Source organism: Pseudoalteromonas sp. ABV4_021, assembly GCF_056159365.1.
Window position 1 is genome coordinate 403,701 of sequence record NZ_JBSWVB010000002.1, and the last position, 230,686, is coordinate 634,386.

The 230,686-nt window shown below is 40.7% G+C and carries 206 protein-coding genes (2 of these 206 only partly in view); 90 read left to right on the forward strand and 116 right to left on the reverse strand.

From position 1 onward, the window contains the following. The 3 genes in view from ACXAFE_RS16155 to ACXAFE_RS16165 are tightly spaced (at most 11 nt apart) and all read right to left on the reverse strand, a layout consistent with a single transcriptional unit that may run on beyond the window. Positions 1-68: the 5' portion of a DUF4198 domain-containing protein gene (locus ACXAFE_RS16155; RefSeq protein WP_475154733.1), read on the reverse strand. It extends 754 nt beyond the left edge of the window; 68 of the gene's 822 nt are visible here — the first part of the coding sequence; it begins with the start codon at positions 66-68; its stop codon lies off the left edge, out of view. Positions 69-70: 2 nt separating this feature from the next. Then, positions 71-544: a DUF2271 domain-containing protein gene (locus ACXAFE_RS16160; protein ID WP_475154738.1), complete on the reverse strand. Its 474-nt coding sequence runs from the start codon at positions 542-544 to the stop codon at positions 71-73. 11 nt (positions 545-555) lie between these two features. Continuing rightward, positions 556-1,185, reverse strand: coding sequence for a PepSY-associated TM helix domain-containing protein (locus ACXAFE_RS16165; RefSeq protein ID WP_475154741.1), 630 nt, complete (start codon positions 1,183-1,185; stop codon positions 556-558). Positions 1,186-1,416: 231 nt separating this feature from the next. Here ACXAFE_RS16165 and ACXAFE_RS16170 point away from each other — a divergent pair, with 231 nt between their 5' ends. Then, the gene (locus tag ACXAFE_RS16170) at positions 1,417-3,228 is read left to right on the forward strand and encodes a flavodoxin domain-containing protein (protein ID WP_475154744.1); all 1,812 of its coding nucleotides are present in this window, start codon (positions 1,417-1,419) and stop codon (positions 3,226-3,228) included. 341 nt (positions 3,229-3,569) lie between these two features. On the opposite strand, the gene ACXAFE_RS16175 is transcribed toward ACXAFE_RS16170, so the two are convergent. Then, complete coding sequence (locus ACXAFE_RS16175) at positions 3,570-4,199, reverse strand: class I SAM-dependent methyltransferase (RefSeq protein ID WP_475154745.1); 630 nt, start codon at positions 4,197-4,199, stop codon at positions 3,570-3,572. A 230-nt stretch (positions 4,200-4,429) separates the two neighbouring features. On the opposite strand from ACXAFE_RS16175, the gene ACXAFE_RS16180 reads away from it, so the two are divergent. From ACXAFE_RS16180 to ACXAFE_RS16205, 6 genes are read left to right on the forward strand one after another with little or no spacing between them, the layout of a single operon-like run. Further along, the gene (locus ACXAFE_RS16180; RefSeq protein ID WP_475154749.1) at positions 4,430-5,188 is read left to right on the forward strand and encodes a DUF3450 family protein; all 759 of its coding nucleotides are present in this window, start codon (positions 4,430-4,432) and stop codon (positions 5,186-5,188) included. Continuing rightward, complete coding sequence (locus ACXAFE_RS16185) at positions 5,185-6,465, forward strand: MotA/TolQ/ExbB proton channel family protein (protein WP_475154753.1); 1,281 nt, start codon at positions 5,185-5,187, stop codon at positions 6,463-6,465. The genes ACXAFE_RS16180 and ACXAFE_RS16185 overlap by 4 nt, the downstream gene beginning before the upstream one ends. Further along, positions 6,462-6,842: a MotA/TolQ/ExbB proton channel family protein gene (locus tag ACXAFE_RS16190; RefSeq protein ID WP_475154755.1), complete on the forward strand. Its 381-nt coding sequence runs from the start codon at positions 6,462-6,464 to the stop codon at positions 6,840-6,842. The genes ACXAFE_RS16185 and ACXAFE_RS16190 overlap by 4 nt, the downstream gene beginning before the upstream one ends. Next, positions 6,832-7,233 (forward strand): ExbD/TolR family protein, encoded by a 402-nt coding sequence (locus ACXAFE_RS16195; protein ID WP_475154757.1) that lies wholly within the window; start codon positions 6,832-6,834, stop codon positions 7,231-7,233. The genes ACXAFE_RS16190 and ACXAFE_RS16195 overlap by 11 nt, the downstream gene beginning before the upstream one ends. Next, positions 7,230-7,868 carry an energy transducer TonB gene (locus ACXAFE_RS16200; protein ID WP_475154762.1) on the forward strand — a complete coding sequence of 213 codons (639 nt, stop codon included), beginning with the start codon at positions 7,230-7,232 and terminating at the stop codon, positions 7,866-7,868. The genes ACXAFE_RS16195 and ACXAFE_RS16200 overlap by 4 nt, the downstream gene beginning before the upstream one ends. After that, complete coding sequence (locus tag ACXAFE_RS16205) at positions 7,865-9,208, forward strand: tetratricopeptide repeat protein (RefSeq protein WP_475154766.1); 1,344 nt, start codon at positions 7,865-7,867, stop codon at positions 9,206-9,208. The genes ACXAFE_RS16200 and ACXAFE_RS16205 overlap by 4 nt, the downstream gene beginning before the upstream one ends. 244 nt (positions 9,209-9,452) lie before the next feature. On the opposite strand, the gene ACXAFE_RS16210 is transcribed toward ACXAFE_RS16205, so the two are convergent. Together ACXAFE_RS16210 and ACXAFE_RS16215 are read right to left on the reverse strand one after the other, a co-directional pair. Further along, on the reverse strand, positions 9,453-9,986 hold the full coding sequence (locus tag ACXAFE_RS16210; protein WP_475154768.1) for a GNAT family N-acetyltransferase: 534 nt from the start codon (positions 9,984-9,986) through the stop codon (positions 9,453-9,455). Between the two features lie 108 nt (positions 9,987-10,094). After that, positions 10,095-10,982 carry a cation diffusion facilitator family transporter gene (locus tag ACXAFE_RS16215; RefSeq protein ID WP_475154773.1) on the reverse strand — a complete coding sequence of 296 codons (888 nt, stop codon included), beginning with the start codon at positions 10,980-10,982 and terminating at the stop codon, positions 10,095-10,097. A gap of 141 nt (positions 10,983-11,123) precedes the next feature. Here ACXAFE_RS16215 and ACXAFE_RS16220 point away from each other — a divergent pair, with 141 nt between their 5' ends. Beyond that, positions 11,124-12,335, forward strand: a complete 1,212-nt coding sequence (locus ACXAFE_RS16220) for a M24 family metallopeptidase (RefSeq protein WP_475154776.1) — start codon at positions 11,124-11,126, stop codon at positions 12,333-12,335. Positions 12,336-12,369: 34 nt separating this feature from the next. Here ACXAFE_RS16220 and ACXAFE_RS16225 read toward each other — a convergent pair whose 3' ends face one another. Next, positions 12,370-12,969 (reverse strand): hypothetical protein, encoded by a 600-nt coding sequence (locus ACXAFE_RS16225; protein ID WP_237129800.1) that lies wholly within the window; start codon positions 12,967-12,969, stop codon positions 12,370-12,372. Between the two features lie 335 nt (positions 12,970-13,304). Between ACXAFE_RS16225 and ACXAFE_RS16230 the strand changes: the two genes are divergently transcribed. Beyond that, the gene (locus ACXAFE_RS16230) at positions 13,305-14,798 is read left to right on the forward strand and encodes a leucyl aminopeptidase (protein WP_475154780.1); all 1,494 of its coding nucleotides are present in this window, start codon (positions 13,305-13,307) and stop codon (positions 14,796-14,798) included. Positions 14,799-14,890: 92 nt separating this feature from the next. Here ACXAFE_RS16230 and ACXAFE_RS16235 read toward each other — a convergent pair whose 3' ends face one another. Further along, on the reverse strand, positions 14,891-17,101 hold the full coding sequence (locus ACXAFE_RS16235) for a carbohydrate binding family 9 domain-containing protein (protein ID WP_475154783.1): 2,211 nt from the start codon (positions 17,099-17,101) through the stop codon (positions 14,891-14,893). A 145-nt stretch (positions 17,102-17,246) separates the two neighbouring features. Between ACXAFE_RS16235 and ACXAFE_RS16240 the strand changes: the two genes are divergently transcribed. Further along, positions 17,247-20,141: an ATP-binding protein gene (locus tag ACXAFE_RS16240; RefSeq protein ID WP_475154787.1), complete on the forward strand. Its 2,895-nt coding sequence runs from the start codon at positions 17,247-17,249 to the stop codon at positions 20,139-20,141. A 200-nt stretch (positions 20,142-20,341) separates the two neighbouring features. On the opposite strand, the gene ACXAFE_RS16245 is transcribed toward ACXAFE_RS16240, so the two are convergent. From ACXAFE_RS16245 to ACXAFE_RS16270, 6 genes are all read right to left on the reverse strand, one after another. Beyond that, the gene (locus ACXAFE_RS16245; protein WP_475154791.1) at positions 20,342-20,737 is read right to left on the reverse strand and encodes a hypothetical protein; all 396 of its coding nucleotides are present in this window, start codon (positions 20,735-20,737) and stop codon (positions 20,342-20,344) included. 484 nt (positions 20,738-21,221) lie between these two features. Beyond that, the gene (locus ACXAFE_RS16250) at positions 21,222-22,376 is read right to left on the reverse strand and encodes an IS30 family transposase (RefSeq protein WP_475154793.1); all 1,155 of its coding nucleotides are present in this window, start codon (positions 22,374-22,376) and stop codon (positions 21,222-21,224) included. 221 nt (positions 22,377-22,597) lie between these two features. Further along, positions 22,598-22,954, reverse strand: a complete 357-nt coding sequence (locus tag ACXAFE_RS16255) for a ribosome recycling factor family protein (protein WP_475154795.1) — start codon at positions 22,952-22,954, stop codon at positions 22,598-22,600. Positions 22,955-23,115: 161 nt separating this feature from the next. Further along, complete coding sequence (locus tag ACXAFE_RS16260) at positions 23,116-25,062, reverse strand: methyl-accepting chemotaxis protein (RefSeq protein WP_475154797.1); 1,947 nt, start codon at positions 25,060-25,062, stop codon at positions 23,116-23,118. Positions 25,063-25,386: 324 nt separating this feature from the next. After that, the gene (locus tag ACXAFE_RS16265; protein ID WP_475154799.1) at positions 25,387-27,327 is read right to left on the reverse strand and encodes a methyl-accepting chemotaxis protein; all 1,941 of its coding nucleotides are present in this window, start codon (positions 27,325-27,327) and stop codon (positions 25,387-25,389) included. 146 nt (positions 27,328-27,473) lie between these two features. After that, positions 27,474-29,879 (reverse strand): alpha/beta hydrolase family protein, encoded by a 2,406-nt coding sequence (locus tag ACXAFE_RS16270; RefSeq protein WP_475154800.1) that lies wholly within the window; start codon positions 29,877-29,879, stop codon positions 27,474-27,476. Between the two features lie 392 nt (positions 29,880-30,271). Between ACXAFE_RS16270 and ACXAFE_RS16275 the strand changes: the two genes are divergently transcribed. Together ACXAFE_RS16275 and ACXAFE_RS16280 are read left to right on the forward strand one after the other, a co-directional pair. Then, the gene (locus ACXAFE_RS16275) at positions 30,272-31,504 is read left to right on the forward strand and encodes a glycosyltransferase (protein ID WP_475154802.1); all 1,233 of its coding nucleotides are present in this window, start codon (positions 30,272-30,274) and stop codon (positions 31,502-31,504) included. 139 nt (positions 31,505-31,643) lie between these two features. Further along, positions 31,644-33,608 carry a methyl-accepting chemotaxis protein gene (locus ACXAFE_RS16280; RefSeq protein ID WP_475154810.1) on the forward strand — a complete coding sequence of 655 codons (1,965 nt, stop codon included), beginning with the start codon at positions 31,644-31,646 and terminating at the stop codon, positions 33,606-33,608. 138 nt (positions 33,609-33,746) lie between these two features. On the opposite strand, the gene ACXAFE_RS16285 is transcribed toward ACXAFE_RS16280, so the two are convergent. Beyond that, positions 33,747-34,043, reverse strand: a complete 297-nt coding sequence (locus tag ACXAFE_RS16285; RefSeq protein WP_475154816.1) for an antibiotic biosynthesis monooxygenase family protein — start codon at positions 34,041-34,043, stop codon at positions 33,747-33,749. A 146-nt stretch (positions 34,044-34,189) separates the two neighbouring features. Then, positions 34,190-34,993, reverse strand: coding sequence for a substrate-binding periplasmic protein (locus tag ACXAFE_RS16290; protein ID WP_475157754.1), 804 nt, complete (start codon positions 34,991-34,993; stop codon positions 34,190-34,192). Positions 34,994-35,350: 357 nt separating this feature from the next. Between ACXAFE_RS16290 and ACXAFE_RS16295 the strand changes: the two genes are divergently transcribed. From ACXAFE_RS16295 to ACXAFE_RS16305, 3 genes are all read left to right on the forward strand, one after another. Then, on the forward strand, positions 35,351-36,577 hold the full coding sequence (locus ACXAFE_RS16295) for a threonine/serine exporter family protein (protein ID WP_082428523.1): 1,227 nt from the start codon (positions 35,351-35,353) through the stop codon (positions 36,575-36,577). 989 nt (positions 36,578-37,566) lie between these two features. Next, positions 37,567-40,119 carry a TonB-dependent receptor gene (locus tag ACXAFE_RS16300; protein ID WP_475154821.1) on the forward strand — a complete coding sequence of 851 codons (2,553 nt, stop codon included), beginning with the start codon at positions 37,567-37,569 and terminating at the stop codon, positions 40,117-40,119. Between the two features lie 274 nt (positions 40,120-40,393). Continuing rightward, a complete protein-coding gene (locus ACXAFE_RS16305; RefSeq protein WP_475154825.1) occupies positions 40,394-41,779 on the forward strand; it encodes a TonB family protein in 1,386 nt (461 codons plus the stop codon). Between the two features lie 30 nt (positions 41,780-41,809). Here ACXAFE_RS16305 and ACXAFE_RS16310 read toward each other — a convergent pair whose 3' ends face one another. Beyond that, positions 41,810-43,861: a winged helix-turn-helix domain-containing protein gene (locus tag ACXAFE_RS16310; RefSeq protein ID WP_475154829.1), complete on the reverse strand. Its 2,052-nt coding sequence runs from the start codon at positions 43,859-43,861 to the stop codon at positions 41,810-41,812. Positions 43,862-43,984: 123 nt separating this feature from the next. On the opposite strand from ACXAFE_RS16310, the gene ACXAFE_RS16315 reads away from it, so the two are divergent. Further along, positions 43,985-46,612, forward strand: a complete 2,628-nt coding sequence (locus tag ACXAFE_RS16315) for a TonB-dependent receptor (protein WP_475154833.1) — start codon at positions 43,985-43,987, stop codon at positions 46,610-46,612. Between the two features lie 129 nt (positions 46,613-46,741). Next, positions 46,742-48,097, forward strand: coding sequence for a hypothetical protein (locus ACXAFE_RS16320; protein ID WP_475154836.1), 1,356 nt, complete (start codon positions 46,742-46,744; stop codon positions 48,095-48,097). Between the two features lie 215 nt (positions 48,098-48,312). Here ACXAFE_RS16320 and ACXAFE_RS16325 read toward each other — a convergent pair whose 3' ends face one another. The 3 genes from ACXAFE_RS16325 to ACXAFE_RS16335 all read right to left on the reverse strand — a co-directional run bounded on the left by ACXAFE_RS16325 (position 48,313) and on the right by ACXAFE_RS16335 (position 50,836). After that, a complete protein-coding gene (locus ACXAFE_RS16325; protein WP_475154841.1) occupies positions 48,313-48,756 on the reverse strand; it encodes a hypothetical protein in 444 nt (147 codons plus the stop codon). A 125-nt stretch (positions 48,757-48,881) separates the two neighbouring features. After that, complete coding sequence (locus tag ACXAFE_RS16330) at positions 48,882-49,304, reverse strand: hypothetical protein (protein ID WP_475154846.1); 423 nt, start codon at positions 49,302-49,304, stop codon at positions 48,882-48,884. Between the two features lie 311 nt (positions 49,305-49,615). Continuing rightward, complete coding sequence (locus ACXAFE_RS16335) at positions 49,616-50,836, reverse strand: iron-containing alcohol dehydrogenase (RefSeq protein WP_475154850.1); 1,221 nt, start codon at positions 50,834-50,836, stop codon at positions 49,616-49,618. A 108-nt stretch (positions 50,837-50,944) separates the two neighbouring features. On the opposite strand from ACXAFE_RS16335, the gene ACXAFE_RS16340 reads away from it, so the two are divergent. The 3 genes from ACXAFE_RS16340 to ACXAFE_RS16350 are packed head-to-tail and all read left to right on the forward strand — an operon-like array spanning position 50,945 to position 54,430. Next, a complete protein-coding gene (locus ACXAFE_RS16340) occupies positions 50,945-52,168 on the forward strand; it encodes a PqiA/YebS family transporter subunit (RefSeq protein ID WP_475154854.1) in 1,224 nt (407 codons plus the stop codon). Further along, on the forward strand, positions 52,165-53,820 hold the full coding sequence (pqiB, locus tag ACXAFE_RS16345; RefSeq protein ID WP_475154858.1) for an intermembrane transport protein PqiB: 1,656 nt from the start codon (positions 52,165-52,167) through the stop codon (positions 53,818-53,820). Before ACXAFE_RS16340 ends, pqiB begins: the two co-directional genes overlap by 4 nt. Before the next feature lie 4 nt (positions 53,821-53,824). Next, on the forward strand, positions 53,825-54,430 hold the full coding sequence (locus ACXAFE_RS16350; protein ID WP_475154862.1) for a PqiC family protein: 606 nt from the start codon (positions 53,825-53,827) through the stop codon (positions 54,428-54,430). Here ACXAFE_RS16350 and ACXAFE_RS16355 read toward each other — a convergent pair. From ACXAFE_RS16355 to ACXAFE_RS16380, 6 genes are all read right to left on the reverse strand, one after another. Further along, positions 54,405-54,899, reverse strand: coding sequence for a GNAT family N-acetyltransferase (locus tag ACXAFE_RS16355; RefSeq protein WP_475154866.1), 495 nt, complete (start codon positions 54,897-54,899; stop codon positions 54,405-54,407). The genes ACXAFE_RS16350 and ACXAFE_RS16355 overlap by 26 nt on opposite strands. A gap of 59 nt (positions 54,900-54,958) precedes the next feature. After that, positions 54,959-55,798: a glutathione-dependent disulfide-bond oxidoreductase gene (gene yghU, locus ACXAFE_RS16360; protein WP_475154870.1), complete on the reverse strand. Its 840-nt coding sequence runs from the start codon at positions 55,796-55,798 to the stop codon at positions 54,959-54,961. A gap of 31 nt (positions 55,799-55,829) precedes the next feature. Next, positions 55,830-56,216 (reverse strand): MAPEG family protein, encoded by a 387-nt coding sequence (locus ACXAFE_RS16365; protein WP_475154874.1) that lies wholly within the window; start codon positions 56,214-56,216, stop codon positions 55,830-55,832. 52 nt (positions 56,217-56,268) lie between these two features. Continuing rightward, positions 56,269-57,969: a bifunctional ornithine lipid synthase OlsF gene (gene olsF, locus ACXAFE_RS16370; protein WP_475154877.1), complete on the reverse strand. Its 1,701-nt coding sequence runs from the start codon at positions 57,967-57,969 to the stop codon at positions 56,269-56,271. 130 nt (positions 57,970-58,099) lie between these two features. Further along, positions 58,100-60,985 (reverse strand): insulinase family protein, encoded by a 2,886-nt coding sequence (locus ACXAFE_RS16375; RefSeq protein ID WP_475154881.1) that lies wholly within the window; start codon positions 60,983-60,985, stop codon positions 58,100-58,102. A gap of 258 nt (positions 60,986-61,243) precedes the next feature. Then, entirely contained in the window at positions 61,244-62,014 is a 771-nt protein-coding gene (locus ACXAFE_RS16380) for a peptidylprolyl isomerase (protein WP_475154885.1), read from the reverse strand. A gap of 261 nt (positions 62,015-62,275) precedes the next feature. On the opposite strand from ACXAFE_RS16380, the gene ushA reads away from it, so the two are divergent. Beyond that, entirely contained in the window at positions 62,276-63,844 is a 1,569-nt protein-coding gene (gene ushA / locus ACXAFE_RS16385) for a bifunctional UDP-sugar hydrolase/5'-nucleotidase UshA (protein ID WP_475157756.1), read from the forward strand. 441 nt (positions 63,845-64,285) lie between these two features. Here the strand turns inward: ushA and ACXAFE_RS16390 are convergent, their stop codons facing one another. Together ACXAFE_RS16390 and ACXAFE_RS16395 are read right to left on the reverse strand one after the other, a co-directional pair. Continuing rightward, entirely contained in the window at positions 64,286-65,221 is a 936-nt protein-coding gene (locus ACXAFE_RS16390) for a hypothetical protein (protein ID WP_475154890.1), read from the reverse strand. Continuing rightward, complete coding sequence (locus ACXAFE_RS16395; protein WP_475154894.1) at positions 65,208-65,936, reverse strand: hypothetical protein; 729 nt, start codon at positions 65,934-65,936, stop codon at positions 65,208-65,210. The genes ACXAFE_RS16390 and ACXAFE_RS16395 overlap by 14 nt, the downstream gene beginning before the upstream one ends. 333 nt (positions 65,937-66,269) lie before the next feature. Between ACXAFE_RS16395 and ACXAFE_RS16400 the strand changes: the two genes are divergently transcribed. Further along, entirely contained in the window at positions 66,270-67,115 is an 846-nt protein-coding gene (locus ACXAFE_RS16400; RefSeq protein WP_475154898.1) for a S1/P1 nuclease, read from the forward strand. Positions 67,116-67,162: 47 nt separating this feature from the next. Further along, positions 67,163-70,324 carry a TonB-dependent receptor gene (locus ACXAFE_RS16405; RefSeq protein WP_475154901.1) on the forward strand — a complete coding sequence of 1,054 codons (3,162 nt, stop codon included), beginning with the start codon at positions 67,163-67,165 and terminating at the stop codon, positions 70,322-70,324. A gap of 75 nt (positions 70,325-70,399) precedes the next feature. Here ACXAFE_RS16405 and ACXAFE_RS16410 read toward each other — a convergent pair whose 3' ends face one another. Further along, complete coding sequence (locus ACXAFE_RS16410) at positions 70,400-70,786, reverse strand: MarR family winged helix-turn-helix transcriptional regulator (protein WP_475154905.1); 387 nt, start codon at positions 70,784-70,786, stop codon at positions 70,400-70,402. Between the two features lie 210 nt (positions 70,787-70,996). Here ACXAFE_RS16410 and hmgA point away from each other — a divergent pair, with 210 nt between their 5' ends. Further along, entirely contained in the window at positions 70,997-72,292 is a 1,296-nt protein-coding gene (hmgA, locus tag ACXAFE_RS16415; RefSeq protein ID WP_475154909.1) for a homogentisate 1,2-dioxygenase, read from the forward strand. 99 nt (positions 72,293-72,391) lie between these two features. Continuing rightward, positions 72,392-73,018 (forward strand): maleylacetoacetate isomerase, encoded by a 627-nt coding sequence (gene maiA / locus ACXAFE_RS16420; protein ID WP_475154912.1) that lies wholly within the window; start codon positions 72,392-72,394, stop codon positions 73,016-73,018. Positions 73,019-73,024: 6 nt separating this feature from the next. On the opposite strand, the gene ACXAFE_RS16425 is transcribed toward maiA, so the two are convergent. After that, positions 73,025-73,831 (reverse strand): hypothetical protein, encoded by an 807-nt coding sequence (locus ACXAFE_RS16425; protein ID WP_475154914.1) that lies wholly within the window; start codon positions 73,829-73,831, stop codon positions 73,025-73,027. A 140-nt stretch (positions 73,832-73,971) separates the two neighbouring features. Here ACXAFE_RS16425 and ACXAFE_RS16430 point away from each other — a divergent pair, with 140 nt between their 5' ends. Further along, a complete protein-coding gene (locus tag ACXAFE_RS16430; RefSeq protein WP_475154917.1) occupies positions 73,972-74,256 on the forward strand; it encodes a DUF1496 domain-containing protein in 285 nt (94 codons plus the stop codon). Between the two features lie 34 nt (positions 74,257-74,290). Here the strand turns inward: ACXAFE_RS16430 and ACXAFE_RS16435 are convergent, their stop codons facing one another. Further along, positions 74,291-74,875 (reverse strand): hypothetical protein, encoded by a 585-nt coding sequence (locus tag ACXAFE_RS16435; protein ID WP_475154919.1) that lies wholly within the window; start codon positions 74,873-74,875, stop codon positions 74,291-74,293. Between the two features lie 68 nt (positions 74,876-74,943). Between ACXAFE_RS16435 and ACXAFE_RS16440 the strand changes: the two genes are divergently transcribed. Together ACXAFE_RS16440 and ACXAFE_RS16445 are read left to right on the forward strand one after the other, a co-directional pair. Continuing rightward, positions 74,944-75,828 carry a LysR substrate-binding domain-containing protein gene (locus ACXAFE_RS16440; RefSeq protein ID WP_475154922.1) on the forward strand — a complete coding sequence of 295 codons (885 nt, stop codon included), beginning with the start codon at positions 74,944-74,946 and terminating at the stop codon, positions 75,826-75,828. Positions 75,829-75,988: 160 nt separating this feature from the next. Continuing rightward, positions 75,989-77,374, forward strand: a complete 1,386-nt coding sequence (locus tag ACXAFE_RS16445; RefSeq protein ID WP_475154924.1) for an aspartate ammonia-lyase — start codon at positions 75,989-75,991, stop codon at positions 77,372-77,374. Positions 77,375-77,564: 190 nt separating this feature from the next. On the opposite strand, the gene soxR is transcribed toward ACXAFE_RS16445, so the two are convergent. Then, positions 77,565-78,005: a redox-sensitive transcriptional activator SoxR gene (gene soxR, locus ACXAFE_RS16450; protein ID WP_010559365.1), complete on the reverse strand. Its 441-nt coding sequence runs from the start codon at positions 78,003-78,005 to the stop codon at positions 77,565-77,567. Positions 78,006-78,882: 877 nt separating this feature from the next. Here soxR and ACXAFE_RS16455 point away from each other — a divergent pair. Beyond that, complete coding sequence (locus ACXAFE_RS16455; protein ID WP_475154928.1) at positions 78,883-80,256, forward strand: hypothetical protein; 1,374 nt, start codon at positions 78,883-78,885, stop codon at positions 80,254-80,256. Between the two features lie 107 nt (positions 80,257-80,363). Beyond that, positions 80,364-81,596 (forward strand): EAL and HDOD domain-containing protein, encoded by a 1,233-nt coding sequence (locus tag ACXAFE_RS16460; RefSeq protein WP_475154932.1) that lies wholly within the window; start codon positions 80,364-80,366, stop codon positions 81,594-81,596. A gap of 46 nt (positions 81,597-81,642) precedes the next feature. Here the strand turns inward: ACXAFE_RS16460 and ACXAFE_RS16465 are convergent, their stop codons facing one another. The 6 genes from ACXAFE_RS16465 to ACXAFE_RS16490 all read right to left on the reverse strand — a co-directional run bounded on the left by ACXAFE_RS16465 (position 81,643) and on the right by ACXAFE_RS16490 (position 88,919). Further along, a complete protein-coding gene (locus ACXAFE_RS16465) occupies positions 81,643-82,482 on the reverse strand; it encodes an IS3 family transposase (RefSeq protein ID WP_475150642.1) in 840 nt (279 codons plus the stop codon). Beyond that, the gene (locus ACXAFE_RS16470) at positions 82,482-82,967 is read right to left on the reverse strand and encodes a transposase (protein WP_475150640.1); all 486 of its coding nucleotides are present in this window, start codon (positions 82,965-82,967) and stop codon (positions 82,482-82,484) included. Before ACXAFE_RS16470 ends, ACXAFE_RS16465 begins: the two co-directional genes overlap by 1 nt. 81 nt (positions 82,968-83,048) lie before the next feature. Next, a complete protein-coding gene (locus ACXAFE_RS16475; RefSeq protein WP_475154935.1) occupies positions 83,049-85,622 on the reverse strand; it encodes a TonB-dependent receptor plug domain-containing protein in 2,574 nt (857 codons plus the stop codon). 140 nt (positions 85,623-85,762) lie between these two features. After that, on the reverse strand, positions 85,763-86,173 hold the full coding sequence (arfB, locus tag ACXAFE_RS16480) for an alternative ribosome rescue aminoacyl-tRNA hydrolase ArfB (RefSeq protein ID WP_054979142.1): 411 nt from the start codon (positions 86,171-86,173) through the stop codon (positions 85,763-85,765). Positions 86,174-86,310: 137 nt separating this feature from the next. After that, complete coding sequence (locus tag ACXAFE_RS16485) at positions 86,311-86,616, reverse strand: DUF1294 domain-containing protein (protein WP_475154938.1); 306 nt, start codon at positions 86,614-86,616, stop codon at positions 86,311-86,313. A 332-nt stretch (positions 86,617-86,948) separates the two neighbouring features. Then, positions 86,949-88,919 (reverse strand): BCCT family transporter, encoded by a 1,971-nt coding sequence (locus ACXAFE_RS16490; protein ID WP_475154941.1) that lies wholly within the window; start codon positions 88,917-88,919, stop codon positions 86,949-86,951. Positions 88,920-89,231: 312 nt separating this feature from the next. On the opposite strand from ACXAFE_RS16490, the gene ACXAFE_RS16495 reads away from it, so the two are divergent. Beyond that, on the forward strand, positions 89,232-90,161 hold the full coding sequence (locus tag ACXAFE_RS16495) for a hypothetical protein (protein ID WP_475154945.1): 930 nt from the start codon (positions 89,232-89,234) through the stop codon (positions 90,159-90,161). 104 nt (positions 90,162-90,265) lie between these two features. Here ACXAFE_RS16495 and ACXAFE_RS16500 read toward each other — a convergent pair whose 3' ends face one another. After that, positions 90,266-90,916 (reverse strand): hypothetical protein, encoded by a 651-nt coding sequence (locus tag ACXAFE_RS16500; RefSeq protein ID WP_475154947.1) that lies wholly within the window; start codon positions 90,914-90,916, stop codon positions 90,266-90,268. Between the two features lie 403 nt (positions 90,917-91,319). On the opposite strand from ACXAFE_RS16500, the gene ACXAFE_RS16505 reads away from it, so the two are divergent. After that, on the forward strand, positions 91,320-92,012 hold the full coding sequence (locus tag ACXAFE_RS16505; protein WP_475154950.1) for a glutathione S-transferase family protein: 693 nt from the start codon (positions 91,320-91,322) through the stop codon (positions 92,010-92,012). 155 nt (positions 92,013-92,167) lie between these two features. After that, entirely contained in the window at positions 92,168-92,899 is a 732-nt protein-coding gene (locus tag ACXAFE_RS16510; RefSeq protein WP_010559376.1) for a glutathione peroxidase, read from the forward strand. Positions 92,900-92,931: 32 nt separating this feature from the next. Here the strand turns inward: ACXAFE_RS16510 and ACXAFE_RS16515 are convergent, their stop codons facing one another. The 5 genes from ACXAFE_RS16515 to ACXAFE_RS16535 form a co-directional block, all read right to left on the reverse strand. Further along, on the reverse strand, positions 92,932-93,702 hold the full coding sequence (locus ACXAFE_RS16515; RefSeq protein ID WP_475154952.1) for a hypothetical protein: 771 nt from the start codon (positions 93,700-93,702) through the stop codon (positions 92,932-92,934). A gap of 213 nt (positions 93,703-93,915) precedes the next feature. Beyond that, positions 93,916-96,063, reverse strand: a complete 2,148-nt coding sequence (locus ACXAFE_RS16520; protein ID WP_475154956.1) for an alkaline phosphatase family protein — start codon at positions 96,061-96,063, stop codon at positions 93,916-93,918. A gap of 238 nt (positions 96,064-96,301) precedes the next feature. Further along, positions 96,302-96,694 carry a hypothetical protein gene (locus tag ACXAFE_RS16525; RefSeq protein WP_475154959.1) on the reverse strand — a complete coding sequence of 131 codons (393 nt, stop codon included), beginning with the start codon at positions 96,692-96,694 and terminating at the stop codon, positions 96,302-96,304. 492 nt (positions 96,695-97,186) lie between these two features. Then, positions 97,187-97,564: a hypothetical protein gene (locus tag ACXAFE_RS16530; protein ID WP_475154963.1), complete on the reverse strand. Its 378-nt coding sequence runs from the start codon at positions 97,562-97,564 to the stop codon at positions 97,187-97,189. Positions 97,565-97,757: 193 nt separating this feature from the next. Next, complete coding sequence (locus tag ACXAFE_RS16535) at positions 97,758-97,985, reverse strand: hypothetical protein (RefSeq protein WP_475154967.1); 228 nt, start codon at positions 97,983-97,985, stop codon at positions 97,758-97,760. A 484-nt stretch (positions 97,986-98,469) separates the two neighbouring features. Here ACXAFE_RS16535 and ACXAFE_RS16540 point away from each other — a divergent pair, with 484 nt between their 5' ends. Further along, positions 98,470-99,099: a LysE family translocator gene (locus tag ACXAFE_RS16540; RefSeq protein WP_475154970.1), complete on the forward strand. Its 630-nt coding sequence runs from the start codon at positions 98,470-98,472 to the stop codon at positions 99,097-99,099. On the opposite strand, the gene ACXAFE_RS16545 is transcribed toward ACXAFE_RS16540, so the two are convergent. Next, on the reverse strand, positions 99,096-100,250 hold the full coding sequence (locus ACXAFE_RS16545) for a murein transglycosylase domain-containing protein (RefSeq protein ID WP_475154974.1): 1,155 nt from the start codon (positions 100,248-100,250) through the stop codon (positions 99,096-99,098). The two genes, ACXAFE_RS16540 and ACXAFE_RS16545, sit on opposite strands and share 4 nt — an antisense overlap. Before the next feature lie 166 nt (positions 100,251-100,416). On the opposite strand from ACXAFE_RS16545, the gene ACXAFE_RS16550 reads away from it, so the two are divergent. The 6 genes from ACXAFE_RS16550 to ACXAFE_RS16575 all read left to right on the forward strand — a co-directional run bounded on the left by ACXAFE_RS16550 (position 100,417) and on the right by ACXAFE_RS16575 (position 112,991). Continuing rightward, a complete protein-coding gene (locus ACXAFE_RS16550) occupies positions 100,417-101,364 on the forward strand; it encodes an alpha/beta fold hydrolase (protein ID WP_475154977.1) in 948 nt (315 codons plus the stop codon). 79 nt (positions 101,365-101,443) lie between these two features. After that, positions 101,444-101,998 (forward strand): rhomboid family intramembrane serine protease, encoded by a 555-nt coding sequence (locus ACXAFE_RS16555; protein WP_475154979.1) that lies wholly within the window; start codon positions 101,444-101,446, stop codon positions 101,996-101,998. Positions 101,999-102,269: 271 nt separating this feature from the next. Beyond that, a complete protein-coding gene (paeA, locus tag ACXAFE_RS16560) occupies positions 102,270-103,598 on the forward strand; it encodes a polyamine export protein PaeA (protein ID WP_475154982.1) in 1,329 nt (442 codons plus the stop codon). Positions 103,599-103,614: 16 nt separating this feature from the next. Further along, positions 103,615-104,097 (forward strand): MgtC/SapB family protein, encoded by a 483-nt coding sequence (locus ACXAFE_RS16565; RefSeq protein WP_475154984.1) that lies wholly within the window; start codon positions 103,615-103,617, stop codon positions 104,095-104,097. Positions 104,098-104,812: 715 nt separating this feature from the next. Beyond that, complete coding sequence (locus tag ACXAFE_RS16570) at positions 104,813-111,838, forward strand: Ig-like domain-containing protein (protein ID WP_475154986.1); 7,026 nt, start codon at positions 104,813-104,815, stop codon at positions 111,836-111,838. Between the two features lie 124 nt (positions 111,839-111,962). Next, positions 111,963-112,991, forward strand: coding sequence for an NAD(P)H-dependent flavin oxidoreductase (locus ACXAFE_RS16575; protein ID WP_475154989.1), 1,029 nt, complete (start codon positions 111,963-111,965; stop codon positions 112,989-112,991). Positions 112,992-113,068: 77 nt separating this feature from the next. Here ACXAFE_RS16575 and ACXAFE_RS16580 read toward each other — a convergent pair whose 3' ends face one another. After that, a complete protein-coding gene (locus ACXAFE_RS16580; protein WP_475154991.1) occupies positions 113,069-115,108 on the reverse strand; it encodes a S9 family peptidase in 2,040 nt (679 codons plus the stop codon). A 175-nt stretch (positions 115,109-115,283) separates the two neighbouring features. Between ACXAFE_RS16580 and ACXAFE_RS16585 the strand changes: the two genes are divergently transcribed. Continuing rightward, complete coding sequence (locus ACXAFE_RS16585) at positions 115,284-116,654, forward strand: hypothetical protein (RefSeq protein WP_475154995.1); 1,371 nt, start codon at positions 115,284-115,286, stop codon at positions 116,652-116,654. Positions 116,655-116,714: 60 nt separating this feature from the next. On the opposite strand, the gene ACXAFE_RS16590 is transcribed toward ACXAFE_RS16585, so the two are convergent. Continuing rightward, positions 116,715-118,712: a TonB-dependent receptor plug domain-containing protein gene (locus tag ACXAFE_RS16590; RefSeq protein ID WP_475154997.1), complete on the reverse strand. Its 1,998-nt coding sequence runs from the start codon at positions 118,710-118,712 to the stop codon at positions 116,715-116,717. An 82-nt stretch (positions 118,713-118,794) separates the two neighbouring features. On the opposite strand from ACXAFE_RS16590, the gene ACXAFE_RS16595 reads away from it, so the two are divergent. The 6 genes from ACXAFE_RS16595 (at position 118,795) to ACXAFE_RS16620 (ending at position 125,550) form a co-directional block, all read left to right on the forward strand. Continuing rightward, a complete protein-coding gene (locus ACXAFE_RS16595) occupies positions 118,795-119,187 on the forward strand; it encodes a hypothetical protein (protein ID WP_475155001.1) in 393 nt (130 codons plus the stop codon). A gap of 590 nt (positions 119,188-119,777) precedes the next feature. After that, entirely contained in the window at positions 119,778-120,368 is a 591-nt protein-coding gene (betI, locus tag ACXAFE_RS16600) for a transcriptional regulator BetI (RefSeq protein ID WP_475155005.1), read from the forward strand. 2 nt (positions 120,369-120,370) lie between these two features. Continuing rightward, on the forward strand, positions 120,371-121,834 hold the full coding sequence (gene betB, locus ACXAFE_RS16605) for a betaine-aldehyde dehydrogenase (RefSeq protein ID WP_475155011.1): 1,464 nt from the start codon (positions 120,371-120,373) through the stop codon (positions 121,832-121,834). A gap of 11 nt (positions 121,835-121,845) precedes the next feature. Next, the gene (betA, locus tag ACXAFE_RS16610; protein ID WP_475155014.1) at positions 121,846-123,495 is read left to right on the forward strand and encodes a choline dehydrogenase; all 1,650 of its coding nucleotides are present in this window, start codon (positions 121,846-121,848) and stop codon (positions 123,493-123,495) included. A gap of 134 nt (positions 123,496-123,629) precedes the next feature. After that, on the forward strand, positions 123,630-124,847 hold the full coding sequence (locus ACXAFE_RS16615) for a choline transporter (RefSeq protein WP_010559399.1): 1,218 nt from the start codon (positions 123,630-123,632) through the stop codon (positions 124,845-124,847). Positions 124,848-124,851: 4 nt separating this feature from the next. Next, entirely contained in the window at positions 124,852-125,550 is a 699-nt protein-coding gene (locus ACXAFE_RS16620) for a TorF family putative porin (protein ID WP_105171932.1), read from the forward strand. A gap of 85 nt (positions 125,551-125,635) precedes the next feature. Here ACXAFE_RS16620 and ACXAFE_RS16625 read toward each other — a convergent pair whose 3' ends face one another. The 25 genes from ACXAFE_RS16625 to ACXAFE_RS16745 form a co-directional block, all read right to left on the reverse strand. Continuing rightward, on the reverse strand, positions 125,636-126,163 hold the full coding sequence (locus tag ACXAFE_RS16625; RefSeq protein WP_475155016.1) for a hypothetical protein: 528 nt from the start codon (positions 126,161-126,163) through the stop codon (positions 125,636-125,638). A 75-nt stretch (positions 126,164-126,238) separates the two neighbouring features. Beyond that, positions 126,239-126,499, reverse strand: a complete 261-nt coding sequence (locus ACXAFE_RS16630) for a DUF3081 family protein (protein WP_054980757.1) — start codon at positions 126,497-126,499, stop codon at positions 126,239-126,241. A 67-nt stretch (positions 126,500-126,566) separates the two neighbouring features. Continuing rightward, entirely contained in the window at positions 126,567-126,782 is a 216-nt protein-coding gene (locus ACXAFE_RS16635) for a VF530 family protein (protein ID WP_010559403.1), read from the reverse strand. Between the two features lie 62 nt (positions 126,783-126,844). After that, positions 126,845-127,273, reverse strand: a complete 429-nt coding sequence (locus tag ACXAFE_RS16640) for a hypothetical protein (RefSeq protein WP_010559404.1) — start codon at positions 127,271-127,273, stop codon at positions 126,845-126,847. Between the two features lie 9 nt (positions 127,274-127,282). Further along, a complete protein-coding gene (locus tag ACXAFE_RS16645; protein ID WP_475155023.1) occupies positions 127,283-128,086 on the reverse strand; it encodes a MipA/OmpV family protein in 804 nt (267 codons plus the stop codon). Positions 128,087-128,089: 3 nt separating this feature from the next. Continuing rightward, positions 128,090-129,313 (reverse strand): beta-ketoacyl-ACP synthase, encoded by a 1,224-nt coding sequence (locus ACXAFE_RS16650; protein ID WP_475155025.1) that lies wholly within the window; start codon positions 129,311-129,313, stop codon positions 128,090-128,092. Then, the gene (gene fabG / locus ACXAFE_RS16655) at positions 129,313-130,038 is read right to left on the reverse strand and encodes a 3-oxoacyl-ACP reductase FabG (RefSeq protein ID WP_475155029.1); all 726 of its coding nucleotides are present in this window, start codon (positions 130,036-130,038) and stop codon (positions 129,313-129,315) included. Before fabG ends, ACXAFE_RS16650 begins: the two co-directional genes overlap by 1 nt. Further along, positions 130,035-130,490: a hotdog family protein gene (locus ACXAFE_RS16660; RefSeq protein WP_010559408.1), complete on the reverse strand. Its 456-nt coding sequence runs from the start codon at positions 130,488-130,490 to the stop codon at positions 130,035-130,037. The genes fabG and ACXAFE_RS16660 overlap by 4 nt, the downstream gene beginning before the upstream one ends. 150 nt (positions 130,491-130,640) lie before the next feature. Then, a complete protein-coding gene (locus ACXAFE_RS16665) occupies positions 130,641-131,816 on the reverse strand; it encodes a beta-ketoacyl-ACP synthase (protein ID WP_475155032.1) in 1,176 nt (391 codons plus the stop codon). A gap of 1 nt (position 131,817) precedes the next feature. Further along, entirely contained in the window at positions 131,818-132,360 is a 543-nt protein-coding gene (locus tag ACXAFE_RS16670) for a DUF3261 domain-containing protein (RefSeq protein ID WP_475155036.1), read from the reverse strand. Next, positions 132,342-133,589, reverse strand: a complete 1,248-nt coding sequence (locus ACXAFE_RS16675; protein ID WP_475155039.1) for an NAD(P)/FAD-dependent oxidoreductase — start codon at positions 133,587-133,589, stop codon at positions 132,342-132,344. Before ACXAFE_RS16675 ends, ACXAFE_RS16670 begins: the two co-directional genes overlap by 19 nt. After that, a complete protein-coding gene (locus ACXAFE_RS16680; RefSeq protein WP_475155043.1) occupies positions 133,586-135,829 on the reverse strand; it encodes an MMPL family transporter in 2,244 nt (747 codons plus the stop codon). Before ACXAFE_RS16680 ends, ACXAFE_RS16675 begins: the two co-directional genes overlap by 4 nt. A gap of 1 nt (position 135,830) precedes the next feature. After that, on the reverse strand, positions 135,831-136,370 hold the full coding sequence (locus tag ACXAFE_RS16685; protein ID WP_475155045.1) for an outer membrane lipoprotein carrier protein LolA: 540 nt from the start codon (positions 136,368-136,370) through the stop codon (positions 135,831-135,833). Continuing rightward, positions 136,363-136,794 carry an acyl-CoA thioesterase gene (locus tag ACXAFE_RS16690; RefSeq protein ID WP_010559414.1) on the reverse strand — a complete coding sequence of 144 codons (432 nt, stop codon included), beginning with the start codon at positions 136,792-136,794 and terminating at the stop codon, positions 136,363-136,365. The genes ACXAFE_RS16685 and ACXAFE_RS16690 overlap by 8 nt, the downstream gene beginning before the upstream one ends. Further along, positions 136,787-138,340: an HAL/PAL/TAL family ammonia-lyase gene (locus tag ACXAFE_RS16695; RefSeq protein WP_475155049.1), complete on the reverse strand. Its 1,554-nt coding sequence runs from the start codon at positions 138,338-138,340 to the stop codon at positions 136,787-136,789. The genes ACXAFE_RS16690 and ACXAFE_RS16695 overlap by 8 nt, the downstream gene beginning before the upstream one ends. A 13-nt stretch (positions 138,341-138,353) precedes the next feature. After that, positions 138,354-139,268 (reverse strand): LpxL/LpxP family acyltransferase, encoded by a 915-nt coding sequence (locus ACXAFE_RS16700; protein WP_475157759.1) that lies wholly within the window; start codon positions 139,266-139,268, stop codon positions 138,354-138,356. A 13-nt stretch (positions 139,269-139,281) separates the two neighbouring features. Then, the gene (locus ACXAFE_RS16705; protein WP_475155054.1) at positions 139,282-140,016 is read right to left on the reverse strand and encodes a glycosyltransferase family 2 protein; all 735 of its coding nucleotides are present in this window, start codon (positions 140,014-140,016) and stop codon (positions 139,282-139,284) included. Positions 140,017-140,020: 4 nt separating this feature from the next. Beyond that, positions 140,021-140,377: an ApeI family dehydratase gene (locus ACXAFE_RS16710; RefSeq protein ID WP_475155058.1), complete on the reverse strand. Its 357-nt coding sequence runs from the start codon at positions 140,375-140,377 to the stop codon at positions 140,021-140,023. Next, positions 140,370-141,683, reverse strand: coding sequence for an AMP-binding protein (locus ACXAFE_RS16715; RefSeq protein WP_475155065.1), 1,314 nt, complete (start codon positions 141,681-141,683; stop codon positions 140,370-140,372). The genes ACXAFE_RS16710 and ACXAFE_RS16715 overlap by 8 nt, the downstream gene beginning before the upstream one ends. Before the next feature lie 5 nt (positions 141,684-141,688). Further along, on the reverse strand, positions 141,689-142,288 hold the full coding sequence (locus tag ACXAFE_RS16720; RefSeq protein WP_475155067.1) for a COG4648 family protein: 600 nt from the start codon (positions 142,286-142,288) through the stop codon (positions 141,689-141,691). A gap of 5 nt (positions 142,289-142,293) precedes the next feature. Continuing rightward, on the reverse strand, positions 142,294-142,542 hold the full coding sequence (locus tag ACXAFE_RS16725; protein ID WP_010559421.1) for an acyl carrier protein: 249 nt from the start codon (positions 142,540-142,542) through the stop codon (positions 142,294-142,296). A gap of 13 nt (positions 142,543-142,555) precedes the next feature. Next, the gene (locus tag ACXAFE_RS16730; protein WP_010559422.1) at positions 142,556-142,810 is read right to left on the reverse strand and encodes a phosphopantetheine-binding protein; all 255 of its coding nucleotides are present in this window, start codon (positions 142,808-142,810) and stop codon (positions 142,556-142,558) included. Further along, positions 142,803-143,576, reverse strand: coding sequence for a lysophospholipid acyltransferase family protein (locus ACXAFE_RS16735; RefSeq protein ID WP_010559423.1), 774 nt, complete (start codon positions 143,574-143,576; stop codon positions 142,803-142,805). Before ACXAFE_RS16735 ends, ACXAFE_RS16730 begins: the two co-directional genes overlap by 8 nt. After that, complete coding sequence (locus ACXAFE_RS16740) at positions 143,570-144,301, reverse strand: beta-ketoacyl synthase chain length factor (RefSeq protein ID WP_475155084.1); 732 nt, start codon at positions 144,299-144,301, stop codon at positions 143,570-143,572. The genes ACXAFE_RS16735 and ACXAFE_RS16740 overlap by 7 nt, the downstream gene beginning before the upstream one ends. Positions 144,302-144,455: 154 nt before the next feature. Then, positions 144,456-145,682: an esterase/lipase family protein gene (locus ACXAFE_RS16745; RefSeq protein WP_475155091.1), complete on the reverse strand. Its 1,227-nt coding sequence runs from the start codon at positions 145,680-145,682 to the stop codon at positions 144,456-144,458. A 236-nt stretch (positions 145,683-145,918) separates the two neighbouring features. On the opposite strand from ACXAFE_RS16745, the gene ACXAFE_RS16750 reads away from it, so the two are divergent. Further along, positions 145,919-148,510, forward strand: a complete 2,592-nt coding sequence (locus ACXAFE_RS16750; protein ID WP_475155099.1) for an EAL domain-containing protein — start codon at positions 145,919-145,921, stop codon at positions 148,508-148,510. A 26-nt stretch (positions 148,511-148,536) separates the two neighbouring features. Here the strand turns inward: ACXAFE_RS16750 and ACXAFE_RS16755 are convergent, their stop codons facing one another. The 3 genes from ACXAFE_RS16755 to ACXAFE_RS16765 all read right to left on the reverse strand — a co-directional run bounded on the left by ACXAFE_RS16755 (position 148,537) and on the right by ACXAFE_RS16765 (position 150,802). Then, on the reverse strand, positions 148,537-149,916 hold the full coding sequence (locus ACXAFE_RS16755; protein ID WP_475155102.1) for an MATE family efflux transporter: 1,380 nt from the start codon (positions 149,914-149,916) through the stop codon (positions 148,537-148,539). A 31-nt stretch (positions 149,917-149,947) separates the two neighbouring features. Next, entirely contained in the window at positions 149,948-150,394 is a 447-nt protein-coding gene (locus ACXAFE_RS16760; RefSeq protein WP_475155106.1) for a YaiI/YqxD family protein, read from the reverse strand. Positions 150,395-150,475: 81 nt separating this feature from the next. Then, on the reverse strand, positions 150,476-150,802 hold the full coding sequence (locus tag ACXAFE_RS16765; RefSeq protein ID WP_100914956.1) for a hypothetical protein: 327 nt from the start codon (positions 150,800-150,802) through the stop codon (positions 150,476-150,478). 179 nt (positions 150,803-150,981) lie between these two features. Between ACXAFE_RS16765 and ACXAFE_RS16770 the strand changes: the two genes are divergently transcribed. Genes ACXAFE_RS16770 through ACXAFE_RS16780 form a run of 3 tightly spaced genes read left to right on the forward strand, consistent with a single transcriptional unit; the run spans position 150,982 to position 152,736 of the window. Further along, the gene (locus tag ACXAFE_RS16770; RefSeq protein ID WP_475155110.1) at positions 150,982-151,812 is read left to right on the forward strand and encodes a mechanosensitive ion channel family protein; all 831 of its coding nucleotides are present in this window, start codon (positions 150,982-150,984) and stop codon (positions 151,810-151,812) included. Positions 151,813-151,869: 57 nt separating this feature from the next. After that, positions 151,870-152,241 (forward strand): VOC family protein, encoded by a 372-nt coding sequence (locus ACXAFE_RS16775; protein WP_475155114.1) that lies wholly within the window; start codon positions 151,870-151,872, stop codon positions 152,239-152,241. A gap of 33 nt (positions 152,242-152,274) precedes the next feature. Continuing rightward, positions 152,275-152,736, forward strand: coding sequence for a DUF3291 domain-containing protein (locus tag ACXAFE_RS16780; protein WP_475155118.1), 462 nt, complete (start codon positions 152,275-152,277; stop codon positions 152,734-152,736). 19 nt (positions 152,737-152,755) lie between these two features. On the opposite strand, the gene ACXAFE_RS16785 is transcribed toward ACXAFE_RS16780, so the two are convergent. Continuing rightward, complete coding sequence (locus ACXAFE_RS16785) at positions 152,756-153,445, reverse strand: alpha/beta hydrolase (RefSeq protein ID WP_475155123.1); 690 nt, start codon at positions 153,443-153,445, stop codon at positions 152,756-152,758. Between the two features lie 176 nt (positions 153,446-153,621). Further along, complete coding sequence (locus tag ACXAFE_RS16790) at positions 153,622-154,917, reverse strand: Glu/Leu/Phe/Val family dehydrogenase (protein WP_475155125.1); 1,296 nt, start codon at positions 154,915-154,917, stop codon at positions 153,622-153,624. A gap of 329 nt (positions 154,918-155,246) precedes the next feature. Between ACXAFE_RS16790 and ACXAFE_RS16795 the strand changes: the two genes are divergently transcribed. Continuing rightward, positions 155,247-155,684 (forward strand): MgtC/SapB family protein, encoded by a 438-nt coding sequence (locus ACXAFE_RS16795; RefSeq protein ID WP_475155130.1) that lies wholly within the window; start codon positions 155,247-155,249, stop codon positions 155,682-155,684. 10 nt (positions 155,685-155,694) lie between these two features. On the opposite strand, the gene ACXAFE_RS16800 is transcribed toward ACXAFE_RS16795, so the two are convergent. From ACXAFE_RS16800 to ACXAFE_RS16810, 3 genes are read right to left on the reverse strand one after another with little or no spacing between them, the layout of a single operon-like run. Continuing rightward, positions 155,695-155,949: a hypothetical protein gene (locus ACXAFE_RS16800; protein ID WP_475155133.1), complete on the reverse strand. Its 255-nt coding sequence runs from the start codon at positions 155,947-155,949 to the stop codon at positions 155,695-155,697. A gap of 1 nt (position 155,950) precedes the next feature. Continuing rightward, positions 155,951-156,376, reverse strand: a complete 426-nt coding sequence (locus ACXAFE_RS16805) for a hypothetical protein (RefSeq protein ID WP_475155136.1) — start codon at positions 156,374-156,376, stop codon at positions 155,951-155,953. Positions 156,377-156,391: 15 nt separating this feature from the next. Continuing rightward, the gene (locus tag ACXAFE_RS16810) at positions 156,392-156,709 is read right to left on the reverse strand and encodes a DUF883 domain-containing protein (protein WP_475155139.1); all 318 of its coding nucleotides are present in this window, start codon (positions 156,707-156,709) and stop codon (positions 156,392-156,394) included. A gap of 457 nt (positions 156,710-157,166) precedes the next feature. Between ACXAFE_RS16810 and ACXAFE_RS16815 the strand changes: the two genes are divergently transcribed. Together ACXAFE_RS16815 and ACXAFE_RS16820 are read left to right on the forward strand one after the other, a co-directional pair. Beyond that, on the forward strand, positions 157,167-158,246 hold the full coding sequence (locus ACXAFE_RS16815) for an endonuclease/exonuclease/phosphatase family protein (RefSeq protein WP_475155142.1): 1,080 nt from the start codon (positions 157,167-157,169) through the stop codon (positions 158,244-158,246). 188 nt (positions 158,247-158,434) lie between these two features. Further along, positions 158,435-159,010 carry an outer membrane beta-barrel protein gene (locus tag ACXAFE_RS16820; RefSeq protein ID WP_475155144.1) on the forward strand — a complete coding sequence of 192 codons (576 nt, stop codon included), beginning with the start codon at positions 158,435-158,437 and terminating at the stop codon, positions 159,008-159,010. An 85-nt stretch (positions 159,011-159,095) separates the two neighbouring features. Here ACXAFE_RS16820 and ACXAFE_RS16825 read toward each other — a convergent pair whose 3' ends face one another. Both ACXAFE_RS16825 and ACXAFE_RS16830 read right to left on the reverse strand, forming a co-directional pair. Further along, positions 159,096-159,374, reverse strand: a complete 279-nt coding sequence (locus tag ACXAFE_RS16825; RefSeq protein WP_100914947.1) for a superinfection immunity protein — start codon at positions 159,372-159,374, stop codon at positions 159,096-159,098. A gap of 133 nt (positions 159,375-159,507) precedes the next feature. Beyond that, positions 159,508-159,780: a ribbon-helix-helix domain-containing protein gene (locus ACXAFE_RS16830; RefSeq protein WP_475155149.1), complete on the reverse strand. Its 273-nt coding sequence runs from the start codon at positions 159,778-159,780 to the stop codon at positions 159,508-159,510. A 15-nt stretch (positions 159,781-159,795) separates the two neighbouring features. Between ACXAFE_RS16830 and ACXAFE_RS16835 the strand changes: the two genes are divergently transcribed. The 6 genes from ACXAFE_RS16835 (at position 159,796) to ACXAFE_RS16860 (ending at position 166,017) form a co-directional block, all read left to right on the forward strand. Then, on the forward strand, positions 159,796-160,191 hold the full coding sequence (locus tag ACXAFE_RS16835; RefSeq protein WP_475155154.1) for a VOC family protein: 396 nt from the start codon (positions 159,796-159,798) through the stop codon (positions 160,189-160,191). A gap of 462 nt (positions 160,192-160,653) precedes the next feature. After that, on the forward strand, positions 160,654-161,787 hold the full coding sequence (locus ACXAFE_RS16840) for a PepSY-associated TM helix domain-containing protein (RefSeq protein ID WP_475155158.1): 1,134 nt from the start codon (positions 160,654-160,656) through the stop codon (positions 161,785-161,787). A 428-nt stretch (positions 161,788-162,215) separates the two neighbouring features. Then, a complete protein-coding gene (locus tag ACXAFE_RS16845; RefSeq protein WP_475155160.1) occupies positions 162,216-163,328 on the forward strand; it encodes a carboxypeptidase-like regulatory domain-containing protein in 1,113 nt (370 codons plus the stop codon). Positions 163,329-163,557: 229 nt separating this feature from the next. After that, on the forward strand, positions 163,558-164,751 hold the full coding sequence (locus ACXAFE_RS16850; protein ID WP_475155163.1) for a hypothetical protein: 1,194 nt from the start codon (positions 163,558-163,560) through the stop codon (positions 164,749-164,751). Between the two features lie 273 nt (positions 164,752-165,024). Next, positions 165,025-165,360, forward strand: a complete 336-nt coding sequence (locus ACXAFE_RS16855) for a 5-carboxymethyl-2-hydroxymuconate Delta-isomerase (RefSeq protein ID WP_138628433.1) — start codon at positions 165,025-165,027, stop codon at positions 165,358-165,360. Between the two features lie 261 nt (positions 165,361-165,621). Continuing rightward, positions 165,622-166,017, forward strand: coding sequence for an ExbD/TolR family protein (locus tag ACXAFE_RS16860; RefSeq protein WP_475155166.1), 396 nt, complete (start codon positions 165,622-165,624; stop codon positions 166,015-166,017). Positions 166,018-166,081: 64 nt separating this feature from the next. Here the strand turns inward: ACXAFE_RS16860 and ACXAFE_RS16865 are convergent, their stop codons facing one another. Beyond that, a complete protein-coding gene (locus ACXAFE_RS16865; protein ID WP_475155168.1) occupies positions 166,082-166,852 on the reverse strand; it encodes an isocitrate lyase/PEP mutase family protein in 771 nt (256 codons plus the stop codon). A 125-nt stretch (positions 166,853-166,977) separates the two neighbouring features. Between ACXAFE_RS16865 and ACXAFE_RS16870 the strand changes: the two genes are divergently transcribed. After that, entirely contained in the window at positions 166,978-167,907 is a 930-nt protein-coding gene (locus tag ACXAFE_RS16870) for a LysR substrate-binding domain-containing protein (protein WP_475155171.1), read from the forward strand. 18 nt (positions 167,908-167,925) lie between these two features. On the opposite strand, the gene ACXAFE_RS16875 is transcribed toward ACXAFE_RS16870, so the two are convergent. From ACXAFE_RS16875 to ACXAFE_RS16890, 4 genes are all read right to left on the reverse strand, one after another. Next, entirely contained in the window at positions 167,926-168,669 is a 744-nt protein-coding gene (locus tag ACXAFE_RS16875) for a LytR/AlgR family response regulator transcription factor (RefSeq protein ID WP_475155174.1), read from the reverse strand. Positions 168,670-168,674: 5 nt separating this feature from the next. Beyond that, the gene (locus ACXAFE_RS16880) at positions 168,675-169,673 is read right to left on the reverse strand and encodes a sensor histidine kinase (RefSeq protein WP_475155178.1); all 999 of its coding nucleotides are present in this window, start codon (positions 169,671-169,673) and stop codon (positions 168,675-168,677) included. Positions 169,674-169,689: 16 nt separating this feature from the next. Continuing rightward, a complete protein-coding gene (locus tag ACXAFE_RS16885; protein ID WP_475155184.1) occupies positions 169,690-170,427 on the reverse strand; it encodes a hypothetical protein in 738 nt (245 codons plus the stop codon). 193 nt (positions 170,428-170,620) lie between these two features. Next, on the reverse strand, positions 170,621-171,310 hold the full coding sequence (locus tag ACXAFE_RS16890; RefSeq protein WP_475155187.1) for a hypothetical protein: 690 nt from the start codon (positions 171,308-171,310) through the stop codon (positions 170,621-170,623). 178 nt (positions 171,311-171,488) lie between these two features. Here ACXAFE_RS16890 and ACXAFE_RS16895 point away from each other — a divergent pair, with 178 nt between their 5' ends. Then, complete coding sequence (locus ACXAFE_RS16895) at positions 171,489-172,232, forward strand: substrate-binding periplasmic protein (RefSeq protein WP_475155192.1); 744 nt, start codon at positions 171,489-171,491, stop codon at positions 172,230-172,232. A gap of 21 nt (positions 172,233-172,253) precedes the next feature. On the opposite strand, the gene ACXAFE_RS16900 is transcribed toward ACXAFE_RS16895, so the two are convergent. Further along, the gene (locus ACXAFE_RS16900; protein WP_475155195.1) at positions 172,254-173,051 is read right to left on the reverse strand and encodes an AraC family transcriptional regulator; all 798 of its coding nucleotides are present in this window, start codon (positions 173,049-173,051) and stop codon (positions 172,254-172,256) included. A 120-nt stretch (positions 173,052-173,171) separates the two neighbouring features. Between ACXAFE_RS16900 and ACXAFE_RS16905 the strand changes: the two genes are divergently transcribed. After that, entirely contained in the window at positions 173,172-174,344 is a 1,173-nt protein-coding gene (locus tag ACXAFE_RS16905) for an MFS transporter (protein WP_475155199.1), read from the forward strand. A 79-nt stretch (positions 174,345-174,423) separates the two neighbouring features. Here ACXAFE_RS16905 and ACXAFE_RS16910 read toward each other — a convergent pair whose 3' ends face one another. After that, positions 174,424-174,819: a MerC domain-containing protein gene (locus ACXAFE_RS16910; RefSeq protein ID WP_475155203.1), complete on the reverse strand. Its 396-nt coding sequence runs from the start codon at positions 174,817-174,819 to the stop codon at positions 174,424-174,426. A 203-nt stretch (positions 174,820-175,022) separates the two neighbouring features. Between ACXAFE_RS16910 and ACXAFE_RS16915 the strand changes: the two genes are divergently transcribed. Beyond that, positions 175,023-176,537, forward strand: a complete 1,515-nt coding sequence (locus ACXAFE_RS16915; RefSeq protein WP_475155210.1) for a serine hydrolase domain-containing protein — start codon at positions 175,023-175,025, stop codon at positions 176,535-176,537. A gap of 54 nt (positions 176,538-176,591) precedes the next feature. On the opposite strand, the gene ACXAFE_RS16920 is transcribed toward ACXAFE_RS16915, so the two are convergent. Further along, positions 176,592-177,614, reverse strand: coding sequence for a LacI family DNA-binding transcriptional regulator (locus ACXAFE_RS16920; RefSeq protein ID WP_475155213.1), 1,023 nt, complete (start codon positions 177,612-177,614; stop codon positions 176,592-176,594). 185 nt (positions 177,615-177,799) lie between these two features. Here ACXAFE_RS16920 and ACXAFE_RS16925 point away from each other — a divergent pair, with 185 nt between their 5' ends. From ACXAFE_RS16925 to ACXAFE_RS16945, 5 genes are read left to right on the forward strand one after another with little or no spacing between them, the layout of a single operon-like run. Further along, on the forward strand, positions 177,800-180,133 hold the full coding sequence (locus tag ACXAFE_RS16925; RefSeq protein ID WP_475157762.1) for a GH92 family glycosyl hydrolase: 2,334 nt from the start codon (positions 177,800-177,802) through the stop codon (positions 180,131-180,133). A 20-nt stretch (positions 180,134-180,153) separates the two neighbouring features. Then, entirely contained in the window at positions 180,154-182,679 is a 2,526-nt protein-coding gene (locus tag ACXAFE_RS16930) for a GH92 family glycosyl hydrolase (RefSeq protein WP_475155219.1), read from the forward strand. Continuing rightward, on the forward strand, positions 182,679-183,887 hold the full coding sequence (locus ACXAFE_RS16935) for a sugar MFS transporter (RefSeq protein ID WP_475155222.1): 1,209 nt from the start codon (positions 182,679-182,681) through the stop codon (positions 183,885-183,887). The genes ACXAFE_RS16930 and ACXAFE_RS16935 overlap by 1 nt, the downstream gene beginning before the upstream one ends. Continuing rightward, on the forward strand, positions 183,884-184,876 hold the full coding sequence (locus ACXAFE_RS16940) for a carbohydrate kinase family protein (protein ID WP_475155225.1): 993 nt from the start codon (positions 183,884-183,886) through the stop codon (positions 184,874-184,876). The genes ACXAFE_RS16935 and ACXAFE_RS16940 overlap by 4 nt, the downstream gene beginning before the upstream one ends. Before the next feature lie 9 nt (positions 184,877-184,885). Then, positions 184,886-186,079, forward strand: coding sequence for an AGE family epimerase/isomerase (locus tag ACXAFE_RS16945; RefSeq protein ID WP_475155228.1), 1,194 nt, complete (start codon positions 184,886-184,888; stop codon positions 186,077-186,079). Positions 186,080-186,168: 89 nt separating this feature from the next. Here the strand turns inward: ACXAFE_RS16945 and ACXAFE_RS16950 are convergent, their stop codons facing one another. Then, entirely contained in the window at positions 186,169-188,283 is a 2,115-nt protein-coding gene (locus ACXAFE_RS16950; RefSeq protein ID WP_475155230.1) for a TonB-dependent receptor, read from the reverse strand. A gap of 21 nt (positions 188,284-188,304) precedes the next feature. After that, positions 188,305-189,738: a PepSY domain-containing protein gene (locus tag ACXAFE_RS16955; RefSeq protein ID WP_475155237.1), complete on the reverse strand. Its 1,434-nt coding sequence runs from the start codon at positions 189,736-189,738 to the stop codon at positions 188,305-188,307. 187 nt (positions 189,739-189,925) lie between these two features. Between ACXAFE_RS16955 and bcsD the strand changes: the two genes are divergently transcribed. The 3 genes from bcsD to ACXAFE_RS16970 all read left to right on the forward strand — a co-directional run bounded on the left by bcsD (position 189,926) and on the right by ACXAFE_RS16970 (position 191,105). Continuing rightward, positions 189,926-190,378, forward strand: a complete 453-nt coding sequence (gene bcsD / locus ACXAFE_RS16960) for a cellulose biosynthesis protein BcsD (protein ID WP_010559468.1) — start codon at positions 189,926-189,928, stop codon at positions 190,376-190,378. Between the two features lie 8 nt (positions 190,379-190,386). After that, positions 190,387-190,548: a hypothetical protein gene (locus tag ACXAFE_RS16965; protein ID WP_475155240.1), complete on the forward strand. Its 162-nt coding sequence runs from the start codon at positions 190,387-190,389 to the stop codon at positions 190,546-190,548. An 89-nt stretch (positions 190,549-190,637) separates the two neighbouring features. Further along, positions 190,638-191,105, forward strand: coding sequence for a hypothetical protein (locus ACXAFE_RS16970; RefSeq protein ID WP_475155241.1), 468 nt, complete (start codon positions 190,638-190,640; stop codon positions 191,103-191,105). Here the strand turns inward: ACXAFE_RS16970 and ACXAFE_RS16975 are convergent. Beyond that, complete coding sequence (locus ACXAFE_RS16975; protein WP_475155243.1) at positions 191,092-193,722, reverse strand: protein kinase domain-containing protein; 2,631 nt, start codon at positions 193,720-193,722, stop codon at positions 191,092-191,094. The genes ACXAFE_RS16970 and ACXAFE_RS16975 overlap by 14 nt on opposite strands. A 98-nt stretch (positions 193,723-193,820) precedes the next feature. Here ACXAFE_RS16975 and ACXAFE_RS16980 point away from each other — a divergent pair, with 98 nt between their 5' ends. Continuing rightward, on the forward strand, positions 193,821-194,744 hold the full coding sequence (locus ACXAFE_RS16980) for an FHA domain-containing protein (protein WP_105171980.1): 924 nt from the start codon (positions 193,821-193,823) through the stop codon (positions 194,742-194,744). Positions 194,745-194,893: 149 nt separating this feature from the next. On the opposite strand, the gene ACXAFE_RS16985 is transcribed toward ACXAFE_RS16980, so the two are convergent. Further along, positions 194,894-195,739 carry a DUF2306 domain-containing protein gene (locus ACXAFE_RS16985; protein ID WP_475155249.1) on the reverse strand — a complete coding sequence of 282 codons (846 nt, stop codon included), beginning with the start codon at positions 195,737-195,739 and terminating at the stop codon, positions 194,894-194,896. 187 nt (positions 195,740-195,926) lie between these two features. Here ACXAFE_RS16985 and ACXAFE_RS16990 point away from each other — a divergent pair, with 187 nt between their 5' ends. Then, positions 195,927-197,021, forward strand: a complete 1,095-nt coding sequence (locus ACXAFE_RS16990; protein ID WP_475155253.1) for a helix-turn-helix domain-containing protein — start codon at positions 195,927-195,929, stop codon at positions 197,019-197,021. A gap of 63 nt (positions 197,022-197,084) precedes the next feature. Here ACXAFE_RS16990 and ACXAFE_RS16995 read toward each other — a convergent pair whose 3' ends face one another. The 3 genes from ACXAFE_RS16995 to ACXAFE_RS17005 form a co-directional block, all read right to left on the reverse strand. After that, entirely contained in the window at positions 197,085-197,762 is a 678-nt protein-coding gene (locus tag ACXAFE_RS16995; RefSeq protein WP_475155256.1) for a manganese efflux pump, read from the reverse strand. Next, positions 197,746-199,359 (reverse strand): hypothetical protein, encoded by a 1,614-nt coding sequence (locus ACXAFE_RS17000; RefSeq protein ID WP_475155259.1) that lies wholly within the window; start codon positions 199,357-199,359, stop codon positions 197,746-197,748. The genes ACXAFE_RS16995 and ACXAFE_RS17000 overlap by 17 nt, the downstream gene beginning before the upstream one ends. 218 nt (positions 199,360-199,577) lie before the next feature. Beyond that, positions 199,578-201,404 (reverse strand): alkaline phosphatase PhoX, encoded by a 1,827-nt coding sequence (locus ACXAFE_RS17005; RefSeq protein WP_475155263.1) that lies wholly within the window; start codon positions 201,402-201,404, stop codon positions 199,578-199,580. Between the two features lie 490 nt (positions 201,405-201,894). On the opposite strand from ACXAFE_RS17005, the gene ACXAFE_RS17010 reads away from it, so the two are divergent. The 3 genes from ACXAFE_RS17010 to ACXAFE_RS17020 all read left to right on the forward strand — a co-directional run bounded on the left by ACXAFE_RS17010 (position 201,895) and on the right by ACXAFE_RS17020 (position 203,959). Further along, on the forward strand, positions 201,895-202,182 hold the full coding sequence (locus tag ACXAFE_RS17010; RefSeq protein WP_475155267.1) for a hypothetical protein: 288 nt from the start codon (positions 201,895-201,897) through the stop codon (positions 202,180-202,182). 146 nt (positions 202,183-202,328) lie between these two features. Next, positions 202,329-202,643, forward strand: coding sequence for a hypothetical protein (locus tag ACXAFE_RS17015; RefSeq protein ID WP_475155271.1), 315 nt, complete (start codon positions 202,329-202,331; stop codon positions 202,641-202,643). 494 nt (positions 202,644-203,137) lie between these two features. Continuing rightward, on the forward strand, positions 203,138-203,959 hold the full coding sequence (locus tag ACXAFE_RS17020; RefSeq protein ID WP_475155275.1) for a hypothetical protein: 822 nt from the start codon (positions 203,138-203,140) through the stop codon (positions 203,957-203,959). Positions 203,960-204,114: 155 nt separating this feature from the next. On the opposite strand, the gene ACXAFE_RS17025 is transcribed toward ACXAFE_RS17020, so the two are convergent. Beyond that, complete coding sequence (locus ACXAFE_RS17025) at positions 204,115-205,884, reverse strand: endonuclease (RefSeq protein WP_475155278.1); 1,770 nt, start codon at positions 205,882-205,884, stop codon at positions 204,115-204,117. 289 nt (positions 205,885-206,173) lie between these two features. Here ACXAFE_RS17025 and ACXAFE_RS17030 point away from each other — a divergent pair, with 289 nt between their 5' ends. From ACXAFE_RS17030 to ACXAFE_RS17040, 3 genes are all read left to right on the forward strand, one after another. Then, entirely contained in the window at positions 206,174-206,374 is a 201-nt protein-coding gene (locus ACXAFE_RS17030; RefSeq protein WP_475155280.1) for a hypothetical protein, read from the forward strand. Between the two features lie 58 nt (positions 206,375-206,432). Continuing rightward, positions 206,433-207,557, forward strand: coding sequence for a TRAP transporter substrate-binding protein (locus tag ACXAFE_RS17035; protein ID WP_475155282.1), 1,125 nt, complete (start codon positions 206,433-206,435; stop codon positions 207,555-207,557). Between the two features lie 239 nt (positions 207,558-207,796). After that, the gene (locus tag ACXAFE_RS17040; protein ID WP_475155289.1) at positions 207,797-209,920 is read left to right on the forward strand and encodes a TonB-dependent receptor; all 2,124 of its coding nucleotides are present in this window, start codon (positions 207,797-207,799) and stop codon (positions 209,918-209,920) included. A gap of 58 nt (positions 209,921-209,978) precedes the next feature. Here the strand turns inward: ACXAFE_RS17040 and ACXAFE_RS17045 are convergent, their stop codons facing one another. From ACXAFE_RS17045 to ACXAFE_RS17075, 7 genes are all read right to left on the reverse strand, one after another. Continuing rightward, positions 209,979-210,839, reverse strand: coding sequence for an EamA family transporter (locus ACXAFE_RS17045; RefSeq protein WP_475155294.1), 861 nt, complete (start codon positions 210,837-210,839; stop codon positions 209,979-209,981). Positions 210,840-211,058: 219 nt separating this feature from the next. Continuing rightward, the gene (gene ahr, locus ACXAFE_RS17050) at positions 211,059-212,060 is read right to left on the reverse strand and encodes an NADPH-dependent aldehyde reductase Ahr (RefSeq protein ID WP_475155301.1); all 1,002 of its coding nucleotides are present in this window, start codon (positions 212,058-212,060) and stop codon (positions 211,059-211,061) included. A gap of 65 nt (positions 212,061-212,125) precedes the next feature. Next, entirely contained in the window at positions 212,126-212,392 is a 267-nt protein-coding gene (locus ACXAFE_RS17055) for a hypothetical protein (protein ID WP_475155306.1), read from the reverse strand. A 131-nt stretch (positions 212,393-212,523) separates the two neighbouring features. Next, positions 212,524-213,366, reverse strand: coding sequence for an alpha/beta hydrolase (locus tag ACXAFE_RS17060; RefSeq protein WP_475155309.1), 843 nt, complete (start codon positions 213,364-213,366; stop codon positions 212,524-212,526). A 126-nt stretch (positions 213,367-213,492) separates the two neighbouring features. Further along, on the reverse strand, positions 213,493-214,935 hold the full coding sequence (locus ACXAFE_RS17065; protein WP_475155312.1) for a DKNYY domain-containing protein: 1,443 nt from the start codon (positions 214,933-214,935) through the stop codon (positions 213,493-213,495). A gap of 107 nt (positions 214,936-215,042) precedes the next feature. Beyond that, a complete protein-coding gene (locus tag ACXAFE_RS17070) occupies positions 215,043-215,252 on the reverse strand; it encodes a helix-turn-helix transcriptional regulator (RefSeq protein WP_475155318.1) in 210 nt (69 codons plus the stop codon). Further along, entirely contained in the window at positions 215,245-215,496 is a 252-nt protein-coding gene (locus ACXAFE_RS17075; protein WP_475155321.1) for a hypothetical protein, read from the reverse strand. Before ACXAFE_RS17075 ends, ACXAFE_RS17070 begins: the two co-directional genes overlap by 8 nt. 99 nt (positions 215,497-215,595) lie before the next feature. Here ACXAFE_RS17075 and ACXAFE_RS17080 point away from each other — a divergent pair, with 99 nt between their 5' ends. Genes ACXAFE_RS17080 through ACXAFE_RS17090 form a run of 3 tightly spaced genes read left to right on the forward strand, consistent with a single transcriptional unit; the run spans position 215,596 to position 217,860 of the window. Next, positions 215,596-215,892, forward strand: a complete 297-nt coding sequence (locus ACXAFE_RS17080; protein WP_475155324.1) for a hypothetical protein — start codon at positions 215,596-215,598, stop codon at positions 215,890-215,892. Position 215,893: 1 nt separating this feature from the next. Next, a complete protein-coding gene (locus ACXAFE_RS17085) occupies positions 215,894-217,498 on the forward strand; it encodes a PepSY-associated TM helix domain-containing protein (protein ID WP_475155327.1) in 1,605 nt (534 codons plus the stop codon). After that, a complete protein-coding gene (locus ACXAFE_RS17090; protein ID WP_475155330.1) occupies positions 217,495-217,860 on the forward strand; it encodes a DUF3325 family protein in 366 nt (121 codons plus the stop codon). Before ACXAFE_RS17085 ends, ACXAFE_RS17090 begins: the two co-directional genes overlap by 4 nt. A gap of 80 nt (positions 217,861-217,940) precedes the next feature. Here the strand turns inward: ACXAFE_RS17090 and ACXAFE_RS17095 are convergent, their stop codons facing one another. From ACXAFE_RS17095 to ACXAFE_RS17105, 3 genes are all read right to left on the reverse strand, one after another. Then, complete coding sequence (locus ACXAFE_RS17095) at positions 217,941-218,798, reverse strand: alpha/beta hydrolase (protein WP_475155333.1); 858 nt, start codon at positions 218,796-218,798, stop codon at positions 217,941-217,943. Between the two features lie 70 nt (positions 218,799-218,868). After that, entirely contained in the window at positions 218,869-219,252 is a 384-nt protein-coding gene (locus ACXAFE_RS17100; RefSeq protein ID WP_475155336.1) for a hypothetical protein, read from the reverse strand. After that, positions 219,249-219,614 carry a hypothetical protein gene (locus ACXAFE_RS17105; RefSeq protein WP_475155341.1) on the reverse strand — a complete coding sequence of 122 codons (366 nt, stop codon included), beginning with the start codon at positions 219,612-219,614 and terminating at the stop codon, positions 219,249-219,251. Before ACXAFE_RS17105 ends, ACXAFE_RS17100 begins: the two co-directional genes overlap by 4 nt. A gap of 162 nt (positions 219,615-219,776) precedes the next feature. On the opposite strand from ACXAFE_RS17105, the gene ACXAFE_RS17110 reads away from it, so the two are divergent. Then, on the forward strand, positions 219,777-220,877 hold the full coding sequence (locus tag ACXAFE_RS17110; RefSeq protein WP_475155345.1) for a c-type cytochrome: 1,101 nt from the start codon (positions 219,777-219,779) through the stop codon (positions 220,875-220,877). Between the two features lie 91 nt (positions 220,878-220,968). Here the strand turns inward: ACXAFE_RS17110 and ACXAFE_RS17115 are convergent, their stop codons facing one another. Beyond that, entirely contained in the window at positions 220,969-221,340 is a 372-nt protein-coding gene (locus ACXAFE_RS17115) for a DUF2750 domain-containing protein (RefSeq protein ID WP_010559495.1), read from the reverse strand. Between the two features lie 195 nt (positions 221,341-221,535). On the opposite strand from ACXAFE_RS17115, the gene ACXAFE_RS17120 reads away from it, so the two are divergent. Continuing rightward, positions 221,536-222,222, forward strand: a complete 687-nt coding sequence (locus ACXAFE_RS17120; RefSeq protein ID WP_475155354.1) for a tellurite resistance TerB family protein — start codon at positions 221,536-221,538, stop codon at positions 222,220-222,222. Between the two features lie 47 nt (positions 222,223-222,269). Here the strand turns inward: ACXAFE_RS17120 and ACXAFE_RS17125 are convergent, their stop codons facing one another. The 3 genes from ACXAFE_RS17125 to ACXAFE_RS17135 all read right to left on the reverse strand — a co-directional run bounded on the left by ACXAFE_RS17125 (position 222,270) and on the right by ACXAFE_RS17135 (position 224,447). Further along, positions 222,270-222,842 carry a YSC84-related protein gene (locus tag ACXAFE_RS17125; RefSeq protein ID WP_475155360.1) on the reverse strand — a complete coding sequence of 191 codons (573 nt, stop codon included), beginning with the start codon at positions 222,840-222,842 and terminating at the stop codon, positions 222,270-222,272. 171 nt (positions 222,843-223,013) lie between these two features. After that, on the reverse strand, positions 223,014-223,247 hold the full coding sequence (locus tag ACXAFE_RS17130; RefSeq protein WP_475155368.1) for a hypothetical protein: 234 nt from the start codon (positions 223,245-223,247) through the stop codon (positions 223,014-223,016). Between the two features lie 282 nt (positions 223,248-223,529). Then, positions 223,530-224,447, reverse strand: a complete 918-nt coding sequence (locus ACXAFE_RS17135) for a LysR family transcriptional regulator (protein ID WP_475155374.1) — start codon at positions 224,445-224,447, stop codon at positions 223,530-223,532. A gap of 109 nt (positions 224,448-224,556) precedes the next feature. On the opposite strand from ACXAFE_RS17135, the gene chrA reads away from it, so the two are divergent. Next, positions 224,557-225,702: a chromate efflux transporter gene (chrA, locus tag ACXAFE_RS17140; RefSeq protein WP_475155378.1), complete on the forward strand. Its 1,146-nt coding sequence runs from the start codon at positions 224,557-224,559 to the stop codon at positions 225,700-225,702. A gap of 83 nt (positions 225,703-225,785) precedes the next feature. Beyond that, the gene (locus tag ACXAFE_RS17145) at positions 225,786-226,121 is read left to right on the forward strand and encodes a DUF5522 domain-containing protein (protein ID WP_475155380.1); all 336 of its coding nucleotides are present in this window, start codon (positions 225,786-225,788) and stop codon (positions 226,119-226,121) included. Between the two features lie 100 nt (positions 226,122-226,221). On the opposite strand, the gene ACXAFE_RS17150 is transcribed toward ACXAFE_RS17145, so the two are convergent. Beyond that, positions 226,222-226,470 carry a DUF3297 family protein gene (locus ACXAFE_RS17150; RefSeq protein WP_010559502.1) on the reverse strand — a complete coding sequence of 83 codons (249 nt, stop codon included), beginning with the start codon at positions 226,468-226,470 and terminating at the stop codon, positions 226,222-226,224. Positions 226,471-226,984: 514 nt separating this feature from the next. Between ACXAFE_RS17150 and ACXAFE_RS17155 the strand changes: the two genes are divergently transcribed. Then, positions 226,985-227,377 carry a hypothetical protein gene (locus ACXAFE_RS17155; protein WP_100914889.1) on the forward strand — a complete coding sequence of 131 codons (393 nt, stop codon included), beginning with the start codon at positions 226,985-226,987 and terminating at the stop codon, positions 227,375-227,377. 55 nt (positions 227,378-227,432) lie between these two features. On the opposite strand, the gene ACXAFE_RS17160 is transcribed toward ACXAFE_RS17155, so the two are convergent. After that, the gene (locus tag ACXAFE_RS17160) at positions 227,433-228,275 is read right to left on the reverse strand and encodes a Tim44 domain-containing protein (protein WP_475155385.1); all 843 of its coding nucleotides are present in this window, start codon (positions 228,273-228,275) and stop codon (positions 227,433-227,435) included. A 186-nt stretch (positions 228,276-228,461) separates the two neighbouring features. Then, positions 228,462-229,172, reverse strand: coding sequence for an arsenical resistance protein ArsH (gene arsH, locus ACXAFE_RS17165; RefSeq protein ID WP_475155388.1), 711 nt, complete (start codon positions 229,170-229,172; stop codon positions 228,462-228,464). Between the two features lie 125 nt (positions 229,173-229,297). Between arsH and sigZ the strand changes: the two genes are divergently transcribed. Together sigZ and ACXAFE_RS17175 are read left to right on the forward strand one after the other, a co-directional pair. Continuing rightward, positions 229,298-229,864, forward strand: coding sequence for an RNA polymerase sigma factor SigZ (gene sigZ, locus ACXAFE_RS17170; RefSeq protein ID WP_475155390.1), 567 nt, complete (start codon positions 229,298-229,300; stop codon positions 229,862-229,864). 32 nt (positions 229,865-229,896) lie between these two features. Continuing rightward, positions 229,897-230,397, forward strand: coding sequence for an NlpC/P60 family protein (locus tag ACXAFE_RS17175; protein WP_475155396.1), 501 nt, complete (start codon positions 229,897-229,899; stop codon positions 230,395-230,397). Between the two features lie 99 nt (positions 230,398-230,496). Here ACXAFE_RS17175 and ACXAFE_RS17180 read toward each other — a convergent pair whose 3' ends face one another. Continuing rightward, positions 230,497-230,686: the end of a S8 family serine peptidase gene (locus ACXAFE_RS17180; RefSeq protein WP_475155400.1), read on the reverse strand. The gene runs 2,315 nt beyond the window's last position; only the last 190 of its 2,505 coding nucleotides appear in the window; its start codon lies beyond the right edge, outside the window — the gene reads right to left on this strand; its stop codon occupies positions 230,497-230,499.

Consider the following 230,686-nt stretch of genomic DNA (forward strand, 5'->3'; position numbering starts at 1 on the left):
GCACTTGCTAAACCTGATGCCAAAGCAAGTGTCAACCCTGCGGTTACGTTAACAAATTTGGATTTCATTATTATTTTCCTTTGATAATTGTTACAGCGCCAATTTCTTTATCAGCGTTTAAGTGATAGCGTTCATGGTTATCTGAGAAGTCGATTGGCGTTTTTAACAATGAACGACCGCCGTCTTCACGTACCACTTCGATAAACAGTTTGAACTGGCTTAAATCGCCAACATCGAGTGTTTCGCTATATTTGCCTGGGCCTTTTGTCGCGCCAGTCACGCCATCAGGTGTATCGCCATAACGCCCTTGTTTGCGCCACCAACGGCGAATATCCACCAGCCATTTATCCTCTTTTCGTTTAGTTAAGTGCCAAAGCAGCAATGTTTGATTTTGCGCTTTACTTTCAGCCCAAATTGCAACGTAAGGTTTGTGATAGTCGCCGGTGGTAAAACTCGGTAATTCAAATTCAACGGTTAAGGTATTTGCATGCGCAGCGACAGATGCAAACAAAAGGGAAGTCACTGCAATTAACTGCTTAAGCATCGATACGTCTCCTAATGCATTAAAGTTATGATAAAGACAAACAAGCTACTGCCGAGTAGCAGCGCAATATTGGCGTTTTTGCGCTCCATGCGGTTAACCAAAACCAACCAAAAGCCACTAATCGAAAACAGCACCATACAAATCGCGCTAATATCTGAAAGCACACGCCATAAACCTGATACGTGCTTTGCCCGATGTACATTATTCAGCATATCGATTAGGGATAAGCGTCGTGTATCAACATGTGCTTGCCCTTCTTCAATAAATGCCTCGATTAGCGTGCTGCCATTTGGCCCAGATAAATTCAAAATGACCAGACTATCTAATTCATCCCAATCGATTTCGAAGTCAACGCCCGATACGCCATGCTCAACATCAAGCCAATGCAACAAGGTTAAACTGTGGCTCGCATAGTGAGTTGGCCAGTCGGGTAAATCGGTAAGACTTTTTGGCAGCGCAATGGTTTGCTGTTGTTTTTCAACGTCACCACCTTTCCAATCGGGGTGGTTTAGGTAAATGCCCGTAATTGCAAAAAACACCATCAACACCAATACCGGCATTGCACTGAAAATATGGACCTTTCGCATAATGCGAGATACATAACTAACATCGAATTGCATTTGGCTGTTTGACCTTGCCATACCACTAAAAAATCTTCGGTCTACTTATTTGTCGGGCAAATTCTACTAGCGTTCGCTGATACTTTGCAATAGCATATGATAATTATTTTCATTTAGATTTTTAAATTAAACATGTTTCAGCTAGTCAAATACGGTAAAAACCTTATTAACTCTCAGCACGCTAACTTATCGTATTTATTGAATTTATTTATAAAATTGCTTTTTCTATTGGGCTTTGTTTTATGGGCGTGGATGTTTTCTTTAAATTCAAGCCATACTCAAACACGCTTTTCAATTGAGGGGGTTACGCAACACAGTAATGGTGAGAAAGTATTCGATAGTTTTACCATTAAACAACTTGAATTTTTCGATGAAACTCGCTTAATTGTGCTTAACCAAGAGTTTGAAATAATCAATTATCTATCTAGCAAACAACTCGCCATCGCCCATCAATTAGAACAAATCGGCCTATTATTTTGTGCTGTAATTGTGCTTATTTCATTGCTCCTTTGGAAGCAAAAAGAGCAGCATAGGCTATCTCTATTTGCCTTTTGTTTTGTCGTATGTGCCATATTTAGTGGCTGCTTCACCTTATTTAACCTAGATGTAAACAACGGCTTATCGCTGTATGTATCAATAGCTATATTGAGTGCGTGTTTCGTATTTTATGCTTGTTGTTACAGCTTACTAAATGCACGCAGTCAAACAGCGAGTACCTTGCTTGCATTCGCCAGTCAATCAGGTACTGCGATGTCGATTGCAGAGCGCTTTCATAAACAGCTGCCGAATACCTTTGATCTGCGTTGTTTATCTTCTCTCACACCCGATTGTTTAGGTCAGTATCGCCAAGTGCTTTTAATTGCTAGCACCTATGGCGAAGGTGCACCGCCAGAAACGGCAGTGAGATTTCTAAATAAAATGAAACAAACGCAAACGCTAACTAGCAAGGTGAATTTTTCGATCTTGGCGCTCGGCGATCGTACTTATCAGCATTTTTGTGCGTTTGGCCACCAGCTTGCAGATTTATTATCATCAAAAGGCGCAAAGCAAATTACCGATGTTATTGAAGTGGACCGCGGCGATAGTGATGCCATTGGTCATTGGTGGCAACAAATTAGCCACTTTATTGGCAAGGAGCAATCGACCATTTTATTGGCTGAGAACTATCACCTTCTTAATACTCACAGTAACACGCGAGTGAACTCGCAAAAGCCTAAGCGCGCTGCACATAGAATAACCTTTAAAAACGAGGGACTCACTTATCAGCCTGGCGATCTTTTAGAAGTAATACCCAAATACGACGCGGTTAAGTGTCAACGAATGCTGCGTGAAAAAGGCTTTGATTGTCAGCAACAGATCATTTTTCAGAATACTGAAATGCCGCTATTTGAAGCGGTAAGGCAATCTAACTGGCTTGGTGAAAGCGCAACATCAGCTCAACAACTTGTCGATGTGTTGACGCCGCTAGCGCCACGGGTTTATTCAATTGCAAGCGCACCACACGAATCTCAATTAGAGATTTTTGTGCGTAGGCATTTCGATGACTTTGGTAAACCGGGGCTTGCCTCAAATTACCTGTGTGATCTGAGTGAAAATGAGCTGATAAGTGCCCGTATTAGGCAACATGCAAACTTCCATTTGCCTAACCGCCTCTGTCCTACCATTTTAATCGGCGCTGGCACGGGTATTGCGCCTCTTATTAGCTTGCTAAAATGTATGTCAGTCAATGCGCAACGTGTACCCGCTTGGCTATTCTTCGGTGAGCAATCACGTAGCACAGATTTTTATTTTAAAGATGAAATTAATGCCATGCTTAGCGATAAATCACTTACTCAGTTTACCCCAGCCTGGTCTCGCGACGGTGGCGGTTATATTACTGAGCAACTAAAACAACATGCTAACAGTATTGAAAAGTGGATGCTTGACGATAACGCAATGATTTATTTATGTGGAAAACAAAAAGGGTTTGGCGAATCAGTTATCAGCTGTCTTAAATCAATTTTGCAAGAGAACGTCTACCAATCACTTATCGAGGCTAAACGCATTCGAGTCGATCTGTATTAGCTAGGGTCTGTTGATCTTTGCTGTTCTATTTTTGTTCTCTTTGAGCGTGCTTTTATCGCGGAGCTCGATGTGTGGCCTAGTAATCTAAGCGAATATCGAGCAACAATGAGAAAAGTGCGCTCAAAAGAACCGTTCGGCAGCGCTTGATTGGGTTTTCTACTGTGTTATCGGCTGACTCACATAGAATAACTATGCCACGCAGCCTCTGCCTTGTATAAAACCCAATCAAACTGCTGCAAAAACGAACTTGAAAGGTCAACAGACCCTAGTTATTAAACACAATTTATTAACGTTAACACTACTGGAACTAAGGGCGGTTTTCTATAAAACCGCCCTTTGAATTAGCGTTTAATGCCCTGGCACAGCAAAGCATGGGTATTAGTACCTAACAACTCTTGGCATTTAAGTTCAAAACCAGAAGCGTTAAACAAGCTTTGACATAAATCGGGGGTGAGCACTGTGCTGTGCGCAGGTTTTTTACCATAGGTTTTATGGTAACGATACAACAGCTTTGCACGATTAATCAGTGACATTTTGTACATGGTAACGCTCATCACAATCACTTGACCAAACGGTTTTAATACGCGATGACATTCTTTAAGCAGTTTATTTTGCTCAGGTACAACGTGTAGTAAATTAGCCATAAACAAGGTATCAAAGCTGTTATCGCGATAAGGTAAATTAAAACCATCTGCCAACTGGGTTTTTACGTTATCGCAATCACATAAGCGCTTTTGGCATACATTTAACATTTCCCTACTTACATCGGTTGCGGTAACCGACTCTGCATTATCAGCTATCACTCTAGTATAAGTGCCATTACCACAACCGAGCTCTAGCACATGACCCGTACCGTAAAACTTTGAAAGACGCGTTTTAATGCGATCTATCTCCGATTTACCCACAACATAGTTGTTACGATTTTCAAAATCAGTTGCAAACTGTTGCCATTGATTATTTAACGCTATCATCTGTTGAAACTCCTTTTTCTTAACAAGTAAGGGGAACTCTTGTTACGTGTGTGGTTTTCGCACCATTGCTCATTTATATGTAACGGCAATGCACGATTCAAGAATTTAAGTTTAATAGTGAGTTTATTTTAGTTGTAGATACTAATGATAACGGTTATCATTTGCAATATGTTTAATTTATAGCTAACGCTGGTGTGACGCTATGTCATTACTGGCAAATTTTTGTCACTATGAAGACTCCGAAAAAAGTAACCTTGGTGCTATTAATTGCTACCGCCTGTCTGTTTGATAGCCACGCAAGTACCGTCAAAGACTATCAATTACTGGTCGATAAATGGCTTAACTTACATAAACAACGTAATCAACTAATAGCCGATTGGCAAAGCCAAAAACCTTTACTCGAACAACGATTAAGTCTATTAAATATTGAAAAACAGCGATTAGAAGAAAAACTCTCACAAAGCAAGCAGCACAATGACGCCGTTAGTGAACGCCGTAATCAGATTTTACGCGCGCAATCTAAACTTGAATCCGAGCAACACGAGCTCGCATTGTGGCTTGATCAATCAATTAGTTACGCACACAGCCAGATAACAAGTCTACCTCCTCCTTTGGCAAATACATGGCGGCAATCACTTTTACAAATTACCGATGCATCGACTGACAGTGAAACCCTTGAAGTGTTGTTACTACTACAAAGCAAACGCCGTGAGTTTAATCAGCGCATAAATTTTGAAAAGTCCAAAATCACGCTTGCAACAGGCGAAAACGTGTTACTTGAACAAATCTACATCGGTGAAAAGCTTGCCTATGCGAGTACACCAGATGGTACACAGACTGGTATTGGGTTTGTTGCAAACAATCAGTGGCAGTGGCAGCTCAATAATGAAATGCGTTTTGCCGACTTTGTAAAAGCAAAAGCCATGTTACAGCACCGACAAGAAGCCGACTTTATTTCTCTGCCGGTAACCTTGGAGCAAACACAATGAAACTGCATTTATGGTTAGTCACTGCGGTGCTTTGTGTTGTAACCCCGCTCAAAGCAAACGACGTGCTCCAGTCGTTACAACACGATATTCAAAGCGCGCAAGCTGCGCTCAACAAAACCGAACAACAATTGGCACGTGAGAATAATAAACTCAGCCGCGAATTACGTAACGCTGAAAACGCTGTTCTGTTATTGCGTAAAGAAACTGAAGGCGTAATACGCGCACAAGACGAAGCGGCACTGTCGATAGAAGACGTTGAAAGTCGCTTAAAACAATGGCAGCAGCAGTCGCAATATCAAACACACCTGTTAACTCGTTATTTAAGTGAAAGCGAAATCGCGACAACAAGTGACGACTTAACAGAGTTATTAGCACTTGCGAAAAAAAGCTTTAGCGAAATACAACAAAGGCAGGGGCTCTTTTATCAAAGTGAAGTTGTATTTAGCGATGGGAATACACATCTAGCTGAGCTAATTGATATTGGCCCTTTCACTTATTTTAAAAGCGATAATGCTGCGGGTTTAATTGATAAATCTAGCCAGCACAATGAAGTCGCTGTATTACTAGAAAATGCGCATGATGCATTAACGCAGTTAAAAGACTCCGGCAATACGTTATTGCCAATCGACCCAAGTAACGGCCGCGCTACCATGAGCTTAAAACAGCAAGAAAGCATTGTTTCGCACATCAGCAAAGGCGGTGTTTGGGTCGCACCGATATTACTGTTTGCACTTTTCGCGTTACTTATTTCAATTTACAAACTGGTGCAGCTTGCAAGGCTCGACAAAATCGTGCCCGCAGTAACAGAGCGCTTAACTAACCTCAATGGTGATCACAGCTCATTGAAACTGGGCAGCTGGCAAACCGAATTGGTGGAAATTTGTAAACGCACACCAATTGGTCAATTGAGAGATGACTCACTGTTCAATGCCTTAAACGAGCAAAAGAAGCAACTCGATAACCTACTTGGTGCAATTGCTGTAACAGCTGCTGTTGCGCCACTGCTTGGCCTTTTAGGAACAGTAAGCGGCATGATTGAAACCTTTAAACTAATGACCTTGTTTGGCGCTGGCGACCCAGCTGCTGTCTCAGGTGGCATTTCAGAGGCACTCGTAACAACCGAGCTCGGCCTTGTTGTGGCTATTCCGGCGTTACTTTGTCATGCATTTTTGTCACGAAAAGTTAAAAGTCACTATCATCAACTTGAACAGTGTGCCATTTCACTTAGCCAATTTAACTTCAACCAAAACATAGAATTACATAAAGGTGCGGCATGATCACTTTAAACGAATTATCTCATCCAATTGTAATCGCCATTTTAGTGCTCGCGCTGTTTGTTTATTACCGTTTGGTGTATGCCTTCATTGCCCGCAAACAGGTGTGTTGCTGTGGCCTTGGCTTTTGGCAACAATCGCTCAATTTATGTATTTGCGCGCTACCGCTATTAGGTTTGCTTGGCACAATTATGGGATTATTAGATGCCTTTGTTGCCATGTCCTATGGCGAAACAATGGCCTTGGGCAATAGTTTAACCGCCGGCATTTCAGATGCCCTATTTACAACACAACTTGGTTTGTTATTGGCCGTACCCGCTTGGATCCTCTACAGCCTAGTTAATCGCAGCTTAAATGAAGTAGAGCGCCATGCAAGCTAACCTAAAACAACGATTGCAAAACGAAGAGCAGCAACACATCGATTTATCGCCATTAATCGACGTGGTGTTTATATTGCTTATTTTCTTTATTGTTACCACCGTTTTTGTAAAAGAAACAGGCGTAGACGTTGATAAGCCTCAGGCATTATCGCAACAAAAACTAGAGCGCAATCTAATTATGATTGCCATTACTAACGCTAAAGAAGTAGTTTACGATGGCAGTAATATTGGCGTTGCCGGCGTCCGCTCAATTGTTAGCCAGCTGACAAAAGACAAGCAACGCGCGGTGGTTATTCAGGCTGATAAACTGGTACCAACCGAGCTTTTGGTACAGGTAATTGACGAAAGTAAACTCGCTGGCGCGAGCAACGTGAGCATTGCCACACAATGAAGAAAGTAACCTCGCATTCAATTGCCTTACTGGTTGCCTTTGCGATTCTCACGTCGGCACTTTCCCTTGTAATGCTATCGCGTTTTTTGACTAAAGGGATACAAAAACCGCTGACAGTGCGCAATATTGAGACTGTGAGTTTACCGCCGCCCCCTCCTCCCCCGCCACCAATGACGCAGCCACAAATAGACACACCCCAAATTGCTATTAGCGCAAGTGGTGATGGCCCACAAATCACCATGAGTTTAGTAAAACCAGAGGTGACCTATACACAACAGCCAATTGATATCACTTTTCAGGTAGATGACATCAACTGGAGCGACTCATTGGATGTTGATTGGCAGGCATTTGGTTTGAGTGACTTAGATTCCTTGCCACGATCACTTGCGAATCTCAAATTCAACGTACCCAAAAAGATACGACGCAGCGGCGTAAAGCGTTTTGACATTGTGCTTGATATATTAATCAACGAACAAGGCAAAGTGACGCTAATTGATATTAAAGAAAATCCATTTCCCAGCTTTAAAAAAGAAATTAAACGTATTGTTAAAATTGCCCGCTTTACCCCGCCTAAAAAAAATGGCGAGAACGTAAAAGCGCGCTTTAACTGGCCTATTGAAGTAGAAACCATATGAAAATTACTCTGTTCTTAACACTGCTATTTGTTTGTACTAGTGCAACTTCTAGCAACGCACATGTCGATATCGCGATAACTAAACCGAGTTGGGATTTTGAAATTAAATACGGTTTATTATCACAAGATGCCGCTAAGCTCACAGCTAACGAACAAACCATTGCAACAACAATAAAACCACTGCTAACCAAATCCGACTACAATAGTGCGTGGCAAGCCGTAAAGCAGTTAGAAATAAACACGTTAAGCCCAGCACTTGCACAAGCAGTTGGTCAAATAGCACTACAAGTAAAACAGCTAGCGCACGCTGAGCGTGCTTTTCGCCATGCACTATCAAAAAGACCCGATTTACTACCGAGCCACCGCGGACTTGCCGCAATTTATTTAAAGTTGGAAGATAATCAAAAAGCTGCAAAATATCTCGCTAGTGCATTAACATTAGGCGACCAAGATGCAAGTTTGTTTGCACAATTAGCTTATTTGCATATGCAGCAAGCTCAACCTTACGCCGCCATTGCTGGGTTTAGACAAGCGCTTTTTTTACAACCTGATAGTCTTGATTACAAAAAAGGATTGTTATGGGCGTTAACCCAAGCCGGCGATGTAAACGAAGCAACGGTTTTACTAAACCAACTAATTGAAAACACACCTAACGAGGCTGATCTTTGGTTGCATCTTAGCCAAATTCAATTGCAGCAAGGTAAAGAAAAGAACGCCCTCGCAAGTATTGAAGTGGCAAGACGTCTTGGCAATAATAACCCAACCAATCTATTACTTAACGCCCAACTCCATTTAAACCACGGTAGCAGTGACGCCGCTGTCAAATTATTAACAGAAATAATCAACAAAGGTGACCCCGCTCATTTAACACAAATCGTTAACGCATTAACGGTTTTGATAAACCAAAATAACGTATCGCAAGCACAAGTACTTGCCTCAGTGCTTGAAAAACACAGCACTAAGCTTAACTTTAAACATCAAAGCATGCTGTTAACTTATCTAGGGCTGTTAGCTGAGCGAAATGGTAAGACCAAAACAGCAAAGCAATACTTAACCCGCGCAATTGAAACCGATGCCAGTAACGGCAAAGCCTTACTTCAACTTGGCCAACTTTATCAACATCAAAAACAAATCTCGCAGGCAAATAATTATTTTGTGCGGGCAAGTAGCCTTGATAATTATAAAGAGCAAGCGTGGTTGTTCAGCGCCCAAATCGCGATTGACCAAGGACAATATGAACGCGCGATTACACTACTGAATAATGCGTATCGTGAAAACCCAACACGACGTGACTTACTTGCTAATATAAAACAACTAGAGCGGTTAAAACGTGTTAAATAACATCACAGGTATTACTTTAGACACTCTATCGCCAGCAGTATACTTAGTTGATAATTTTTGAAAAGAATAGTGATTATCGATTTTGTTTCAAATGGAAAAAGAACGGGCAAATACTATTTTCCAAACTCATATCATGGTGTCGTCACTTGAGCAAATTAAGGTATTAAGCTAACCACACAATTCGGGATTGTGCGCTAAAATGGCGCAATCCCAACCTTTAACAAACACTGACCGAACGCTTAGATTAACTACCGCGTTTTAAACCATAAATAGCATGGTCGACTATTTTGCCATTAAGATTCTCGGCACGAGTAATAACCCCTTCTAACGAAAACCCAAGACGCTCACAGACATTTCGGCTTGCAGTATTGTTAACGGCAACTGCAATCTCAACTTTTTCCATTTCGTATTGTGTAAATGCCAATTCAATCAATCTAGTAACGGCGCGCGTAACAATGCCCTTGCCCTGAAAATCACAACTAAGCCAGTAACCAATTTCAACTTTTTTAAGCGTATGATCAATGGAATTAAAACTCACATTTCCCACTAATTCGCCTTGATATATCATGGCACACACCAGCGACTTGCCATTAGCATAATCAATCAGTGAGCGCGTAATAAAATTAGAGAAAAACTCAATGCTGTCGGCATGATTTGGCCAAATCAACCAACGACTTAAATAATCACGTTGCTTTGTTACGATATCAAAATACGCAGTTGCAAACTTGGCATCAACTAACGCTAGTTTTAACGTGTTATCAACCGCTAGAGTAAACATAATCCACCTCGTTAAGCGCTCTAAACCATTGCTATAGTTTTTTTAACAAACAAAAAAGGGCCTTTAAGGCCCTTTTACACATCAGATTACGATTAACGTATTAATAAATCAACAATGCTTACATTGATGCGCTTCAATTTGCAGCACGCTGTGCTTAACCAAAAATTCTTGCAACAAGCACTTTTCGACGGCTAATTGACATAAATCGTGATGAAGTTCTTTGGTACAACTCGGCTTTAAAACAATGTGTGCGCCGACGATCGTTTTACTGCCTTGCTTATCAACCGTTACATTGTGAACGCTACTGATGTGTTCCAGATTAGTTAATCGCGATTCGATATCGGTCGCTGCTGGCATCGCGCTATCAGTTTCAACTAAGCCATCAATACACTTTTTGATCACTCTAAAACCCGTTATCAGTACAAAAGTAGCAATAATTAAACTTGAGAAAATGTCGATATCGACCCAGCCAGTAAAGTAAATCACTATGCCAGCGCTGAATGTTAATACCGTCGATAACAAGTCTAAAAAGCTGTGTAAAAATACTGCATAAACGTTAACGCTTTCTTTGCGTCCTTGATACAACACATAAGCCGATGCAGCATGAAATAGAAAACCTAGGCCAGAGACTGCCGTCATTAAAAAGGTATTTACCTCATGAGAGTGTTCTGCGTGATTTACAAGCTTATTGGTACTGGCAAAAATAATTGTCGCTGCGATGGCTAAATACAAAATACCGTTAATTAAGCCGCCAATGAGCTCTGCTTTTTTATAACCCGCGTTATAGTTTTTTGCTAAGTGAATCGCAATGCTTGAGGCGATTAACGCTACCACTAACGAACTGTTATGAACAAATAAATGACCGGCATCAGCCAGTACTGCCATTGAGTTGGCAAAAAACGAAACAATAAATTGAATCACCATAAAAGTGCTTGTAATTGAAAGGGCGATAAGTAAACGGCGCCGTGCAGTTTTATGGGTGGTGATATCTGTCATGAATGGGGATAAGTTAGAAACTAAAATGTTATAGTGTTTCAATTATAACGGTTAGTTTTCATAAAATCACTCCTAGTGCTTCTAAAACCTAAAATAAAATGATAGATTTTGCATATTGCATACAATAAAGAGTATTTTCATATGACGATAGGTGTAGGTGGCAGCACAATAGAACAAGCTTTAGCCAAATTAGATAATATGACGCAACAAGTTGCGCCAATTTCAAACGACGAACTCAACGCCCGTTTACAAAAAGCGCAATCACTAATGCAACAGCAAGGTATTGCAGCTATGTATATTGATGCGGGTACTAACCTAACCTATTTCACCGGTTTAAAATGGTACAAAAGCGAGCGTTTAGTTGGTGCTATTTTGCCTGCAAAAGGCGAGCTATGTTACGTCGCCCCGCATTTCGAACAAGGTTCACTGAACGATTACATGAAGCTGAATGGCGAGTTTTTTGGCTGGCATGAACATCAAAGCCCTTACGCGTTGATTGCAGAAATACTGCAAAAACAGGGGATAAACGAAGGCAAACTAGCTGTCGATCCAAGCGCTGGTTATTTTCTTGTCGACGGCATTATAAAAGCAAACCCGCAACTTACAGTGATTAACGCCGATGTTATCACCGCGCCTTGCCGTGAATGTAAATCTGATGCGGAAATCGCCCTGATGCAAACCGCTAAAAATATGACATTAGAAGTGCATAAAGCCGCAGCAAGCATTTTAAAACCAGGCATTACAACAAGCGAAGTTGAAGCGTTTATTAACCAAGCTCATAAAAAGGTTGGTGCATCAGGTTCATCGTTTTGCATTGTGCTGTTCGGTTTAGCGACATCTTTCCCTCATGGAGTAAAAGATCCTCAAGTACTGCAAGAAAATGATTGGGTACTGATTGATACCGGCTGTATTGTTGAAGGCTATCATTCTGATATAACGCGCACTTATGCGTATGGCAAAGCAACTGACGAACAGCGTGCTGTATGGCAAGTAGAAAAAGATGCGCAAATCGCGGCATTTAATGCTGCCAAAATTGGACAAGCTTGCGAAGTGACTGATGCTGCTGCCCGCGTGGTAATTGATGCTGCTGGATTTGGTCCAGAATACGAGCTTCCCGGTTTACCACACCGTACTGGGCATGGCTGTGGCATGGATATTCACGAATCACCCTACTTGGTAAAAGGCGACACCACACCACTTGCAAAAGGTATGGTATTTAGCAACGAGCCGATGTTGGTATTACCGGGTAAATTTGGTGTCAGACTTGAAGATCATTTTTACATGACTGATGAAGGTCCAAAGTGGTTTACACAGCCTGCACATAGCGTAGACGACCCATTTGGTTTGGCATAACACAAAGGCGCAGCTTGCTAGTGTAAGCTGCGCTTTACGACTGCAACCCCTGATACAGTTGTTGGTTTTCATTACGATGTAAATTAAACAAAAACTTTCTTAAACGGTCACGTCCGCGTTGAACTTTAGCAATTTTCGCTGCCACAACATCGCGCTCTACTCGCACAGCTTCAAATTCTAACGCCACCTGCTCTTCGTTAGGTAAGCTAATACATAACGACTTTTCGTTTAAAATGCGCTTAAGGCTGCGACGGTCGCTCACTCGAAACGCAATGCCAGTACTTGAAAGTGACAATAGATCGTGTGCTTTGCCTTTTTGGTCTTGCAATTCCACATTAACAAAATCACCACCACGCCAACTGCGCTCACCATTTTGAATATCGACAATTTCAGGAGTACCAAGAACCGGTTTGAACTCACCGTTCTCAATTGTCATTTCGAGCGGAAACCACAACTGATAATGACTAATCTCAGCCAGTAGTGTCAGTTTAGATTGCTCAAATACTTGATAAAGATTGCTTGGAATTTCAGATTTTATGCTAAGCGCATGGCCTGACTCGTCAGTTTGCTCAGGTGTTGATTTGTCTGCAAACATATTAGAGAAAAAAGCTAACTCTTCTTGTGATAATTCCATGCCCCAACCTTTCTTGTATTTAGAGCCTTCCACGTATGAATTGTTAATTTTTTATAGAGGAGAATGGGCTCTAGGTAACAAATGTCCCCATAAAGTAGTACAAACTTTATCGAAATTTTTGATTTAACTCAATGTTTCGACGGTGATTTTGTGTGTTTAATCAACAAAATTGCATTATTTTTGTAATGTATATTTGACAAAATGTAACCAAACGACTACCCAAGTGGCCTTTTTCTTGTTATTCGCCTCGCTAAACTGGCAACTAATCGTTTATCGATTAACATTTTGCTGGCGTTAATGTAAACATGCACAAATTTATATTTGAAGGATCTCACATGAAAAAGTCTTTATTAGCACTTGCGCTAACGGCAAGTACTGCAATGCCTGTTGCAGCTGAGCAGTTTAACTTTTCAAACGCTACGACCTCCGACGCAGATACGCTTGTTTTATTCACCCATGAAAAGCAAGGCGAAAACGTATTTTCAAACTACCCTTTTGCACGCCAACTTAATCAAGCAATCGCTGCAAATGAATTCAGTGGTAAATTTGCCACTAAGTTAGAAGTCGTTGCACCACAAAACAGTATTTATAAGCGCGTAATGGTTATCGGTCTTGGCGATGACAACAGCTTGACACAATCAGAGCTGACAAAATTAGGCGGTAAGCTTTCTGGCATGTTAGAGCAAAAGTACATTCAGAATATTGCTATTGATGCCTCATCATTTGCAAGCTCTGATCTTGCGCAACTTGCTCACGGCATTAACTTACGTGCATACCGTTTTGACAAATACCAAAAAGAAAAGCGTGATGAAAAAGCGTTTACCTTTATTTCAGCAAACGCAACTACTGCAAAACAAGAATACGCGCACTTAGCTAACATTGAAAAAGGTGTATTTCTTGCGCGTGACTTAATTTCTGAAGTCGCCACAGAAATGACGCCTGTTGATTTTGCAAATGAAGCGAAAAAACTCAAAAAGATTGGTGTCGAAGTATCAGTATTAACACCAAAAGAAATCAAAGAACTTGGCATGGGTGCGCTTGAAGCGGTTGGCCGTGGCAGCAATGAAGGTTCTCGTTTAGTTGTTGCCCATTATAAAGGCAGCGACGATGCACCCATTGCACTTGTTGGTAAAGGTATAACCTTTGACTCAGGTGGCTACAGCATTAAAACAGGTTCATCAATTGCGCGCATGAAATCTGATATGGCAGGCGCGGCAGCAGCGCTTGGTACGGTAAAAGCGCTTGCGTTAAACGAAGCGAAAGTTAACGTAGTTGCAGTAATGGGCATGGCCGCTAACATGGTATCGGAAAGCTCTGTAGCCCCTGGCGATGTAGTACGCACTGCAGCGGGTCACTCGGTAGAAATTCTAAATACTGATGCAGAAGGTCGTTTAGTACTGTCTGATGCACTTTGGTATGCACGCACGCAATTTAAACCTCAAGTTATGGTCGATATTGCAACGCTTACTGGTTCAAAAGTACGTGCTGTTGGTAATCGTTATGCTGCAGTATTTTCAGATGATGACAGCCTAGTTGAATCTCTGACAGTTGCTGGTAAACAAGTAAATGAAAACCTATGGCGTTTACCACTTGGCTACAAAGATATGCTTAAAAGCCCGATTGCAGATTTCGCTAATATTGGTTCAGGTGGGCCGGGCGCAACAACTGCAGCGACTTTCCTACAACAGTTTGTAGGCGATACCAAATGGGCGCACATTGACATAGCCGGTAATGCACTTGCGTCATCAGCAAAAAATGAAGTGCCAAAAGGTGGTACAGGCTACAGTGTACGTTTATTGACTCAGTGGGTTGAGAATCAAGCTAAATAACTAGCTCAATAGTACCTTAAAAACAAAAAAGTGGGCATTGCCCACTTTTTTTTATGTGTTCCTTAAAGAACAACACACTCTAATACATAGACTTAAAGCTGCCATGCATAACTAAATTTGGTAAAGAACGTACGCTCATTGGCTTTTAGACGTTGTTCGTCATCATCACTAAATCCGTTGTCTGAATACCCTAAATAAAACAATGTTTGCGGGTTAAGCTTATATGAGTAAATCAATTGGGTGGCAAAATCGCGCTCTTTATTGATCTGATTAGTAATCTCAAGCGGTGAATCACCATACTTACCCACTTCATACTGCACAACAAGCTTCAACATGCTTTGCATATTAAATTTAAGGTTTACACGTAAATCGGTTAGGTTAACGCGAAACGACAGAGCGTCATCAAGTTTCATTTCACTGTAAGTATGCGCAAGTTTAAACTGTAAAAACTGATTTAAATCCCATGTTATTTTTGGGTTTAAATACAATGAATCACCAAGCTCCGCATTACGGTAATCGATGCGTTTACCTTCGCGCGCATAAAGTGATATTTTTACATCGCCCGTTGGCTTACCTGAAAACCACCAATCTCCATATTGCTCGTCGTAATAACGATTTCCATATTTCGTTTCACCTGCGATATACCCTACTTCTGTGTAAATATTGTAGATAGCCTCAAGGCCTGCGTATATTTCAAGTTCGCTGGCTAATTTATCGCCGTGACGTTCGTAATTAATATCATAATCGCCTTTCAGCCAATAATCTGTTACCGACTCGCCTTGTGGCATATACCAATGATAGCCGCCACCAACGAGCGCTTTTTCATAACCGGCACGCGTTACAAAACCTAAATCCGAACGAAAATCAGCATCAACTTGTCGATACGATGCTTTTAAATCATATGCTTTAGTGTTTCGTTGATACTCGACATACGCGGTATGTCCCTGTTGGTTTTTAGTAAGGTCAAAGTCGGTGACTAATTGTTCGGTATTTTTTGTATCTGAATAGGCAAACTGATAGCGAATTTGGTCTTGTTCAGACAAATACGTCGCGCCATCAACCGATGCTAAATTATTATGGTAGTTGCTACTTTGGCGGCTAGTAACCAACATACCTAAATTGTCGCGTGAGCCGTAATCAAGTTGATAACTGGCAATCCCTGCATGCGCTTTTTCATCGACAACGGCTAAACTAGATCCTTGCGTACCAGGTAAAATCAGCGCACTTTGCTGGTCATTGGCATAAAGCACACCATACGTGTGATTACCCGATTTACCGGTTAATTTTGCCCCGACATCTGGATCCGCGATATTGCGGGTATGAACAAAGTTAAATAACTCCGTTTCAAACGTATCCGCTCCATCTAAGAAAAATGGGCGCTTTTCTTCATAAAACAAGGCAAATGTACTGTTTACATCAAGCTGACTGGCATCAGCTTCAACTTGCGAGAAGTCGGGATTTATCGTTGCGTTAAGTACCGCATCCGATGAAATGCCGTAGCGAATATCTAAGCCGGGCTCGATATCGGCATCACCATTTTGCCAACTGTCGTTGTCACGTACATCACTGCGACTTGCCGTTAATGTCGGTGTTAATTGTAAGTTTTGGCTAGGTTTTGCATGTTCAAAACCAGTAATTTTATCAAACTGACAGAAGCTACATTTAATGTCGTAATCAAATTTTATATTTGAGAATTGATTTAACACACCACGCGGATAGTTACGGTATAGCGACAAACCCCATGTTTGTTCACCATCGACAAGCGGAAAGCGGATAGCTGTAAACGGAATAACCATTTCAACGGTATAACCCGTATCCGTAATTTGGGTTTTCGCATCCCAAATTGCATCCCATGATGAGTCTTCTTCCCATGAACCATAATCGGTCATGCGTGCATCGGCTTGTGCACCAAGGGCGTTTACATAAAACTGGTAACCTGTGCGCTCATCATTAAAGGTATCGAGCATCACAATGACATTGTCATCAAACCACAGGTCATCGCGGTCGCGAATCGACGCGCGAATTTTGCCCGGCTCTGGATCGCTTGCCTTAAACGCAACATACAGATTGTTGCCATCTTGGTACATCCAAACATGCGTTTCTATTGAAGCAGGAACACCTTCTACCGGCTCTACTTCCCAAGCTAAATCAACAAACGTCGCATTTTGCCAATGAGCCTCATCTAATACGCCATCAACAACAATCGGTTGGTTGATATATTTCAGCTCAAAATTTTGTTTTGCAAACAGTGAAACACTTACCTGCAATAAAAAAATTGCGACTAGCCACGACAATTTTCTCACGACGCATCCTTACTTATTTTAATAATTTGTTAACATTTTCCATGTAAGCAATTCTAGTGCCAATGACATGCCTTTGTAAACCCATCATTTATATACCTTTTTATTCATACTTTAGCGTTAGATAACAGGCGAGATTTTACCGAATTTGCTTGAACTCTGGCGCGCACTTGCTTACAGTAAACGCCTATTAAATCAAGCAAAAGACGTGAAAATGGACAGCATTATAAAAAAAGGAATTTTACGCTTCGTAATTATTGCTGGCTTTTGCTTTTCTCAATTGATTTTTGCGCTAGAAGACGACGTACTGACGCAACAAATTGACAACATCAAACAACTCGATGATGTTAGCCAACAAATTGACGCATACCAGGCAATACAAACACAGCATCAGCTCAGCAATGAACAAACCGCACGCATTTTACATTTAATCGGGGCTAATTACGCAAAAATCAGTCAGCTAGAAAACGCAATAGCGCCACTTAAACGCGCACTACTGTTAACAGAGAACTCCCGTAAACGCTCAGACATTAACCGACTGCTTGGATTAATTTACTATTACAGTGACCAACCCGAAGAAGCGATTGCCTACTATTCCAAAGCATTAGCATTTCATTTAGAACATAATGCCCAAGTTAAAGCCGCTCACCTTGAAAATAATATTGCGCTTGCGTACGAAAAGCTCAACCAATTCTCGCGCGCGCTCGATTACTATCAGCAAGCCGAACCCCGCTATGTTGAATACGGTACAAAGCAAGACGTACTGGATGTAAAACTAAATCGCGCAGGCTTGCTTGCTAAGCTCGGACACAATTATAAAGCGGTAGAAATATACGATGACCTACTTAACAATCATTACCACGAGTTAGATGAAGACACGCAATTTTTAACGCACAGTAACGTAGCTGTGTCGTTAAATGCGCTTGGTAAATACAACCGTGCAATAAAACATTTAAGTGATGCTAAAGCGATTTTAGTGAATAAAGATGACGCCTATCACTTAGCATCTGTCGAACTAAACTTCGCGGATAGCTATATTTGGTTAACGGATTACCATCAAGCACGCGTGCACATTGCTAATGCAGCAAAAATCGGTGAGAAGCTAAATAACCCAACTGTAAATTTTAGCGTCGCATATCACCTTTCTCGCGTCGCTATTGTGTTAGAAGAGCCAGAAATGGCACTTGAACAAATTAATCACGCTATCGATATCGCAAAAAAAACGGGTAACAAACAACTTTTACAAAAAGCATATTCCCAAGCGCTGATCATTTATGGCGCCAATAATATGGTGTCTCAAGCGTATGGCGTACGCAAGCAGCAACAACTTGTCAATACTGAAATCAAGCAGCAAAACTTAAAAGAGCGCCTCGCTCAAGAACAAGCCTTTGAAGAGCGTAACCAACTCGAAACACGTGTCACCGAACTTGAAAAAGAAAAACAAATTCAAAAACTCGCCATAGAGAAATCAAAGCAACAGCGCATATTTTTTATCGTTGCAGGTCTTTTAAGCATTTTGTTGATAGTTGCAGCCCAGCGCCGTGCCCACGAACGTAAAGCAAAGAAGCAACTCGAAGTTATCGTTACGCAACGCACGCAAGAACTACAAAAAACCAGTGAAGATTTACGCCAAGCAAGCTTAGTTAAATCAAAATTCCTTGCCAACATGAGCCATGAAATACGCACCCCGCTCACCGCAATTATTGGTCATTCAGAGGCGATGAGCAATACCCATTATGATCTGCGCAACTTTAATAAAGATCTGGCAATCATAAACAACAATGGTAAGCACTTACTTGATTTAATTAATGATATTCTCGATATCAGCCGCATCGAAGAGAACAAATTAGAGCTTGATATCAGTACATTTAATGTAAGTGGCTTGATTGAAGAAATTGGCACAATGTTTACTACATTGGCCAATAAAAAGAATATCGATTTTTACATTATTAATGCCCTTGATGATGACTTTGCAATTAAAGCCGATCAATTCAGGTTAAAACAAATATTACTCAACCTATGCTCTAACGCCGTTAAGTTTACCGACAAAGGCAGTGTTACCTTATCAATTCGTGAAACGTTTACCGGAATACGATTTAACGTTATTGACACTGGCATTGGTATGGAAGAGCAACAGCTTGAAGAGATATTCGATAGCTTTACCCAAGGCGACAGTAGTATTACCCGTAGATTTGGTGGCTCAGGATTAGGTTTATGCCTATCAGAACAACTCGCCAATTTAATGAGCGGTTCAATCTCTGTCACCAGTGAAGTGCACAAAGGCAGCGAATTTACACTTCATTTAAATGTTGAGAAAAGTAAAGTCGCTAAACCGATTACCGTTTCGCAACGCGATGACAAAGCCATTTTTGAAGGCCGCGTATTGATTGCAGAAGATCACGATGATAACCGCGAATTAATTGTACGTTTGTTGCGACATTTGGGTTTGGAAGTCGTTGCAGTGGAAAACGGTGCGCAAGCCGTTGAAGAATGCAAACACGGACGCTTTGATTTAGTACTGCTAGATATTCAAATGCCGATATTAGATGGCATAGGCGCATTAAAGCAACTTCAAGGTTCAGGGTTTACCCAGCCCATTGTCGCCATTACGGCAAATACCATGCAACACGAAGTGTTGAGTTATCTTGAACAGGGCTTTGCTGATCACATTAAAAAGCCGCTCGAACAAGAAAACTTTATCTCGACACTTAGAAAATACGTTAGCTATGACAGCAAATCTCGCAGTCACAAAGCGATCAATATTTCAAATACAGTCGACACGGGTGATCTTGCTGCTAATTTCGCAGCAGGACTTGAACGCGAAAAAGCTGCGATAAAATCGCTTTATAGCAACGAAAGCTGGGAAGATTTACAACAAGCGTTACATAAACTGCGCGGCGCGGCGGCTATGTTCAAATATCATTCGATTGAAGAAGCCGCAGATTACTTTGAAAAAGCGCTGAAATACAACGATAAAGACGCGTATAGCGAAGCATTAGAAGGCATTGAATACGCTTTGTCGTCTAGTCAAAAAATCGTTTAATCTGAATAAGCCTTAACTCAAACTACCAGATTTGATTTATAGAACTGAATCAAATCTGCCAGTGAATAGCCGCTTTGTGCCAACAGCTGCCATTCGTAACGCTTGCCGTAAACGGCACAAAATAGCAGGCTAAAATTTGCGACGAAGGAGCACAGCCTGCTGTTTTGTGTCCTTGGTTTAACGGCCTTGTTATATGCCGATTACTCAAAAGCTACGGCGCTAATTCCTGGTTCTGCTTCAAACTTTGATTTAAAAAATACCACACACTCGTCGGTGTTTGATATTTTTTCTCTACCCAACAGCTTTTCTTTGAGTGTGCGTGGTTTATCTATTTGGAAGATCCACTCTAGCTCGGCAGAAGGGTCATCTCCTTCTTCAAAATAGGTTGATGCGCCGAGCATATATTGGCGATTATTCCAATTGATATAGCTATACCACCCCCAATCTTCAGCATCAGGTTCAGTGATTTCATATTCTGAACCTAATTCTTGCTTGAGCCATTTCAACAATGATTCACCATAGATTGGATTGATCGGATTCTTATTTTCAGCTGATACATCAAACTTTGATGTTTTGAAGCTAATGGCAATATGCATGATTCCCTCCAAGGCATATAACAATTTAATAGTGCGCAAATTGCGCATATTTCTGATTTGCAATCGCGCACTTTTCTGAATGCTTTAGTTTTAACAAAGTTGATAACTAGTTGCCAGTATTATTAAAAATACATGCGGTTAATTTTTTGAGAAAGATAAAAGTGCGCAATTTGCGCACTTTCTTGAATATGGGGGAAAGGTTTAAATTCAGAGGCTGAAAAGTAAGGGTTTAAAAAATCTAAACGTCCGTTACTCATTGATGACCTTGAAGGCTGTTGCATAAAATCATTTCCGCTTTTATCAAACCCGAAAATCAATTTTGAATTGATAATGCGAGACAGGAAGCGTAGCGAGTCGAGTAAGCCATGCTTAGGCACGGATGCCGCTCCATGGCGTTTATCTAAAAATTCAAAGTTGCTTTGAGGATAAAGTTTAATAGCGCGGTCGCCTTTCTTTTGGTTACTTTATCTTTGGCGATGTGTGATCAATCAGTCAATGCAACACACTCTTTAAATTTGTCTAACGGTGTACAAAATCCAAGAGTTTTTCTCGGTCGACTATTAAGTGCTTGTGCTACATCATCTAATTCCTCCTGAGAATATATTGATAAATTTGTACCCTTCGGGAAGTATTGTCTTAACAATCTATTAGTATTCTCATTTGAGCCTCGTTGCCAAGGACTTTGAGGATCGCAAAAGTACACATCAATATTTGTTTGTTCTGAAAACGTTTTATGACCTTTGAGCTCTGTACCTCGATCCCAAGTCAACGATTTATATAAACTACTAGGTAATTTTTGAGCATGCTTTATTAGTTGAGGAATGACATTATGCGTGCTTTTATTTTTTACTTTAACAAGACATACATACCTAGTTTGCCTTTCAACTAATGTTGCTATATAGCTTTTTTGACTACCTTCAATAAGGTCACCTTCCCAATGACCTGGTATAGCCCTATCTTCAATCGAAGCGGGGCGTTCACTAATTGAAATTAGCTCTTGAATATGACCTCTTTGGTTTTTTTCTTTAGTTCTAGCTCCTCTTATTCTTGGCTTGGAGCGAAGGCATTTAAGTAACTCTTTTTTCAATACTCCCCTAGTTTGGATATATAAGCTTTTATAGATTGTTTCGTGAGACACGTGCCAACTCTTATCATTTGGGTATTGTAACTTTAGCCAACCAGCTATTTGTTCAGGTGACCACAAATTTTTTAACTTATCAGCTATTAATAATGCGAGTTCTTGATTTAATTTTAGTTTACAAAGTTTAGGTCTTTTAGCACGTTTCCAAGCTTTATCGTCAGCGGTACAAGCCCTGTATTTATGAATGCCGCCGTTACGTGATACTTCTCTACTTATAGACGAAGGCGCTCGTTTGAGTTCTTTAGCAATTACCCTAAAAGACTTATTTTGAGCTATACCTCGTGATATTTCTTCTCGCTCATTTAAAGATAGGTGATTCTTAGAGCGTTTTCGTTTAAAGCGTTTTACACCACCATGTTTAGATAAAACATGATAAATTGAAGGTGCTTTGCGTCCCAATATATTGCCGATAGCACTCAAAGATTCACCAGACTTCCATCTTCGCCAAACTTCATCTTTTTCTTTATCGGTAAAACGAACAGCTGAACTATTACTCATTAACTGGCTCCACTTTTATGATTAAATAAAGTGTTGCACTGATTAATTGAATTTACAGAAGCAAAGAAAAGTAACATGAAGCCCATGGATGGGCTTTATTATAGAAAGGGAGGTTTATGTTTAATAGTTTTATCAAAGTCACAAATTCGATTATGGCAGCCCATCAGGTGAAGTCCAAACCTATTTATAGACACTGCGCGATCAAATATGCGCTACTACATTTAATCAAACGCTAAACTGTCGAGTGCCTGTCGCCCTTCAATCAGGGTGCAATCTGTTTTTGCCATGAGTTGCGTAAGGGTAATTGTTGGGTTTTGCCGTACAATCTCAATCAGCTCACTTACACTTGCCTTTGGCTTTACACTTTTTAGTTGGGTAATCACCCATAACCAACTCGGCTCATTTTGCGTTTCTGCCAATTCAATAATTAGCGCAAACTGAGACCACTCGCCTTGCAATTGCCAGTTTCGAGACCGCCCTTTTCGCGTTAATTTTGCGCCAGAAGCTTTAATAAGCGTTTTTAACTCATTCGCACGCGCGATACGTCGTACAAAACTGTTTAATTGAATTTCAAGCATGTTAACGGTTGGAATTTGTAAAATGCCTTAGTGTTAACAGGCTAAATAAATGCTAACAAGGTAACGTTTTATTTATGTAGTTATTCTACACAGTAAATTTTACGCATTGTTAGCAAATTATTAAGCTTGTTAGAAAGATTCACAGATTACATAAATTGATATCACACTTTAAAGCGTGATATCAATTCAGATAGCTCATTTGACAGTGCATTCAATTGCTTTAATTGCTCGGTATCTTTCATCGCAATGCCATGGAACTGGCGTGATAAATCGGCGATTTCTACTGCCGACTCATTAATGTGTTGAACCACGTGATTTTGCTCTTCTGTCGCAGTGGCAATTTGCTGGTTCATGTCTTTTACTTCTGTGATACGCGCATCAATCAGGTTAAGCGTTTGGCTTGATTCAACCGAGCTTTCACTCACTGATTTTGTCGTTTCAAAACCCTGCGCCATTGCTGACAGTACGGTTTCGGTTGATTGCTGGAACTGCTCAATTTGACTGCGAATTTGCTGGGTTGAACCTTGTGTTTTGCTTGCTAATGTACGAACTTCGTCAGCGACCACTGCAAAGCCACGCCCCTGCTCACCAGCACGCGCCGCTTCAATTGCAGCATTAAGCGCAAGCAAGTTTGTTTGCTCTGAAATTGCATTGATCACATCAACAATCGAGTTAATAGATTCTGCTTGGTTCGCTAATTGTTGAATATCCTGATGCGCTTTTTCGATTACGCCCGTTAATGCTTTCATTGCACTGGCATTTGATTCAACTTGGCTAATGCTTTGCTTAGTGTTATCTACTGCGTGTTCGCTACTTTTCGCAGTATCAAGCGCAAGGTGCGATACTTCTGCCACTGTTGTGCCCATTTCGGTAATGGCTGAGGCAACTTGCTCACTTAAACCGTCTTGTTGGAACGCCAAATCGGTAACTCGTTCGAACGACTTAACCAGTACCTGAATATCGTTTGCAAGCTGAGTTTCAATATCTTTAAGGCGTGTGATCATACGCTGATTGTTTTCAATCACCGCATTAAAGCCTTTAGCTAAGGTTCCCAATTCATCATGTCGACTGTCATCAAGTCGTACCGTTAAATCACCATCTTGCTGCGCCATTGCGAGTAATTTATCTGAAATACCTGATATATTTTTCGAAATACGATTTGCAAGCAGCACCATCACAACGATAAAACCAATCGCAATTACCAAACTTACAGCAACCGTTTTAAATAACGCGCTAGTGATTTGATTGCTCAATTCAGAAGTAGGCAATAAAGCCACTAACGTTAAACCTGTACCTTCTAGCGATTGGCTTGCCACATAGTGCTTTTCGCCTTGTAAACTGAAGGTATCGATTTGTGCATCTTCTAACTGTTTAGATGTGTTGATTAGCTGTTTAAGCGGTTGGTATTTTTCAATTTTGTTAAAATCAGAACCAACTAGCTGCTCGTTTGGATGCGCTGCAAAGGTGTTATCATCCTTAATCAAAAATACATAGCCAGCTTCACCAATCTTATTGCTTTTAATGATATCGGTAATACGGCTAATATCGTAGCCAAGGCCCGTTAAACCGTAGTCTTTGCCATTTAGGTTAACCTTAACATTAGTGTAAGCAATCAGCTTTTTCGTTTCTTGGTGAACCGCTACCGCAAGTTGTTGCTCAACTGGCTTTTGCATAAAGGCATAAAACCATGCATCGCGCGGATCGGTATTTGATATGGTTTTTAAAATACCATCATTTTGGTAGTACTTGCCCGTCACACTTGATACTAAAAATACAACTGCCGCATTGTTTTCGTTTTTAATATGCTCAAAGTAATCTTGAATTTCAGGCCACTGCTGTGTGTTTTCACCATCTTGAACCCATTTCATCAAAAAGCTGTTTTGCTCCATACCTTTCGCTAGTGCAAGTGGGGTGTTTAGTTCTGCACGAATACTCGCTTCAACTTTACCCAGCAAAGCAGGAAAATAGGCTTGGTCGTTAAATTGTTCGAAAACACGGTTAAATTGCACACTACTAAATAGCGTGGACAACAAGGTGCTTAACACTAATGCAAACGTAATGGTAAGAATTAGCGCATTGCGAATACTGATATTGAGACGTTTTATCATACTACTGCTATCTGTTTGATAATTAGTAACACTTGGCATCAATTGCCAGGCAAATAGGTTTGAAGTTTATTATAATTGGTACAAGATTTCGAGCAGTTAATGTTAATTTACGCAACAATGTGATGGAATATCAGACCGAATAAACAACACACAAACAACGCGATAATAGAGTTTTAGCGCTATTCGACACCAACAAAGTTAACGGCGGTTAATACAATAATAATTTCGACGCACCATTTTTAATTGAATGAATTGGTATAGATTAAGCGCAAAAAACGCTGCCCTGAACAAACGACATTTCAGGGCAGCACATTTATTTGGTGTTTATACCGTAAACTCTGAAATAAGTGATGACAGCTCACTTGCTAAGTGATTTAACCGTTTGAGCTGTTGTTGATCTGCCACCGCTATCTCGTTGAACTGCTTCGATAGATCAGCGATTTGTACTGCCGACTCATTAATATGTTGCACCACCACGTTTTGCTCTTCAGTCGCTGTGGCGATTTGCTGATTCATATCTTTTACCGCAGTAATACTGCGGTCAATTGTGGTTAAAATTTCTGCCGATTGAGCCGATGTTTCACTTACTTTACTGGTGGTTTCATTACCTTGTGCCATAGCATTGAGCACAATTTCGGTTGAACGTTGGAATTGATCAATTTGCCCGCGAATTTCTTGCGTCGAGCTTTGCGTTTTACTTGCAAGCGTTCTTACTTCGTCAGCAACCACTGCAAATCCGCGTCCTTGTTCGCCTGCTCGCGCGGCTTCAATCGCTGCATTAAGTGCGAGTAAATTAGTTTGTTCTGAAATAGCGTTAATCACATCGACAATTGAATTAATCGACTCTGCCTGCCCAGCAAGTTCTTGAATATTTTGATAAGCTTCGCCCATAACTTGAGTTAACTGGTTCATAGCCAATGTACTTGACTGCATTTGGTCGATACTTTGTTTCGTATCACTTACTGCGTTTTCGCTGGTGTTGGCGGTATCTAATGCGAGGTTTGACACCTCAGAAACCGTGGTGCCCATTTCAGTAATGGCCGATGCCACTTGTTCACTTAGGGCATCTTGGTTTGATGAAAGGCTCGTGACTTGATCGAACGAGTCGACTAAAGCTTGAATGTCTTGCGCCATTTGCAATTCGATGTCTTTAAGTTTAATCACCATCTTTTGATTGTTAGCAATAACCGCATTAAACCCTCGCGCTAAGTCACCAAGTTCATCTTGACGCGAATCATCCAAACGCATGGTTAAATCGCCACCTTGATTACCCATTTCAAGCAGTTTGCTACCGATACTTGCAATACTGCGCGACACGCGATTAGCAATCCACACCATAAGCACAATAAACACACCCGCAATTACACTGTTAACTGCAATTGTTAACATCATCGCTTTGGAAATTTTGCTGCTCATTTCGCTGGTTGGCATCAAGGCAACCAACTGCCAACCGATGTCTTCTAAGTTGCGCGTAGCGGCAAAATAGGTTTCGTTTTCAAGTTTAATTTTTTCTAATTGCGTTTGCTGTGAAACTGATCCAGACAGTAATGCTGATAATGGTGAGTATTTGTTGATAGCTTGATAATCTTGACCTACAAACGCTTGGTTTGGGTGTGCTGCAATTTTGCCATCTGGGCGCAGTAAAAATACATATCCTGTTTTACCAATCTTATTGCTATTAACAATATCGATAATTTTACTGATATCGTAACCTAGCCCAGTGAGGCCTAAATCTTGCCCGTTGGCGTTTACTTTTACATTAATAAAGGCGGTTAAGCGTTTTGACTGCTCGTCTACATCAACAGCCACTTGTTGGGTATTTGACGAACTCATAAATTGAAAAAACCAGCTATCGCGGTCGCTACTCGCCGATAGCGTTTTTAAAATGCCATCGTTTTGATAGTAATTTAAGCTTTGCTTAGATACCCAAAACACCACTGCTGCGTCGTTGGTGTTTTTAACATTGGCAAAATACTGTTGAATACGCGGCCAGTCATCACTTTTTTCGCCTTTTAACGCCCAATCAATTAAAAAGTCATTTTGTGCAAGCCCTTTCGATAACGCAATTGGCGTATTAAGTTCTGCACGAATACTGGCTTCTACTTTGCCAAGTAACGCGGGGAAGTATTCCTGCTCGTTAAACTCGTCGAACACAGAATTAAACTGATTACTGCTAAAAAGCGTTGAGAAAAGTGTACTTAAAACAAGTGCAAGTGTGATGGTGGCAATTAGTGCATTGCGAATACTGATATCTGAAAGCTTCATGGATTGTTATTTTGGTTTTGAGTATAAAAAGCATAGACCAAAATTATCAATGTTATATGTTTTAAAACGAAATATTGCAAAAATAACAATAAAAATCGCCAGCACTTAATGCTGGCGATTTTTCTGTTTTTTAACCTCTATTGAATTTATTTACTCAATAAATGTTGCTCAAGCCACTGCTCTTGCTCCCAAAGCACATGCAAAATGCTTTCTCTTGCACGATAGCCATGGCCTTCATACGGTAACATTACCAATCTTGCTTCTTTACCTAAGCCTTTAAGCGCGTTATACATACGCTCAGACTGCATTGGATAAGTACCCGAGTTTGGATCGTCTTTACCGTGGATCATTAACATAGGCTCATTAATTTTTTCCGCATGGAAAAACGGTGACATTGCCGCATAAACCGCTTGTCCTTGCCAGAAATCGCGTTCTTCACCTTGGAAACCAAACGGCGTTAATGTACGATTATACGCGCCACTTCGGGCAATACCTGTTTTAAATAAATCACTGTGTGCTAACAAATTCGCTACCATAAATGCACCATACGAGTGACCTGCAATGGCTATGCGTGATTCATCGGCTACGCCTTTTTCAACCAATGCATCAACCGCCGCTTGGGCACTGCTCACTAATTGCATTCTAAACGTATCGTTAGGCTCACTGCCATCAACGCCAATAATCGGCATTTTCGGATCATCAAATACTGCAATGCCTTTAGCTAAGTATGGCATCGGTCCCCAATAGCCGATATATGTGAATTCATATGGTGAATCACGTACTTGCGATGCAACTGCTTTATCTTTGTATTCAAGCGGATACGCCCACATCAACACCGGCACTTTGCCGCCTTTGTAATTTGCAGGTAAATACAAAGTACCACTTAGTGCTACACCATCATCACGGGTATAGCTAATTTGCTCTTTTTTAATGTTTTTAAAGTCTGGGTAAGGATGTGCAAATTCGGTAAATTGCGTCAGCGTATTTTGTTTTAAATCGCGAATGTAAAAATTCGGTTGTTCTGTTTTAGATTCACGCAGAGTAATCAGCTTTTCACCTGCGTCATCAAGCACCGCACGCACACGCTCATAGTATGGCGCTTCACTTTGCCAAACACGCTTTGACGATGCGGTTTTAATATCAAACTGATCTAAAAACGGAATATTGCCTTTATCTGATGCGCCAGTACCGGTTAGCATCATGTATCGCTCGCCAACCACTTTCACCGCGCGCGTACCAAACTCAGTTTGTTCGTAAACAAAGTTACCTGGATCGTTATACGCGTCGTTGTACGAACGTTCATTAAACAGTACACGCGGACCGTCAGGGTTTTCTGGATTGATAATTTGCGTGCGAATCTTTCTGTCGCTAAAGCGCCAGTCACTCAACATGGCAACATTATCATTCGCCCATTCAATGCCAGCAAAGCGGCGTTCAACTTTTGCAAATAGCTTTGGGTCATTGTTGAACGGCGCTTTCCAGCTATAAACAAAGTCATGAAACGGTACGTCAGTTTTCATTGAGCCGTTATCTTGCGCCTGTGCCCATACTAGCGTTGCTGGTTTATCGGCACGCCATGAAAAACTGCGGCGATCTGTTCTTACGCTATCAAAACCTTGCGGAATATTTTCAGCAAGCGTTTGTTTTTCAACACTCGCAACTGGCTTTCCTTTTGTATCAATTACTTGCCAGTTAGTTGCAAAACGTGAATACGGCACTAAATAAGAAAACGGTGCTTCTATTTGCCCAAGCAAAATGTAATCACTATTTGGCGAAGGTACAAAAGAGCGAATAATGCCCGGCTTTGCCAACTTTGTAACATTACCGCTAAGCGACACTTTGGCTAACTGGCCTAAACCATAAAACGAAAAAAGTGCTTTATCGTGTGGTGTTTGCAGTAAGTTCTGGTATGTACGTACTGGTGCTTTTTCGCCACTTGTTTGCGATATAACGGGTATAATCGAGGCGTTTTCTGCCGACGGTGCTTGATTATTTGCATTCGCGGCAAGGTTAATTAATAATCCTTCGCTATTGGGTAACCAGGTATATGGGCGTGATGTAATCACCGAATTAAGTGGTGCGTTATCAACTGAGATTAAACGGCGCTCTGAAATATTGAAAAGGTATAACTGTGCCGCATGCGCTTGCTCAATAAAAAATGCAAGATGTTGACTATCGGGTGACCACGACGGCGATAAAACACGTCCTTCTGGCAGGCCTTTAACAGTAAACTTTTGACCATTTTCTAAGTGTTTAAACGTAATAGACAAATACTTTGAACGAGGTCGCGCTCGCGAAAAATTTTTAGGATTTAACTTTATGCCCGCAAGTTTAAGTTCTGGTTTAGCAAGCTCTTGCAGTGTTGCAATACGTTGACGCTCCAAAAACGCCATCCATTGATTATCTGGCGATAATCGCGTTGTTGGCGCTAGTTTCGCATCAACTAAATCGGCCAATGCTTTACTGGGTGTTTGATAGCTATCTTGCTCATTAGCATGAGCAAACGAACCACAAAACACACTCGCAACAACCAATAATTTAAGTAGTTTCATTACTGTTCCTTGGTAGTGATTTTATTATTCAAGCAAACGAGAAGTGATACCAATTCTGTTAATTATGTGATCAGTGATAGCGCTGGATAAATGAAATGATAACAAGGCAGAATTTTTCTTGTATAGTTGTTCTACAATGATAAATTCCAACGCAGTTAGCATGACATTTACTCCGCTAGGATGATCAGCTACTTAATTGAATTGGTATAATATAAGCCTAATTTTGCAGCCTATGTTAGCCTTCCCTTCCTTACTTTTTATTTTAATTGATTACCATTCAATCATTTGAATGGTAAAACGACGTTAAGACTATTGATTATGCGTAGCTTACTCAAGCAATTGCGGTAAATTTACGATAAAATGCGCCGATTATATTTTTGTTGAGAAACACCGTGAAAGTTCTTGTTATTGGTTATGTGTGGCCGGAGCCTAAATCATCTGCTGCAGGCAGCCATATTTTGTCGATTATGCAAACATTTTTAGAGCAAGGCTGGCAGGTAGAGTTTGCCTCACCAGCTCAAAAAACGCCGCATATGTTTGACCTTAACAGCATTCACGTTTCAAGCGCTGAAATTACCCTTAATTGCGACAGTTTTAATGACTATATTGCGGCTTTTAACCCAGATATTGTGATGTTTGACCGTTTTATGATGGAAGAACAATTCGGCTGGCGTGTTGATACATACTGCCCTAACGCGTTGAAAGTTCTTGATACGGAAGATTTACAGAGCGTTAGAAACGCACGCCATTTGGCACACAAAGCGGGACGCCCATTAACAGCACAAGACTGGTCATCTAATCTGGCAAAGCGTGAAATTGCGGCCATTTTACGCTGTGATTTATCACTTATTATTTCAGACTATGAAATGAACTTGCTGCAAACACAATACAAGCTTGAGCCAAGTTTATTGCATCACCTGCCCTTTATGTTTGATACCGATAAGTTAGCAGAGACCCCAAGCTTTGAAGAGCGCCAGCACTTTGTCACCATAGGTAATTTTCGCCACGCACCCAACTGGGATAGTGTGTTATTTTTGCAGCAAATTTGGCCACAGATCCGAAAACAACTTCCTACCGCAGAACTGCACATCTATGGTTCATATCCACCACCAAAAGCCACTGCTATTTCTAATGAAAAAACCGGTTTTATTGTAAAAGGCTGGTGTGATGACGCCTATGAAGTAATAAAAAATGCCAAAGTGATGTTAAGTCCACTCCGTTTTGGCGCTGGTATAAAAGGAAAGTTTTTAGATGCCATGGTGTGTCAAACCCCTTCTATCACAACACCAATTGGCATTGAAGGCATGTTCGACAATGAGAATTGGCCCGGTCTTGTGAGTGAGCACGCTGAAAATATTGTTACTGATGCAGTAAACTTATATTCGAACAGAGCACTGTGGCAACAAAAATCATCTTTGTGCCATAACAAGCTGATTGAAAAATTTGCCAAAGCACCGCTAGCTTACGATTTAAATGAAAGAATCAACTCGGTACGTAATGACTTAGAACAACATCGCTTGAACAATTTTACCGGGCAAATGCTTAAACATCATATGCATGCGAGCACAAAATATATGTCGCAATGGATCACCGAAAAAAACAAATCGCGACACAACGACGAATAAAAACGATATTTATAAAATGAGTATTATTAATGATTTAACATTATTGCTCGTTTACAAATAGTAACAATTCTCATTATATGACAGTTATATTACAATGTAACATATTGGACTTACTTTACTCTTAATCGTTTCAAACCGTATGAATCTTAAGCAAAAACTGTTATTTTCCTTTTTAGCGCTGGCATTAGTGCCAGTGTTTATTATTACCCTTATCGCAATTACAATCTCTAATAATGCACTTGAACAACAAGCATTTAATCAACTAACGTCGATCAAAAACATTAAAGCCACGGAAATACGCAATTACTTTGCCCAAAGCAAAGCCGATTTATCGTTAATTGCATCGTCATGGACCAACATGGATGATGTAACAAACTCAGAATTAGCCGAGCAAAAACACGACTACTTTAAACGCTTTATCGAAACTAATCAGTACTACGATTTATTCTTAATTGATTTAAATGGTGATATTTTATACAGCGTTGCAAAAGAATCAGACTATCAAACAAATTTGCTTGATGGCCCTTACGCGCAATCTGGCTTAGCCAGCCTGTTTAACAAAACAACGCTAAACCAGAGCTTTAATATTGTCGATTTTTCGGCCTACGCACCGAGTAACAATGAACCCGCTGCTTTTATCGCGCAGCCAATTACACAAAACGGCGAAATAAAAGGTGTGATTGCGTTACAACTATCAATCAACAAAATAAATACATTAATGCAGCAACGCGAAGGTATGGGTGAAACTGGTGAGTCTTATATTGTTGGGCAAGATCATCGCATGCGCTCTGACTCATTTTTAGACCCCGTTGGCCGCAGCGTTAAAGCGAGTTTCGCTGGTAATATAACCGATAATGGCGTTAGCACGCTTGCTGTAACCAAAGGACTGAGCGGCATCAGTAATACCGAAATTATTCAAGACTATAATGACAACGCTGTCTTGTCGGCGTATATGCCAATCAACTTTGGTGATATAAGCTGGGTACTTATTTCAGAAATTGACGCAGCCGAGGCCTTTGCAGCAACCGCAACATTAAAGTCTTCGATTTTAATAATTTCGCTGTTTAGCTTGGTGTGTATTGTTGTTACTGCGCTACTCATTACCCGCTCAATTTTAAAACCAATTGGTGGCGAACCAAAAGACATTCATAAATTGGCGATGAAAATCGCTGATGGTGATTTAACACACCAATTTGGCAATCAGTACACCTTTGGTTTACTTAACTCGATGAAAAAAATGAACCAAAGTTTACTTAGCATTATTAGTTCAATTATCTCTTCAAGCCAACAACTAACGGGCATGGCGTCGCAAACAAGCTCAACCAGTATTCAAGCCAAATCTAGCTTAGAGGAGCAACACGTTAGTATTGAGCGCGTATCTGCTGCTATGCACGAAATGACTATTACCATTGAAGAAGTGGCAAATAACGCAAAAGACTGCTCTGAACAAACACAGCTAGCAAGCCTTAAAAGCCAGGAGGCAAATCGTGATATTCATGAGGCACTCAGTGCTATCGAACAGTTAGAAACGTCATTAAACAAAGCTAACAGTGTTATTAATCAAGTAGAACGAAAAAGTATTGGTATTAATTCGGTGCTAGAAGTAATTCAAAGCGTGACTGAGCAAACCAACTTACTTGCTCTTAACGCCGCAATTGAAGCGGCCCGCGCAGGCGAGCAAGGCCGCGGTTTTGCCGTGGTGGCAGATGAAGTTAGACAACTTGCTTTCAAAACGCAGCAATCTACCGCCAATATTGAGAAAATAATTTATGAATTACAATCAGATACACAGTGCGCCGTTACTGCGATAGAGCAAAGTACCGAGCTTGCTAATACCACATTTGAAAAAGCCAAACACAGTGAAGCAACCATGCACGATGTTTTAGCTGATATGGATATGATGACGCAAAATACCGAAGCAATTGCAACGGCGGCTGCACAGCAAAGTATTGCCGCTGAAGAAATAACCCAAAGCATTACCGCAATAAACAATGCAGCACTTGAAAACGCTGCAGGCGCAGAGCTCATTGCTGACGCCAGTTTACAGCTAAAAGCGCTTACCGATGAATTAAATGTGATCGGGTCTAAATTTAAACTTAGCTAAACTGAGTTAATAATTTAAGTGCCCAAATTATTGAAAGTGATGTGCTTTTAAGAGCCTGGGCACTTTTCAAATACTGTTTTAAGGACATAACCAATACGCTTCGTTTAAGTACTTAGAATCAGTATTACGTAACCTTAATCACTTGCTTCTATCTTCTATTTCATCAAAGGTTTCAACCGAAATACGCTCGGCTATAGCTCGCATCTTCTGCATTTGATGGGGATTACAATTACCCCAAAATTGTTGCCAATGTTCGCGTGAATGCCACTTAGCGACTGTGAGTATTTTTTCTGGTTCATCACTAGAGCGCAGCATAAAACTACCAAGCGCCCCCTCTACAGTGTCATGAATCGTTTCGGTTGTTGTGCGCCAAATAGTTTGAAATGCTTGTTGCTGCGCTACTGGCACTTTCCATTCGTATACCACTCTAAACATATTATTCCCCTAAAATAATGCCGATTGGGTGTTGCGTCAGATTCCGGTGTGAAAACTAGATATGCCATTTTACAATAGTGAAGACGATTTATAACGCTAGCAAAATCGCAATTACTAAATCAAAAGGTTAAATTTAACGTAATAAACTAACCATAAATACAGCGTTTGGCTAACGATAGTTCTGATTCTGAAATCACACTTTGTGCTGTCGGAATATAACGCTTTTTAATTAACTTAATTTCGTTACTTTGCTTTAATTCAACCAGCGCATTTTGTAGTTTCTCGACTATTTCAATTGGCATTGCCAAATTAAGCGCTAAATAATTGCCAAGTAATGCCTCATCGCTTATTACAAATACAGGTTCAACTTCGTGCAGTGCGAGCCTATCGCTATCTATGTGGTATTGAAGTGTATTGGCAGATGCAATAAATAAATCTAACTTGCCTTTTTTAAACGCGTCAACTTCGCCAAATTTTTCTGAATAAATAACGTAATTAACGTTTTCTTGCATGCCCCAATTTTGCAGCACGTGTTCATAAACATCGCCTTTGTTTAAGCCCACTGTGTAATGGTTAAGCTGTTGTTTTGACGCAATGCTAATGTCGCTCCGATGAGCTAACTTGTAAAAACATGCGGGACTCGACACTAATGGCCCAACCCATTGAAAATGTGCTTCACGGTCCGGCAATCGTGAAGTTGAAACCAGGCCAGCAAAACGTTTTGATAATGACAATGCCATAGCACGCTGCCAAGGATACATTTTAAATTTGCACTTTATACCTGCGACTTCGCATGCGCGGGCAACAATATCATGATTAATGCCTTTGATTTTGTCGCCGTCTCGAAAGTTGTAAGGAGGAAAGTGTTCAGTATAAATAGTGACGGTTACATTCTCATACGCCTGCACTAAATTACTAAAACATACAGTTATAATGACAAGTTTGACCATCCAGTTCACGTTTACACCTCAATATCCTTTTCATACCACACCATACTATTTGCACATTAATACGTTGGCAAACAACACTAATCGGCCATACCTAACCAATTAGTTACACACATTTAATCACGTCATTCCATAACAATCGGCCTTGTGCTTTGACCCATGTTACTTTAACGTTAACATAAAATTAATGATTTATTTTATAAATTACCTTTGTTATCAATATGTATAAATTGATGGATGTTTTATTGATCTTGACGCGGATTTATTACAATTGTTGATATTTAACATAAACAAAACTAGACAAACCGTAAATAAAACATAAAATTTGCGAGTCATCACTGTATATGTAGATTTAAAACCTTGAACACAGCTAGTTTTACGCAAAAACGCCGCTTTATTGTAAAGCTTGGTAAAATGCTGCACAAATTCGGTACGCCTGCTTACCGACTAGAGGCTCATCTAGAAAATTTAGCAACATTTTTAGGCTTAAAAGCGTCGTTTATAATTACACCAACCGCATTAACATTTGTTATCTGGACAGAAGGTCACGAAGACGAATATACCCATGCGGCGCGTGTTTCTCCGGGTGAATTAGACCTAGGCGCACTTGCGCGCAGTGATGAACTCGTTGATAAACTAACTGACTACACGATTACCTTGGAACAAGCCGATCACGCGCTTGATGAAATAGCTAATTTCCCAAATCCTTATAACCGTTTTATCACAGGTATCGCGTTCGTAATGTCGGCGGGTGCATTTGCCATGCTGATGGGGACAAGTTGGAATGATGTACTTTGGTCAACGTTAATTAGCAGTGTTATTTATTTGTTTGTGCTTTGGTCAGAGCGTTCAAAACGTGTCGCCCATATGCTTGAAGCTGTGGTTTCTATTGTTGCCGCCATTTTAGCGTGTGCGATAAGCGTTTACATCGACCCCGGCATCAATATACGTATGGTTATATTATCCGCCATAATTGTATTTATACCGGGCTTGGCGTTAACACTTGGCCTAGCTGAATTATCTGCTCGTCATTTAGTTTCTGGCACTGCGCGCGTAATGGATGCCTTAATGCTGCTCTTTAAGCTTTATTTTGGCGCCTTTTTAGGTATTGCAGTAGGCTTTTCGCTATTTGGTCAAACCGACTTTGTTGCACCACCACAAATGCCAAAATGGACTGCTTGGCTTGCCATCGCTATTTTATGTATGAGCTTAATCGTTATCTTTCGTACCAAGGCAAAACATGCGGTGTGGTCAATTGTGGCGGGGTTTGTCGCTTACGGTGCTAGTATCGCGGGTGCCATGTATTTAGATTATGCACTCGGCACGTTTGTTGGCGCATTCGCGGTTGGTGTTTACAGTAACTTCTTTACACGTGTTGCCAATGCACCCGCCTGTATTGTGGCAATGCAAGGTTTGATCGTATTGGTTCCCGGAAGTAAAACCTATATCGGATTAAATTCGTTAATCTCGGGGCAAGAGTTTATTGCAAGTACAGGTATTGGCCAACAAACGTTTCTTATTTTTATGTCTCTGGTCGCCGGACTGATATTTGCAAACGTGGCATTACCGCCAAAGAAAAGTCTTTAAGATATATGAGTCGCCAACACTAGGCGACTCACCTTTTCCACCCGCTTTATTCGTTAACCATGTTACGGCTATCTCAAACCTTAAATAGCTTTTTCAATATCATGAGATCGAACGACTCATTGCTCGAACAAGCTGAGCCTGCTTTTGCTCTGTCTTAATTTGTCAGCCAATACCACCAGCGTAAGAAAATCCAACTAATAAGAGAACCTTGTTCTTAGCTGTATAACTACTTTCAAATATAAGTTTCTTTCAAATCAAAATGTGTTGTACCAAGCTGTATGTTTGTTTTTTGAATTGTGTTATCAATTTGGTTATATAAAACAACTAACGCGCAATCGCTCAGCTTTCTATATCAGCGTTCTAATGCCTTCATCTGCTGCAAAAATTAACAACAAAACTCAATACTTTCTCATTTTTATAGCCTTTTAACTCTGTAAACACAAAAATGGTGTAAGTGTTATCGTATGATTAATTTTTACTGAACTAATTGAGACACTTTTACGGATTTACAACATCAAGCGCTTATTTAAATCCACTTAGTAAACGCGAAAAGTGAACAACACAACTCACCGGTTACTTAAAACGCTTATTTTTAAAACGGCCAATCAAGCGACACACTCACCGATAGCCTTTTAATAGCCAAAACAGAAAAATTTAACGTTTAAATAACACGCAAACCCGATTTTCATCCAATTTAAACATCAAATAACTATATAAACCCATTACTCTTCTACAAACCTCTTTAAGTAAATTTAACTTATTAAAAACAAACAAAACTGCAAACTATTGTTTTTAATATTTATTTAAAATTTATTTGTCAAATTCAGAACTATTCATAACCAATCAATACGATTCACAACTAATCATGTAGCTATTACCCCAGCTTAAAACACATTCCGCATTGGGCAATTGTTAACGGTGTGTGATTTAAGCAAACAGTTACCGTTAAAAAATAACAACTGATGGTTTTTACATCGCAAGGGGAAACAATGGCTATATCTACTAAGAATAAATTAAGCCTAGCTATTAGTCAGGCATTATTGGCTGCAAGCTTAAGCACAACATATGTACAGGCTGCAGAAGAAAACACAGCTGAACAAAGCGACGTTGAGGTAATTCAGGTCCGCGGGATCCGTGGCAGCTTAGTGAAATCACTTAATACTAAACGTTTTTCAGGTTCGGTTGTTGATGCCGTAACCGCTGAAGACATTGGCAAATTTCCAGACCAAAACGTAGCAGAGTCGCTTCAGCGTATTACTGGCGTATCGATTTCACGTAATTTTGGTGAAGGTGAACGAGTAAGTATTCGTGGTACGTCTGAAAGCCAAAACAGAACATTATTAAATGGCCAAGCTGTGGGCTCAGTAGATTGGTGGACAAACTCCCCTGCTAGTCGTGGTTTTAATTACACTATGCTTCCTTCAGAAATTGTATCTGGACTTGAAGTATATAAGTCACCAGAAGCCGATATTGATGAGGGCTCGATTGGTGGTACAGTGATCGTTCGTACCCGCAAACCACTAGAATTAGAAGCCAATAAAATCGCCGGTAGCATAATGGCTCAACACAGTGAAGTATCAGGTGAAACTGACCCACAACTAAGTGGTTTATATTCATGGAAAAATGAAGATGAAACCTTTGGTGCACTAATCTCAGTGGTACGTCAGCAACGTAATCTACGCCGAGATGGTATTGAATCATGGAGCTGGACGCATCGCGATATTGAAATGGAAGATGGTACAGTTCACAAGAATGTTTATAGCTCTGGTGGCGGTGGATCAGCTATGTTTTCGCAAGAGCGTATCCGCACAGGTTTCAATGCATCACTACAATACCGTCCAAGTGACGCCTTAGACATTACCTTTAATGCCCTTGATTCAACATTGGAAGCTAACAATGAAAACCAAAACTTCTTGTGGTTACCAGGTTATGGCGGTTCAAAATATCAAGACGTGACAATTATTGATCATGACAAAGTTGGCAAAATGCTAATTGCAGGTACACTCGGTTTATCGCCAGATGGCAATAATATTCTTGATGAGACTAAAGTACGTAACTCAGAACTTAGCACTGAGTCATACGATTTAAAAGCAGATTATCAAGGTGATATTTGGCAAACTTCCATTCACTTGGGTTATACCAAGGGTTCAGGTGGTTCACACGCTGACCGTAGCGTTGGTTGGGGCGGTAACTACGTGCATTCGTATGATGCGTCAAGTGTTGAAGATATGAAAACTAGCTATAGCGCTGATCCAGCTGATGGCACTAAATGGTCACTTGATTTCTTACGTTACGATCAAAACAACGCCAAAGACGATGAACATTATTTACAAGTAGACTTTAACCGTCCAGTTGATGTTGCGGTATTTAGTAATATTAAATTTGGTGCTAAATATCGCGACCACAGTCGCTATAATGAGAAACGTCAAACTGCAACACGTACCGATTTAGGCTGGTCATTAGCCGATTATTCGCTCCAAATGCCGTCAGATTATCTATCTGGCTTAGGCTCAAATGGTACACTGAAAAACTACGCCATTACTGATTCAAACAAAGTACGTCGTGAAGGTGATGCCCTTGGTTGGCAATACAACTTATTAAAAGCAAGTACCTTTGAAGTAGAAGAGCAAATCTTGGCTGGTTACATTAAGGCGGATATTGATGCAGATAGCTTGCGTGGTAACTTAGGCGTACGTTTAGTACAAACAAACCAAGATACAGGCGCTTACGTTGGTGAAGGTTGGCAAACGCAGTCAAAAGACTATTTTGACGTACTACCAAGCCTTAACTTAGCGATTGACTTAGATGATGACCTAATTATGCGACTAGCAGCTGCACGCGTAATGTCTCGCCCAGATTATAACTCAATGACTCCGTCTACTTCTTACAACCTAGAAACTAAAACTGGTACAGGTGGTAACCCAGATATTGACCCGTATCGTGCAAACCAGTTTGATGTGAGTATTGAATGGTACTTTGATGAAGCAAGTTTATTCTCAGCAGCGCTTTTCCATAAAGATATTCAATCTTTCTTAGACTCACAGCTAACGCTTGAAACTCACGAAGGTGTTGGTATATTGGTAAATCGCCCGGTGAATGGTCGTAGCGGTACAATTCAAGGTTTAGAGCTTGCGGTACAGCACGATATTTATCAAGGCCTAGGTGTAATGGCTAACTACACCTATGTTGATGGTGAAGCGAAAGGTCCAAATGGTGAAGATATCACTATTCCTGGTAACTCTGAGCATACTATTAACCTAAGTGCATACTATGAAAATGAGTACCTAAACGGTCGTATTTCATACAACTACCGCACGGGCTATGATACAGGCCTTGGTTGGCCGGGTTATGTGGACGATTACGGACAAATTGATGCCAATCTTAACTACAATGTAACCGAAAACGTTACCTTAGTATTTGAAGCCATTAACTTAACCGACGAGCATACATTTAGCTACCAAGAAAAAGGCGTTGAACAAGCACTAACCGGTGTTTATGCCGATGGCCGTCGCTATGTTGCAGGTGTTCGATTTAACTTTTAATTCTGAAAAAGAGTTTCACTGCGCTTAATTGCGCAGAGCTAACACAGGACTGCCCCCTATTAGAAAACTCTTACACTTCAGAACCCCCCAAAACAGCGGACGTAATGTTCGCTGTTTTTTTAGCTTTCTATTATTGCGCTACAAGCCATTAAAATTTCTTAAAAAATCTAAATATCAATTTAATTCCGCAGTAAGTTTGCGTATTCTTAACCCACTTTTTCGTTTTTTCGTTGCAAAACGTTTAAACCTCCTTGGTCTTTATTTGGTTTTGTCATTGCGTTATCTAATTACGACATTGTTGTTACTGTGTTTTTCGCTTATGCATTTTAGCTTAAAAGCCGATTTACTGAGCGCATCAGTTAACTATACCAATGGTGAATATAAAAAAGCCTTAAACGAATTTTCGCAGCTTGCAAAACTAGGTAATAGCGATGCCATGTTTAATATTGCCGTTATGCATTTACACGGCCGTGGTGTAAAAAAAGACATCAACAAAGCGTATGCATGGTTTTCACTTGCCGGAGAATTTGGAATAACCGATGCTAAAAACACCGCAGAGTACATCGCCACGCAGACACAAAACAGCGACGCGTTACACCAAGCAAAGCAACAACTCGACACAGAACTTAGCTATCAACACTATGTGGCCACATTAGCGCCTCAATTTAACGAAGCATTTAACACATTAATTCAACCAATAAAGTCATTTAATGTTGATCCTGTTTATCCAGAACATGCGGTCGATCGCGGTATAGAAGGTTGGGTATGGGTTGAATATGATATTGATGGTGCAGGAGCCGTGATCAACGCGCAGATCATTGATAGCTACCCTCAAAAAACATTTGATAACGCCATGCTAATGGCGTTAAAACGCTGGCGCTTTGAACAAAGCAAGCAACTCCCCATTAAACGTCGCAGTTTGCTTTATCACTTCACCACATTTAAAGGAAAACGTTATCAGCAAGGTTTTTCGCGTCAGCAACGTGAATATCAAAAACACATTGCTGAGGTAATTGAACAAGCAGAAAATGGTAACGCTTTATGGCAATACCGCATTGCACAATGGCTTACCACCGATAAACACAACGCGTCTAAATTGCTTAAATACCACTGGCCTAAACAAAGTGAAGCGCAAAACCTTATGCTAAATGCTGCAAAAAATGGCTATCCCTTCGCACAATATCGCATTGCAACGCAGTTACTTGCTGGCGATAAAACCGCTCAAGACCGTAGAAAGGGGCTTAACTGGCTTTTACTAAGCGCACAAAATGGTTTTGCATCGGCGCAGTACCGTTTAGGCATCGAGTTGTTAGTCAAAAAATCTGTTCATTACGATATGGAAAAAGCGCGCTTATGGTTAACACAAGCAAGTGATAAAGGCCATCTGCTCGCAAAGACCGCGCTCATCCGATTGGCACTTAACCAAGCTAATATTTCAGAAAAAGAATACAAAACACTGCATCAGCAAATCGATTTTGTGCTACAACAAAACGCAAATAACGCCGAAGCCTGGTTCTTAAAGGCTAAACTTTCGTATCAACAAAGTGACATTTCAAGTGCAAACAAACAGTTAGACAGAGCAATTGATAACGCCAATGCTCAAAAAATTGATTTCAGTGAAATGAAAGCACTAAAACGAAAGCTTGCTGCTAAACCTTAACCTAGGTACTTAGGCTAACTATCGCATGGCTTAATTGGCTTGGGTTTTACTCATTAAAACCAAATCTGATTGTAGATTATCGACGAGATTCACAAGCACGACATCACCATCGTGAGAGCTGGTAATAGTCAGCGTGTGATTTGGCGCATTACTAAATTGACTCAGGTCCGCAACTTCACGATATTCTTGGCTTTCAAATTGATAATCAAACAATAATAAGGTTTCACCTTTTTTAACCATAAAATAAATACCGTCTCGATAGACGTTTGGTCTGAATAATTGGCTTGAGGGTAAAATATTATCAATTAACAAAGGGTCAAAAACACGTTCAGCTAAATACTTAGCCACATGATTAGCATAACTTCGAAAGCCCGTTGTCATAAGCGTTCGGTATTCTTTATTAGCAAGCATAAAATCTAATGCTAACGATTGCGCGTTCGGCTGCGCTAACCCAGTAGACAAGTCAAAATACCAATTAGTGCTGGTATTGCCATCGTTTTTTGCATAGAACACGCCATCGCCTTCTTTTTGCCAATACACATTGTCAAACTGCCCTTCTGCCACGATAATACTATTTTTAGTTGTTAAATCAATCAGCGAAAGATGGGAATCTAAATAGCCTAACAGTAAAAAATTGCCGCTTGGTGAAAACGACATAAGTTCAGGCACGTGAGAATTTGAAAGTGACGTAATAAACTGCACACTGTCACTATTAACATGGCTAAGCCAAACCTCAGCCTTATTTGAGCGTTTATTTAAGGTTAAAAATGCATACTTATTGCCTGTGTACGATATAATCGGCGCACGTACCGCATTCATTGACGACCCAAGTTGTTCAACACCATCGGATGAAACCGAGAATAACCCCGTATTTGACTGACTTTTACTTAATAGAATATCACCATTTTTGCTATTAATGCTGATTTCATCAATATCGCCACCCTCAATCTTCATAGCGCCAATACGCTTATTTTGTTTATAAAACGCCAACTTGTCGGATACAAGCAACAGCGTGTTATTGTCGGCCGCGAGCTTTTTAATACCGCGCTCTTCATGAGACAGCGTTGTCAAAAGCTTGCCATAAAAATCGCGTTTTTCCACGGTGTTTGTTGCCGTATTAAGTGTGAATAAATGATCGTTGCTCACACTTATTTCATCAACATTCTCAACAATTACGTTTGGACTATCAACCGCTCGAGGAAACGGTTCAAAGTTTAATGAATATCGCATAACACTGTGATTAAAGTGGGCTATTAGTAGGTTATCTTGCGGCCAACTCAACGCCATTTTATGCAAACCAGACGGACAATCGGCTAGTTTGCTGTCGAGTGATAAACGCCATGTTTCTATCGCACTAGTCGTTGATATCACCCGAATATTGCATTGCAACGCGTCGTTGCGAATATACGCCAACCATTTTTGGTCAGGGGAAAATACACCGCGTTGCTCAGAGTAATTGGCATTTTTAATAACATGGGAAATCTGTTGCTGTAAGTCCATCACTGCTAAGTCGGTATTGCTTTTACCAATTGCGCGGTAGTTAAACACCATATAGCGCCCGTCATTTGAAAAAGATGCGCCCTGCTCTACGCCCCCTCGCAGAGTAATGCGTCGCTCGGTATAATCATCGCCAAGCGCATAAGGCTTACTTAGATGCGAAAGCCCTAAGCTAAATAACCCACCTAACATTAAACATAATGCCCCCACAATCGCGAAATTTTGCTGCTTAAACGATGCCGCTTTATGTTCAAGGTGTGTCGCAGTCGCAATTAACTGATAGCCTACTCGCGGTACGGTACGAATAATACTTTGATCGTTACGATCGTCACCGATCGTTTTGCGTAATTGCGTTACCAACTTACTAAGCGAGTTATCGCTAACAATCACATTTGGCCAAATTTTATCGAGCAACTCATCGCGCGATATTGCCTGCCCTTGCTGTTCAATCAGTAGCGCCAACAATATCAGCTGCTTGCTTTCAACCTTATGCCATGTACCCGCTCGTTTAATTCGCATTGCGCTGAAATCAACTAAAATTTTGTCTATTTGAATTAATGAGTTAGGTAACGAAGTGAGTGACAAAATTAGTCTAGCCTTATAGCACGTATAACAGTATTATGGTGATTGCATTTTAAGCGTTAACTATCGCTCAGTAAATACACGCAGTTCATATAATTCAGTCGTTTAAAGTGCAAAGGGGATCATATGCAAACACACAATAATAAACAGGTAGCACACCTTCGCTTTAAATTACGCGCAATGTCTATGGCGTCGATAGCTGCGTTTCTCTCGAACGGTGCGTTTGCAAATACTCCCGACATCGATCTCGACACCATTGAAATACGTGGCATTCATAAGAGCTTATTGCAATCACTTGCCGATAAAAAACAACACTCGGCAATTAGCGATGTACTAAGTGCCCAAGAAATCGGAAAATTTCCCGACAAAAACGTTGCCGAAGCACTTCAGCGTGTTACCGGCATTTCGCTTACGCGTGTAATGGGCGAAGGCGAGCGTATTGGTGTACGCGGCACTACGCCGGGGCAAAATAGAACGTTTTTGAACGGTCAAAATATCGCATCAGCGGATTGGTGGATTTCATCGCAGCCAAATCGTGGCTTTAACTACACCATGCTACCCGCTGAACTTGTTAGCAAATTAGAGGTATTTAAAACGCCACAAGCGAACCAAGACGAAGGCTCTCTTGGCGGAGCGATTAATATAAAAACCCACCGGCCACTTACAACCGACACCCAACTTATTGTCACGCTGCAAAGCCAATATAGCGACTTATCAAACGAGCTTGACCCGCAACTTGCTGCCTTTTACAACTATGTAAACAGTAATCGCGATTTTGGTATGTTGTTTACGTTAAACCGCCAACAGCGCACCTTGCGCCGAGATGGTTTGGAGTCTTGGGGTTGGCATCAAGCACACTTTAAAACACGCGATGATGGCAAATTAGCATACAGCAACTATGACAGCGCTGACATAAAAAACATTTGGACCCCAAGTGGTGGCGGCTCTGCGGTGTTCCAACAAGAGCGCTTGCGTACCAGCGCAACCATGGCGATTGATTATCAGCCGAGTGCCACATGGCAATTTGAATTTGATGCCTTGTATTCACAGTTAGATGCAGACAACACAAATCAAAACTTTTTATGGCAACCATCAAACGTATTTTCACGCGATGGTGTAATTAACGAATATCAAATCATCAATAATACCTTAGCGTACGCCGATTATTCGAAGGTAGACCCCACAAACTCAGAACCTTTTAGTACCTCTATGGAAGCAATTTGGCGTCAATCAAGCATTAAGACTAGCAGTATTAACGTTAAAGCAATGCAGTCTGTTAACTTGTGGCAAAATGAATACCAGCTCGGCTTTACCCGCGGTAGCGGCGGTACTTACGACGACAATACATCGCAGTGGTCGGCAAATACAGGGTTTAGCGTCGATACCCGAGACAAACGCGACATTAAAACCCACTATGAACTCAATCCAAGCCAAGCTGAAAACTGGTGGATAAGCGAAGTTAGAAACGACTCTCAGCACTCCGTTGATCAAGAGTGGTATTTACAAGCTGATTTTTCAAAAGCCCTTATTCATAATCTTATAGACAGTGTTGATTTTGGTATTAAATATCGAAATCACCAACGTGATTTTGAACGCTTACGTTCAAATAACGGCAGTTACAGCGATATTAAAGATACACTCGATTGGACACTTGCAAATTTTAGTGCGCCCTTTCCGAAGGACTATTTACACGGCATAGGTTCCGATGAAACACTTAAACACTATGCATTTGCCGATACGCAATCGCTTGCAAACGCCTATGGCGATTACCCGTTTGAACAGCAGGTAGAGCAAGCCAGCCGTTTTGATATTCAAGAACAAACCAGTGCTTTATACACCAAGCTAAATCTACTAACCGATTTATTCCGCGCTAATGTAGGTGTGCGCATTGTTAATACCATTCAAGATGCGGGCGCCTACCAGCAAATCGCATCGCCGAGTACTGCCCAAACTAATTTTGTGTGGCAAGAACAAAGCAAGCATTACACGGATATTCTGCCCAGTTTTAACTTGAACTTTGATTTAAAACGCGACCTCGCGTTTCGCTTTGCCGCTGCAAAAGTTATGGCGCGCGCCGAATACAATCATTTAATGCCATCAACCAATTACAACGTTACACAAGCACAAGGACAAGGCGGCAACCCCGACCTCGACCCATACCGCGCGACTCAATTTGATATGTCACTCGAATGGTATTTTTCAGATATTGGTTTGCTATCGGTTGCCGCGTTTGCCAAAGACGTAAAATCATTTATTGAGTTTAAACGTCAATTAGAAGTACACGAAGACATACTAATGACCATTGACCGACCGATTAATGGCGCAGGCGGTAATGTTTGGGGTATTGAGTTGAGCTATCAACATGAGTTTTTACAAGGCCTTGGCATTATTACAAACTACACCTTTGTTGATGGTAAACGCGATGGTAACACCGAGCAGCAAGCTTTTATTCCAGGTACTTCAGAGCATACGTTTAACCTAACCGGTTACTTTGAAAATGAATGGCTGAGTGCCCGTATTTCCCACAACTATCGCACAGAATTCGCTACCGGCGTTGGCCTTGAAATGCAAGATGACTTTTCGCAAATTGACGCCACATTTAGCTATCATATTAATCCGAATTTATCGCTTAATCTTGAAGGGTTAAACCTCGGTGACGAAATTAGCTACCTCTACGAAGGCAGTCATTACTCACCAAAAGCGGTTTATCGTAACGGCAGGCGCTTTTATGTAGGGGTACGTTTTACTTACTAAAACTGTGAGAATATGTTACTCAAGTGACTTATTGTAACCCATTGTAATAGTAAGTAAAAATGGTTATAGCATTGATTTTCCCATGACATACTCAGGGTAGATAACAACCCAACTCATGGAAAAACAATAATGATAAATGTTAAAAATACAACGCTGTTCCTCGCCATTTCTATGCTTGCAGCCTGCGGCAGTAGTGACGATTCATCCGGCACAGGTTTCGTACAAATGTATAATGCCAGTGCCAACAGCCCAACGGTTTATCTCGAAATCGACAATACCGTACGCACCGGTGCAGCGTTTGGTGAAGTAACCACCCGCCATAACTATAACCGTGACGACTACGCGTTAAACTACGTTTATTTAAACGATAATGATGACTATATACCGCTGCTGAGTGATGACGACACACTTGCCATTAAAAGCGATGTAAAGCTGCTAAAAGTCTTATCGGGCGACTACAGCGAGCCACGCCTTGACGAATTTGCAATTAGCGAATTCGACGGCGAAGACAAAATTCAAATCAGCGCCATTAATACCATTTCAGATCAGCAAGAATACGATATTTACCTTGCTAAAGACGATTACGCTTTTGTGGATGCCGAGCTATTAACTTCAACCCAATATTTAGCGCTACCTGAGCTACAAGAAAAAAGCGAAGATCATTACACCTTTTACATCACCCTCACTGGCAGCGATGAGGTTATTTTTCAATCGAGCATGGTGGAGCTAGATGATGAACAAAGCTATATTGCCATGTTACGCCCGAGCTTTTCATCGCAACCAGGTGGCATTACACTTGATTTAGTTTCTGATGGTTCAAGCGTTACCTCGCTCACCCATGTTGATGCCATGTCGCAAATGCGTTTTTACAATGCGATTGATGAGTACCCAGCCGTTACCTTTAATGCGCTTAGCACCAAAGACGATATTACAACGCCTGCAACCCCATCCGACACAGTAACCGATTATTTTCCAGCGAACGCAGGCACCTTTACACTATCGATGTTAGATAGCTCTAATAACCCTATCGTGAATAATTTTGTTGAGGCAGTTAACAAAAACACATCTCTTATCAGTATTTTCTATCAACATACTAACGATTATCCTGCAATGATATCGATTACTGAGGATTTAACGCCAAACGCGGTATCGCATAATGTGCAGGTTGTTAACCTGATTGATCACTCACCATATGATACCAATATCGCCAAAGTCGATATCTATTTTACGGAGGGTAATGAAACCATTGACGACACCACAAGCTACATCAAAAACATTGATGCATTCGCGACAAAATCGCTGACATTAGACTCTCAAAGTTACGATGTAACCGTCACTTATGAAGTAAACAACCAAACTATCAGCGTTTTACAAATGGCAGATATCGACTTTTCACAAACCGGTAATTACATTTTGATTCTGGAAGAAGATTCAAGCGCGACAAGCGGCTATAAAATTACTCAACTAAAAACCCTTGCCGAGTAACCTTAGCTTATAAATAATAGTCAATCGCGGCGCAATCGTATGAACAACGATGTGCCGCGTTTGATATTAACTACTCGCTAATTAAATTTGATTTTGAACTACCAAAGTTGTCTAAAAGGGATAATTAAAACCTGACAGGCAGATACTTGCCAAACTCGACCGCTGATTGGATTTAACAACTTAAATCAACGTCACTGATCCCATTGATTCTAAAGTTAAGCAACTGCACCCCCGAATAAACGAAAGCCAAACACAAATACTGAGATAGTCCAAAAACCATACCCCATTAGGAACATAGGCGTAGATTTATAGATAGACTTTAACCCTAACAAGTTTCTATCAATCTCTTCTAGTTCATGCAACCTAGCCTTTTTGGTGTCACCTTCGAGAACTGACTCTTCGATATCTTTACGTATATCCTTTAGAAGACGAGCAAATGTAGTGTCGTAGTTTTGATCTTTCGCTACCTTCGATGAAAAAAACATTAACACTAGAATAATAGCTAACATTTGAACATAAACCTGATTTACACTCCAGCAACCCAATGTCGCAACAAAAAGCCATATAGCTTCAAGATTCAATGTGTTGTAGCGCGATGATATTTGAGACCTAAGATCATCAATTCTTACAATGAACTCTCGTCTAACTTCTTCCGACATTTTTAATTCCCTTTAATTCAGATAAGTTGTTACTTAACGCCCGCATAAAATGCGGATAATGCTTGGCTATAATTAGCGAAGAATGAGCGTCAGCCAAGCGTTTGACGTCATTTTTGATGCGTTTGTTATAAGCTGAACTTACCACACTTACTTGTTGTGAGATTTAAATTAGCAAATATGTCTACTGAATTATCCTCTATATTTAAATCAACTTGAATTCGCTTACCTGATCTTAAATACCTATAAAGTACTTGGTTTTGACAAACAAATGTAAGTGCTTGCTCTTTATAAAGAGTTCTCTTTGTTTCAAACTGCCTCTCATCTCGACTAAACCCTTTAATGCCGATCTTTAAAGCTACTATTTTTCCTGATTCATAAAAGGATATTAGCTTGGCAGTATTCCCATCCTTCAAATGTAATTGGGAGATTTCTTGTTCTAGCCCCTCCAACTCGTTATCACTAGATAACTTACCATATATAATTGAGCAAATCAGAGCTGAAGCTCCAATTAAAACTCTTAGTAGTTGTTTATTTTTTTGATTTAACACAAATCTCTCAAAGGCTTATAACATGTTTATAGTGAGCTAATCGCGCGTTTTTCTACCACAACATCGCTCGTTTTCGTGAATGGCTCATTTGTAACAAACTTCATAACTATTTGCTAGTGCAATCAAAATGCAGCAGTGATGGCTTTTATCTTAGGACAAAAACGAGCGATTGGGTTGTTTCCTGACTATGCAAGCAATATACTTTGACGAAATAGAAAAGTAATTGTGATTTACCGCTATTTACTCACTACAGCCCTCCACCTAACACATATCCCCCTAAAACCAACAACAATATAAGAGTACCCCAAGCTTTAATTTAAAACTTGCTGTAAAACGTGGTCAAACCGGTTTCTTGACCAGAACTCTGGTACAGGATAATCGGGGTGTGCTTCTTTCATAGCGGCGGTTGTTATATCTGGGATATCCGTAGCATCAAGCTCATCTACTTTGGCTGGAAGATTCGCCAATTCTTTTAATTCACGTATTGTTTCAATCACCAGCGCTGCTTTTTGTGATCGGTCGTCAATTTTGTTATCACCTAGCTCACAATAATCAGCAATAAGTGCCAATTTAGAATGTATTGTCTCGCCATACTCCGTTAACACTACATCCAGCAATACCGCATTAGCAAGGCCATGAGCGACGTGATATTTCGCGCCAAGCTGATGGGCAATAGCATGCACATACCCTACCGATGTACGAGTAAACGCTTCGCCCGCATAAAAGGATGCGTTTAGCAGGTTTTCTCGTACCTTAATATTGCTTGGTTCTTGCAACACTAATGGGAAATTCTCAAAAATGAGTTTGCATGCGCTTAACGCTTTTTGATTAGTAAATTGTGTGCCGTTAATACCTATAAATGCTTCTAATGCATGTGTTAACGCATCCATAGCGGTTGTAGCGGTAATAAAAGGCGGTAAGCCTTGGCTTAATCCAGGCATTAATAACGCGTATTTGGGCGCTAAACAGTAATCTGCAATTGCGAATTTATCCTGCTGCTTGCGGTTTGAAACCACCGCTGCAACTGTTGTTTCTGAGCCTGTACCTGCGGTAGTTGGTACTGCCGTTAGCGGCGGTAAACGGCGCATCACTTTAAACAAGCCACGTAATTGCGTGAGTGTTTTATGCGGCTTTGCTGCACGCACCCCGATTAGCTTTGCGCCATCAATCACCGAGCCACCACCAATTGCAACAATGCCTTGGCACTTATCTTGTGTATAAAGCGTAAAACCCGACTCAATTTCGTTAATATCGGGATCAGGTAAAATATCTGAATAAATAGAGGTGCGAATGCCAGCACTTTCAAGGGCCGTAATTACAGGTGCTGCTATGTCGAGTGTAAGCAAGGTTTTGTCGGTAACCACCAATAGACGTTCAATACCTTGTTGTTTTAGTTCAGCAAGCCAACTATCAAGTTGCGTGCTTTTAAAGCACTTTGGTCGTGGAATAGGATAAACAAACAAGGCAAGGCGTAACGCCATGTGATAGCAACGACACAGCAGCCGTTTAGTCAGTCCAATTGATTGCGCCATGGTTGTTGTCCTTTGTTGTTATTAGAGCAAATATCCTAGCACAATTTCTTGCCTTACAATCAAGGATATAAGAAAATCAAAGAGTAACAAGACAAAGTAAGCACCTTAATGGAAATACAACTCGCGTGTCATCACTGCGATCAAATAGTCAGTATCCCAACGCTCAGCCATGGGGAGCATGCCTATTGCCCAAATTGTCATACCTTATTAAGCCGCACAATTAACGCGCGCGCTCAAAAAGTGGTTGCGCTTAGTATCGCGTCACTTATCTTACTATTTAGCGCCTTACTCTACCCGTTTATCTCGTTTAGCAATCAAGGGTTAAGCCAAACCATCAATTTGCTCGACGCGGCAAAAATATTGTTTTATCAAGATAACTTTTTCGTCGCAGCACTGATTGATATCACCATTATTGGTTTGCCTTTTGTGTTATTAACACTGTTTATTCCGCTTCATATGGGGGCCTTGTATGTGTTACCTAAGCCGCTTTCGCGATTTTGCTTAAAAACGATTTACTACTTAAAACCTTGGGTTATGTCGGAAATATTCCTAATTGGCGTGCTGATCAGCATGATTAAAATTATGGCAATGGCTGAAATTACCTTTGGTTTAAGTTTTTGGGCGTTTTCCGCTTTTGTGCTGTGTTACTCGCTCACGCTATATTATTACGACAGCCATAGTTTGTGGCTGCAACTCGCCGACCAAAACAAAATAGCAATTGATGAAAACTTAGGCTCGCGCGCTAAAAATCAAAATTTGCGCGCGTGTCATGTATGTCAGTTATTAACTTACGACGATACGTGTACGCGCTGTAATAGCAAAACGTCGGTACGCAATACGCAACATATTCAATGGGTTTTAGCATTTACCATCACGTCGCTAATTTGTTATATACCAGCGAATTTTTTCCCGATAATGCACACTTGGATTTTCTCAATTGACGAACCTTCCACTATTCTTAATGGTGTTTTTACACTGTGGCAGATTGGCTCGTACCCAATCGCTATCATTATTTTTATAGCCAGTATCTGTATTCCTATCGGCAAATTGTTTGTATTATTTTGGCTGTGTTATTTAGTTACAAAAAAACAACACATTAGTAGAAAACAAGCAGCACGTGCTTATGTTTTAATAGAGCTAGTTGGCAAATGGTCGATGATCGATGTGTTTGTTGTGGTTATTTTAGTTTCATTAGTACAATTAGGCGTTTTAATGTCGATAACAATTGGTGTTGGTGCAATCTTTTTTGCAATTATGGTGATCACCTCTATGATTGCTGCGCAACTATTCGACCCACGTTTAATCTGGGATAAAAAGAGGTTTTCTGAATGAGCCCTACTGCCGCTATTAGTAAAAAGCGAACGCTCTCACCTATCTGGATCATTCCACTTATTGCCGTGTTTGTAGCAAGTTGGATGTTTTATCAATACCAACAAAGCCAAGGCACGAGCATTTACATTACCATGCCAAATGCAGAAGGCGTGATCCCCGGCAAAACAGAAATTAAAGTACGCAGTGTAAAAATGGGTGTCATTGCCCAAGTGCGCCTTGCTGAAGATCAAACCACAGTTGTAGCACGCGCGGTAATTGACAAAGATTATGAGCATTTACTTAATCAAGACGCAAAAATATGGATTGTTAAAACGCGCATCGACGAAACTGGTATTTCAGGGTTAAACACTTTGTTGTCGGGCGTTTATTTTGAATTTTTACCGGGTGAAAGTGATGCCAGAACCCGTCAATTTACGCTACTAGATACGCCGCCCCAAATTCCCGATAACATAAAAGGTCAGCGCTATTTGCTTACCAGTAAAAATACCAATGTAATCGATGTTGGTACAACGATTTATTATAACGGCTACAGCGTTGGACAAGTTGAAACTGCAAAGTTTGATTGGCAACAGCAAATTATGCGCTATGGCATTTTTATTCGTTCACCTTATGAAAATCTAGTCACAGAAAATGTGGTGTTTTGGGTGAACTCAGCGATTGAAGTTGACCTATCTGCGGATGGAATTAATTTTAAAACCAGTTCTCTTGCAAAAATGCTTAAAGGCGGTATTTCGTTTGCTATTCCTGAGGGCGAAAAACCCGATGCTTTAGCTAAGCAAAACCAAACGTTTAGACTAAACAGCGATTACCAAAAAGCGTTAGAACATCGCTACGACGAATACGATTACTATGTTATTCAGTTTGAGCAATCAATTCGCGGCCTAACACCGGGCGCACCAGTTGAATATCGCGGTATTCGTATTGGTACTGTTGAAGAAGCGCCTGCGATGTTAGTGATTGATAATCGCCCTGCCCATTTTTCAACTGACAGTACGGCTGTGCCGGTTAAGATTAAAATTGAATATAAGCGTATCTTCCACGATACCAAAGTTGCCAAAGAATTCTGGCAAAATAGCCTAGATGGCTGGATTGAAAAAGGCTTAAGAGCATCGCTAAAAACCGGTAATTTACTCACAGGTTCAATTTATATCGATTTTGATTTATACCAAGATGTTGAGCCATTTCAACAATCTGAATTTGCTGGCTTAAAAGTGTTTCCAAGTACCTCTAGTGGCTTTAGCGTAATGGCGAACCAAGTGTCGGAATTACTAGCGAAGTTTAACAATTTAGATATGCAAACACCGCTTAATAGCTTTGATAAAACAATGAACGAATACAATACATTCGCCATTGAACTGCGTGAGCTTTTAAATCGTAAAGACACGCAAGCACTGCCTAATGAGTTTAATGAAACCTTAGCGCAAGTAGAAAAATCGATGGCGACATTTGATGAAACCATGTTGCAGTTTGAAAAAACCATGTCAGATTACGAAAAAGGTTCAGCTATTTATCATGAGTTAAACAGCACACTTGATCAGTTAAAACAATTAGCAGAGCAATTGCAGCCGTTGTCAAAAGGCCTAAATGAGCAACCTAATATGTTTATTTTTGATAAACAATTGGCAACCGATCCAACCCCAAGGAAACAATAACACAATGCGTATTTTACTGGTTTCAGTTCTTTTTTTATTATTGGGCGGGTGTAGCAGCCAAGTTGACACTATTAGTTATTACCAGCTTGATGGCGGTGAATTTGCGCCAAATAAATTAGGCAAACAAGCGCGCGCTAATATTATTGTCAGTAACCTTAAGTTAACCGGGCATCTTGCCAATCGAGGTATTGCTGTAGAGGTTGCGCCACTACAAATTCAAAGTGCCAACGGCCATTTGTGGAGCAGCAGTCCCAGTGAATTATTACTGCAAGCAAGCGTGGTTAATCTGGATAACCAGTTGTCGCAAAGCCGTGTTATTCCCCTACAATTAGAATCTGCAATTAATGCCACGCTACCAACCTTTCGCGTAGATTATTACCTGACTAAGTTTCAAGCTAATCAAAACGGCGAAGGTGTAATAGCGGGTATAGTGACGGTATATAAACTTGAGCATACCTCGGCCACTATCGTGTATAGCCAAGGCTTTAATCAAGCCGTATCGCTTGACGATGACGGCTACGGCCCGCTTGTTAGCGCGTTAAACAGTGCATGGAACAACATCAATAACGCGGTTGCAACTGAGCTTAAAGCGTTAATTGATAAAGGTTAGAAACCCCGTCATAACCGGCAAGTTCAAATTGCTTAATAAACTTAAAGCCAAGTTTTTCAAGCACGTTAATTGACGCATTATTAGTGGGTGAAGTAATGGCATTTAATGTGTCAAAACCATGCGTATCACGGGCACATTCAATGGTTTTGCGCGCTGCCTCTGCCACATAGCCTTGTTTTGTATACTCATCAAGTAACGAATAGCCAAGATCAGGAATGTCAAAATCAGGGCGTGTTACTAAGCCACATACGCCAACAAAGCAATTACGGTCGAGATCTTTTATACCCCATAAACCGTAGCCATATTGCTGGTAGGCCTGAATGTACTTCTCCTCAAGGTGCTTTGCTGCACTGGTTAGGTCATACACCCCTTTATCACCAATATGTTCTTTAAAGCTCGCTTGCGTTACTAAGTTAAAAATGAACTCAGCATCGGCAGTGGTTAATTCTTGTAGCGTGATATTTTTCACATTTATCCTCACAACCAAAAATAAATAAAATATAACTAGGGCGTATTAACCTTTACGGTTTAATTAAAATCGTCCGCACTATGGCGCTCGTGCAATTGTTCACTTTCATCGCCCCAACTGCGGTTTACTCTGCGGCCACGTTGTACCGCTGGTCGTTCAAATATGCGGTCGGCCCATGCCTTTAAATGTGGGTATTCATCTACCGCTAAAAACTCAGCAGCATCATATAAATCGCCGCGAACTAATACACCGTACCAGGGCCAAATTGCCATATCAGCAATGGTGTAGGTGTCACCACACATGTATTTATTATGTGCTAAGTTTTTGTTTAGTAGATCCAACTGGCGTTTTACTTCCATAGTAAATCGGTTAATTGGATATTCCAGTGGCTCAGGTGCATACGCGTAAAAATGACCAAACCCGCCACCTAATGCAGGGCCGCTGCCCATTTGCCAAAATAGCCAAGATAAACATTTCGCCCTGTCATTAGCATTTTGTGGAATAAAGCAATTAAATTTCTCGGCGAGGTAAAGCAGAATAGCGCCTGATTCAAACACAGGTGTGGCTGGTGATGTGGAGGTATCAAGCAACGCAGGAATTTTAGAGTTAGGGTTAATCTCAACAAAACCTGAACTAAACTGTTCGCCTTCCATAATATCAATTAAGTAGGCGTCGTATTCAGCGTCTTTAACACCCATTTCAATTAGTTCTTCGAGCAGAATCGTCACCTTTACACCATTTGGCGTAGCAAGTGAATAAAGTTGTAGCGGATGTGTTCCTTGAGGCAAGGTTTTATCGTGTGTCGCGCCTGACTCAGGACGATTGATATTAGCAAATTTGCCGCCGTTTCCCGCTTGCCATTGCCACACTTTTGGCGGCGTATACTGATTATTAGCCATAACTAACCTCACTGAATTTTAAAGCGATTTATTAACGGTATAAAAGATAGAGTATTGCGATACTGCTAAGCAAAATAGATGAGAAGGTTAATGCCATGCCTGTTACACGAAATACTAATTTTTCATGTAGCATGCTGACACCATAGGCATGAGAAATACGCCCAACAAGCAGTGTAACACCTAATCCGTGAACAAACAGTGATGCAGCACCTAGGTATTCGGAAAATCCGATTAATATTAAACTAATTGGCACGTATTCTTGAAAGTTACCGTGCGCTCGCATTTTCTTTTGCAGCAGTTTGTCGCCGCCATCGCCTAACGCGACGAGAATTTTTTTGCGGCGCGTTAGCGTTGCCACACTCAAATAAATGTAAATCAAGCCAAGCAGCGCCGCGTAAAGAGGAATAACAGATATCACAACAAAACCCTTTTTGTTTTCTTATTAACCTGACATATTCCTGCAGGTAAATCTACTGATTTAAATAACGTTTTCGTTTGTTTTGTTTCAATGTATTTAAATCAACTAAAACAAGACCATCTACACTATTGTTAAAATCTGGGTCGACACCAAAACACAAAAACTTAACGCCGCCAGGCTCACACAACTCGGTATATTGTTTGTATAAAGTGGGGATCGCCACACCTTGCCCTGCCAATGTGCTTTTTAGTGCTTTGAAGTCTTCTTTGTATTCGTTTGTGTAATTTGGCAATTCATTCGTGTTTGTGTAGCGATACGGGTTGTTTGATGTTGCTAATGTGCTTTGATGAGCAAAATAATGGGAATAAAAGCTTACCAGCTGATCTTTTGCAGGTTCAGGTAACGTGCCGCTTATACTAACAGGGCCAAATAGATAGCGAATTTCAGGGTGATGCTGCAAATACGCGCCTATACCAAACCATAAATAATCCAAACTGCGTTTGCCCCAGTATTTTGGCTGCACAAAACTGCGACCAAGTTCGAGTCCTTTTGCAAAATAAGGTGCCATTTCGTCTTTATAATTCACAAGCGTTGACGAGTATAACCCAGCGCTTTTTGCATTTTGTGTTAAAACATCAGCACGACCAAAACGGTATGCACCGACAATTTCTAGTTCGTCTTTATCCCATAAAATTAGGTGTAAATAATCACTATCGTATTTATCAATATCGCGCTTTTGATTTGTGCCCTCGCCCACCGCACGAAACGCGATTTCACGTAAGCGGCCAATTTCACGCATAATTACGCAGCTATCACCATGCTGATACAAGTAGATCATTTTTCCATCATGGGTTTGCCCAAGCAGTTTACATTTTTCACGAATTAAGCGGCTTAAGTTTGCTTTGTTCTCTGGCAAGGCAATGCATTTTTCCGTTTGAAAATAGCCTGGTTTACCGTCACCTATGGCATAAATATGTTTTTTAAACAGTTTAGTTAATTGCGTATCGTGAAGTGGTGAATCATTAAACGCGCTATGAGGAATAAGTGCGCCTATACGTATAGGAAAATTACGTTTACGTTGCTTAAACATTTCGTTCACTAACAAGAACGATGCAAGCGGTTTATAAAGCATTGAAACGCTATAAAACATCGGTGAATTTTTAGCATCAACATGCATTGGCAGTATGGGAGCATGATACGCTTTTGCGATTTTCAAAAAGCCCTTTTGCCAAAAGGTATCACGCACCCCTGTTGGTCTTAAACGTGATACTTCGCCAGCAGGAAAGATCAGCAACACACCTTCATCGCTCAAATGTTCTTTTATGCGATTAACAGTAATTTTGCTGGTTGTGCCTTTAATGTTATCAACTGGCACTAACATTTCTTGTAGCGGCGCTAAGCTATAAAGCAACTGGTTTGCCATCACGCGAATATCGCTACGCACTTCACTAATCAATTTAATTAATGCCAATGCGTCGAGCGAGCCAATTGGGTGATTGGCGATTATCACCAAACGCCCTGATGCGGGAATATGGAGCTTTTCGCTATCTCGCACAGAATAACTAACATCAAAATAATCAAGTACTTGCTCTACAAAATCAAGCCCTGATAAATGCGGAAAATCATTTTCAAATTGATGAAAATCACCTTCGTGCATTAAATTTTTTAATAATTTGCTGCTTGATTTATAAAGCAAAGGGTTATTTATAAGTTGCGGAAATTGTTTTGCGATTACTTGGTCGACATGGATCATAACATTGGCCATAAAGCTGTTTTAAGTTCAGCATATGAAGCAAATGTGACGCGAATATTGAGTTTATATTGAACAATTGTGACGCATAAAAAAGGCGAGCATTTGCTCGCCTTTCACAAAAAACTATCAATTACTTTTGATAATCAAGTACCTGACCTGCATTTGTAAAGTCAGAAATAATCGTCTGATTATCGATTTTGCCAAATGCCTTGTCCGCAAATTTAGTACCGCGCATTTGCACGTTTAAGCGCGCTGCATCTTTATTTAGTACGGTTTTTGCGTAAAAGTCTTTAACATCAGCAAGTGTTACTTGCTCTACTTCTTTAATCAGCTCAGCTTTTGAGTTGAAATCAAAGTTTTCTTCATACCAATCTGACAGATATGGTCTTAGCTCATCACCTAGGTTTTTCGGCTGCTCATTTAGCTTGATCAGTACCGCATTTTTAAGTTGCGCAAACGTTTCTTCGCTAATTGCATCGAGCTCTTTTTTGTACTCAAGCTTGTATTCATCGAAACGCGCCTGCATTTCACCTGGGCCTTTAACTGGTGTTTGAATATACATACCAAAACCAACATAGTCGTTAAGCGTGGTGCTAAAACCACCTACTGCGTACGCCAGTTGCTCTTCGGTGCGTAATTTATCAAATACTTTATTGCTGAAGTGACCTTGTAAAACAAGCCCTTGCGCTTCTTGTTTCTTACCTTTTACTGGGTGCATATGCATATCAACTAAAGCAACATCAGCTACGTCAATATCACGTTGTACGCTAAATATTTGACCAGCTTTTGGTAACCACGCTTTCGCACGTGCGTATTGCGTTGTTGTCACCTCGTTAGGTAAGGCTTTTTCAAGACTAGATACAACAGTTTTCACGTCATTCTGGTCGTAGTTACCAAACATAAATACGCGTACTTGGTTATTATTAAGTACCTGCTCCATCACCTTATTTAAATCGCTAATTGAAAGCGATTTAGCACGTTCAATCAGTGCGGCATCTTCATAACTGCCTTGGCTTGTTACTTTGTAAAACGCATTAAATGCTTGGCTGTAAGGGAAGTTTTTGCTCTTGTTTGCAACGGCACGTAAGAAACGATCTTTCGCTTGGTTAAACTCAAGTTCGGTTGGCGCAACACGTAACTCGTTCATACCGGCTACAATCAGTTCGCTTTGTTTGTCGGTAAAACCATTTACAGTAAATACCACACCGTTTGAATCAGAAAGGCTCATAGACATACCGCCCACACCTGCTTCTGTATTCAATGCAACAACATTCTTACTGTATAAGTCTTGCCAAACCGATAATAGAATCGCCGTGTCCATATCGCTAAGCGTTGCTGGGTTATTAATATACACTTTCAGCATGCCTTTTGGCTGGTGCGAGAAGTTTTTGCTCGCAAACTGCCATACTTTAATATGCTTAGTGTCGTGAACAAGTTGCGGCTTCTCTTTAATTTCATCGCTCGCGGCTTTTAAATCAAAGCTTTCTGGCAATAAACGGTTTACTGCAGGCAAGTTCATTGCAACGTTTGTTGGCGCTTTCCAGCTGTTAATTTCGTCTTGTGAAATATCAGCAATGCGGTAGTTACCATCATAGAAATGAAGCGTACTGTCTGTTTCTTCTTTTTGGCTTACGTACCAAATTTTTAACGTTTCAGGTGTAAGTTGATCAAGCACTTGTTCAATTGCTTTTTCGTCAAACTGACCATAATAATATGGTGCGTTAATCACATGATTCGTTGGATAAACTTGCATTGCGCCAGCAAGGTTAGATACATAACCAAATTCATCGCCTTTTTCTAAGAATTTGAATTGGTTATTAAGTGATGTTCTGATTTCATCAAAGTACTTTTTATCAACGCCTTTCTCACGAATAAGGTCGATGTACTGCATGATTATGGCAACAATCTCATCACGGTGTTCCATACCACTATCGGTTAACGTTACATCAATTGAGAACGTACCATAGTTACCATAGTGTGAAGGCGATGCATTAGCACCGAGATCTGAGATCCAGCCTTTTTCACGTAATAACGTAGCAGGTGTGCCCGGCATTTCTGAATAAATAAGGTATGACAGAAAACGGTTTGGTTTAAGCGCAAATTGGTCGCTGTTGTTTTCGATTGTGAAGTCGAGTGTTAATTGTTTAACGTCTTTGTTTGGCTTATAAAAAACCTTTTTACCGCCTACTTTCGTTAAATCAACTTTCGCTGTAACACTCGGCTTTTCAATATTTTTATTTTTAATATCTGAAAAGTATTTATTTGCTAGCGCTTCCATCTCAGCAAGAGGCTTATTGCTAAGTAATGCTACTTTCATGATATTTGATGAATAATATTTATCAAAAAAGGCAACGGTTTCAGTGTGTAGCTTGCTACCTTCTTTATCACCAAGGGTTTCTAAATTACCAATTAAAAAGCGGTTTGCTGGGTGTTCGCCCATCATTTTACGAGCCAGTTTGAACTGACCAAAGAAATCAAGCTCGCGGCGCATTGACCATTCAGCGTTTACTGCGTTCTTTTCTTTATCGGTATACTCTGGGTAAAGCTTCGGTGACTTAAAGAAATCAGAAAAACGATCAAGCCCTTCTTCAAATGCATCGTTATTCGCTTTGAACATATAGTTGGTAATATCTAACCACGTATATGCGTTATGAGCACCACCATTTTTGGTCATAAACTCTGAATATTCGTTTGTATCAGGGAAACGTTCAGTGCCTAAAAACAACATGTGCTCTAAATAATGCGCCATACCTTGTTGTGTCATTGGGTCATGCAATAAGCCAACCCCCACACTGAGTGCTGCAGCAGATTTATCAACACTTGGGTCCGACACTAAGACAACTTCAATCTCGTTGCTTAATTTTAACGTTTTGTATTCGCGGTTATCGTTCGGGCTAACAACCAGTGATTCTGCGTATAGATTTGGATTATTCGAAGAGGTATTAGCTTGGTTAGTGGCATTACAGCCAACTAAAACAGCAAGTGCTAATGCACTTAGGCTAAGTGCTTTTTTCATAATGGTTCCCTAGAGTTATAAATACAAAAAACGCTCTAGTGTCTTGTCATAGAGCGTTTTTTAATACCAATTCTACTCAATAGGTAATCACCTAGCGCATTGGGTAAATGAAATACAAAAACATAACTTTAGCCCGCTAGTATGATTAGTCAATTAAGTGACTTGATATACATTTATTCCACTATAAAAAAGCGGTGATTAAATGCAATACTTTAATTGTATTATTTGTAACGGTTTGTCAACAAATGAGATTATGCGTTAGCGCGCTAACATAGGCTTGCGCTTGCGTCGCCAAATTAAGGCACTCGCCATTAAGCCCAATAATGGGCCAAAACTACCACCTGAATCATCCGACGTTACTGGCGGCTTTGGTGGCTCTTTTATTAAGGTATTTTCCTTTGGTGTTAAATCACTTGCAGTGTCACTGTTGCTATCAATAATCGTAACATTTTCGATGGTAATTAAACGTTCAGCACCGAGCGATGCATTACCATTTTTAAGGTCAGTACACTGCTCTTCCGTTGTATTTACGAGTGGGTATTCATTACACGCAAAATTAGATAATTGGTCAATTAAATCCATGCCTTCACCAATTACTTGACCAAATACCGTAAAACCACCATTTTGTGTATCTAAGTTACCGCTGTTATCTTTTAGGTTGATAAACCACTGGCTCGTCGCACTATTAGGGTTGTTAGCCACTTTTGCCATGGCAATAGTGCCACGTACGTTAGAGTAAACTGGCTCATTTACAACAGTACCATAGGTATCGATGGGTAAAAATTTACTGCCGTCATAGGTGTAACCACCACCTTGCAGCACGAAGTCCGTTATTAAGCGGTGAAACACCACTTCGTTATAACGCTCGTCGTTTACGTACTTTAGAAAGTTCTCAACCGTTTTTGGTGTAGTTTCATCAAACAGGTTTATTTGAAAATTGCCTTGTGTTGTTTGAACTTCAACAATCGTTGCCTGCGCAGCGCCCGTAAATAAGCCAGCAGCTAAGAGAGATAGTTTTAGCTTGTCCATAATTTCCCGTGAATATTTTGTTAATTTTTATCGACAGCAGCTTACCGATTATTTGCCAACATGGCTATAAAACTCACGTGACAATTACAATTAATAACACTCCTTTAACAATAATTACGAGGTTTTGCTATTTCGGCCCATGCAACCGGACAATTGTCCGCACATAATTTTATTGTGATGGTTAGAATAATAGCGTTTGTTAACTAACTGCCGAAATTTATAATGATTACTGTGCGCTCTTTCACTTTTTCAGCACTCTCTATGCTGTTTATGAACAACAGCTACGCGACAAATAATGAGCAAAAGCTCACTATTTTGCACACCAATGACCACCACGGACGCTTTTGGCGCAATGAGCAAGGTGAGTATGGCATGGCGGCAAGAAAAACGCTTATTGACCGTTTACGTGCTGAGGCAAAAGCGAAAAATCATCAAGTGCTGCTGTTATCAGGTGGTGACATAAACACTGGCGTGCCTGAATCCGATTTACAATACGCTGAACCAGATTTTAAAGGCATGAGCTTAATTGGCTACGATGCCATGGCTATCGGTAATCACGAGTTTGATAATTCTCTAGAGATTCTAGATAAACAAATTACGTGGGCAAACTTCCCGCTGCTCTCGGCAAATATATTTAACAAAAAAACGGGGGAACATGCATACCAGCCATACCAAATCATTAAACGTGAAGATTTAACAATTGCGGTAATTGGTTTAACAACAGTAGATACGGCTAAAATCGCCAACCCTGATTATGTGGGTCATTTTGAATTTCGTACACCCGCAGATGCTGCGGCTCCTTTACTCGAAAAACTCGAAAAAACCTACCAACCCGACATTACGATTGCCGTAACGCACATGGGGCATTACGTTGATGCCAAACATGGCATAAATGCGCCGGGCGATGTGACTTTGGCTCGCACACTTGATGCAGGTGCGTTGGATCTTATTATTGGTGGACATTCACAAGAACCTGTATGTATGGAAGGTGACAATACTGCTGATAGCGACTTTCTACCAGGTGATGAATGTCGTCCTGATCGTCAAAACGGCACATGGATTATGCAAGCGCATGAATGGGGTAAGTATGTAGGCAAAGCCGAATTTTCCTTGAAAAATAACGCGCTTACACTACTAAGCTATGAACTTATTCCGGTTAATATGCTGCGCGAAACAAAGCAAGATGGTCAAACCGTCAAAAAACTTGCATCAGAAAAGATCCCGGAAGATCCGAAAATGCTCGCATTTTTAACACCGTACCAAGAAAAAGGTTCAGCAAAAATTTCACAGCCGATCGGCGAGTTAATCGGTGATTTAGAAGGTTCGCGTAACAAAGTTCGTTTTGTACAAACCAATCTAGGCCGTTTGATTGCCAAAGCACAAAGTGAAAGTGTGGGTGCAGATTTCGGTATTATTAGCGGTGGTGGTATTCGCGATTCTATTAAAGCGGGCGACGTTAGCTACAAAGATATTTTGCAGGTTCACCCTTTTAAAAACCGTATTACCTATCTTGAACTAAAAGGCCAAGAGCTAATTGATTACATCAGTTTAGCTGCGAGCTTCCCGCCGGATTCAGGCGCGTACTGCCAGTTTTATGGCATCGAATTTAAAAAAGAAAATGATGAATTAACCATCACTAGTATTGGCAACAAACCTTTTGATGCCAATAAACGCTATCGTTTTACACTTAATAGCTATAATGCGGCAGGCGGTGATGGCTACCCGAATATGACAAAGCATCCGCATTTTGTTGCAACTGATACCATTGACGCTGAAGTATTGAAAAATTACTTTTTGCAAAACTCTCCGGTTGATGCAACTAAGATTTAAAACCTCCCTGCTAAAAGGCGTAAGCTAACACTTACGTCTTTTACCTTTCACAGCATAAAGCTAGCGTTCCCACGCTTGCCCTACTATAAAAATAAGTTTTTTAATTGGTTTGAGTATTTCATTCAATTAGCAACATAAAAACCAAATCAGATATATCAGCTACCCAAGTAAACTGCAAACGATCCTCAAATGAATTTTATCGCGCTTGACGAAGTAGAAATTAAAGTTGCTAACAGCGTAAAAGCCTAGCAAAAAATCGTTAAAATAATAGAGCCCGTATTTTTGCACCACGTCTACACGATTTTGCTAAATTGTGAGAATAAAGATTAAACGCGTTACCAAATTCTTAATAACTCAAAACTCATCAAATTAGAGGTCGATAAACGCATATACTTTAGAAACTTAAAAGCATAATACGTATCATCGACTGAATTCTCACATTTATTTACCGATTATTTCAATTTGATCAGTATCAACATTACGTAACCCGTAATGATGAAGTTTTGAACGTGACCCTTCTCCATGGGCTTTTGGTGGATAGAGCATGTCTTTTAGTTCAATATCATCCAATAGAATTTCATCTAGTGCAGCCCGAATTTCACTTAGCGTTTTCTCTAAACTATTTGAAAAATTCGGCCTTTTACGAATAGTGTGTCCTAATTCTGTTAAACGATAAAAATACTTGTTTGCAAGGCTAACAAGTTCATCTGGCAGCTCTTTATTTTGGTTGAGTAAAACATCCGGTTGTGCCATGCAATATTCTATCAATGCTGTATAAAAACATAATGGCTTATTGGCAAGTGGTACGCTTGTGTGAGTACGACTGTTGATCAGCAATTTCTGTTCAAGGTCAATAACCAGTCTTGCTCGCTCTTCGTCAATACTCTCTACTACCAAGTTGCTTTTCGTTAACTTCAAGTCATAACGGTAGTTAACTAAAAAATAAAATCCGATACTTGCTATGAGTGCCAACCACGAAAAATAATCAAACAAACCCAGCTTTTTAAGCGAGAAAGTAAATCGGACTATTTGTGTCGGTGTACTAAATTGATGGGTTATTACTTTACGGTTTGAGTCAGCTTTGTAGTTATTTGACTGAATAGCCAATACCTTTGGTGATAAAGGATGGCGCGTTAATTTTTCATTTAACGCTGTAATGTAATTTGCCACGGCCAGATCATTGCCCGCACTGCTTTTATTTGGATCTGGCAAAGGTAAGCGATTTAAGTCTTTTGCGATTCTATTTTCAATATGTTGTGTTAACTGGTACTCAGAATCACCAAGATTTATGCGTTTAGCGACGCCATAGACTAACTGAAATACCAAAAAGACTAATATGCACAGCAAAATCTGCTTATTTCTTTTAACATTCAACATAACTTTCTACATCTTTAAAATAGGGAGAGGTTTGGGCATTTGCATGGCGGTGAATAATTTGATTAATTGCACATACAAGTTCTGTGTTTTCAGTCTCCATTTTAAAATACCAACGACTTCCACTCACTTTACTGCTAATCGGTGTAATGTAATTTTCCAAAAAACGATCCATATCGTCTTGCTTCCAATACGATGCAATTACATCAACTTTTCCTTCAGCTAGCAGATCTCTCAGCGTAGAATGGGAGTTAGCTTGCACAATATCCAAACTATCAACGTTAATATTTAAACGTTTAAACAAGGTTCTCGGTAAAATGTAGCCAGAGCGGCTACTTGGGTAATCCAACAGGCCAATACGTTTATCAATAAAATACTCTTTTTCAAGCTTTGGTTTTTCATTTAACGAGATAAAAAATGCCGTGTAATCAGGATAGGCAAGCAAGGTTTTATAGTTAAAAGTGTGTTCACTTTTAAAGGCAACCATTAAATTCTCTTTAGTCATGATTAAATCAGCGTTACCTCGCCCGATAAAATCTAATGCATCACTCATATTATGGCCCCAGTTTAACTGCACTTGACCAAACTGCTTTGCAACAATCGGGTTATTACAAAAATAAGGGATAAGCTGCTTTGCTAACTGCTCTGTTGGCACATAAATATTGAACGTATTTTCATTTTCTGACAACGCTTGATCACATTGTTGCTTGACAGACATAAAAGTATCAATTGCTTTTAATTTTGTTGGGTATTGAGAGCTCCCTAGAAAACCAAAAAGAACAATTAATATACAAAAAACAGCTGTTATTACCGCTTTTGAAAACAAAAAGTTATATTTCATTTTAATTGTTATTATCTATGCTCAATTCAAGCCTTAATTTCATCACGTATATTTACTTATTGCAATAGGTAAATTTATTTAAAAATCGTAAACCATTGATTTTATTTCTTTGTTAACAAGTAATTATGAATCCTAATGAGTCCTTTCTATTTTTGTAAAACTAAGGACAATTAGCCTTGTTGATAACAACTACACACAATAAAAATTACTATGGGTTTACGTTCTTTGATATTAATCACTCTTACGCTAACGCACTTTCAAGCGGTCGCGTGGAGTCAAAATGGGCATCGTATAATCGGCAAAATTGCTGAGAACCATTTAACAATAGAAACTCGTCGCGCTATTTACCCCTTACTTCAAGGTGACAAACTAGCTGAAGTAACTACTTGGGCCGACGAAATGCGCTCAAATCCTGCCGATTTTTGGAAACACGACTCTGGCAAGTGGCACTACATCAATATCTCTTCTGCAGCTGAATTCAAACCAAACAAATACCGTATCACCCATAATAAAGGTGAAGTAACTGATATCTATTCAGGCATTTTGAAATCGGTCGCTGTGCTTCAAAGCCCTAAAACATCAATTGAAAAGAAGCAGTTTTACTTCCGCTTTCTAACTCACCTTGTTGGTGATATCCACCAACCTATGCACGCGGGTCGCAGCGAAGATTGGGGTGGAAACAAAATAAAAGTGAAATTTTTCGGTAAAGAAACTAACTTACACTCACTTTGGGATAAAGGATTGGTTGAAAGCGAAAACCTTTCCTACACTGAATTTGTTGAATTTATTGATACCAAAGACCCGCAAGTTATTTCTCGCTATTTAGCGTCTGAACCAAAAGATTGGGTACTCGAATCATTTCATATTGCCGAAGAGCTTTACGATATTGGCAATGGCGAATTTAAATACCATTACGTTTATGAACAAATGCCAATTGTAAAAGAACGTTTGCTTCAAGGCGGAATTAGATTAGCAGGTTTATTAAATAAAATTTTTGATAAATCAGCAGAAGTTCAAGTTAATGCACTTGGTTATCTTGAACAAGATAATAAGTAATAAAATACAAAACTAACTTTCAAATTTAGTTACACGGGAAACTACTAATGAAAACGCAACTACGCAAAAAAGTATTGCCACTTGCTATCGCGGCATGTTTAGGTTCTACAGCTGCTTATGCTAACGATACTGCTTCTTCTGTACGCGGTACTATTGTTGGCCCTAACGGCAATCCTGCATCTGGTACTGAAATCACAATTATCCACGTGCCTTCAGGTTCTGTTAAAAGAGCAACTGTTAACGAATCAGGTCTTTTCAGCGCAAAAGGTCTACGTGTTGGTGGTCCATACCAAATTATTGTTGATTCAAAAGAATTTGAAGACACAATGGTTGAAGACGTTTACCTAACGCTTGGTAAAGAATATCCAGTAAGCGTTCAGCTACAGTCGAAATCTGACATCGAGCAAATCGTTGTAACTGGTCGTCCAATTAGCTCTTTCTCTGGTGGTACAGGTCCCGCTGCTAACTTCAGCTTAAAAGACTTAGAAAACCAACCAGCGATTAACCGTGACTTAAAAGACATTGTACAAGCTGATCCTCGTATTTACATCGATGACAGCCGTGGTGACGGTGCGATTCAGTGTGGTGGCGGTAACCCACGTTTTAACAGCTTAACGCTTGATGGCGTTCGTATGAACGATAATTTTGGTCTTAACGACAATGGTTACCCAACGGTTCGTGCTCCGTTCTCATACGATGCAATCGACCAAGTAGCTGTAGAGCTTGCGCCATTTGACGTAAACTACGGTGGCTTTACATCATGTAACTTCAACGCAGTAACTAAGTCAGGTACTAACGAAGTTCACGGTAAAGTTTTCTTCGATTACACTAACGATTCAATGCAAGGTGATTCAATCGAAGGTGAAGACATCGATACTGGTAACTACTCAGAAAAGCGTTATGGCTTCTCTGTTGGTGCGCCAATCATTAAAGATGAACTTTTTGTATTCGTAGCTTATGAAGAGTTAGAAGGTGCTGAGTTATTTGAATACCCTCGTCTTGGTACAAGCGATAAAGATGATGTTACTCCAGCAGATCTTGATCGTGTTCGTCAAATCGCACAGGACATTTATGGCTATGATGCAGGTTCTACACCAGCAAGCATGCCTGTTGATGACCAAAAGCTATTAGTTAAACTTGACTGGAACATCAATGATGATCACCGTGCAAGCGTTGTATATAACTACAACGATGGTTTCCGCTTAAGCCAGTCTGACGACTGGGCAGTAACGCTTGATAGTCATTTCTATGAGCGTGGTGTTGAGTTCCAATCACTTGTAGGTTCAGTGTACTCAGATTGGTCTGATAATTTCTCAACTGAATTGCGTATTGGTAAATCAGACGTAGATATGCGTCAGCGTTCACTTGATGCTGCTAGCGGTATGGGTGAAGTGCAAATCCGTAACGGTAGCCAAACAATCTTCTTAGGTCCTGATGATTCTCGTCAATCAAATGACCTTGATTACGATACAACAACATTTAAGCTTGCTGGTACATACTACCTAGATGAGCACGTAATCACTGGTGGTTATGAGTATGAAAAAGTTAATGTATTTAACCTATTCATGCAGCACACACAAGGCGAATTCCGTTTCAATTCAATCGATGATTTTGAGCAAGGTTTAGCTTCACGCGTTTACTATAATAACTCAGCTGGTACAAATAACCCTGACGATGCAGCGGCAGAATTTGGTTTCGCACAGCATACATTCTACTTACAAGATGAGTACAACTTCATCGATTACGACCTAAGCTTAACGTTTGGTCTTCGTTATGACATGTACACAAGCAGCGATAAGCCTCGTGAAAACGCCTTATTCACTGAACTATATGGCTTCGATAACACTAAAAACATGGATGATATCGATCTATTACAACCGCGTTTAGGCTTCAATTGGCAAGCAGCTGATAACATCGAAGTACGTGGTGGTGTTGGTCTGTATTCTGGTGGTAACCCGAACGTTTGGGTATCTAACTCATACTCTAACGACGGTGTTGTAAACATTGCAACTCAAGAGCGTAATGTAGACTTATTCAACACACCAATGGTTAATGGTGGCAAGCCACTATTTGAAGTACCTCAGAATCAATATGACCAAGTTGCTAACTCAACGGGTGGTTCAGGTTCTGTAAATGCAATTGACCATAACTTTGAAATCCCTTCAGAATGGAAGTTTGCTTTAGGTGCAACATATTTCACTGAAGATAACTACATCATCACTGCTGATTTACTTCACACACAGAAGCAAGACAGTGCGATTATCCGTGATTTAGCACTTACAGATACAGGTGAAACAACGTTTGATGGTCGTCCTATTTACACAGGTACATCATTAAAAGACAGCGAAGGTAATACTGTTCGTCGTTTCAATGAATATCTATTAACAAATGTTGATGGTGATGACGGTGAATCAACTGTACTTTCTTTTGCACTTTCAAAAGAATATGACAGTGGTATCGATTTTACAGTTTCGTATGCATACACAGAGTCGAAAGACATCAACCCAATGACGTCTTCTGTTGCAGGTTCTAACTTTGGTAACCTTGCTCTAACAGATCCTAATGACCCTGGTCTTGCTACTTCTAACTACGAAGTACCACACCGTTTCACATTCAAGCTAGGTTACAAGCATGAGTTCTTTGATGGTTACCTAACACGCTTTAACCTATTTGGTCAGGCAAGCGAAGGTCGTCCTTACAGCTATACATATGATAGCAGCGACCGTGGATTTGGCGACAATAACTGGAATGGTTCGCGTCAGCTAATGTACATCCCATTAGAGAATGATGCGAATGTGACATATCTACCTTGGGATCCTGAAAAGGAAGAAGGCTTTGATAAAGCTAGCTTTGATGAATGGGTTCAAAAAGAAGGTCTTAAACGCGGTTCAACAGTTGGCCGTAACGAGTTCAATGCAGATTGGTACGTAAAATTTGACGTTAAGATTTCACAAGAAATCCCAGGTCTTATGGACGGTCACAAAGGTAATGTTTACTTCACAATTAAGAATGTAGGCAACCTTATTAATGATGATTGGGGCGTACTTAAAGAAGGTGCATTCGTAGGTAACCGTATGGTTGAAATGTCTTATGACAGCGATAATGACCAATACATCTATAAAGGCTTCAACAAAAATGCTGCACAGCAAGACGTTCAAAACTCTGCTTCTCTGTGGCAGATGCGTGTAGGTGTTAACTACCGTTTCTAATCTAATTATTTAGATACCCCTTGATAGGTAAAGCCCTGCACATGCAGGGCTTTTTTCTTACTTTAAATCTAACCGTCAATTACTCTTTTCATCAAGTTTTTGTAGGATAGAAAAAAGCACAGTTTGCTCTTCACTTGAAAGGCTTTTAAATAAGGTTTCTTGCCATTTAGCTGCATCGTTTGATAATTCTTGATAAAGCGTATTACCTTTAGCTGTCAGCGCTAATTCTGTTGCACGTTTATCAGTTTTTGCCTGTTTACCAATAATTATCTCTATATCTAATAACTGTTTTACCGCTCGTGATGTTGTCGATTTATCAAGACCTGCTTCAATACAGATTTCTTTTGCTGTTAAGGTTTTTTTCTCCGCTAAATGCGCAATTACACGCCACTGTGGCACGGTTAGTTGATATTTATCCGAATAAACTTCTGCAAAACTGTTACTTAACTTACTGCTGAGCATTGAAACTCTATAAGGCAAAAAAGTAGCCAACTTAATCATAAATATATCTTTTCTTAATAAACTTTGCTTTCACAGTTTCAATTTACATCCATGGCTTTATTAATGGAACCGCTAAATCAATTACTTTCATTTTGAGCTTAATCGAGTATAGCCTATTGCATTTAATCTCACGTGAGACTATATTGATTAAAAATCACAATGGGAGTGACTATGAGTTTTCCAGAATATGACTATTTAACCGGCTTTGGTAACGAGTTTGAAACAGAAGCCCTTGCGGGTGCATTGCCTGTCGGCCAGTTTTCACCACAAAAAGTAAAGTACGATTTATACGCGGAACAATATAACACCACTGCGTTTACAGCGCCGCGTGCAGATAATCGTCGTAACTGGTTTTATCGCATTCGTCCTTCTGTTGTACAAGGTGATTATTCACCGCTTGATAACGGTTTGCTGCGCACTGCGCCAATCACCGAGGTGCCAACACCTCCGACTATGCTTCGCTGGAACCCAATTGATATTCCAACTGAAAAAACTGACTTTGTCGACGGCTTAATCACCATGGCTGCAAATGGCAGTGCCAATGGTCAAACAGGTATTGGTATTCATGTCTACGTAGCAAATAGCTCAATGGATGGTCGCTACTTTTATAATGCCGATGGTGAATTACTCTTTGTGCCACAACAAGGTGCTATGGTACTTCATACGGAATGCGGCAAACTCGCAATTAAACCCGGGGAAATTGCAGTAATTCCACGTGGTATTAAGTTCTCGGTTGAACTAATTGAAGCTACTGCCCGTGGTTATATTTGCGAAAATTACGGTCACCCTTATATTCTGCCTGAGCGCGGCCCAGTAGGCGCAAATGGTTATACCAATGAGCGTGACTTCCAATACCCTGTTGCCGCATTTGAAGATATTGAAGGCGATTATGAACTTGTCGCTAAGTTTAATGGCAACTTGTTCCGCTGCGATATCGGTCACTCGCCACTTGATGTTGTTGCTTGGACAGGTAATAGTGCGCCATACAAGTACGAGCTTTCGCGTTTTAACGTAATGAACACGGTAAGCTTTGATCACCCAGATCCATCAATTTTTACCGTATTAACTTCGCCTTCAGGCACTGCCGGCGTTGCAAATGTTGATTTTGTGATCTTCCCACCACGTTGGATGGTTGCAGAAAACACCTTCAGACCACCGTATTATCACCGTAATATTATGAGTGAGTTTATGGGCTTAATTGAAGGTGTATACGATGCAAAAGAGCATGGCTTTGTACCAGGTGGGATGAGCTTACATAACTGCATGTCGCCACATGGACCCGAAGCAGACGTATTTGAAAAAGCATCAAATGCGGAGCTTGAGCCACAGCGTTATGAAAACACGCTCGCATTTATGTTTGAATCGCGTTACGTTATTTCACCAACCAAGTATGCACTTGAAGGTAAAGAGCGTCAGCAAAATTACCTAGATTGCTGGAAAGGTATTAAGAAATATTTTAGTCAGTAATATCTTTTCACTTAAATTGCTGACCACATACTTAACAAAGTTAGTATAAAAAGAACGGAAAACCGTTCTTTTTTGTTCGTGCTTAAAGGACTTAATTTTATGAAACTTTATACTTATTTTCGCTCATCTGCTGCTTATCGTGTTCGTATTGCGCTTAATTTAAAAGCCTTAGATCACGAAATGGTGCCGGTAAATCTTCTAAAAAGTGAACAACAAAGTGACGATTACCTAAACGTGAATCCACAAGGTTTACTTCCTGCGCTCGAAACTGAGAACGGAAAGCTAGGTCAATCGCTTGCGATTTTAGAATACCTTGATGAAATTCACCCACAAACGCCATTATTACCGAATGATCCGTGGCAAAAAGCACAAGTACGCAGTTTTGCCTATGCAATTGCTTGTGACATTCACCCAATTGATAATTTGCGCGTATTAAAGTATTTAACCGGTGAACTTTGTGTCACCGAAGAACAAAAAACTGCTTGGTATTTACATTGGATCCAAATTGGCTTTGAAAAACTAGAAAAGCAAATTGGCGCGACGGATTTTTGTTGTGGCGATACACCGAGCCTTGCCGATGTATGCTTAGTGCCGCAAGTATTTAATGCATTACGATTTGGCCTTGATATGGCACAATTCCCTAAAATTAATGCGATTTATCAACGTTGTAACAGCATACAAGCATTTATTGACGCCGCACCTGAAAACCAGTTTGATGCAAACTAAGTTACACTAATTAAATAAAGGCTCTGCGACTTTAATAGTGCGCCAGTCTTTTACATCGTCATTTAAAAAGCCTGCCTCTCGGTAGGCTTTTTCAATTAGGCCACGGTCTCGCAGTATTTTTAGCCCTCGCTGTAACGCTTCAAACGTTTGTTTTCCTAAAGGGTGTTTTTTAGAAACGACAAAGTGGCGACTATCATTAAGCGCAACTTTTACATTGGGAATAGCAAAAATTTTATAGTCAGGGCCAATATAAGAAAAGTTATGCTGCTTTTTAAACGGCGCTAACATACCATCGTTCCAGCCTCGGCTAACCATTTTAGCCATTACAATCCAATCAGATTCATGCACAAGCTTTTTAGGTTTTAAACTTTGTAAGGTGATCCAATCAACATGCCAATCTTTACTTGAAACAATTGTCATGTCCGAAAGCGATAAGGTCTTTGCATCATAGTTTGCAACGTTTTGTTCAGATGTAAACACACCCGCGTAGTACTCCCCTTTACGAATAAGCGGCTCACTAATGTATAAATTATCTTTATACCGCTCAGTCGCACTCAACCAAAGTGAATCAAACGATAGCAACAACAAGCCTTCGTTTAACAACTTCAAATTACGCGCATCGTAATTGCCATAAATAAAGTTAAATTGAATATCTGCACCGCCTAATAGTAGCGCTTGTTGTATAAGAATAAATTCAACGACATCGCGCTGGGCATTTTTACCCGAATAATCAGTAATATCTAAGATTGGCGTTTTGCCAATAATGTCCTTAGCATAGAAATAAATATCGGTTTCAACCGTGATATCTATCACTTTACTGTGCAGAGGTATACTTAGAAAGAATAAAAATAAAGCAAAAAAACGACATAACATGGTATTTACGCTACTCTGCTCTTAGCAACTCTTTAAGGTTAGAAGTGAATGAATAAATTCACAAATATAAGGAAACAACAATGAGAGTGTTGGCTTTAGTACTACCAATGTTGATTGTCTCGTCGTTAGCGAAAGCGCAAACCCCAAAAAAGCATATTTGGCTAGAAACTGAGGTAAATCATTTAATCTGTTGGTATGACGATAAAAAATATACCTTAGGGGCGGTAATTGAGGTTAACGACACAAGGTTAATTTGCACACAGAAATACCCTAACCAAGAAAATGGCCCTGTGGCATGGTATCAGCTTGATAAAAAAGGCAATATTATTTACCCAAAAACAAAGCCCAAGATAACGGTAAATTGAACGCTACTCAATAGACTTTGTTCCCGAACATAATCTAATTCGACATACGAGCGATATAATGGCTAGTCAAACGGTTGTTGCTATATGTTGTCATAGTTAATGTAAACGCACTTGGGCTGCGCTTTATAACGCGATTAATGAGATGATACACAGTACCTGCTCGACTAACTGACCAAACGCTGACATGAGTAGATGACAGAGCCTCTATCCAAACATCGCCAGCCTCGTTGTTCTGGTCAAACCGCAAGTAACCTTGATTTGCATATAAGGTTAAACTTTGGATTCGTTGTGTAAATTCATCACGCTCTTGAGCTTTAGTTTTCGCTCTTAAAACCATAGAGTCATCATTAGTAAAAACCATTTCCAGTCTATGAGATTTGGCCACCTTACGCGCATTAGCAAGCTCTTCACCAATACAATAAAACCCATCACTTTTTCCAACCCACGAACCGCTTAAGTCTTTAAACAAACGATTCAAACTCGCTTCTTGACTGCGTGTTAATTTATTATTCGCAGGTAAATCTGATAAACCAACTTTGCTCGGAGGGGCACTAAGGCATTGAGTTGCGCTTAATGTAAAGCTTGCGAGTAAAATAACTAACATCATTGTTATACGCATAGTATGATCCTTTTAAATCAATGTGAGCATTGCTCAGTACTGTACTTTAAATTAGTTTGATACGTTAAATGAACATAGAAACCAAATGGTTACAAGACTTTCTTATTCTAAGTGAAACTAAAAACTTTAGTTTAGCTGCACAATTACGATTTGTAACCCAACCGGCATTTAGCCGTCGAATTCAAGCATTAGAAAAAAATTTGGGGTGCAAACTCATTGATAGACGCACCAACCCACTTAGTCTCACCAAAGAAGGCATTGCGTTTCAGCCAACTGCACAATCAGTGTTACATTTACTCAACAACTCGGCTGAAAAGTTACGGGCAACAAGCTATGCCCAAGAGCTAAAAATCGCCGCAACTCATACATTGGCGCTAGGGGTGTTTCCGAAAATATTAAAAACTCTGAAGCGACAGTTACCTAATGTCAGCGCTGAGCTTCAAATCGCCGATGCTGACGACTGTACAAAGCTACTCAAAAGTAATAATTGTGACTATTTACTCGCGTTTCATGATGAAGAATTACTAGGTGAAGGTTATGAGCGTTTTGAACTTGGCGCGGTAAAACTATTGCCGGTCGCACTGAGTTCACAAGTGAATACGTGGCAAACGGCAACTAAAGTACCCTACCTTGCTTATCAAGCTTCAATATTTCTCGGTCGTACCGTTGATAATGCACTAGACCATCAAACAAAAAGCAAACTTGATAAAGTGGCAAGCTCATCAATGGCAGACAGTTTAAAAACCATGGTGATGCAAGGGCTAGGTATGGCTTGGCTGCCTGAATTCGCTATTGAAAAAGAGCTTCAAGAAGAAAAGCTCAGCATTATTACTGGGTTTGATGCCATAAGTAATCTAAGCGTTAGCTTATATCGAATTCCTTCAAGCGATCATACTAAATCGATTTACTGGCAAGGCATAACGCAGGCATTAGAAAACGACGATTTAAACTAAGGTTGCATTAGTAAAAGTAGTCATCATAACGCTAGGTGATATGAAAGCTTTTCTATGCTATGCATAATTTGCATAACAAGAACCTATATAAAGCATTAGTCTTTAACCTAGCTTGTGAGTAATCTTGCGCCGACTCTCACCAATACAAGACAAAAACACAATGCGTATAGAATCTGATCTTCTCGGTACAATGACAATTGAAAACAATGTACTCTATGGCATACAAACTCGGCGCGCAGTAAATAACTTTCCATTAAGTGACAAGACACTTACACATTATCCTGCGATGATTAAATCACTCGCCTACGTTAAAGCAGCCTGTGTTCGCGCAAACCAGCAACTAGGTCTAATTAACGATGAAAAAGCTGATGCAATTTTTGCATCATGCAATGATCTAATTGATGGCCAGTATCATGATCAATTTCCTGTTGGCATGATCCAAGGCGGCGCTGGCACATCAACCAATATGAATGCCAACGAAGTAATCGCTAATATCGCACTGCAAAAGTTGGGACATCCACTGGGGGCTTATCAATTTATACACCCTAATAGCGATGTAAACTTGTCGCAATCAACCAACGATGTTTACCCAAGCGCCATTCGACTAAATATCTTGCTACAACAGCCAAAGCTGATAGCCAGCCTAGAAGGCTTGATTGAGCGTTTTTCTGAAAAATCTCAAGAATTTAAACATATTCTTAAGCTCGCCAGAACCCAATTGCAAGATGCAGTTCCAATGACATTAGGACAAGAGTTTGCGGGGTTCGCATCAACGCTACGTGAAGAAATAAAGTTACTTAATCAGTTAAGCCCATTCTTCTATGAAATCAACTTAGGTGGAACCGCGGTTGGAACAGGGATAAATACCAAAAAAGGCTATGCTGATTTAGCAATCAAGCAGTTAGCATGTTTAACTGAACTACCATTTGTTAAGGCCGAAGATTTAATTGAGGCCAGCTCTGACATGGGCGCGTTTGTAATTTACTCATCAGCACTTAAACGCCTTGCAATCAAGTTATCTAAAATCGCCAATGATTTACGCCTATTAAGTATGGGACCGCGCGCAGGGCTAAGCGAAATAAATTTACCAGCAAAACAACCTGGTAGTTCAATTATGCCGGGTAAGGTTAATCCGGTTATTCCAGAAGCCGTAAGCCAAGTCGCATATCAAGTAATTGGATTAGACTCAGCAATCAGTATGGCGGCTGAAGCAGGACAACTGCAATTAAACGCAATGGAGCCGTTAATCGCATATAATATTATGGAAGAAATGGCGCTACTAACTAACGCATGTAGCATGTTTGACCAGCACTGCGTTTCAGGCATTAGCGCAAACCATGAGCGCTGTCATTATTTACTAGACAATAGCCTTGCGCTTGTCACGGCATTAAACCCATTTATTGGTTACGACGCTGCAACCGACATAGCTAAAGACGCATTAAGTTCAGGTAAAAATATCAGAGACTTAGTGTTAGAAAAAGGGATCCTTAGTGAATCTCAACTAGCAGATATTATGCAACCAGAAAAATTGACTGAACCTGCGTAGGGGTTATGCACTTTTAATAATTTAAGTGTATAGCAAATGCTATACACTTTCTTTGCAAAGCAATACAAAGCGTTTTTGATGTGTTTATCGATTATTTCGCACCAAGCTATCGCATGCAAAATGACGAGCCATAAAAATTAATTGTTAACAAAACAGTGATTTAAAACCAATCCAATCTAATTATACACCACTACTTTCGCTCTAAAATAACGGCTCCCTCGCCCTCTTCCTTTAAGCAATCATCTTGGTTATATAAGTGGCATCTTTCCAACGACAAACAACCGCAACCAATACACGATGTGAGAGAGTCTTTTAGCTTTTCAATATATAAAATCTGTTGGGTTAACTTATCACGCCACGCAGTAGCGATGTGTTCCCAGTCACTAACGGTAGGTGTCCGTTCATTAGGTAATTGCGACAAAATTGCTTTAATATCACTTAAACTAACACCAATTTTCTGACCCGCTTTAATTAATGCGATCCGTCTTAATACATCCGGTTTATATCGCCTTTGATTGCCACTATTACGCCAACTACGAATTAACCCTTTTTCTTCGTAAAAGTGGAGCGTGGAGACTTTTACTCCAGCACGTTTTGCAATATTTCCGACCGAAAGGTTCGCATCAGCCATAACTAAAATTGTTCACTGTTTCATTCTATAAAATACCGTACATTTTTATAATAAGTGATGAAGAACTCAAGCATGACACGATAAAAACTACAACAAAATACGTAACAAGCTATGTCTCGGTTAATGCGTAAATAAATCGCATCTCACATTATTAAACCGAGCATATTTAAGATATTAGAAAACATAAAAAAGAATATGCAAAGGAGTATGGTTTTGGGTGTGCTCTAAGCCCCAAAAGACACTATAGTTGTAGCCATAAATTACTTTGTAAATAGCATAATAAGCAACTTGCTTAATGCAAATCTTCGCCTACGCCTCATGCTAAATCACGAATTAATGTATTAATCGCATAAAAGCTTATGTTAATTTAATCTGGCTGAGCTTAAAGTGCGTATGTATGTAGCAGCTTGTTTACGTTCGTTAACCTTACTCCTTATGTAAACAGTAAGTTATGGCTAATAAAATAATTTTTCATAATAACTACCACGCTCCTACTATAGCACAGCAAACAACAGTCCTAGTAAAACCAATTTAATGCATATATCTACTTAAATTTAATGCTAAAACTTCGAGTAATCGACTAAATTAGTTAAAACAAAACAATTGTTATTATAGTACCTAATTATTAACCAAACGTTATAAAACCGGATTTAAAATAATTAATACTTATATAAAACCACTAACTAGTTCTAAATTGGCAATTTAATAGGCTAACTAGAGTTGATCTTTTCTGGACAAAATTGCTATTGTTACACCATGCCGTTATTTTCATTTAGATGAAGTGAAAGTCTAAGCGACTTGAATTGAAATTAATACTTTATCATTAACGGCAAAAAATTAGTCCCCAAAACTATGTATGCTCTACAAGGATAGAGAAATGACAACAAATTACGCAAAAGTAAAAGAATTGTGCGACCAACTGGTTTCTGATGGAAAGCCAGTGTCGGTTGAGGCCATTTTACAAGAATGTGAAGGCAGCACTGCGAGTATTCTTGCACACTACCAACGTTGGCGCAGTGAGTCGCAAGACACACGCCAAGCCACAGCTGATACAGGGTCATTAAGTGACGAGTATATGGCTGCATTTCACCGCGAGATTAAACGTTTCTCAAATGCTATTAATCGTGATTTCGAAGTTCAACTTGAACGTGCTATTGAAGCCGAAAAGTTCGCTATCCTAAGCCTACAAAAAACAGAACAAATTACCGGTGAATTAACCGAAAAATTACAAATGCTTGAGGCGCGTTTAGAAGAAGAAACAAGCCAATTCAAGCAGACAATCGCTGAAGTCGAAGACAATGCCGATGTTGAAATTGCATCACTAAAAGAACACCACGAAAAGCAGCTTCAAGACCTAACTGAGTCTAAAAATCAAACAATTGAAGATATGCGAATTGCCAATGAAAATACCATTGAGCAATTAAAGGCTAATAACGCTGCAACCGTTGCAGAATTAAAAGAGTCGAGCGAACGCACCATTGCTGAGTTAAAACAGTCTGGCGAAGCAAAAGTCAGTGAGCTTACTGAGAATGTTGCAAGCCAAGTTCAAACTCTTGAAGCGGCACTTGAAGAAAAAGATTCGAAAATCCAAGCATTATTACAAGAGAAAAACTCTACACTTTCTCAGCTGTCACAGTTAGAGCAAACTGCAAATACACATGCAGCGAAAGCAGAGCAGCATAACTCGGAAGTTGAAGATCTTCGCCAAGCAAAAGAAGCTATGCAAGCACAGCTTAAACAAGCTGAGCAAAGCATTGAAATGATGAAGAAACAAAACCTTGAGCTATCACAACATAACCAAGATCAGCAAACAGCGGTTAAAGATGCAAAAGAGCAAATCGAAGAAATGCAGACTCAGCTGGCTGAGGCTCAGAAGATTGCGACAAGCTTTGAAAGTGAAAAAGAAAACTTACTTAAGCAAATGGACTTCGTTAAGAACAATTCAACCGCTACTATTCAGCGCTTAACGCAAAATTCTGATCAAAACCTCGCTAAGATCAGACTACTTGAAGAAAAACTTGTTAGCGAGCAACAAAACGCATGGCGTTATGAGAATGACAACGAGAAGCTACAAGAGCAACTTGAATTTATTAAGCAAAACTCTGCAACCACTGTAGAACGACTAACACGCAGCGCCGAAAAAGCGATGGCACGTGTGCGCGACCTAGAACGTGAAGTAGATGATGCTAAGTTAGAGCTTGAGCAAATACGCGCTCAAAACAACGTTGTGCCGCTACAAGATCAAGCATAACGACATTATTTAGTGAATTGGAAAAGGGTCATTTGACCCTTTTTTATTATTGCAAAAACGCTAAAAAAAGCTAAATTGAAAGGTAAATAGCTAATTTTAAAAATAAATTGAAAATTTACACAGCACGTCAAGCAGTATTAAATCACAAAAAAAGATTAGTCGCTTATGAGCTGCTATTTCGTAATAGCCGCGCTAATTCATTTCCTACCATAGACCCAGTTATTGCCACCTCAAAACTTATCGCCGATAGTCAGTTTATTATCGGGTTACGACGCTTAACCTCGGGGAAAAAAGCGCTAATTAAGTTTCCACATCTTGGTATATTGCAAAAGCAGCCTGAGCTATTACCAAGCAACGATTTTATCGTTGAGTTAATGACCGACTTCGCGCCTAATCAAGAAGTGTATGAAGCATGCCGTAGCTTATTTCACAAAAACTATGTGCTTGCACTTGATCCCTACACCCCCGATTTTGACTGGCAACCTTATTGCAATTTATGCCGTTTGGTGAAATTTGATATTAGTAGAACGCCGTTAAACACGGTAATTGCTGATATTAATAAGTTAAAGCAACAAAAAAACCTCAAACTAATGGCGACAAAAATTGAAACTCATGAAGATTTCGAACTCGCCAAACAACTTGGCTTCGATTACTTTCAAGGGTACTTTTTATGTCGTCCGCAATTAATTGAACAACAAGATATGGTAAGCCACTCACAAACTATGGTGTTGCTCTATACCGAACTTGTAAAAGAAGAGCTCAATTACGACAAAATCGCTAATCTGGTTGAGCAAGATGCTGCGCTTTGCTACAAATTACTACGCTTTATCAATTCGGGTCTATTTCCTACTCGCGAAGAAATTAACTCAATTAAACAAGGCTTGATTTACCTTGGCGACCAAAACGCGAAGCGTTTTTTGAATCTAGTTGTTACCGCACACTTTGCTAAAGACAAGCCTCATGAGCTAATTCGCATGTCGACTATTCGAGCCAAATTTTGCGATGTCATTGCGCAAAAAATCGCACCAAGTTTAAAAAGTAAATCATTCTTGGTTGGTCTTTTCTCATTATTAGACGCCATTTTCGATCGCTCTATGGACGTAATTATCAAGCAGCTTCCACTTGGAAAAGACATTAGTGATGCATTAATTGGCCAAGAAAATCTCAATAGAAACATTCTTGAACTCGTGCTTAGTTATGAATCTGGTAATTGGCAAAAAATAGAATCACAGTGTAACAAACTAAAACTTGATCAAGCGGATTTACCAGCGTTTTATTATGAAGCCATAAAGTGGAGTGATGTTTTATATAACTGCACTCAACAAGAAGACCCGCTATAAAAAAGCCCAGCACTTGTGAAGTGACCCCATTAAGTTGGACTCATTTCTAAGCGGCTACCAAGGCCTGATTTCGATACTCTATCGGACTCAGGCCTTTTAGTTTCAGCTTAATTCGTTTGTGATTGTAATATTCTATATATTCTTTAATGGCATTTTCCAGCTCGGTTGCGCTTTTGTACTCATAACCGTGATACATTTCCGTTTTCAATATACCGAAGAAGTTTTCTGCAACGGCATTGTCTAAGCAGTTTCCTTTACGGGACATACTTTGTGTTAAGCTGTTATCTGCAATGATTTTTCTGGTCAACTGATGTTGATATTGCCAACCTTGATCAGAATGAATGAGCGGTCGCTCATGCCATGCTAACAACTTAATAGCCTTATTTAATGTATCAGTAACTAGACTTAACCTCGGTGAGGTTCCAACCTCATAACTAACAACTTCTTGATTAAACAGGTCAATGATTGGTGACAGATAGACACGCTGGTTAGCTACCTTAAATTCTGTAATATCGGTTACCCATTTTTGATTTGGTTTCACCGCATTAAAATCTCTGTTAAGCGTATTGTCGATATGCTTACCTAGTGCGCCCCTATAAGACTTATAACGCTTCGGCCTCACAGTCGATTGCAGTGACAATTGCTGCATCAAGCGTTGAACGGTTTTATGGTTAATGAGCGTACCCGAGTTGCGTAATGTTGACGTTATTCGCCTGTAACCATACCGTCCTTTGTGAGCATGGAATATAGACTTTATTTGCTGCTTTATCGCATCATATTTGTCGTGACTATCGCCTTTGTTACGATGGTAATAGTAAACGCTTTTCGGTAGCTCACTGGCCTTGAGTAAATGCGATAGTTTAAATTTAGCCTTTAGCTCACTCACTACTTTTGCTTTTTCGTTGTTGGTTTTTCCTGAGCCAAGGCATTCCACTTTTTTAAGACAGCATTCTCCGCTCTGAGGTACTCAAGCTCTTCTCTTAGTTCTTTTTCAGTCATTTCTTTCGAGTTTTTAGCTTTGGCAGGCTTGCGCATGTTTGCTCTGAGTGGTTTCAAGTGAGTTAATTTTCCCGAATTATAAGCGCAAAACCATTCGGATAACATGCCGGGAGAAGACAAGTCAAAAAAGGCACTAGTGTAAGTTAAAGACCATCCTTCCCGTTTCATTCGTTGAATCATCGCTAGGCGAGCTTCTTTTATGTAAGGTTTTTGCTTATGCAAAAAAGCATCTTTGCCATGAAGACGAAACACTAAACACCAATACCGAATTTGCCGTGAACTAACATTGAATTGTTTTGAAAGCAGACGTGAACCTTTGGTATTGGCTTGAGCTGCTACTTCTAGTTTGAACTCTCTACTGTATGTAGACATAAAAAGACCCCCAGTAATTGGAATGTCCAACTATTGGGGGTCACTTCATTGGCTGGGCTTTGACGTTATATAACTTATATATTAAAACATATAGCTTAATTTCACGTAGTAAAAACCACCGTTGTAGTCGTACGGACCACTTTCGTAATATTTAGCACCTAGTACGCCATACGAAGCACTTGGTAGTTTTTGTGCTTCTTGGTCGAAAATATTATTCGCACCTACAGCTGCTTTAAAGCTCTCATTAATGAAATAACTCACTTCCGCATCAAAGGTAAATGATGAATCCGCAATTTCATTCCAACAACCGTCTAAACAATCATCATCAGCATGCACTGCGAAGTATTCGCCGAAGTAATTAGCGCGCACAAACATGCTAATATCATCCCAGTTTTGCGTAATTGTGAACGTAGCACGGTGCTGAGGCATGCCTTCTTCTAAACGTTTCACCTTACCGTCGCTTGTAGTTGCAGGGTTAAACGCGTCAACCGTTGTTTCATTCCAGTTATACGCTAACGCAAATTTTGTTGCGCCATTGAGTAAATCGGCAGAATAGTTAGCAACAATATCAACACCTTGTGTTGTAGTATCAAAGTCATTTGCAAAGTAGGTAACCGCCGAGATTAACTCTGGGTTTTGTACACCAAGCGCTCTAAGTTCAGCATAATCTTCTTCACGTACTGTAATTTGACTAGACTGCGCGATACGATCTGTTACTTCAATGTTGTAGTAATCAACTGTTAAGAAGAAGTCATCATACTCATATACAGTACCTAATGCATAACTTGTTGACTCTTCTGGTGTCAGCTCTTTACCACCATAAAATGCAGAAAGTGGATCTGTTGGCGGCGCTAAGAAACTTTGAATTAATTCACCGCCTACAAGTGATGTTGCCGTGTTTACCACATTTGCCTGACCAACGGTCGGTGCTCTAAAGCCGGTACTTGTTGAACCACGAACCTGCCAATCATCTGAAATAGCATATTGCAGCGTTAATTTGTAGTTCGCTGTATCGCCAAAGGTATTATAATCTTCGTAACGAAGTGCTGCGCCAAATAGCAAGCTTTCTGTTAAATACGCTTCAGCGTCAACATATGCCGCCCAGTTACGACGAGTATTAGTTCCTTGAGATTCAGGACCAAAGCCTTTAAAGCCATGTGAACCAATATTAAAGCCTTGGTCTGCGTAAGGTCCGGCCTTCCATGATGCTTCTTCACCTGACACTATTTCAAACGATTCTTCTCTAAATTCAAAACCACCGGCAAGGTTTAGAGGATCGTCCAGACCAACTTCAAGTGATTTAACTAAATCAAAGTTAAATGTCTTTTCAAGTTGAATATATTTACCCGTATCAAAGTCCACTGGCGTGTCTAAACCAAGTGATGGGTTAAGCGAGTTATAAAGGTAGAAATCCGCTGCATTTCGACCAACTGAGCCGCTTAAATCAAAATAAACTTCATCTAACCAGCCACCACTAATCTCGCCTTCAACACCCATGGTAAGCGATGTATCAACGATGTTGCCAGCAAATTGAGGCGTGTAACCACCAGGGAAAATCATGTTCATTGAGAAACAGTTAGGATCAGCAACCATATCTTTATATGCTTGTGTATCAAGTACATTCGGTACGTTTGCTGGTACAACAGCACATGTTCTAGGACCGCCATTTGCTTGACCAATATCACCTATTAGCAAAGTTTCGCCGCCATCGTTTGAATAAACATTACTGCGGTTATGTGGATTACGATAATAAAAGCCACCTGTTGCATCACGTTCAGAATAGTTACCAAACATGTAGAATTCTTTATCATTACCTAAATCAAGGCCCACGTTACCAAAAACTGACAAGTCGTCTTCGATTTCTGGATTACCCCATACTTGCGCAGGATCATTGATGTAAGTGTTACCTGCATCAGCGAGACCTCCAGCGTCTGGACGCTGAACTGAGCGGCTTGTCGCATCAGCATTTTTTAATGCGAAAGACAAGTTAGCAAAGCCGTCATCGGTAAATGGCATGCCAATGTTACCCTCAATTGTGGTTGTGTCGCCATCACCTTCAAAATACTCACCGTATTTAACTGTGATACTGCCACCTTCGGCTGAATCTTTTAACACAAAGTTCATTACGCCTGCGATGGCATCTGAACCGTATTGCGCTGCAGCACCGTCACGAAGCACTTCAACTTGTTTTAAAGCGATGCTTGGAATTACCGAGATATCAGGTCCTTGTGCACCATCATTCACACCACCACCTTGAAATGCAATAACCGATGCACGGTGACGTCGTTTACCATTAACAAGTACCAAAGTACTGTCAGACGATAAACCACGAAGGTTAACAGGACGAATTAACGTTGCGGCATCACTGATAGGCTGTTGACGCACATTAAATGAAGGAACTTGGCTTACAAGTAACTCTAGCATGTCAGACGAACCATGCTTTTCTAAATCCTCACCACCGATAATATCAATCGGCACAGGTGAATCGGCGATTGAACGTGGCGCAGAGCGTGTACCTACTACGGCGATTTTTTCGACGTCTTTTTTAACCTCTTCGGTGTTATTTTCTTCTGCTATTGCAGAATAAGACATGGTTGAGACGAGTGTTGATGAGCAGGCAAGTAGTATTGCCTTACGTAGCGCTTTAATTTTCATAATTTCCCTAGCAACTTAGTTAATTATTATGTAAATATGTTTAACATACTATTTACATAAATAGACTAAATTGGGGATTTTTCAAGTATAAAATTGAATAAAATGTATCGTTAGCGCATTTTTTATACTAAAACAGTAAATTATCTAATTTTTCCTCTCAGCGCTTTTGTATGACTGTGTTTTTTCTTACTGTCTAGCCGCTTTCGTTGAGAGCTTTTTGTCGGTTTTGTTGCCCTGCGTTTTTTTTGCACAACCATCGCCGATTGAATAAGCGTTTTAAGCCTGTCCAGGGCATCTTGTTTGTTTAACTCTTGAGTTCTAAATGATTGCGATTTAATAACAATAACCCCATCATTAGTAATGCGGCTGTCATTTAGGGCTAATAGCTTTTCCTTATAAATTTGTGGCAAGGTGCTGCGTTTAATATCAAATCGTAGGTGAATTGCAGTTGCCACTTTATTTACATTTTGCCCACCACTGCCTTGTGAGCGAATCGCTGTTAACTCAAGCTCCCAATCGGCAATACTGACTGAATTTGAAATTTGTAACATTTAAAACCCTCTGTTACGTTGATTGATAAAATTAGCGTGTTTCGCATTTAACTCTATTGAGACGGTTATAATCATAAAACCGGATTAAACAACTCACGCGCATTCAACTGCTAAAATAGTGGTACTGTAATAGCGTGTTAGCCATTAAAATCGGTTAAAACAGGTAGTAACGCCAGCACTGCAACACACAAAATATTTACACTAATTGTCAGCAAAAACCATTTTCGAAACGGTTGTTTTAGTGTTTTATGCCTAAAAAACGCTTGCGCAAATACAGCACCTAACCAGCCACCTAACACATCATAAATATGAAGCGTCGATTCTGGGACTCGCACTTTATCTTTTTTTGCTTTGTACTTATCAATACCATAAACAATAAAGGTGAAAACACTCATCACGGTGTATGTAGGGACGAGCCAAAACGGCAATGACTTTAACCACACTAAACCGGCTATTACTAGGCAAAATAATATTACAAATAAGATCATTAAGATGGGAAATCAGTTATATAAATAAGCACCACGCAGTTTATCAGATTACAGACGTAGGGTTTGTAATATTCAAATCTATATAAGTCCTGTTAAATAACTAATTTGGTAGTGAGCAATAACTATGCAACAGTGCCAAATTTAATTGCTTTTGTTTCTGTTTCAACAGTCTAATAAACTTTTTATATGAGCTACGCTCTCATTCACAGGGTACGAGATAGCAAAATATCAAGCAACGTTAGCCAGCACACATAAAAAAGGGCGACACACAGTTCGCCCCATTTCATTTAGTTATTGCTTACGGTAACCGTCTCATCGCGTAACAAATGTAAAAAGTGCATATGCTTTTGGTATTGATCAATTACATCGTTAATAACCGCATTCTGTGACCATCCCATAATGTCGTAGTCTTGACCACCTTCTACTAAATGCACCTCAGCGCGATAATAACATTCCTCATCTTCGTCGCTGTTAAAACTCGGTTGTACGTGTTTTTTCTTATGAACACCGTAAACAAAGTCATGTTCGTCGCCATGATACACTTTTAAAATAAGCCCTGAATCTTTAACAATAATTTCGGTTTGAATATCATTAAGTTCGAATTGATTTTTCAACGCTTTAAACGCGCGCTTTACGACTTTATTAATAAAATCCGCGGTGTTCTGTTTGTCAGGCGTTGACACAATATTATTGAGTTTTTCTTGCCAGTCTTCACCATCAACATAATGATTTGTCGGCGTTATGTTCATTTGTAAACTGTCCATCTTTGCAGCTTCAATTTGCAGCGCTTTAACCAAACCAAAACACGCAAATAGCAACACGATAGCAAAGGGTAACGCGCTCGCAATTGTCATGGTTTGTAATGCGTTCAAGCCCCCCACTAAGCTTAACACCGCAGCCACCACACCAACGCCGATAGCCCAATACAAGCGTTGCCAAAGCGGTGTATCATCCTCACCATTTGAACACAGCATATTAATTACCATTGCGCCTGAATCGCATGACGTTACAAAGAAAATAACAATCATTAATATCGAAAGCCCGGTTAAGAATGCACTCCATGGAAAGGCTTCTAAAAACACAAACAGAGCAACGGCCGAGTCATTACTTACCATCTCCATTAACGACACATAACCTTGCTCTACAACAAGGTAAATTGCACTGTTACCAAAAATGGTCATCCATAATAGTGTAAACGCCGTCGGTACAACCATTACACCTAATATAAATTCACGAATGGTACGCCCTTTTGAAATGCGGGCTATGAACAATCCAACAAACGGTGCCCAAGCAAGCCACCATCCCCAATAAAAAATGGTCCAACCACCAATCCAACTTTTCTTTTCATAGGCAAACAAATTAAATGTATTTGACACAATTTCAGACAGGTACTGACCCACGTTTTGCACATAAGCCTGTAGTAAGAATACCGAAGGCCCAAGTACAAAAATAAAAATCAACAAGGCAATGGCAAGCAACATATTAGTTTCAGACAAAATCTTAATGCCTTTATCAAGCCCAGTTGCTACTGAAATAGATGCAAGTGCAGTAATTGCAAGCATAATAAGCACTTGGTTAAGTACACTTACATCAATATCAAATAAATAGTTTAGCCCAGAGTTTACCTGGCTTGCGCCAAGCCCAAGTGATGTGGCCACACCAAATACCGTACTCACAACCGCAAACACATCAACTACGTGCCCTTGCCAGCCATAAATCTTATCGCCAATAATTGGGTGTAAAGCAGAACGAAGCGTAAGCGGTAAGCGATGGCGATAACTAAAATACGCAAGCACCAGGGCCACAATGGCGTATATGGCCCATGCATGAAAACCCCAATGGAAAAAGGTTATTTTCATCGCTTCTCTAATTGCATCAAGGGAGTTGACTTCAGCTGTTGGCGGCGATACATAGTGCATAATCGGCTCAGCCACACCGAAAAACATCAAACCTATGCCCATACCCGCTGCAAACAGCATAGCTATCCATGTTGATAACTTATAATCTGGCGTAGAGTGATCCGGCCCGAGTTTTACCGAGCCAAAGCGCGATAAACTCAAATACAATACAAAACCGAGGATTATGGCAACCGCCAATATGTAGAACCAACCACCATTGGTAACTATGGTTGATTGCAATGAGTTATATAGTTCGTTGGAAAATTCTGGCGCCATAATCGCCACAATCAAAAGAACCGATATAACAAAAGACGCAGGTAAAAAAACCGCTTTATTTAGAACATTTGTTTTATTTTGCATAAGTCAGGGAATTTGCTTAGTACTCTAATTATTATAATGCAATATCGAGATGTATTCTTAACTTTTTATATTAACGAGGCATTTTTGAAATTAAACCTCTCAAAATAAAATGTTAATCCACACTAATTTCAAAAATTAAACTATCACTTGAAATAATTCGACATCTTAAATACATCGAAACATTTGTGTTCACATTTTTAACCACATTGTACTTTTTAATAAACGAAGGTTTGGTTTTTATGTTCAAAAAACACTCAACTTTAAATTTTCACTGCCGATGACAAGTTATGGATAATTGTAATTGGATGACACATGAAAATTGAAAGCGCAAATGTAAAACTTGAAAACACGTATGTCAGTGAATTTGAATCAGAGCGGCGAGAAACTCCTATCACCCCGCCACGCGCACCAAATGTTGAGAAGGTAGAACATTCTTTAGAGGATATTTCACTCGAAGATGATGCTAAAATTCATATTCTAAAATTACTTATTCAAGAGCTTACCGGCAAAGAAATTGATTGGTTTGACAAAAACGAAATGGAACAACCCGACGCAAGCCAACCAATAGAAGCAGACACGAGTCAACCCGATGGTCCTATCGAAGTTATCGTTGAACGACTAAACCATGAACATCAAAGTAACGACCTAAAACTTTCGGGAGAGCTCAAGCTTGAAAGTGGTCGGGAGATTAGGTTTGAGTCCAAGTTGGCGTTTGAGCAAACTCATACCGAGTATCAACGGTCAATTGAAACCATAAATATGAAAGACCCTCTCGTGATTAGTTTTACCAATAAGCCGGTTTCGTTAAGTGCCAGTGAACACGGTTTTGATATCGACGCTGATGGTGAACAAGATAAAATTGCACATCTTGACAAAGGGTTTGGCTATTTAGCACTTGATCGAAACAATAACGGCAAAATTGATAATGGTAACGAGCTTTTTGGTGCGCTAAGTGGTAATGGCTTCAACGACCTTAGCCAATACGATGAAGACGACAACGGCTTTATTGATGAAAATGACAGTATTTTTCAGTCGCTACATGTATGGGTTAAAAGTGAGAAGGAAGACAAACTTATATCGCTAAGTGAGGCAAATATTGGCGCCATAGGGCTACAGCACGCCCAAACGCCGCTTAATATTCGTAACGACGGTGAACTTAAAGGCGCCGTCCGTCAGTCGGGATTTTATTTGAGTAATAACGGACAAGTCGGTTTATTACAACAAATTGACCTTGTGGTTTAAGTCTTTACTTTAAACTTTGAATGTACAATTTAGTGCGGGCCCATGTGTTTTGTCGAGTTATTTTAATTACGTCGTTTACAAAACACAGGGTTGCCCCATATTCCTTACTTACTCGCTAGCAGACGTTTTTTCTCTTGCTTAAACTGTGCATTTAATTCATCAATTAATGCTAAAAGCACAGTTTGATCATCATCACTTAGCGCTAACTTTGTTTGCAAACGCGAATCAAATGGGCTTTCTGCTATGTTCGATAAATGATTCAGGTATGCATCTGTATGCAACAACATTGCAGTCACTTTACTTTGAATATTAAGCACACACAAAGTGAGATCATTTGACGCCAGCATTTCTATTTGTTTAACCGCCAAGCTTATTATTAATTGGTCATCTTGAACCGTCTTCCGAGTATTGCTGATAAGTGCCTGAAATTCTTTTTTAAGCTGAAGCTCTTTATTTGGGTTATTGAGCTCTACCGCAGCATTTGTATCTTCTAAAAAGGCTTTTGATGCTGCATCTAGCTGTTCAGCGATTTCAGATTTATGACGAAAAATCATTTCGCCCAATAACGTTTGAAATACCAGAAGTTGGTTAGCCGTTATTTCGAATAATTTTAGGTGTGCATGCCCTGCTATATTATCCGTAACCGCATTCTCTTTTTGTTGATGCTGTTTAAAAAGAATAATAAAAATCAGCACAACAATCAGGCTTAAAGCAATTTGTGCGTTATTTTCAATCAGTAAAATAATGTCAGACATAAGTAGTGTTTGCTTTTTTGCTTAATTCAATCATGGTTTTAGAGATTTTTGAAGCGTTATCAGTTAGTCTGGTCATTAAATATACATAAACATCACTACTGACACCGCCTGACAAACAAGTCATTATTATTAGGGTCTGTGGATCTTTCAAGTTCGTTTTTGCAGCAGTTTGATGGGGTTTATACAAGGCAGAGGCTGCGTGGCATAGTTATTCTATGTGAGTCAGCCGATAACACAGTAGAAAACCCAATTAAGCCCTGCCGAACGGTTCTTTTGAGCGCACTTTCTCATTCGCTTAGATTGCTAGGCCACACATCGAGCACCGCGATAAAAGCACGCTCAAAAAGAACAAAAGTAGAACAGCAAAGATCTACAGACCCTATAAACAACAAGGACAGTAATTATGATAACACTCTACGAGTTTCCGCCCGCTTTTGGCCTTACCAACGCGAGTCCATTTGCGCTAAAGCTTGAAGCTTACTGCAAATTGGCCAAGATAGAATACCAAGTCAAATATCGTATTGATTCAGAAAAAATGCCAAAAAAGAAGTTTCCCGTGGCATTGATCAACAATGAATTAGTTGCCGATTCAAATATTATTCTCGCGCAATTAGATCAAACCGCGCAACTTGATGCTTCACTGAGCGACGAGCAGCATGCACTCGGTTATTTGATTAAAGAATTAATTGAAGAGAAGTTGTATTGGTGCTTAGTTTACAGCCGCTGGGTTGATGACGCGTTTTGGCCGACGACTAAAGCCGAGTTATTTTCTGAAATGCCCGGGATTCTCAAACTCTTTGTGCCAAATTTAGTAAGAAAGAACTTAATTAAAAGCATTTATGCGCAAGGACTTGGGCGGCATTCAAGAACGCAAATATATGATTTTGCAATTGAAGCAGTAGCGCATTTGGCTAACTTATTGGGAGAAAAACCTTACTTTGTATCTGATTACATGACTCAATATGACTGCGCTGCCTATGCAACATTGACCAATCTATTAAATGGAAAACTTGAAACGCCAATAAAAGCAGCGATTGAGCAAAAGCCTAACTTAGTGGCTTACATCAATCGCTGTTATAAATCATGTGGTGTTTAGCTAGAATTAACGTCGTTAAGGTTTTAGCTTAGGTAAATTAAAGTCAAACCATCGATTAAATAGATTAATTACACCCATTTAATCCATTAGAGCTTAAGTTAGTTAATTGGCATACTAAGCTCAGTTAAAAAATACAGATATTAGAAGGGCGTACCATGTTGAAAGATATTTCAGGACAATCAGTACCACAAGTCACTTTACCAATTTTTGCTAACAACGAATGGCAAACAGTAACAACAGATGACTTATTTAAAGGCAAAACAGTGGTGGTATTTTCACTACCCGGTGCATTTACACCAACCTGTTCATCAACCCATTTGCCACGCTTTAACGAACTTGCCAATACCTTTAAAGCGAATGGCGTAGACGATATTTTATGTGTATCGGTTAACGATAGCTTTGTTATGTCAGCATGGGCAAATGACCAAGAAGCTGACAATATTCGCTTAATTCCAGATGGTACAGGTGAGTTTACCCACGGCATGGGTATGCTTGTTGACAAAAGCGCGATTGGCTTTGGCAAGCGCAGTTGGCGTTACTCGATGCTGGTAAAAGATGGCGTAATTGAAAAAATGTTTATTGAACCAGAAGTAGACGGCGACCCGTTTGAAGTATCAGACGCCGATACCATGCTTGATTACATTAACCCTAATGCGGTTAAACCAAAGCCTGTTGCATTATTTACGAAACCGAACTGCCCATATTGCCAAAATGCAAAACGATTACTCGATAAGCATGGCTTTAATTATGAAGAGATTGTTCTGGGTAAAGACGCAACGTTAACAAGCTTAAAAGCTATGTCGGGGCGAGAAACCGTGCCACAAGTCTTTATTGGTGGTAAGCACATTGGTGGCTCAGACGATTTAGAAAGTTACTTTCAGGACTAACCATATATAAAAAGGCTGCATCTGCAGCCTTTTTAAAACCTAAACTCTACATTTAAATGAGCACCAGTCTCATTATTAGTGCGTTCAAACCAATCGGCACGATGATGCACAATTTCTCCGGTGACTGCGAGCCAAGTTAACAATTCATACTCTAACGCCAAACTTAAGCCATACGCATTACCTTTGTCTGAAAAGTAAGACCCTACACAGGTTTTATCCCAGCCACAGCCCTCATTAATGGTTTTATTTTGCGCCACATCATAGTGTTCGATTAGATAATATTTACCCTCTACATCACCATTTTGATAAAACACACTACCGTACAACAACGCTTGGCGATTAAAGCGATACCCTGCAATCAGCGACAAATCATAACTTTTTTGTTCCATTGACCAATCATTATATTGCTTTGTAGCGCTTTCGCTGCGCTTAGCCCAAATATAACCAAGGCTGCCAGCTAACGACAGGTTGCCCGCTTTTTTCTCTTCAAGCGGTGCGCCTAACATTTGGTATTTTAAGCTAACTTGATTTTCACCGTTATCAACAAAACGTGCCTCAAAACCTTTACCTAGTGTCATCGCCGCTGAGAAACGCAGCGTATTATCTCGTTCGCTCTTTTTATTTTTATTTATGGCGATTTGGTTTGAGCTATCAGAGCCTGCGGTAATGTTAAAATGGAAAGGTTGGCTATTAACTTCGGAGCTATTAAATCGCGCCATGCGTGGTTTTACTTCAGGCGTCGATTCACAGCCTGCAAGCACAATACTTGATAATACCGTGCTTATGACAATCAGCTTGTTCAAAAGAAAGTCCTTTTAAATAAAATAGGTGCCAATAATACGGTGATTTTCTTTTCTAATTCAAACCATTGTGTAAATAAACGTAATAAGCGGTCATAATTAAAACGCCTTGTAAATCGATGACTACAACGCGGCTTACAACATCAATAGCACGTAATACTGTAAAGAGATAAAATTCACTAACCCATTACCAAAGCGGTAATGGGTTAGTGTTAACTAGAGTAGTTCAATACGAAATGTGTCCATATTTGGTGTGCAATCCCACTTGGCATTTCGCTCATTACTAAGTTTAGATGCATCCCACTCCAAGCCACATGTCTGGCCGCTTGCTTCGGTGACAATACGTGTTTGATTACTTTCATTCATCAGCCAAATTGAGATTAAGTCACCCGATGAGTTTTCATCAAATTTTGCATTGCGTTCATTAGCATGCTTAGATGAATCCCATTCAAATGCGCCTTTATTACCATTGGCGACTAAATAACCATCAGCAATTAATTTGTTGCCATCGTTAGTGATGCCCGTAACTGTAAACGTCATTGGATCGGCATTGCCAGTACAATCCCATTTTGCATTACGCTCATTAAAAAAGCGGTTGTTATCCCATTCCAAACCACACGTTTCGCCGTTAACTTCGGTTGTGATCACCAAAGACACATCTTGACCAACTTGAATGTTTGATTGCTGGGTTAAATAGCGATTTTGCACATTGTTAAGTAGGGTGTTTAATTCAGTACCTTGCCCTTTGTTATAAATAGTGCGCACTTCATCAAGGCTTAGCGCACGGCGCCACATGGCAAAATCATCCAAATCGGCTTTTAAATTATAAGTATAATTACCGGTACCATCTTGCCCAATATTCCAATTAAGCTCTGAGTTAATATCACCCACATTAGCAATATCACCAGCGATAATATTAAGCTCCCCCGTTGGACTTCCCGCGTACATAGTGGCAACACCGTTACGGTCAAACGTTGCAACCAGTAACCACCAGCCATTAAAGCTGTAATCGATTGGATCGATGTCTTTTCTGTCAGCACCTGATGACGCTAAATTAATGCCAAAGTCATCGCCATTGCCTTCGTTAGCAAGTAATAATGTGCCGCGATTAGCCCCACTTGCCCAGTTTTTATTACCAACAATCACGGGATCGCCGGCTTGGTCGCCACTCACTCTAAACCAAGTCATCAAGGTAAAGTTTGTATCTGAGCCAAAATCCAATTCTGTTGGTTTACCTAGTGTCAGGTATTCTTTGTCGTCGTTAAGCTTTACATATTGACCAAACTTACCACCCGCTTGCAAATTTGGTGTGCCCCCGCCTACTTGAGCGTGAAGCGAATTACCTGATGCATCAAGATAGTTGCCATCAAATGGTAAATAGGTTTTAAGGTCTTGCTTTATGCCATTATCGTTAACAACACGCAATAAGTTACCCTGCACAGCACCATCCATATTTTCCGGCACCGCTAAACCATGGTGGGCAAGTACTGTAGGCGCTGCATCATAATTATGAGGAACGCCCGCTAAATACCCTTGTTTAGCGGTTTTAGATGACACTAAAAATGGAATCGTATAGTTATCTGCTGCATGAATACCGTGCGATGAACCACGTCCACCGTGATCAGATGTCAGAACAATTTGCCAATCTTCACTGTCAAAGTTAGGACGATTTTTAATGGCAGCCAATATGCGACCAATTTGACTATCAACATCGTTTATTTCATTAATGTAACCGTCATCTGACGCCGCAAAACAACATGCATGCCCTGCACCATCTACGTCATCGAGAAATAGAAATAATGCATCGACATTAGTCCCGTGCTGCCAATTTGACGCTGTAAAAGTGCCATTAATGATATCAATCGCATTTTGTGTATTCGTTGCATCATCTGCATCTATTTTTACGTCTGCGCTATTGGTAATTTGCATATCGGTGCTCCAAGTCACCAAATACGCAGTGTTAAGTGTTGGGTTTGCTTGCTCTAATAAGGTTAAATAATGTGGGTACGTGGCATAATTGCCCCCTGCCACATCATTATTACCTGTTACACCACTTTTACTTGATGTAACCCCTGTCATAATACCCACATGATTAGGACCACTGTTTGGCGCTGCGTCCTTCATAGTTTGCGCATAATGTGCAAATGCGGTGTTATAGCCATTCGCCCAATTTCCACTAATCAAGTTATCAAGATTAGGAGTATGCGCATTTTCAATACCGTCGCCACGTAACCCATCAACGGCTATCAGCAATGAATGTGTTTTTGCTAAGACAGAAGTGGACATTGCCACACCAGCAATCAACAACAACACTTTCGCGATTTGCTTTATTGGGTAACTGCACGACATGTTTTTTGTTTTCATAGTAATTCCTGTTAGTTTGACTTTTAAATTGGTCTAGACCAAATAAAACTTTATAGCTAACGTATTACTATTAAGTGATTTTGAAGTGACAAAGGAGTAACAATTTGATTAAAAATACACCAAAGCGTAATGAGTGGTTGTAAATTAAATCCAAGCTCCATTTAACAGGCTAATAAGGAATGCTTTGTAAACCCCAGCGATAAAAGCAATAGCGGCAATTTAGAACAACCTTTAAACTTCACCTCCACCAACCAAAAATTGAATTTGCGCCAAGTAAGCTGCCTAACCCAATAATAATGAGCACGATAGAAGGCAAAGCATGTGAAAATACGTTATTGATGCGTACACGTGGATGTTTGCCTTCTTCACCTACCAACACTTCAACGTTATCGTTTATATGATAAAAAGCTGCAATCACCGCATCTTCACATAAGAATTCTCTTCTTTCGTGATTATCGAAGTATTCAATTAACAAATGCTTATTGCGTGCACCGTTAGATACGCCATCATGATTTCTGATTACCAAATCGATTACGACACCTTTATAAATGTTGGCTTTTGAACGAAACCGTATGCGCCTTACAAGTAACCAAGCTGCCATACACAAACACACCACATTAACAAAAAGCATGTAATAACCCATTAGCGCTTGCCTATAGTCGGTCTATCTTTACTAAAGAACCCTATCCACGTTGAAACAACGAACAAAAGTCCGTCAATAATAGCGCTTGTGTAAAATTTAAAAGGCTGCTCAGTCGCATTGACTATGACTTCGTTACCCTGAACGCGATAGGAATAATCACCATCTAACATGGTTAACAGCCCCAGTGCAGTAGCGATACTGAAAACACGAAAAAACCAGCGTGTACGCCGTTCGGTATACACTAGCGTGTTGCCTTAGTTATTAAAATTTTCTTGACCATTCTTTATAAACGTAACCGCTCAATTAGAGATTAAGTTACTGTACACAAAATTTAGTGATATGTAGAAACGTATTAAGTAAGGAAGTTTTTCAAAAACACATTATCAGCTTCGTCGAAAATCGGCTTTAATAAAATGTGACATGTCTTGAGTTTGGAATACTCCCAAAACCCATTAAACATAGTTTAGATTGCTAAGTAGATTAGATGTTGCAGTCATACTGCGAAAGCCAACTTTCTGCTTCTTGTTCTGTAGTGACTTTAAGAAACGGAATATTTGTATTTTCAATATGATGTTGAATGTGCTGACCTTGCTCTTTGCTATCAACCAGCCAACACTCCGCTATTTGATTGCTTCTTGCAAGTTGAATCGTTTTGTTATGTTTATAGTTAATAACCTCTTCAGACACTCGCCATCCACGTAAATCGGCAAAGAGCGCCCAAGGAGCATTTTTAACCCGCGAAATGGTTTCATCAAGCAAGGTTAAATAACCAATATCAGCTTGAATATCCCAATCACCTGCAATCTTAACGACCACAAGATTATGTTTTAATGTCACGCTATAAACAGGTTCAATCATAGTTTAAACAACAGCTACTTTTTATTACTTGAAGTAAGTTATTAACTTCACACTCTTTATACAAGAATAGCGCTTATGCATTGTAAAAACGAACATTTAATTGGGTAGGCAAACAGAGTTTTGAAACGTGTTAAACACCTAACGAACGGTAATTTTGTATTTACGCAAAAAAGCCAGCAAATGCTGGCTTACATTATTTCTCGTTTTGCTCGTCACTTGCTTCGGCTTTTTGTTCTTTTTGCTGCTTTACAATGGCAACGGTTTGCTCAATTTTTGGGTCAGGTAACACCATGTGAACTAATGCCCCAAAAACATACGCGCCGGTTTTGCGTTTTTTCGCCCAACCAACCATTTTCCAAAACAAAAACATTAAAAATGCCCAAACAAAAACTAGCACAAAAAGTGTGATTGCTTGTGTCATAACGTTTCCTTTTAAAAATTTAAATTTAGTGACAAAGGACGCGTTATATATGGCTATAAGATTTGTTAAAGAGGTAGGTATCGCGCTTTAAAAAGCTAATAAAAGGGGGCACATAATCGTAACGTGTGGCAACAAATTGCAACAAGCTTTTAAACTGAAGTTTGGTAGTGAAAGTATAAGCTGTGTTTTTACGAATATATTTGTTGTGTGAAACCAACTTTGATGCGGCTTCACGCATTGCCGGTTGAGGCCGCTCGGAGATTAACGTGCGGGTTAAATTAAATGGCAGCAGCGCTGATATTACAACTAACAGCAGTAAGAGTGTTTTTATTATGTGTACGCTACGTTTATCCATATTCTTTTAATAAGGCCATTTTTAGATAATTCAAATTGTTAAAGTTGAAAAATTTAAATACTGCAAAATTTTTAATTACCGCACTGCAAATTACCTGTTAACTTAAACAAAAACCGCTTAGGAATAACAATGGATATAAATACCTGGGTTATGTACTTTTTGTCGGTGTTGGTGCTAACCGCATCACCTGGGCCAAGCGCGTTATTTTGTATGACACGCGCGGTAAGTTCCGGCACGCTCGGCGGTTTTATTGCTGCACTTGGCAGTTTAATTGCTATTACTCTTATTCTTACGCTTTCATTTACCGGATTAGGCGTGCTTATCGCAACATCGGAGCTTGCGTTCACACTAGTAAAATACTTAGGTGCTGCATATTTGGTTTATTTGGGAGTTCAGTCGTTTCGCTCAAAAGCGGATAATTTAGCAAAAGTAGCAGCCAATTCATCAAACAAACGGTTACTAACAGATAACTTTTTTCAGGGCTTTATTGTCGGTGCAAGTAACCCTAAAGCAATTGTCTTTTTCACTGCCTTGTTTCCACAATTCATCAATCCAAATGACTCTTTGCTTAGTCAGTACAGTATCTTCGCCATTACCTTTATGTTGTTAGAGTTAAGCTGGTTAATGTTTTACGTATTGCTCGGCGTTAAATCGTCAAATTGGTTGTATCGCAATAACAGAATGCGTGTTTTTAACAGATTAACCGGATCTGTATTTATCAGCGCAGGAACCTTGTTATCATTATCAAACCGCAGCTAGTCATATTTCTGTTTTGCGTTTGTTACTTTCTCTAGATATCTGCGGGACTCTTGACGTGGGTGGTGATAGCGCAAACGTTGATACACCGCATGTGGGTTTTGTCGATTAATCAGTTTAATCGCGGTATCGCGATTGCTGTGATAGGTTTTTAACACATTGCCCGCGCCACCGTTGTAGGCTGAAATAACCGTATATTCTCGACTTTTTTTATTCGCCACAGCTTTTAGGTAACGGGTGTTTAAAATCTTTAAGTAAGCGGTGCCAATATCAATATTATAGTGTGGCTGCATAAGCTGTGCTTTGCTTGGTTGCCCAGCTTTTCCTTTTTCAAGTTTGAATACATCTCGCCCTGCAGTTGCAGGTATTATTTGCATTAAACCATACGCATTAGAACGACTTACCGCATACGGATTAAACGCGCTCTCAGTTTCAATCACCGCATAAATAAGTGCAGCATCAATATTATAACGTTTAGCTGCAGCTAACACCGCATTGCTGTACTTTAAATGACGTAAATGCTGATGTTCATTAACGAGTTTAAAACTTACAGAACTAAACTGACGGTTGTCATCGTGCTCTACCTTTGTATAGTGATCCACCAGATAATTTGCGTAACGCCTTGCGCGCCATTCAAAGCGCACTAATTCGCCGTCATGGTCGCGAACTTGCGGATATAAAAATGGCTCACCACTTAGGTTGGGGACATTACTTGAAAATATATCGGTTGTTGACGGATCGTCGGTTGTTAGTAGTGTTTCAAACACTGCCTGTGCCAGTTTTGAAGCTGTTTTTTTTGTAGCAATGGTTTCTACTTTTACTGTGCCTTTTTCAAAATCGACAATAGCGCGCGCTTGATAATTGTTTGAATACTTTACATAGCGTTTATTACTTGGCAGCGAGCTGTGTTTATTGCCCCAAATACGTTTAATGATGGTATCTAGCTCATCAAAAAGTTGCCTTATTCGGCGCGTATCCGTTTCAATAGCGGCTGTTGATTGTTCAACACCTTTGGCGATGGCAACAATATCATGGGGGTTTTGTTCAATTTGCTTAGAGAGTTTTTCCAGTGCTCTGGGCGATTTTACATCGACGGTCGATTTACAACTTGCAACACTTAACAACAACCCAATTAATAGTATTCTGTATTGCATGCCCAGACCTACGCCTTTGTAAACTTAAGGTTAGTGTAAAATAAAACACTTTTAAATCAATATAAAACATTAGTAATCGCTAACGCCTAGCGTGCTATCGCGTTGTCATTTATCTGAAAACTAGCTTTGATACTTTACAGTTATATTGCCAAATTAGCGGTAACTTATGCCGAGTGTACGACTAAAAAGTGGTGTGCGCCTCCACTATGAAGACTACGGCGACCCGACACACCCCGCAGTTATTCTCATTATGGGTTTAGGTGCACAAATGACGGTTTGGCCAGATCCGTTCTATTACGGATTAGCACAAAAAGGGCTGCGGGTGATCCGATTTGATAATCGCGATGTGGGGCTTTCAAGTCATTTTGATCAATGTGGCAACCCTAACCTGCTAAAGATTTGGTTAACAAAGCCCTTCAATAAAGGAGCCTTAGCACCCTATACGCTTGATGATATGGCATATGATGTTGTTGGGCTGATGAAGGCACTTAAAATTAAAAAAGCCCATATAGTTGGTGCATCCATGGGCGGTATGATTGGGCAAATTATTGCAGCTAAGCATAAAAAGAAAGTGCTTAGCCTAACCTCTATTATGTCCTCGTCTTACAATATTCCCCTTTCTAAACAAGGCTTAAAGGTGTTGTTTACACTCGCTAAACATCAACCCAAAAGCGTATGTAAAGATGCATTTATAAATTACACGGTAAAATTAAATCAGCTGATCGGTAGTCCTAATTTCCCGCAAAATGAGCAAGCGCTGTATCAACAAGCCAAACAGAATATAGAGCGCAGCCTCAACCCCAATGGCATAAAACGACAACTTGCTGCGATTGCGGCAAGCCAAAATCGCAAGCACTTATTAGCTGCGATCAAAGTGCCTACACTTGTTATTCACGGTGAGCACGATCCAGTTATTCCTGTTCAAGCGGGCTATCAAACGGCACAAGCAATTAAACGTTCAAAATTAAAATCCATCAATGGCATGGGGCATGACTTTCCCCCTGAATTAATGACCAAATTAACCAGGTGGATATATAAACACGTGCAAAAGGCGCAAAAACGCCATTTAAAAAAGCAAATGGCAAAGCAGCATTTAGCCAACATTCAGAATTAGTGGTTGCCAATACCATTGAAAACGATAGAGTGAGTTACTACAAATCAAACAACGTACATAACTACGCATAAAACGCATCATGCATATAAAGCAGCCTATAAGAATTATTTTTGCACTACTTGCTATTTTGTTCAGTGTGCAACTCGTAAATGCCATTAGCCAAGGCGCGGTATCGGGTTTAGGTATATACCCCAGAACGCTAAACGGCTTAGCAGGAATTATCTTTGCGCCGTGGATCCATCACAGCTGGCAGCATTTATTATCAAACGCAGCTCCGCTCGCAGTGCTTGCGTTTATTACATTACAACAAGGATTAAAGCGCTTTATATTAGTGTACTTATTTATTTCAATTGTTGCTGGTAGCGCTGTATGGGTCTTTGCCTTTGACGGGTACCACGCGGGTGCAAGTACCATGGTATTTGGCCTTGTTGCCTATATTCTAAGCAATGCCATATTTAGCCGAAATATTTTTAACCTGATCCTCGCCATTATCATCTGTTTTTTATACGCAGGTGTAATTTATTCGCTTACGCAATTTATTCCGGGTGTGAGTTGGAGCAGTCATTTCTTTGGTTTTATTGCCGGACTTATTGCGGGAAAAGTTTTTAATAGCGCCCCGCAAAAGCACCCTTAATACATTGTTTATTAATGAAAATTTAATTATTAAAAAATAGATTGCAGCGCGCTTTGTTTTGCATAATAATTGCGCGCTTTTATCACCTTTCAGATAAGTTCCAATTCGCATGTTTTTAAGCCTAAAAACACCGCTGAAAGCACTAAAAGCGTCACCCAAGGCGTGAAAATACAGCAACTAATACCTGATTGCTGCTTCTCCACCGGACTGTGTCAAAATTAACTCGTAACGCGAATTGGTCAATTATGCTCACATCTAGTTGGAGAATAAAATGAGTGATTTATTGGGTATTAGTTTGCTTATTCTGTTCGGCGCGTTATTCGCTATGTCGGAGATAGCCATTGCTGCCGCCCGTAAAATTAAGTTACGTGTTATGGCTGACGAAGGCAGTAAAAATGCGAATGCTGTGCTTAAGTTACAAGAACAACCCGGCGGATTTTTTGCGATGATCCAAATCGCGTTAAACGCGATTGCCATTCTTGGCGGAATAATTGGCGAGCAAACCTTAACACCTTACACATCAGAGCTTGTTAGCCTAGTGTATACCGGTGATTTAGCGGGACAAATTAGCTTTTTGCTGTCGTTTTTGATTATTACATCGCTGTTTATTCTGTTTGCTGATCTATTGCCTAAACGCATTGCCATGATTATGCCTGAAACGGTTGCGTTACGAGTGGTTAACTTAATGAACTGGTTAACACTTGCACTAACACCCTTTGTGATTTTATTTAATGGCATTAGCAATATTGTGCTGCGGATTTTTAAGCTACCGACCCAGCGAGAAGAAATCGTTACAACGGAAGACATTGTGGCGGTAATGGAAGCTGGAGCACAAGATGGTTCATTGCAACAGCAAGAGTATCGTTTGATTGGTAACGTGTTTGAATTAGAAGCACGCACTTTGCCAACGGTTATGACGACGCGCGAATCGATTGTCTTTTTTGATATTAACGAAGATAGTGAGCGTATTTGCAGCAAAATTCTAGCTCATCCGCACAATCAATTTTTAGTATGTGATGGTCAGTTAGATAAGCTTGTTGGCACAATTGAATCTAAAGTAATTCTTAAACAAATTCTTGAAACGGGTAAAGCACACCTTAATCCCGATATTTTAACTAAAGAGGTTGTTTACTTACCCGAAACCTTAACGCTATCGGAAGCGCTCAACGCGTTTAAATCGGCATCGACGCAATTTGCTGTGGTGGTAAATGAATACGCGTTAATCGTTGGCGTTGTCACTATTAAAGACTTAATGAGTTGTTTCATGGGGGATTTAGTGCAATTTGATGGTGAAGAGCAAATTGTTAAGCGCGACGCGAACTCGTGGCTTGTTGATGGTGCAACACCTATAGTTGATTTAATGAAGTTACTTAAAATTGATGAATTCCCTGATGAAAGTCAGTACGAAACAACAGCAGGGTTTATTATTTACAAGATGAAGCGCATTCCAAAGCGCGCGGATTTTGTCACCCATGCAGGTTATAAATTTGAAGCAGTAGACATAGATGGCATTCGAGTCGATCAGCTGTTGATCACTCGTTTGCTTGATGAAACATTAATTGACCCTAAACCACAGCATCAAACTGATGCGAATACGTAATTAATACGGATAACAATTGGATATTATTAGCTATTTATCAATAAGCCCATTTCAATGGACAAAAGTTGGCGCTGCAATTTGTTGCGGCTTTATTATTGGCTTAGAACGTCAATTACGCGGCAAGCCTGTGGGTATTAGAACATCGGCCCTTATTGTGCTTGGTACTTACATGTTTATCGCCGCGTCAAACTCACTGAATAATAATGTCACTGATACATCGCGTATTATCGGTCAAATTGTCACTGGCGTTGGCTTTTTAGGTGCCGGTGTTATGCTTGCTAAAGACGGTATTGTGGTTGGCGTTACCTCAGCTGCAACTATTTGGGTACTCGCCGCAATAGGCGTTGCGATTGATATTTCGGGCGAACTAGGCGCAATTAAATTGAGTATTTTAGTTGTCGGCATTTTATACGGTGTAGACGTGCTAGAAGACTATTTTACCTCACTTACTCGCGGCGTTCATGCACGCTTTAATGGTTGGAAAAAACGCAATAAGTAGCGCGTCAAGCGCTACTTATTCGCTAAAGACTAAACACCTATATCTTTTCGTAGAGTGAAAAATTACGTTTAAAACAATCAATCTACCTTCGTAAAACACCTAGGGTCTGTTGACCTTTCAAGTTCGTTTTTGCAGCAGTTTGATTGGGTTTTATACAAGGCAGAGGCTGCGTGGCATAGTTATTCTATGTGAGCCAGCCGATAACACAGTAGAAAAGCCAATCAAGCGCTGCCGAACGGTTCTTTTGAGCGCACTTTTCTCATTGTTGCTCGATATTCGCTTAGATTACTAGGCCACACATCGAGCGCCGCGATAAAAGCACGCTCAAACAGAACAAAAATAGAACAGCAAAGATCAACAGACCCTAGTATTCCCTGCTTGCTCGATAACGAGCAACTAATCAATAAATTAGCGATTAAAAATATCCATATAGAAATTAAGGTTTCTGTATTTGATTATTTACATTTTTGCTATAGCTAAAGTCGACACATCATTATATACAGTCACTATTATGTACACGCCTGCCCTACTCCCCCTAAGCTTACTGGCTTTGGTTTTAAGTATCTAAAGAACTTAGAGAAATTTTTTCTGTTATAGAGTGTAATATTTTTCTAATCATTTTTTACGACAAACATTTTCATTACGTTTCAACTTAACGTAAAATCTCGGAAAAGATTTCCTTATATTTTACTCTGTTAGCCAGTTGGAGCCCCCTATGAAACTAAACGCTGTCAGAACCCTTGTATGTGCAGCTCTTGCTACGTCAGGTTTTTCGGCCTATTCACAATGCCACAGCCCGATTTATGGTATTGCTAGTGATGCAGGCCAAGGTGTTATTCACAAGCTCGATGAATACACAGGTCAAAGCCTGTCAAACTCAATCGCGCTGTATGATTCTGCCGCAATCGCACTCGATCAAGCATCACAGCGTTTATACTATGTTTCAGTTCCACAAAATAATGGCCACAGTTATCTTGCATATTATGATATTAACTCGGGTTCACATCATCAGGTTGGTAAAACTAAATTCACTTACCGCTTGGTAAGCGATCCGAGCCAAAATTTACTGTGGGCCGCACACGACGATACCTTATTCACCATAGATCCAACGACAGGCTATGTCGCAATTTATGGAGAGCTTACAGGCTTTCGCAATGAACAAGATAAAAACTGGGGTGATTTAACCTTTATTGGCGACAACTTATATTTGGTCAGTAAAAACAGTTTGTATCGCGTTGATACAACAGCGTTAACCGTTGAGATTGTTAACCAGCATAACCTAACATTAGCGACAGGGGCCGCTAAAAACCAGGTAGGCGAACTCATTTTTTCACGTCAGGATAATTTAGGTGGCTCTGAGTTTTTCGCTTACGACATGGGTAAATCATCACTTAGCTATTTATCAACCAGTGCTCACCGTTTTACCGATTTAGCATCGGCTAACTGTGGCAGTGATGGTTCAGATCATTCTGGTGGTGAAGACAGCTACTATAAAATCAGTGCAATTTACAGCCTAGATAAAAGCCCTGAAGAAGGTGATGAAGCGCACATCCGCGTTAAATTCAACAAAATCCTCGATGATGACAAAGATTTAAACTTAAAATTAAGCAGCGGTACCGCACAAAAAGGGCAAGATTTTAATACCACAGCGTTTATTTCATTTAACCGTGGCGAAAGCTATCCGTATTTAGTGGACTTAGCCAGCCCACAAAAGATCTCAGTGCCGCCAGGTGGTCGTCATATCGATATTTTGCTTGATTTAAATGATGACGGCAAAGATGAGGATACAGAATACTTCACGCTCGAAGCATGGCACAGAGATACACTGTCGGATCGCCTAACACTTAATCAAGATATTCTCGACCCATCAACTAACCAAGGTGATCTTCGCGTCAACGCAGTTTATTCACGTCATAGTGATGACCTTGTTGAAGAAGGCCGCACCATTAAATTCCGCTTGAAGTTCAATAAAGATTTAGTACTACCAACTTTACTAAACCTTGAGCTTGATGCACTTTCGGCTACGATGGGCGATGACTTTTCAGCCAATGCGAATATTTCATTCGACCGCGGTGAAACCTTTGTACAAAACGTAAACCTATCTTCGCGCAAAGAAATTTTGGTACCACCAGGTGGTCGCTATGTTGATATCCAATTTGAATCTTTTGAAGATGATATTGACGAAGGTTTTGAGGCATTAAAGCTTAATGCATGGCACCGTGCTGACCAATCTGATCATGAATTTGAAATTATCCGCATTCATGACGAAGACGCAGATCTTGATTTAGCAAAAGACGCGGTGCATTCGGTTTTTGCGCTCGATAGTAATGTAGAAGAAGGTGAATTTGTAACCTTTAGAGTTCAGTTTAATCAACCACTTAATGATGATGCAAAACTGCGTTTGCGTTTAAATGATGGCGCGGCAACCGCTCAACGTGACTACAATCCAAATGCAGAAATCTCGCTTGATGGCGGCGTTACGTGGCCAATGGAATACGATTTATCATCAAAACAACGCCCTCTTATTCCTGAGGGCACTGAATATGTGGATGTTCGCGTACATACTTTGCGCGACGATGAAGTAGAAAACAGCGAAGATTTCAATTTAACTGCCTACTTAATTAGCGGTGGCACGGATACACAAACAACAACAGTTACCATTTCAGATCGCACCGAAAATAGCGATGACTTCCCTGAAGTAAGTAGCATTACGGCAACGCCATTTAAAGTATCTGAAGGTAACTCAGCACTATTCAATGTGTGCTTAGACGGCACCACCACACAAACACAAGACTATTATTTAGAAGTAAACCCTGACACTGCGGTGCTTGCTGACATTGAACCCGTTGCCTTTATCAGCTTCGATCAAGGTATCACATTTAACACACAAATTGACCTATCGAACACTGCCACGGTTGCAGTACCACGAGGATTGCGTTGTTTTGATGTAAAAGTGACAACCGCTAACGACACTCTTGACGAACAACAAGAGCAGCTAGTACTTGCAGCTTGGGGTAAAGACGACGGCATCGACCGTAAAGCACAAGCGCTTATCATCGACAATGAAGTTCAGCAAACTGCACCAGAAGTAGCTGGCATTTTCCTTGATACAAAACAAGTAACCGAGGGTGAACCACACCTATTTACAGTAGTATTAGCGGAAGCAACCAGTGCACCTGCTGTTTATAAGCTTGCATTGAAAGATGACTCTGCAATACAAAATAAAGACTATGCTACCGAGGTAAACTACAGTACTGACAACGGCAGCACGTGGACAACCGCAACGATTACCAATGAGTTGGAAATCACTATTCCAGAAGGAATTAATCAGTTTAAGGTTAAGGTTGCAACATTAACAGACGAAGAAGCAGAAGACACCGAAACCTATAACTTCAGCGTTAATGAAGATACTATTGCAGCGCAAATTCTGGATAATCCAAATTCTATACCGGCACGCTTAATCGAAAATGCGCCGCGAGAGTATGAAGTTTCTGAAGGTAACTACGCGGTATTTGAGTTAAGTTTAGATAAACAAGTAGTCACGACACAAAACGTGTTTGTAGAACTAAAGTCAGACGATGCAACAGCAAATGACGATTTTGATCCTCAAGCCGAATTCTCATTTGACGATGGCGCTTTCTGGCAGACAATCGACCTTAGCGCAGCAAATTCATTCTTGCTTGAGAAAGATACGCAAGATTTCCTTGTTCGCGTATCGATTATTAAAGATCAACACGCAGACGAAGAAATTGAAACCCTGCAACTACATGCATGGACTCAGCAAGAGCAACTCGATTTAATTGAAGCGCCAGTATTACTTATTGATGCGACGCCTAAAAATGCGGTAATTGATTTTATCAGCACTGATAAAAACCCAATGATGGAAGGTGAAGAAGTCACTTTCAATGTTGTGTTTGACCGTAAGTTAGAGAAAACGCAATCACTCAGCTTCAATGTGATTGGTTTAAATGATACCACCAATGACGACTTCTTGAATTCAGGATACGTTTCACTTGATAACGGCGTTACGTGGCAAGAAATGTCGCTGGTTGAAAATAAATCAGTTAACGTACCAGCTGAGATTAAAAATGTATTAATTAAAGTAACGTCTTTAGTTGATGATAGCGTTGAAGAAAATGAAGCTTATGAGCTATCTGCATGGTTCGAAGAAACCAGCAAACACGCTAAAGCTGTATCAGTAACCGACGGCACAGCACCAAAACCACAAGTAATGTCGGTTATAGCAATGCCAGATCCTGTGTCAGAAGGTGCTACAACCACATTTGAGGTTACGTTAGATAGCAAAGTAGAACGCGAAATTAGCTTCCCGTTCCAGTTAGTTGACGGTAATGCGCTTGCACAAGAAGACTACGACACAACCGTAGAGGTAAGCTTTGACTTAGGCCAGAGCTGGCAAACAGTATTACTTGCTTCAACACAAGATATTACGTTACCTGAAAACACAGATACTGTACTTGTAAAAGTAGCAACACTCACGAATGACGAGTTTGAGCAGTCTGAAAGCTTTGCGTTAGTGGTAGATAAAGTGGTTGGCAATGTATTTATTAATGACGATGACAATGCCGAGCCAATCGCAAACCCAGATACCCTTGAAATCAATGAAGATGAGTTCGCTGAATCAATTGCCGTTATCGCAAATGATGAAGATCCAAACTTCGATCCGCTGGTTATTTTAGGTACGCCCACATCATTACACGGTGTAGTGACTGTAAACGACGACAACAGTATCAACTACCAACCAAACGCTGATTACAATGGTAAAGACATTATCATTTATAGCATTAGTGATGGTCGAGGTGGTGTAGCAACGAGCCAAGTTACCGTTGAGATTGCCGCTATAAATGACGAACCACGTCAAACAGAACGCACGCTTACAACAAAAGAAGATGTTGAGATTACCAATATTAACTTACTTGAAGGCGTAACTGATCCAGAAGGTGAAGCACTTTCAATTATTGGCAACCCAGTTGCAACAAACGGCCAGCTAATTGATGCCGGTAACGGACAGTTCACTTACAAACCAACTGAAAATTACTTTGGTGACGATGAAATCCTTTTCGTGGTAAGCGATGGTGAAACGGAATTAAACGCAAAGATTGCTGTAACAGTGGCACCTGTTAATGATTTACCTACCGCAGAAACTGCTTCGTTAACGGTTGCAGAAGACAGTGAAAACGAGATTGTTGATACCAGCCCTTATACCGATGATGTGGATGGTGATACGTTAACGGTAACAAATGCCACAGCTAACCACGGTGAAGTAAGCGTTAACCCTGATGGCACACTTAGCTATTCACCAAAAGAAAATTATGCTGGTAGCGATCAGATTAGCTATACGGTAGTCGATGGTAACGGTGGTTCGGTAGTTGGTATTATCAATGTACTTGTAACAGGTGAAACGGATGCACCAAACGCAAATAACGATGAAGCACAAACCGATGAAGACCAGAAAATCGATGTAATTGATGTGCTAGCAAACGATAGTGATCCTGACAACGATACATTAACAGTAACTCAAGCTGAGTCTGACAACGGTGTTGTTACTATCAATACTAACGGCACGCTAAGTTACCAGCCAAACGACAACTTCTTTGGTAAAGATACCATTCGCTACACCATTAACGATGGTGAATTAAGCGACAGTGCAGTGGTTATTGTTACGGTAAATGCGGTAAACGACGACCCAACAACAACTGAAAAAATCATTGAAGTTGATGAAGACTCTAAAAATAATGTCGTTGATTTAACTCAACATATTTCAGATGTTGATGAAGATCCTGCAAAAGCTGTATCGGCTACCGCGTTAAACGGTAGCGTAGAGGTAAAATCAGACGGTAGCTTACGTTATACACCAAACCTAAATTACTACGGTGACGATACCATCACTTACCAAGTAGAAGATGGTAAAGGTGGCACAGCAGAAGGTCTTGTAAAAGTAACCGTAAAACCACTTGATGATGCACCAATTACACGTAGTGATTACCTTTCAATCAATGAAGATGAATCAGTTACTGGCTTTGATGCACTGCAAAATGATGAAGACCCAGACGGCCAAGCAATTTCGTTAGTATCGGCAACAACTGCAAAAGGCAAAGTGACGGTTAACGGTAATCTTATTAATTACAAACCAGATGCTGATTTTTATGGCGAAGTCGGCATTGAGTACACCATCACTGATGGCGAAAACCAATCGACTGGCTACATTACAATTGATGTAATGCCTGTTAACGATGCGCCTACAATGCAACCAGCATCACTTGCTGTTGATGAAAACTCAAAAAATAACGCGATTAATATTCTCGATAAAATTGAAGATAAAGATGGCGACAACGCTAAGCCGGTTTCAGTATCAACTGATGACGGTACCGTTTCAGTAGATGGAAATGGCATTATTTACTTTACACCAACCAAAGACTTTGTTGGCACTGCGAAAATTGATGTCACAGTGTCAGATGGTAACGGTGGTTCAGTAACTGGTTCTATTACGGTAGTTGTAAACTCAGTAAATCAACCACCGGTGGCTGTAGATGATGGCATTCAAGCATTCCAAGACACACCACTTTACAACGTTGATGTACTATGGAACGACTCAGATCTTAACGGTGATGATTTAACGCTGATTTCTGCGGTTGCTAATCACGGTACCGTGGTAATTGATAGCAACCAAAACCTGACCTACACACCAGATGCTGGCTTCCATGGTCAAGATTGGATTACATACACCATCAAAGATCCTGAAGGTTTAACTGACAGTGCTTTAGTAGATGTACGTGTTAAACAAAACAACGCGCCGTCAGCAAATAACGATGTTGCAACAATTGATCAAGATACGTCGCTAACACGCTTCAATGTGCTTGCAAATGATAGCGACCAAGACTCCGATACCCTTAGCGTTACAAACGCTGTTGCAAACGTTGGCGTAGCACAGATAAACAGTGATAACACCATAACCTTTACTCCACCTGCAAACTGGGTTGGTAAAGCACGTATTACTTACACCGTGAGCGATGGTAAAACCAACGGTACAGCACAAGCGGTACTTGAAGTGACAGTACTTTCGACTAACCAAGCACCCGTTGCGAACCCAGATTCAGCATCGGTAACGCAAGGTGAGCGTTTATCGTCAATTAATGTACTTGGTAACGACAACGACCCTGATGGCGATACCCTAACCGTAACAAGTGTTAGTGCCAGCCACGGTATTGCAACAATTAACAGTAACGGTACAGTACGTTATCAAGCACCTGAAAATTACGAAGGTCTAGTGGTCGTTACATACGGTATTAGTGATGGCAAAGGTGGCACAGCTTCAAGCCAGGTGAACATCAACGTAACGAAAGCATTAGCCCAATGTATTACAGAATCTGGTAATGGCTTAACTTTTGCACCAGGTACCAGTATTGCATTTGCCCACAAACGTAGCGCTGATTATCAACAAGCGTATAAAGTGCTTTCTAATGGTACTGCGATATCCAATTGGCAATACCCAGAAAATACAAGCAGTTGGGTAGAACGCGCTACACTAACAGGTGGCAATACGTTCTCGATAACGTACAAGTTTAAAGAAAATAACCGTACGTGGAAGTATGGTAGTTGTGAAACCATTTTAGGTAGCAATAACACAGGTTACATAAACTGTGACGATACTGGTGGCGATGGCGACTATAATGATACGCAGCTTCGCTTCCGTATCACCAATGCAAATGGTGTGTGTAAATAACACTCGTTAAGTCAGCTTATTAAAGGCCTGCAATTGCAGGCCTTTTTATTGCCGAAAACTATTCCATCTTGGGTTAATAGTTTGTAAACTCTAACACATCTGACCAGTTAAGCAGGCAATACCTATGCAAACACGCATTACCGAACTTTTTGGCATTGAACACCCAATCGTATTACCCGGCATGAGCTGGATTTCAACACCAGAATTAGTCGCGGCCGTGTGTAATGCCGGCGGTTTAGGTATTTTGGCGTCAGGTCCACTTAGCCAACAACAAACCCGAGATGCAATTGCAACAATTCGCTCGCTTACCGATAAGCCATTTGGGATTGGCATTACGTTAATGATGCCTGGCGCGAAGCAAAACGCCAAAATCGCACTCGAGCTACAAGTACCTGTGATTAACTTTTCTCTTGGTAAAGGTGATTGGCTTGTCGAAGGCGCTAAGCAATATGGCGGTAAAGTAATCGCCACGGTGGTGACTGAAAAACATGCCCTTGCTGCACAAAAATCAGGGGTAGACGCACTGCTTGTGACCGGACATGAAGCAGCCGCTCACGGCGGCGAAGTTACATCGCTATGTTTAGTACCCAATATTGTCGATATTGTGGATATTCCTGTAATCGCCGCAGGTGGTTTTGCCGACAGTAGAGGTTTAGTGGCAGCTCTTGCCCTTGGCGCAGACGCTGTCGCAATGGGCTCTCGTTTTGCAACCAGTCTTGAAAGCCCGGTGCACCAAAATGTTAAAAATGCGGTGATTGAAAAGCGCGTCGCAGATACCATTTATTCCAAGAATTTTGATGGTCTTTATGCGCGCGTAATGAAAACACCCGCAGCACAAAAAGCCACTAGAAAACCAATGAACTTTTTAAGCGCCACCATTAAGTCATTTAAAGCAGCAAAAATGGTTGATATGCCGTTGTGGAAACTGCTTGTCGGCTTGATAGCCCAGTTTGATAAAATCAAAATGTTGTCATTATTTGGTGCCGCTACCGAAAAGCTTGAAGCTGCAACCATCGATGGCGATTTAGAAAACGGTGTGCAATTTATCGGTCAATCGCAAGGGGTTATTCATGAGGTTAAGTCGGTACAACAAATCATCAACGATGTTGTTTCAGGAGCCGAAACACGTATTCAAACACTTGCTAATAAATAAATTTAATGTGTTAACCCCAGTTAATTAATCAATAAAAAGCCCCGATATTTCGGGACTTTTATTACCTAAAACACACTTTATTCGGTGCGATATTTTTCAAACCACGCCATTATATTGCCAACTTTCTGGATCAAGTTACTTGGCCTTGCCGCAATACTATGACTTGCTTTAGGAATACGCACCATTGCCGAATCCACTTTACGCAGTTGTAATGCTTGATAATACTGCTCAGTTTCGCTCATCGGCGTACGCACATCTTCTTCGCCAGTTAATAACATTGTTGGCGTGGTGACATTGCCAACCAACGAAAGTGGCGAACGAGCCCATAAATGTTCAACATGATCCCATGGCATACCTGGCATCCAATATTTTGTAAAATACGAGTAACCATCCGCGGTCAAAGCAAAGCTCAGCCAGTTAATCACAGGCTTAGCCACTACCGCGGCCTTAAAGCGGTCAGTTTTACCCACAATCCAAGCAGTTAAAACACCGCCACCAGAGCCCCCCGTCACAAACAAGTTGTTACTATCAATATACGGTTTCGCAACCATGCCATCAACAACATCCATTAAATCGTTGTAATCTTGCGAAGGATAATTGTGATGGATAAGATTCGCGAAATCTTCACCATAAGACGTACTGCCGCGCGGATTTGCCCACACAACAACATAGCCTTTTGCAGCCATTAACTGCACTTCGGTACTAAAATTTGGACCATAAGCAGTATGTGGACCACCGTGAATTTCTAAAATCAGCGGATATTTTTTATTTTTATCAAAATTAGGTGGCAGCGCATACCAAGCTTGAATATCACGACCATCAACCGTTGATTTAACAGTGATTTCACCCATTTTAGCGGTTGTTTTATGGGCGAGTAAATCTTCATTTAATGAGGTAACTTTACGCGTTTTACCCTTTTTAACCATCGCAAGGTCGGCAGGTCGATTGGCATTGGCTAGTGTCACAACCAGTTCATTCGTATCTACTACCGCAAATTCACCCGAAGTATACGGACGCCCTAAAGACTGACCGCCCAGTTTGGCAATTTTCTCTGTGATTTTTCCTTTCAGATTGACGTAACCTACGTATTTTTGGCCAAAATCGTCATAGCTAAAGTAAAGACCACGGCCTTTTGTATCCCACTTAGGATTGCCTATTGGTCTATCGAGTTTCGCTGTTAAATTTTCAACATCAGAACCGTCATTGTTCATGATGAAAATGTCGTTGTTTTGGCTCGATAGTTTTTTATCATCAAAACGCAAATACGCAATTTTTTTACCATTTGGCGACATCACCGGCGCAGCATCAGGACCTTCACGCTTTGTCACATTAGTGGTTTCGCCCGTAGCAACATTAATTTGGTAAATGTCTGACTCACGAGGTCTATCTTGCCAATCAGGGTGGCGGTCGCCACTGATAAATATCTGCTCACCATCTTGGCTCCACGCAATATTGCCGCCATGGTGAAAATCGCCTGTAGTGATTTGACGAGGCGTACCGCCTTCTGCTGGCACAACATAAATATGGCGATAGCCATGGGGTAAAAACCCACGTCCGTCGCTACGATAACTCATCTGATCAATATACTTTGCAGTACCGGCCCAATTAGCCCCTTTTGGTTTCTTTGGCATTTCGCTAAAAATACCTTTCGCTTCTTGTGGTTTAAACATAGAAAACGCGATCCATTGACCATTTGGTGACCAACTTATATTACTTATGCCATGTTCTACATTCGTTACGCGAGCCGTGTCGCCACTTTGCAACCAACGCACATAAAGCTGATTATCGCCCTCTTCATTTGAAATATACGCCAGCTTTTTTCCATCCGGTGAAAAACGTGCCATGCGATACTGTGCCTTACCTGAAAGCAACGGCGTATGGGCATTGCTGCTGAGATTATACTGCCACAAGTTGATGCGTGTACTGTCACTCATAATGTCCATGCTGCGACGCTCATAAACAATACTGTCACCACTTGGGCTAACTTGAGGTGATGCTGCATATTCAATGTTAAACACATCTTCATATTGCCAAGTTGCATTGTCACTGGCAATTGCTGGGCCTACGCTCAAACTGACTAATCCTGCTAACAGCGTAGTTTTTATTATTTTACTCATAAAAAAGGGTCCATTTTTATTGGTTGCTTAGGCAATGTAGCAACTCAATTCATTTTTGCAACATGCCTAAGATAGACTGCATATTGACGGGTTTAAACGCGCTTTATAATTTAACATCATGTTATTAAAGTAGATTTATGCTATGCTTAATAGCGATAACTAAAGCAGAAAAGGAGTGCTCAATATCGACAGAGACGTAAAACTCGCTCAAGATGAAAGCTTATCAATTAAGTTAAGCTATTTATTGCTTCCCAAAGAAACGCAGCGCCTCGACCTGTATTTTTCTTTGCCCGTAGAAATGGGCATCAACACCAGCACCTTAAACGAAGAAGACTATTTTCACGCCCATGTGAAAAGCCACAGCGCCTATTATTCTGAGCAATTACATTTACCCTTAGTGCGCAGCCGTTTTATTAGTCAGTCAAAAGGTGAAAAATCCGACTATCGCTTGAATTTAAATCTTTACTCGTACCAAATTCGCTTGGCACTTGAGGCGGATATTAAACATACACAAAAAATAAAAGATGCCGAGGTGTTTTATCCCGCAGCCACTGAATTGGTTGAACAAGCAAGCGTGTTATTGAAGAAATTGCGCCGCTACACACCGCCCGACAAAAAACTAAAACCTTATTTCGACAACGCCGATAACTACTTAAGTTGGCACTGTGAACAAATGTTTTTAAAGCTGTTGTCAAAAGGTCCAAAAAGCAGTGAGTTTGCAAAAGCGCGTGATACATTACGTGATTTTTGTCGCAGTGAAAGCGCCTATCGTGAAGAGCGTGAGTACAATTCTAAACAAACGCTAGAGGATCCCAATCGCATCACCAACAAAATGCGCTTACTGCAAAGGCTAATCGAATATGGTGTGGTGTTTAGTAAAGAAACCAAAAACCTTAACTTAAACTTGCAGCGCTTGGTACGAGGCACAGTCACAGCGGTTATGATGGCGTTTGTGATGTTTTTAGTTCTAAATGCACGTTCAAACTTCCAAGAAGTTACATTAGCGCTGATTGCCATGTTGGGAGTTATTTATGGCCTACGTGAAACTTTTAAAGAAGATTTAACTCGCGTAATTTGGCGCAAAATAAGGCAAGGGCGTCCCAAATGGCGTCATATATTTAAAAGCAGTGCAGATAATAAAACCATTCATACTCAAACTGTATGGCTTGAACATATTCGTCGAAAAGCATTACCCGATAATGTCGAGAATTTATTTAAAAAACGACGTCAGCAAAACAAACAAGCAGCACATTTAATTCATTACCGCTGTGATAGTAAAGTAATTGCTAAAGCGTTTTTACCGGGTTATGAAGAAATTCAGCAGCAAGTGTTTTTTAACTTAACCCCTTTTGTCAGATACTTAAAAAAAGGTGCAGGCAAACTCTACAGTTTGGACGGCAGCAAAGTATCGGGTCAATCGGTAGAAAGGCGTTATCAGATAAACTTAGTGGTTACCTATTCGGCCAATGGCACAAAAACAGCTAAACGCTACAAAATTACCTTAAACCGCTCTGCGATTGTCAGCATTGAAGCAATGCCTGATTAGGGCTCGCTGATAACTAAACCAAAACGTTATTTAAACGAGAGCGAAGCAATCGTTTGTGTGTTAGTTAAAGGCATATTGGTAACTTAACACCAGTTGCCGGCCTTTTCCTGGCACCGCGCCATCCCAAACTCGCGGATCAAAAATGCTATAGTCTTTATCAAATAGGTTTTCACCTGTTAGTGACAGTGTATGACGCGCAAAACTTCGTGATAGTTTGACATTTACTAATGTGTAACTCGGTTGATAATAGCGAAATTCATCACTGCGCTCGGCTGCAATTTTGTCACGCCACAAGGCGTTGATATGAAAATCGATAAAGTCAGTTGGATAACTCAACTGTAAATTAGCAAAACGCTTAAAGCTTTGATTAATTGGCTCGTCAAATAACTGCGTGTAGTTAGCGGTTATTTGTAGCTTGTGATAGAGCTTTTTAGCGGATAATTCCACCCCAGACATATTCTCATTAACACTATTTTCAAAGGTAAAAAAACTGGTTCCGACAGTTGGTACTAGATTAATAAAGTCTCTTAATTGATTGTTAAATAGCGCAGCTTCAAGTGATGTGCTTTTGCCATTATAAAGCCACGCTAGCTCGGTTGTTTTAACGTATTCAGACGTTAAGTTAGGATTGCCTTTGGTAACACTGTCGCTTGAGTAAAGCTCATTATTAACCGGGGTTCTGAATGACTCGCCGTATTGAAGCTTAATAGTTTGATTATCCAATGCATGCCAAATCGCTGAAAAACGCGGTGATAATTTACTATCTAGATCTCTTATGTCATCGTATCGCGCACCAATAAAAAACAACCAGCTTGGATTTAACTGCCACTTTAATTGGCTATATGCGCCATAAAAGTCATGCGAAGCACTTAGCGCTGCAAATTCAGGAATGTTCTCAATCCGTTGTAATCCGCCTAAATAAAACGCATCGTTTGGAATTATTAACTGACTATCAAAATCATAAAAGTTGGTGGTAACACCCGCTTGATATTGACTGGCATGGCGGTATTCAAAACCAGAGTTTAATTGCTTATCGCTTGATAGCTTGTAATTATGGGTAAACTTTAACTTACTCCACTGCGTTCGCCAGTTTGGCCCAGTGAGAAAATCATTACTTACAATACCCGCTTCTGTTGGTAACACCATGCCAGAAGAATCAATTTGAAAATTAGCGTAGCTTGCCAGCACGTCAATTTCATGATGATCATTTTGCCATATTTGATGCTGCAAACTAATGCTGGCAGACTGACTGGTATGTACATTTTGTTTACTAAAACCACCGAGGTTTATAAACTCATCCAGTTGATTTTCAATAAAATGAAAACGCAATTCACTATTTTGGTAGTCCAATTGGGCGTTTACAAATACATGTTTTAAAGGGTCGTTAACCGTTAATTGCTCCCCTACGTCGTATGATTGCCCATCACTATGTTGTAACGAGACATTCGCACTGAAACTCATTTGCTCCTGTGTATTTGCATAACTGCCACTGAACGCTTTATAACCGTGGTCGCCAATCGCAACTTCAAATCTTTTATGTGCTTTTTTAGTAATAAAATTAACTACACCTAAAAACGCATTGCTGCCGTAAAGGGCCGAACCAGGACCTCGAATGATTTCAACTTTTTCAAGCACAGATGCGGCAATATAGGGAGTATAAACCGTGGCTTTACCAAACGATGTTTCGTTTAAACGCACGCCATCAAGTAAAATTAACAAATAGCCATTGTCTAACCTTACCCCTCTAGCATGCTCTTTTGGCACAGCACCTACCCAATCGCCGCGCGCCATTTGCATACCCGGTACGTAGTTCAATACGTCAAACGCATTGTTTACACCTAAGGCTGTGAGCTGCTTTTCATCAAACACCGTAATGGTAGAGGGAACCGTTGCTTTTGTTTCCAGCGTATTACTGGCAATGGTGACTTCAATTTCACTCAGCTGATGCAAATCGAGCGCGAAGAGATCGGAATTTGTTGCACTAAATGCATGTTCAGACACACTTAGCATAAGCGCAAGCGGCAGCAGTTTTACACAACGAAAAGGCAATATTGGCATTATTATTAGTGTATGATACTTACAAAATGTATGTTTTAAGAATAGTAAAAAGTACCGCAACAGCAAGTGGTTAAAGAGAAATATGAACGATACAATCAGTAAAAACCTGCCTAATATGTCCTTGTTTCAGGCTGTGGTATGCCATGTAATGAAACAAACTCAAACGGCATTTCCCAATAAAATAGACATTTCATGCTCTACGTTATCGCACATGTTAATTAATCAAGGTGGATTTAATTGCGATTCGCCGCTTGATTTAGCAATTGAAATTAGCGCCGCGATTGATTGGTTGGAAAAAGCCGGGCTTATTTGGTTTGGCGGCCATGAGCTTAATGATTATTTTGACGTAACGTTATCAAAACATGCATTAGCAAAGTTACTGTCTGACATAAATGGCAGCGACTTAGCATCGCAACTTGCAACAGCCACCACAAGCGAACAACAACTTGTTGTAGTAAAGCAACTCATTGCTTAACACTTAAATAAGGGTAACTTACCTAAATTAAAAATTAGTTACCCTGTTTACCCATCTCAAAATAAACTTCCCACGACTCTTTTTTATTATGCCAATTCTGTTAATTATGAGAACAAGAATAGTCCTGGATAAATGAACTGATAACAATGCGGAACTTTACTTATGTGATTGTTCTACATGATAAATTCTAACACAGTTAGCATGATGTTTAGTCCGCGAGGATGAGCAGCTACTTGAGTAAATTGGTATTGTTGCCTTAACTCCCTATCCATCCACGTAAACTGCAATAACCAAACTGCTTCTTTTTAAAAGCCATTTCTTAATTTAACGCCAGCTAAAAACTGCTCCGCATTTCTCGGAACACCAATTTACTTACAGTAGAAATAGTTTTAATTGTAATAATATGACAACAAAACAAATTATTTTTAAATAATTTTAATGGCAAATTTAAAATAACAAATTCAGCAACTTACTGTTTTAAATCATTGCAAAAACATACATAAACACAAACGTAAACGCCCCCTTAGATTTGAAATATTAGTTAGAGTTCATTAGAATTTATTTTTATTGAACGATCAATTAATAAAAATATGCCTAAAGTTGGATACGAACCCATACGTCGTCAACAGCTGATTGACGCAACATTAAACTCAGTTGCCGAGCTCGGATTAAAAGCGACAACGATTAATACCATTAGTAAACGAGCTGGATTGTCTTCGGGCATTATCAGTCACTACTTTGGCAGTAAGAATGGGTTAATTGAAGCGACCGTGCGTTACTTACTAACCAGTTTAAAATCCAGCTTAATCTCAAAAATCGACGAAAACATAAGTCAGCAACAACGCCTTATGTTAATCGTCGAAGCAAATTTCTCTGTTGTACAAAAGCAGGCCCATGTCACCAAAACGTGGCTGAGTTTTTGGGCAGAATCAATGCACGATGAACAATTACACCGCTTGCAAGCGGTTAATGCAAAACGTCTGTACAGCAATTTACTGTATTCGTTCAAAGCATTATTGCCACATGAGCAAGCGCTACAAGCTGCAACACTTAGCGCAGCGATGATCGACGGCCTGTGGTTACGTGCCGTATTAACCAAAGCTAACGAAGATGAATTTAGCAATGCCGAGTTGCTTGCTAAAAACTACGTTAACTCTCTTATTCCCGTGTGTCAGGATTAATTATGTCTCTTCCTAAATTGCTCAACTTTATTCATGGCGAACTGCTTGAAAACAAATCAGGTCAGTCGTTTGATATTATCAATCCCGCTACAAACGAGGTTATTTACCAAACTGAAATCGCCGACGAGTTTATTAAAGCGCAAGCCATTGAAAGTGCCAAACAGGGTTTTGCAACTTGGTCAGCAATGAGCGCTGTTGAACGTAGCCGAATTTTATTAAAAGCGGTTGCCCTATTGCGTGAGCGCAACGACGATTTGGCAAAAATTGAAGTATTGGATACAGGTAAGCCAATTCAAGAAGCCGATTGTGTGGATATTGAAACGGGTGCGGATGTTATTGAATATTTTGCAGGCCTTGCACCAACACAACTAGGTTCACAGCAAACGGTTGGTAATGACTTTTTCTATACGCGAAAAGAGCCATTAGGCATTTGCGCTGGTATTGGTGCGTGGAACTATCCACTGCAAATTGCCTGTTGGAAATCGGGCCCGGCACTTGCGGCAGGTAACGTATTGATTTTCAAACCATCTGAAGAAACACCTCGCGGTGCGGTTGAACTAGCCAAAATATTTATTGAAGCTGGCATGCCAGCAGGTGTATTCAACGTGGTACACGGCGCAGGCGATGTTGGTCAATGGTTAACTACACACTCAGATATTGAAAAAGTCTCGTTCACTGGTGAAGTGGGCACAGGCCAAAAAGTGATGCAAAGCGCCGCCAGTAACTTAAAAGAAGTGACCATGGAACTGGGCGGTAAATCGCCGCTAATCGTGTTCGATGATGCCGAAATCACCGAAGCGGTAAGCGCTGCAATGCTCGGTAACTTCTATACCCAAGGTGAAGTGTGTACCAACTGCACCCGTGTTTATGTTCAAAGAAATGTTTACGATGAGTTTATCGCGGAGTTAAAAAACCGCACCGAGAATAACATTGTAATGGGCGATCCACTCGATCCAAATGTTAATTTAGGTGCGCTAATTTCGAAAAAACACTTAGCCTTAGTTTTAAACTACATCGAGCTTGGTAAACAGCAAGGTGCCACGGTTTTAACTGGGGGTTATCAGGCAACACCAGAATCTGCACCTAACGGTAACTTCGTTGCGCCGACTATTTTTGTTGATTGCAATGACGACATGACCATAGTCAAAGAAGAAATTTTTGGTCCAGTAATGTGTGTACTGCCGTTTGACGATGAAGACGACGTGATTAAACGCGCGAATAATACAGAACTTGGTTTAGCCGCGGGTGTCTTTAGTCAAAACATCAAACGCGCCCACCGCGTGATTCATCAATTAAATTCTGGTATTTGTTGGATAAATAGCTATGGCAATTCGCCTGCTGAAATGCCCGTTGGCGGATACAAGCGCTCGGGTATCGGCCGCGAAAACGGTGTAGAAACACTAAATAGCTACACCCAAACCAAATCAATTTATGTTGGCATGAGCCAAATTGAAAGCCCATTTTAGCGAGTAATTTTATGCAGTACGATTATATTATTGTCGGCGCAGGCTCAGCTGGGTGTGTGCTCGCCAACCGTTTATCTGAAAATCCTGAACATTCGGTACTTTTACTGGAAACCGGTGGTTCGGATAAAAGTATTTTTATTCAAATGCCAACGGCGTTATCAATTCCAATGAATGGCGATAAATACGCATGGCAATTTCATACTGAAAAAGAGCCTTACCTTAATAATCGCAGTATGCACTGTCCGCGCGGCAAGGTATTGGGTGGCTCTTCGTCAATTAATGGCATGGTGTACGTACGTGGTCATGCAAAAGATTTTGATGAGTGGGCCGAACACGGCGCAGAAAACTGGGATTACCAAGCGTGTTTACCTTACTTTAAAAAAGCCGAAAGCTGGTATTTAGGTGAAGATAATTATCGCGGCGGCGACGGTGAACTTGGCGTTAATAACGGTAATGAAATGGCTAACCCTTTGTACCGCGCGTTTATCGAAGCGGGTAAACAAGCAGGTTATGACCATACTCACGACTACAACGGTGAAAACCAAGAAGGTTTTGGCCCGATGCATATGACCGTTAAAAACGGCATTCGCTGCTCGGCAAGTCGCGCTTATTTAGATCCAATAAAGCACCGCAAGAATTTAACCATAGTAACCAATGCACTGGTAACTAAAGTACGTTTGGAAGGCAAAAAAGCCACGGGTGTGAACTACACCATTAAAGGGAAAGCGCATCGTGCCATTGCTAATAAAGAGGTTATTTTAAGCGCGGGGCCGATTGGCTCCCCCCATATATTGCAGTTATCGGGCATTGGACCACGCAACGTGCTTGAACAAGCCGGCGTAAAAGTGCAGCACGAGTTACCGGGTGTCGGTCAAAACTTACAAGATCATTTAGAGTTTTATTTTCAGTACAAATGTAAAAAGCCAATTACCTTAAACGGTAAATTGGGGCTGATTTCAAAAGGCTTAATTGGCGCACAATGGTTGTTTGCAAAATCAGGTCTTGGAGTTACTAATCACTTTGAATCCTGTGCTTTTATTCGTTCAAAAGCGGGCGTTGAATGGCCTGATATTCAATATCACTTTTTACCTGCGGCGATTCGTTACGATGGTAAATCAGCTTTTGATGGCCATGGTTTTCAGGTACATGTGGGCCACAATAAACCGAAAAGTCGTGGTGCGGTGACGATTCAATCGTCTGATCCGAGTATTGCACCAAAGATTCAGTTTAATTACTTACAGCACCCCGACGATATTGAAGGGTTCCGCGCTTGCGTGCGTTTAACTCGCGAAATTATCGCACAGCCTGCGTTTGATGATTACCGCGACGGTGAAATTCAACCTGGCGAACAAATTCAAACCGATGAAGAAATTGATGCCTTTGTGCGTGATGCCGTTGAAAGTGCTTATCACCCAAGTTGCTCATGCAAAATGGGAGAAGACGATATGGCGGTAGTAAATTCAAATACGCAAGTGCACGGAATAAGCAATTTACGCGTGGTGGACTCTTCTATTTTCCCAACCATACCGAATGGCAATTTAAATGCGCCAACCATTATGGTTGCAGAAAAAGCGGCTGACATCATTTTGGCAAAGCCAGCGCTCAACTCAACTGCTATGCCTGTTGGCATTAAGCCAGATTGGCAGCAGCAACAGCGCTAAAAATTGGTAGTAGCGATGAAAGCATCACAACTTTCATCGTTATTTTCAACAAATAGCAACTCGCTATTGATTAACTATGACAACAACAAATAGGAAAACTATGGACTATTTTTACTTATACTGGGAGGGTGATAATGACCTTATGGCTTAGTGCTGGTATTTTGTTCACCTTACTTTCAATCGCCTTTATTTTATATAAATGGGGCAATATGCAAGTAGTGGGTGTGACCCCAGTTAAAACATTTACCTTTATTGCAATTCTGTTTACATCTGGCCTCGACGTTGGCCTTATCATGTTTCCGCTAACCGAGTTTGCCGGTTATGCAGACATAAAAGCAAGCCCAGAATATGGCTTCACAAACCCACTCGCAATTGAGTTTGGATTTTGGGGATTCTTAATTTGGGGTTTCTACTTTTTGACCTGTTTTTATTTCTGTGTAATTGAACCTAAAGTGAAATTTTTCGAAATTCCACTGGTAAAATTGGTTAACAACGTGGTAATTATCGGCACATGTGCGTTTACTGCCTTTTTGTTACTGAGTAACTTGCCTTGGTACCTACCTGCGGTAGGTGATGGCGAATCAATTGTGCCAACATTTTACTTAATTGTATTTGCGGCAATTTGTTTTGCTGCTTATTCAAGTACCAGTATTCGTTATGTACGCTTTTTAAGTATTACAACAACCTGGGTATTTATCGCGTTAATTGTTGCGATGTGGGCAGGCGCCTTTGTATTTGGCGACAGCGAAATGAGTGCCTATACAAATAACTTAGCACTAATTGGCGACTACTTTGCGAATATTCACCATTTTGTATTGCCGCTTAACGACTACCATGAATTCTATTTATTCTGGTGGTTTGCGTGGAGCATTATGATTGGTCAATTCACCTCTCGTTTTGTTGGTGGACTTAAAACCTACCAAGTACTCGCAGCGATGTTGATTTTCCCGTCAATTCCAATTGCCGCTTGGTTTGCCGTGCTGTATCACTACCATGATGCTGGTATTGCAACCGATGGCCTAGTGAATTTTGCAATGGTATTTGTTGGTATTGTGTTTGTGATCAATTCATTAGACTCACTGATCCGCTTATACACAGATAACCTTAACCTAACCGTCGCCCGTTTAGGTAAGCGCAATTATCTGTTGCTAAATATTGTTGCACTTTCACTTTTAACACTATTATTTAAACTGAACTTTTTACAAATCCAATGGGTTGGTGCCATTGTTATTGCGATTTTCTTTGCTGGTTTTGGTTTTATTTTGGTTAATAAATTCAAAACAGTTAAGACGATTCAAAGCTCTCCAAAAGAAAACGCAATTGATTTTAATAAAATAGAGACAATAAGCTAATCATATGAAAAATTTAATTAAATTATCACTAATCCCGGTTGCAGTAATGACAAGCGTGGCGCATGCCGATTGGAGTACAACGGTAACTGGGGCATCTGACTACACCTTCAACGGTGTTAGCCAAACCATGAACGACCCTGCGCTACAGGTTAGTCTTGATAAATCATTTGAAAACGGCTTTTATGCAGGTAGTTGGGCGTCAAATGTTGATTTTGGTGACGACACTAACATTGAGTGGGATTTTTACGCTGGCCACTATATCAGCTTAAATGACGCATTAAGCCTTGATTATGGTATCGCGTATTACACTTACCACGGCGCAAGCTATTCAGATGATGGTAACTACCCTGAAGCATACGCAAAATTTGGTTATTCATCAGCCTTAGGTAATACCGAGTTTAACTTCTGGTACAGCTGGGATTACTTTGGCACAGGCGCAGGCCATACCATTGCTATGCTAGCGCATTCTTATGAAATCGCGCCAAATCATACGCTACGTGCAAGTTTTGATGTGTCAAACTCACTTGATGGCGATAAGTGGTTATGGGATGGCAATAATTCATCATACCATCACTATCGTCTAGCTTATCAAACCAGCTTTAAAGGGTTTAACCTAGAGCTTGCAGCTGAAAATACAAACCTTGATTGGGACACTGCTGATGAGCGCCTAGTGTTCTCTATTTCAAGAACATTTTCGCTGTAACCTGCGGTTAGGTACATAAAAGTAAAAAAGGCGCACATTGCGCCTTTTCTTTTACCTAAATAACCCGAGTCTGGGTTAAATAAGATTAATCTAGTTCTGCCAATCGGGTAATTAACGCATTGAGCGCAGCAACACTAAAACCACGATCATAAAAATACACCACTTCACCTTGGCGATTTAATAATACAACACGTGCATTATTTGGTTTTTCATTGCCGGTAAAAGCTTGAATACGCTCACCGTGCTCATAAATTGTAATTACCCCACCCCATAACTCTTTTGGAATGCCACGCCGCATACCTTCATCAATTTGGGTACTAAACATACGCGGAAACATGCCTGCAATAGTGGGTAATTCAAAAGCAACCACATCCACTTCTTTCATATCAAGTCCAATTAACCAGCGATCAATATCAAATTGCGAATCTTGTTTATAACCAATTAAATATACGCTCGGCTTGCCAGCAACATGCGCTGGTAAATTAACAGTTTGTTTTTCTAAACTCGTGCCGGTGACATTTGGAAATGGTTTACCTTCAATATCTTGGTTAGGATAATGCGTTGTGCATCCAGTAACTAACAGCAAAAGAATTAAAATAATGATCTGTCTCATAAGCTCCTCGCGCGTATCGCGTTTTTTAAATAAAAATTTTTAGATTTAAGTAAGTTAGCTAGCTAGAGGAACTCGTTATTCAACTTCTTTAACCAAAGATTCGAGTTTGCTCATAAACACATCTTTTAATTTGCTGTGCTCATAATCAAGGTGATAAGTGTTGTGAAAGCCAAAACGTAGCAATACACCATTTCCTTTCAAGTAAATGGTATAGCCGTCAATATCAGAAAACGCTGTGATCCCTTGATAGAGTTTACCGTCTTCAAAGTCTTCGCCTTTTTGGTAGATAAGGTCGAATACTTTCAATAATAGTTTTGCGTCTAGCTCGTTTCTCATAATTAAGCACTCCCTGATTTCTCAAATTGTTACTTAATTATAGTGAGTTACTGGACGTTTAGATCAGTTAGCGGAAAGTATCAAGGTACAGAGCTTCAACTTTATCACGCGCCCATTGGGTACGGCGTAAAAATTTTAGCGATGATTTAATTGAAGGATCGTTTGAAAAACAGTTAATTTTAATCTCGCGGTAAAGGCCATCCCAACCATACTCTTCGACCAATTGTGTCACAATTTTCTCTAACGTTAAGCCATGTAATGGGTTATTTGGTTGGTTTTGCATTTTTGCTGCCTTAAATATTAAAAAAGCCCTAAACGGGCTTTTTTTAAAGAATGGTTGAACTCTTATAGTTTAACCAAATCACCTTTTAATGTCACACCGGCCATAACAAAACCTGCGCCACATTCAAATTCAGTGTCACTTACAAATTCGCGTTTTTTGTAGTACGAACTGATGTTCATTACGGCATTCATACCTTCTCTGCGCGCGCGCTCTTGTAATGATTTCAATGCGCTAAGCATTACCCATTGGCACGCTTCTTTATCGCTTTTGTTGAACGCATTGGTTTTTTTATTAGTTTGCACTTCACCGTAAGTTGACTTTACTTCGCCCGCTTTTTGCTTACCAAAAAATAGTTTAATGTTTGGATCAAGCGCTTGCTCAGCTTTTGCCGTGCTTAATAGCTCTTCAACCGAGTAACGACCAATATCATCACGCGCCGTTGCAGTACTCGCAGCAAGTGCAAGCGAAACACCAAGAATTAATTTTTTCATTACTTCTCCCTAATTTTTTAATGAATAGAACTTCCATGCAAAGCCAAAACCAAGTGCAACGTTGTGATTATCACGCAACAGGGGACTTTGCTGATTTGCACTGTGTGAATAATTATAATAACGAATAAAACCGCCGGCCCAAAGCCAATCGTTATCGTAAGTTAATCCTAAACTAAATACCGATGCAAGATAACCCGAATCTGCATCAAAAGACAAACGGTCAATTGTTTGAAATTGTTCAGCAACATGATAAAAATAACTGTTGTAAGCATGACTTCCAAAACGGGTACTAAAACGTCCAGTCAGTTTTACCTGATGCTGACCATCTTCATAAATCTGCTGCCCCGCCTCTAGCATAACGCCATACACACTGCCGATATCGTCAATATCTCCGCCATCGAATGCGTACGCTTTTCGAATAAAAGGTGAAATATACAAATAGTCGTCTGAGGTAGGATTTCCAAAGCCAAAATATTGATAACTCGGGCCTATTTCGCCTACCCAAGCAAGGTCATCCATGCCTTCACGGGCACGATTATCTTTACTTGATACGGCAATCGCGCCACCTGCACTTAGGCTAATATAATGGTTAGGTGCAACTTCATAAAATGATTCGAATTCGTTGCGCTCTACTTTATAGTGTTCTTTCTCAATGTGAATGTACGGCAGCGGCACCACATAACTTTCGTTTTGTTCCGCGCCTAAATAATGGGGGAGCGATGAATAAAACGCGCCAATGCCAAACGTTACTTCATCGGCAACACTGTGTGTTGAGATAAACAGTAGGCTAAGTGCAATCCATCGCATCAACATGATTTACAACCAGCGTTTAAAGATTAACGAGGTATTGATCCCACCAAACGCAAAGTTGTTACTCATCACGTAATCGGTGTCGATTTCACGTCCCTCTACAGGTAAGTAATCAAGCGGCGCACATTCTGGGTCGACATTATCTAAGTTCGTCGTGCCACCAAACCAATTGTCTTGCATCATATGAATGCTCGCCCACGCTTCAATAGCGCCGCACGCGCCTAAGGTGTGTCCTAAATAACTCTTTAACGAACTAATCGGCACCTTACCTAACGCATTGAAAGTTGCATGAGATTCGGCAATGTCACCACGATCAGTTGATGTGCCGTGAGCATTCACGTAACCAATTTGAGATTTTTCTATACCTGCCTCGGCAATTGCTTGCTCAATCGCCACTTGCATGGTTTCACTAGTTGGCTGGGTTACATGTTGCCCATCTGAGTTACAGCCAAAGCCGACAATTTCGGCAATAATATGCGCGCCACGCGCTTGTGCGTGTTCTAATTCTTCTAAAATAAAGGTACATGCACCTTCACCAATCACCAAGCCGTCACGGTCTTTATCAAACGGGCGTGGAGTGTGTTTTGGCGTGTCATTTTTGCAGCTGGTTGCGTACAAGGTATCAAATACTGCAGCTTCGGTTACACACAATTCTTCTGCGCCACCTGCAACCATTAGCTTTTGACGACCAAATTTAATCGCCTCAAAAGCATAGCCCAAACCTTGTGAGCCTGATGTACATGCTGAGCTTGTGGTAATAACGCGGCCTTTTAAACCAAAAAATACGCCCACATTAACTGGCGCGGTATGCGCCATCATTTGAATATAACTCGTTGCTGTAACTCCCGTCATTTCGCCACTGTCCATCATGCGGCCAAATGGAATAAGCGGTGCAGTAGAGCCAATTGATGAGCCGTACGCGATACCGGTATCGCCATTCGTTAACGATGGGTGCGCTAAAAGGCCTGCTTGTTCGAGAGCTAATTCTGTTGCACGCGTTGCCATAAGTGATACCCGCCCCATTGAACGGATCTTTTTGCGTGAATAATGCTTAGGCTTTTCAAAATGCTTCACTGGCGCGCCCAAATTGGTATTTAAGCCATTAATAAATGTCCAATCTGGCATTGTCTCTACTGCGTTTTCACCTGTTTTTAAGGCACTTTTAAACGTTTGCCAATTATCGCCTAGCGCAGTAATCGCAGACATTCCTGTTACAACAACGCGTTTCACTAAACTAACCCACCATTTACCGAAATAACCTGACGCGTAATATAGGCAGCGTCATCTGACATTAAAAATGCCACTGTACCCGCCACTTCTTTTGGCTCTGCCATACGGCGCATAGGTACCATCTTTAAAATTTCATCGACTGGTAAATCATCAACCATATCGGTTGCAACTAAACCCGGTGCGACGCAATTTACTGTAATTTTACGTTTTGCCACTTCCAGCGCCAGTGCCTTAGTTGCACCAATTAAACCCGCTTTTGCTGCGCTGTAGTTAACCTGGCCACGGTTACCAGCAATGCCCGATACCGACGCCATAGTGATAATGCGGCCGCCTTTACGCGTTTGGATCATCGGCATCACCAAAGGTTGCACTACGTTGTAGAAACCATCTAGTCCTGTAGTTAATACTTCGTCCCACTCTTCACCTGTCATTGCAGGAAAGGCTGTATCGCGTGTTACACCGGCATTGCACACAACGCCATAATACGCTCCATGCGCTTCGACATCTTCAAGCAATGCTTGCTGCGTTTTTTGACGGTCACATACGTCAAATTGAACAAGGCTAACGTGACGGCCGAGTGCTTCTATTTGTTCTTTTACTTGCATTGCCGCGTCAATGCCACTTCGGCAATGAAGCGTAATATCGAATCCGTCTTCGGCCAATCTTAATGCGATGGCCTTGCCTATTCCGCGACTTGAGCCAGTTACTAATACACGTTTTTTCATTGTTGTTCCTTTAAAAACTGCACAGGATCATCTGGTTGAAAGACATTGATTTTAGCTTCAGCAAGAACCGTATCTGCATGTAGAATTTGGCATTCAAATACACTTAACCCTGTTTCTTCTTGAAACAGTTTTTTAACCGAAACAGCTAACGTCTGCCCTAGCGTAAACTCAGGAGTGAATGTCTTATATTTACGCGAACCAATTAAAAATCCAATTTTAACCGCAGCATTGTCATCGAGTGCTAAAGCACCTGCGTATGCTGCGATAGATTGTGCCATATATTCAGTACCAATGTAACTTGCAACTGATTGAGTTTGTTCGTTAAAGAACGCTGATTGTGCAGAGATATCGACCTCGCAAACGGCAGAGTCTTGATCATAACTCACCAAGCGCGTGAGTAAGATCATTGGGTCGGCGTGAGGTAGCACCGCTTCAATCGAATAATGTGTCATGAATTAACCTAAGTTTCGGATTAAGTATGCAAAATAAACAACGCCCAAATAGGGCGAGAGCACTTAATCGAGTTTACTTGCGCTGGCATTTGAGTGTTAGCACTGATGCCTAGCGTTACATTTTTAATTCGATGTTTTTCCGTTGATGCGCTAATTACCAAAAACAAGTGACACATTATTGCCACCAAACGCAAACGAGTTGGATAAACAAAAGCGTATTTTACCAGAAGAATTCGATGCTGCGAGTCTAATTGGCGAAAGTTTTTCGTCAAGTTCCGCTACGGGGTAATTGGCAGGAATAATCTCGTCTTTATTGAAATTACTTAGTAGCAACCAGCAGATCCCCGCTTCCAATGCCCCTGCCGCACCGAGCGTATGGCCAGTAACACCTTTGGTTGAACTCACTAAACAATCAAAGCCAAGTGAATGAATAGCATTCGCTTCCATTTCATCGTTTTTCGGTGTGCCGGTACCATGAGCATTAATATAACCAATCTCTTTGGCATCGATGCCAGCGTCTTGCAAGGCTTTTGTCATGCTTGCAATTGCCCCACGGCCAGACGGTTCTGGCGCTGAAACATGATACGCATCAGAGCTTTCACCCGCGCCACATAAACGCACAGCAGCAGGGTGTTTACTCATTACGAAAAGTGCTGCCGCCTCGCCAATATTAATACCATCACGCTCGCTGTGAAACGGTTTACAGTATTCACCCGCGGTCGACTCAAGGGCTTTAAAACCATTTAAGGTCATTTTACATAAACTATCTACGCCGCCACAAAGCACCACATCTGCGATACCCGATTCAATTAAACCGCGCGCACTGACTAATGCTTTACCGCTTGAGCTACATGCTGTTGAAATAGTGTAACAAGGTCCGCTTGCACCCGTAATATGCGCTAAATATTCGCTCGGTGCGTGTAATTCTTGCTGACGATAATTAAAATGCGCTGGGTAATCACCCTCATCTGTAAATTGCTGATAGGCGTTTTCACCTTCACTTATGGCGCTAGTGCTGGTGCCTAACACAATGGCAATACGTTGTTTTTCAAATTGTTTTGTAAGCGCTGTAAACGTGTGCTCAATTTGTTTGAACGCGGTTAACAGCAATTGATTATTGCGCGTATTAAAATGTGGCTCACAAATTTCTGGTAACGTTGCGCTTACAGCACCGACAAAAAATTCAGTTCCGTCATTGCCCGGTTTATCAAATTTGGTCAGTAATTGCGGCTGTGATAGTTCACTGTTTGACAGTGCTGCCATCACACTTTGCTTACTGTCGCCTAGGCTACAAACAAGCCCTAAGTCATTTAAACCGATTGCCATATTAGTTTATCTCTTCGATAGTGATTGTGTAGTGACGACGCATGTGGGTAATTGTCGTAGTGGTGTCTGTGTAGCGAATGCGCATTACTTCACCATTTAGGTCGCTAATAATGCGTGCGTCTTGCTGCTGCGTAATGGATGCACCAAGTAGCCCTTGTTTTACATTTGTAAGCGGCCATGTTGCCAATTGCATATCGGCTAGCATATGGCTTGGGTACAAATTAATGCCGGGTATATGGTTTTCAACGTGATAATTACCGTCTTTGAACAGCGATAATGAAAATAAACTTATTCCTTGCGCTGTTAGCGCGACTAAATTGAGTTGCTGCTCGGAACGTTCACTTTGTAACAACAAGGTATTTTGCTCATCACCCCGTGTTACTGTGACCAATTGCAGTGCAGACATTTTTGGCCAATTTTCAGGTACTGCTTGTAATTTATAGTGAATGGCGCTATCAAGCGACACCGTATCAATACGGTGTGCACTTGAACAACCTACGACCAATAAACACAGTATTAGTAAGGTTACTGATACTCTTTGCATAACTTCGCTAATACATCTAAACGACGTTCGCTATGCGCAACGTATGGATTACTGGTATCCCACGCGTAACCAGCAAGAATTGAGCATACCATTTGTCTGATTTGCGGATCTTGCTCTTTATGGAAGATAACGTCTTGGAAACGACCGTCATACCACGCGGTAACAAAGGTTTTAAAGCAATCAACACCTTGCTTAAGCGGCTCTGCATATTGTTTAGCAAGATCTACTTCTTTGCCATCGAGCAAATCATTTACCACAGGCGCAATTAAACACGCAGAGCGAAGTGCAATGGTTACACCACTAGAAAATACAGGATCTAGGAACTCACCCGCATTGCCTAACAGTGCAAAACGCTCGCCATGTAAACGTGTTACGTCCGCTGAATAGCCTTTAATTTGGCGTGCAGGTGCAATCGCTTTGGCATTTTTTAGTAATTGCGATAAGTTGGGTACTTGATTGATATAATCAAACAAAATCTCTTGGTGTTCGCGCTCAGCTGCCACAACTTTTTCAGGCTCAATTACTACACCAATACTTGCCGTGCCATCTGAAAATGGAATTAACCAATACCATACATCTGGATGCTCTGGGTGCACAGTAATCAGAATTTTATTACGATCAAAATTAGCATCAGTAATATTGTCTTCAACATGCGTGAAATAAGAACTGCGTACAGGGAATTTTGACGGTTTTTCTAAATCGAGCAAACGCGGTAACACTCGACCAAAGCCGCTCGCGTCTAATACAAATTTTGCCTCAACCGTATAGGTTTCACCACTTTCGTCGATCACTATTAAACGCATAAAATCAGCGTGTTCAGTCACTTCAATTACAGTATGACGATAACGAATTGTCACACCTTGCTGCGCCGCACCATCGGCAAGTAACTTATCAAAGTCTGCACGTTTTACTTGAAACGTAGTACCCGGACCTTCGGTAAACTTATCGGTAAAGTCAAAAAAGGTGTGTTCGCCTGATTTTTCAAATGCGGCACCATTTTTAAACTGAAAGCCAAGTGCATCCGCTTGCGAGTTTAAACTATCAACTAAGCCAGCTTCAGCTAAATAGGTCATGCACTGAGGTAATAAGCTCTCGCCAATTGAAAAACGCGGGAATGTTTCACGCTCAAGTACGACAACCTTTTTTCCTTGTTTGTTTAATAAACTACTTGCAACTGCGCCTGAAGGACCTGCACCAATTACAACTACATCAACTTTTTCTACCTTCATTTCCTTTCCTTGACAATACAGGGAGCCAATAGATAAAGACTCACTAACCCGATAACTAAGGTTAAACCAAAACTAAAAACTGCCGGTGTTTTACTCAATATTAATATGCCAAACACCAAACATGATGAACATAATGATAAACTTATTGCCTGCAAGTTACTTTGGCACAAGCCTTTACTACGATAAAAAATTAGATAATCAATTGCCAGCGCTAAAATTAAAATTGTTGCGAGGTAATTAAATAAATTCACCGCACCTTGTATCCAACTCGAGAGTAACAATGCACACAGCGTCACTAAACCAATGATTAGCCCTGACAATAACGCCGTAACCAAGTCAAAACGTAGTGCCATAACGAGCATTGCAACCACCGCACTTAATGCCATAAGTCCCATTACTGTAGAGCGATAATGACCTAATGCATCTGAAATTTCTTGACGTTTATCAAGTAAATGCAAGAAATCTCCATGTTCGTTTAATAATTCATTCAGGGTATCACTCGTTAATGTGTCAACATTAAACCAAAGCACCGCATTGTGCGCATCTTCAAACACTAAATGAAGCGGTAACAGCTGCTTAAGTGGCGACTGTTTAAATTCGCTCACCCTTAATGGCGAATATTGCTCAACCCCCACATTAATGCCAAGCGAATTACTCACCTCAGTATAGTGACCCGCCACTACTTTATTTTGTAGTAAGGTGTAGGTAGTTTGCTGCGCATTGAGTGACGGCAAGTAATTAGCTAAACTGTTTACTTCAACCTGATTGGCGTTTTTTTCCAACCATTTAACTACCGTCTCTTGTTTTTCAAGCGCCGACTGCATTGAATCAGCCGTCAGTAAAAAGTGGTGCTTATTACTTTGGCCAAGTAAAGCGAGGTTAAACATTTCATTGTATTTAAGTGTCTCACTTGTATTACTCAAAACAGCCACGTCATCTTGATGCACAATCGGTTTCACTAAAAAACCGAGGGAGAACAATACAACCAATACAGCCAATAACTTCGCTTTTTCACGGTTTAATAGCACTAACACATTCGCCCAAGCAATACGCGGCTTTTTAATTTTAAGATCAAGCGCATACTGACAAAAAAGTGCAAACACAAGCGCACCAAGCAGACCAAAAATCATAAACACCGCAACTTGTTGTAACAAGGCCATTGGTGAAAAGCTATAAAGTGCATAACCTGCGGCAGTTGTTACAAAGCCAAGAACCAAACTCGTTGTAATCGTGTTTTTTTCCGCGCACAACACATGGAATAAGTAATCAATGGCGACGCCAATTAAGGTTACCGAAAACACTAAGCCAATCAGTTCAATGTTATCGAAAACCAATACCAGTGCGACCATACCCCAAATGCAGGCGTTTAAAATTGTCACCAGCATCAGCCCAATAACAATTAAATTTCTAAAAAATAAGAGCACTAATAACACCACAGCAACTAAGCTAATGATGCCAAATGTCGAAATTTCATATTCTGCTTGTTGCGCATTTTCACTGCCATGAAACGCAAAACCTGAGAAATAAATACGGCTGTTATATTCAGCCTCAAACTGGCGAATTAAATCCGTAATTTGTTGCGTTAATGCGATGCTTTGCGAAAAATCTGCACCATTTTCAGTTAGCATAAAACGCGCAAGATAAAAGGTTTTGTGCTCGTCATCAGCGGCAAAAATCTGTTGTTGTTCCCGTGACAACTGAACTTTAAACAAGCCGTCTTGCTGTCCCATACTGCCCGTATGCGACACACCATTTAGAAAACTTGCCAATGCTAATGTTGGGTCACTTGATAATGAGCTTGCGCTTAAGGTACTGTCTGGCTTGGTTAATTCTGCCAAAGTGTAGTTGAGTAATTCACTTGGCTCTGACAGTTGGCTAGGATAACTACTCGACATTAAACTGCCTGGATAACGGGAGTAAAACGCCACCACTTCGTCGAGCTTAATATCAGGTGGCGGGATGTAAGTCAGCGCAGCATTTTGCTCTAGCCTTTGCTTAAACGCCAGTAACGCGTGTTTGTTGCCACTACTAAACACCAGCTGCCCTGATGAGCGCTGCTGTATAATTGCCTTCGCTTGCGTAATCGCAGGAGACGCAAGTACATCAGATTGTGGCACCACCGCTAAAATATCACTGCTAAATTGCGTGTCGCCGCTGGTGAACTGCTTTGCAATAATTGCACAAAACAACGCAGCAATCACAACAAAGGCAAGCGCGATGGAAATTCTGTGAGAATTCAACTTAATTCGCCGCGGCATAAGTTAAATTGATCTCAGTGGTATGCCCCGCTTGCTCGCTGAGAACAATTCGCGAGATGGTGCCTGTTCCGCACAGTTTTACTGCACTAAACACTTGGTCAAGCGGCTCATTTGCCGACAAGTTTATGCAATTATCTGCCACCGATTGAACCTGTAAATAGTCAGACAACTTAACTGGATCTTGCAATAATAAGGCTTGTAGCAGCGGAATATAAAGATCAGCATTCGTCATTTGGCTTTCATTTCCGCGATGATCTTTGCTGTAAATGCCGTGTTCATCCATGCGAATTGTTGAAGCAATCGGTGTTTTTTGCTGCCACACAAAGCCGCTTTGATCGGCACTAAAACTACCAGCGGAAACAATACTGTTTTTCAACACTTTAATTTTTTTGTGTTGCTCAAATTGTCCGCTAACCTTGCTCTGATTAACCAGCTTTAGCTCACTAAACGCATCAACAAGCGTGGTATTTGCGTTTGCAAAAAATGCTGCAAACGCAATACAAACTAACAATGCGCTACGCATCTAACACCTTTGATAGTTTTTCAATCAGTGCTGGCGGACTCACATACTGCATTTCACCATCACTAATGCCCACCGCAACCTGAACCGAATAGCCTTTTGTCAGCTTTTCGCCAGTTTCTTTACAGCTGATCACATAATCAATTTTGATGCGGTTTTCGTACTCTTTTAAATACGCAGTTACCACAATCACTTGGCGAAAACGCGCAGGTTTAATGTATTTACAACGCATATCGATGATCGGCCACATAAAGCCAGAGGCTGCCATTTCATCATAATCGTAATCAAACAAGCGCAACAGTTCACAACGCGCTACCTCAAAGTAACGGGCATAGTTACCGTGCCACACCACTTGCATTGGGTCGCAATCGTGGAACGGTACATCAATTTCAACCTGCGTAGTTAATAGCGCATCTCGACTATTCATATAACTTCCATTTCTGCTGTTGAATTGCATCGACTGTGTCACGCAAAGTACGCTCAAGCGGGCGGTCTTCATCGAGATTCGGGAAATAACCAGTAATGTCTTGGTACATTTCGGTTAATCCATTGGCAAGACTGTCAGTATCAACTTCGCCGCGCTCTTTACGAATGCGCAATGCTTGAATTGACGCTAACAAGGTACTTGCTAATACTTGCTCAGTTAACTGAATGACTCGCAGTGCATCACGCGCTGCAATGGTGCCCATGCTTACTTTATCTTGATTATGACACTCAGTAGAACGAGAAAATACGCTTGCTGGCATCGTTAGTTTTAACGCCTCAGCAGTATATGCAGATGCGCCAATTTGCACTGCTTTAAAACCATGGTTAATGTACTGACGCTCTGGATCGCCATTTGATAAGTTACTTGGCAAGCCATTGTTAAACTTACTATCAACTAATGACGCAATTTGGCGGTCGGCCAAATCAGCTAAGTTAGCAACCGCCGTTTTTAGCGTATCCATTGCCATTGCAATATGGCCACCGTAAAAATGACCACCGTGCAACACGTGTTCACCAATACCATCAATAATTGGGTTATCGTTTGCCGAGTTTAGCTCGTTTTCAATTAACTGACGTAACCAAGGTAAGGTATCTGCTAGCACGCCAATAATGTGCGGCGCACAGCGAATAGAATAACGGTCTTGTAAACGGTCAGCATTACGCGGATGAGTGTGATAATTTAGGTCATCACGGATCCAAGCAGCCACTTGTTGTTGCCCTGCATGCGGTTTTACAGAGAATAAAATATCATCGAAATGGTGTGAATTTCCCATTAACCCTAAGCTCGCAAGTGACGTAAGGCGAGTCGCAAGTTTGACAAGGTATTCGGCGCGCTCATAAGCAAGGCATGCAAGTGCTGTCATCACAGCAGTACCATTCATAATCGCTAAGCCCTCTTTAGGTCTTAACGTAAGTGGCGTTAGGTTGAGGGCTTTCATCACATCGCCACTATTTGCCACTTCACCATTAAAATACACATCGCGTTCGCCAACTAAGGCACCGGCAACGTATGAAAGTGGGGTTAAATCACCACTTGCGCCCACTGAGCCTTCTTGTGGAATAACAGGCACAACATCGTGGTTTAGGTATTCTTTTAACAGCGTCAGCATATCCCAACTAACACCCGAGTAACCTTGTGCTAATGAATTTAATCGAGTCGCGAGTATTGCGCGGCCCTGCACTTTTGAAAACACATCGCCTAAACCACAACCGTGAAAACGCGTTAGGTGCAGTGGTAATTCATTTACTAGCGATAGTGGGACTGCGCGCGTTACGGAATCGCCGTATCCGGTTGTTACACCGTAAATTACGCCGTCTTCTGCGAGTAATTTATCTAAAAAAGCAACGCCTGCGTCAATGCGTTGAGTAAATCCGGTCTCATTCGACAGCTTAGCCTGTGTGTGTCCTTTTGCTATCGCGACAATATCTTCAATTGAAAGCGGTCCTTGGCCGAACGTCAGTGGCCCTGTTTGCTGTTGATTAATCACTTCTTACTCCGAACTAATCTCGGCTGACTTTACTGTCGTCAGTCCAAAAATCATAAAAATTAAACCATTGGTAAGGATACTGACTCGCAAAAAAACTCAGACGATCTGAAAAATGCTGAATTGTTGTTTGTAGATCCTGCTGTCGTGTTTTACGGCTAAATTTTAACTTATCCGCAACTTTTTCAAAAATAACTAAATAGCGGTTATGCGCTTTTAAACAAAATAAATAATACACCGGGCATTCGAGTAAACTCGCGAGAATAAATGGCCCTTGTGAAAACGGTGCTGGTTTACCCATGAAATTACAATAGTTTACCCTGCCAGCGACGCTTGAGCTAGTGCGGTCACCAACAATCACTATTACTTCGCCATCATCAATTTTTTGCTTCAGTAAAATCGCCAAGGTAGGGCTCATATCAGTAACTTGGATGAGGTTTACTTTGGCATCGGCATTGATTTGTTGCAGCACCTTATTAAATTCAACTGCATGATGGGTAAACACTAAAACGTTTATGGTTACTGCGTAACGACCTTGACTGAGCGCCCGACATACTTCCAAATTACCTAAGTGCGAGCCAATGAAAATGGCCCCTTGCTTACTTTTTTGTAATTCAGCAAATTCTTCATGATTTTGATATTGAATGGCATCAAGTGGGATTTTGCCAAGCCACGCGTCTATTTTATCAAACGCTGAATCAGCAAATTTGCAAAAGTGTTTTAACCCCTGCCAAAAACCTGCATTTGCTGGTTGATTGTTATGCTGTGCCACTTGGTTTAAAAACGCAATGCTTGCCGTACGTTGCGTTTTACCTGTGCAGTAAAAATAAAACACCACAGGAAACAACATTAACCACAATACACGACGCCCAACCAAGCGATAAAAGCCCAGTAAAATACGCATGCCAAGTAAGGTACCGCGTTCTTGCATTGTCGACCAATGTTTAGCCACGCAGTTTTCTCCAAAGCAGTATTGGTATGCGTGGTAACATACCGAAAAATAAGCGTGTATGCATCCAGCTAATCAGCACGTTATCTTCAAAGGCACGAAAATGTGAGCTGCCGCCCTCTGGGTAGATAACTTTCGTTGGCATAAACCGACTGGGTGTGCCACGCCAGAATAGGCGCACCATGATTTCGATATCAAAATCCATGCGCTTGCCAAGCTGCTTATCACGTAGCAGCGCCGCAGTTGCTTTCACTGGATAACATCGAAAACCACACATTGAATCTTTTATACTGAACGATAAGGTTTCAATCCACACCCAAAAATGAGTAATGTAACGACTGTATAAACGCACTTTCGGCACAGATTCATCATAAATAGGCTGTCCGCTAATGACGCTGTCGGGATACTTTTTGCCAAGGTAGATTAAAGTTTGAATATCCGTTAGGTCGTGTTGACCGTCGGCATCAACTTGTATCGCGTGGCTATAACCCAACTTATCGGCTGTCAGTAAACCCGTTTGTACCGCGCCACCTTTGCCCTGATTTTCACTGTGTTCAATCAAGGTTAATAACGGAAACTGAGACTCGCATTGACGCATGACAGCGCTCGCATCCGCTGTTGAGCCGTCATTAACCATAATAATCGGTAAATCGAGGGCACTTAGCTCCGTTAAAACCGATTCAATCACAGCAACATGGTTATAATTTGGAATAACAATACACGCGTGCATAATGTTAGCTGTGCACCACTACGCGCCCTGATGAATGCTGACCATGATCTGAGTGAAAACTAAAGGTAAATTTGCTGTCGTTTTTCTTGGTGAGAGTAAGCTCAACCTCTGAGTTCGCAACAATCACCACTTGAAACTTCAATACTTCAACAGAATCAACCAGCGCAGAACTTAACGAAAAGTATTGCTGTGCGTATTTTACTGCCCAATCTAACTGCACAACACCGGCTAAAATCGGTGCTTGTGGAAAGTGACCGTTAAAATAATCTAAACTACCGTCAACCCAAAGGGTGAGTTTTACCGTATCGTCTTGCTCTTCAACGGCACGTACTTCTGGTAATGATTCTTGTAATTTAGTCAAATAACTTCTCCAATTCTGCAAATACGTACTTACCTTGGCTGTTAACTGGCAACTCATCCACATAACGAAATTTACGTGGCATGCACACCGCCTCAAACTGCCCAGCAAGCACTTGCTTTAAGCGCTTATTGAGCGCTAGTTTACCGTTTTTATTCAGTTCGCCAAGCCCAGCGGCCGACAATTGTGCAACTAATCCCAGTTGCTGGCGAAATCCTTGCGTTAACAAAACCACTTTACACTGGGTAATCGCACTTTCGTCGCTTAATACACGCTCAAGTGCATCTAAATTAACGCGTTTTTCCTCGAGTTTAATGGTGCGGTCTAAACGACCTGACAAACTAAAACGCCCATCTTCTAAAATCTCACCACAATCTTGCGTGACAAACATTGCATCGTCAAAATAAGGCGATTTAACTGCAAGCTGCTGCTGATGCTTTAATACCGTTATACCGTCAAAGCACTGCCATGGTTCAGTTTTAAATTCAGAGACTTGGCGATACGCAATGCCACCCGTTTCAGTGCTGCCATATATTTGCGTCGCAGCAACCCCCAATTGCTGAAACAAGGTCACTGCACTGTTGTCACTAAGCGGTCCGCCTGATGAAAACACTCCCGCAATATTGTGTTTAACTGAAACACATACATTGTCACGAATAAGGCGGTCAATAAATGCGGGACTGGTAATAATAACCGAAGGCTGTGTTGCGACTAACGCGCGTAATTGCTCAGGAAATTCAACAAATGTGAGATTTACTGTGTAATTCGCACGTAACGGCCAAAATAACTTAAATAGCAGGCCATAAATGTGCTGATGAGATACCGTCGCAACGATTTGGCAATCAGAATCAAATTCAAAGGTATTACACAAATTTGTAAGCTCAGCATTAATATGCTGCCAAGACTTTACCACAGGCTTACCGTAACCTGTTGAGCCAGATGTATAAAATGTAAGTTTTCCCGATTCTGGTAGCGTTAACGCATTGGCAGGTTGCTGTAGCGATTCCGTTAAAGTGAGGGAATCAAGCGAAAGGTGTTTGTCGCCACTAAATTCATCTACCAACACATAGTCAGCATCTTCACTGGCGATCTGGATATTTTCTGGCTGCCCGTTGGCTGGAAATATAACATCAAAACCTGCATGTGCGGCCGCGAGCAAACGTACCAAAAACACGTCACTTGCAGCATGGTATAACACCAAAGACTGCGCACCGGTTTGCTGTTTAAACACGCGTAATTGATTGGCAAGTGCCGTTACCGCATTAGCACAGATATCTCTATCTAAAATCGAAGGGCTGGTTTTATGCATACTAATTAATGCTTAAGCTCGTGACGCTGCTTTACAACATGACGAACAAGTAACTCACCTGCCATTAGTACGCCCATTAAAATGTACGCAATCAATCCGTTGTATAGCGTCCAAAGCGCAATATCTCCAAGGTATATGGTGTAACATGCAAGTGCAATATTAATGCTAAAGAATAGGCACCACACTTTGGTGACATTTCGCGTATAGGCAATAACATGTTCTGGTAATGTTACATTTTGCTTGTCTTTGCTTTTACGCTTTTCATCGAGTAACGCAAAGGTTTCTATCACCGTAGGTCCTTTGAACAATGAATACGCAAACGTGACGAGCATAGTTCCTGATATAAGCACAGGGTAAAACAAGGTAACCTTGCTGTTATCAAGTAACCACGCCAATGCGACACATACGCAGCCTAATACCGTTGCCGGTAAAAGCCATGGCATGGTACTACTGGCCGCCCGTGTAAATACATAGCGACCAACAATGGCGATGAGTAAAACAGGTGCAATACTGGAAATACTCGCATACTGCAGGCCAAAATAAATAAGCACTGGGTAGGCCAGTAATAATACAATGAATACTGTATTCAGTATTGCTTTTATCATGTGTTTTACGCTGAAACCAACTTGCTTACTTCGTTTACCACATCTTCGACAGTGCGTACTTGTTTAAACGCTTCAGGATCAATCTTTTGTCCCGTGATTTCACGCAATTTTACTACTAGATCAACGGCATCAATACTGTCGAGATCTAAATCTTGATAAAGATTTGCCTCAAGCGAAATATCGTCTTGATCTATTTCAAATTCTTCCACCAAGATATCAGTTAATACTGCGAAGATTTCTTGTTGTGTTTTCATACCCTACCCGCTGTTATGCGTTTTGTTCAATAAACGCTGCTAATGCATCAACTGATGCAAAATGCTGCTTTGTTTCTTCTGAGTTTGCGTCAATTTTAATATCAAACTCTTTTTTAATCGCTAAGCCAAGCTCTAGCGCATCAATGCTATCAAGGCCCAAACCATCAATAAAAAGTGGTTCGCTATCGTTAATATCATCAACGGTAATATCTTCTAAATCTAATGATTCAATAATGAGCTTCTTGATTTTAATTTTTAAATCACTCATAGCTGTCTAATTCTCCTTGAAAAAATGCCTGCATATCGCGCGTAAAACTACGCGCATGCTGCGTCAATTTCGACGCTTCAAAACTGGGTAATTGCAATTGTTGTTTCGTCATTGCGAGATCAAATTTAGCCTGCGTAGGTGCCACTTCGTACCACATTTCTGACTTAGTTAACGTTGACGGTGCAACATGAATTAACACTGAAACGATATCAGCACGACAGCGCAGTGCGATATTCGCCGCGCCTCGTTTGAATTTTAACGCTTGACCAGGTGTCGTACGAGTGCCCTCGGGAAACACGATTAAGTTATTTCCCGCAGCAAGTGATGCTGCACAATCCGTTAGTAAGCCCTCAGGGCTTTCATTGCTTATATAACCGGTGGATTTTATCACACCTCGCATAAATGGGTTACTAAATAAATGAGCTTTAACAACACAATCTGCATTAGGAATAAGCGAAATAAGTACCACAACGTCAATTAGTGTTGGGTGATTAGCAAGTACTAACTTGCCTGTTAAATTTGCAAATTTAGTACGATCAGCAATAGTGAATTTAAAGATTCCTAATGCGCCCATCAATCCAACAAAAAACTTAAACAACAAATGCACTGTATAGCGCGCTGCTTTGCGGCGTTTTTCTTCATCGCGATAAATAAGGTACTGAATAGGCAATACAATTAGCGGAACTAACAATCCACCTAAGCCAAACACCGCAAAACAAAAACCGGTTGCGACAATGCGCCAGCAGCGTCCTAGCTTGGTTAACAAGGCGTTACCTCATCAATATGCAAGTGCCATGCACTTTGATTTCCGAGCACAAGCGCGTCGTTGGTTTTGCTTGTCGCTAAAAATTCCACAAACTGCTTTGCCTGTAACGGTGTATTGTTAGGCGTATCGCTAGGAGTTAACGACAGCGTAATACCCTGTTCATTGTCTTTAGATACGACAAATGCACATGCCAAATCACAAGTATTCACATCATCAAATCGCGCATAATCGTCTGGTAGTGGTTGATCGCAATACACAACGAGCACTTCGGGTATATTCGGATTATTTAACTGAATGCTTGCTTCAATTAATGCCATCAGCAAAGTGTTCTCACCAGCTGCGATACTGTTCATTGGCTGTTGATTATTCGTTAAAATCGAATAAAGCCCAATAACTGCATTGTGAACAGACAAGCCAAACGATGTTGGGCTGATCACTTCTTGGTGAGCTAAGTCTTTTAAAATGCTTGATGTACGGTGAAAATCACCATGTTGCGACGCAAATACAACAGGCATTGATTCCGCACCACTTTTCTCAGCGCTATTTGCAGCAACAAACAACGCCATTTTTGCATAGTGACTGAGTCGTCGGCGCTGCATTGCTGGCACCCAATCCAATTGTGGACTTTTGCTCGTTGGACCAAACATTTCAATTTTTGCGTTGGCGAGCTGTGCTTCGTCCTTAGCTTTACACCAATAATTAAAATGTGAGAGCACCATTTTCATGTGATGTGCGTCCATGTTGTTTGAAAATGAGGCGAAACTATAAAAAAACTGCGCAAAAGAAGCAATGCTAAAACGCAAGAATGTTAAATTTATGCGTACTTTAGACTATTTTTAACTCAAATAACTGTATTTAACGACATGTTAATAGCATGTTTCAGTTAGCGGATGCTGAATTCGAAAGCGTGCTCATAATAAAATTAATAAACTTTGGCTCTTTCAACACCCCTGCATGCGATGCATTAAAGCCCATCATTTGATTTGCTTCACGCTGAATATTTAGCGGTATTTGACTGGCTAATGACACAACGCCATCATCACTTGCACCGTCTTGATAGGAAAATACCAAAGCGTAATTAATTTCTGGCTGCAGTATCTGAGTATGCAGCTGATTAACATAGTCACTGTTAGTCGCAACATCACGCCATGAGTCAATTACCAGGGGCGAACTTTCAACCCCTTTTCGAGCACTTTGCATACCCAATAACGGACTGTTTACCGTAATGAAATGATTAATTTTATAGTTATGTGCATAACCTTGGTGACTTAGTGCGTAACCTCGGGTAATAAGCCCACCCATACTGTGCGCTAACACCGAAACCGCATCAAAACCGTAGCGCTTTTGCATAACCTCAATGCTTTCTAGCAGATAGTCTTTAACCAAATGCAATCCTACGCCACTTGGGTAGTACAATACCCACACTTGATAGTCAGAATCTTCAAGCGCAGCAACTAAATCGGAAAATTCGCGCGGGTTGCCCATCATGCCATGTACCAGAATAAGTGGTTCTTTTTTAGCGTTATACGGAGACAACATAAATAAACCGGATTCCACTTGTGCAAGAAAATCAAGCGGCCGCCAAAACCCCATATCAACATTATGGGCATCAAACATAGCATGCTCTAAATTCGCTAACTTGCCAATATTATTAACATTGTAATTATCACTGTATTGAACTGCATACCCCTTTTTTACGGGCTTTGCGAAATGAATTGGTTTAGCTTTGTATTTGGCTTTATCATTAAGCGTAATTGCTTGTAACATGCCAACCGAATCAACATAAGCAACGCCTGTTTCATTGTCGTCGTAGGTCAAATTGTGATTACTATCTTGGTATACAGCAACGTAATAAGTGCCTGGTTTTAGGTAGAATTTAAACTGCCCGTTGGTATCGGGTAGTTTCTGCTTCTCAATCGAGAAGGTGTTGTTGTTACGGCTTAATACTGCAACTACGAGTTCGCCACCATCTGCGTTAGATTGATAATCAACTCGGCCATTTATTTCTGCAATACTCTCGAGTAATTGAGATTGCTGTTTAGCTTGGCGAAAATGCTGACAGCCAATTAAGCTCAAAACACAGCAAAGTAGTAAAATATGTCTCATCGAATTCCCTTCGTGCTAGTCACACATAACTTACCTGTTTATAAATATCTTATTATCACAATCAGCAAAGGCGCAACATCTGCTTAATATTTGTGCTGTTACATCATGTGTAGCGCAATAAAGTTGCGATAAACGTGATCGTACCCCCTTTTGTTAACGATTAATTACATCAACTTATTGCAATAATTACGACTATAGTTGAATAATGTACCGTCGTTAGCCAAATTTAACTAATTATGCCCGTAGTATTTGCTTGTTTGTTATTTTTCCCGCTCTTCTTATATGCCAATACCGAATTTGAGCAGATTTTTGATGATCACACTGCTGTGATGCTGTTGATTGAACCAAAATCAGGGGAAATTGTAAAAGCCAATCAGGCTGCGGCGGATTTTTATGGCTACAGCTCGCAAACACTTCAAAGCAAAACCATTCAAGAAATTAACTTATTTACCGCAGAGCAAGTCGCAGAAGAGCGTAAAAACGCCCAGCGACAAAAGCGTAACTATTTCATCTTTCGCCATCAAACTGCAACGGGGGATATTAAAACCGTTGAAGTTTATTCAATACCCATCGAGTTTCATGGTGCAACGCTGCTTTATTCGGTCATTAAAGACATTTCCACACAACGGCAATATCAAAGTGAGATTTGGCAATACCAAAAAAACCTAGAACAAATGGTTGATAGCCAAGTTGCGATTATTAAAACCAAAAATAATAAAATACATGCCATTTACATTGCCGGCTTAGTGCTACTCATTGCGCTTGCACTGTTTTTAACCTATTTGCTACGCATCACCCGAAAAGCGCAAAAATATAGTACAAAACTCAGTCAAATAGTGGAGCAAAGCCCCTCTGCAATTATCACAACTGACCTACAGGGTTACATTGATTATCAGAATAGACACAGTGATAACCCTCTTTTTGCCAAACTTTTGTCAAGCAAACAAAGTTTGTTTGATGTATTGCGCGATTTAACTCTTCGCGTTGCAGAGTTTGATAGCGCTATTAATACAAACACGCCATGGATTGATCGCGTTAATCTCGCGCCAAGTAATCAATGGTTACATGTACATCTTTATCCGCTGATTAATAACCAGCAAAAAAAAGACGGCTATGTCCTTATTCTCAATGATATTTCAAAGCAAAAGCAGGATGAGAAACAGCTTAGACTCAGCTCTACTGTTTTTCGTACCGCCAATGAAGCGGTAATGATTTGTGATAAAAATTATAGAATTCAAGCAGTAAATGAAGCCTTTACAGAAATCACAGGCTATAACAGTGACGAAGTATTGAATAGGACACCTGATATACTGAGTTCCGACCTGCAAACTGAACCTTTTTACGCCAATATGCAGCATCAACTCGACGAAAATAACCAATGGCAAGGCGAAATTTGTAATCGTCGTAAAAACGGTGAGCTTTATTATGAATGGCTTTCAATCACCGCCCTTCGTGATAATAATGGTGAGATTGATGCATTTGTGGCACTGTTTAGCGACATCACAAAGCGCAAAACAGCAGAAAATAAAATTTACCAACAAGCTAACTTCGACTCACTTACCGGACTTGCTAACCGCAACTTATTCTCAGATCGTTTTGAGCAAGCACTAAATAAAGCACAGCGTGAGCACTCATTTCTGGCGCTGTTGTTCATCGACCTAGATGGGTTTAAACACGTAAATGACACCCTTGGCCATTCACAAGGCGATACCCTTTTACAGCAAACCGCAACGCGCCTGAGTAGTACCTTACGTAAATCAGATACCATTTCACGCCTTGGTGGTGATGAGTTTGCGGTGCTTATCGCAAGTGATAATAATCAGTTTAAAGTTGATCGAGTTGCACACAAAATTCAAGCGGCAATAGCCACCCCTTATCAACTTGATAACGCACAAGGATTTGTCTCAGCGAGCATCGGTATAACAACTTATCCGAACGACGGGAAAGACGTTGAAACACTGATGCGAAAAGCCGATAGCGCCATGTATAAAGCGAAAGCAAAAGGTAAAAATAACTTTCAATTTTTTACCGCCGAAATGGACGAAAAAGCACAAAAAAGGCGCACTCTTGAAGGCGAGTTACGAACCGCCATCGATAACCAACAGTTCTTCATTGATTATCAACCCATTTTTGATGCTAAACATAACATTATTTATGCGTGTGAAGCATTGGTACGCTGGCATCACCCAACCAAAGGGCTTATAGCACCGGACCAATTTATTGAGCTTGCTGAAGAAATTGGAGTGATTGCCAATATTGGTGAGTTTGTATTAGAACAGGCCTGTATTACCGCAGCAAAGTGGCAAGATGAATATGAAAATGCACCGGGCATCAGCGTAAACATTTCGACAATTCAATTCCAACGTGATGATTTTATTGCCACTATTAAGAGTGCGATTGAAGTCAGTGGCTTGCCAAGCAACAAGCTGATATTAGAAATCACTGAAAGTTTACTCATTGAAAACGATAAAAAAACCATTGCTCAGCTCACTATGTTAGCTAATTTAGGCGTAAAAATAGCCATTGATGATTTCGGCACCGGCTATTCATCGCTCAGCTACTTAAAGAAATTCCCAGTGCATAAACTCAAAATTGATAGAAGCTTCATTAAAGACATTGAACAAAACGCCGAAAGCCAAGCCCTTACCAAAGCCATTATTGCAATGAGTAAGAGCTTAAAGCTTGAAGTAATTGCCGAAGGCGTTGAGCTCAATGCGCAGATGCACTGGTTAACAGCATCGGATTGCTCGCTAATTCAAGGCTATTGGTTTGCCAAGCCCGTTGATGCGTTAACGATTAAAGAATTACTGACTGAGCACAACAGTTAGCATATCCTTTCAGCTATACCACTCACTTATTTTGCCACAGCGCAAGTTTGCTCTGGTGCGTTATTTGGTGCTTTAACCAGCTTTTTACTAAATTCACGACGAATTAACAGGTGGCTGACCAACGCTTGAATAAACACGGTTACAATTGAACAATACCAGATTTGTTCAATGTAAAAGTCGTCTTGATTCACTAAATAAATAACTGAAACCGCAAACAGTGACAAGCGCACAAAGGTGCTCAGTAACGCGGGCCACGTATTTCCAAGCGCTTGAAACATGCCTGAAATGGCAAAAACATAGCCAGCAGGAACAAAATTAAGGCCAACAAAACTCAAGAACGTTGCTGCGACTAACACCACGTTGGCATTGTCACTAAAACTCGTAACAAATAGCTCAGGTACCCACAAACACAGTACCATTAACATGCCCATTAGTGAGCAGGTTAAAAACGCGGTGATGTAAAAGGTTTCATATACCCGTGAGATTTTGCGCGCCGCGAAGTTTTGTCCAGCAATGGCAGGCGCAGCAAAGGCAATGGCCATAACCGGTAAAAATAGCGATTGCATAATACGCCCACCTAAACCAAAGCCGGCTTGTGCTTCAGCAGATACTCGACTAAGCGCCCAATAAATCAACGACATATACAAGAAGGTCAGTAAAAATTCGCCGCCCGACGGTAAGCCAATATTAAGCACTTTGCGTATCGTTTTCGTTTTTAACGCAAACGATAACCAGCGCACTTGAAGATATTGCTCTTGTTTATTGAAATAACGCACCAAAAGCACAAACGATAGCAACATTGAAATACTGCTCGCTAGACCCGCGCCAACGACACCAAGTTCAATACCCAATCCCCACCCCGTAATCAGAATAGGCGATAGAATAATGTTAGCGATAATACCAATCACCGAAATGGACATAACCGGTTTTACAATACCAGTACCGCGCAGCGCAGCACTTAATGCGGTAAATACAAACTGCAGCAGTAAAGACGGTAAGAACCAATAAAAGTAACTCTCGGCTAATGCTTGTGTAGCAATGTCGGCGGTCATAAACGCAAAAAATACGTGACCAAATGTATAGCCTATCGCTGCACAAAACAGGGTTGCCCAATTGGCAAGCGCTAACGTTTGATTAAATACGTGACTGGCTTGGCGCTGCTTTTTGCGCCCGACCGCATGCGATACTAGTGTTGCACAACCAATATTGAGTACTTGCGTTAATGCCATAACAAAGAAAAACACACTTGATGCATTGCTCACAGCGGCAATCGCGGCACTGCCTAGTTGACCAACAAAATACAAATCAACTAAGAAATACAGCGTTTGAATAAGCAGACCAATGGCGATTGGCACTGCCATTGAAATAATGTGTTTTGGAATGCTTCCTTTCGTAAGATCGTGCATAACTGCGCAACTGTCCTTTTAAATAGTAAGGCTAACCGAGCCTTGCAAGCGCTTTATCGAGTTCATCAGCAAAGGCTTTTTTATCGGTGTTTGATAACGCACTCGGGCCACCGGTTTCAACGCCACTGGCACGCAAAGTATCAAAAAAATCACGCATATTTAAACGCGCTTTAATGTTACTTGCGGTTAATAACTCGCCGCGAGGTGTGAGTGCAATCGCTTCTTTAGTAATCACTTCATCGGCTAACGGAATATCTTGCGTAATCACCAAATCACCCGCGACTACACGCTTAGCAATTTCGTTATCGGCAACATCAAATCCTTTTTCGACCTGTAATCGCTTGATAAAACGAGACGGTGGAATGCGGAAACTGTGGTTAGCAATAAAGGTTGTGTTGATCTGTTTACGCTCTGCAGCACGAAATAAAATCTCTTTAATTGCAACAGGGCATGCATCTGCATCGACCCAGATATTCATATAGTTCCTAGGCTCTTAAATAAAAATGCAGTATACGGAAGCGACTAACTAAATGCGAGTGATTCTTAACGGCGAAATGTGTTAACGCTTATTTTTAAGCGACAACATAAACTGCTCTACTTTTAAGGTCAGGAATTGTTCTACCTGCTCTTCCATGCTGTCTACCGTAAAGTCATTTACGCTTAACACACGTTCGGCTTGCTCTTCTGAAATTAACTTACCGTTCAGTAAAAACTCCCATTCAGGCAAGGTTTTATCATAGCGAGGGATCACATCAAGGGTGACAAACGGATAGGTAAAATCAACCCGATTTATCAATCGGCAAAAATCTTCAATGTAATCAGTACCCGTTGGCCCTAAACACCCAGGCTCTAAACGAAAGCGTATTGCTAATTTCAAATAGGACATACCTCTTCCTTTAAACACGCAAGATAGAATAAAACTACTTTACAAACTATGTGATGTAACACTGCAAACCGCAAGTTAATGTTTAATAAACTTTCTATGTGTATAAATTATAGCTATGACTCTTGAAGCACAGTTTAAGATAGCCTAGTGTATAGTTTTTAACGTTGGGTTAACAAAAAATGGAAGAATTTATCGCTCAGCTCGACCTCAACCAATACTTGCCAACAGCACTTGATTGGGCAACTAACTTATTACTTGCCTTCGCTATTTTAATTATTGGTATTTGGCTTGCCGGCAAAGTAAATAAAGCCATCATCAAAATCTCTAATCGTCATGCGCAACTAGACGATACCTTGTTTAAGTTTTTTGGCAGTGTGGCTAAATACACCATTTTGGCATTTGTCGGTATTGCGGTCTTAAACCGTTTTGGTGTGCAAACAGCATCAATAATTGCACTGCTAGGTGCCGCTGGCCTTGCGGTTGGTTTGGCACTGCAGGGCACGTTATCGAACCTTGCTGCGGGTGTAATGCTGCTTATATTTAGGCCGTATAAAGTGGATGATTTTATAGAAACGGGCGACCAATTCGGCAAAGTGGCTGAAATAGACATGTTCACCACAATTTTACAAACCTTTGATAAACAACGCATTATCATTCCTAATAGCGATATTTGGGGCAATAAAATTGTCAATCACTCTCACCATGAGATACGTGGTGTTGATATGCGTTTTGGTATCGCCTATGACGAGAACATCGACGCTGCTCGCGCAGTTATTAATAAGGTATTAGACGCGCACCCACATATTTTGAATGACCCTAAACCTTTCGTTGAAGTTGAAACCCTCAACAATAGTTCGGTCGATTTTTTAGTACGTCCGTTTTGTCATGGTGAACATTATTTCGATATTTTGTATTCGGTACCCGAGCAAATTAAAAAAGCGCTTGATGATGCCAATATTGAAATTCCATTCCCTCACCGTAAAGTTATTTTAGTTAATGAGAACAAATAAATAACGTGTAGGCATGCGTTTAAAACGCATGCCCACAGTTTAGTTTTAAGGATTTAAATGAATTTAAACCAAGTAACATTACCGGTAACGCAAATGAGCGATGCCGTTAGGTTTTACCAAACGCTCGGTTTTGAACTTATTGTCGACACACCGCATTATGCGCGTTTTGCCTGCCCAGAGGGCGATTCTACATTTTCGCTGTCACTTGAAGAAAACGCCGTTAATGGCGCCACGATTTATTTTGAACATGCACAGCTCGATAACTGGGTTGCCGACTTACAAGCAAAAGGCGTTATATTTTCGCAGCTACCAACTGATGAACGATACCTGTGGCGAGAAGCTGTGTTATTTGACCCTTCAGGCAATAAAATCAAGCTTTATTGGGCAGGCGAAAACCGTTTAAACCCGCCGTGGCGTGTTAAAAACTAATTTTTATACCGTTACAACGAACTAAGGATAACGATGCAATTAGCTCAACTTAATATCGCGCTTGCAAAATACGCACTTGACGCCCCTGAAATTAGTGACTTTGTCAATAATTTAGACAAAGTTAACGCTCTTGCTGAACAAACCGATGGTTTTGTATGGCGCCTTAAAGATGATTCTGGCGATGCAACCAGTATTCAAGCTTTTGAAAACCCTAATATGCTGGTCAATATGTCGGTTTGGCAAAATGTCGATAGCCTTAAAAACTTTATGTTTAGAACCAACCACCGTGACTTTATGCGCAGGAAAAACGAGTGGTTTGAAAAGCTAAATGAAGATAATTACGTGCTTTGGTGGGTAGAAGATGGCCATATTCCTTCGCTAAGTGAAGCGATATCACGACTAAACCATCTTCGTGAGCACGGTGATACACCTTATGCATTCAGCTTTAAAGCAAACTTTACACCGCGCGATTTAAGCGAAGAAGCCACCAGCTAATTGCACTACACAGCGCAATTTAGCGAATATCCATTTTCTCTTTCATCCATGTTTTTACCGGCAGAACCCACTGTGGCAATGGGCGGTAAAACGCGCCATGCGATAAACCGGTATTTATCGAAATTTCTTTAAATGATTCAACCTGCCCACTTTTGTCTTTTAACTTTTTGCAGGTATTTGATTTATCTGTTTTTTCATAAACTGATAAAACATGCCCATATACTTTTATATCGTCATGTTTGCTTGAGATTAAGCGACCGCAACCAGCTAGTAATACAGTATTTACGCCAAAGTCTGCTAGATGGTTCGACATTAATCCCGTAATAAACGCGCCACGTGAAAAACCAATCAAGGTAATGTTGTTGGCGGGCACCCCATTTTTAATCATGTTTCGAATTGTCGCGCTTTGCGCTTTTGCATATTCAAATGGATCTGTGTTCTTTTTACGATGAACCGCAACTAACGTGTAGCGTTCATCAGCAAGCGCTTGTTTTACCTTTGGAAAATCATACAAACCCCAACCATTTTTAACTTCAACGGGCGTTGGGTTGTCTCCTTCAACAATATAACCATGGGAGTAAAAAACAAATTTATCACTTGGTTCATATTGCTCGGGTAACTTCCCGACAATCTCAGCAGCATTTACAAAACTTGAAAGGAGTGCACAAAGAACAAAAGAATAAGCGTTTAAGCGAGGTAATAGCTGCATATAGATGTTATTTTTATTTTATAAATTATGCGCTTAGTTTATTAATACAAAAGCTGTTTGTACATCGCCAATTAGTAAGAAAACGAAACAAGACAAAAAAGTCTTACGTACTTAAGTGTAAAAAGCGCGATTGTGAATCGCGCTTAGCTAATTCAACTTAATAGCCAAAACGATTATTAACGTTTCGATTGTGCATTAAAGTAATCGGTTGTGCCGTGTGCTTCAATGGCTTCGGTTAAAGTACGCAACGCTACGTTATATACACTGTCGCGTAGTGTAATGTCTTTTTCTTGATAGATTTGCCACGCATTTTCAAACGCTTTTTCAAGTTTTTGATGCAGCTTTTCTTCTACTTTATCGAGTGACCACTGCTCGCCTTGTCTGTTTTGCAACCATTCAAAATAACTTACAATAACACCACCCGCATTTGCCAAAATATCCGGCACAATCGTGACGTTGTTTTGCTGCAAAACACTATCCGCATCGCTAGTCACAGGTCCATTGGCAATTTCCACAATACACTTAGCGCGTACGTCATTGGCATTCTCACGGGTGATGACGCTATCTAACGCCGCAGGAATAAGGATATCAACGTCCAACGTGAGCAGCTCCTCATTACTTACCTGTTTAAACTCTTGCACTTCGCACACCGATTGTTCGCAGTACACAGCTGAGAGTTTTTTGCTGCGCTGCTTTTCTTGGAAAATACTATCGGCATCCAGTCCTTGTTCTCGATAAATCCCCCCTTGCGAATCGCTTATAGCAACGATATTAAAGCCTGCTTGCTGCAGCAGTTTAGCGCAGTGGTAACCACCGTTACCAAAACCCTGTATTGCCACAGTAAGCTCTTGTGGGTTTAATCCAAGCTTTTTCACCAACATTTGCGTACAAATAAACGCCCCGCGACCTGTTGCACTTTCGCGTCCTAAACTACCGCCAAGCGATATCGGTTTTCCGGTGATTACCGCGGGCGCTTTACTGCGTGTTATTTTTTCGTATTCGTCCATCATCCAACCCATAATACGTGCGTTGGTGTAAACATCAGGTGCTGGAATATCGGTATCGGGGCCAATAAAATCGGCCATCGCACGCACATACGCTCGCGATAATCGTTCAAGCTCCATAGGCGATAGCGTTTTTGGGTTCACGGTAACACCACCCTTACCGCCACCTAACGGTAACCCCACCACAGCACATTTGAGTGTCATCCAAAACGCGAGTGCTTCTACTTCGTCTTGATTCACCGCTTGGTGAAAGCGAATACCGCCTTTGCATGGCCCTAAGATATCGTTATAACGACAACGATAGCCTTTAAAATAAGCTAAACGACCACTGTCTAAACGTACGGGTAAATTACACGCTAATGTAGCATGTGGATGACTCAGTGCTTCAATCACTTGCTTGGAGGTATTTGCTTGCTCGCCAATTCGTTGCAAGCGATCTATTGCACTTACCAATACAGAATTACTCATACACTATCCTTAATTATGAACACTTCAATTAACAGCCATTATTCGTACTTGGCTAGCCTAATACTAGAGCGTGTTGAACTTTACAGTCTAGGCTACTTTAGGGTAACAGTAATAACTCACCTGGTTAAACCCATCACGTCGTTGCCAATCGACTTTGGTTAATAAATTACGTTACACTGTTTTAAACGAGTGGCCCTAGTCGACATGCTGCGTACTTACATAAGTGTTTGGTTTTATTACATACTCACTTCAATACACTGCTTTTAAACGTTACGATCAATTTGCCTGCGTACACTGTGTTTTAGCCGTATTTTAAAAATGAGAAACGGATGTTCGAGATAGACTTAGATTTCACCTTAATAATGTTTCACTTCAAGCAACTTGGTATTGCTTTTTTGTTGTCGTTGCCGATTGCATTAAACCGGGAGTCGAGGGAAAACGGCGCAGGCCTTAGAACATTTCCACTGGTTACCATTGCCTCATGCGCATTTATGCTCGTCGGTATAAACGTTTTTGAAGGTTCTGATGCCAAAGCAAGGGTAATGTATGGCATTATTACAGGTATGGGATTTATTGGCGGCGGAGCTATTTTCCGGGATAAAGACAGCGTAAAAGGCACAGCTACCGCAGCTGGGCTTTGGAATACAGGTGCAATTGGCGTATCTGTAGCGTACAGCCGCTATGAAATTAGTATTGTACTATCGTTTATTGGCTTTTTAATCTTTCAATTCTCTGAAGTACTCAAACCTAAAGAAAAAGCAAAATAACAACACCGCGTTACTTTACTAATAAGCTGATAATCTTAATTAGATCAGAATGGGATGAACTGCATTTTTGGTTATCAGGGTTATCCATTAACCCTTTTACAAAGCCCGCCCCAAAAGATGCCATAAGCCCTTCTTTTGACGATAAAATCGATTTCACATTCGTTTTTGCAGCTTGCGTGTTGTAGTCATCAAACGCCTTTACCGCGAGGTATTCGGCTTTTGCTTTTTCAAGTTGGTGTAGATCATCTTTAAGTAAAAACTCCATGTTAGTCTCCGTTTAAAAGTAAAGACGCACTCGCTTTAAACCCCACGCGATGCCATATACGCTTAAGCTGAATAAATAGCCATACCGCTAATGCACTGTTAAAAAGTAACAAGGTGCCAATCACCAAGGCTAAACTGGGATACATTTTATAGAAAGTTAGTCCAACCACTGCATTAAGCAAGAGCCAAATTACACTCACAATCACGACCAATGTTAAACAAATCGCGAATGAGAGTAGCGCAGCGCTGAGGCTAACTTTAGCCTCAGCCGCTACTAAATTTTTTGACGTAATGAGCTTGGCAATTTTACTTTCAAGCAATGCTGTTACGCTCTCGAATGTTTGCGCCAGCTTCGCCTCGTTTTCAGGCTGCTGATTTGGCTCGCTTTGATTGTTAACACCGCCCTGCTCGGGACCCATGTTGTCCATCGTCTTAAACCTATATTATTTACGTTTAATAATTGCAGACACCAACATACCGAGTGAAAATGCAATACCTGCTGTTGCTACTGGGTTTTCTACTGCGTATTTTTTAACGGCTGACTTTTCCCACTTAGCTTTCATTTCTTGCTGCTTTTGAGATAGGGTTTGTGAGCTTGAATGTGCGGTTTCGCGCAATGTTTCTTCAGCTGTACCGACTTTTTCAGTGATGGTATCGACTGAATCATGCATAGAGCTATTCAATTTATCGGCAATCGGATGACCATTTGATGCGTTTTGCTTAGCTTTTGAATTCGATGCATTTTGATTAGATGTAGCCATTACAAGTTTCCTTCTTTTGTCGTGTAAAAATATCTTGCTTAGACTTGATGCAACAATAAAACCAACTTTTAAATTGAATATAATCAACAACTTAGTTGTTTATCGTTTTATTTAGTGTGAGCTTATGTGAATCTTTTACATATCTACTGGTAAATTTTTCAAACCACTGTGCAAGGATTACGTTTCAAACGCGTAATACCGCCAGCAACAAGTACTTATGCCTTTCTGCCTAAAACTTATTTCTTGTTAAGTTATAAGGCGTTAAAACAACGCTAAACGTCATAACAAGTTAATTGCTACGGATAAATGTACAGTGGCACAACAATTGATTAGTTAGAACGTATTACCCATCTTTAAAGTATAAAAATGCGCAAAGTTAGGGCTATCAGCTAACTTATAGTGCAATGAATCTGTACTGAGTCACCACTAAAGTGCGCCACTTAAATAAGGAATTTCAATGATTGCGACACTTATTACGCTAACGGTTTTATTTATAGCAGCAACGTTAATTCCTACTGTGCGAAAGTCGCATTGGGTAATTAGGGTATTTGATTTTCCAAGGGTTCAGTTGTGTGCGCTTGGGATAAGTTTACTGATATGGCAAATATTCATATTGGTTGATAAGCCCAACATATTTTACGTATTACCTGTTTTAACACTCTGCGCGATAATTTGGCAATTGTTGTGGATATTGCCTTATACCCGTTGCTGGCCAAAAGAAGTCAAAGCAGCCTCTAAACACAGATCATTAGATGAAATTACAATTCTCAACACAAACGTATTGATGACAAACCACAACGCCAAAGCACTTATTCAACTCATAAAAACACATAAGCCCGATATTATTGTTACGCTAGAATCCGATCTGTGGTGGGAAGATGCACTCAAGGGCATAACAAAACGCTATCCCTACCGTGTTAACTGTCCTCTAGATAACCTTTACGGTATGCATGTTTTCTCCGCATTACCCATAAGTGATGAACGCATCGAATATTTAGTTGAACAATACGTACCATCAATTCACGCATCGGTTACACTAAAAAATGGGGTTAAGTTACAAGCTCACTTTTTACACCCTGCACCGCCAAGCCCTTCGGAAAATACCTATTCATCTGAGCGTGATGCTGAGCTAATTGTGGTGGCAAAAAAAATAGCAAAATCAAACCAACCAATTTTGGTTTCAGGCGATCTTAACGACGTAGCTTGGTCTTATACAACTCGGCTATTTAGAAAGATAAGTGGGTTACTTGACCCAAGAATCGGCCGAGGCATGTTTAATACATTCCACACTAAGTATTGGTTTGCACGTTGGCCTTTGGATCATGTGTTTCATAGCGAGCACTTCACCTTACATAAAATCACCCGTTTGCCATCCATTGGCTCTGACCATTTTCCGTTACTAACAACTTTAGTATATGAAGCAACATCGCAAGACAGTCATATTGATGCAGACAAAGAGGATCAAAAAGCCGCTGAGCGCCTAACGCAGCAAGAGGGCGTAACTACCCAAGATGTACCCAAACCTAATAAACTGTAATTTAACTCATTGTTATTGCAGACTTTCAGTCTGTAAAAAATTCATACCCTGTGTTATTGCTACAAAAATAAATACGTAAAAGATGCATACCAAAAACATAACTCCATGAGTTTTATATAAAAAATTTCTGGAACACTGTTTGCTACCTTAAGTTGACTTTAAAAGTTTAACATTAACAAGGATTTACTATGAAAAGCACATCATTATTATCATTAATCTTATCGTCAATTTTAGTAGCGCCGGCCATCGCCAAAGAAGAAGGTGATGTAGATCATCGCGGTGTTTATGTGGGTGGTGGTTATGGATTAATAAGCGCTAGCGGCGACGATGATTTTGATGATGATGACGACGCTTACAATGTATTTATTGGTACTCAGTTTAATCAAATGATCAGTTTAGAAGCGGGTTACTTGGATTTTGGCAAGTTTGGTAACGATAACTTTAACACCAAACTCGACGGCTATACGCTTGGGCTTAAGCTTGGTTTGCCGGTTACTGAACGTATAACACTGTTTGTAAAAGGCGGTAATTATTGGTGGGATGCCGATTTAAGCGGCTTTGATAATACGCTATCACTTGATGGCAATGAGCTATTTTACGGCGCTGGTGCATCATTTGCGATTTCAAAAAACTGGCAACTCAATCTAGATTACACCCGCTACGACTTTGAATTTGAAGATGATGAGATTGGCATTTTTTCAAATGTAGATAAATTCAATGGTGAAGTCGACTACGCAAGTCTTTCGGTACAATACACCTTTTAACCAATAAAATCAGCGCTAACGGCCGCTGATGATTTTCAATATTTTCGCCCTTTTTACGGCTAATGCTGTAAAAGGGCGTTTTATATTAGCTTGCTTCGCTTGATGACGCAGGTTTGCGCGATTTAGTCACCGCTTTTTCAACACTTTTACCGGTGACAGCCCAAATCATCAGGCCTGACCACGCAATAAGTGAAAAACCCGCTGGCACACATGCCGCTGCGATTAATTTTGCATGTTTGCGATTAAAGAAAAACGCTAGAACTGCCGGTAAAAACCATAAAACCAAGGTTGCTAATGCAACAGCTAATATAAACACCGGATCTGCGTTGGCAAAAAGATCTTCAAAAAAAGTAAGTGTTTCCATAATCGTATTCTCAATAAAAGTAACTGGGGCCAGACTACTTGGCTATGAGAAATAACTTGGCAAAAAATGCTAAGCGGCAAAATGCGGTGATTAATGGTTACACCCAATGTAGTACCTAGATACTACCCATTAATTAACCAAGTGGTTTACTATTTAGCGCATAGGTTAAACACGTTACACGCAGCATTGATGCGAGATTTTTAACACTGCCATGGCGTTCAATTACTTCTTGATACAAGGTGGAAATAAACTCCGGCACTGTTACTTTTTCATCGGCTGCTATACGCTCGAGAATTGGCCAGATTTTATTTTCTAGCGAAATACTTGTCACCACCCCCTGAATGCGTATTGAACGCTTGGTGCTATCGTAAGATGTTTGCGGCTCTTGAGCATATAATTCACACATAAGGTATTCCTAACAATGGCAAAAATGATTCACAGTATGATCCGCGTAATAGACGAATCAAAGTCACTGCAATTCTATCAAAACATACTTAACTTAACAGAAAAACGCCGGATTACTTTCGATAGCTTTTGCTTAATTTACTTAGGTAATGATGAGTCAGACTTTGAACTTGAACTGACTGTAAATTTTGATCAAAAAGCACAGTATGATTTGGGTAACGGTTACGGCCACCTAGCAGTAAGTGCAGAAAATATAGAAGCACTGCATCAAAAAGCCGTCTCTCTTGGTTATCAACCAAAAGACGTAAAAGAGTTTTATAACGGTGATTCACTCGTTGCGAAATTCTTTTTCATCAACGATCCAGATGGTTACGCAATTGAAGTAATTGAGCGTTCAGATACATTTAACTAAATCACAATGCGAATACAGAGTAAAACAAGTGCTTACGCTGTATTCGCGTCTTCTGATACGCAAAACCGCCATTTTGCGTGTTAACTTATATTTGCCAGCGTACTTAATGCTACATACAACAATATTTATCGCTTTAATAAAACCTAGTCGATTTAACCATAGAACAATAACTTACCCTATAACAGGAACGTATCAGGTAATAGTTTCGATAGTGCAAAATTAACAATAATTATTATCATTAACTATTCCAATTTTATTGCCACTTGCTTAGAATGCCCGCAACCTTTAAAGAAAATAACGTTTACTTAAAGCAAAATTAAACGGCTAACTTAAAAATACAGCTTGTCCGCCACATTTTGCCTCACTGAAACGTTTAAAGCACATTTGGTCCGTCATCAAATATGTAAAGCAGCGAGTTACACAAGCTTAGCTCGCCGCTACCGTTATAATGAGCAATAAAATATGAGTATAAGAAAAGCCTTTTTTTGGCTTCACCTAATTATTGGCTGCATCGCTGCCCTATTTATTTTTTTAATGTCGGCCACCGGTGCGCTACTTACCTATGAACGCCAAATTATTCATAGCGCAGAGCAACAAGATTATCCCCAAGCACCTTCTGCTAACACACAAAAACTGACGCTTGAACAAATAAAGGCTATTGCCAATACCTTAGAGCATAAAAAGCCGTTAAGTATTGCGATTAGAAACGAACAAAACGCCTTTATTCAAATTAAAGAAGGCCGCAAAACCCTTGCCTATTTAAACCCATACAATGGTGAAAAAATTAACGAACCAGGGCTTGCCACCAAAACATTTATGCGTAAATTGCGTGCTTTTCATCGCTGGCTAACCCTTGACGGTAAGTTTAGTGAGACAGGACGCTGGGTTAATGGCATCGCTAATATTATTTTCTTTGTGTTAGTGCTTTCGGGCCTTTATTTGTGGTTACCAAAACGCTTTAACAAACGTGCGTTTAAACAAAAACTTACTTTTGCTAAGTCTTACCCAAACATTAATGCACGCGATTACCAATGGCATAATGTGTATGGTATTTATTTAGCACCGGTACTTGCGGTACTTATTGCAACTGCTTTCTTTTTCTCTTTTAAATGGCCGGGTAATACCTTAAAAGAAGTAGTATCAAACGATGCGAAAGTTGAGCAGCTAAAAGCGTCGCCATTAAATAGCGGCACACCAAAATCGCTTAATGTGCTATTTGAGAATGCGATTAACCACACACCAGATTGGCAACGTGCACAGTTTACACTTGCTGCTAAACCTATGGATAAAATAGCGTTTAGCCTCGATACAGGCACAGGTGGCGAGCCACAAAAGCGCTTAACGGTAACGGTCGATACCCAGACTGGCGCTGTATTACAAACGCTCACCTTTGATGATTTATCAACATATCGAAAAGCACGCAGTTACATTCGCTTTTTACACACAGGCGAAGCATACGGCATTATCGGACAAACCATCGCGGGCCTTGCCTCATTATTAGCGTGTTTGCTCGTTTATACAGGCATTATGCTTTCATGGCGTCGCTGGCAAAACTATCGCGCACGCAAAGCTAAATTAGCGCTAGAAACCGCTTGATAATTTTACTTTAAAGCTAACCGAAGGGTTAGCTTACTTTATTTACAATTCTCTCTTCCTAAAGTGCTTTTACATTATCTGTTTGTGCAGATTTTAAATTCTGCATCGTATCCAAAGCCTAATACTTTTTGTTTCCAATAATTAGATGTACGACGAGACCCAAATATGATAAATGGCTTTGACTGCTTAGCCAAACCAGCCGTAAAGTTATACGGTATCATTTCTAAATTAGCACTCACCTTATTGTTATGAAAAATAAAAATTTGAATAAGATTTTTGCTAAACCAACGCTAACTAAAGTATTGTAAACTACAATATATAGCCTCCAAATCCCGCGATATGTATCAATGATTTCATTGAATTTGATAATGGAAGGAGTCTTATAATCTGTTAAGCATCAAAGATGCGAAGGATTCTACAAAAGGAGATTGAAAATAAAAATACAGATTTTGTTAAAAACTATGTTAATGGCCATTGCTTTAGTCATAGCAGGCTGTGGAGGAAGCGGGAATGAAAAAAACGATGTTCCAAATCCAACGAACAACACACCACCAACTATTTCTGGTATAAACGAGAGCTATATTGTTCCCGCATTAGGTGACCTGATAATAAAAGCTAGTGTATCAGACGCAGATAATGATGCTTTGAGCATTATCTGGGAGCAGACTTCAGGAACTCCTTTGTGGCAGGTGCAACCTACAGACTCTGAACTCTCCTTAAAAATGCCGCTAGACAATGGCTTAGAACAAATTTTTGAAGTAAAAGCAATTGTCAATGATGGAAAGGAGAATGTTTCATATACTACGACTATCACAGTTCCCACATCTACAGCTCAGATTATTAATGATGTATCCGAACATGATGGTTCTTATTCAGAAGAAGCCCCCGATTCCGATCTAATTTTAACAATTGAGAGTATTAATTCACGAGGTGTCTTAGAAGCATCAGCCAATAAATTTGAAATTAATTTTTCATCCAATACAGAAGCAGCTCTTAAGTTTGACGAAGAGACCGAGATTACTTTGCACTCAGGTGAAGCGGTGAAAATTACAGATTTTTTTAACTTTGATGAAACAAACAACTTATTGTATGTGAAAGAAGAAAGTCTTTTTAACTTCACAAGCCTACTACAGCAAACTAATGATTTAATTGAGCTTGGTATTAGCGGCTATGATTCATATGGGTTTGATATTTCTAAAGAAATTAGTTTTTATTATGGCTACGGCGTGATCAAAGGCACTTTAGTTGATGAAAATGGAAATGCTTATGGAGGATTGGAAGGCGAAACGATTGAAGTCAGGGGAGGATTTAATAGCAAAACCTATAATGCCATTATCAAAGCAGATAGTACTTTTGAATTTATTGATTTACCTGCAGACACATATAATGTCAACCTTCTGACAAGCGACTCTAAAATCGCTGTCAGCTCTGTGCTAATCGACTTTAGTTCACCTAATATTGAAATTTCCCCACAAGTAATTGATTTACAAAACGCTGATACTAATTCTGATGTTAAGGCGAAAAATTCTCTGCTACCCTAAAAGCATCCCCAGAGCGCCTTCAGTATCATTACGCTAAAGAGCATTCTTTCGGCAAAAAAGAACTTCAGCTAAAAACTGTTGATGAAGAACTAATTGGAACGATTACTGCGACAAGTGCGTCTCAAGGGGTGTCTGTTTTAAAAAAGAAACATTCGTAATACCTAAAGAAATTACTGAAATTAAAGTTGTTTCGACAGTAACGTCAACTGAATTTCCTGAATGGACAACCGTGCAGAGTGAGTATAACGATGCTTGGCAATATAGCTATCTAATTGGAACCAGAACAAAATTCAAACAAGGAAACGTAAATTCTACACACGCCAGTGCTGGCACTATATCGAACTCTGAAGTATACGAAGTCAATAAAAACCCTAATGCTCCCGCAGAAAAGGTTACTCTATTTGCTAGCGCAACAAATATTGGCGATGATGTAGTTCCAACATCTGTGACATTAGAAATCTACCAAGCTGGCGAGGAACTATCTATTAAAGAGTTTAGGCACAAGGAAGGCCTGGGGTTAGGAAAAACTGGTCGTTGGCATATCGGTGTTGGTCCGAGTACTCATAAGCAATGGACGGCAACAATTGTATATTCTCCAGAAGAAAGTGATCTGAATAAAGCAGAATGTAAATTTAAGACTGCAACTCAAGAGTTTTTAATCGATAATTTTAATATTGTAAAAAAGAACCCTGGTCAAGCTGAGATTGAAATGGGGTTTTCAGGTATTACTGTACCTTCACTAGGAAACACACATGGAAAAATTGAATGTGATTTTGAAGCAATTAATAGCAAAAATAATGTAATATCAACAAGTCAGCCGTCAATCATGGAAATGGCAGCAGGTAAAGATAGTTTAATTCCTTTAACTCGCTATTCAACAGGTTCTAGATATGGTTCGCGTGATATCGGCCAAGATGATTGGATGCGTGCAAACACTCTTCAATATATGAGCAATAGCAGGCTAGTATATAACGATGCTTCAAGAGAACATGGTGGGTGCTATGTAAGTGATGCAAATTATACTTCATACAACAAGAACACTAGTTGCTCTAAAGCCATTCGTGACCATAATTCTCATAGAGATGGAACTTCAGTTGATACCCGTTACCCAACAAAAACTATGAATAATCCAATCATAAATCTAAGATCCAAGCTTGGAGAGACAGTAAATAACCCTGCTGTTGCAAAAGAGGTTAAAGACTGGGTCATGGAAGCAAGAGGTGCAATTGACAATATCACTTCGAGTACAAGCGTTAAAAAGGTATATGTTGCCAAACAGATGTGGTTAAAAACTTTGTTGAATAAGGGAAAAGATGAAAATGGTAATTTGGTAGATGGTTTAACACCTTGGAGCACTAAGTCTCCCAAAGTAGAACATTATAAAGGCCATAGCAATCATATCCACATAGAGTTCTACCCTTAATAATCAACCCTAAAACACATCTCTCAGGAGCAGGTAAACCAACAATTTTTCTGGACTTAACTACCAAAAAGTCTCGGAAAGGGGCAACTGCCCTGAGATAGCCATTAAGTTTAAGGACGTTCTTAGAAACTTGAATGTTTCATTAATAAGCACCTAAGCTATTTGCGAATACTACTCGAAATGGCTGTGTTTGAGTCGAAACTCATCCTTTTTAACAAAAAAATACTGGCCCGATAGCTGGGCATTTTGCAAAATTAAGTACAGGAGAATCTAATGCCACATTGCGTAATTGAGCATTCTGATGATATTGATGGAAATATGTTAATTGAAGCTGTTCATAAAGGGGCGTTAGCGTCTGAATTGTTTGAACCGACGGGCAGCGATATCAAAGTGAGGGCGACTTCATTTTCAGAGTACAAAACTGGCGTTGTCGACCTTAACTTTGTGCATGTCACACTTAAAATACTCTCAGGGCGCACAGTCGAACAAAAAACGATGCTATCAAATACGGTATTAAGTAACTTGCGCAGCCTTTCATTAACGAATTGTTCAATCTCAGTGGAAGTGCAAGATATTGACCGCGCTAGCTATGCAAAAGTAATTGTGTAAGGCTTGCGAATTTTACAAGCGAAACTGTTAGCGTGTAGTCCATAAAACACGGCACTATCAGTTTCGCAACGTTAATAAATCTCACCGCGTATCAGTTTTTCTAGCCATTTTCTAAATATCCAACCCTCTTACTAACGTGTAACTAATCAGTACAACTAAAATGTAACCAAACATTAATATTAACAATGGGTTAAATAGCAGGTTACAACTCTTGCCTAGGCTTAAGTTGATGGAAAAATAACAATCAACGAGGAGTCTAACATGACCAAACACAAGGTAAATACGCATAACGCAGAAGTAGATATGAACCCAATGCTGGATATTGTGTTTATCCTGCTTATCTTTTTTATTGTCACCTCTAGCTTTAATCGGCCAACTGCGCTTGATTTAAACCGTATGAAAGAAAACAAACAAACGCTTACGCAAACAGTTACACCGCAATTTCATATCACCGAAGATAATCGTGTAATGCTAAATAATAAGCAAATTGACCCACATTCAATCGCCATAAATTTGGCTCGGCTCGATGCCAATGGCGACATTACCGCTATTTCAGTAACTGCCGATAAAGAAAGCACGCATAACACCTTAGTGCATTTGTTAAATGAAATTAAAGGCTATACCTCAGCACCAGTATCACTGGGCAGCGCACTATAAAATTTAAAGGCTAACCGTATGGTTAGCCTTGTTTCACACAGCAAATATTACCCAAACTGTTAAATTAACCAAAAAGTGCTGTAAAGCGTTTTTGTTTGTTTATTGTTGATAAAAGTGTCGATAAATTAGTTTGATGCTTCTCAAACACAAAATTACCCATACTAATACGATTTACTCCTAGCTTCGCTAGCGTATCAAAATCAGCTAGATCTGGCATACACATCACATTTAACGGTAGTGATACACACTCGCCTACTTTTGAAATCTCGTTAAGGTCAGTAATGCACGGTACAAACAGCCCCGTTGCGCCAACTGCCTGATAGAGCTGCCCACGTTTAATGGTTTCTTGTAGTTTATCGTCGCACTCTAAAATATAAGTATCAGTGCGCACATTTATAAACACATCACAGTTATGTTGTTTTAATACCTGTTGAATGTGTGAAAGAAAACTGGCGAACTCATCTGCATTTTTGAGCACTCGGGTACCATTATTCACCTTGCTGTCTTCAATATTTATACCTACGACACCGAGGTTTACAAGTCGCATAATATTGGCTGCAACCGCTTCTGGATCATCGCTATAACCAGATTCCAAATCGACCGTCAGTGGTAAATCGGTATTTACTAAAATCCGTTCAACAACCATCAGTAACGTTTCAAACAGCATGCTTTCGCCATCTTCATAGCCAAATTGAGCGGCAACCGCAGCACTTGATGTACCAATAGCACTAAAACCCGCGTGTTTTGCTGCGAGCGCGCTAGGTACATCCCACACGTTAGCTATTAATACTGCTGTTTCACCAAAATGGAGTTGATTGAAGTGTGTATAAGTCATTATGTTTTCCTAACTAAATAAATGTTAGGCGTAGTGTGCGTAATGGAGTGTTACTAAACCAACGATATAAATCGACTTGCACTATAAGATAAACTTATAATACTAAAAAACGATAACCTAAAGTCATGTTTAAAAACCTACCTAACCTAAAGTTATTACGTACGTTTGAAGCAGCTGCACGCCACCAAAGTTATGGCTTGGCTGCGCAAGAGTTATGTATTTCACAAGCCGCAGTTAGCCAACAAATGCGAATGTTAGAGCAAGCTATAGGTATTACATTGTTTAACAGACAAAACAAAAACATGGTACTGACAAAACACGGTAAGCGCTTCTATACGGCCACATTTAACGCACTCAATACAGTGCAAACGGCACTTAATACACTTCGCGAAAACGACCTATTTGGAAGTTTAACCATTACTTCCACTGTGGCATTTACTAACTTATGGCTAATGCCTAGGCTTAGTAAATTTGCAAATTTATATCCCAACATTCAAATAAACGTGGTGCCATCACCTAATTTCGAAGACTTAGCTAACAGCGATATTGATTTAGCAATTCGATTTGGGCAAACAGTAGAGCAGCATACGCCTAAAAATTATCTATGCGAACAGTTTAGTGAGGATAAGGTGCTGCCAGTGTGTGCTGTGTCGCTTCAGCAACAACAGAGGTTTAGTAAAGCAAGCGATCTATTGAGCACTTGGCTTGTAAGTTTAGATAAACCCAACCCTTATGATTGGGCAAAGTGGTTTGAGTCACAAAGTAACCTAAACTATCAAACTCATAATAAATGGACCTATGTGCCAAGTACCGATATGGCAATCAACGCTGTGCTAAACGGTCATGGATTTACCTTAGCAGCAGAGTACTTATGCAAAGAACTAATTGCACAGAACAAATTATGTGTGCCGATTAATATTGCGCACCCAAACACAGTAAAGCGCTATTTTGTTTACCCTACAGCGCTTAAAAGTAATCAACGACTTGCTGCGTTTACAGCGTGGCTAAAAAGTGAAATGAGTTCAACGGGTCACGACAACCCACCTAGTACGTGAAATCCAATCTGTGCACCGTTAACTGGCTAGCCACTTTTTAAACTCGCTAGTGCGTGTTTTGCTGGTGATAAGGGGTTCGTTAATGTGACTTACGTTTACTGCCAGCGTTTCTTTGCCGTAGTTTTCAAATGACGTAACAAAATGAATATTCACAATATCACTGCGATTCAGTCTGAAAAAGTGCTCGGGGTTAAGGTCAGCTTCAAGCTCGGTCATCGAATTGCCCGATAACAAATGATGATTGCCCGCACTATCGTAAGCCGAAAGTACGCCCGACGCAGCGCGAATGCATACCACATCTTCTACATTTAAAATGCTTACGGCATTGGCGTGTTTCAGCAAAAAGCGGGATTTATAGCGCTTTGTGCTTTGATTTTGAATTAGCTGCTTGGTTTGAGTTAAATTTGCTTTTAACGACTCATAATTTGTCATCGCATTTTTAAAGCGCTTATAGGTAAAAGGCTTTAATAAGTATGCGATGCCTTGGTTATCGAAAGCCTCAGTCCAAAATGCGTTATACGAGGTCGTAAAAATAACGGGGCACGGTAAATCAATTTCTTCAAAGGCGTTAAATACTTGGCCATCGAGCAATTCAATATCAGAAAAAATCAGGTCAACTTCGGGTTCTGTTTGAAAAAACGCGATTACATCGGCAACCTTGTCGCATATTTTTAGCACATTGGCATTGGCATCAAAGCGCGTGACGTAATTAACCAGTTTTTCCGCGGCCAGCGGCTCGTCTTCAATAATGACAATATTCATGCTACTTAAACTCCAAGAGGCAATGTGAGTGAAAAATGACCGTCGCTTTCATCTACTAAAATAGATTGGTTAAAAATGGCTTGGCACTGGGCATTTAAATGCGTCAAACCGATTTTGCTCGAGTGTGCTTTAAACTTTTTTAAGCGAAGCGGGTTTGTAATTACGATGCAATCGCTTTGAATATCTATCGTGATCTCAAGCGGGTTATCGCTACTCGCTGCGTTATGTTTTACCACATTTTCAATGGCAAGTTGCAGTGCGCACGGAATAATTTCAGATGTGTTTGTCCCCTCGCCTTGTGTCACATTGAGCGTGTAAGCACAATTAAAGCGTGTATTAATAAGTGCCATATAATGGTTAGCAAACGCCAATTCATGGCTAAGTGGCACTAAATTTTTTGACTTATGTTCAAGAATATAACGATAAATATCGCTGAACTGAGCTAAATATTCTTCTGCCTCATCGGGATCTTTCACAATTAAGGCCGACAATACATTTAAGTTATTAAATAAAAAATGCGGGTCGATATGCTGTTGCAAGGTTTTTACTTGGCTATCGAGCAAGGCTTTGTCTTTTTTCGCCAAAATTAATTGCTGCCTTTGTAGTCGTGTTACCAACTCAAAAGCCAGCGAATAAGCCCCCACTAACGCATGTAACAAGGCATTCATACCAAGTGTTGCAACCATATGCATGCTATCGACTTGCTGAATGCCAATGGCAGTTTCAAGTGCTAAAACAAGCAAAGTCACTAAGGTACTAAACACTAAGTTACTGACAAAAAAAACTTTAGCAATGTGCGCCGTAATTGAGCTGTTACCTTGTTTTACAACGCGATAAACCTTGAGGGTTAGCCACTGAGCAATCACGCACTGCAAAAATATCCAAAACGGCGCATCTAAATGAATATTAAGGCTTTGCCCATTCGGGGTTGTTAATAGTGCTGCGTAAAGCACTATTAACAATGAAAATACAAATAGAACCAGATAGTTAATTGCCTTTGGCACGTGCGTATTCCTATTATTATTGTTCGGCGGTTTCTGGAAGGCGCATAATAACCTTTCCATTGGCATCTAAAAACTCTAGTTTGGCTTCACCGTCTTTCGTTACAACCATTTGAATACGTTTTTTACCATCCGCATCATTTAATTGCAGGCGGGAATCACCATTTAGCGTGCCGTAAAATGCGCGGCGTGCACCGAGTAATTTATTCTCAACCATGTACTTTTCAATTTCATTCATGGTTTTTGTATCGCCCGCTTTTTGCGCTTCCATAAAGCGGTTGGTCATGTCAAAGTCCATCGCACTGTCAGGTCTATCCATCACGGTTAAGCCGGTGATCATGTAGTCATCCATTTCAATGTGTTGCATCATTAAAGTTTGATCTTGATTGTAACGGTCAAATGACATGTGCAAGCCGTGATTTACTTTGTCATTTACCTTTTCGCCGCGAAACACAAAGCCACCATTTTCTGTGCCTTCATCGTTATAGAAGATCATACCTGGGCGCGGTGAATTGTGTTTAAACACTTCTTTACCTTGCTTAATGGCACCTGGCGATTTATCTGAGTTAGCGAGTACCATGCGGTTATAACCATTTTTCTCTACAATGTTTAAGCGCTCGACACTAATTTCTTCAAATTCAGCTACCGTTGGCTTGGCAAGGCCAACATAGCCCGCCAGTGAAACTAAGCCAATGCTAAGTGCTGCGTTAATGCGTTTTTGTACAGTAAGTTGTTTTTCTACGTTGTTGTTATTCATGTTGTTATCTCGTTGTTAGTCGTTATGAGCTGATAGGGTCTAGACTAACCACAAAAACATCGCGTTTTAATGCAAAAACAACAAGTGGGGGAAAAATAAGAATTAACAGGGGGAAAAATCAAATAAATGATTTTCCCACCCGTAAAAGCCGAGAATTGACCAGATGAAAATGGAAATTCGTGCTTAAAAACCGCTAGTTAATATAAATAATCAAGAATTCACAGTTTAGAATATGTTTTTTTGATATTTGTTTTGTGGGCTTATACACATCAGCGGGGCGCGGGCCTAAATGCGTTTGTTTTTCTTCCTTTGCCAACTTAAATGTTTGGCTTATTTCTTTAAAAACGACTGTAAGATGATTATTCTCGAATAACCATTGGCCGCTAAGTGTGTCGATTTTATCGCTGCCATCGCCTAATAGTTCATATTCTAAAACCGCTTGCCCGTCTTTGTTAAGCGCGAGTGTGCCGTCGGCAACATCACAATACTGCGTACGTAAATAAGGCGGCAGGTCAACTTGCCCCTCGGTACCTGGTTTACGTAAATACAGCCCTAAATGTGCTTTGGAATAATAATGATTGCCTTCGCTAAAGCGAAATTCGCGCGATGTTTTATGGCCGTTCGCCAAAAGCCAATTATCAAGCAGCGCAATCACCTCTGGCTGATTGTAGGTTGGGTTTAAGGCAAGCGATGCATCAGGAAACATCGCAGGCAGTGGAATATCGCTTAACACCACATCTATTTTTTGCTTTACCAGTTGCTCGCTCAGGCTACTTTTTAAGGCAGCAACTTCACTTTTAGAGTAGCCCTTTGTCACCAGGTGCAATTGTGTATTGGCACACGCAGTTAAAAATACACACAATAAGAGCGTTAAATATTTCATATACATCCTTTTAATTACAAATGTAATCTTAAACCCAATAATTACACATGTAATCCTTTGCTTCAAACAATTATTTCCACTATTGTGATTCAACGCAAAAAAGTAGTCATTTTTGATTTAAAGCAACCCATGCTTGAGGTAGGCTATTACTTTACGTTTAGTTGTTGTGACCGCCCTTATGCTCAAGTATGTTTGTTTAGCACTGGTTCTTTTTGCATGTGATGTGTTTTCATGTGACGTTACCGTGCGAGTTGAGCAATATTCTGCACAATCACAGAAAGTTACGGGCCGCTGGCAAGGGCTCGATGTTGAACTAGCCGAGCTATTATTAAATGAAGCACACTGTGAATTCGATTTTGTCGATTTACCTTGGGCGCGCTCGCTTAAGTTGCTCGAAAATGGTGAAATTGATTTGATGATGTCGGTCACTAAAACCGACGAGCGCGAGCAGTTTGCCTACTTTGTTGGTCCGCAACGTTTTGAAACCTTAGTATTTGTTAGCCCACCCATGAGTGAAGAAATCACCCAAGTAACACAGCTTTTTTCGCTAAATAACCCCGTTGCTATTCAAACAGGGTCTTTCTACGGTGAAGCCTTTATGAACACCTTGGCACAGTCTGAGCGGAATAAAGATAAAATTGTTTGGGTGACAAATAATCAAACCAAAGCCATTCTATTAAAATCGCAGCGTATTTCAGGATACCTTGAGGCTAAACTCAATATCATGTTTGAACAACAACAAGGCACGGCAATGCCAAACTTGAAAATTCATCCGCTTATTGTAAATAAGGCTGCGGTTTATTTTGCGTTCAGCAAGCAGAGCGTATCACCTGCGCTTGTTAGCAAACTAAAACAAGCGTTTTTGGTGCTGCAAAAAAGCGGGAAAATTGACGCTATCTTGGCTAAATACGGTGCTAAGTAATCACAAAACCCATACCCTAAGTCAGCTCTTATTTACGTGATGTGATTTTACATAGGCATTTGGGGCGACACCAAAATAATGTTTAAATGCGGTGTTAAATGCCGACACCGATTCAAACCCCAGCTCATGTGCAATATCTTGCTGACGATATCCAGCTTCTAATAACTCTACGGCTTTAAATGCTTTAAGCTTTTGTTTCCACTGTGAAAAGCCCATATTCATTTGCTTATTGAACAAACGACTGAGCGTACGGCTTGATGCACCCACTTTTTCACCCCACTGTTCAATGGTCATTTTGTTTCCCGGATTAGCTAAAAGCTCACTGATAATTGGCATTAAGCGTACATCTTCACTTAGTGGCATCACAAAGTTAGTTTCTTTGGCAAGTTCAATACGGTCAATAAACACATCGATAAAACGCTGAGTTTTATCATCTAATTGATAGTCATCTTGCCATGTGCAGATCTCTAAAATAAGCGCACGAAGTACACTATCTACTTCAATTGATTTGGCAGATGTGCCTAAGCGCTCGGTATACTCTTCATCAATATAGACACTGCGAAATTTACCGCCGTAGCGACAAAAACTTTCATGCTCAAGCCCAGGTGGCAGCCAAAGTGCTTGCTGGGGCGGAATAATAAATTTGCCTTCGGGCGTAAAAAGCGTAAGTACGCCATTACTGGTATAAGCAAGCTGTCCCCACGTATGTTTATGGGTTTTTACATGCTCCCACGGCGGCATATTGGTGGCTCTTGGCAACACTGGTCTGCCAAGGATTTTCTTTTTAAAGCGAGAAGGAGTTGAGCGCCATTGGTTCATTAATGAGTATTATAATTTTGTCTGATTTTATAAATAGAATGTCATATATTCGATAACATGACAAAGCATTACTGCTTTACACTTTTATCGTTCTTATTCAAAACCGACAGGAGCGTCACTTTGCTTAACGCTATCAAATCTTATAAAGCCAGTCCCTTTAGCTTTTTAGCTATTGCCGGTGCAGTAATGGCATTTACCTTTTCAACGTGGAATGCGCTGTTAAATAACTTTGCGATTGAAGCCGCTAATTTTAACGGCGCCAACATAGGCATGTTGCAGTCACTTCGAGAAATACCGGGGTTTCTTGCCTTTACTGCGGTGTTTGTATTACTGGTATTAAAAGAGCAAACCTTTGCACTTATTTCTCTCGCGCTATTAGTAATCGGTGTAGCACTTACGGGGCTATTTCCAACAGTTTATGGTTTATACGCAACCACAGTACTTATGTCGATTGGTTTTCACTACTATGAGACGATTAATCAATCACTGAGTTTGCAGTGGTTTAGTAAAGAAGAAGCGCCTGAAAAGCTCGGTAAGTTGCTGTCTATCAAATCAATTGCATCACTGTGTGCATTTACCATTATTTGGTTCTTGTTTACCTTTATGGCAACCTCGTATCAATTTGTTTATTTGTTTGTTGGTGGAATTGGCTTACTTGCGACACTTTGGCTTTGGCTCTCACACCCACACTTTCAGCAACACGCTGCACAAAACAAAAAACTGATTTTAAGAAAAGAATATACCCTCTTCTATTTACTCACTTTTTTCTCAGGTGCAAGGCGTCAAATTTTCATGGTGTTTGCAGGCTTTTTAATGGTTGAAAAATTTGGTTACGGCGTTGCTGAAATTTCAGCGCTTTATATGCTTAACCATCTACTGAATATATTTATTGCACCAAAAATTGGCAAAATGATCGGTAAGATTGGCGAGCAGCGCGCATTATCAATCGAATATATTGGACTAATATTTGTATTTATTGGTTATGCTATTGTCGAAAGTGCAACCGGCGCTGCTGTGTTATATGTGATTGACCATATCTTTTTTGCGATGGCAATTGCCATTAAAACCTACTTCCAGAAAATCGCTCGCCCTGAAGACATTGCCGCAACGGCTGGCGTAAGTTTTACCATCAACCATATTGCTGCAGTAATTATTCCAGCAAGCTTTGGTTTAGTGTGGCTTTACGATAATTCACTGGTCTTTTACTTTGGTGCTGTGCTTGCGTTTTGTTCACTGATATTAAGTCAGTTTATTAACCCACATTTGGCACGAAAAGAAGTAACGTTGGTGTAACTTCTTTTGTAATCGCTACGTGTTAAGCATTTAAATATTTTAGATAATTAGCACGTATATCATGTTTTAAAGCGAGAGTTTATTCGGGACACGTTTGATGGCTACATTCAAGTTGTTTACACAAACGATAATTTTGAATGTGTCCAATAATTACAAAAAGCGACCCAATCAAGGTTAATCCTTTTTCAAAGAATTCACCAAAATCATGGCCAAATGATATTGCAGTAATTAAGAGTAATAACCCACTTAAGCCCCAGCCTAATACACGCCATGCTTTATGTCGTCTACAGCCCATAAACAACGCACTACAACTGGTTAATAACACTGCCACAACCAGCATTTGATGAAATGCTTCGTCAGCAAGCGTTTGTAAACCAATTGAAGGGATAAGCACAATACCTATTGGCAGCAATAAGCAGTGCACGATACACAATGAAGAAATACTAATGGCTAATTTATCTAAACGTTGTTGCACAAAATGATTCTCATCACAGATAATGAGATAATATAACATATCTATTTTAGTTATCAATAAGGATTATGGATCCTGCCCTAAAAGTGCAAAAGCACACTTACACAAAGCAACAGTTTCTCACAAAGCCTCACTAACACTTACAGAAAACCGAAACTGTGCGTTTTATAGTCTATTTACTGTTACTTTTTATCAAGGAATATAGAATGAAACACACGCTATTTTTAATCACATTTACACTATTAGTCACTGGCTGCGGCGGCTCATCAAAAAAAGACGATGATGTTGTAATAACCCCGCCCTCAGCATTAATACAACAAGCAGAACAAGATCGTATCAATAATAATGCGGGCGCAATCTCAGTTGCCATTTACCACAAAGGCGAAGTTGTATTTGCTGATGCGGTTGGCAATAAGCAGCCAAATAGTACCGAAAAAGCTGATAAAAACACCCTTTTTCAAATTGGCTCTACCACCAAAGTACTTACCAACATTGCAACTCTTCAACTTGTTGAACAAAATCGTTTAGCACTAAACGACAAACTCGTTGATCACCTGCCCAATATAAACTTTCCTGCTGAGCACGATGCTTTTTGGCAAGCAATTGAACTTGAATGGTTAATGACTCACAAGGGTGCATTTGAAGATGACTATGAAGGTATTAGTGAAGATTCAGATTTAATTTCGTTTATGCGCGATGAATACACCATTGATAATGGTGTGCTTAACCAACCTGGTCTTTTCTACAACTACTCAAACCCTAACTATTCATATTTAGGTGCTGTTATCGCGTTAGAAAGTGGGCTTGATTATGCAAGCTATGTTGAGCAAGAAGTGCTTACCCCCCTCGCTATGACACGTTCAACATTTTCAAATGAAAAAGTAAAAGCCGATGGTAATTTTGCGCTTAGTATTAATGACGCTAATGATCAAATTAAAAAGCATACCAGTATTGATGAATTACTTAGCTCAGAAGTAGTATTACCTGCAGGTGGCAATACCTGGTCAACACCAACAGAGATGCTTAATTTGGCAAAGCTCTTACTTCAAGGTAATGAAAATGTGCTTACACAGGCATCCTCACAAACACTTACCGACAAACACGTGTTAATCCCCAACCCGATGCCTGTTCATTATGGCTATGGCATGTTTGTAAGCGATGGTTTTATGTATGACAACAAATGGTACCCAATTAGGCATTTTGAACACGGTGGCAATGCTAATGCTTACACCAGCTTGTTTTATGTATTTCCAGATCATGACTTAGCAGTTTCAGTGCTTAGCAGCGGTGAATCAGATAACTTATCAGGTACATTGATTGCAGCGCTTAAACATGTAAATGTGCTGCCAGAAGCACAGCCGTTTGAATTACCAGCGGTTAACACAGAGTTATTCGATAAATTCGCTGGTGAATACACCATTTATGGTTTGGATTTAACCATTACAAACATATCGGACAAGCTACAGGTATCCATGCCTGCGCTTGACGCACAAGGGGTAACTTATAGCGAAACTCTCACGCCTGTCTCTGCTAATATGTTTGTTTTAACACTGAATGAGCAACAACTAGCTTTTAATTTTGTCTCAACTGATGAAGGGCAAAGCTATGACTACTTTGTGAGTCGGCAAGCCGTTGCAACACGTAAATCGATTAACACCCGTGTTGAGCTAAATTCACATAATGCGTTACAACTAAACAAGCTTCTCAAAACTAACGACTAATGATCAATAACTATCAGCCGAGACTCTCTCGGCTGATGTTTAACGCGCTTAAACTTAAGAGCTACGCTCAATTAGGCTAACAGGTACTTGTTTTAAGTTTTCCGGCTCATCGCCTTTTAAGATTTCACACACCGCTTTGGCTATATCGTCCGCGTCAATTTTAACTGTACTTAGCGGCACACTCATTAGTTTAGAGTCGTCTAAATCATCAAAACCAATAACGCCAATATCCGTACCTGGTTTAATATTTTGTTCGGCTAAATATTCCATCACACCGTATGCCACAATATCGTTAAAACACATAACCGATTCAATTGAAGGTACTTTTTCTAAGCACATCGACATCGCCAATCGACCACCTTGACGGTTAGTCGCACTATTAAATACCCAAGAGCTTACATCTGGGTGTTCATTTATGGCGTTGTTAAATCCCAATAATCGTTGATGGTAATCCGAAATCGCATCATCCCCACCAATAAACGCAATGTGCTTATGGCCGCGTTTTATTAGTGCTTTGGTGGCGGTGTAAACCCCCTTTTCATTATCAGGAAGTACGCAGGGTATGGTGCTGCCGCTTACTTGACGCATAATACTCACCACTTGAGTTTGCAGCTCTTCAAGCCACTGTGCTTCAGTATTGGGTGCAGGACAAATAATAAAGGCTTTAACCCGATATTCTTTCAGTTTCGCAACAATTTGCGTTTGTGTTTCTACATCTTCACTGGTGTTAACTAGCGTTGCCATTAGCCCCAGCTGACGTATATGTTTTTCAAGCGCCACCGCCAATTTGGCCGAATAGGGGTTGGTTAAATCGTTAATAACAATGGCCACTAAGTCCGATGATTTACTGCGCATGGCCGCAGCGTCACGATTATAGACATAACCGGTTTCTTCAATCGCCTTTAGCACTTTGTCTTTTGCTTTCGCACTTGCTTTTTCACTGCCGCGTAAAACTAACGATACAGTTGATTTAGACACCCCAGCAACGCGGGCAACATCATGAACTGTAACGGATTTTTTATCCTGTTGAGGTGACGCTTTTAGTGATTTATTTAATGAGGAGGTGTGATTTACCACTCAGCTTACCAGCTATAAATTTCGTTATTATGGCTTGTATTCTAACAAACTGATCAGTATATTCAAATTAAAATTGGAACGTTCCACTTTTGTTTTTTTTCGGCATGAGGCACACAATGAAAACAATAAGCCAGCACTGGCAACGTACAAAAAACACCGCTTTTTCTCTGTTTGCAAGCGGTGCAATGATGCTCACACTTCCCTGTGCATTTGCAAATACCCAATATGTAGACCCGTTTATTGGCACCGGTGGTGATGGCCATACGTTTCCAGGTGCCGTTGTACCCTTTGGCATGGTGCAGTTAAGCCCAGATACCGATTCGGTGTTTCGCGGTGTTGACCCTCAACCAGAAATTTACAAGCGCTGCGCGGGTTATCATTATGATGACACCACCATTGTTGGCTTTTCGCATACTCATTTTAGTGGCACAGGGCATTCAGATTTAGGTGATTTACTGATGATGCCTATTACCGGAGAGGTAAAACTAGATGCGGGCACAGCCAAAAAGCCTGATTCAGGTTACCGCTCACGCTTTAACCATGAAAATGAAATTGCGAAACCTGGCTATTACCAAGTCTTACTTGAAGACTACAAAGTAAATGCTGAATTAACCGCCACCTCGCGTGTAGGCATGCATAAATACACCTTTAAAGAACACGATAAAGGCAGCGTACTACTCGATTTAACCCATGGTATTTATAACTTTAAAAACAAAGTAATTTGGAGCGATGTGCGCGTAATCAACGACCGCACTATTTTAGCGTACCGTGCAACCAATGGTTGGGCGAATAATCGTCAAATGTACTTTGCCATCGAGTTTTCTAAGCCTTTTAAAGACATTGAACTAATTAACCTCGATAACAACCGTTATCGCTGTAATGGCTGTTTAAGCGAAGGAAGCGGTAAAAAGCCATCAACCATAGTTAATTACAAAATTCCAGAAGCCGCAGGCAAAGCCCTTAAAGTCGTCGCTGATTTTGATAATTTAAAAGGCAACCCGCTATTGGTTAAAGTGGGGATTTCGGCGGTGAGCAAGTCCAATGCCCTTGAAAATTTAAACAGTGAAATTCCTCATTGGGATTTTAACAAAGTAGTTAAACAAGCTGACGATGTTTGGCATAAATCCCTCGATAAATTTGAAATTGAAGGCTCGCTTTCACAAAAACGCCAGTTTTTCACCTCACTCTATCATGCGCTGCAAGCGCCAAGTGTGTATCAAGACGTTAACGGCCAATACCGCGGTGTTGATGGTGAAATCCACCAAGCAAAAGATCACACCCATTACACCTTGTTTTCGCTTTGGGATACTTACCGCGCACTTCATCCGCTCTTAACGTATGTTGCGCCTGATAAAGTATCAGACATGATTGCTTCGATGCTTGATCACTATCAGCAAAGTTATGACAAAATGCTACCCATTTGGTCATTCCACGGCCACGAAACTTGGACCATGATTGGCTATCATGCGGTATCGGTTATTTCCGACGCCTACCTAAAAGGTATTCGTGATTTTGATGTTGCCCTAGCTAAAGAAGCGATTTTAGCAACCGCAAACCACCCTCATTACGATGCGATTCCAGAATACAAACACTATGGCTATGTACCACTTGATGTATTACCCGAATCAACCTCGATTACCCTAGAATACGCTTACGATGATTATGCCATTGGCCAATTTTTAACAGCACTTGGCGATAACGAACTTGCAGCTGAGTATTATGAGCGCGCGACTTATTATCAAAATGTATTCGACCCAAGCGTTAAATTTATGCGTGGTCGCATGAAAGATGGTTCTTGGAACCCAGACTTTGACCCACAAGAAGCCAAATACATGGGCGCATTTACCGAAGGAAACAGCTATCAATACAGCTTTTATGTGCCACAAGATGTGCACGGTTTAATTAACTTAAAAGGTGGCGATAAAGCCTTTATTGCACGCCTTGATGAGCTTTTTGAAACGGAACTTGCCTATGAAAAAATCAAAGAGCATGAAGACATTGCGGGTTTAATTGGCCAATACGCTCATGGTAACGAGCCAAGCCATCATATCGCTTATTTATACAATTACGCAGGCGAGCCGTGGCGTACACAAGCGCGTATTCGCCAAATTATGGATACCCTATCATCAGATAAACCTGACGGCCTTGCTGGGAATGACGATGTGGGTCAAATGTCAGCGTGGTATATCTTCTCGGCAATGGGTTTTTACCCTGTTGCACCGGGTGATTTAAGTTATGCGCTCGGTGCACCACAGTTGCCAAAAATTACTTTAAAACTTGCCAATAAAAAGCAATTTACCGTGCTTGCAAAGAACCTATCGAAAGATAACAAATTTGTAAGCCAAGTATCACTAAATGGCAAACCATTAAATCGCAGTTACATTACGCACGACGATATTATCTCAGGTGGCACCCTTGAATTCACCATGTCTGCAAAACCAAATAAAACCTTTGGCAATGCGCTATCGTCGCGTCCACCGTCACTTAGCAACCCGAAAAACCCAAATACTTTGCATTAAAATTTTAATAAGAAATAACTATGAAACAGATTTTCTCTCGTTCATTGATGCTATTAACCCCGCTGCTGGCGCTTAGCGCCTGTGGCACGCATCACGCTGATACCAGCAAAAGTGAAAAAAGCGCCACAGCACAAACCGATTATGCGCAAAACCCCGCACAATTTGTAAACCCGTTTATTGGCACCAAAGGCCCATTTAACCATCGCCAAGCAGCAAACGTAGTACCTGGCGCGGTTAAGCCGTTTGGGATGTTTAACTTTGGTCCAGAGCATGCGTATACCAAAGAGCTGATGGCTGAAAGTGAAGGCATTAGTAAACGTATCAACGAAGATAATGTGCGCATTCCCGTTTCGCCCGGTGGCTATAACTGGCAAGCAACGCGCTTAAAAGGCTTTTCATTTACCCGTTTATCGGGCACAGGCTGTTTAGGTGCATCAGGTGATGTACCAGTGCTGCCTTTTAATCAAGCAATTAAGCACTCCCCAGCAAGCGATAAAATTAATGCCTACTATGGCGCTAATTTTAGCCACGACGATGAAACGGCTATTCCAGGTTATTACCAAGTAGGGCTAGATTCAGGCATAGATGTGCGGTTAGCTGCCACCGACCGCACTGGTATTGCTGAATTTACGTTTGCCTCAAAAGAGCAGGCAAAACTTATTTTTAGAACAGCGTACTCGCAACTCGGCAGTGGCGATGCATTTACCAAAGTCGATGTTGCCAAAGGCGAAGTGTCAGGTTATGTGACAAGTGGTAACTTCTGTGGCTACCTTGGCGAATACAACCGCCGCGATTACTACACACTGCATTTTGTTGCCAAAATTGACGCGCCAATTACCGGCAGTGGCGCGTATGTCGACGACACAGTCTCACCAAATGCGACCTCAAGTAAAGGCGGTATGGGTTACGGCGACACCGGCGTACCTGAGTGGGGCAAAGGCTCTGGCCTTTGGGTTGATTTAGACGTCAACGCAAATGAGCCGGTTACCATGCGTGTGGGGATTTCTTATGTAAGCCTTGAAAATGCCCGTGAAAACCTTGAAAAAGAGCAAAGTAACCAAAGCTTTTCACAAGTGAAAGATAACGCCTATGCCGCATGGAATGACGCCCTTGGTCGCGTAAAAATAAAATCAAGCGACAGCGACTTATTAACCACGTTTTATACGGCGCTGTTTCACAGCCAATTCCACCCTAATATTTTTAGTGATGTAAATGGTGAGTACCGCGGTTTTGACCAACAAGTTCACACCGTTAGCGCTAATCAAACGGCGCAGTATGCCAATTTCTCTGGTTGGGATGTCTATCGCTCGCAGCTGCAATTAATTAGCTTAACCCACCCAAATGTGGCAAGCGACATTGCTCAGTCACTGTTTAATCAAGCCAATCAGTTTAACGGCATTTGGGATAGGTGGACCCATAACAATGGCCCAACAGGGGTAATGAGTGGCGACCCTTCAACCATTGCGATTGCCAACTTTAAAGCCTTTGGCGCCGATAAATTTGATGTTGCAGGGGCTTATCAATCGCTTTACAAAGCGGCTACAGAGCCTACCGAATATGATTTATCAAACGTCGGCTGCCCGGTATTTTGTCGCGGTCAAAAGCCATCACTGGATGAATGGTTAAGCCTTAATTACTTATCAGATCAATCTAATTCATGGGAAGGTGCGAGCGAAACGCTAGAGCAAGTATCCGCTGATTTTGCACTTTCACAACTTGCAGCGCGTCTTGGCAATACTAAACACAGCCAAATGCTGCTTGAACGTTCAAGCTACTGGAAAAACCTTTACAACCCAAATGCCACAGAGCAATTAGGTTATATTCAAGGGCGCAATCAAGACGGCAGCTGGAAAGAAAAATTCGACCCATTTAGCGGTCACCTGTTTGTTGAAGGCAGCCCAGCGCAATATTTATGGATGCTGCCTTTTGACGGCCAAGGCCTAAACGAATTACTAGGAGGCGATGAGGTAATGGCATCACGCTTAGATAACCACTTCCGTAAACCCGATGGTAGCTGGGTGCTGTATCGCGATTCAGCCGAATATGCTGATGTTTCAAACCAGCCATCAATTGCGACTCCGTGGATGTATTTGTATACCGGTAAAGCCTATAAAACGCAGCAAACTGTGCGCGAAACCATGAAGCAACTATGGCATAACACGGTATCTGGCATTCCAGGGCAAGATGATTTAGGGCAAATGTCGTCATGGTATGTGTTCTCAGCCCTTGGCATGTACCCGTTTTATCCAGGTCGCGCCGATATGGTGCTTTCAAGCCCAGCGTTTGAAAAAGCACAAATTGGCAATATTAGCATTAGCGCACCAAACGCAAGCACAGATCATATTTACATTAAATCACTCAAGGTAAATGGTAAGCCATCAATGCAAAGCTGGATTAACGAAAACCATGTCAACGCACCACAACACCTTGAATTTACCCTAGGTACAACACCAAATAAGGCGTTTGGCCGAGCACAAGCACACCGCCCGCCGTCGTTTTCAGCATCATCAACGGTTGCAACTCAGCTTGTTGGAGATAGCAAGTAATGGCCAAGCAAATTAATCAAACCATGGCGTTTTACGCCATGACCAGCTTGTTTTTTATTTGGGGTTTTATCACCGCGCTAAATGATATTTTAATCCCCTTTTTAAAAGCAGAGTTTTCACTTAGCTATACCCAAGCCATGCTGGTGCAGTTTTGCTTTTTTGGCGCTTACTTTTTAGTATCGCCACTAGCTGGCCGCGTGGTTGCCAAATTTGGCTATCGTAATGGCGTGTTTATTGGCTTATCAACTCTTGCCCTTGGCTGTCTGCTGTTTATTCCGGCAGCCAGCATTAAAGAATATGCGCTATTTTTAGCCGCATTGTTTGTACTTGCAGGCGGTATTACCGTGCTGCAAGTATCAGCCAACCCCTATGTAAATTGTTTAGGGGAAGAAAAACATGCTGCAAGTCGCTTAAACCTCGCACAGGCGATTAACTCACTTGGCCATACTGCAGGGCCATTGTTTGGTACTTATTTTATTTTGTCAGCAACATCACAAGGTGCGGGCGCCGAGCAAGTGCAACAGCCCTATTTTTTAATCGCCTTAGCTGCCATTACCATTGCCTGCCGCTTTAAGTTTATTGAGCTACCTAAGCTTGATTTTGAAGAGCAAACTTCTACCCAAACAAAAGAGTCGATTTGGCAACATAAACACCTTGTTTTAGGCGCACTTGGCATCTTTTTATATGTGGGTGCTGAAGTATCAATAGGCGGCTTTTTAGTAAACTATTTTGAATCACCTGAAATCGGTGGCTTAACCACTGCACAGGCAGGCCATATGGTGGCCTATTATTGGGGTGGCGCGATGATTGGCCGCTTTATTGGCTCTGCGTTAATGCGTCAATTCTCGCCAAGTTATGTACTCGCCTTCAATGCCATTATGGCGGTTGTGCTGTTAATTGTTACGGTATTTAGCAGCGGCAAAATCGCGATGTGGAGCGTACTGGCTGTTGGCTTTTTTAACTCGATTATGTTCCCAACCATCTTTAGTTTAGCTATTCGCGGTTTAGGGCAACTTACTGCAAAAGGTTCGGGGCTACTGTGCCAAGCGATTGTCGGTGGTGCGGTGTTCCCACTAATCCAAGCGGTTGTTGCTGATGCATTGTCAGTGCAGCTTAGCTTTTTAGTGCCCGTATTGGCGTATCTGTATATTGTGTTTTTTGCCATTAGCCAGCACCGGGTTAACACTCAAAAGGAGTTACCAGCATGAGCAAGGTGATCTGTTACGGTGAAGCCTTGATTGATTTTCTACAAATACATCAACAATCACAAGATGGCATTAATTTATCGGATTACCGCCAGTTTCCAGGCGGTGCTCCGGCAAACGCAGCGGTTGCCCTTGCCAAACTCGATGGTAAAGCGCATTTTGTGGGGCAAGTAGGTGATGATCAATTTGGCCATTTTTTAATAAAAAATCTTCGTCATTATGGTGTAAATACCGACTGTGCGCTTATTCATAAAAGTGCCCCAACACCACTTGCGTTTGTGCATTTAGATGAGCACGGTGAACGCAGTTTTACCTTTATGCGAAAAGACAGCGCCGACTTAAAACTGCGCCCAGAAGAAATCAAATCACAGTGGTTTAAACACGCTTCATTAGTTCATTTTTGTAGTAATACGCTCACTGAAAAAAACGCTGTAAACACCACAAAAGCAGTACTGGAACAGGCAAGCGCAAACAATTTAACCATCTGTTTTGATGTCAATTTACGCGCTAATTTATGGCCAAATTCAGCACTTAATATCGCACTTATTAATGAATTTGTTGAAAAGGCGCATGTGGTGAAATTTGCTCGTGAAGAGTTTGAACTGCTTTGTCAGAATCAGCGAGAAGATTATATAAACCGCTGTTTTAACGGCAATTGCGAGTTGCTACTTATCACAAATGGTGGTGACGACATTGAATACATAACCAAACATTACCGAGGCAGCATTAGCCCAGCCAAAGCAAAGGTGGTTGATACCACCGCAGGCGGCGATGGGTTTATAGGTGCAATTTTGTATTTATTAAGTGAGCGCATCACCTTAGACGCACTTTTAAACAACGAAAACGCGCTTAAAAGCGCCATTGCATTTGCAAGTTGTGGCGGTGCGCTTGCCGTAAGTCGTCAAGGCGCATTCCCTGCACTGCCCTCATTAAACGAGGTAGACACCCTTTTTAACCAGCAATTTAGCGCCCTCACCAGCGCATTTTTTTAGAGAACGCACGTGAACTTTTATAACGCTGATTTTTTAATACATCACAGCCAGTCAATTGTTAACTTTTATACCGACCGATGTGTCGATAACGACCTTGGCGGCTATTACCAAAACTATTTAGACGATGGCACCTTGTTTAATTCGGGGTTTCGTCAACTAGTGAGCAGTACACGCATGGTAATCAACTTTTGCCGCGCCGCTAAGCATTTTAAAAACAACGAGTATTTAAACTTTGCAAGGCATGGCCTTGATTATATTGAAACCCATCACTGGATTGCAAAGACCAAGCAATACGCGTGGACGCTTGACGATAACAAACCTAAGGATATGACCCAGCAAGCCTATGGTTATGCCTTTGTGTTACTGTGCTACGCCCACTGTTACAAAGCGGGCGTGATATCATCTGATAGAAAGATTAATGAAACCTTTGAACTGCTCGAATCGCGTTTTTGGCAAGCCAATGAAGGCATTTACGCCGATACCATTTACGCAAACGGCGAGTTATGTGAATACCGCGGCCAAAATGCCAATATGCATATTTGCGAAGCGCTTATTAGTGCCTACAGTGCAACCAATGAACGCCGTTATTTAAAACGTGCAGAGCATCTTGCCGAGCGTTTTTGTTTTGAACTATCAGCCCATAGCAATGTCTTAGTGTACGAGCACTTTACCCCTGAACTTTTGCCTGATTTTGATTACAACAAAGACGATGCCAAAAACCTGTATCGCCCGTGGGGGTTTCAACCTGGCCATCAAACAGAATGGGCAAAACTATTACTGCAGATTAACTATTTTGAAGCAAAACCTAAGTTTGTTGAAAAAGCGCAGCACTTATTTGATGTTGCTTTTGCCAACGCATGGGATAACGCCCATGGCGGTTTAGTGTATGGCTTTGATACGCATTACGCCACCTGCGACAGTGACAAATACTTTTGGGTGCAAGCCGAAAGCTTTGCAGCCGCAGCATTACTTTTTGATGCAACACAAAACAATGCTTACTTAACCCATTACAACGCCCTTTGGCAGTATTGCTGGCAGCATTTTGTCGACCATGACCATGGTGCGTGGTATCGCGTATTAAAAGAAAACAATCAAAAATACAGTGATAAAAAAAGCGAAGCAGGCGCTAAGTGCGACTATCACACGCTCGGCGCGTGTTTTGATGTATTGGAATTTACCACCAACCCGTTTCCAACCAATTAACACATTCCCCCAATGTGCCTCAAAGCCAAGCATTGTGCTTGGCTTTTTTAATTTTATCTCAATTATGTAAACACGGTGCTGCTATGCGTTTAGAAGCGGTATTTTAAACCCACATAAACAGTACGTGGCATGCCTGGCTGAATTTGTGTTTTCCCGTAGCGAATTTCAGCTTGTAATGCATACTGCTTATCTGTGATATTTGAAATTCGCGCATGCACTTCAAATACATCGTTTAATGCATAATTAGCCTTTAAATTGCCGATTGTATAACCTGAATATTCATGGGTGTTTTCACTGTCCATCCAGTAGTCTCCAATACTTTGCATTTCAGCAATTATATGAAGGCCAGATATAGCTTTACTCTTATAGTTTAAGCGAACGTTGGCAACATAATCAGGTGCCATAGGTAAGCTGTTGCCCGATAAATCGACTTCACTTGATTGTTTGGTGCGGTAATCAACGCGCCCTTGATCTTGAATGTAATGATCAAATTCATGATTAGATTGCGAATAAGCTAAAGCCAAAGACCAAATAGGATTGATCTGATAATCCACTCCAAGCTCAAACCCTTGGTGATTAACACTTGCAGCATTAACACGGTAGCTAGCGCCAAAATCATCATAGGCAGTCACAATGGCATCTTCTACATCCATAAAATAATATGCCAATTCAACGCTAAGCTTATCTAAGTTTGCTTTATAACCCACTTCATAGGTGTCGGACGTTTCTTCATCCAACGAGCCAAGTTGTGCGCTGGTTTCTTTAGTTTTCAAATGATAAAGCTCTGACGCTGTTGGAATACGAATGGCATTGGCAAAACGCGCGTAAATACTCATTTGCTTATCAAGCAAATAATTCACACTCACTTTTGGGCTTAAGTGTTGGTAGCTGTCTGTGCGGCTAGCAATTGAACGATTACCGAAGCCGTCATCGTCATAGACAGGCAGATTGTTATCAAACTCATAACGGTTATTATCGTAACGTAGCCCTAAACTGTAGCTCAGTGAATCGGTTAGATAACCAATGTGCTGAATGTAAGGCGATATGCCAGTAAAGCTGGTCTTATCATCATAAAAAACATGCCCTTCTGGATAGGTCGCAGCTCCCCAGCCCGTTGTGGTACGCGTAGTGGGTTGATACGAATAAGCATCACCTTCTGAATATTCAAAGTCAACACCCACGGTAGTTTCAAAGTCGTTTGTATGCACAAAGTTACTTAACGCAAGTAAGCCAAAAGTGGTCACACTCGATTCAACTTGCGGCATATTAGGCTGCCAAGTCGCGACATAGTTATTGTCTCTAAATCGTGCGTATGGAATAACGGACGCAAACACGTCATCACCTTGATATTGATATTCAGAACTCAAACGCATGTAATCGGTTTTACGCCTTGGATCTAATGCCTCAACTTCCTCTGGTAAGCCAGATTGCGTTGGGTCATCGGCAAACTGTTCATCATTAAGCGAACTTTGCATTTGCTGATCTAATGTTGATGCAATAAAGCTGGTTTTGATACTTTGCTGCGCATCAATATGCAATTCATGTAATGTATTAAATTCAAATTTTTCAAGGTGACTGTTGTCACGCCAACCATCATTGTTTAGATAGCCAGCAGATATGCGAACACCATTATCCTCTCCCATTAAACGTGTATAACTTCCGTTGTAACGTTGATAATTATGCTCTCCTATTGTTGCTGATAGTTCATTTTTATTGGCGCTAACTGGTGCAGAAATCACATTTACCGTTGCTGCAACCGCACCGGAACCATATAAGCTAGTGCCTGCGCCTTTCATTACCTCTAAACGCGATAATGAAGAATTACTGCTCGCCCACCAAAGCGCGTTATGGTTATAAAACGCCGCTGATTGCAGCGGAATATTATCTTGCAAATAAAGCGTGTAACCGCCGTAATTGATTGGCATGCGAATAGCAGCATTATGCCCTTGCCCACCGGAGAGCTGGTTAATCAACACACCCGAAATCGTTTGCAGCGACTCAGATAAATGTTGTGCATTGTCTTTTTCAATCACCTCACTGCTAACACTGCCAATACTTAATGCTTGTTCTGTATTAGCTTTACCTAAGCGATTTGCTGTAACCGTAATTTTTTCAATGTCTTCATTCATCGCTTCATCAGCCAGCACGTTAAACTGCGAAAAAACTGCGAGCGCAAGTAATGAGCGCTTGAAACAAACAGTCATGAATAAAATTCCTTATTTCGATTAATTATTAATTTGATTAAATGTACTGCGGCGCTTAGTTAATGTTGCTCTGCGTTTGTATCGGGAGATATAAAGCAACAAACCAAGTATTGTTGTGCTAAGTAATGCGATAATTATCAGCGTAATGATGCTATCTCGTAATCCTTTACCAATTGGATTCAAAAAGTGGTATTTATGCAGATAACCAAAATGCCAACTGCGAGCTTGCTGCCAAGGCGTGTCAATTGCTGCAATGTAACCAGTGTGGACCTCAACACTATAAATGGTGGGATCATTATCAAAAGTGACTTGAACCACAGGTAGCCGCTTGTTGATAAAGGCATAGCTTGGACCAAATTTATCGATTTTTTGCCACGTTTCGATCGGCGCTGAAAGGTTTAATTGCTGCGCCAAAATTGTTTCTGCTAAAGCAAGATCATTCAACTTAAGTTGCGATTGCTGCCAATAGCTAAATGAGCGGCTTCGCTTTTGAAAGTGAACAATTTGGCTAATCATTTCGCCATGAATATTAACCAACTGGAAATTGTGGCCACCCGACTTTCTTAAGCTATTAATAGGATCATGTTTTAACTGCTTACTAGAAAGCGTGTTACTAGGAACAATCTGCCTAAATGTTTCTGGATATAGCTTATCAATTAGAATATGCATACTACTGGTTGAAAAGCCCAACAAGCACACACTGAGTGAAATGCCAAATAAACGATGTAATCGTTGTTTTGAATAGCGGGTGTCTTTGATTTTACGCCACAGTAAGGAGTACGCAACTACGCCACTTAACGCCATCAAAAACAACGACACACTGATAACAAACATGGGTAAAATACGTGTTAAATCATGGGTATTTCCCAAAAAACTGAAAGTATGTAGTTGACCAAACCAATACGACACAGACTCCCTTAATGGCGTATTATGTGCAGCGATACGTTTACCCAAAGTATCTATGTAAATTAAGTTCTCATCCGCTAACTCTATTTTATAGACAGGCAAAATACGGTTTATTTTACTATAACCAAAAGTAAACGTAGTTAGCTTATGAATCGAACGCGTTGTTTTACCTGACCATTTTGTCGCCAAATACTCTGCATAAACAGCATCACTTAAGTTATGCGATAACTTTCCTGTCTCAATATCAAAGTACTTGGTGTGCAATTCACCATTAACATTTTGCGAAATTTGATAATAATAGCGATTTAGGTAACCCACTAGATTGGCGTGACTAAATGCAAAAATCGCGTGTTTTTCTAGCACTCTGTCAAGCGGGACATAATGTGCAATAGCAGCAGAATTGATCGTAACTGGCGGGGAATCAATGCGTTCAGCTTTAGTAAAATGAGACATAAAAGGGTGTAGTAAACCCGACGCAGCCCACAGCATAAATGGCACAAATGCAAATAACGCAAATCGCTTATGCCACACCAAAAATGATTTAATCATATGACTAATTTAATTATTAATTTTTAGTGTTTATTGTATTTATCTGTTACTACTTTTTGATGCGACATAATGTCGCAGTTTACAAATCACCTTGGTGTAATAAAACGTGATACACCCACGACCCACCTTATCCTATTCTTGGATGCATAAGATTTATGTCTGTGAGTAGGTTACTTTGCAATACGCTATGCATTTAAAATCATTAGTAAAACAAAATATTTCAGGGCAGTGGCAATTTTTTGTAAGTTCGTTATTCGACACCTTAGAAGCATCTTATCCCGCACAAGAGCGAGTTTCGTTTTTAACTAAGATGGGCAAACATGCCAGCCGCTCGTTAGACATTCACCCCGAACTAACATTAGTTGAACTCAATGAACGCATAAACCAGTTTTGGTTTGAACGTCGCTGGGGTCACTGCAATATTTTTGAAAAAGACAATGGCTTAGTCATTGAACATTACATTTCACCGCTCTGTGCTATTTTAAAACCCGAACACCAAGAATACGGTGACGCGTTTTTAACAGGGCTTTATTCCGAGTGGCTAAAAAACGCCAGCGCACCATACCAAGGCATTATTAAGAAAGTGAATGCTGAAAACATTGATGACATCGCAGTGCGTTTAAGCTACCACGTCATTTAGGAAAGACTATGGCAACTCAATATACTGCTTGTAACAATGTTATTCATGTCACTTTTGCAAAAAAGCAAATGCATTCTAAACACATGCCAAAACAAGATGAAACACTCGCAGAAATGTTTAAACGACATAAAGTTGTGGTGCCTTCTGATATGATTTTTAAATACAAATAAAGTAAATAAAGTCAGGCAGTTGCCGATAATAAAAAGCGTTATAAAATATAACTAAAATTCTCTCCCAAAATAAAATAGGAATTAACAAAATGGATAATAATCCTACGGTTAAAATCATCGTTGACTTCGCCGGTATTTTTCAAAACATCGACCAGAAAGTAGTATATTGTAAAAATTACTTTGCATTAGTCGGTGATAAGTTTATTTCTTACGATACTGAGCATGATCCTAAGAAAATGATTACGATTACAGAGCCAGCGAAACCATCTTTACCACCTACTATTACACTAAAAGGTGACAGTAGCATTTTCGATTTCAAAGTTTTTGATTTAGCGACAGGAAATGAAGCAACAAACACATTTTTAGATTGGTTTCATGACAGTGCATTGAAACCTGTAAAGTTAGGCGTAAACAGTAATGTTACTAGCTATCAACAAGTAAGTTCAGGTACGCTTGATGTAACTATGATGTTGGTTGCACAAAACCCGACTGATAAACAAGAATATACGATTGGTTGGGATCCGATTGTTGATGTGGACGATGTTAATCCGCAATAATTGACCTGAGTTCTGGTTCATTCCAGTTTTTCCAAAGAGGAGATGTTATTGCCTCCTCTTTTGGGTAGCCTTTTGCAATCGCTAACTTTAATTTTTTAAGTGCGCGTTCTTTATCATCTAGTGCATCATAGGCTTGCGCGGCAAGATAAAATTCCGTTGCATTTTCTTTGTGCGATAATGAGTCCAGTATTTTCATCGCGGCTGTATTTTCACCGTTCCTCGCTTTATAATATGCTGAAGCGAGTTTAGCACGGCTATTTTGTGGGTTAATTTTATATACTTTTTGAGCTAATCCAGCTGCTTGTGAATAAGTTAATTTTGTATCAGGATGATTAATTAACCAATACGAATCCGCCAAATTGCCCCAACTCATATAATCATTTTTATCTAATTTTATGGCCTGTTTATACGCCGAAATGGCATCTTGATATTGCCCTAATATAAAATGAAATACGCCAATATTAGAATACCCTCTGACCGTTGGATTGAGAGCGTTTCCTTCTTTAGCATACACTAGTGCAGATTTTAGCTTTCCTTTGCCATAGAAACTTGCCGAAAGACCAATATAGGCGCTGCTATTTTTTGGCGTTAATGAAACTAATCGCTGATAGGTCGCAATCGCCTTATCGTATTGTGCAGTCCGATAGTATAAGCGCCCTAACTGATTAAGCCCTTTCCAATGATTTGGTGTAATTTTTAGCGCTGCTAAATAACTTTGCTCTGCTAATGCATTTTCTTTTAGTTGCTGATAGGCTCTAGCCAATTCAAAATGAAGGTATTCATCATTTGGGTTTTCTATCACTAATGCTTTAAGTAAATTACTTGCTTTTACTGCATTACCACGTCTAAGCGCAAGTTTATGTTCTAGGTAACTTACCTCGGGGTGAAGCGGTTCAACTTCTGCAAGTTGGCTTACAATGTTTTCATACTGCAATAACCATTGTTCATCTTTTGTTTTGTGATATTTATTCAAATACGCATAAGCTAGGTTTACATAGGCATCAACAAAATATTTATCTAAGTTAATGGCTTGGTTAAACTGTTCAATGGCATTATCTATATAATTTTTTTGATCAGAGCGAAACGTATAACCAATTGCGGCTATGTAATGTTTATAAGCACCATCAAACTCGGTACCTTTACTTGCCATATCACTTTTTGGCCAATTTAGCATAGTAATTGTTTTTGCAAACACGGTTTGGTTTGAGGCAAATAAATCTTTTACATTTACCTTAAATTGCTGCTGCTTTAGTGCAACACCTGATGCACCGTCTATCAGCTCTAGGTTAACTAAGCGCTGTGAGCCTAAATGCTGAATACTGCCGGTTAATACTAAATCGGCACCATAGCGATTATGTACATCGCTAACGGTTAAATTTTTCAGTTTGGCTACTTCGGCGCTTGGAATAACCCAACTATTGGTTTTTTCTCGACCGACTTTGCCAAGCTCGGTGCTTAACGTTACCGCTAAGCCCTGACTAAACAGCTGTACTTGCGGGTCGTCATTAATATTTTGTAGTGGCAATACCGCAATACGTTTATTCTCGCTAATGCGCTTTTCAAGTATTTGCTGATTGCTAGGCGGGAATAAAATAGGCTGTAAAAGTACTGCCATCACACCTAAAAACACCGCTGATAGGCTTACTTTTTGCCAAGGCGCACGTCGCTGCCACCAGTTTGGCTTTTGCACTAAGGCGTCGTTTAAATCGGTAAATGCATCGATTAAATCTGAAAGAAGTGGTCTTTTTGAAGGCTCAACCACCAGCAGGTTTTGAATAAGGGTGATTAACGCTTCAGGTAATTGGGTGTCTTTATCAGCAAAATTTTTGGCTTCACCTGTTGTGATTTGTGCTTTTATCACTTCAAGTGATTTTCCATCAAAGGCTTTTTCACCAGAAAATAACTCAAATAACACGGCGCCAAGGGCAAATAAATCGCTTTGTTTACTAGCGTTTTGCCCTAAATACAGTTCAGGTGCTAAATAAGCAGGCGAGCCGATTGTTGCTGCCTGTGACTCACCACCGAGTACATGGGATAAACCAAAGTCGAGTACTTTAAGCTGATTATGTATATCAAACATAATGTTATCAGGCTTGATATCACAGTGCAGAATGTCGTTTTTATGAGCGTAATCAATGGCATTGCACAGCTGCAATGCAATGCAGGCTTTTTCTTTTAATGGTAGCTGTGTGGCGATTTTTGCTTTTAGGTTATCGCCGTCAACCCACTCCATCACGATGGCAAGCTGTTCATCATTTTGAATAATTTCATGAATGGTAACAATATTGGGGTGGCTTAATTTACTGGCGAGTTTGGCTTCTTGCACTAAGTCGCTTTGCTGGTCGCTGTTTGGTACAAGTTTGAGAGCGACAATACGATCCAACACAGGATCTTTAGCTTTTAAAATTGTGGCAAAGCCACCAGAAACCGTGCCTAAAACTTCAAAGTCACTAAGGTTTCTGTGGGTGACAATAGCAGCTTCTTTTACTACATCACTTGCGGGTGTAATAACTTGTGTTATTTCTAAATCACCGCCCGTGTTAGTTTCGTTACAACGAGTGCAAGTAGCGGTTGAAACATCTAACGCGTTGCCACAGTGATGGCATAATTTACTCATAGTGCAAAGCTTTTATTATTGTTGATTGTAATTAAGCAAAGTTACACCACATAATAACGGCAAAAGATTCCAATACCAAGCGTTGATATGAGGGAAAAATGGGTACATTTACAAATTCGGTTACAGAGCAAACAATTCAGCTGCGAGACCACCACATTATTGGCCGTCACCCAGAAACAGCACACACTTTAATTAGAGAAACTGCGGTTTCACGTAGCCATTGTTTAATTGAATGGCAACAAGGTAATTGGTTTTTACAAGACATCAGTGCCAACGGAACTTACATTAATGGCAAACGCGTTGCTAAAAACATTAAACACGACTTAAAAATAAATGATGTTGTGCAGTTTGGCGATAGCGAAAGCGTAAAATGGCAAGTTTCGAGTTTAGAGCAGCCATGCCCATTTTTAAAAAGCACCAATGAAAGTGTGAGTGACTTTGCCCTTAACCACCACGTAAACATGCTTAATTGCGATGACCAAGAACAAATGATCAGCCAAACGCTCTCGGGCCAATGGTTACTTGAGCAAGAAGGTAATGTTAAAGCCATTCATAACGGCGATTTAGTACGTTACCAAGGCAATCAATACATTTTAATTGCGCCAAGCGATATTGACGCGACACAAGAGTGCGAACAGACCGCCGAACACACCGTAGATGTGAACTTTACAGTAAGCCAAAACGAAGAGCACGTTGGTGTGCTTTTAAATATTGACGGTCAATCAATTGATTTAGAAGACAGAACGCACCACTACTTGGTGTTATTACTGGCGCGTAAATACGTGGAAGACAAACAAAACAACGTACCCGACAGCGAAGCGGGTTGGCTTGATAAAAGCCTGTTAATGCGTCAAACACGTATGGAAGAAACCCATATCAATACGCAGTTTTATCGTTTTAGAAAGCAGCTGCATACCGCGGCGAAAAAACTAAATTTAGACGTTGATATTATTGCTAGACGCCGCGGCGAAATCCGCTTGCAGTGTAACACGATTAATATTGCACAAAGCAAAGTAGCTTAAAACCGTTTAACGTGCCCTCGCACTGCTCAATGTGAGCAAGCGCAACTAATGAATCGCCCCTTGGTTGCGCTTTTTTGTGGCTGAAATTTACTTCTCGCTAATCATGGTTGCTACGCGGAGCGCGTTGACACTCTTCACTAAATAGACTGTTAAAAAAGCGCGTTAAAAACCTTGTCTATTCGTGGCAGCCACATCATCATCGTTGCCGCCCCTACTCCAATTAATGTAATCGCTGCGCCAAACACCGACATAAACGCAACCAGCCATTTTACTGCAAAGTTATTTGTACGTTTTGCCCAAAATACGAGTTCTGCAATGAGCATAGGCAACAAGTAACAAGCAAAAGACATTGCGATATCCGCAGGCCCATCAAGATTACGTGAATTACCAAGCGGTCCCTGATTTACCACAAACCAGCCCATTAAGTACAAACGGAACGTCCAAACCCCATTTACCAACAAAAAGCTGTGCACAGCAAAACGCTGATGCAAGTTAAATTGCTTTTTACACGCGGTACGCCACGCAAAATAGATAAAAATAGGAATTAGAATACCGTTAAGCGTAATGCCCATTGAACCAATATCGCTAAAGCGCATGCCCGTCACCCAAGTAAGGTATAAACCGGTTACCGCACCACTAATACCCAAAATAAAGAAGATGCGACCATTGATCCGGTGAAAACGCGGATAGTTGTTTCTAATTGTTGGTACCAACTGTGAAATACCACACAATGCCAAGATAATTGCGGGTACCACATGAGAAAAAAACACCATGCCATCAAACACGCGTTTATCTTGCACCCCTTGCCCTGGTAGCAAATTATGTGTCACCTCGCTGTTACCAGCGATTGTGGGCATGACATATAAAATAAGAATGTATAACGCGAACATCCACTGCCCAAAAAGAGCGGTAACAAACCAGGTTTTAACGCTTTTATCTAAGATTAGTTGTGGTGATAAGCCGTTTTTCACACCATCTGCTAGTAAACTTTGCATAACTGCCCCTAATTTTTAATTTATTGATTTAGTTAATAAATTGGCATACCAAATATTTAATTTCGCGCCGAGTTTGAAATTCGGCATACAAAAAATACGAAAAAGTTACTTACAAATAGCAAATTGATTGAAAGGTGCGAGCTGGTTACACTTAGTGCTAGTTTAATTCTGGTTTTGACATATTGTTATGACCCTTTCGAGTTTTTATATTTTAGTGCTTTGCATCAGCATTGGCGGTTTAATTACGCAACTGTTTGTGCGTGAAAAGCAACTACCGCACATTTTATTTGCAGTATTTTGTGGCTCAATCGCCATGACACTGACGCAAAAACTAAGCGGCGATGCTATTGGCGCTTATAAATATTTAATTGGCTTAGGAACCGTAGCGACCTGCAACTGCTATTGGTTATTGTCGCGTAGCTTTTTTCGCCAAGAAAAAGCCATTGAACGACACCACTTGGCCTTTGCGCTTGTCATTTCATTACTCATTTTCGTTAAACAAGGTTATTTGTTTGCAAGCTCCACCGCGTTAATTAATGCAAGTGAGCAGTCGCTATTTCGCCATGCACTGTCTGAAATCACCATATTGCTGTCATCGTGCGTGTTGGTTTTATCATTTTGGGAAGGCTGTCGCGGCTTTAAAAACGCTTCAAAAAAAGAGCAAGTGCAACGCGTGTGGTTTTTATCAACCTTTGCGTTAGCGGTAGGCATTAGCAAGTTGAGCAACTACATCTTTGCGGATGATATAGTTGCAAAACAGTGGGTGATCACAGCCATTATTTTAATGGTAGTTGTTAATACTCACATTTTGCTTATTTGGCGAAGCAGAACCCACTGGCAACAACACGCTGGTACAGAAAATACAGTTAAAGATGTCGTGGCGGCAACAGAAACCCGTGTTTTATCATCTGACAGTGATGTGTTACTTGCCGCACAAATTAGTCAATTAATTGAAAACGAGTCCTTATTTTTACAAGCTAACCTCAAGGTCGCAGATGTAGCCCGTCATTTAGATGTGCCTGAATACCGTGTTAGCCGTGCGTTAAAAACGCACATTAGTGATAAAAATTTCAATCAGTACATAAATGGGCTGCGTATTGCGCACGCCAAAGAACTGTTGGCCGATACGACTAAACAAGATTGGTCGGTATTAGTGATTAGCCTTGAAAGCGGTTTTGCCTCTGTAGGGCCATTTAGCCGTGCGTTTAAAAGCGAAACAGGTATTACTCCCAACCAATTTCGCCAAATGCATTTGAGTGAGGCGTTAGTTAAAGCAAGTTAACAAGTACGATTGTTGTTGCGGGTGTTGCTAATAAATTAAAAAAGGGCCTGAGCCCTTTTTTAATTACGATAAGGCAGTTGAAAATAACGGCCGTTGTTTTACCAATACAATACGAATAATAATCGCGCTTAGCGCAAAAATTTGCCAGTCGGGTACATCCAACGCAAAGGTATAGCGCATCAATGCCAGCAAACCAAAATAACCAATCGCCGCGTATTGCAACCACAGCCAAACAAATGGCGTGTTGTTTTGCCTGCACGCTAAGCGCTTGCCAACTTTAAGCCCCGCAAGGGTAAATAGATACACCACAGCGCCCACCACAAGAAATGATGTCCAGACAAACACGGTTTGCCAGTCAACCACTTGCGCCGATTTTGCAGGCCCCGACCAAAGCGCATCCCAACTTACCGCAACAATCAACGACCACGAAATGGTCGCGACTAGCGGATCAGTTTCATCATCGGCAAATATCTCGTGATATAAATACACCGCAATAAAGCCAATTGCGACAACACCCAATAACGGCGTTAGCCAAGGCAGCCATTTGATACCGTAAAAACTCAATAAATACCCACACATAGGTAAAAGTGTGTGTGAGCCAACCACGCCGGTGATCCATTTCGTGCGTGTTTTACGGCACGTAAGCTTGGTACTGTAAAGCGCTGTTACTAACGCCACATCCATGCCAATTGCAGCACCCATCAGTAAACAGGCAATAAGGTATTCAGCGGCGAACTGCATTGTCTTCACCCATTAACCAAGCAAGTCTTATATCCCATTTATGGTGATGCTCTGGCGCAAGTGGCGCTTGCTTATCATCAACCTTCTCAAGTACATTTTTGGCTTTGCTGATATTGGCATCGCGACCAAATAAGAAGCTTTGCTCTTGCACTATGGTTTTATAGGCTTTGTTGAGTTTAAGCGCGCGTTCTTTTGACGGCATAATCAGTTCATAAATGCTGCTAAGGTTAGCAACTTTATCGCGTTTTACTGTGCCATCACTGTCGAACCAACGTTGTAACATTTCTTGATTTTGCCTAAACTCATCACCGCCGCCGACGCGTTGTAGGTACGTTAAAAATTCCCCTTGCGATTCGCCTAGCGTAGGAACATCTTTTTGCGCTTTTAAGTCGATATAACGCCAACCAAGTTTACCTTCCACTTTACGTGGAAACGAAAAGGTTTGGTCGATAGTCGTACCAACGGTTTTATGACAGCCATTACAAAACATCAGCTCTTGATAATGTTGCGGGCGAAGTTTGCCTTGTTGGTCTTCAATATAACCATTAATGGTCCAACTAAAGCCGTTATCAATACCGCGCTCGCCAATCGAAATGGTTTTAGGTAATTGCTCAAATTCTTTTTCTTTTGCCTCAAGCGTGTACGCACCGCGCAGCTTGTTGGCTGATTTGAATCCGTGCTTTTTCATATAACGGACTTCTTTCATGCGCGGGGCATTGTAAATTTCGCCTTGTTCATCAACCCCTAAATAACGCACTGTGTGTAAAAACTCTGTGCCTTTTGGGTACAGCATACTGTGAAGTGGCACTTGTTTAGCATCACCCAAGTAGTGGCTTTGTTTGTTGATTTGTGTCACTTTGCCAAGCGTACCGTCATTATTTAAATCAACATTAATAATACGCTCGTCAATTTCTGGGGTAGAAATTGTTGGCAGTTCTTTAATTGCCATTTCAACCAAACTTAAGTTGGCAAAATACACATTGAGATTAAATTCGCCGTTAATTTCACGAAAGGCGCTAGGCAAGCGGATCATCGCATCACCGGTTGAGCCATTTGTTGGCCAAAAGGTACTTGGAAACGGCTTGTAGTTAAATGCAACCCAATGACTGTTATCTTTTGCAACCCCTTGCTGATTAAAGGCTTTTTCAGGGTACGCCAAATTATTGATAAACATTGCATTGGCTTGAGGCGATGTAGGGTGAGTGTGTGCAAACTGACCATAGTTATCTTGATTAACGTAAGCCAAAATGGCGTCGTCACTGATGCCTTTAATTAAGTCAGAGCGGTCAATAAACAGGTTTTTCCAACTGTTGTTCATGCCTTCATCTGAAAACTGATAATCGCCCTGTAAGTCACCGTCATTCATAATATTTGGGCGTTTTTCGCTGTGCTTATAGGTTTGGTGACAGGCATAACACGGGTTGTTTTTGCCTTCGGTTTTGGTGTAACACTGCGGTGGGATCACCGCTTCGGGGTTATAAATTTCATTGTGTTTAATGTAATCGAGCGCGTTATGACTGGCATTTTGTTTGTTTGCAAAAACACAAAAACTCGCAAACGTTATAAACGCAGCAAGTACTAGGTTTAGGTATTTCATACTCATTCTTCCAACTAAATGAGAAGTGCTTATACCAATTCTGTTAAGTATGTGATCAACAATAACGCTCAATAAATGAAATGCTAACAAAGCAGAATTTTTCTTATGTAGTTGTTCTACAGTGATAAATTCTAACGCAGTTAGCATGATATTTAGTCCGCTAGGATGATCCGCTACTTAAGTGAATTGGTATTATTCACTTCTCTTAAAACAATTGCTTACTTTGTCACAGGCTCATAAAGCCAAAGCGCATTGTTTTCTTGGAAACCGTCTTCACCAATGATGATGCGGCCGTCGTCCATTACGATAACGTTATCTGGTTGTGATAACTGATCAACATCACAACGTGCTGCACCTGATAAGCTGCTACGGTATGTTGAACCCATTACTAATGGTTCGATGCGGCTGATGTTATACCCTTCTTCTAGTTTTGCACGATAAACGCCACCACAATCTTTAACACGGCTTGATAGTTGAATATCACCTTCGTTATCAATTAGCGTGTTATCTAAATCGGCAATTGCAAGGTACACGTACGCATCACGTACATCTTCACCATCAATGGTGTTTACGCCTTCAATTGCTTCTTGCGCACGCTTGGTATTAATTGAAATACCTTCAAGCTTACGCCATTCTGCTGTTGCCCCTTTTAAACGTGCTGCTTGACGTGACTCTAGGAATACCGCTCGGTTATCCATCGGCTCACCCGCAGTAACTTTACCGCCACCATTAGCAACCGTTGGGTAAGTTGCTGCACCATTTGCCCACGCTTCCACGTCAGCCATGGTCATGTAGCTCGTTTCGCCTTCAACGTATTGATCCGTACCTATACCGTCAAAATCTGCAATCCATGCTTCAATCATTGCGTTGTCGCCGTGACCAAGTTCAACCCACGCTACATCAAAGCCTGTTGTCGCGGGGTCGTTTTGACCAACATCTTGGGTTAATTTAGCGCCATAAAGCGTACCTGCACTTAAATCTTCTGGTGTATCGGCAACAAATTTAAATAACACACCACCGGTATCATCTTGCGATAGATACACCGTTTTACCATCTGGCATTACCGTTGCGTTTTCATGCTCAAAACGGCCCAATGCATAGTGCTTAACTACCATTGGCTCATTTGAAGTTGGGTTTTGTACTTCGGCAATATAACCATAGCGATACGGGTTTGGCGCATCCGGTGCGGTAAGTTGCCACATGTAGCCAATGATATCTGTATTCATTACCGCAGGGTTATTCCAATCTGGGTGGGTGGTGGTATCTACTTTTGAATCTACAATCCACTCTTCTGACGTGAGCGGTGTATTCCACGGGGTTACTGAACCAAAACAGTTTGCAGCAGTACCTTTTACACCATCAAAATCAAGCATCATGGCATCAGTAACTGTCCAGCTACCTTGATTATCTTTTTCAATTGCCATACGGCTCATACCACCCGGGTACATTTCCCAGTTAGTGAATAAATAGCCTTTACCCGCGCCCGTTTGAATAAAGCCGTTAAAATCTGGCATGTCGTTTTCAAGAATAAGCTCATCACCAACCATTGAATAAATATGACCTAAGCCTTTTGCTAACTTGCCGTTGTACGTATCGCCCGTTTGGCCGAGGATTTGATATTGGCCGTACGCACTCATCACCGTTTGACGCTCTTCGTCGCTCACAGGTACAGGTGAGTCAACCAGCGTTTCTGGTAAGTTATTAAAATTAACACCAGCAAGCACACCCACGGTGCCTGTGTGGAATGTTTTACCCGCTGCATTCGTTACTGTGTTGCTGTCTGATGGGTGTTGGGCGTTGAAAAATAAATCACCTTCTTGTGATAGAAAGATCCCCGTCACTTCTGCGCCTGTTGGTACTGTAGCAAGACGCGTTAGTTTGCCAGCTGAACCATCGCTACCATTTGTGCCATCTAAACCATCAGTACCATTTTGGCCTGCTGCCCCTGTTGGTCCTTGTGCGCCATCATCGCCATCTGAACAAGCCGTTAGCGCGAGTAATACTGACAGCGCAAGTGCGCTCATTTTTATTTTTTTATGTTCCATTTTATTTTCCATAAGTGACGGTAATTAAATTCGCGCCCTATGGTGTCGCGTTAATATGAAAAATAAGTTACTGAATAATTAATAAAAGAAGTCGGTTTGATTACGTAACATGCTTATCAAACACACAAAGGTTTTTAGGCACACATTAAACTCAACGTGCCAACCTTATGTACAACTTAGCATTGTGCTTGAGATACGTGAAAAGGTTAGAATCGCTTTGGGCTAACCTATAACTATTTTAAATATCCATTTATCTGGTAGGTAACTTGAGACTCTTTCTAGCGGATATTAGAAAACTACTTTTCAGCACTTATTTTATATCCAGTGGCAATGCGCAAATATCGAACGTTCACAGACATTCACTTTATTTCTTATAACTTAATTAATTTTTCAATAAATTACGATTTTGTTATTTTGGTTTTACCTTTTTACAAGCTAAGCAACTCTCAAAGCCTGATTTAAACGCTTTGAAATTTTTGAGGGACAAACAGTGAATGATATTGAAAGAAATAAGTTAATAGAAACAAGTTGGCAATTACATAGCTTGGTAGAAAATAGTTACCTCAATAACTGTGCTACCAAGGGAGATGACGAGTGGCTAGAGAAGCAGCGTATTCTGTTAGCAGATATGGCAATTCACTTGTTACAAACAGCTATTAAGCCAGGAAACATAGAACTTGATAAACTAAAAAATAATCTTCATTCAATTTTGACCATCACAGATCAGTTTTTGCCACACGCAGGGCTCAAAGAAGCAACAGCTAAGCTTTACGAATAAAAATACAAACCAATAAAGTGGTAGGACAAAAACCAGTTGGTTTATCACTCGTACTTCGCTAAAGTATAACTAACTGATTTTTAGTCTCTTATTTAGGCGTTATATCCACCGCCAAGTTAGAGATACTTCAAAATTAAAGGAATAATATGAAACTATACCCATACTCAAAAATCAAAACTGAAAACCTTAAGGGATTACTCATTGCATCTCGCATACTTGGAGTTCTTAGTTATATTTTATTAATAGTTACTATTTTCATCGGTATTTATGGTGTTTTTAGTGGCTTTGGTGGTACTAGAGATCTTGGAAATGGGATGACTATGACAGTACCAAATAATAGTGGACCGGCGATTATGGTTTCAATTTGGGGAATAGTTTCTTCTGTATGTGTTTTAGCATTTAGTGGGCTGTGTGCAGCTGTTGTTTCTTGTGAATATAAATTTACTAAAACTCCAGAGTAAACACATATAACACACCAATTAAATGCAGAACTGTTAAAGCTTATGTCAGTTCCGCTTCGCTGCACAAGTTTAGTCAAAGTCAGTCTTTTATTGGGGAGTAATATGTTACTGAATTTAGACGTCACTAATTTCGTCTTTAACAATTACTTTAGAAATGTTCCTTGTTTAAAAAGGATTGTCTACCTCTACTGTAAATTCATGTAACAAGGCAAATCAAAAAGGCGGACAAAAACCAGTTGGCTTTGTTGTGCCTGACAAATGTTAGTAAACTATTTATTGCCGTTTATTGGGGGTTACGAATGTCAGTTGTTGGCTCTTCGCGAGAGTACCCCTCTGATTTAAATTATGTTTCTGACGGAAATAAGCAAAAGCTGACATAGATAAAACTTGAATCAGCATGAAAAGCGCAAAACCTGTTGTTATTTTTCTTGTTATATTACAATATGATATCGAATCATAATAGTTCTTAATTTTACAGGGATTTAAAATAACAAATGTTTAGAGCTTTTTTATTATGTTGCATTTTAATCAGTGCGAATTCAGCTTATGGAAATACACCGCCCTATTTCACCGAAGACATTGATCTCGAATACCGAAAACTGCTTAAACATGCTAACGAGATGCTACCTAAAACGGATAAACAGCTAGCTTATCTTCCTTCATTTTTCCCTTTCAGTTTGCTAGACATTCATCCAACAAATTTCGTCAAAAATAACGATAAGCAAGCCTTTGCGAATTTTAATTTTGGAGTATTAGGAAGTAGATTTTTGAATATTAGTGAGAAGCAGCTTTCAAATTTACCAAGTATTTCAATATGTAAGAATAAAAAATGTACAAAAGAAAGAATGGAGCTGATAAATCAGTTTTTACTCGATTCAAAGAGCGAATTAGAGATGTTGAGGCAAAATACAAATCTATATATCGTCCAGCAAACAGCACCTCATGTTTTTCGCGTCAATAATACGTTTTATAGTCCAACACAGCTTATTACCTACTATCCAACCAAACAAGCAGGATTTGTCCCGTCTGGTGACTATAAACTATCCAAGCCAGAAGATGCTCCAAATCTAATTGCATTATCGGAAGTTTCCAAGGCTCTTAGAGACGTAATGGCGAAGTATAATGTTGCTGCAATCGCGAAAGCAAATGAAGAAAGTATCAACATAATCTTTGGAGGGATAAGTGATAACCATTGGGGAGTCGTAATTAACCACAAATCAAATATTCCAAATTCAGGTGATTATAACCACATAGGTTTGGAATATGATATTGTTCGAAAAGTCTCGGATAGCAGCTTTTACTATCAGACTAACTAATCGCTCTTTGTGGCCGTTTTCGAAAGTGATCCTTTGAATTAAGTTATGTATTCAGCAGTAAATACCAAACCTATGCATTAAGTTAATACAATGAAGCGCCAGATGTCATTGGCGCTTCATTGTTAAAATTACGATTTACCTAACTATAAGTACCATTAGTTAAAGGTAATCGACCAACTGTTTAGCGTGCCCGTATCTTTGCGATAATTGTCTTCTACGCGTAGCTGCCACTGGCCGTTTGCAACAGATGCGGTTGTTACTGCGTACTGCGCTTTTACGTCATTGGCTGAGTCTGACCCATTTTTACTTTTAAGCATGAACTCACTGCCATCGGGAGCGATTAACACCAAGCTAATATCACCGCGGTAGGTATGCGTAATGTCCACATCAATCGAAATAGTGTTTGCACTACCAGAACGTGATACCGCTAAGTTTGATGTTACTGACGCGTTATCAGGAATTGCCGTTGATGTCATATTGGTAAATATTGACTGCTCTGGCTCGGTGGGTGTTGTGCTACCACCTTCAAATGTTTGACCTGAATTTACTTTATTTGATGTAGCCGATGCCAAGTGCCAACTAAAGTCACTATACACTTTGCCTGTACCTTTAAGCTGTAACGACATGCCTACTGCGGTGCTGGTATTTTCAGCCATACCAATATCTGTCGATGTTAATCCATTAGCCGGACCATCTGTTGCTGTTAAACTGCCTTCGTAGCTTAAAAATTGCACCACTTCGTTTTTCGAATTTATCAATGCGAGGCCATCAGCCGCGCCATTTTGCAAACCTGCAATCGCAAAAAATTGCGTCCCGAAACCGCCCTGCTGATCTGCAAGTACACCCGATAAACTTATGGTTTTATAAGCGCTGCCGCCATTGCCATTGTATGCCACCAGCGACCAACCGCTGAGGTCAAGGCCCGCTGCACCTGCAATTTCAACACCTTCGTTTACGTCGGTGCCGTCATTGTCATAGTGAAGCTCGTTAATCCAAGGCGTGCTGTCACTTGGTGTGGTCGGTGTGCCAGTATCAGGGCCTTCACCTGAACAACTGCTTTCAAATACACATGCAACAAATTCTGGGTGGTCAATAAATGGATTGCGATTGCCTTGATGCTCAAAGATTGCGTCGTTTCGGCGCGTTTCAAAACTGTCTACGGGATCGGCTTTATGCCATGCAAGCAAGGTTGATTTTAGTCCCATGTAAGCAATCGCTTCATTACCACCTGTTTTTGAGCCTTCAATTAACATGCGATCATCGGTCAGAATAAGGTCAGGTTCTAACACCCCTGTGACTGAGTGACTACCACCTTCATAACGCACTGCTAAGTACATAAGTGCACGCGCTACATCACCACGGCGTGCAGGCCACGTTTGCCATGCTCCCGTCGCACCTGAACCCAACGTTAAGTTAATATTATCTGAGCCACCGCCGCGATTATTGTTAAGCTCCGTTGCTTTTACAATGCACGCTGCATCGCTGCACGTTGCATACGGTTTATTACTGCGGCTTGAGTTATAACTGCTATCAGCAATAAACAAATGGTGCAAATCTGTGTAAGGGTAATTATTGCTGCCGTCACTTGGAAAGCCGTACGACTTTGGCCAACTGTGCTCGCGATTATACTGAGTGTTGCCGCCGCCAACTTTTGCATAGCTCGCGTTTTTATACACATCAATCACGTTATTACTATTTGCCGGATCTTGATCCGCAATTTCCAGTACATCCCAAGTGTCGGTGCTTGATGAGGTATACGGAATTTTAGTATGCCCTTTAATGATGTTATGTAGGCTTTGTTTTAGGTTAGTTGGCGAAGATTGATCAGCCGATTGATAGTAATTTTCAGGTGCTGCTGCCAGCGACTGTGTTGCATAACTTGCAACAATAACTGATGTTACGATTTTTAAGCGTGAGAGATTCATGGTTATCCATTTGTTTTTATTAAAAATTCAAATCAATACCATCCTTTGTATACTGCTTCCTGTGCAACTTTTTGAAATTATTGCTGCGCTACTTTAAAGTATTATCTTTACAATTCCCTTACATTTAGAGTCAAAACTCTATTTAAATTTCGATTAAGTCTGCTGTAGGCCATACAGAGCAAGGGGTTAGCTGTTTCGATAACAAATGTAAACAGGAGGTAAAAATAATTGTTTAAAATTTCTTCAAACTGTGTCATTAATTTGTAATCAAAAACGGGTAAACCAAAAGATGAGCATACAAATCATCGGTGGCAATATGATGACAACTAAACGATACCTAATTGAATTTGCGATCAGTGAAGATGACAGCGTGTCACGTTATGTGGCAGGACCTAATCTATCGCTTGACGGTGTAACCGCATGGGCAGAAAAGCTAGAGCAAGAAGAGGAAATATTTGAGTCTTTCACTATTAAAGATGTATCTGACTAGCAAAGGAAACAGCCCTAGCACGCATTGAAAGCACCGTGAACTTGGCTAAACTTAACGTATGCCAATATCACGTCGTTATTTTATCAAATCGTCGAGCGCGCTTGTTGCAAGCTCGCTTTTTCCGTTTGGCAATGTAAACGCTGCAACAGCAAAGTTAAGTGCTGACGATATTGCACAAGATGAAGCGATAAAACAAACTGCAGAGCACACCTTAGTATTCGCATCGCCCTATCACACCGCTGATGCCTCATTAGTTCCACATTTACACATCGAGTTTAAACACAATATTCAAAGCCTGTCACAAGGCAAAATCTATGTTGATATTCAAGGACAAGGCGCAATGGGCATTGGCACTGACCTTATGGCGGCGGTTTCGCGGGGACGCGTTGATGCAGCACTTATTTCGGTTGCTAATTTATCGCGCGCGTTACCACTTCTAGATATTCTAAACATTCCATTTTGGGCAGGTAACAATCAAGCCTTTTTGAATCTCATTAGCTCGCCGTACTGGCAGCAAAACGTAATTGAAAAAATAGCAAAACAAGGCAAATTGGCTATTTTATATCACTACATTACAGGCGCACGTACACTAAGTACCACAAAACTTGCCAACACAGTGATCAAAACACCAACAGATTTAAAGAATATGGTGCTACGCGTACCCGCAAGCAAGGTGTTAAAACACTTTTATGCCATGACCAGTGCACATATTGTGGAGGTTAACTGGGCGAATGTCGCGAGTATGGCACGCTTAGGCAAGTTTCAGGTACTCGACCCCGGTATAATCGGCCTGTATGCAGGTCCAAATGATTTACGTGAAGAAATCGCAACCATTACGCAGCTTAATTCTGTGCCAGATACTTGGGTCAACGTAGTCAGTCAAAAGTGGCTTAACACCTTACCGCAAACACTGCGCTTAGCAGTGAACGATGCCGCCGAGAAAACCTTTTTATCTCAGCTGAGTAATGTCAGTCACATCGAATCACGCTGTGAACAGGAGTTTATAAAGCGCGGCTGCACTGTGTTTAAGCCAGATCAGCCAACGATTGCGTTATGGCAAGACCAATTTGGTCATCATCGCCACGAATGGCGCGACATTAAAAAATCATTGCTCGGCTCGAGTAACGAGTTTTCTAAATTATTAGACGCAGCTAAAACCCCAGGTAAACACTCACTAACTTAAATTGTCTCTTGTTATCAACTCGAATCAAGGTCCCGCAATTACAATCTAGTTAATACGTACCAAAACAAGTAATACACTGCTTCTCTGGGTGAGTCATTCAGTAAAACTGTAACTAGTTCTTTGATACATATAATTAAAATAGTAAATAAATAAAGCTCAACAGACCTCTCATTTATTGCAATTAATAATTAATATCATTACCATCCGCACTAATTTTTTACTCAAGTATCGGATCAACCATGTTAAAAACCTCCCTCAGCCTAACCGCGCTCTTTGTTTCAGGTGCCGTATTTGCCGACGCACCCAACGCCGAACAGCAAGCCAAAGATATGGAACGCATTATCGTAACGGGCAGCCGTGTTGAAGAACGTTTAGATGAAGTAACAGCATCGGTAGTGATTGTCGACCAGCAAGCACTACTAAGAAACATGGAAGTAACCAATGAATTGCAAAGCATTTTAGCCATTCAGGTACCAGGCATGGGACCAAACACTGGCACTAATAGTAGTTCAGGTCAAAACTTACGTGGCCGCAGTGCGCTTGTGTTAATTGATGGTTTACCGCAATCTACTCCCCTAAGAAATGGTCGTTTAGCAATTCGTTCTCTTGATCCAAGTGTTATTGAACGCGTTGAAGTGATTAAAGGCGCTACCTCAATTTATGGTAACGGCGCAGCGGGCGGTATCATCAACTACATTACTAAAAATGCCGACAGCAAAGACGGCTTTAACGGTAAACTTAATCTTGCGACTAATTTCTCAGCAACCGACTTCGACGACAGCCTAGGCAAACGTGCCGATGTAACTCTAGATGGTCGTAACGATAAGTTAAGTTTTGTTGCCAATATCGCTTATGAAGATAACGGCATTATTAAAGACGCCGACGGCGACCCGCTTGGTTTGCTTTATGGTATGTCAGGCTTTGAATCTAAAAATGCATTTACTAAAATCGGCTACGACCTAACCGACCAAAGTGCGCTATCGCTTACTTACAACTATTTTGAAGGTCAGCAAGAAACCGACTATATCAGCATTAACAAAACCGTTAATGACGGCGAAAAAAGCTACGCTGAGAAAAACACCAGCGGTGTTACTGTACCTGGCGATCCGCAAGGACCACGTGGCAACCACAACTTAAAGCTACAATACGAGCACGCTGAAATCTTTACCGATACCTTGTTTACCAGTGATGTTTACTGGCAGAAACTTGAAAATGTGTTTTTCTACAGCACTAAATTCCGTGATCCTGAGCTAGACTTAGCGGGCGGCCAATCTATGATTGAGTCTGAAAAAACAGGTATTCGTGCAAACTTCAACACCACAGTTGATTTTGATAACACAGCGGCAAACTTCACTTACGGTATCGATTTACTCAACGACGTAACAGCACAAACCATGGTAGATGGCCGCGATTGGACGCCTGAAATGGACATGGATAACGCTGCGCTTTATTTACAATCAAAGTTCGTAATTAATGATGATTGGGTAGTAAAAGCAGGTCTTCGCCATGAAGAAATTGATGTATCGGTGAATGACTTTCAAACTCTAATGGTGTGTCGCAAAACTTGTAGTGACGTAGTCAATGTCACTGGCGGCGATATTGAATACAGCGCAACAACCTACAACCTTGGTTTACGTTACAACGCATTTGATACCTTTATGCCATTTGTAAGTTATTCTGAAGGCTTTGATGTGACAGATTTAGGACGTACGTTACGCACCGCATCTGCGCCAAGCATCAACAAAATTGATACAGATGCGTCAATCATTAAAAACTATGAAGTTGGTTTTGACGGTTACTACGGCATTTTCAACTATCAGTTTGCCACTTTCATCAGTAAATCAAATATCGGTACCAGCCTTGTAGAAGATGCAGCAACAGGCAAATACGAAAGCGTGCGCTCGCCACAAGAAATCTACGGTTTTGAAGCCGCACTTGAAGCAAAACCAAACGATACCCTTACACTGGGTGTTAACTACAGTTGGTTAGAAGGTAAAAACACCGATACCGATGAATACCTTAACGGCAGCACAATTAACCCACCTAAGTTTGCCGCTTATGCCGATGTCACCATCACAAATGACTGGCACGCATCATTTACCATGATGCATGTTGGCAGCCGTGACCGTTTTGAAAAAGTAGGTGACGTATACACAGGCACTAATGGCCCGGTAAGTAGCTACAATGTTGTTAACTTGAGTACTTCTTACCAAATAAGCCAAGATTTCAAAGTATATGGCGGTGTAGAAAACTTACTTAATAACGATTACTACCCTGCTCGCTCTCAGTCTTACACAGGCAGTGGTTACAATGTGAAAGGCAAAGGTGCTACGGTTAATTTAGGTATTAACTACCTGTTTTAATTGTTAATTAAATTGAAAAGGCACCAATTGGTGCCTTTTTTATGTATTAAAAATGCTATTATTGTGAATGGGCGAGACGTATTGTGAAAACCCGATTTAGCCAAAGCGCTAGTAACATAATTGCCCCGCCAAGTGATAAACGAAGTAAATCTGCATCGCGATTCCAAATTACTAAATTTACAACAATTCCCGCCGGAATAAGCACGTTATTCATTACCGCCAGTGTGCCAACATCAACCGCTACTGCGCCTTTGTTCCATGCAAAGTAACCAAAGCCCGAGGCGATTAACCCTAAATAAGTTAAAACGCCCCATTGAGTGACAGTTGTTGGTAATTTATTGATGTTGCCAAATAAGGCAAAGCACGTTGCCGCAACAATCAAAGCTCCCACAAAAAACCATGCAAATGCTGTCTTATGATCAAGCGATTGTTCGCTCATTACACGCTTATAAAATACTTGCCCGCTGGCAAAGCAAATATTGGCGCCTTGTACTAAGCATAAGCCAAACACAAAATCGCCATCAATGCCCTGATAGCGAATCGCCACCGCGCCAATAATGGCAATAATGGCTACCAGTAAAAACTGAGCGTTAAAGCGCTTTTCTAAAACATCGTTTAATAGCGTGATGTAAAGCGGTGTCATTACCGTAAACAACAGTACTTCAGGCACACTTAAATACAAAAAACTATGGTAGTAAAAGCCATACATAGCGCCTAATTGAATGGCACCGATTGCAATTAATTTAAGCGCAAGCGGCTTAGCAATACGGGTTATGTTTAAAAACGGTAAAAACACCACTGCGGCAAGCGCAACACGCATTAGCACGCTAAACCAGGCATCGACTTGCCCTGCCAAGTACACACCAATTAAGCTAAATGAGAATGCCCACAAGATTGTGACTGAGATTAAGTAATTCATGAATAAATACGGATGGTTAATAAAGCTATTTAAAGCAATGAGTGTAACCAATTCCCCATCACAATGGTATTAAAGACGCGTTTTCGGTTGGTATTAAACTGATTAATTAAAACGGTGCTTGAAATTAAAACGGTTTTAGAAATTAAAAGTGATATGACAACGCCATATCACTTTTAAACGTATTACTCACTAAAAAAGTATTTACACCCTATTAGCCAATTAATCTTTTTCAAGCACAATACGATAGCGCGCTTTGCCCGACTTTAAATGCGTCAATGCACTATTCACATCACTCATTTTAAAAGTTTCAATGTGTGGTTTAATATTGTGCTGCACAGCAAATTCAAGCATTTGGGCAATCGTTGCCGGACTGCCTACAGGTGAGCCTGATACTTGTTTTTGCCCACCAATTAAACCAAACGCACCTAAATCAAGCGGCTCTAGCGTCGCTCCCACAAAGTGTAAGCGCCCTTTTGGTTTTAATGTTGAAAGGTATAAATTCCAATCCAGCTTTACATTAACTGTTGAAATAATGAAGTCGAATTGATTTGCCGCGGCCTCAATTTCGCTGCTATCTCGCGAGTTAAGCGTATGGTGTGCCCCTAGCTTTTTGGCTTCTTCAGCTTTACTTTCTGACGATGTAAATGCGGTCACATCACAGCCCCATGCATTTAAAAATTGCAGTGCTAAGTGACCAAGGCCGCCAATGCCGATTACCGCAACCTTGTCGGTTGGTTTTACATCAAATTGCACCAGTGGGTTAAATACAGTAATACCGCCACAAAATAGCGGCCCCGCAGATTGCGCATCCATGCCATCTGGTAACGCAACCACGGCCTTTTCATTAGCTCGCACTTTATTTGCAAACCCGCCATGGCTCATTATCGTAGGCGTTGCCGCTGCGCATAAGTTTTCATCACCGGTATTGCACGAATAACAGGTTTGGCAATAGTCTGAATGCCAACCTAAACCAACTAGCTGTCCTTGTTGTAAACTATTTACGTGACTGCCTGTTTTTACAATACGACCAACAACTTCATGACCCGCCACAAGCGGATATTGTGAAAACCCCCACTCGTTGTCGATCATTGAAATATCGGAGTGACAAATGCCACAATATTCAACGTCAATTTCTACCTCGTGATCGCCTAATTCACCTACTTCAATGGTATGTTTTTCTAGCGTGCCACCGGGTTCTTTTGCTGCGTAAGCTGTAATCATGATTGGTTTCCCTTAGTTTTTAAATTTGCTTAAGTGGGTACTGAACAACAAAGTGTGGCGATCACTTAAAAGTCGCAATCTAATAATTTCATTGGCTTATCTGCCGCCATAACACATCCTCTTGCCTCATCGCTCGCCGCTTTACACTGCTTCAACATTTGTGAACTGCTCGGTGCTTTATCACCTAAAACACGCTTTGCATGACTTACCACAGCTTTACATTCAGTTACGGGAACGGGGTCGGCTTTTGAACAGCCACTTAAAACTAAAATGGTAAAACTACAACTTAGCGCAAGGGTAACGCTAGACGCGTCGAATTTAAGATCGTTCATAACTAGTCCTGAGAAAATAGTCGTTTACTCAGTATAGTCATAAATTGGCGTGGTCAATTCGCTGTTAACGAATATAAGCCCACTTTGCATTCGCGTTTGTGTGGGCTTAGCTACAGGTTAAAAGTTACAGGCTAAAATTTTGCAAGAAAGGTTTGATAAGCAACTTGCACATTTTTACTTTTGAACATTTCGCCATGACCGGCATTCTCTGCAATCACCAGCTGCTTTTCGGCACTTGTACTTGCGTTAAATAGTTTCTCTGACAAGATTGCTGGCGTTTGTTTATCATCAGCGCCGCCAATAACAAGCAGTGGCCCTACATAGTTTTCACTAAGTACTTGTTTATTATCAACCGAGTAAAACGCATCATCAATTTGCACATCAACAAATACTTTTGAGTACCAAGGCATCGCTTCGTCTACCCAATCATCTACATTAGTCGCCGAGCCTTGCATTACTAACCCATCAACCGCTTTATTTTTGGCAAGTTGCGCAGCAATAAAGCTGCCAAGTGAATAACCATGCACAATCACTTTGTCGGCTTTAAGGGATTGCTTGGTATAGTCGAAGGTAACATTAGCATCGCTGATTAAATTAGCGATTGTGGCAGTGCCTTCGCTCGCACCTAAGCCGCGACGGTCAAATATCACGATGTCGTAATCGTATTCGGCAAGCTCAAGCAAGGCGTTGGTAGCTGCTTTTTCAACGCTCATGCCATTGCCGGGTATATACAAAACTGTGTTTTGTGTTTTCTGATTATCTAAAAACACGCCGTACAAGGTAGTGGTTTTATCTTCTGACGGGATTGAGATCACGTTAACATTATGGCGCGGTGTTTGCGCATTCAAGGTGTTGATAAAGGTATCGCTATAAAGCGAATTTTCATCATCTTGTGCAATAAAGCGTGACTCTTTAATCGTGGCAGTACAGCCGGTAAGCGCTAATGCAGATGCGAAAAAGACCATGCGTTTCATATTTATATCCTTATTATTATTTTTAATATAAGAGCATCACCAATATGAAAAGTTCAACATCTTCATGTATTTGGTGAGTAGCTTAGCGGCTGTTAAACGCTATTGTTGTAAACCCACTAGGCGCAACTAATCATTCCTTGTCGCAACGCGAATGCCGTTTTTATAAAAATAGCGTTTGTCTTCTGCATCATATTTTTCGTAATTGCGATGACTACGCATAAAGGTGTTTACATCTGCACCTTCAACTCGTGACCCATGCCAATAAACATGGTTCGCATCGCGAATTGCCATATCACGATTAATCACAACCACAGTATTTAAATCAACGCCTTCAATTTTTTTATCTTGAAAATAAACCGCATTACCATCACTTGCGTAACTTGCAAAGCGTTCCAATAAGGTGAAATAGTCAGCCTTGGCACCTTCCATTACTTTACCTTGGAAAAATACCTTGTCACCACTTACTAAATAATCATCGTTACTCAGCACTTTTAACGGTGTTTGTTTTTCACCAAGTAATTGGTTTTTGTAATAAATACGTGAATTATCGCGGCCGTAGCTGCCGTGTTCTAGCAATAACGCATAACTGTGTGCATCGGCATTAGGTAAGCGGTGTTGTTGATAAAACACCTGACTGGCATCTTTGGCAAAGCCGGCGTTATTAATAATCTGAAAGGTTTTTGCATCAGCTTGTTCAACACGGTTTTTGCCAAAATAAACGCTGTTATCGAGGGTAAAATAGTCATCATTAAATTGCGTAAAAGAATCGATATTTTGATAAGCAACCGACTCCAACCAGACACTCGATTGTGAATCGCCATTATCGTTTTGATGATAACTAGCATCAAACCAATACAGCTTATGCTCGTCGTAAATAAACTGTTCATTTAGCGCGTTAACATGTAGGCCCGCAACTTGGGTTTTAATAAAACGATCATCGTGTTTAATAAATACCGAATGCGCATCTTTCACTATGTATTCATTTAAAAGCGCTAACGATGCAACATCAACCGCTTGCGGCACAAAATAATAATAAGCCTGCTTATCATCTTGCGTCCAAGCATCATTTATTATTTCAAAACTAGCGGGATTTGCATCACTAATGATATGCAACGGGGAATCTGATTGCTCAGCTAAGGCACTTTCAGCAACAAATCGGGATGGTACATAAACGTGGTTTTTATCGCGCGCAATAAGCTCATTAACAAGCGAAAAAGTCATGTAATCAACTGAACGGGTGATCACGTCTGATTGGTAATAAATATTATTTTTGTCTTTAGCAAAATCGCGCGCGAGTACTTCAAATGTCTCAACGTCTGCCCCTTCAATTAGGGTGTTGCCAAGCTCGAACCAATTACCCATGGGCGAATAACGAATTTGCTGTTTATCGTATGAATAATAATAAGAATCTGATTTGTCTTCGTCGACTGCACCAGAGAACCAAAACGACGGATTGATAAGGTAACTTAACCAAGGTCGGTCATCGGCGCGTAATTGTGATGCAAAACCCAAAAGTACCGCAATAAACACGGCACTTAGCCAGAATTTGCCATTAAACAAGAAATCCATTGCTTGATTAGCCTTTATTTTTTTATTTTTATCCTAATCTAAAACGTAATTTATGTCAGTGTTTATTATGACTAATTTGCATATTTAATGCGCAACTTAGTCGCTCGTTACTGATACTGAAACACGCTTTCTAGTGGCAAATTAAACACAGCAGCAATTTTAAACGCGACCTCAAGCGAGGGGGAGTACTTGGCAGCTTCAATTGCCATAACGGTTTGGCGCGTAACGCCTACGCGTTCGGCTAATTCTTTTTGCGTCATTTCGCCATTCATAAAACGCAGCATTTTAATTTGATTAGTAATTTGAAGCTCAGCCATATACTGCACTCATTCGGCCTTTAACCAGCTGCATTATATAGTTAACTGCCTCCGACACAATAAACGACACAACCATAATATGCAGCGCTAAAAATGGCAGTTGATACCCTTTAGCTGGCAGCCAATTTTGCGCCTCAGCAGTGTACTGAAAAATAGCAATGCATACACCGGCTTGCAGCACCCAAAAGGCATGCTTATTGGTTAAGTGATAGTATTTTTTATACCAAGCTCCATCACACAACAAATAATTACGCTCTTATCGCATCAAACACCTCCCCCATATTTATAATAAAAACAATAACTGTTATCATTTGCTGTCTCTAATTTTATTTCTCGTTTATTTATGGAACATGTTTCGTCAAAAAGCAGTTTTAAAAAGGAAATCTGCTACCGTATTTTAATTTCCGCATTTTTAGGCTATGCACTAACCATTTCGGTCAGTGTTTTAATTTCTTATCTCTTGCCTCTTTCACAAAAAGACGCTGTTGCTGCGAGCTCAATGCTGAGTTTTGCGCTTTATACGGGTTACATCATGTACGTATTTTCAGCAAAACGTTATCGCAGTGTTTTCATTTATAGCTTGTTAGTGCTTGCTGTTAGCGCTCTGGCAAATACGCTTTTATTTTGGCTGAGAGGTTAATATGAAAAGTGGATTTCGCCAGTCTATGGCATGGCTTCATACCTGGACCGGCATTTTAGTAAGCTGGCTGCTTTATTTTATTTTTGTTACCGGCACTTTAGGTTATTTCGACAGTGAAATTGATGCATGGATGGCACCTGAATTACCAAAGAACACCGCCAATATTGAAACGTCGTTAACAACCGCGCAAACCCATTTGCAGCAATACGGGCAAGATGCCAAAGAGTGGCGTATTTATTTACCTCTCACTCGTAGCGAACCGCATTTATGGTTAAACTATCAACAAAAAAATGACGAAGATAAACTAACACGCGTTAGTAAAACTCTAAATGGCGAAACAGGCGAAGTACTTGAGCACCGTAAAACGGGTGGCGGGCAAGCCTTATATCGCATGCATTATCGGTTGCATTACTTGCCTACCCGCTTTGCTTATTATCTAGTGGGTATTTTCACCATGTTTATGTTGCTTGGCTTAGTTACTGGCATTGTGGTACATAAAAAAATCTTTAAAGAGTTTTTTACGTTTCGCTCAAATAAAGGTGCTACATCTTGGTTAGATGGGCATAATTTAATGAGTGTTGTGAGCTTGCCGTTTCATTTAATGATTACCTACTCTGGCTTAATCATGTTTATGTTCACCTATGTGCCGTTTGTTATGAACGCAAGCTACGGCTTGGGTGAACAAGGCAAAAAGCAATTTTTTGATGAGTATTATCAACGCGGTGCACCGAATGATGCAGCTGGAATACCTGCGGCCCAATTACCACTGCCTGTACTTTATCAAAAAGCGCAAGATGTATTAACGCAGCATAACGATACACGACAAAGTTACGCGATGCGTATTTATCACCCTAACGATTTAAACAGCTTAGCGGTATTTTCCCTTGAGCAAACCTCACCAAGTGATGATGGTGCAAAACTTATTTTGCACACCACTAATGGTGCAACTTACGCATATACACCACAGTTTGGAGGCACGCGTCATGTTCAATCTATCTTTTTAGAGTTGCATGAAGGTATTTTCGCAAGCTTGCCAATACGCTGGTTGTACTTTTTAACGGGGTTAACGGGCTGCGCCATGATTGCCTCTGGTATGGTACTTTGGACGACAAAACGCCGCAAAAAAGCGCTCTCAAACCCTGCTGGTTTACCATTTAGTTTTAAACTAACCGAAGGGTTAAACATAGGTACAGTGGTCGGATTGCCCGCCGCCATTGCCGTTTATTTTATTGCGAACCGTTTGTTGCCTATAGAAATGGCATCGCGCGCTAATTGGGAAATGCACTGCTTGTTTATAACTTGGTTAGTGTTTTTGCTGCATGCGTGTAAGCATTCTTGGCAAAATCGCAGCGCTGTTGCTTGGTACCAGCAATGGCTTATGGCTGCCACTTTATTTGCGCTAGTACCAATTACCAACAGCCTAACCACCGAGCGCGGTTTAATTACCAGTATCAAGCAAAACGATTGGGGGTTTGCTGGTTTTGATTTAGTTAATCTTGGTGCTTCTGTGCTTTGTATGTGTATTGCAATACTTGTGAAAAAACACCGTTTAGTAAACGCTGAAACAGCACCAAGTAAAAGACCACGGCGTGAGGTAGCTGCATGATTTTATTAATTTCAAGCTTATTGATTTATCAGGCGCTTTGCTTATTTATGTTGGCGATGCCCAAATACACCAAAGCGCTCGGTCGTGAATTCAAACCGTCGTCTCAACAAAGCACAGGGTATCGCCTCGGTGCGTGGCTTTTAATCGCTTTGAGTGTCACTGCGTTAACACTAGAAAATGGTTTTTCAAACGCGCTTGTGTTGCTTTGTGGCTTAGTTACTGTGCTTGCGTGTTTATTAAGTGTGCTATTTGAAAAAAAGCCTTTTTACGCGGTAGTGCCAGTTATTCCAAACAAGCAACCTTTAAGCGCAGTGTTTGCATTAATACTGGGGCTAGAACTAACCGGGTGGTACTTTATATAACTCGTACTTGGGTTTTCAGACCGCCTAAGCGTGCCTTTAAATGCGCTTAACGCAGCATAATAAAGGCACCTTTAACCCAATTAAGGACTGGTTAACGTATTACTTGCAACTAAACTTGCGCCGCGATTCTTTCTGATATGCGCTAATAATCGCTGCTGATTCTTGGGAAATTCGTCGGTAAAGGTGCGCGCGTGGCGGCAACCGTTAAATTGCCAAAATTGGCTGTTATCGCCAGCTACTTGATAGAGCGCCTTGCCACGAGTAATAGGGATCAATCTATCATCATTACAATGGGCAATAATGGTATCAATATTCACAATTTGTTTAATATTACTGGCAGGTGAGCGTTCATCACTCACAAGCGCAGGAATACGACTACTAAACCACTTTGCAATTGGTACATTTGCTACTACATCTCGCGCAAGATTTTGATAACTGTCAAAGCTTGAATCAATTACTAACAGGTCGAAATAACGCTCAAGTTTGCTTTTAGCCAAACCATCAAGGGCAATCGCACCCCCCATTGACGTGGCAACAATCACTTTATGTTGATGGGCAAGACCGTGACTAATTTCAAACACAGTTTGTGCGTCTAATGCTAAGTTTTCACGGGTCGGTTTGCCGTTTGATAAGCCGTAACCGGAATAATCAACCAGCATCACATCGTAACCCTCATCAACCAGCCATACTACCTTTTCAACGGTTTGCGATAAATTGCCACGGTTGCCATGAAAGTGAATAACAAGCCCTTGAGGATTGTCGCTCAAATGGTGTTGTAAATGTAACGTGTTGCCCGAGCGAGAGCGAATAAAACTGTCTTTCACTGGGTGTGAGAAGTCGTCTTTTGAAAAGACAATTTTGTCGTTTGGACTATATAGAAAATAGTTACTGCTGCATCCTTGCAAGAAAAGTAGTGCGCCAAGTATTAACCACTTCATACACACCTCTTAAACTGTGTTGATGTAGTTAGTTTTACGCGCCGCTAAGTTTGTTGGTTCACTTTGAACGTTATTTATCCACGTTAATGCTGCGTGGTGCGCCAAGTAAAATGCCTAAATGGCACACACACACCGAGAAAAACGCGCTTAAACCAAGGGCGCCGCCGTAATCTTTAATAAACGGCACCAAGTTCTCAAACAATAATGAAAACAGTACCGCCGCAATTACCTGAGTATAAATGCCAAAGCGCTTAGGTGCGCTCATGCCAACAAAGGTGCTGCCAAAAAACACTAAACTATATAGCGCAACATCCCATTGCACGGTGTAAAAAAACAAATAAGCAATAATCGAAAGCGAAGTGGATGCTCTTATACCATCAAACCGATTGCGCTTGGCAAGTAAATAGGTGGCAAGTGAACCAAACAGTGAAATAAGCATTAAATCTAGGCTCATAACACACCTTTAATCAATACAAACAAAGCACTACAAGTGAATGCGATTCCACCTAATCTGCCGCCAAACCCTTCAAATAAACTAATGCTTTTTATATACAAAAATGTGCCAATCAGGGCGACACATATTAGTTCCCACAATGAAGTAATGGCTGCAGTAGAGCACATTCCGGCAAAACAGCCTGTATAAATTGCAGCATAAGGGTGATGTTTAAACTCGGTTTTAAACGGGATAAAGCTGCCAATAAGTGCAGGAAACGTCGCCGCTAACACAATTGGTACTGCAAAAGAGGAATGCAGCACGTAGCAGCTGACACTGCCGAGCAAAAATAAACTATAGATAAGGGGAGTAAATAAGGTCATCACGGCTATTTTAATCAAAACACCGTTAGATAAATAGTCATACTTTTAGCCATATACAATAAACGTAAATACTTTCACATAATTGTTACTAAATTTGTTTTTCACTAGTAATAAAGCCACTGCCTGATACTCTGGATTTTGGGGCAAATTACAAGGAATTCCATGCTAACCTTTACTCAAAAAATCACCATTGCATGCTCAGCAATGCTGGCACTTGTGTCATTAAACAGTATTTCAGCTGAGCGCGAACTGCGTTCACCTCCACGCAAACTAACCACACAACAAGCCAAAGTTGCTGCTGCTAATTATCAAAAATATTGTGCGCTTTGCCACGGTGAAAACCGCGAAGGTCATAAAAACGATCACGCACCGTCACTTCGCAGTAAAAGCTTAATGGAATCAGGCATTGCCCATCAAATTTTACGACCAATGCAGTACGGACGTGTAGGTACAGCAATGGGTGGCTATTTAGATGAGGTTGGCGGTCCAATGACACTGGATGAAACCTGGGACCTCACCTATTGGCTATTTGAACAAGCGGGTTACGATCGCTTAAAAGTTACCACAAACCCTGTTCACGGCGATATTAAGCGAGGTGAGCAAGTTTACCAAAAAGAATGCGCTAGCTGTCATGGCGATAAAGGGCAAGGGATCACCGGCCCTGCCATAATGAACCAATCAGCGCTGGCTCATAATACCGATGAGTTTATTCGCTATGCCATTGAAAATGGAAGACAAGATACGCCAATGCAAGCGTTCAAAGACAAACTTTCAAGTGCTGATATCGACAATATTACCGCGTTTTTGCGCAGTAAGTCGCTCGGTTGGAAAGATGAAACACCAGTACTCAAAGCACTGCCTACGCCAGAAAATTACATCGTAAACAAAAACGGCGACGATCCAAACTTTGATTTAAAAGATGGCATGTATGTGCTGTCAAAAGACTTAAACAAAGCGCTTGAGGCCAAAAAACGCATGGTACTGCTCGATACGCGGGTTACATCTGTATGGCAAACTGCACACATTGAAGGGGCGATTCCTTTCCCCTACTACGCAGATTTAGATGAAACTGTGGCTGGTATTCCAAAAGACGTACAAATTGTTGCCTATTGTTCATGTCCGCGTGCGGCCGCCGATCACACGATTAATCGATTAAGGCAACGTGGTTATACCCGCACAGCTGTCTTGTGGGAAGGTATTTTTGGTTGGATGAATCAAGGCTACCCGGTAAGGCGTGGCGATATTGACGGCGTTAACGATTAACGCACTTAAAATTAAAAGTCGGCGTAAACTACGCCGACTTATTAAAGCAATTCACTTAGCCTGTGAATGCTGCTTGAAAATGGCTATAACGTTATGATTTAACTGGTTGAATGCTGGCAAGCGCTTGGCTAAAGTCAGTCACTTCAAGCTCAACAATATCGCCTTCTTCAGCCCAGTTTACACCCACAACAATATCATCATCTTTTAAATCTTCTAGCCAATAATCTAACCAGTCGTTAATTGAAATTTCGCTTGGTGTAAATGCTTGCCATTCCTGTACACAGTGTGTTTCGGCCAACGACTTGCTTGACCAAACAGGCATCACTTCTGCATTTTCAAAATTAGGAGAATCTAATACAACCCAATCTTCACTTTCTTTATCTTGCAGTGCCCACACTGATTGGCTTGTTTTACTTTGCGCTAAAAATTCCGCTAAGATTTCGCGTTGGTTGGTATCACTCATAGCATCTCCTACTGTCTGTGTTATGTGTGTGAGATTATACCTTTTATGTGACAAATTTATCGCATAGAAATGTAACCCACACATTTTAATTGCCGATTATCACAAAATGTTTGAATCACTTTGTAACAGTTCTGCTGTTCCTTTATTGCATCATTTTTTTTACTCTAATGAAAGTTATCAATTTAGGAGAAAGCAATGAAAGATCTACAAAAATTAGTTGGCAGCCTAAATAAATCAGGTGCATTAAGTGGTTTTTTAGGTGGTGTAGCAGGTGGCGGCTTAACCAGTTTGCTATCAGGTAAGAAGTCAAAAAAAGTGGGGAAGAAAGCGGTAAAGTATGGCGCACTGGCCGCCGTTGGCGGACTCGCTTGGAAAGCTTATCAACAATACAGCGAAAAAAGCAGCCAAACTCAGCAAGCCTCTGATAGGCAAGCGTTTGATAACGCAATGCAAAATCGTAGTAGCCAATACCGCGTTGAACCGACACATATGCAAGAACAAAGCTTTGATGCGGTTGTAGAAGACGAAACAGGTAACGGCCAGTTAATTTTAATGCGCGCCATGATCGCCGCTGCGTATGCCGATGGCCATATTGATGAAAATGAGCGCCAAACTATTTTCGCTCAAGTAGAGAAAATGGCACTAACAACGCAAGAAAAAGCCATGTTGTTTGATGAATTACGTGCGCCAATGAGCTTAAGTGAGCTAGTTGCAACCGTGCCTAACGCACAAACGGGCATTGAAGTGTATGCAGCAAGCGCCAGCGCAATTGATTTAAACCAAAGTGCATCACAGCAATATTTACAAACTTTAGCTAATCAACTGTGTTTACCGCGCGAATTAGTAAACAGTATTCATCATCAACTAAACCAAGCTAATTAGCGAGAGCAACAACTAAAAAACCAGAGTCACCTCTGGTTTTTTGGGTATTATTGCTTGTACGGCGTGTAATTGTATTTTTGCCCAGCAAGTGCTGCTTCGTACATAAAGCCGCCTTTTGCCAGCGTCATCACCGCCATGCCTTTACGGTATTTGGCTTTATTTTGCTTGGTGGAATTCGCATCGGTACCGACACTTGAACTAACGCCCGTAGAGCCTGCCTGCGCTTGAACCGCGGCGGTAATAGCAACTGCTGACGCCCCTGCACCAAATTCAAAATTGCCCGAGGTAAATTCATCAAACGCACGTTTGTCTTTTAAGAAAATGATTTGGCTGTAGGCTTGCCCGCCTGCTTGAAAGCCAACCGATAATTGACTAACACGTGTTTTACCCACCGCTTTGCCTTGCTTGTAAACCTGACCTTTACCAAAGGCAGCGCCTAACCCTAAGCCACCTTTACCAATGGTTGGAAATACCACATAGCCATAGGCACTATTAAAAAAGCGCTTGGTTTCGTGAGATTGTTTAAAATTTTGTAGCGTAGTTTGATATTCATCGGCACTGGCAAACGCACTGATGCTAACAAGTAGTAGTGACAGTATTGGTGTAAGAAACTTTCCCATATTCTCTCTCCTTTTACATGTTTAATTATCTTTGTAACTAACCGCGTATATACCTGTGCTGCACAAATGGCATGTTACGCACAAAAGCAGCACGTTTAATCGATACAAACATCGCCCTTTGTAGCAGGCGATTAAGGTTTGTTTGAATTCGGGTTAACTAAACAATTAAAACTAGTTAATCACTTTTTCGATTTTGCCTTTATAAAATGCGTATTTTGGCTTTTTAAAGCCGTTTCCCGTTGGCGTACCGCCACGTAACTTTGCAATTAACACGTTAAGGCCAATAAACATCATCATGGTTAGCCATAAAAATAACACTACTGGCAATAAGAATACGCCAAGCCCAATAGCGGCTAACAATGTTAATGTAAAAGATAGCTTATTTTGAAAAATTAAATTGCTCATAACTTTTTCCTTCTGTGGAGTGTGTATTGTTCAATTATTTCCCTTAATCCAAGCTTAACATTCAGCTGCTGTTTTATTTTTGTGCTATTTGAGCAAAATTTAATTATGGCGCCTGATCAGCTTCCTATTGTATTGCTCCTCATTGATGTGGGAAGGTAACTTTGCTGGAGTCCAAAAACGTTATCGGATACCTCACGTAATGTAGCGTTTCCACCTAGCCTTTTCCTTGTATCAAACCAAATCAAACGGCTTTAAAAAACCAACTTGAACCGCCAACGGGCCCTAACTTACGACTTGTTTCATAATTGAACGCAGCCAAATGTGCTTTTCGTTGGCCCGTGAACGTTTTAACCACAGCATAGAGATATCAAAATCCGGTACCTTAATAGGCGGTGTGACGCTTTGTAGCGCATCGTTTGGTAATGAGATTTCGGCCATGCGCTTTGGCACAATCGCGATAAGCTCTCGCTCTAACAGCAAACGCTGTACGGTTAAAAAATTACGACTAGCCACAGTCACCCTGCGTGTTAAACCATCTTCACTCAGCAAATTATCTACTTGAGTGGTTAAACTACCGTCGGGGCTGACAATTGCATGTTCAATATTGGCAAGAGTATGCTTTGTGATTGGCATAATGCGTTTAGCAAACTCTTTATTTAGCAAACACATGTGTTGCTCGCTATACAGTAACTCGCTTTCAAACGCATTATGTAAGTTCGGAATGCTGCCAATCACCAAATCGAGTGATTCTTGCTCACTAAGCTCACGGTAATTCACCCTATTTACGTTAACAAAACTAATTTGCGCATTAGGTGCTTGCGTTCTAATTAAATCGAAAATAGCCGGCGCAAAAATATACTCAGCGTAATCGGTTAAGCCGATTCGACAAACCCCTTGATAGGTTTTCGCATTAAAAGTGTCACGCTTTAGTACCTGCTGTTGCACTAATTGCAGCATCGACTCAATACTCGGATAAACCGCATGAGCAAAGTCTGTTGCCACCATTTTATGGCCCACTCGCACAAACAGTTCGTCATCAAGTAATGTCCGTAAGCGCGATAAACAGTGACTCATTGCCGATTGACTAACAAAGCTCTTTTCTGCCGCTAAGCTGACGCTTTCAAAGCGATACAAATACGAAAAAGCCACCAGCAGGTTTAAATCGACATTGCGCCATTTCGTTTCTTCAATCGAAACCATTAACCAATCCCATTTAATTCATATTCATTATAAATAATATTAATTGGATTAATTGTATCGCTTTTTTTAAGCTTTGCGCAGGTTTGATAACACAGATATTTATGCGCGTATGTTCAGTATTTTTAAAACGTTCTTTTTACTCGGCTGGGTCAGTTTCGGGGGACCTGCGGCCCATATTGGCTACTTTCGCCAAACCTTCGTCACTAAATATAAGTGGTTAAGTGATGAAGAGTACGGCCAACTGATTGCGCTTAGTCAGTTTTTACCCGGTCCCGGTTCAAGCCAAGTGGGCTTTGCATTAGGGTACAAACGTGCCGGTTTACAAGGTGCGATCGCAGCGTTTGTTGGCTTCACTCTGCCATCGGTGATTATTATGCTAGCGCTTGCAATCACCTCAAGTGCGCTGGTTAATAACAGTATTTTTGAAAGCATTGTTCACGGGTTAAAGCTACTCGCCGTTTTAGTAGTGGCAGACGCCACATGGGGAATGTTTAAAAACTTCTGTAAAGACACTAAAACCGTATTTTTGTGTATCACTACAGCGTGCGTATTGCTTGTAAGCCCTACCCTTAGTGCGCAATTTGCCGTGTTAATTGGCGCTGCGCTTATTGGCGCAGTTGCATTAAAAGGTAAAATACCGACGACACATCAGCAAACATTTAAACCTAGCCTAATACCATTGCTGTTGTTTATAGCCTTGTTACTTGGGCTGCCTTTAACTGCATCTTTGGCACCTGAAATAAGCCTATTTAATGACTTTTATCAGGCCGGTAGTTTGGTATTTGGCGGTGGTCATGTAGTACTGCCTTTACTGCAAAACATTGTTGGCGACCAATTATCACAAGACGCTTTTATAACAGGCTACGCAGCGGCGCAAGCAGTACCTGGGCCTATGTTTACCTTTGCTACCTATATTGGCTATGAACTATTTGATAATGCCCCAATTATCGGTGCGCTAATCGCTACCTTAGCGGTATTTTTACCAGGCTTTTTACTGTTACTAACGGTGCTAAAAGACTGGCAAGTACTTGCTAACAAACCAAGCGTAAGTGGTGCGCTTGCAGGCGTTAACGCCGCGGTTGTAGGATTGCTGATAGCGGCGCTTTATACGCCTATTTTCACAAGTGCGGTAAGTGCACCAAAAGATATCGCTTTGGTATTGATTGGCTTTTTAATTATGAAACAGTTAAAACTTCCTATTATTTGGTTAGTTGTTAGCTTTATGCTAGGCGGATTAGCGTTAAGCGCCATTTAGGCAGCAAAGGGTGCAAACGCCGCAAATTGAAATTTGCGTTAGTGTGGTATTTTACTTATGCTAACGCTTTTTTGCGCCAAATTATGAACTGTATTTCTTGCCAAGCCCCATTCAAATGCGAAAGCCAACAAGGCAGTTGTTGGTGTTTTTCGCTTCCCAATATTTTACCAGTCACTAAAGACGCCAATTGCTTATGTAAATCATGCTTAATCGATAAAATTAACGATGAACTAGCGCGTCTTTACGACACAAAATCAAATAGCGAATTAGTTACGCTTGCTGCGCAATATCAAAACCAGTTTCCTGTTGAAAAGTTAGATTATTATTTAAATGAAGACGGTTATCGTGTGATGACGAAATGGGCGCATTTAAAACGCGGTTATTGCTGTGGTAATGGCTGTAGGCATTGCGCTTACTAAACAACCTGAGTTTAGGCGTGTTGAAAAGCCCAGTAACTCAAAATCAATAAGCGATTGATCGCTGCTGGAAAAGCGCACCTAAAAAGGTGCACTTTTTAGTTTAACGGTAGAATGCTTCAACCGTACCTTTTGATTTAATAAGCATAGGTTGGCCGTAACGATCTAATGCTTTTGGCGCAGCAGTTTTAATCCAACCTTCACTGATGCAATACTCTTCAACGTCAGAGCGCTCTTTACCGTTGAAACGAATACCAATATCCAGCTTTAGCACTTCTTCAGAGTAGAATTTGCTGCGCGGGTTAATTGAAAGACGATCCGGTAACGCTGGTAAATCTGTTTTATCGTTCATAATTATTTCTTTATTACGTATTTAATTTGCGCCATTGTAGAAAATTGACCGTATACGCTCAATAGCAAAGCACTAAATTAATCGAGAATTGTAAAAAGCGTATTTTACCTTTACTAGGGCCTGTTGACCTTTCAAGTTCGTTTTTGCAGCAGTTTGATTGGGTTTTATACAAGGCAGAGGCTGCGTGGCATAGTTATTCTATGTGAGTCAGCCGATAACACAGTAGAAAAGCCAATAAAGCGCTGCCGAACGGTTCTTTTGAGCGCACTTTTCTCATTGTTGCTCGATATTCGCTTAGATTACTAGGCCACACATCGAGCGCCGCGATAAAAGCACGCTCAAAGAGAACAAAAATAGAACAGCAAAGATCAACAGACCCTAAAAAACGGTGTGGTAATAATCATTTACACAAAACAATTTGTTAGCAATGTGCTTTTGCTTCTATAGTAAACATATTGGTCAAATAATTTAAAACCTTAACGCGGCCAATAATTTGAAGTAAGGGAGTGTGCGTATGAGAAAACTCATTAAGAATAAATGTGTCTCGTTTTACTTACTAAAACCCGAAACCTACCTGTTTGGTAAACACCACTTTATTCGCAATAAAATTAAAGCCGCGGGCTTTAAGATAATCGGCAAACAGAAAATTCAACTCACCTTTTCGGATTTAATGGCACTTTACCCCAATTTAATGGCGCGCATTACTATGTCGCTACGCGTACCATTTTTAATGGATTTGGACATGTACTTTGTCGAAGGCGACAATGTGGTGCCACGCCTAAACGCGCTAAAATACGATATTAGGCAAGAATTATCTGGCGCAAAATTAGGTGGTTTTTTGCATACCCCAGATAGCCCAACAGAGCTACAACAACATTTATCTATACTGTTAAAAAATCAGTCTTAATAAACGTAAAAAAGCAGCCATTTGGCTGCTTTTTAGTCTTAAATTGTTCAGTAAATTACGCGGCGTTATCTTCAATGCCTACGATCACCCAAGGTGCATCTTGCTGTGACAAGCTGCGCTCCAGGTGCCAAATTTCATCAATTGGCTCTTCTTGCTTATCGCCTAAATCTCGGTATTTACCACGAAAACGTACACTGATTTCCCATAACATAGGTGATGTATCAGCACGTGCTAGTTCTGCGTCGATAAACATAACTTCAGTTGCTACTTCTTCAACCTCTGCTCGCTCTTGTTTTAGTTCAGCTAACAGTTGCTCACTTACGTACTCAGAAATCACCGTAAAGTCGTTATCATTCCACGCTTTTTGTAAAGTATGGTAGTGCTCACGAGCACCTTGCAAGAAGCCGTTTAAGTCAAAATTAATCGGTAAATTCATAGGTACCGATTGGCTTTGTTGTGCAAAGCCTTGATTGCTAAACTGTTGCGGCGCAGCCTGTGACGAGGGAGCGTGTTGCACTGGCGGCACGCCTGCAAACTGCGGTTGGCTTTGCGCCTTTTTCATCATAAATGCTTTAAATAACTTAAATAACACAAACGCAACCAGCGCAATAATAATGAAGTCCATAAATTGGAAACCTTCAAAATCGCCACCTAGCATTGCTGCAATTAAGCCACCGGCAAGTAAACCACCTAAAATGCCGCCCATTAAGCCTTTTTTAGAAGACTTTTTCGCCGGAAGCGTTGGGTTATTTGTATCAACTTGCTGTTTTTGTTGTGTTGTTGTGGTTTGTTTCGTTTTACCTTTGCTTTTGCTGCCAAACTTTTTACGTGCTTCAGCATCAAACGAAAAAGAAAACATTAACGCAACGAGTGCGAAAAACCATGCGAATTTTTTCATCAAATTTTTCCATATTATTAAGCTGCGAGCATTCTAAAAGCGGCACTTTTAGAGTCAATAGGTTAAACCAATATAAAGTGGTTAATTTTATTAAAAATTTCATTAAATTTTTTCTAAACAATAAATGCAAAGCTCACTATCTTGTGAGCTTTGCACTGATCGAATGAGTAGTTACCGAATGCCCTATCACCTTGGTGAGAGAATATGCGTTTCTAATTGTTGATTTAACTCATCGATATTTTGTTGGCTCGCCTTTCGTTCACTGTAACGGTCTAGCAATAACCCATCATGGTCACGCAGTAAAAATGTAAATCGCATTAGCTCTTCCATTACATCAACAATGCGGTCGCGAAAGCTCGAAGGGTTCATCACGCCCTGACTATCAAATTCTTGGTAAGCTTTTGCAATCGACGATTGATTAGCTATTGTAAACATGCGCATCCAGCGCCCTAACACGCGCATATTATTGAGGGCATTAAAGCTTTGCGAACCGCCTGTCACTTGCATTAGTGCAAGTGTTTTTCCCTGTGTTGGCCTACGTGCACCAGATGACAAAGGTAACCAATCAATCTGGTTTTTAAATACCGCAGACATATTGCCGTGAATTTCTGGAGAGCACCAAACCTGAGCTTCAGACCACAATGCGAGTTCTCGCAGTTCTTGCACTTTCGCATGTTCGGCCGACGCGTTATTATCAAATAACGGTAAGCCGGCGGGGTCAAACACTCTGACATGTGCCCCCATATATTCAAGTATACGAGCCGCTTCCAGTGTAGCGAACTTACTGTACGAATTTTCTCTTAACGAACCGTAAAGCATTAAAACCTTTGGTTTATGTGTGCTCATCTCTTTATTTTCAGGTGTTAAGGTGAATGTTTCGTTTTGTAAAAAAGACATAATTACTACCTAATTCAATTAATTTACACACGGTAAGACGCTTGGCTATTAAAAAAGACGAAATAAACTTCGTCTTTATATGAAAAATAACGTCTTATTTGTCACACTTTGTAGTAATGATAAAAATGGTAGTAACTGTCGTGAATATTGAAGAAATATGGCTTGAATATCAGCACGCATTAACGCGCTTTTTAAAAAAGAAGGTGGCGAACAGCGTTGATGTAGAAGACTTAATGCAAGAAATTTTTATTAAAACCCATAAAAACCTACATTTGCTAAATGATATTAGCAAACTCAAATCGTGGCTTTTTCAAATCGCTAATAACACGATTATTGATTTTTATCGTGCCCGCGGAAAACAACATGAAATAACTGATTCGCTTATAATTACTGATGACGAAGAGTCAGTACAGCAAGATTTAATCGATTGTTTAACGCCATTTATTCAACACTTACCTGAACCACAGCGCGCGTTGCTTATCGCGGTTGATTTAGAAAATGCCCAACAAAAAGTATTAGCAGAACACATGGGAATTCACTACTCCACGCTAAAATCGCGTGTACAAACAAGTCGAAAAGCCCTTAGAGAACTGTTTGACGAATGTTGCCATTTCGAATTTGATACTTTTGGTCGCGCTATTGATTATCAACGTAAATCATGTAACAACATAAAGCCAAAGCAATTAGAGTAAATCAGCGCATAACAAAAGGATATTGCATCAGTATGCTGTTACGCCAAAATACCGCCCCATTATTTTGCCTAACACTTTATTTAGGACTCGTTGCCTGTGCAAAATCCCCCTCAAACGCTACAGCACCTGTGCCAAATAACAAAGTAAACGAATCAAGTAATAACTCTGTGGCGAATGCGCTTTATCAACAGCTAGATGCTTGGCAAGGCGTGCCATACAAACTGGGGGGGACATCAAAAAAAGGTATTGATTGTTCGGCGTTCGTGCAAACGACCTATATTGACCGTTTTGGCTTTTTATTACCGCGCACTACCCTCAAACAAGCTGAATTTGGCAACAAAGTGAGTAAAACAGGCTTACAAGCGGGCGATTTAGTGTTTTTTAAAACAGGTTTTCGTACTTATCATGTTGGTATTTATATTGAAGATAATCAGTTTTTACATGCCTCTACCAGTCAAGGCGTTATTGTGTCGTCGTTAAAAAATAGCTATTGGCGAAGCGCTTTTTGGCAGGCTAAACGCATTAACTTTTAATAAAGCCCCTCAAGTCCAAATAAATAAAGAGTTACCGCACTTGCTTTAACATAAAGCGTACGGTAACTCTTATCGGTTAGATTATTAAATCACAATTGATTAATTGAAATTAACCGTTACTTCATTTGAGCAAACATCACCTGCCTGACAAACTTTATAGGTAAAGTTTGTTTCAGTTACGCCACGGCTAAAGTCACGATAAACACCCACGTTTTCTACTGTTTCATACAATTCACCATTACGGTAAACGTCTACAGTACCTTCTGTTGCGCCATCGATTAATAACTCA

What these genes read in the sequence shown, in the direction of transcription:
- ACXAFE_RS16160 (WP_475154738.1), bottom strand. Translation starts at nt 544, where the DNA reads ATGCTTAAGCAGTTAATTGCAGTGACTTCCCTTTTGTTTGCATCTGTC.
- ACXAFE_RS16165 (WP_475154741.1), bottom strand. Translation starts at nt 1,185, where the DNA reads ATGGCAAGGTCAAACAGCCAAATGCAATTCGATGTTAGTTATGTATCT.
- ACXAFE_RS16170 (WP_475154744.1), top strand. Translation starts at nt 1,417, where the DNA reads ATGTTTTCTTTAAATTCAAGCCATACTCAAACACGCTTTTCAATTGAG.
- ACXAFE_RS16175 (WP_475154745.1), bottom strand. Translation starts at nt 4,199, where the DNA reads ATGATAGCGTTAAATAATCAATGGCAACAGTTTGCAACTGATTTTGAA.
- ACXAFE_RS16180 (WP_475154749.1), top strand. Translation starts at nt 4,430, where the DNA reads ATGAAGACTCCGAAAAAAGTAACCTTGGTGCTATTAATTGCTACCGCC.
- ACXAFE_RS16185 (WP_475154753.1), top strand. Translation starts at nt 5,185, where the DNA reads ATGAAACTGCATTTATGGTTAGTCACTGCGGTGCTTTGTGTTGTAACC.
- ACXAFE_RS16190 (WP_475154755.1), top strand. Translation starts at nt 6,462, where the DNA reads ATGATCACTTTAAACGAATTATCTCATCCAATTGTAATCGCCATTTTA.
- ACXAFE_RS16195 (WP_475154757.1), top strand. Translation starts at nt 6,832, where the DNA reads ATGCAAGCTAACCTAAAACAACGATTGCAAAACGAAGAGCAGCAACAC.
- ACXAFE_RS16200 (WP_475154762.1), top strand. Translation starts at nt 7,230, where the DNA reads ATGAAGAAAGTAACCTCGCATTCAATTGCCTTACTGGTTGCCTTTGCG.
- ACXAFE_RS16205 (WP_475154766.1), top strand. Translation starts at nt 7,865, where the DNA reads ATGAAAATTACTCTGTTCTTAACACTGCTATTTGTTTGTACTAGTGCA.
- ACXAFE_RS16210 (WP_475154768.1), bottom strand. Translation starts at nt 9,986, where the DNA reads ATGTTTACTCTAGCGGTTGATAACACGTTAAAACTAGCGTTAGTTGAT.
- ACXAFE_RS16215 (WP_475154773.1), bottom strand. Translation starts at nt 10,982, where the DNA reads ATGACAGATATCACCACCCATAAAACTGCACGGCGCCGTTTACTTATC.
- ACXAFE_RS16220 (WP_475154776.1), top strand. Translation starts at nt 11,124, where the DNA reads ATGACGATAGGTGTAGGTGGCAGCACAATAGAACAAGCTTTAGCCAAA.
- ACXAFE_RS16225 (WP_237129800.1), bottom strand. Translation starts at nt 12,969, where the DNA reads ATGGAATTATCACAAGAAGAGTTAGCTTTTTTCTCTAATATGTTTGCA.
- ACXAFE_RS16230 (WP_475154780.1), top strand. Translation starts at nt 13,305, where the DNA reads ATGAAAAAGTCTTTATTAGCACTTGCGCTAACGGCAAGTACTGCAATG.
- ACXAFE_RS16245 (WP_475154791.1), bottom strand. Translation starts at nt 20,737, where the DNA reads ATGCATATTGCCATTAGCTTCAAAACATCAAAGTTTGATGTATCAGCT.
- ACXAFE_RS16250 (WP_475154793.1), bottom strand. Translation starts at nt 22,376, where the DNA reads ATGAGTAATAGTTCAGCTGTTCGTTTTACCGATAAAGAAAAAGATGAA.
- ACXAFE_RS16255 (WP_475154795.1), bottom strand. Translation starts at nt 22,954, where the DNA reads ATGCTTGAAATTCAATTAAACAGTTTTGTACGACGTATCGCGCGTGCG.
- ACXAFE_RS16260 (WP_475154797.1), bottom strand. Translation starts at nt 25,062, where the DNA reads ATGATAAAACGTCTCAATATCAGTATTCGCAATGCGCTAATTCTTACC.
- ACXAFE_RS16265 (WP_475154799.1), bottom strand. Translation starts at nt 27,327, where the DNA reads ATGAAGCTTTCAGATATCAGTATTCGCAATGCACTAATTGCCACCATC.
- ACXAFE_RS16270 (WP_475154800.1), bottom strand. Translation starts at nt 29,879, where the DNA reads ATGAAACTACTTAAATTATTGGTTGTTGCGAGTGTGTTTTGTGGTTCG.
- ACXAFE_RS16280 (WP_475154810.1), top strand. Translation starts at nt 31,644, where the DNA reads ATGAATCTTAAGCAAAAACTGTTATTTTCCTTTTTAGCGCTGGCATTA.
- ACXAFE_RS16285 (WP_475154816.1), bottom strand. Translation starts at nt 34,043, where the DNA reads ATGTTTAGAGTGGTATACGAATGGAAAGTGCCAGTAGCGCAGCAACAA.
- ACXAFE_RS16290 (WP_475157754.1), bottom strand. Translation starts at nt 34,993, where the DNA reads ATGGTCAAACTTGTCATTATAACTGTATGTTTTAGTAATTTAGTGCAG.
- ACXAFE_RS16300 (WP_475154821.1), top strand. Translation starts at nt 37,567, where the DNA reads ATGGCTATATCTACTAAGAATAAATTAAGCCTAGCTATTAGTCAGGCA.
- ACXAFE_RS16315 (WP_475154833.1), top strand. Translation starts at nt 43,985, where the DNA reads ATGCAAACACACAATAATAAACAGGTAGCACACCTTCGCTTTAAATTA.
- ACXAFE_RS16320 (WP_475154836.1), top strand. Translation starts at nt 46,742, where the DNA reads ATGATAAATGTTAAAAATACAACGCTGTTCCTCGCCATTTCTATGCTT.
- ACXAFE_RS16325 (WP_475154841.1), bottom strand. Translation starts at nt 48,756, where the DNA reads ATGTCGGAAGAAGTTAGACGAGAGTTCATTGTAAGAATTGATGATCTT.
- ACXAFE_RS16335 (WP_475154850.1), bottom strand. Translation starts at nt 50,836, where the DNA reads ATGGCGCAATCAATTGGACTGACTAAACGGCTGCTGTGTCGTTGCTAT.
- ACXAFE_RS16340 (WP_475154854.1), top strand. Translation starts at nt 50,945, where the DNA reads ATGGAAATACAACTCGCGTGTCATCACTGCGATCAAATAGTCAGTATC.
- pqiB (WP_475154858.1), top strand. Translation starts at nt 52,165, where the DNA reads ATGAGCCCTACTGCCGCTATTAGTAAAAAGCGAACGCTCTCACCTATC.
- ACXAFE_RS16350 (WP_475154862.1), top strand. Translation starts at nt 53,825, where the DNA reads ATGCGTATTTTACTGGTTTCAGTTCTTTTTTTATTATTGGGCGGGTGT.
- yghU (WP_475154870.1), bottom strand. Translation starts at nt 55,798, where the DNA reads ATGGCTAATAATCAGTATACGCCGCCAAAAGTGTGGCAATGGCAAGCG.
- olsF (WP_475154877.1), bottom strand. Translation starts at nt 57,969, where the DNA reads ATGATCCATGTCGACCAAGTAATCGCAAAACAATTTCCGCAACTTATA.
- ACXAFE_RS16375 (WP_475154881.1), bottom strand. Translation starts at nt 60,985, where the DNA reads ATGAAAAAAGCACTTAGCCTAAGTGCATTAGCACTTGCTGTTTTAGTT.
- ACXAFE_RS16380 (WP_475154885.1), bottom strand. Translation starts at nt 62,014, where the DNA reads ATGGACAAGCTAAAACTATCTCTCTTAGCTGCTGGCTTATTTACGGGC.
- ushA (WP_475157756.1), top strand. Translation starts at nt 62,276, where the DNA reads ATGCTGTTTATGAACAACAGCTACGCGACAAATAATGAGCAAAAGCTC.
- ACXAFE_RS16390 (WP_475154890.1), bottom strand. Translation starts at nt 65,221, where the DNA reads ATGTTGAATGTTAAAAGAAATAAGCAGATTTTGCTGTGCATATTAGTC.
- ACXAFE_RS16395 (WP_475154894.1), bottom strand. Translation starts at nt 65,936, where the DNA reads ATGTCTGTCAAGCAACAATGTGATCAAGCGTTGTCAGAAAATGAAAAT.
- ACXAFE_RS16400 (WP_475154898.1), top strand. Translation starts at nt 66,270, where the DNA reads ATGGGTTTACGTTCTTTGATATTAATCACTCTTACGCTAACGCACTTT.
- ACXAFE_RS16405 (WP_475154901.1), top strand. Translation starts at nt 67,163, where the DNA reads ATGAAAACGCAACTACGCAAAAAAGTATTGCCACTTGCTATCGCGGCA.
- ACXAFE_RS16410 (WP_475154905.1), bottom strand. Translation starts at nt 70,786, where the DNA reads ATGCTCAGCAGTAAGTTAAGTAACAGTTTTGCAGAAGTTTATTCGGAT.
- hmgA (WP_475154909.1), top strand. Translation starts at nt 70,997, where the DNA reads ATGAGTTTTCCAGAATATGACTATTTAACCGGCTTTGGTAACGAGTTT.
- maiA (WP_475154912.1), top strand. Translation starts at nt 72,392, where the DNA reads ATGAAACTTTATACTTATTTTCGCTCATCTGCTGCTTATCGTGTTCGT.
- ACXAFE_RS16430 (WP_475154917.1), top strand. Translation starts at nt 73,972, where the DNA reads ATGAGAGTGTTGGCTTTAGTACTACCAATGTTGATTGTCTCGTCGTTA.
- ACXAFE_RS16435 (WP_475154919.1), bottom strand. Translation starts at nt 74,875, where the DNA reads ATGCGTATAACAATGATGTTAGTTATTTTACTCGCAAGCTTTACATTA.
- ACXAFE_RS16440 (WP_475154922.1), top strand. Translation starts at nt 74,944, where the DNA reads ATGAACATAGAAACCAAATGGTTACAAGACTTTCTTATTCTAAGTGAA.
- ACXAFE_RS16445 (WP_475154924.1), top strand. Translation starts at nt 75,989, where the DNA reads ATGCGTATAGAATCTGATCTTCTCGGTACAATGACAATTGAAAACAAT.
- soxR (WP_010559365.1), bottom strand. Translation starts at nt 78,005, where the DNA reads ATGGCTGATGCGAACCTTTCGGTCGGAAATATTGCAAAACGTGCTGGA.
- ACXAFE_RS16455 (WP_475154928.1), top strand. Translation starts at nt 78,883, where the DNA reads ATGACAACAAATTACGCAAAAGTAAAAGAATTGTGCGACCAACTGGTT.
- ACXAFE_RS16470 (WP_475150640.1), bottom strand. Translation starts at nt 82,967, where the DNA reads ATGTCTACATACAGTAGAGAGTTCAAACTAGAAGTAGCAGCTCAAGCC.
- ACXAFE_RS16475 (WP_475154935.1), bottom strand. Translation starts at nt 85,622, where the DNA reads ATGAAAATTAAAGCGCTACGTAAGGCAATACTACTTGCCTGCTCATCA.
- arfB (WP_054979142.1), bottom strand. Translation starts at nt 86,173, where the DNA reads ATGTTACAAATTTCAAATTCAGTCAGTATTGCCGATTGGGAGCTTGAG.
- ACXAFE_RS16490 (WP_475154941.1), bottom strand. Translation starts at nt 88,919, where the DNA reads ATGCAAAATAAAACAAATGTTCTAAATAAAGCGGTTTTTTTACCTGCG.
- ACXAFE_RS16495 (WP_475154945.1), top strand. Translation starts at nt 89,232, where the DNA reads ATGAAAATTGAAAGCGCAAATGTAAAACTTGAAAACACGTATGTCAGT.
- ACXAFE_RS16500 (WP_475154947.1), bottom strand. Translation starts at nt 90,916, where the DNA reads ATGTCTGACATTATTTTACTGATTGAAAATAACGCACAAATTGCTTTA.
- ACXAFE_RS16505 (WP_475154950.1), top strand. Translation starts at nt 91,320, where the DNA reads ATGATAACACTCTACGAGTTTCCGCCCGCTTTTGGCCTTACCAACGCG.
- ACXAFE_RS16510 (WP_010559376.1), top strand. Translation starts at nt 92,168, where the DNA reads ATGTTGAAAGATATTTCAGGACAATCAGTACCACAAGTCACTTTACCA.
- ACXAFE_RS16520 (WP_475154956.1), bottom strand. Translation starts at nt 96,063, where the DNA reads ATGAAAACAAAAAACATGTCGTGCAGTTACCCAATAAAGCAAATCGCG.
- ACXAFE_RS16525 (WP_475154959.1), bottom strand. Translation starts at nt 96,694, where the DNA reads ATGCTTTTTGTTAATGTGGTGTGTTTGTGTATGGCAGCTTGGTTACTT.
- ACXAFE_RS16530 (WP_475154963.1), bottom strand. Translation starts at nt 97,564, where the DNA reads ATGATTGAACCTGTTTATAGCGTGACATTAAAACATAATCTTGTGGTC.
- ACXAFE_RS16535 (WP_475154967.1), bottom strand. Translation starts at nt 97,985, where the DNA reads ATGACACAAGCAATCACACTTTTTGTGCTAGTTTTTGTTTGGGCATTT.
- ACXAFE_RS16540 (WP_475154970.1), top strand. Translation starts at nt 98,470, where the DNA reads ATGGATATAAATACCTGGGTTATGTACTTTTTGTCGGTGTTGGTGCTA.
- ACXAFE_RS16545 (WP_475154974.1), bottom strand. Translation starts at nt 100,250, where the DNA reads ATGCAATACAGAATACTATTAATTGGGTTGTTGTTAAGTGTTGCAAGT.
- ACXAFE_RS16550 (WP_475154977.1), top strand. Translation starts at nt 100,417, where the DNA reads ATGCCGAGTGTACGACTAAAAAGTGGTGTGCGCCTCCACTATGAAGAC.
- ACXAFE_RS16555 (WP_475154979.1), top strand. Translation starts at nt 101,444, where the DNA reads ATGCATATAAAGCAGCCTATAAGAATTATTTTTGCACTACTTGCTATT.
- paeA (WP_475154982.1), top strand. Translation starts at nt 102,270, where the DNA reads ATGAGTGATTTATTGGGTATTAGTTTGCTTATTCTGTTCGGCGCGTTA.
- ACXAFE_RS16570 (WP_475154986.1), top strand. Translation starts at nt 104,813, where the DNA reads ATGAAACTAAACGCTGTCAGAACCCTTGTATGTGCAGCTCTTGCTACG.
- ACXAFE_RS16575 (WP_475154989.1), top strand. Translation starts at nt 111,963, where the DNA reads ATGCAAACACGCATTACCGAACTTTTTGGCATTGAACACCCAATCGTA.
- ACXAFE_RS16580 (WP_475154991.1), bottom strand. Translation starts at nt 115,108, where the DNA reads ATGAGTAAAATAATAAAAACTACGCTGTTAGCAGGATTAGTCAGTTTG.
- ACXAFE_RS16590 (WP_475154997.1), bottom strand. Translation starts at nt 118,712, where the DNA reads ATGCCAATATTGCCTTTTCGTTGTGTAAAACTGCTGCCGCTTGCGCTT.
- ACXAFE_RS16595 (WP_475155001.1), top strand. Translation starts at nt 118,795, where the DNA reads ATGAACGATACAATCAGTAAAAACCTGCCTAATATGTCCTTGTTTCAG.
- betI (WP_475155005.1), top strand. Translation starts at nt 119,778, where the DNA reads ATGCCTAAAGTTGGATACGAACCCATACGTCGTCAACAGCTGATTGAC.
- betB (WP_475155011.1), top strand. Translation starts at nt 120,371, where the DNA reads ATGTCTCTTCCTAAATTGCTCAACTTTATTCATGGCGAACTGCTTGAA.
- betA (WP_475155014.1), top strand. Translation starts at nt 121,846, where the DNA reads ATGCAGTACGATTATATTATTGTCGGCGCAGGCTCAGCTGGGTGTGTG.
- ACXAFE_RS16615 (WP_010559399.1), top strand. Translation starts at nt 123,630, where the DNA reads ATGACCTTATGGCTTAGTGCTGGTATTTTGTTCACCTTACTTTCAATC.
- ACXAFE_RS16620 (WP_105171932.1), top strand. Translation starts at nt 124,852, where the DNA reads ATGAAAAATTTAATTAAATTATCACTAATCCCGGTTGCAGTAATGACA.
- ACXAFE_RS16625 (WP_475155016.1), bottom strand. Translation starts at nt 126,163, where the DNA reads ATGAGACAGATCATTATTTTAATTCTTTTGCTGTTAGTTACTGGATGC.
- ACXAFE_RS16630 (WP_054980757.1), bottom strand. Translation starts at nt 126,499, where the DNA reads ATGAGAAACGAGCTAGACGCAAAACTATTATTGAAAGTATTCGACCTT.
- ACXAFE_RS16635 (WP_010559403.1), bottom strand. Translation starts at nt 126,782, where the DNA reads ATGCAAAACCAACCAAATAACCCATTACATGGCTTAACGTTAGAGAAA.
- ACXAFE_RS16640 (WP_010559404.1), bottom strand. Translation starts at nt 127,273, where the DNA reads ATGAAAAAATTAATTCTTGGTGTTTCGCTTGCACTTGCTGCGAGTACT.
- ACXAFE_RS16645 (WP_475155023.1), bottom strand. Translation starts at nt 128,086, where the DNA reads ATGTTGATGCGATGGATTGCACTTAGCCTACTGTTTATCTCAACACAC.
- fabG (WP_475155029.1), bottom strand. Translation starts at nt 130,038, where the DNA reads ATGAAAAAACGTGTATTAGTAACTGGCTCAAGTCGCGGAATAGGCAAG.
- ACXAFE_RS16660 (WP_010559408.1), bottom strand. Translation starts at nt 130,490, where the DNA reads ATGACACATTATTCGATTGAAGCGGTGCTACCTCACGCCGACCCAATG.
- ACXAFE_RS16665 (WP_475155032.1), bottom strand. Translation starts at nt 131,816, where the DNA reads ATGGCAATCGGTTTAAATGACTTAGGGCTTGTTTGTAGCCTAGGCGAC.
- ACXAFE_RS16670 (WP_475155036.1), bottom strand. Translation starts at nt 132,360, where the DNA reads ATGCAAAGAGTATCAGTAACCTTACTAATACTGTGTTTATTGGTCGTA.
- ACXAFE_RS16675 (WP_475155039.1), bottom strand. Translation starts at nt 133,589, where the DNA reads ATGAAGGTAGAAAAAGTTGATGTAGTTGTAATTGGTGCAGGTCCTTCA.
- ACXAFE_RS16685 (WP_475155045.1), bottom strand. Translation starts at nt 136,370, where the DNA reads ATGCGTAGCGCATTGTTAGTTTGTATTGCGTTTGCAGCATTTTTTGCA.
- ACXAFE_RS16690 (WP_010559414.1), bottom strand. Translation starts at nt 136,794, where the DNA reads ATGAATAGTCGAGATGCGCTATTAACTACGCAGGTTGAAATTGATGTA.
- ACXAFE_RS16700 (WP_475157759.1), bottom strand. Translation starts at nt 139,268, where the DNA reads ATGCAAGAACGCGGTACCTTACTTGGCATGCGTATTTTACTGGGCTTT.
- ACXAFE_RS16705 (WP_475155054.1), bottom strand. Translation starts at nt 140,016, where the DNA reads ATGCACGCGTGTATTGTTATTCCAAATTATAACCATGTTGCTGTGATT.
- ACXAFE_RS16715 (WP_475155065.1), bottom strand. Translation starts at nt 141,683, where the DNA reads ATGCATAAAACCAGCCCTTCGATTTTAGATAGAGATATCTGTGCTAAT.
- ACXAFE_RS16720 (WP_475155067.1), bottom strand. Translation starts at nt 142,288, where the DNA reads ATGATAAAAGCAATACTGAATACAGTATTCATTGTATTATTACTGGCC.
- ACXAFE_RS16725 (WP_010559421.1), bottom strand. Translation starts at nt 142,542, where the DNA reads ATGAAAACACAACAAGAAATCTTCGCAGTATTAACTGATATCTTGGTG.
- ACXAFE_RS16730 (WP_010559422.1), bottom strand. Translation starts at nt 142,810, where the DNA reads ATGAGTGATTTAAAAATTAAAATCAAGAAGCTCATTATTGAATCATTA.
- ACXAFE_RS16740 (WP_475155084.1), bottom strand. Translation starts at nt 144,301, where the DNA reads ATGAAAATGGTGCTCTCACATTTTAATTATTGGTGTAAAGCTAAGGAC.
- ACXAFE_RS16745 (WP_475155091.1), bottom strand. Translation starts at nt 145,682, where the DNA reads ATGAGACATATTTTACTACTTTGCTGTGTTTTGAGCTTAATTGGCTGT.
- ACXAFE_RS16750 (WP_475155099.1), top strand. Translation starts at nt 145,919, where the DNA reads ATGCCCGTAGTATTTGCTTGTTTGTTATTTTTCCCGCTCTTCTTATAT.
- ACXAFE_RS16755 (WP_475155102.1), bottom strand. Translation starts at nt 149,916, where the DNA reads ATGCACGATCTTACGAAAGGAAGCATTCCAAAACACATTATTTCAATG.
- ACXAFE_RS16760 (WP_475155106.1), bottom strand. Translation starts at nt 150,394, where the DNA reads ATGAATATCTGGGTCGATGCAGATGCATGCCCTGTTGCAATTAAAGAG.
- ACXAFE_RS16765 (WP_100914956.1), bottom strand. Translation starts at nt 150,802, where the DNA reads ATGTCCTATTTGAAATTAGCAATACGCTTTCGTTTAGAGCCTGGGTGT.
- ACXAFE_RS16770 (WP_475155110.1), top strand. Translation starts at nt 150,982, where the DNA reads ATGGAAGAATTTATCGCTCAGCTCGACCTCAACCAATACTTGCCAACA.
- ACXAFE_RS16775 (WP_475155114.1), top strand. Translation starts at nt 151,870, where the DNA reads ATGAATTTAAACCAAGTAACATTACCGGTAACGCAAATGAGCGATGCC.
- ACXAFE_RS16780 (WP_475155118.1), top strand. Translation starts at nt 152,275, where the DNA reads ATGCAATTAGCTCAACTTAATATCGCGCTTGCAAAATACGCACTTGAC.
- ACXAFE_RS16785 (WP_475155123.1), bottom strand. Translation starts at nt 153,445, where the DNA reads ATGCAGCTATTACCTCGCTTAAACGCTTATTCTTTTGTTCTTTGTGCA.
- ACXAFE_RS16790 (WP_475155125.1), bottom strand. Translation starts at nt 154,917, where the DNA reads ATGAGTAATTCTGTATTGGTAAGTGCAATAGATCGCTTGCAACGAATT.
- ACXAFE_RS16795 (WP_475155130.1), top strand. Translation starts at nt 155,247, where the DNA reads ATGTTCGAGATAGACTTAGATTTCACCTTAATAATGTTTCACTTCAAG.
- ACXAFE_RS16800 (WP_475155133.1), bottom strand. Translation starts at nt 155,949, where the DNA reads ATGGAGTTTTTACTTAAAGATGATCTACACCAACTTGAAAAAGCAAAA.
- ACXAFE_RS16805 (WP_475155136.1), bottom strand. Translation starts at nt 156,376, where the DNA reads ATGGACAACATGGGTCCCGAGCAGGGCGGTGTTAACAATCAAAGCGAG.
- ACXAFE_RS16810 (WP_475155139.1), bottom strand. Translation starts at nt 156,709, where the DNA reads ATGGCTACATCTAATCAAAATGCATCGAATTCAAAAGCTAAGCAAAAC.
- ACXAFE_RS16815 (WP_475155142.1), top strand. Translation starts at nt 157,167, where the DNA reads ATGATTGCGACACTTATTACGCTAACGGTTTTATTTATAGCAGCAACG.
- ACXAFE_RS16820 (WP_475155144.1), top strand. Translation starts at nt 158,435, where the DNA reads ATGAAAAGCACATCATTATTATCATTAATCTTATCGTCAATTTTAGTA.
- ACXAFE_RS16825 (WP_100914947.1), bottom strand. Translation starts at nt 159,374, where the DNA reads ATGGAAACACTTACTTTTTTTGAAGATCTTTTTGCCAACGCAGATCCG.
- ACXAFE_RS16830 (WP_475155149.1), bottom strand. Translation starts at nt 159,780, where the DNA reads ATGTGTGAATTATATGCTCAAGAGCCGCAAACATCTTACGATAGCACC.
- ACXAFE_RS16835 (WP_475155154.1), top strand. Translation starts at nt 159,796, where the DNA reads ATGGCAAAAATGATTCACAGTATGATCCGCGTAATAGACGAATCAAAG.
- ACXAFE_RS16840 (WP_475155158.1), top strand. Translation starts at nt 160,654, where the DNA reads ATGAGTATAAGAAAAGCCTTTTTTTGGCTTCACCTAATTATTGGCTGC.
- ACXAFE_RS16855 (WP_138628433.1), top strand. Translation starts at nt 165,025, where the DNA reads ATGCCACATTGCGTAATTGAGCATTCTGATGATATTGATGGAAATATG.
- ACXAFE_RS16860 (WP_475155166.1), top strand. Translation starts at nt 165,622, where the DNA reads ATGACCAAACACAAGGTAAATACGCATAACGCAGAAGTAGATATGAAC.
- ACXAFE_RS16865 (WP_475155168.1), bottom strand. Translation starts at nt 166,852, where the DNA reads ATGACTTATACACACTTCAATCAACTCCATTTTGGTGAAACAGCAGTA.
- ACXAFE_RS16870 (WP_475155171.1), top strand. Translation starts at nt 166,978, where the DNA reads ATGTTTAAAAACCTACCTAACCTAAAGTTATTACGTACGTTTGAAGCA.
- ACXAFE_RS16875 (WP_475155174.1), bottom strand. Translation starts at nt 168,669, where the DNA reads ATGAATATTGTCATTATTGAAGACGAGCCGCTGGCCGCGGAAAAACTG.
- ACXAFE_RS16885 (WP_475155184.1), bottom strand. Translation starts at nt 170,427, where the DNA reads ATGAATAACAACAACGTAGAAAAACAACTTACTGTACAAAAACGCATT.
- ACXAFE_RS16890 (WP_475155187.1), bottom strand. Translation starts at nt 171,310, where the DNA reads ATGAAATATTTAACGCTCTTATTGTGTGTATTTTTAACTGCGTGTGCC.
- ACXAFE_RS16895 (WP_475155192.1), top strand. Translation starts at nt 171,489, where the DNA reads ATGCTCAAGTATGTTTGTTTAGCACTGGTTCTTTTTGCATGTGATGTG.
- ACXAFE_RS16900 (WP_475155195.1), bottom strand. Translation starts at nt 173,051, where the DNA reads ATGAACCAATGGCGCTCAACTCCTTCTCGCTTTAAAAAGAAAATCCTT.
- ACXAFE_RS16915 (WP_475155210.1), top strand. Translation starts at nt 175,023, where the DNA reads ATGAAACACACGCTATTTTTAATCACATTTACACTATTAGTCACTGGC.
- ACXAFE_RS16925 (WP_475157762.1), top strand. Translation starts at nt 177,800, where the DNA reads ATGATGCTCACACTTCCCTGTGCATTTGCAAATACCCAATATGTAGAC.
- ACXAFE_RS16930 (WP_475155219.1), top strand. Translation starts at nt 180,154, where the DNA reads ATGAAACAGATTTTCTCTCGTTCATTGATGCTATTAACCCCGCTGCTG.
- ACXAFE_RS16935 (WP_475155222.1), top strand. Translation starts at nt 182,679, where the DNA reads ATGGCCAAGCAAATTAATCAAACCATGGCGTTTTACGCCATGACCAGC.
- ACXAFE_RS16940 (WP_475155225.1), top strand. Translation starts at nt 183,884, where the DNA reads ATGAGCAAGGTGATCTGTTACGGTGAAGCCTTGATTGATTTTCTACAA.
- ACXAFE_RS16950 (WP_475155230.1), bottom strand. Translation starts at nt 188,283, where the DNA reads ATGACTGTTTGTTTCAAGCGCTCATTACTTGCGCTCGCAGTTTTTTCG.
- ACXAFE_RS16955 (WP_475155237.1), bottom strand. Translation starts at nt 189,738, where the DNA reads ATGATTAAATCATTTTTGGTGTGGCATAAGCGATTTGCGTTATTTGCA.
- bcsD (WP_010559468.1), top strand. Translation starts at nt 189,926, where the DNA reads ATGCATTTAAAATCATTAGTAAAACAAAATATTTCAGGGCAGTGGCAA.
- ACXAFE_RS16965 (WP_475155240.1), top strand. Translation starts at nt 190,387, where the DNA reads ATGGCAACTCAATATACTGCTTGTAACAATGTTATTCATGTCACTTTT.
- ACXAFE_RS16970 (WP_475155241.1), top strand. Translation starts at nt 190,638, where the DNA reads ATGGATAATAATCCTACGGTTAAAATCATCGTTGACTTCGCCGGTATT.
- ACXAFE_RS16975 (WP_475155243.1), bottom strand. Translation starts at nt 193,722, where the DNA reads ATGAGTAAATTATGCCATCACTGTGGCAACGCGTTAGATGTTTCAACC.
- ACXAFE_RS16980 (WP_105171980.1), top strand. Translation starts at nt 193,821, where the DNA reads ATGGGTACATTTACAAATTCGGTTACAGAGCAAACAATTCAGCTGCGA.
- ACXAFE_RS16985 (WP_475155249.1), bottom strand. Translation starts at nt 195,739, where the DNA reads ATGCAAAGTTTACTAGCAGATGGTGTGAAAAACGGCTTATCACCACAA.
- ACXAFE_RS16990 (WP_475155253.1), top strand. Translation starts at nt 195,927, where the DNA reads ATGACCCTTTCGAGTTTTTATATTTTAGTGCTTTGCATCAGCATTGGC.
- ACXAFE_RS16995 (WP_475155256.1), bottom strand. Translation starts at nt 197,762, where the DNA reads ATGCAGTTCGCCGCTGAATACCTTATTGCCTGTTTACTGATGGGTGCT.
- ACXAFE_RS17000 (WP_475155259.1), bottom strand. Translation starts at nt 199,359, where the DNA reads ATGAAATACCTAAACCTAGTACTTGCTGCGTTTATAACGTTTGCGAGT.
- ACXAFE_RS17005 (WP_475155263.1), bottom strand. Translation starts at nt 201,404, where the DNA reads ATGGAACATAAAAAAATAAAAATGAGCGCACTTGCGCTGTCAGTATTA.
- ACXAFE_RS17015 (WP_475155271.1), top strand. Translation starts at nt 202,329, where the DNA reads ATGAAACTATACCCATACTCAAAAATCAAAACTGAAAACCTTAAGGGA.
- ACXAFE_RS17020 (WP_475155275.1), top strand. Translation starts at nt 203,138, where the DNA reads ATGTTTAGAGCTTTTTTATTATGTTGCATTTTAATCAGTGCGAATTCA.
- ACXAFE_RS17025 (WP_475155278.1), bottom strand. Translation starts at nt 205,884, where the DNA reads ATGAATCTCTCACGCTTAAAAATCGTAACATCAGTTATTGTTGCAAGT.
- ACXAFE_RS17030 (WP_475155280.1), top strand. Translation starts at nt 206,174, where the DNA reads ATGAGCATACAAATCATCGGTGGCAATATGATGACAACTAAACGATAC.
- ACXAFE_RS17035 (WP_475155282.1), top strand. Translation starts at nt 206,433, where the DNA reads ATGCCAATATCACGTCGTTATTTTATCAAATCGTCGAGCGCGCTTGTT.
- ACXAFE_RS17040 (WP_475155289.1), top strand. Translation starts at nt 207,797, where the DNA reads ATGTTAAAAACCTCCCTCAGCCTAACCGCGCTCTTTGTTTCAGGTGCC.
- ACXAFE_RS17045 (WP_475155294.1), bottom strand. Translation starts at nt 210,839, where the DNA reads ATGAATTACTTAATCTCAGTCACAATCTTGTGGGCATTCTCATTTAGC.
- ahr (WP_475155301.1), bottom strand. Translation starts at nt 212,060, where the DNA reads ATGATTACAGCTTACGCAGCAAAAGAACCCGGTGGCACGCTAGAAAAA.
- ACXAFE_RS17055 (WP_475155306.1), bottom strand. Translation starts at nt 212,392, where the DNA reads ATGAACGATCTTAAATTCGACGCGTCTAGCGTTACCCTTGCGCTAAGT.
- ACXAFE_RS17060 (WP_475155309.1), bottom strand. Translation starts at nt 213,366, where the DNA reads ATGAAACGCATGGTCTTTTTCGCATCTGCATTAGCGCTTACCGGCTGT.
- ACXAFE_RS17065 (WP_475155312.1), bottom strand. Translation starts at nt 214,935, where the DNA reads ATGGATTTCTTGTTTAATGGCAAATTCTGGCTAAGTGCCGTGTTTATT.
- ACXAFE_RS17070 (WP_475155318.1), bottom strand. Translation starts at nt 215,252, where the DNA reads ATGGCTGAGCTTCAAATTACTAATCAAATTAAAATGCTGCGTTTTATG.
- ACXAFE_RS17080 (WP_475155324.1), top strand. Translation starts at nt 215,596, where the DNA reads ATGGAACATGTTTCGTCAAAAAGCAGTTTTAAAAAGGAAATCTGCTAC.
- ACXAFE_RS17085 (WP_475155327.1), top strand. Translation starts at nt 215,894, where the DNA reads ATGAAAAGTGGATTTCGCCAGTCTATGGCATGGCTTCATACCTGGACC.
- ACXAFE_RS17090 (WP_475155330.1), top strand. Translation starts at nt 217,495, where the DNA reads ATGATTTTATTAATTTCAAGCTTATTGATTTATCAGGCGCTTTGCTTA.
- ACXAFE_RS17095 (WP_475155333.1), bottom strand. Translation starts at nt 218,798, where the DNA reads ATGAAGTGGTTAATACTTGGCGCACTACTTTTCTTGCAAGGATGCAGC.
- ACXAFE_RS17100 (WP_475155336.1), bottom strand. Translation starts at nt 219,252, where the DNA reads ATGAGCCTAGATTTAATGCTTATTTCACTGTTTGGTTCACTTGCCACC.
- ACXAFE_RS17105 (WP_475155341.1), bottom strand. Translation starts at nt 219,614, where the DNA reads ATGACCTTATTTACTCCCCTTATCTATAGTTTATTTTTGCTCGGCAGT.
- ACXAFE_RS17110 (WP_475155345.1), top strand. Translation starts at nt 219,777, where the DNA reads ATGCTAACCTTTACTCAAAAAATCACCATTGCATGCTCAGCAATGCTG.
- ACXAFE_RS17115 (WP_010559495.1), bottom strand. Translation starts at nt 221,340, where the DNA reads ATGAGTGATACCAACCAACGCGAAATCTTAGCGGAATTTTTAGCGCAA.
- ACXAFE_RS17120 (WP_475155354.1), top strand. Translation starts at nt 221,536, where the DNA reads ATGAAAGATCTACAAAAATTAGTTGGCAGCCTAAATAAATCAGGTGCA.
- ACXAFE_RS17125 (WP_475155360.1), bottom strand. Translation starts at nt 222,842, where the DNA reads ATGGGAAAGTTTCTTACACCAATACTGTCACTACTACTTGTTAGCATC.
- ACXAFE_RS17130 (WP_475155368.1), bottom strand. Translation starts at nt 223,247, where the DNA reads ATGAGCAATTTAATTTTTCAAAATAAGCTATCTTTTACATTAACATTG.
- ACXAFE_RS17135 (WP_475155374.1), bottom strand. Translation starts at nt 224,447, where the DNA reads ATGGTTTCGATTGAAGAAACGAAATGGCGCAATGTCGATTTAAACCTG.
- chrA (WP_475155378.1), top strand. Translation starts at nt 224,557, where the DNA reads ATGTTCAGTATTTTTAAAACGTTCTTTTTACTCGGCTGGGTCAGTTTC.
- ACXAFE_RS17145 (WP_475155380.1), top strand. Translation starts at nt 225,786, where the DNA reads ATGAACTGTATTTCTTGCCAAGCCCCATTCAAATGCGAAAGCCAACAA.
- ACXAFE_RS17150 (WP_010559502.1), bottom strand. Translation starts at nt 226,470, where the DNA reads ATGAACGATAAAACAGATTTACCAGCGTTACCGGATCGTCTTTCAATT.
- ACXAFE_RS17155 (WP_100914889.1), top strand. Translation starts at nt 226,985, where the DNA reads ATGAGAAAACTCATTAAGAATAAATGTGTCTCGTTTTACTTACTAAAA.
- ACXAFE_RS17160 (WP_475155385.1), bottom strand. Translation starts at nt 228,275, where the DNA reads ATGAAAAAATTCGCATGGTTTTTCGCACTCGTTGCGTTAATGTTTTCT.
- arsH (WP_475155388.1), bottom strand. Translation starts at nt 229,172, where the DNA reads ATGTCTTTTTTACAAAACGAAACATTCACCTTAACACCTGAAAATAAA.
- sigZ (WP_475155390.1), top strand. Translation starts at nt 229,298, where the DNA reads ATGGTAGTAACTGTCGTGAATATTGAAGAAATATGGCTTGAATATCAG.
- ACXAFE_RS17175 (WP_475155396.1), top strand. Translation starts at nt 229,897, where the DNA reads ATGCTGTTACGCCAAAATACCGCCCCATTATTTTGCCTAACACTTTAT.